Here is a 227936-nt window from a genome sequence, read left to right as displayed (position 1 = left end):
TGTTCCGATAAAGCTGCACGAAAGTCGGGCTGTAGTTGTATGCGTGCGGTGCCGGGTCGTTGTTGGGGTAGCCCCCCGCCGCCGGCGGGAGCATCGCCGCGTACGCCTTCGTCGGGTGCGCCAGCGTCCCGCGAGTCATCGGCTGCATCACGTGCGGGTTCTCGGCCTTGAGCACCTCGGCCCCCAGGTCGCCGAGAAGCAGCGTGGCGAAGGGGCCCGCCCACACCACGCAGAGGTCTATCACCCGGATGCCATCCAGCGGGAGGCGGGGGTTCGAAGTGCGGACGGTTGGGGCGAGCGCCGGTCTCGATGCGATCTCGGCGCGGATTTCCGCACCGTGTTCGTTGAGCAGCGGCGCGGGCCGCCGGAGCGACCAGGGCGCCTTCGGCATCACGAATGGCCGCCCGGGGATGGTGATTTCGCCAAGCCATGCATGGTTCGCAGTGGCCCAGAATCCCCGGTCGCGGAAGTGCGAGTCCGCAGAAAGCTCCGCCACGTCGAACAGTGGCCCGCAGAGTACGCGTGCCGCCCGTGCCGCCGCCCAGATTTCGCGCTTCGTGCGTTCGCTGAGCCACTCGAAGAAGTGGGCCTCCAGTTCCGCCACGTTATCGGGGTCAAGCAGGGTAGCCCGGATCGACCACTTTGGGTCCCGGATCCATTCCGGGTTCCCCAGCATGTCCGCGAACCGGTCCATGCGGCCAGAAGCGGCGGTGAACTCCACCCATCCGTCGGCGCACGGGTACACACCGGACAGGGCGGCCCGGTTCGACCGCGAGGCACGCACGGTGCGGCGCCCCGAAAACTCATACGAGATCGTGCCCACGTGGCGGCGGTCCGCGCCGAGGAAGTGGCTGTCCGCGATCGAGAAGTCCACCCGCTGCCCGATGCCCTGCCGTTTGCTTGCGAAGATGGCAGCGAAGGTCGCCGTCGCTGCAGCCGAACCGGATTCAACCAGCGACGCCGTGCCGTACATCGTCACCGGCTCCCGTTCCTGGACACCCATCGTGTACAGCTCGCCCGCAAGCGCGTAAAGGGTCAGCTCGTTCCCCACGTAGTCCCGATACGGGCTCTCCTGCCCGAAGTTCGTGATGGAGATGAGCGGGATGTCGGGCCGCCGGCCGTGGATGACGTCCCAACCGATGCCCAATCCGTCCAGGTACCCCGGCGGGAAGCTCTCGACGACCGCATCTGCCCGGTCGATGAGCTGCAACAGCGCCTCGCGGTCCGCCGTCGACGCCAGGTCCAATTCGATCGATCGCTTGTTCGTGTTGAAGTAGAAGAACGTGCCGCTCTTCTCCGGGTCGGGCTGATTGCCGGGGAAGGGACCAACCCGTCGGGCAGGGTCGCCGCCCGGACGTTCAACCTTGATCACGTCGGCGCCGAAGTCGGCCAGCAATTTCGTCGCGTACGGTCCGCAAATGTATTCCGAAAGGTCAACGACCGTCAGTCCATCCAGTGGTCCGGGCAACAGGCGCCTCCAGGTCAGGGCTCCCGCCACGGACTCCGGATGAGCCCGCTTCGAGCGGTGGCGAATCCTAGCACGAGACCGCCCCGCCCTCTCAACTACCGGGTCGCTTCTCCCCCCGCGCGGCAGGTGCGGAAACGACAAAGCACCTTCGCATTCATGCGAAGGTGCTTTGCTTTGTTGCTATCGCCGGCCTGGGCCGGCGATTGGGGTTGCTAGAGAACGCTTACCAGCGGTTGCCGCCGCCGCCGCGAGAGCCGCCACCACCACCGCCGCGGGAGCCGCCACCACCGCCGCCGCCGTAGCCGCCACCGCCGCCGCGGGGACCACCACCACCGCCGCCGCCGAAGCCGCCGGAACGCGGTGCGGGCTGGAAGCAGTCCCGGCAGTAGACCGGGCGGTCACCACGGGGTTCGAAGGGGACCTGGGCTTCCTTGCCGCAGGTCGCGCAGATCGCGCTGAACATCTCGCGGCGCGGGGCGCCAAAGCCGCCGCCACCACCAAAGCCACCGCCGCCGCCGCCTTCGGCCTTGCGAGCACCGCGGCAATTGGGGCAGCGCCGCGGCTCATTGGTGAAGCCCTTTGACTGGTGGAACTCTTGTTCGCCAGCGGTAAAGGTGAAGGAGTTCCCACAATCGGAACAGGTCAGGGTCTTGTCGTTGTAAGGCATCGACGACCTCCTTGGGTTTAACGGTTCGTCGATTCAGTCAGGCAAGAACACAGAGGCTCGGTGAACAAGAACGAGGAAACCTGTTACCAGAATAGCCCAACTCCGCGAAAATAACACCCACGACCTTCAGGATTGCCTAGGCTGCTCACTCCCGCCCGCGTTCTCGCCCTCGTGCCTTACCTTCCCGCGTGCTGCATGATGCCTCCGTGGCTAAGACGCCGGTCCCGTCGCTACGTTTCGAACGCGAGGCATGGAACGCCGGAGCGCACTGGGTGGCCGGCGTCGATGAGGTCGGCTGCGGGCCGATCGCCGGGCCGGTCGCGGCCGGGGTGGTGGTGCTGCCGGCTGGCCGCCGATTCCGCTGGTACTCCCAGGTCCGCGACTCCAAGGTCCTTCCCGAAAAAGCCCGCGATGAACTCTCCGCGAAGATCCGTGACTCCGTGCCGTTCGCCATCGGTTGGGCCTCCGTCGAGGAAATCGACCGCATCGGCATCCTCCCCGCGCGAAGACTCTGCATGCTCCGCGCCTTCGAACAGCTCGCCGTCAGGCCCGATGCAGTCATCAGCGACGCCCTTGATCTCCCGCTCCCGAATGTCCGAGCCGTCATCGATGGCGACGCCCTCAGCGTCGCCGTCGCCGCCGCCTCCATCGTTGCCAAGGTCGAACGCGATGCCCTCATGCACCAGCTCTGCGAGCGCTACCCGGGTTACAACCTCTGCCGCAACAAGGGCTATCCCACGCCCGAGCACAAGCGCCTGCTCCAGGACCGGGGCCCTAGCCCCATCCATCGGATCAGCTACGCTCCCGTCGCCCAGTACACCTTCAGATGGTGACTTCCCGCCGGCGGCTCGGTGATTTCGGCGAACGCGTCGCTGCACACCGCCTCGAGTCGATCGGCATGCGCGTGATCGAACGGAACGTCCGCGTAGGTCGCATCGAAATCGACATCGTCGCGGCCGACGGAGACGATGTCGTCTTCGTCGAGGTTCGGACCCGCCGCGGTGGCGCCGCCGCCGCCGAATCCCTCGTCCCGGCGAAACTCCAGCGCATGTGGCAGGCCGCCATCGGCTATTGCGAAACACGCGCGATCGATCCCCAACGCGCCCGCATCGACGTTGTCGCTATCGACCTCGAACCGGACGGTTCCGCCCGCACGATCGACCACTTCCGCGGCATCGAAATCCCTGAAGCACCAGAGTAGGCACGCGCAACCAGTGCCGCCGTTGTACCCTCGCCCTACAGGCCCCTCCCGAGCCTGATACCGGACACCTGAGGGTTCCCTATGCGCGAAGTTGCGGAACTGAACGGAGACGGGATCGCGGCCGAACTTCGCGATGCCATCCATGCAATCAACGAGGCTTTCGGATCGCCCGTGAGCTTTCGCCCGGTCGACTGGTCGCTGGAGCGCCGCGAGGCGTCCACCGCCGCCACCGAAGAGGGCATCGAAATTACCCGCGCCCTCGGCGCCGCGATGAAGTACCCAACCGTCACTCGGACCGTTAGCCCGAACCAGGTGATGCGCGACCAGCTTGGCCTCTCCGTGATCCACCGGCCCTGCCGTAGTTACCCGGGAGTCTCCACCAACTACACCGGCGATATCGACCTCCATGTCGTCCGTGTCGCCACCGGCGGCACCTATGAGGATGCCGGGATGCGCATCGGCTATCACTCCGCCGTTTCCATTCGCGTCATGGAGCGCACGCCGGTCGAGCACGCCGCGCACTTCGCCTTCCGCCTCGCCGAGCGCCATCGCCACAACGTCGTGTCTACCAGTAAGTACACGATTCAGCGCGCCGCCGACGGACTCTTCGAAGAAGTCGTCGCCGAAGTCGCCAACGAGTACCGCAACACCACTCACACAAAGGAGCTCTTCGACTCGCTCCTCGCGAAACTCATCCTTCGGCCTGAACGGTTCGATGTGATCGTCACGCCGAACGAATACGGCGATTTCCTCAGCGACATGGTCTACGGCCTCATCGGTTCGATCGGCCTCGGCGCCAGCGCCTCCTATGCCTTCACGCCCAGCCATCAGCCGAACATCGGTATTTTCGACCCCGCCGGCGGCACCGCCCCCGATATCGCCGGAAAGGGCATCGCGAACCCAAGTGGAGCCATCGAAGCCTACGGTTACCTGCTCGAATACTGCGGCCTCTTCGACATGTCCCGCCGCCTCCTCCAGGCCATCCACGATTGCATCGCCAACAACGAAAAGACGGGCGATCTCGGCGGCAAGCTGAACACGATGGGCTACACGAAGGCCGTCATCGCCCGCGCTCAGCCGGGTATCTGACAGGCCTCGCGCCCGATAGTCACGGCTCCCGGCGGTTGCTATGCTCCGCGAAACCTCAAGGGGGCATGAGGACGTGGCGCCCGTTCGCAGCACGACGAATTCGAAGACCCGGTCACGCGTACACACGCGCGAGACGATTCGGCGCGTGGCGCCCGTTGCTCGACGCCCGGAGCAGTCGGTTTCGGTGGATACCTCCGAACCTGACTCGCTCCGCGACCTCCACACAGCCATCGGCGCCCAGGCCGTCGGTCGCCTCATGCAATCGCTCACCCGGCCGGAGACCGGTCACGCCGCCCCATCTCGAGTGGTCGGCCCGGGCCTCCAGCGGACCATCGGCAACCAGCAGGTACAGCGCCTCTTCGGCTGGGGTAAGAAGAAGAAGCAACAGGCACAACAGGTTGAGGCCCCCCCGGAGCCGAAGACCGATAGAGAACGCTTCAACCTTGCTACCTTCCAGAAGAAGGACTTCCGGCCCTCGACCACGATCGGCAAATTCGATGTCGTCTACCGCCCTGCAACGGGCATCGTGAACGTCATCTCGAAGGTACACTTCGACTTCCGCGATGTGGAACCCGCGTACTACGTCGAGGTGAAGAACAAAAAGGACCGTTACTGGACGAAGGCAGCCAAGAAGGAATGGTCCCAGAAGTGGGTCGATTCCATCATGACAAAGTGGGGCGACATCGCGCCGTTCAAGTGCGATAAGCCCGGCTACGAAGACGTCGTCGCGAAGCCCCAGGTGCAAATCGAACTCGTCGACGACCCCTCGAAGGCCCACTACGCTCTCAGTGTCTCGAAGGCGTTCGAAAAGAAAGAAGGCGGCATGCGCGCCGGCGGCACCTCCGGCGTCACCCGCGAATTCGGCGGGGGCTTTCAGGAGCAGGACTCCTACGACAAGATCAATAACCCGAAGGTTGCCAAACACCTCGCGGCAACTGAGAACAAGAACAACATCCTCCCCGCCTTCGAAGGCGACCGCCAGCGCATGATCAAGGCGCTCGCTGCCCTCCATCCCGTCATGTTCAAGTGGGACTCCGACGAAATCGCCGATGACGTCCCCGTGACTGCCGCGATTGACGCGATCCTGAACCTGAAGAAATACAGCGCCCTCTCGGACCTGCATCCCATCGATGTCAAGGTCAGCCTCGACAAGGACGAGCCCAGGGTCCTCCTCCTGGACCGCTTCACGGTGTTAAAGAAGCGATTTCTCGCGGCGGGGATCACGAACCCGCTCTCAGCCAAGGTCGGCGGTGGAGCCGGGCGTTCGGTTGGGTTCGAGGCATCGCCCGGCGTCGAACAGGTGAAGGAGTCCTACCTCGCGCGTTGGGACCGATACACGTCGGCCCACGAATTCGGCCACATGCTCGGCCTCCTCGACGAATACTGCCCCGCCGTTTCCCCAGAGTTGATAGCCAAGATGTACAACGAAGGTCAGCTCGGCGTGGATGAGCAAACCCTCGGCAAGTCCGCCCAGAATAAGAAGGGCAGTTTCCTCGCTCCCCAGACCGGCTACGCGAACCTCCTCGAAAAGACCGGACAGAGCGCCCAGGCGTGGACAAAGCCCGGCGCCAAGGAATCCGGCGAACGTAGCACCAGCCTGATGAGTGGCGGTTTCGAAGTCCTCCGTCAGCACCACGTTACGATCTGGGAAGCACTCTCCGAGATGACCAAAGACCAGATAGAACCAGCCCACTGGAAGATGTAGCAGTGGCGGGGGCCTTCGGCCACCCTCCCTACTGCTGCACCAGCACCACCGCGTTCCCCTCCGGGTCTTCGATCCCGGCGATGGTGACCCCGGTGGGAAGGTCGCGCGGCTGGTGGGTCACAGTACCGCCCAGTTCCTCGCACTTCGCCAGCGAATCCGCAAGTTTGAGCACCTGGATGTACAGCACCACGCCGGACCGGCCTGACGGCCGGATGTGCCCCGTGATCGTCTCCGGGGCTCCGATGCCTGCGCCGATGTCACGCACCCGCCCGTCGCCGACCGACCAGTTGAACATCGCCGAATAGAAAGCCGACATCCGCTCCGCGTCTTTCGCCTGGATCTCCCAGTGGACCACCGGCCTCGACCAATCCTCTGCCATCTTCCTGCCTCCAGGGTGTTGATGCTCCAGGGCGCTTCACGTCCCCGGAGGGTCTCCGCGCACCGCGTGCCATCCGTGGTGGTGTATCACTCCAACGCGCGGATCGCCTGGCGCTGAACCATCGCCATCGTCAGGTCTCCGCGCGTCTTCTCGAGGATGCCTCGCGTCTGGTCCGTCGTCCGCCGCAATCCCCCCGTCATCGCGTCCGGGAAGTCGATCGTCACCAGCACCGCGTAGATGTCGTCCATCGCCGCGAGGATCTCCTCGCAGCCGTCGTACTGTCCCGCCCGCAGCCGGTCGAGCACCATCCGCCGCATCTCTCCGACCGCCTCGGCGATGCCGTTCAGGTAAGCCGGGTACTCCACCCCCAGTTCTTCCGGCGCCGGGATGCTTCCACCGCTCAAGAGCGCGAGCGTCGTCCGCGCCTCCGCGTACTCCTTCTGCGCGTCATGCAGGAATCCGGCGTAGTACACGTCCGCGTGCCCTTCGAGCGCCGCCACGGCCGCGTCGCGGACCTGCTTTGCCTCGTCCAGCTGCTGGGCTGCCTGTTCGAACTCCCCGCGATGCACTGCGCGGATGCTGTTCGCGCTCATCCGGATAATCGCCCGGCTCGCCGAAAGGGCCTGCTCCCGCGCCGCGTTCTTCGCCGCGAAGTGGTCAAGGATCCGCGGGATGATCGTCTCCAGGGGCGTCGTATCACTCACAAGTCAGCATTCTACTCTCCGGCCCGTTCACCTTTTCGCCTCCATGCCCTACGCTCCCGCCACACCCCAAGCACTTCGGAGTCCCTAGCCACATGGCCGTCACACCAGCCGACGAGTACCTCATCCACCAGACCCCCTACACCTTCGACCGCGTCGCAACCAGCGACCGCAACTTCTACGACCGCTACTTCTTCAACGGCTACCGCCGCGACGGTGATGTCTACTTTGCCGTGGCCATGGGCGTCTACCCGAACCTCGGCGTCATGGATGCAGCCTTCTCCGTCGTCCAGGGCGGCCGCCTGCAGTACTACGTGCGCGCCTCGCGCTTCCTCGGCGATGACCGCATGGATACCCGCGTGGGGCCGATCTCGGTCCAGATCGTCGAACCCTTTCGCAAGATCCGCGTGAAGGTCGCGAAGAATAAGTGGGGCATCACCGCGGACCTGGTCTTCAATGCCCGCTCCCTGCCAAACGAAGAGCCCCACTTCCTCCGCCTCGCCCGCAACGTCCCCGTGATGGATTACACCCGCATCACGCAGCATGGCAGCTGGTCCGGCAAGCTCGCCTGCAACGGTGTCACCTACGATCTCAGCCAGGACACCTGGTGGGGCAGCCGTGATCACTCCTGGGGTATCCGCAACGTCGGTGGCCGCGACCCCCGTGGCGCACCCGCCACCGAAATGCCCCAGTTCTTCTGGAACTGGGCGCCACTGAACTTCGAAGACATGTGCACCCTCTTCACCGTTTCGGAGTACTCCGACGGCACTCGCTGGCACGAATCGGGCGTGATCTTGAAGCCCTATCCAAACGCTTCCGAAGAGCTAACTCGCGCCGACCACAGTCTCAAGTTTGCGAAGGGCACGCGCTGGATCGATTCCGGCAGCGTTATCAGCCTCATCCCGGCGAAGGGAAAACAGCTCGACATCGAGTTCAAGCCGCTCTACTCGTTTCTCATGAAAGGCATCGGCTACGGCGACCCGAAGTGGGGCCACGGCATGTGGGTGGGCCCCGACGAAGTCGATGGCGGCATGTATGACCTGGCCCTCGAACCACCGATGGCCAACCTCCACGTCCAGCAGATCAGCGAAGTGACTGCCGGCCGCAAGAAGGGCATCGGCATCTACGAAGTCATCGTCATGGGCACGCTCGCGAAGTACGGCTTCAAGGAGTTGATGGACCCCGCGAAGTAGGTTTGAGGTCTGAGGCGTGGGGTTCGAGGTGTCGGACTGGAGGTCGGTCTCGTGCGGAACTTCCGCGAACTGAAAGTCATGCCGAAAGCCCATGCGCTTACGCTGGCCGTGTACGAAGTCACGAGGACTTTTCCGGAGGACGAACGGTTTGGTTTGACCCGGCAGCTTCGTCGGGCATCCGCATCCATCGGATACAACATCGCAGAGGGCTGCGGCCGGCATACTGACGCGGACTTTGCGCGCTTTCTGCAAATCGCGATGGGTTCAGCATCCGAAGTCGAGTACGAATTGTGGCTGGCGAAGGACCTTGGGTACTTGTCTGTCGCCAGCCACGACCGGCTCGCCGAGCAAGCTATCGAAGTGAGAAAGATGCTTAGAGCATTCATCGATCGGCTTCGCCACCGAAGCTGAATCACCTCACCCCTCAAACCTCAAGCCTCAGACCTACAGGTCCTTCACCGGGTCCGGCAGTTCGCCGTCGCGCGCCGCGTCGATCATCTCGCGTGCCCCCTCCGGCAGGTCCATCCCGTACGACTCGAACTTCTTCTCTACCCACGTCCCAATCTGGCGAGGGTCCCGGTAGGCGTCCGGGTTGTTCGATTCCGAAGGGTCTCCGAACTTCTCCATGATGTCGGCGCGCGTGTACGAACGCCCGAACTTGGACATCATCCGGCTGGTCTTCGCACTCCCGCAGTGTTCGCACGGGGCCGCCACTTCCGTGTCGACCTTCCGCGTGAAGAAATTGGTCACCTTGCCGCAATCAGCGCAGCGAAACTCATAGATGGGCATAGCCCCATTGTCGATTGGCGGGGGTGGGCTTGTCGATTTTGGAGGGATCGCCGGCTCTTGCCAGCGATCTTCTTCCCGAACGAGGCGCTCACCACCGTCGGCTGCGGCGCGTTTCCGTGCAAAAGCTGGGGGCCTTCTACCTACGGCCGAGCCTCCCTCGACACCAGGGTCATGAATGCAAGGCTGACTGCACGGCCGCCAGGTCTCCCTCGAGCATTGCGGACACGTTGAGGCGAAGGCCCGGGAAGACCTCGCTTTCGATCACTCCGGCTTGGTTAGCGGCAACGCTCTGGTATGCGCCGTTGGCTAGCCGGAACCAGTCGATGCGGCGCTCGAGGATTTGCCAGACGATGTACTCCTGCACGCCGTTGCGCCGATAGGCTTCCTTCTTCGCCCCGAGGTCGTACGACGCCGAGCTGGCGGAGATTTCGACCACCAATTCCGGTGCGCCTGCGAGATAGCCGTCTTCATCGATACGTGCCTGGCCACCATTGTCTGGCGCACGAAACAACATCACGTCGGGCTGCGGTTCATTGTCGGCATCGAGTCGGACCGTTCCGTTGTCGGCTACGCGACAGTCGGGATGGTTTACCCGGTAGGCATTCAGCCAGAAGACCATGTAGCCATGCGGTTCGGCATGTTGAGGAATTCGCACTGGTGAGGCCACGTACACCACTCCCTCGATCAGCTCTGCCTTTTTGATGTCCGGACGCGTGCAATATCGGCGCTCAAACTCATCTCGCGTGAGCCGGTCTCCTGATTCGAGAGGGAGCCCCAGAGCCTTGGGATGCTCGACCGTGGTCATGCTTCAAGTATAGCAAGGGCCCAAAGCCCCCCTTAGTTCACCTGCTTCGTCTTGCCTTCCCAGTAGGGCTTCCGCAGCTCCGTCTTCAAGATCTTCCCCGGCCCGCTCTTTGGCAGCGGCTGTGCCTGGAACACCACCTGCTTCGGGCACTTGTACCCCGCGATGATCCCCCGACAGTGCTCGATTAGCTCGCCCTCGCTCGGGTTTGTCCCCTCTTTCGGCACCACGATCGCCAGCACAGCCTCGCCCCAGCGGTCGTCCGGGATGCCGATAACAGCCGCCTCCAGCACGTCCGGGTGGTCATACAGGGCGTTCTCCACCTCGGCGCAGTACACGTTCTCGCCCCCCGAGACGATCATGTCCTTCGCCCGGTCCACGATGAAGATGAAATTCTCTTCGTCGACCGTTGCAAGGTCTCCGGTGTGCATGTAGCCGCCCCGCAGAGCCTCCGCAGTCTCCTCTGGACGCTTCCAGTAACCGTTCATGACGTTCGGCCCCGCGGCGATGATCTCGCCCACCTGGCCCGGCTTCACGTCCTCTCCGGTCACCTGGTCTACCACCCGCACGTTCACGCCGGAGATTTCCCGCCCGCAGCTCGCCAGCCGCCGCACCTTCGCTTCATCCCCTTCGTAATGCGTCCAGCCGATGTGCATCGCCGTCAGCAGCGGGCTGGTTTCGGTCATCCCGTATGCCTGGCAGAGCTTCGGCCCCAGTGCGTTCTTCGCGGCAATCAGCCGGTCGACCGGCATCGGCGAAGCACCGAAAAGCACCAGGTCGAGGCTGCTCGTGTCGTAGTTTCCCAGCCCCGGAAAGTTCACGAGGAAGTTGATCATCGTGGGTACCAGGATCGTCTTGGTGACCTTGTGCTTCTCGATCGTCTCGAGGCAGAGCTGGGGCGAGAACGCCCCGTTGAAGACGTGCGTGCCGCCGACCATGGCGAAGGCGTACACCGCCCACGCGTCTGCCAGGTGGAACATCGGCGCCACGTGCAACCAGATGTCCCGCTCCTGGAAGCTCATCGTCATCGTCGCGTGTTGCGCGTTCGAAACGATCGCCCGCTGGCTGAGCATTACGCCTTTCGGCAGGCCCGTCGTCCCACCCGTGTAGCACAGGTTCAGCATGTCGGTCTCTTGCCACTCGCGGGCCACGCCCATCAGTGGCTCGTTCGAGGCGATCAGTCCTTCGTAATCCACCGCCCCGGGCAGCTCGGCGTTCAGGATGATGACGTGCTTCAGCCCCGGCGTCTTCTCCCGGAACTGTTCGTAGAGCGGGATATATTCCGGCCCCAGGATCAGCGCTTTGATCTCGCCGTCGTTCAGGATGAATTCGAGTTCGTGGGCCGCCAGCCGGATGTTCAGCGGCGCCAACGGCATCCCGGCCACGCTGCAGACGAAATACGTCTCGAAGTACCGGTGCGAGTTGTTCGCCAGGATGGCGATGTGGTCGCCAGGCTTGAGCCCCAGGCTCAACAACCCCGCCGCCAGCCGGCGGATGCGCTCGCCCGATTCGGCGTACGTGTACTCGACGTCGCCATCGATCGTCGCGGTCTTGTTCGGGAAGAGCTTGACGGCATGGTTCAGGACATCGTGAAGGAGCATGGGAGACCTCGGTCGGTTGTGGCCGGTGGATTATCGCGGCTTCGGCGCGGCGGTGTCGATTCCAACCGCCAGGCGCCAACCCGGTCTGCGAACTCCCTCCGGGCCGCTGTCCCCCTCGTGACGGTCCTGCGCTCGGAAGGGGTTCCGTCCCTTCCTCAGCCCCCGACCGGGAGCGAGCTCTCCACCCGCGCCGCGCCGACTTCGACCGGCAGCACTGCGAGTACCTCGTCGATCTCGGCCCCGGTCGTCCCCTCGCCCAGCGAGAACCGGATGCTGCCCACCGCCCGCCGGATCGGCACACCCATCGCCATCAGGACGTGGCTCGGCTCCCATGTCGAGTTCGAACATGCGCTCCCCGAACTGACAGCGATCCCCCGCTCGTCCAGCAGCCGCACGAGCACATCGCTCTCGATGCCGTCGAAGGAGATGTTCAGGTTGTTCGGCACACAGTTCGTCTGGCAGCCGTTCACCTGCGATCCGGGTACCCTCGCCAGGATCCCGTCTCGCAGCCTCTCCCGCAGTCCCCGGACCCGCGCACTGCGCTCCGCGATGCCGCTGCTCGCCACGGCCAGTGCCGCCGCCGTCCCAGCGATACCGGCGACGTTCTCCGTGCCGGCCCGCTTCTGCATCTCCTGTCCGCCGCCGTGGAGCAGCGGACGGAACGGGGTCGCACGCTTCAAATACAGGACGCCGCTCCCTTTTGGGCCGCCGAACTTGTGCGCCGAAAGGCTCAGGGCGTCCACCCCCAGCGCTTGCACGTCGATCTCCAACCAGGCGGGTGCCTGCACAGCGTCTGTGTGCAGGGCGACTCGATGGCCTGCCTCGTTCGCGAAGTCCCGCAGGACTGCCGCGATCTCGGCGATCGGCTGCACCGTCCCGACCTCGTTGTTCGCCAGCATCACGCTCGCCAGCACCGTGCCCGGCCGGAGCGCGCGGCGGAACTCGTCCACGCTCACTCGACCGCTCCCGTCGCACCCCAGGGTCGTGACCTCGAAGCCGAGTTCCTCCAGCTGCTGGGCCACATGCAACCCGGCATGATGCTCCACGGCCGTCGTGATGATGTGGTTCCCCGCGCCTGCCCGGCTCATCGCATAGGCGATGCCGAGCGTCGCCGTGTTGATGCTTTCGGTGCCCCCGCTCGTGAACAGGATCTCCGCTGGTCGAGCGCCAAGGCACTCGGCGACCGTCTGCCGCGCCCCATCCACCGCCGCCTGCGCGTCCCGCCCGATGGCGTACAGCCCGCTGGGGTTCCCGAACCGCCCATCGAGGAACGGCAGCATCGCCTCCCGAGCTTCTGCTCGCAGCGGCGATGTCGCGGCATAGTCCAGGTAGATCACGCCTTCGATTGTTGATTGGCTGGTGGCGATTGTCGACTCACCTCGCTACCCTCGTCCTCGTGCCCGAACAATCCCTCCTCACCGATGAAGTGCGCGCGCTGATCGGCAGCGAGACGCCCGCCGGCACCGTCCAGGTCACCCCGCGCGGCTGGCGTCATGCCGTCGAGGTCTACACCGGCCGTGTCCCCGCCGAGACGCCCGCACCCGGCGAACCCGTATCCGGGTACGCCATTGCGGCCCTCGAGACGGAGAACGGCGGCACCTCCCGCATTCCGGACCTCATGCCCAACAGCCTCTTGATCGCCAACCAGTGGGAGTTCGAACGCCCCCTCCGCATGGGCGAGACCCTCACCGCGTCCTCTCGCATCGTCGATATCACCGAGCGCTTCGGCGGCCGCTTCGGCTACAGCATCGACTTCCGCACCGAGAGCGTGTATCGCGATCCCACCGGCGCAGTGGTCGCCCGCGGCGGCATCACCATGACGCAATACGACGTGCGCGACGCCCGCTCGGAAGAGGGTGCTGGATGACAGTCGATTCCTCGTCCATCCGCGAAGGCGACGAGCTGCCTCTCCTCCACATCCAGCCGTCGCTGGGCATGGTCATCCGCTTCTGCGCGCTGCAGTGGACCTTCCCGGTGTTCTTCTACGATGCCGATGCGGCGCGCGCCGCTGGCCTGCCGGGCACTATCGTCCCGGGCCCGCTCAAGGTGGGGCTCCTCTACCGCGCGGTCGATGAGTGGCTCGGCGGCGCAGGCTGGGTCCGGCAGGTGCGCGCCGCCCACCGCCGCCCGGATCCGACGAACAGCCCCATCGACATCGCCGGCCGTGTCGCCCGAGTCTACGAAGAGGGCGGCAAGCGCCGTGCCGACCTCGAGCTTGCCATCATCAACCAGGAAGGCCAACCCAGCGTCAGAGGCTTCGCCGTCGTCGAGTTCCACTGACCATCGCCAACAAGCGAAGGGCGCCCCGCATCCGGGGCGCCCTTCGCGAAGCTGGTCCTGGGTGAGCGGGGATTACCCGTTCTCCGCCGGCTTCGGGTTCTTCACGCCCGCGCCGAGCGTGCTCTGGAACACCTTCTCCAGCGAGTCGATATCCCAGCCGCCCTGCTTGTAGATCGTCCGCTCGCGTGTCGGCAGGCTCATGATGCTGATCTCGTCGCCACCGATGATGAAGTCGCGACCGTTGATGTTCGCCGCTGCGTCGGTGCTGAGATAGACCACCAGTGGCGCGATCAGTTCCGGCGCCATTGCCGAGATGCCCCCGAGTGCCTGCTCTGCCGAGCTCTCAGCCGCGTTCGTGGTCACCGCGCCGCCCTGGGCTGCCATCTGCTGCCGTCGGATGCGGGCCGCTTCCATTTCCGGGCTCAGCGTCAGCCGCGTCGCGGCCCGCGGACGAAGCGCGTTGGCGGTCACCCCGTACTTGCCCAGGTCGAGGGCGAGCGTGCGCGTGAGACCGGTGATGCCTTCCTTCGCCGCCGAGTAGTTCGCCTGGCCAAGGTTCCCGAGGCCTGATTCCGAAGACGTGTTGATGATGCGGCCGCCGCGCTGCTGGCGCATGACGATCGATGCGAACCGGGTGATCGTGAAATGGCCCTTCAGGTGCACAGCGATGACTGCGTCCCACTCCGCCTCGCTCATGTTGAAGATGATGCGGTCGCGCAGGATCCCGGCGTTGTTCACCAGGATGTCGAGGCGGCCCCAGGTGTCCATCGCTTGTTTGACGACGGCTTCGCCGTCGGCCATGGAGACCACGTTCCCGTAGTTCGGGAGGGCTTCGCCGCCCATCTTCTTGATCTCGCTGACAACCTCATCGGCCGGTGACGCGTCGCCGCCGTCGCCCGCGGTGCTGCCGCCGAAGTCGTTGACGATGACCCGGGCGCCTTCCTGCGCGAGCGCGAGCGCTTCGCCCCGGCCGATACCGCGTCCGGCGCCGGTCACAATCGCGACTTTTCCTTCGAGCCTTCCGGCCATGTCTGTTCACCTTCCTGTTTGTGGCTGGAGTCCCTCCGAGGAAGGACAAACGCGTGAAATCTACCACTCGCCGGAGAGGCTGTCCCCCTCCCGGTTCGGCGCCTCCCGTACGATTGCAGCATGGCCCGCCTCCTCGCCTTCATCCCCCACCCGGACGATGAGTCATACAGCTTCGCGGGGACCCTCGCGCTCGCGGCGAAGGCGGGATGGGAATGCCAGGTTGTTTGCGTGTCTTCCGGCGAGAAGGGCAAGCGTCACGACGGCGGTCCCGGGGGACGCGAAGCTGTCGGTGCGGTGCGTGAAGCCGAGCTGCGGCGCTCCTGTTCACTCCTTGGTGCGAAACCACCCGCGTTCCTTCACATGCCGGATGGCGCCGTGAGCGCCGTCGCGCTGGGACCATCAGCCATCTCCGGGTTGATCGACCGGTTCGCTTCGGAGATCGTGGTCACGCTCGGACACGATGGCGCCTACGGGCACCCGGACCACCTCGCGGTCCATCGCTGGGTGACCGGCGCATGGTCGGCCGGGCCCGCTTCCCGCGGCGGCACGCTGCTCTACCCCGTCTTCCCCCGTGGCCTCTTCCTGCCCCAGTGGGAGAAGTGCCGCCACATGCTCGGCGAGCCGCCAGACCCGCCCGCTGAAGCTATCGGGTCCGACAGCTTTCACTACGAAGTCGACATCCGGGCGGTGCGGGAGACGAAGCGCGCATCGATCGCCGCGCATCGCACCCAGCTCCCCGGCGGCGACCCGGAAGGTCTCTTTCCCCCGGGGGTCGTCTCGAAGCTGCTGGACGTCGAGCGCTTCGAGGACGCTTCCGGAAAGAGGAACGAAGCCACCGCGGAGCTGCTCGCGTCGCTGGCTACCTGAGCCACGCGCCTTTGTTTTCCGGGGAAGTGGATTCACCGGCTGACATTCGCCCGTTCTCGCTCCCCGGGCCCTCCAGCACGGTAGTGAAATGACGCACTCTTTCGAACTGGCCACTTCCGTCGCCTTGGCCGTCGGCCAGTCCCTCGGGATGACTGCGTTCGGTCGGCCATTCCGCCCCGAATGGGAAGCCCTGGACTCACCCTCAAGGAACTTTGAGGTAACCCGCAAGACACCTCACCCTTTGAATCTGAGGAGGTTACTTCAGGTGTCTTCAAGACACCGAAAAAATAGCGGCGCACAGGAGACACCTCCAGCCCCACCGAGCGGCAGTGCCAGGGCGTCCCGGCGGAGGCTGTCCGGCTCCGGGAACCATTCCGGCGCCGGGTGCGTCTGGAAGCACATGCGCGGAACTGTTCTTTCTCTCGTCCTCGTCACAGCGGGATTCTCGGCCGCCCTGCCGGTCTTCGAAGAAGCGCCCGTTGCACATGCCTGCAGCTGCCCCGACTGCGACGTTGTCCGCGATGCAGAGGTCATCGTGGGCGGGCGAATCCTTTCCTGGCAGCCGTCGGAGATCCCATCGCCATTTGATGGTGCCCCAGTCTATCTGCCGATCGAACTCGATCTGCGCGTGGATCGCGTCTTCAAGGGGTCGGCTCCCGGGAAGGTGGAGATGGTGGACTTCGCCAGCTACGGGAATGGCAAAGACACCGGCGAATACCAGGCGCCCGACCGAATCACCTGGTCCGGCGCTGGCGGTGCTTGCGGCGCATTCGATGAGGATCCGCGGGGCAAGTACATAGTCATCGGTTTCACCCCGCGCTATCCGTGGCAGGCGAATAGGCTGCAAGTCCTCTTCCTCGGCGACGAACCGTCCGGTGAGCGCTACGAATGGGCAATGGCGCGGCTAGCACCTCTCGGCGGGCCGTACCCGCCCGCCGCCGGGAACAGCGCGGCCGACGCCGATGCAGCGACCGACCAGGCCTCGAACGATTGGATGTTCCTTTCCGCCATCGGCGCGGGTTTCCTGCTCATCACGCTCGTCCTCGTACTCATAGGCCCGGTTCGCAACGCGCGTCATCCGGACTGACTCCGGGGGTCGCTTCTTGTTGAACTACTTTCGGTTGTAACGGCTGCCGGCCGCCTCGACGCCCTCGGTCATGATGCACTCGACCGCATCGGCCGCGATCTCCACAGCCTCATCGAGCACCTTCTTGTCGTCCCCGTGTGGCACCCCAAGGACCCACGCCGAAACATGCTCCGGGTCCCAGGTCGGTTCGCCATTCGCCTGCGGCCGCCCGATCCCGATCCGGATCCGCACGAACTCCAGGCTGGCCGCCTGCCCGATGCTCTTCAGTCCGTTGTGGCCGCCATGGCCGCCTCCCGCGCGGATGCGCAGGGCGCCGGCGCCGAGGTCAAGTTCGTCGTACAGGACGATCGTGTGCTGGATGTCGCAGCCCGTCCACTGCAAAGCCTGCGCGACTGCCTTGCCGCTGAGGTTCATGAACGTCTTCGGCTTCACGAGCGCGGCTCGCTCTCCCGCCAGCTCGCCCACGCCGATGTGCATGAGGCTTCCGGTCGATTTGGGCTGCGTCTTCGCTCGCTTGGCAAGCGTGTTGATCACCCAGAACCCGACGTTGTGCCTCGTCCGCGCGTATTGCTCGCCGGGATTGCCGAGGCCCACGACGAGCCAGTCCGCAGCGAACCGCGGGCCGCTGCCGCCACCGAGGAGCTTCCGGAACGCCATCTGCCTAATCGTGGCACGTCCGCTGCTATCGGGAAGCGAGGGACTCAAGACCGGAGTGGTGGCTCCTGGGTGTGAACAAACGCCTCCCGGTTCCGCTACCATCACGGCACGATGGTCGACTTCCTCTTCGGCAACGGGTACGAAGCCTTCCTGGTTACGGTCGCACTCCTCGCCGCCATCCCATACGGAATCTATGTCGGGCTCAAACGGCTCGCGACCCGCATCACAGGAGGTCCACGCAATGGCGACTCGCGAACAGGTCGATGAACTGAAGTCCAAGATGGGAACCCAGCGAGCCGAGTTGATTGCCGCCGCGCTTAGCCTCTCCCGCGAAGACTCCCTGCGAGTTCCAGTCGATGCGGAAGGTGAAGAGCAATGGACCGCCCTCGAGCAGCTCGCCCACCTCTGGGAAATGGAGCGCGCCTACGATGCGTGGGTGCTTCGCGCGCTTCACGAAGAGAACCCGGACCTGGCCGGCACCGCCCCTTCGCCCGTCGAGATTCCCATCGAGTCTGCGAACTTGCACACGGTCGAAGACCTGGTCGATGCCCTGATCCGCGAGCGCCTCTACACGGAGGGCATCATCGATGCCATCCGCCTCGACGACTTCGAGCGGACGGCGGTCAGCCCGGTGTTCGGCCAGCTCACCGTCCTCCAGTGGGTCCGATCCTTCTACCGCCACGATCGGCAACATGCCGCCCAGGTCCAGGGCCGAAAGAGCGACTACCAGCCGAACTTCAAGACCAAGGAGCCAAACCAGCGCCAGGCCCGTCTTGACCTGGTGGCGCGGCGGAGAGCCTGACGCCTCGGCCTTGCGACCGGCTCAGGCGGTCAACCTTTCTGGCTTTGGACGCGGCAGCGGCTCGAGCTGGGTCGGGATGATGGCGCGTTTGCCGCAACGCTCACACTCCCGCACGCGTATCGCACGAGCTTGCACGTTCACGAAGTAGCGCCAGCGGTGTTCACAGGTCCCGTTCTGCGTTTCCATGGCGCGACTATCGCCGGCGAAGATGAACGCCGCATTAGCGCCTCGGCAGGCTTCCGGGACGGTCCCGCCCACATCGCTTCCCACCGATGCGTTGCCGCCTCGTTCCAACCGTGCCTATAGTTACCAACCTTCCGCCATGCTCATCGACCTACACAGCCACACTTGGCCCCGCTCGCACGACAGCGTCCTCAATCCCGACGACCTGATCACCCGTGCAAAGACCGCGGGCCTTGATGCCATCGTTTTCACCGAGCACGACACGGTTTGGGACTACAAGTCCGTCGAAGAGCTTCGAGCGAAGCACAACTTCCTGGTCCTCGCCGGCGTGGAGATCAGCACCGACGATGGCCACATCCTTGCCTTCGGCATAGATAAGTACGTCTTCGGCATGCACCGCGCGCGCGAACTCGCCAGCTACGTCGACAAGTCGAACGGGGCGATGGTCGCCGCCCACCCCTACCGCCGGCAGATGCCATGGTTCAGCCGGAACGAAGAGGAATACCGCAACGCGCTCGAAAAGGCTTCGCGCAATCCGGCCTACCCCTACGTCCAGGGTCTCGAAGAGATCAACGGCCGCGGAAGCGACAAGGAGAACGAGTTCTCGCGACGCCTCTGCGAACTCATGGGTCTGAAGGGCACCGGTGGCACCGACTCCCATGCCATCAGTGACGTTGGCAAGTGCGCCACCTACTTCGAGCGAGAGATCCACGATGAGCGCGAACTGATCGACGAGATTAAGGCCGGGCGCTTCCACGCCGTCGACCTCCGCTCCGGCAAGCCGGTCGCCGTCCGCGATGCGGCGCCGGACGCCTAGCTGTCATCCCAGCAATCTGCATCCCACGCCAAACTTCACACTCGCGAGAGCCGATAGTACGATGTGGGGACCTGAGCGGCCCTTACGAAGCCCTGGGAGAAGAGGAGCCCCCCACCCATGACCTACGTCATCACCACCCCGTGTATCGATGTCCAGGATCAGGCCTGCGTTGAAGTGTGTCCGGTCGACTGCATTCATTTCGATGAAGGCAAGGACCGCATGCTCTACATCAACCCTGATGAATGCATCGACTGTGGCGCTTGCGAACCGGCCTGCCCGGTGACCGCGATCTTCGCTGAGGACGACGTGCCCGGCGACCAGTCAGCATTCAAGGAAATCAACGTCCTCTGGTACAGCGAAAAGGACGAAGCCCGGACGAAGGTCGCGGCACTCAAGCCCGCCTGAGCTTCCGCCTCCCCGGTTGAGACAGGGCCGCCTCCGGGCGGCTCTTTCGTGCCCCGGTACACCGCCGCCGACTTGACCGTGGCGGCATGCCAGCTAGATTGGAAACGTTGCGCTACGTATTGAGCGTGGCGCGGAGGACCTTTTCTCATGGCTGAACGTGTTGTGATCCAGGCTGCGCCGCGCACGGTGCTCGGCAAGAAAGTCGCCCAGCTCCGCCGTAACGGCCGACTTCCCGCGAACGTCTACGGACGCGGCATCAACTCCCAGGCCGTCGACATCGATGCCCGAGAGTTCGCCCGCACCATCAAGTCCGCGGGCCTCCGCGCGATGATCCAGCTCTCCGTCGAAGGTGAATCGTCTCCCCGTTACGTCATCCTTCGCGGGCTCGCACGGAAGGGCGGAACCGGCGACCCGATCCATGTCGACTTCTTCCAGGTCGACCCGAACATTCCCATTCAGGCGAATGTCCCGCTTCGTCTTACCGGCGAAGCCCCCGCCGTCCGCGATCTCGCCGGCACGCTGCTGCCCGGCCTCGATGTCATCGCGGTGCGCTGCAAGCCGCTCGACATCCCCGATGCCATCACGGTCGACCTCGGCGTCCTCAATAGCTTCGATGTCTCGCTTACCGTCGGCGACATCGCAGTACCCGGCGATGTGGAGGTCCTTACAGACCCTGCAGTGGTCATCGCCACGGTGAACGCGCCCCGCATTCGCGTCGCCGCCCACTAGCCAGACAGATGCCCGAACCTCTTTACCCGGCCGACATCGGGGAGGCCGGGTTGCGGCTCTTCCTCAGCTGGTTCGGCGCTCACTACGCACGCAGCACCTCCGTTACCGACGCCCAGTCGGATGGAGCCCGGCTCTCGGCGAACGTGACAGTCGGACGCCAGTGGCGGCTCTCCGTCTCGGTCCTGAATACGCTCGCCGCCGATGCGACCGTCGAGTGGGAAGCCGCTCGTGCTGCCGTTGAACGCCGCCTCGATCTGGAAGGCCGTTCGCTCGCTGTCTGGGCTCCGCGCGGCGCAGCCATTCCTGCCGTGGAGCCTGGACTGAGTCGATTCGTCCTCTTCCTCGAAAGTGCGCGTCCCCTGGACGATGGCCGCCTCGAACTCAGGCGCCCCGTGACACTCCACCTGAGGCGTGTTGGCAACACCGGTTCAGTCATCACGGTACTCGGCGGCCTCGCCGCTCATTGGGCCCAATTTACCAACCGTGTCCCTGGTACCTTCCAGCTCAATTCTGGGGAGCTTCTCCGCCTTCCCGCGTCACAGGAGGAGCGGGACGAATTGGCCGAGCGGATCGTCCTCTCGGCGGGCCAGCCCGAGGCCGACGAAAGCCAGCCAATCCAGGCGACCGACGCCTGGAGCGCCAACGACCTCGGTGCTGGCCAATCTTGTGTCCTCGGTACGCCTGCCCGCGAGGATGAGGACTGGAGTGCGTCGTTGCGCCGGAACCTGCGACGCCTCTTGAAGGACGCCGAATCGAATCTCCGTCTGCCTGCCGACGCGCGCGCGCTGGTGGTCCTCGGCGCTTCCACTTACGCCCAGGAGGAAAAACTCTCCTGGGCACTCCGAGGAATGGACCCGACGCTCTATGCCGGTTACGACATCCTCGCCGTTGTCGCGGACGGAGTGCTGAAGACAATTCTCCAGCCCCAGCGCCAAACGCTGCCCTGGGATGCACCTCTCACCTAGCGGGCACCGGCTCGGAGCGCCTATCCTTCCCGGCACCGCTACGTTCGTTGGGGGGCTGCGATGGCTGTTACGCGGGCCGGATTCATCGGTCTCGGCATTATGGGCGCGCCGATGGCGGCCAATCTGATCAAAGCAGGGTTCGAAGTCACGGTTTGGAACCGGAGCCCTTCGCGGACGCAACCCCTCCTCGATGCAGGCGCTCGCGCGGCACACTCGCCGTCTGCGGTCGCTGCCGCATCCGAGGTCACCTTTAGCTGTGTCACGAACTCGGGAGATGTGGAGGAGGTCGCCCTCGGCCCTGAAGGCGTCATCCACGGTGCGCAACCGGGCTCCATCTATGTCGATTGTTCGACGATCTCGCCAGAGACCGCCCGCAAAGTCTCCCACGAACTCGCCGTACGACGAGTCGGCATGCTGGATGCGCCGGTCTCAGGCGGCGACGTCGGCGCAATCGCAGGCACGCTTGCCATCATGGTCGGTGGCGAGGCCTCGGTCTTCGAGCGTTGTCTGCCGCTCCTCCATGCCATGGGAAGAACGGTAGTCCACGTCGGCCCGATTGGCGCCGGCCAGGTCGTGAAGCTTTGCAATCAGGTGGCCGGTGGCCTCAACCTGCTCGCCGCCGCCGAAGCCGTAAATCTGGCGCGCCGCTGTGGTGTCGATCCGGCGAAGATGCTCGAGGTCGTCAGCGCCGGTGCTGCCGCGTCGTGGATGCTTTCGAATCTCGCTCCGCGTGCTGTCAAGGGCGACTATGCCCCAGGATTCATGGTGGACCTCATGCAAAAGGACCTGCGCCTCGTCCTCGATGCTGCCGGCCAAACGCACACCCCGCTTCCCGGCACGGCACTCGTCTCGCAACTCTTCCAGTCGATCCAGGCGGAGGGCCGTGGGGCGGATGGAACGCAGTCGTTGGTCGATGCGATTGCCAAGCTCTCTCGTTAGTCGACCAGCCAATCCACGTCGTTCAATCCACGGCGTGCGGCTTCCGCCGGCCGACCCCGGTCGCCGACTCGAACGCTTTCGCCAGCTGTAGCACCCCGAACTCGTTCCGATAGCGCCCAATGATCTGGACACCGACCGGCAGGCCGTCCGGCGTGAACCCGCACGGCACGGAAATCGCAGGGTGTCCCGTGATCGTGATGAAGTAGCACGACTTCATCCAGTCGATGTAGGTCTCCATGGGAACGCCGGCGATCTCGGTCGGATACTCCATCTCCACAGGGAACGGTGGCACCTGGTTCACCGGCACCACCAGGAATTCGTAGCGGTCCATGAACGTCTTCATCGTCTGGAACAGTTGCGCCCGCAGCCGGTTTGCCCGCCCGATCTCGGCTCCCGACAGGGCCAGCCCTTTCTCGATGTTCCAGACCGCAGCTTCCTTCATCTCGCCGCGGTGTGCCGCGAGCAATGGTCCGCGCGTCTCGGCGAGGCCTGCGGCGCGGAGCGTCTGGAACGCCTCGTAGGCGTCTGAGAGATCTGGGCAGGCCTCTTCCACCCGGCACCCGATGTCTGCGAACACTCCCCGCCGCGACTCCAGCACAGCCTTCACACGGGCGTCGACTGGCAGGCCGCCGAAGTCGCTGCTCCAGGCGATTCGCGTTCCCCGGAAGTCCCGGTCGAGCGGCGCGAGGAATCGTTCGCCCGGCTCGCTGATGCTGATCGGCGAAGCCGGATCTAGGCCCGCCATCGCTGCCAGCAGCAACGCGACATCCCCAACGGTCCGCGCCATCGGTCCGTCCACGCTCAGCGTCGCCCACGAACCGGCGGGGCCCGGCATCCGTCCGGGCGAACAGCGGAAGCCGACCACATTGCAGAAGTTCGCCGGATTCCGCAGCGACCCGCCCATGTCCGAACCGTCAGCGATCGGCACCATGCCACAGGCCAGCGCCACCGCCGCACCGCCGGAGCTCCCCCCGCAGGTCTTTGTCAGGTCGTACGGGTTCCGCGTCGCGCCGAACACCGGGTTGAAGGTTTGCGAGCCCAGCCCGAACTCTGGCGTATTCGTCTTCCCCAGGCTGATTGCCCCCGCCGCCTTCAGTCGGCGCACAGCAACGCTATCGAAGTCCGGCACGAAGTCCGCGAAGATTGGAGACCCGTAGGTCGTGCGAACGCCCTTCGTCTCGTGCAGGTCCTTGTGCGCCACCGGTAGCCCGTGCAGCAGCCCTCCGGTCTGCCCCAACGCCGTCAGGCCGTCGGCCACGGCAGCATCCGCCATGGCCTGCTCGGCCGTCAGGGTCACGATGGCGTTGACCCTGGGATTCACCCGCTCTATCTGGGTCAGGTGCGCCGCCACCAGTTCGCGCGCCGAAATCTCACGCCGCGCCAGGAGCCGGGCCATCTCCACGGCATCGAGAAAACAAAGGTCCGCTAAAGCCATACGCCGCACCTCCTCGGGGTTCGCGGAGGCCAACAATACGCGTATGCGCTTAGTGCCCGGTACACCGGATGAATGTCACTCCCAGAGGTGCCGCTGGTGCCAGTGCACGTCGTGCCATTCGCCCAGCTTGAAGCCCATGTGACGGTAGCGTCCCGCCTCGACGAACCCCATCGACTGGTGGAGGGCGAGGCTTGCTTCCTGGCAGCCGACGACCCCCGCCATCACCACCTCGAGTCCGAGCGCACGCGCCTCGCCGAGCACAGCCGCCAGGAGCGCCTTACCCACGCCGCGTCCGCGTTGGTCGTCCGCGACATAGATCGATTCATCGGCCGTTGTCCGGTATGCCCCTTTGGAGCTCCAGGGCGAGAGGCAGCACCAGCCGGCCACCCCAACGCCTGAATCGGCGACAAGCACCGGCAACCCGCTCGCCTTCCGGGCCTCGAACCAGTCTTGTCGCCATCGCCCGGTCATTGGCTCGATGTCGAACGTTGCCGGCGACGTCTCGACGTAGAAGTTGTAGATGGCGTTGATCGCCGGCAAGTCGGCCTTGGCCGCTGGGCGCACATGCATCGCGGGCACGATTGTGTCCTTGTCGTGTGTCGCCTGCGTTACGAGGCCCGACGCGGTTACCGCTCGACGATTTGGGTGAGTACTCCGCCGGTCACCGACGGGTGGATGAACACCTGCCCCTTCACCGGGTTGCCGGCGCCCGGGTCGCCAACCAGTCGGATGCCCGCATCGCGGAGCCTGGTCAGGGTCGCATCGATGCTGTCGACTTTCATCGCGACGAGATGCACACCTTCGCCCTGTTCCGCGAGCCGCTTGGCGATAGGTCCCTGGTCACCGGTCGCCGAGACGAGCTCGATGTACGAGTCGCCAAAGCGGAAGAAGGCCATCGCCATACCCGCCGCTGGGGCTTCGCTGCGATCGCTCACGCTTGCGCCATAGATTGTCTCGTACCTTCCGACCGCCGCATCCAGGTCCTTAACCGCGATAACGACGTGATCGACTCCCTTGAACATGTGTGCTTCCTTCTCGCGGCCGGGCCGCGGTGTTATTCGACGATGTCGCTCGTATGGCCCGTGGCCGTGATGAAGATGAACTCGAGGGGCTCGTTCCGCGTTGCGGCATGGATGTGTGCCGTATTCGCGGGAATCCAGACCACCATCCCGGGTTTCAGATCGTAGGTCCGTTCCCGGTCGCGCACCTCCCCGGAACCCGCAGTGACGATCAGGTACTGGTCCGCATCGTGGGTGTGCAGCGCCGAAACCGTCCCGGGCTCGTAGCGGCCCTTGATGAGGTGGTTCGGCCCCAGGACCCGGTCGAAAAGCGGAGTGAGCGTAGCGTTGCCGACGAGGAATGGACGCGCACGCGGGAGCGGCGGTCTGCGTGCCGATGTGTACGTGTAGTTGGCCCGATCGAGACGGTCATCCAGGTCGTCGCACAGGGCGACGATGTACGTTGGGCTCCCCTCGACAATGACCTCTTCTTGGGACATTTTCCGGCCTCCGGCGCAACTGGTTGCGGCGCGAATTCTAGCGGCCTCACACGGCCAGTCCACAGCGACTGTCCTCGGACCGTCGCACAGCCGTTAACAGAGGTAAGGCTCCGCTCTCGACGAGCCCATGAGAATCGCCTACGGTGTGATGGCAATGCCCGACAAGTTCGAACGCGAAATCGAGGAGATCCTCGCCAAGCTGGACGACGACCTCCCCGCCGACGGAAAAGGAACCACCCGTTCGCCGATTTCGCTCACGCAGAAGCGCGCACAGAAAGCGCGCGCCCAGCGGATGCGTACCGCCGGGCCGAATCCGTTCGCGAAACTCAACCCCACAACCTTGCTGTTTGCCGGCGCAGGGATGGTGTTCGGCGGCCTGATCGCTTCCGGAGTCTGGTCTCCGGCTATCTGGGTTGCCTTCGCCGGCGTGGTTGTCTTCATCGGAGCGTTCTTCTGGTCGTTCAAGAAGTCCGATCGTGCCACCCCGGCCACCGCTCGCGCCCAGGGCACTTTCTGGCGCGACCGGTATATCAACGACCGGTCGGGCGATGGCGGCATCAAGGATCGGTTCAGACGAAAGTAGCCGGTTTCCGCGCGGTTAACCACACCGGCACGTACCCTCCCCTGAATGCGCCCTACATCTCTTGCCGTCCTTTGTGTCTCGCTTGCGCTGATGGCCGTCGCCATCGGCGCGATTGCCGTTCGGGCGATGAGCGGCGAAGCGTCGCCCGAAGCCGCGGCACCAATCGTACCGACCGCCCCCGCCGATGCCCGGCCAACGGACGGGCCGGCCCTCACGCCGGCGGCGACGCCAGGGACTTCTGGACCGACCGGGTCGGCGTCGGGCCCCGCCGGGCACGACGGATCGCGCGCCCTGTCGATTCTCCAGGAGCTCGCCAAAGGACCCCGCGTCTCAGGGTCACCGGCAGAGGCGCGTGCCGCCGAGTACATTTCCGGCCTCTTCCGCTCGTATGGCTACACCACTGAGGTGATGAGTTTCGAGTTTGAAGGTGATCGGTTCCGAGCTGGAGAGGTCCGCCTCGACGGCCAGCCGTCCGAAGCCCTGACCCTCGCCGGGAGCCCGGGTGGCCAGGTCCAGGCGTCTGCTGTCTACGTGGGCCTCGCCGACGCTGCCGGCGTATCCGGCAAGGACTTGAAGGGCAAGGTGGCTGTCGCCGACCGCGGGACGCTCAACTTCTTCGACAAGTACACCAACGCCAGAGATGCAGGCGCGGTCGGGCTGATTCTCGTCAACAACCGCCCGGGCCCTTTCAGCGGAAACCTGACCACCTTGGCCTCTTTCCCTGTGGTCAGCGTCTCACAGGAAGACGGCGCCGCGATCGTTGACGCCGCCAGGGCCGGTCGTACAGTCGCGATCAGCGCCCCCCCGACGACGGGGCTGACGGTGGCACTGAACGTGATTGCCAGGCCCACGACGGCGAGCGAATGCAAAGTCCTGGTCGGCGGCCACTTCGATTCGGTCCCCGGCGCGCCGGGGGCGAACGATAACGCCAGTGGGGTGGCGAATGTCATCGAACTTGCCCGCGCGGCGGCCGTCGACGGCCTGGACGAGGGTGTCTGCTTCGCCGCTTTCGGTGCGGAAGAGTCGGGCCTCTACGGGAGCAAGGCGCTGGTCTCTCGCTGGCAGAAGGAGGGCAAACTCCCACGTTATGCGATCAACCTGGATGTCACCGGCATTGGTGAGTCCGTGGAGGTCATCGGCGACGGTCAGATCGCCCGCGCTGCAGTCGCGACGGGCATCTCGCTGGGCATCCCGACCGTCCCGTCGCAGTTGCCCGCGAACTCAGGGAGCGACCACCAGAGCTTCATCGACGCCGGCGTCCCAACGGTGTTCTTCACCTCGGGGGACTTCTCGACCATCCACTCGCCGCTCGATGTGTCTGGCGACATCTCCGTCACGATGCTCGATCAGGTGGGCGATGTCGCCCTGGCCGTCCTGAAGGACCTCCTGGCTCAGGTTGCCCGAGGATGATGGCGTGCCTAGCATGAAATCGATGACCCGCGTTCTACCCGTCTCGTTGCTCGGTTCCGCGCTGGCGCTCGTTAGCCTCCTCGCCGCGTGCGGCGGCGGTGGGGATTCGGAGAAGCCCGGCGAGCGCATCACCGACCCGGCGCGGGTGCCGAGTTCGACGCCCATCCAGAACCCGACGCTGTACAAGATCCAGGGTAACGAAGTCATCCTCACCGGCGGCAGTAGCGGTGCGATCACGCCGGTCACCTCCCCGACAACGGCTCCCGCTTCCGAGTACACGATCAAGGCGGGGGACTTCTGTTCGACCATCGCTGCTGCCAACAAGATCAGCCTGGAAGAACTGCAGAAGGCGAACCGGAACATGAATTGCGACGCCCTCAAGATCGGCGACAAGATCAAGATTCCTGCCCCGGCGCCGTCCGCGACGCCAACGCGCGGGGGGTCGCTCACCGGGAACCCAACGACCAAACCTGGGACTACCGGCGGCGGCAAGACCTACACGGTGGCTGCCGGCGATACCTGCAGCGCCATCGCCGCAGCGAACGGCGTCTCGCTCCAGGCGTTCCTCGCCGCGAACAGCTCGGTCGATGCCAACTGCACCAACCTCAAGCTGGGCCAGGTGGTTACCATTCCGTAGAGCGGTATCGCTCCGGTCTGGCCGGGCGATGCAACCGCGTCAGGACTCAGGATTCGAGCTTTTCTGTCAGCATCTCGATCGGGAGCCCGGTGCGGTGCGCAGCCTCTCGCACGCGCAGGTCGAGGTCATCCAGGGAAAGGCCGACCTTCGTCAGGCTCTTGATGGAGCCATGCCCTGTGCGAATGAGTTCGTACACCGATGCGTTGACGGGTAGACGCGTTGCGACTGCCATCTGGATTTCACCCCTGCCAGATCCTCATGCGCCTGCGTGACACGGGGATGTCAGCGTCATGAAGTGCATGTTTCGACACCACGAAGATAGTCCTGCGCGGGCGCTGAGTCAGCCCCCTGGATCGAAGATTCACGTAAGAACGCCCATCAGGATTCTCGATAGTGCTTGACGCCCGGCAGAATCGTCCGCGACTCAGGTCAGCCACTCAGCCAGCACTTCCGCTGTGTGCTCGCCGAGCTTCGGTGCGGGCCGGCGCAGCTCCCAGGGCGTCGCGCTGAAGGCGTACGGTGCCCCCGGCATACGGACTGGTGCGTCCCGGCCCTCGCCGGACACTTCCGTCCAGAATCCCCGATCCTCCCAGTGCGGGTCGCCCAGCGCTTCCGAAGGAGCCCGAACCACACCCCATGACTGCCGGCGCTCTTGCCCGCCCCGGTACACTTCGTCGGCACTGTGCGCGGCGATGAACCGCGAGAGTTCGCTCATCACTTCGGCTGCTTCGGGCGAACCTCGGCCCGGCTGGCGGGCTGCCGGTTCATCGAACCGCGGCTCATCGAGTTGTTTGCCGAAGCCATCGGCCTGGAACCACTCTTTGATCCGTTTCCAGCTAGCGTTGTCGCGACCCACACCGAAGATCAGCGCGTGGCGTCCGTCCGCCGCCATATGCAACCACGGCTCCGTGCGCTGGGCAGCGGCGTGCCGGCCGGTCTGCCGGATCACGTTCTTTCGCTGGGTGAACCAGTAGGGAAGGCCTACCTCGGTGGTGCTGCTGCACGCCTCGTGCATTGAAGCGTCCACGTGCTGGCCCTGCCCCGTCTTGTCACGATAGAGCAGCGCGGCGAGGATGCCCTGGACGGCGTAGTGACAGGCCGTGTTATAGCCCTGGTCGCCGTGGCCCCGAATCGGGGGGGCGCCGGGGACGTCTTCCGCGTCATAGCCGTTCATCATCATCGGGCCACCGAGGGCGAGCCCCACCATGTCCGTTGCCTGGTAGCTGGCCCATGGCCCGGTCTGTCCGAACGGCGTGATTGAGCACCAGATCAGGGAGTCGATCACGGGTCGTAAGGAGGCGTGACCGAGCCCCACGGTATCGAGCTCACCTGGTGCGCAGTCTTCAATGACGATGTCGGCCTTCGCAACGAGCGATTTCCACGCGGCAACGCCCTCCGCCGCCGTCAGGTCCACAATGACCGACCTCTTGTTCGTATTGTGGTACCAGTAGTTCAAGGAACGGTCTGGGCCTGGCACGTCGTCGACGAACGGCCCCACGGCACGGGCGGGGGATCCGGCGGGCGGCTCGATGGCGACAACGTCCGCGCCCATGTCGGCAAGCAGCTTCCCGGCGAGCTGTCCGAGTGGGCCGGTGTAATCGATGACCCTCAGGCCGGTCAGCGGCCCGCTCACATGAACACCCCCATCGCTTCGTACTCGGCAAACTCCTCGTTCGAAAGCCCGAGCAGGTCGGTCGTCACCTCGTGGGTGTGCGCGCCGAGGAGGGGGCTGGCAGTCCGGTTGGTGCCCGGAGTGTGCGATAGCCGGGGAGTGACCCCGTCGAACTCGCTCGCTTCGCCCATCTCGGCGTGCGGCATAGCCGCCCACCAGTCGCGAGCCCGGAATTGTTCATCCTTCTCGACGCGGTCCCCGGGCGATTGGCAGACCCCGGCCGGCACGCCCGCGGCCTGGAGGAGGTGCATCAACCTGTACTCGTCACGCGTAGAAGTCCAGACCGCGATCCCGGCATCGAGCTCATCCTGGTGCGCGAGCCTCGATGCGTTGGTGGAGAATCGCCCATCGTTCGCCCACGCGGGCTCGCCCATCGCACGGACCATCGCCAGCCATTCGGCGTCGTTCCGCACGGCGATAGCGATCCATCGGTCCTCGCCCGCGCACGGGTACGTGTTGTGCGGGGCAATCGCCGGTTCCCAGGCATGGTTGCCTGGCGGCATCCCCGGCCTCCGGAAGCTCCGCCCGTTGACCGTGTAGTCGAGGATGGCCGGCCCGGTGAGCACCATGCCTGCCTCGACCTGGGAGATATCGATGTGCTGCCCCTCGCCTGTGCGGTTCCGGTGGTGCAACGCCATCAGTATGGCGATCGCCCCGTAGTAACCTGCCGTGTGGTCCATGTAGCTGTAGCCCCAACCCGCCGGTGGCTCGCCCGGTAGGCCCGACATCAGCGTGAGTCCGCTCAGGGCCTGTGCCGTCGGGCCCCAGGTCGTGAAGTGCTTGTCGCGGCCCGAGTGCCCAAAGCCCGAGATAGAGCAGTAGATGACCCCCGGGTTTATCGTCTTCTGCGCTTCGTACGAAAGCTCCCACGAATCGAGGACGCCGCTTGAGAAGTTCTCGATGACTACGTCCGAAATCGCGATTAGCCGGTGCAGCAACTCCATCCCCAGCGGGTGGCGGACGTTCAGCAGCATGCTGCGCTTGTTGCGGTTGAAGTAGTTGAAGAACCCGGAGTTGTTGAGTGTCGTGCGTTCCCCGTTGATCGGCCGGCCGACCCGGATCGGATCGATCGCCTGCTGGTGTTCCACTCGGATCACGTCGGCGCCGAAATCGGCGAGCACGCGTGTCGCCGTCGGCCCGGCGATGATCCACGTGAGGTCGCAAACACGGATTCCAGAGAGGGGCAGATCTGGCATGGCGGGGATTATAGGCAACCGTCGCTCGGTGTCAGTTCAGGCGGTTTGGACGGCGGCCGGATGACGGCAGGAGCGGGCATCCCGGTCGCCGCGCAGCCTGCCATTCTGAACGCCGTGACGCCCATCGGTTACCATCGCACGCACAAGATCCCCCGAGGAGACTCCCCATGCCCGAACCAACTGCAGTCGAAAGCGACTTCTTCGAAGTGATCGGCACCCAGCGAGCCATGCGACGTTTGAAAGCGGACCCCGTCCCCGAGGAGTACGTCAAGAAGGTCATCTGGGCCGCGACCCGCGCACCCAGCGGCGGCAATCGCCAGGGCTGGCGTTGGGTCGTTGTCACGGAACCCGAGAAGAAGAAGAAGATCCAGGCCTGGTACCACGAGGGCTGGTCGCGGATGACGGCTTCCGGGTACGGCGCCGGGGCGAACCTGCCGGCCGATGAAAAAGCCAGCAACGATCGCGTCATGAAGAGCGCAACCTATCTCGCAGAACACATGCACGAAGCGCCGGTCCTCATTTTCGCCTGCTCGCTGACCGGCAACGGCGATATCACTTCTGGCTCGAGCATTTACCCGGCCGTCCAGAACCTCATGCTTGCGGCCCGCGCCCTTGGCCTGGGCACCGCGCTCACGACCGTCCATCGTGGCTATCAGAAACAGATCCGCGAACTGCTTGGCATCCCGGAGTCGGTTGAGACGGCCGCTCTCATCCCTCTCGGCTGGCCCAAAGGGAAGTTCGGCTCCGGATTCCGCAAGCCAGTCGAGGATGTGACGTACTGGGAGAGTTGGGGAGCCAAGAAGGCGTAGACCTGATGGGCGCGCGTCTCGTTGTCCAAAAGCTCAAGTTCGACGGCTCTCTGAAGTACTCGTGGCCCGGGGTGGAAATACCCGGCGCTCCCGCAGGGTGGGTGGTTGTTCACCACGACCCGGAACGAGACACCAAGCTGCCTTCTGGTCCGGTCGCGGACGACGGCCCGCCAGTTCACCTGATCCACTACGTCGGGCTCGAAACACCCCTAACCGTGATCTTCGCGTTTTCGGCAGCCGGAGAGTTCCTCGACGCCAAGTGCGATGCAGCTCTTCCCGGCCAGTGGCGCGGCGACACCGTTTCCTTCGTCGACATGGACCTGGACGTGGTGGTGCTTCCAGGGTTTCAGCACTACATCCGCGACCAGGACGTGTTCGCCCAGCGCAGCGTCTCCATGGCTTACGACGATGAAGCGAAGCGCCTGGCACATCTTGGCATCCTCCACGCGCTCCGCATGGTCCGCAGGCGGCAGTTCCCGTTCGATGGCCACGCGGAGGCGCTCATCCGGGAGCTGTTGAGTGGAACGGGGGGCCGGAAGTGACTAGACTGGACACACACCGACCCTTGTGAGGGGTTTCACTTGGCCTATTCGATCGTCGAAACCTGCATCGGTTGCACGGCGTGCACCAAGCGCTGCCCCACCAACGCCATCACCGGCGAGCGCAACCAACTCCACGTCATCGACCCGACGCTCTGCATCGATTGCGGCGCGTGCGGCATCGTCTGCCCGCCGGAGGCAATCCTCACGACGATTGGCGACGTTTGCCGCTCCGTGAAGAAAAACGAGTGGCCGAAGGCTGTCGTCATCGAAGAGAAGTGTATCGGCTCGGGCTGCGAGCTCTGTATCAACATCTGCCCGTTCGACGCGCTCAGCCTTCAGCATTCGGAACGCATCGACGATTTCTTCGGTTGCAGCACCGTCGATGAAAAGAAGTGCACCGGTTGCCGCCTCTGTGAGGATGTCTGCGGCTGGGACGCGATCCACATTTTCCCGTTGAAGCACGAAGTCCTGAAGGACTATGAAGCACTCACCGCCGAGGAGAAGGGCATCGTTACCGCTGCTCGCAAGCTCAAAGAAGCGAGCGGTTTCAAGGTCTAGATGTAGTTCCCACGACCGTTGTCTACAGCCGTGAGGCTGGTGGGAGGTTACCGATGCTGGTGTGCGGTCGGGCGTAATTGTAGTCGGCGATGAAGGTTTCGAGGGCTTCGGTGCGCTGGGCATTGGAGATGTACGGGCGCTGATAAGCCCACTCCCGTTGGAGCGTCTTGATGAAGGCCTCGGCTTTGCCGTTGGTTTGCGGACGAAAGGGCCTGGTCTTCTTCGTTGGATTCGGTGTGGTCGGCGACCTGGACGAAGTCTTAGCATTTCGCTTGTCGGTGGCACCGTCCACGCTGATCCCCGTTCGCGAGACCATGCGCTCAAAACCAGCGGTGGTAGCTTCTCGTCTGGCGTGACTCGGCGTAAGCAAACCGGCTGTGTCTCAACCGCGACGTGGATGAAATCGTGCCCCCGGTGGCCCCGGACGCTTCTTGCCCCGTCTCTTTGAACCAGGGTCGATCTCCGTCCTCCACCTTCGGAATGCGCCCAAGCGCTTCCGTCTGGTCGGGACTGACAGCCCCCAGCACCGTCGATGCCGCCATCTTCAACGTCCGATGGCCCGGCTCCCAGTTCGCGCCGCAGTTGGCAGATCGCTTCGATGACGGTGACACCCGACGGCAAACGACGCGCTCGGCTACTGCGGTCCTTGAGACCGCTCACTCCCTCCTCGCGATACCGCTTCCACCACTTGGCCACGGTACTGCGCGAGACTCCCTGAGCCTCAGCGACCTGCGCCTGTGTCCAACCGCTTTCCAGCCGGGTGACCAGCAGCATCCGCGCGTACTCGTTCAACTTCGCCTTAGCATGAGCCATGGAGAGGGTCCTTCTTTCGGTCTGGGTCTTCGCAACCACAAACCAACAGGGAGGCCCTCTCCGTGTCAACAACCCTCGTGGGAACTACATCTAGACCGCGCGCTGGCCCCGCTTCCCGCTGCTTCCAGGCGGATTGTGGACGTCTCCCGGCGGGTGCCTACCCGGCCGGTTTGACGCTGGCGTCTGCCCACGGAGCTCGGACCTTCGCGATATCTAACCGCAGCCGGTCGTAGTATGGAGTCTCCGATGATGAGGGAACGGCTCGGGGAGAAGCGCGTTTCCCGCCGCTGGATGCTGGGCGCCATGGGCGCCACGGCTGGCGCGGCTGGATTGGCAGCGCTTCGCTGCAGTGATGGCGACGGCGATTCGCCGGCACCCACGCCCACTGAGATAGAAAATGGGACGCCCGGCGCCAGCCCCACTCCGCGCCAACAGGATGGGAAACGTGGTGAGACGCTCCGGTTCACGGGCTTCGTCGCTCGCGACCAGACTTTCGACCCCCACAAGACCCAGGCCGGTCCGTTCTACGGCCATCAGGCGCTCATCTACAGCCGCCTGCTCGCCTATCAGGACCAGGCCAAGGGAGCCATTGTCCCGGACCTCGCCGCGGCCATGCCGGAGATGCCTGACGGCCAGACCATGGTCTTCCGGCTGAACCCCAACGCCCGTTGGCACGAACTGGCCCCCCTCAATGGCCGTTCTGTCACGGCTGCGGATGTGAAGTACTCCATCGAGCGGCAACTCGCCGGGGACCAATCCTTCGTCCGAAAAGCTCAATGGTCCGTCATCGATGGAATTGACATACCGAATGAACGCACCGTCACCTTCAAGCTGAAGTCACCGATGGCGGCGTTGCACCACCTCTTCGCCGACGTCCATAGCTTCATCGTCGCTCCCGAGGTCTCCGGAGATAAGAACGACATCGGGTCCACAGCACAAGTCGGCAGCGGCCCGTTCCAGTGGGTCGAATGGGTGGATGGCAGGCACGCCAGTGTCCGCCGCAACCCAAATTGGCACGGCGGAGACCGGCGTCCAAACCTCGATGGTGTGTCACTGGTCCAGCCAGCGTCTACCGCGACGGTCGAAGGTGCCCTGCGCACTCGCGAAGTCGATGCGGCGACTGTTGGTCGCGTCCTTGCCGACAAGCTCAAGAAGGCCATCCCGCAGCTTACTGAAACGACGGTGGGCCACTCCCAGTTCTTCGGTATGCGCTTCTCCCTCGGGAACGATCCGTTCAACGACCTTCGATTCCGCTCGGCCGTCACAATCGCCCTGGACCGCCGGGCAATGATCGATAAGTTCTTCGGTGGGTCGGGCGGCGTGAACCCCTGGGTGAGCTGGCCGATGACCGACTGGGCCTTGCCCGAGACCGAGCTGACGACCTCGCCGGGGTACCGCCCAGGCGCCGGGGGCCGGGGCGAAGACCTCCGCGAGGCCAGGGCGCTCCTGGAGGCGTTCAAGAGCGAAAAAAAGCTCAAAGACGACCTCCCGCTCTTCGTGCTCCAGGAGACAGAGGCGGCGCTCGAGTTCGGCGCCACCATCAAAGCGCAACTCGCGGAGAGCCTCGGACTCGAACAGGTGAGGGTCGTTCCGCTCCCTCTCGCCGAGCTCGCCCGGCTACTGCTCACTGGCGAGGCTCCCTGGGCGGCCGCGCCCGATAACGGCTGGATCGACCTCGACGACTGGGTCTATCCGTACTTCCACGCCAATGGGACGAAGAACAGCTTTCCCCTTCGCGATGCGGAGATGACCGCGATGATCGACGCCCAGCGTGTGGAGCTGGATAAGAACGCCCGGCGCGAAATTGGATACAACATCCAGAGGCGCTTGCTTGCCCTAAACGTCGGCGTGAACCTGGTCTCCGAGCGCGTCGTCTCCCTCGCCTGGCCCTACGTGAAAGGCTTCCCCCTCGACACCGCCGACGGCTATCAGCATCGCTTCGCCGACTGCTGGATAGACCAGGCTGACCCCACTTTCCGGGGCCGGTAGTTCCCCTGTCGCCGTCTGGGCCGACTATCCATCCGTTGAGCGTTCTGTCCCTGCTTGGCGAACGCGGCGGTGCTTCAAATGCCGCTGCCACCAGCGACCGTGAGCAGTGCGCCGGTGCTGTAGCTCGAGGCGTTGGAGGCGAAGTACAGCGCCGCGCCGACGATTTCCTGTGGTTCGCCTCCCCGCTGCAACGGAATCGTCGTCGCTGCACGTTCGTTGAAGTCGTCCATATCCCATGCCTTCGAGATGTCAGTAAGGAACGGTCCCGGGACGATGCAGTTGACGCGCACTTTCGGGGCGAAGTGGCGCGCGAACCCCACGGTCATGGCGTTCACACCCGCCTTCGCCGCAGCGTAGGGGATAACGTTCGCCCCGGGGTGTTGGGAGGCCGTGCTCGAAACCATGATGATTGCTCCGCCCTCGCCGGCGGCCATCCTCGTTCCCACTACCGAGGTGAGGCGGAATGGACCCTTGAGGTTCACGTCGAGGACCTTGTCGTAGAGCGCTTCAGTCACATTGCTGACGTGGTCGTAGACGGGCGACATCCCGGCGTTGTTCACGAGCACGTCGACCCGCCCAAACTCGGCGTAGGCCGCCTCCGCCAGTGCCTCGACCTGTTTCCAATCACCAACGTGACAGGCAATCGGCAGCGCCCGCCGTCCGGGAAACGAACTCGTCACCTCAGCGGCGAGTTCTTCGCAGGAATCGAGCTTGCGGCTGGCGATAACGACGTCGGCGCCGTTTTCCGCGAAAGCCAGGACCATTTCACGTCCGAGCCCGCGGCTCCCGCCGGTTACCAGGGCGACCTTCCCGGAGAGATCGAATCGGTTCGTCATAACACACCCCTGGAGGCAAACGCCTCGGGGGGCGAGTCTACGCGGGCGGATGTTGGTCCGCTCTCAACGGGCCTAGCCAGCCACGCTCCAGGGCGATGCCGCCTCGACGACCTCGAAGCGGCGCACGCGGTTTCGACCCGATCGCTTCGCCTCGTAAAGGGCCATGTCAGCTTCCTTCAGCAACCAATCGTGACTCGGTTGCTCTCCGGTACGGTAGCTTCCCACCCCGGCGCTGATCGTCACGGATAACTTGGCGCCGCCGGCTAGCATTGCCTGCCTTTCGACCGCTACTCGGACTCGCTCCGCCGATTCTTCCGCTCCCTCAATGGAGGTCGCGGGGAGGATTGCCACGAACTCCTCGCCGCCGTATCGCGCGCACAAGTCTGCATCGCGCATCGTGCGCTGGAGAACAGCCGCGACTTCGCGCAGGACCTGGTCGCCCGCGGGGTGGCCGTATTCGTCGTTCACGCCTTTGAACCGGTCGATGTCGAACAGGATCAGGCTCAGCGGCGTGCCGTAACGGCTGGAGATTCGGAACTGCTCGGCGAGGTACTCTTCCATGTGCCGCCGGTTCGCGAGCCCGGTGAGGGCATCGGTCGAGGCTTCGATCGTCAGCCGTTCGCGGTCCGCTTGGAGCTGGGCGTTCTCCCGCTCCGATTCCAGGCTCATCTGGAGCAGCGCTTCCTGTGCGTTGGCGAGGACGTCTTCAGGGCTTAGCGCGCTGGCCGGTACGTCAAGCATCGTCCCCAGCACCGCGGCATCCGCCATGAACTTGGCGATGAGTTCATCGGCTCCTTCCGCTTCGATTCCAAAGAGCTGCTCGCAGTCCCAGCGGAAACGAGAAAGAGCGGCCCCGGTGTCATCAGTGAGGATCAGGTCGGCCGCGGCTTCGCCGGTTGCGACGCATCGGACGATCTCCCGGAAGTCCCGGTCCGCGGCATCGGGCTTCGGGAACATCCGGATCGCGGTGATCAACGCCTCGGGGAGGTTCCATTTCTCGGCGAGTGCGGCTCCGGCTTCCGCATGGTCGAATCCGTACCGGGATCGTTCGGTTGCCCGGAGTTTGGCGAGGTCGTCTCCTGCCGACTCGCCGAGCTCCCGGTATTCCTCACCCAGTGCCTGGTCCAGGGCGATGACGCCGATCAAGTGCAGCAGACCTCCGAGGAAGGCTTCGTCACTGCAGGCGTAGCCTGCACGCGTGGCGACGGCGCGTGCCGCCGCCGCGGTGAGCAGGCTACGCTGCCAAACGCGGGTGTGATCGACGCCCCCTCGCGCTCCTTGCTTCCGCATGTTCCCGACCAACGAGAATCCAAGGGCCAGCGTCTTCACGCTCCGCAGGCCAAGAACAATGACCGCATCGCGAAGGCGGCTCACGGACCGTGGCCGGCCGTAGAACCCGGAGTTTGCCGTCTTCAGTACGCGCGCAGCCAGCGCCGGGTCACGAGCAATCGTCGCCGAAAGGACTTCGATGTCTATGTCGGGCCGCTGAACGAGCCCGATGATTTCCATCGCCACCGCCGGGATCGTCGGCAAACGGGAGGACTCCATCAGGCTCGTGAGAGACTGCGAACTGGTCATGCGCTGCACACCCCTGGCGCCGGTTGAACCCGCCCGTTGCTCATGGCTCCCACCGGGGTTATCGGCACGCCAATCTTCGAAGTGAACCGGCAGCGCTCGCTTTTTCTAAGGTATTTCCTTAGACCTCGCGCTCACACGTCTGGGTCACGCGTAACCGGTCGCTTCATACTGGTCGGCCCGCTCGACGGCCGCTTTCAGTGCCCTGGCGAGTTCCTTTGCTGATTCCAGGGTCAGCTCGACCGCCACGCGTGCGCCAACGCCCGCGGACTCATTTGTGAAGTCGATGTTGAGCGCATGTTCGAGCTGGACATGGAAAGGGTGGTCGTAGCTCACCGACACCTCGGCGAGGGTGAACCAGCCTTGAGCGCCGCGGCCCCCACCGCTGACGTTCGTGCGTTCGACGATGTTCGTGCACATCCTCAGTTCCCCAGGTTCCGCTGGAAGAAGTCCAGCACTTTGCGCCAACCATCGACTGCCTGTTCGGCGCGATAGGCCTGCGGCCGGTCGTAATAGAAGAATCCGTGTCCCGCGCCGTCGTAGCGGTGGAACTCGTACGTCTTTCCATGCTTCTTCAGCTCCGCTTCGTGGATGTCCACCTGCTCCGGGGTTGGCGCGCGGTCATCGTTCCCGAAGATCCCGAGGATCGGGCAGTCCAGGTCCTTCGTGTAGTCCACCGGCGCGACTGGCCGCATCGCCGTCAGGTCCTCCGGGCGGACGACCACGCCCCCGCCCCAGAAGTCGATGAGCGCGTTGTAACCCGGGGCGCAACTCGCTGCCAGTACGGCGTGCCGGCCGCCCGAGCAGGTGCCGGTCACGCCGACCTTCCCGTTCGAGTTCGGTTGTGATCGCAGGAAGTCACGGCAAGCCGCTGCGTCCCCGACCACTTGCGCGTCTGGCACGCCGCCATTCGCACGCACTCTGGCGGCCATGTCTTCAGGAGCGCCGTGGCCATCGCGGCAGTAGAGGTCTGGCGCGAGCGTCGCGTATCCGTGGTAGGCGAGCTTCCGCGCAGTCTCCTTCGACCACTCGTCCCACCCGGGGAAGTGGTGGAGCCAGACGACGCTGGGGAAGGGGCCAGGCCCGATCGGATGGGCATAGTAGGCGTGGATCCGGTCGCCGTTGTGGCCAGGGATTCGGATGGTCTCGGCAATCATGCCTTCGTACTGGTCGGTGGTTCCAGGCACGATGTGTCCTCCGCGGCAATGATGAAGCGGATTCTACAGCGGGACTTCACGTGCGGTTGGAGGTTTCTCCTGGGCGGACCGGTTCGGTGGATTCAGCAGGGAGATCCCGGCCGCGGCGCGCTGGTTCGAACGCCGCCCGCGACTTAGTCGGAGACGGGGACCCGGACCGTGAACCTCGCTCCATGGCCGGGATGGGATTCGACGGCAATGCGTCCGCCATGAGCCTCCGCTATCCACTTTGCGATCGCCAGCCCCAATCCTGTGCCGCCTGCCGACCGCGTGCGGGCGCTATCGGCCCGCACAAACCGATCGAAAATCTTCGTTTGTTCGGCGGTGGGGATTCCAGGTCCGGTGTCGGTCACCGACAGCTCGACCCACCTGCCCGCCCGTGCACACCGCAACGAGACCGTGCCGCCGGCGGGGGTGTATTTCAACGCGTTGTCCAGGAGGATCGCGCCGAGCTGCCGCAATCGATGGCGGTCGCCGTCGACTTCCACCGGCTCCGCCTCCACCTGCAGGAGGATGCCGCGCTGTTTCGCCAGGGCCTCCATATCTCGCCCGAGTTCTTCAGCTACCGCTCCAAGCGCGACCGGTTCATGAGCGAGGTTCGCCGCCCCTTCGTCCGCTCTCGCAAGAAGCAGGAGGTCTTCGACGAGTTTGGTCATCGCTTCGGCTTCCGCGGTGATCGCGTCCACCTGGTCGATGTTCTGGGCAACCGTGTCTTGCGGATGGCGTTGCAGCAACTCGCCGTTCGCCCGGAGCACCGCAAGCGGCGTTCGCAGTTCATGCGATGCATCGGAGACGAAGCGCCGCTGCCGCTCGAAGGAAGCCCTGATCGGTTTGAGTGCGACCCCCGCGAGCCACAGACCCCCGGCTGCCGACGCGGCCACTCCACCGAGACCACCTATCAGGAAGACCATCGAGAGCGTCCGGAGTTGGCGGTCGCGCGCTTCCAACGAGCGCCCGATGTGGATCCACTCGCCCGCTCTATCGTCCGGAAGGCTGATGAAACGGTAGTGTCCGGTCGCGGTGGAAACTTCGGAAGTGCTCCAATCGGTACTCCCCTCCACGCAGAGATCGCCAAACTCGACATCGTCGATGTCGACACCTCGAGGATTACCGAGGATGTTGCCCTCACCGTCCGTGTAGACGATGAAGACGTCACTCGGTACGCCCGGCGGAAGACGGTCGTAGTCCACTGCCTGTTCGCCGCCCGTCTGCGTCGAAGCCTGGCTTGGCCCTCCCCCTCGGGGGCCGTGAGTCTCGCCTGGACTACGGTCCTGGAAGGGGTCGAGGTCATTCACGGTGGCGACCGTCGAGGTAAGGCTCTCGTCGATCTCGTTGTCGAGGTCGTCGCGGATGAGGACGTACGAGACTCCGCCCACCGCGAGGAGCGTGACAGCCAAGGCGAGTGTGAACCACGTGGCGAGGACGAGGCGTGCGCGTTTGAACATCAGTCGGCCCGGATCGCGTAGCCCATGCCACGGACGGTGCGGATCAACTTCTTGTCGAACCCCTTGTCGATCTTGTTGCGAAGGTAGTGGATATAGATATCGACGACGTTCGACTCGGTGATCGAGTCGTAACTCCAAACTGAGTCCAGTAACTGGGACCGTGTCATCACCTGGTTCGGATGGCGCATCAGTGTTTCGAGCAGCCCGAATTCGCGGGCCGTGAGTTCGATCCTTCGCGTCCCCCGGCGCGCCTCGCGAGAGCGCAGGTCCAACTCAAGGTCCGCCACAGCAAGGGTCGGAGACTCGGTTGCGCCCCCCATCTTCGCGCGGCGGCCCAGGGCGCGGACGCGAGCGAGAAGCTCCGCCAGGGCAAACGGCTTGACGAGATAGTCGTCCGCGCCCGAATCAAGACCGCGGACACGGTCCTGGATCCCGTCCCGTGCCGTCAGCATCAGGATCGGGACTGTCGAGCCATCGGAGCGCAGTCGGCGGGCGATTTCGTACCCGTCGTACGAAGGAAGCATGACGTCGAGAAGGATGATGTCGTACTCGCCCGCTTCTGCTCGTGCGAGACCGTCAGCACCGTCGGCTGCCCAATCGATGGCATAGCCTTCTTCGTCCAACACCCGGCGGACGGCCGTGGCGAGACGCGCTTCATCTTCGACCAATAGAATTTTCATCTTCGCCACTGATCGCAGCATATTCGTGTGAGAATTGCATGAGAGGATCTCAATGTTCTTCAAATTGATTCGGCTCGCATCCCCCCTCGAATCTCCGCGCCGGGTGGACGTCGAATGACCACGGCGAAGAACGCCCGAAGAAAGGCCGCCACACGCGCCCGCGCGACCAAACCCCGCCCCCGGGCTGTGAAACGGCGAAGCCCTGCCCGGCCCGCCGTGAAACGCTCCCGCACGAAGACGGTTCGCCGCCGGGCGACAACTCGCTCTCGGGCTACGACGAAGCGAGCCCGCAACCGCCAAACGATAGCGTTGCCCGGCGGCGTGACGATCAACATCGCGAAGACAGGCTTCAGCGTCACGTCGACGAAGGGGCCGGTTCGAGGCACCTGGGACTCCCGGACCGGCCTCGCAGTTCGCTAATGTGGGACTGCTGGGGCGTCGGCGTCATCCGGCCGCCGGCAGTCTAACGGCGAACGCCGCCCCTTGCGGTTCTGCCGCTTCGACCGAGACGGAGCCATCGTGGGCTTCGACGATCGCTTTAACGATGGCCAGCCCCAGCCCGGATCCACCGCGGTCTCGTCCTCTCCCGGCGGACGCCCGGTAGAACGGCTCGAACACGTGGCCGCGGTCCCGGTCTTTGATCCCGGGACCGGCGTCGCGAACTTCGATGACGGCTGCCGCACCGTCCAGGCGGAGCGAGACGTCAACTTCAGTCTCCGTCGGGGTATGTGTCAGCGCGTTCGTAACCAGGTTGTTGACGACCTGGTAGAGCCTGTTGGAATCCCCGGTGACGACCACCGGTCCCGGCGCGGCGAACCGGATCAACCGTTCGGGCTGGCGATGACGGGCGTCTTCCACGACGTCGCCGGCGATTGCCGTGATATCCACACACTCACGTTCGAGCGGGCGGTCGCCGTCCAGCCTCGCGAGCAGGAGCAGGTCCTCCACGATGTGGCTCATGCGTTCGGACTGCTGGGTGATGCGGTTCATTACCTTCTCGAGGTCTTCGGGACGTGCTTGCGCACCGCGTCCGAAGAGCTCGGCGTAGCCGCGGATCGATGTAAGCGGCGTCCGCAATTCGTGCGAGGCGTCTGCGAGGAAGCGCCGAAGCTGCTCCTCGGACCGTTCCCTGCGGCGAAAGGCCTCCTCCAGGTCTTCGAGCATCTCGTTCATCGCGGTGCCCAGTCGGCCAATTTCCGTGCGAGGATTCCCGACTGCCATCCGCTGGGACATGTCTCCCGCTGCCACATTCGCGGCTGTCACCGCGAATTCATCCAGCGGCCGCAACCCAAGCCGGACCAGCCAGAACGCGAGGCCTGCGAGCAGCAGGAGCACGCCCGCGGTCACTCCGGCGCCGATCAGCTGCAGCTGGTCCATAGTCGTGTCGAACTCGGTCATCGGGACTGCGACCAGCAATACTGCCTCACCATCGGCGGCAGTCGTCACACTGACGCGGAAGTGCTCGTTCGAATCGACGGCGTCCACCGTCAGGATCCCGCCGTTCGCGAGCGATTCGACATCCTGGGGGAGCGCCGGGATGGGGTAGGTCTCATCGAAGCCGAACGATGTCGCCCGCGGCGCCGCTTCCGCGAACCGGACCTCCGCGTATGTGCCGGGGGGAAGGCTCGCAGTGAAGTTCTGGGGGGCCCCTCTTGGCTGTCCGCCCCCTCGCTCCCCGCGCGCTTCTGGTGTGCCATCTGTCGTCGGCGCTGTCGACCCGGGATCGCTATCGGCAGGGGCGAGCCCCTCCGGCGCGGATGGCCCGGTGTCCAAAGGTGGCGCAGGGGCGAAGAATCGGTCTCCAACCAGCAGTCTGCCGATGGCCGGCCCCCTGGCGGCGGCAACCTGTTCATCCACGCGCTTGAGCATGAACGAGCGGACCGAGTAATACGTCGCGACCTCGGACACCCCGAGGCCGACCGCTACGACCGCGATGAGGCCGACCATCAGGCGCGTTCGAAGGGAGAAGCGCGTCATTCCCTTGCCAGTCTCAGCGAGTAGCCGAAGCCCCGCACCGTGTGGATGAGGGGAGATTCGCCAGTATCGACCTTGCGCCGCAAGTAGCTCACGTAGGTTTCGACGATTCGCGCGTCGCCGTTGAAGTCATAGTTCCAAACGTGGTCGATGATTTGCTCCTTGGAGAGCACGCGCCGGGCGTTGAGGAGCAGGTACCTCAGGAGTTTGAATTCGGTCGGAGTCAGGTCGATGATGCGGTCCCCCCGGCGGACCTCCATCGTCTCGGTGTCCATTTCCAGGTTTGCGAATCGAAGGTCGTCGCCCTCGCCCTGGCGTTGTCCGCGCCGCAGCGCGACTCGTACCCGCGCGACCAGTTCGGCCAGGCTGAAGGGCTTGCAGATATAGTCGTCCGCGCCCAGGGTCAGCCCGTGGACCCGGTCTTCTGTGGTGTCCCGGGCCGTCAGGAACAGTACCGGCACCCGCAGGCCTTCGGCCGTCATTCGCCTGATGACTTCGAACCCATCGATATCCGGAAGCATGACGTCGAGGACAACAACGTCCGGCCGGTACGTCCGGATGCGGGCGAGCGCATCCCTCCCGGCCTCGGCCGTGGCAACATCGAAGCCTTCATACCTCAGCGCCGTGGCCACCAGGTCGGTAATCGGTTCTTCGTCGTCAACTACGAGCACCCGGGCAGCCGGTTCTCCGTGCCGGCCGCCACCTTCGGAAATCGATGCCAATGATCATCCCCCTGTCGGGACAGGCTCGTTCCAGTTTGACCCGATTCTGTTGGACTTTCCTTAGAAGTCCCTGAGAAACGGCTGGGAGGAGCGTTCTTTCCGGTCGGCCGGAACCAAACCCGCGAGATTCTCCCGGTGAATTCTCAGCATGCTCTCAGCATCCGCCTGTGCAATACGGCGTGGAGAGATGGCCCGGAGGCCGTCCGAGCCGCACGGAGGATCCTGTGACCGAATTCTCGTCGCCGCTTAGTGGCGACTTCGACGAAGAAGGCTCTTGGCTGCGCCGCAAGCTCGGACTCTTGGCCGGTCTGGTCATCCTGGCAGGGGCGGTTGCCGGCGGCTACTGGTACTTCTTCCTGCGTGGCGAGGCCCAGGTCGCCCAGGTCACGGAGCAGCAGACTTCGACTGCCGCACTCGGCACACTGACGACGACGCTCAGCACGACCGGCACGGCGGCTTCGACGCTGACGTCGAAGCTGACATTCTCCACGTCGGCGAAGGTCACCTCCATCACCGCAAAATTGGGTGAAAGGGTCGAGGCCGGTCAGGTGCTCGCGACTCTGGATTCGACCGACCTTCAGCGCAAGCTCGAGTCGGCCCAGATCTCACTCTCGTCGGCCCAGTTGAAGCTCGGGGATCTTCTGGAACCTGCGACAGTCAGCGAACTGGCGACGGCCCAGGCATCTATTGCGACCGCCATGGTGCAGTTGGCGAACGCCGAAGAGAACCTGCGGAAGGCCCAGCCTGGGGCCGACGCCGACGCAATCGTCAGCGCCGACGCAGCCGTCGCCACGGCTGAACAGAGCCTGACCAGTGCGAAGAACCAGGTACAGAGCGCCTGGATCTCGCTCATTTCGGCGCAGCGCGGCTACTGCAGCACCGACAACCGGCTGGTCGAAGCCTGCTACCAGACCGACCTTCCGCTGACGCAATTCAAGATCGACTCGCTCGTGGCCGAGATTCGGACTCCCGCGACCGCTGCCGTCGGTTCAGCTGCCAGTTCGTTTGTTTCGGCGAACAACAGCTACAACAACTCGCTGGTAAGCGTGACCAATGCTGAGAAGTCGCTTGCTACGGCCACCGACAAGCGCGCGGCCCTCGACCAACCGAAGTCGGCACTCGAACAGCAACAGCTTCAGTCGTCAGTCACCTCGGCGAACGCATCGGTCCTCGCGGCACAACAGAAGTACGAAGACCTGGTGAAAGGTGCTGACGCCATCACCGTCGCGCAGCAGCAAGATGCCGTGAGGTCGGCCCAACTCGCTTACGATACGGCCAAGTCCGCGGTTGATGCGGTCGTCCTCAAGGCGCCGTTCTCGGGCACGATCACCGCCGTTGGCATCGCCGTGGGCGACAACGTGTCAGGCTCGACGGCCGCATTCACAATCACCAACACCGACGCAATGCGTATCGACATCTCCGTCCAGGAAGCGGACTTCGTCGGCCTCGCCGCAGGGCAGTACGGTACGGCAACTTTCGATGCGCTCAGTGGGTACACCTACGTGGTCCGGATCACGGCCGTAAACCCAACGCCGACGACCACGCAGGGCGTCGTCAGCTACCAGGTCCAGGCCGAGATCCTTTCGTCCGCACAGCTCAGCGACCCGGCAACCCAGCAGGGTGCATCCCAGGCGCTCGCACGCCTGACCGGGATCACGCGAGGGGCGCGAACCGGGACTGGTGGCGCCCCCGGAGCCGCCAGTGGCACGCCCGGTGCGGCGGGGCCGAATGCGAATCGGACTCCAGGGGCCGGTGGCGCTGGCCCCCAGCGCACTCCCGGCGTTACTGGCAGTGGCCCGACAGGACAGCAAGGCGCGGGCCAGGGTGGGGCGAGCGGGATCTTGCAGGCTCTCCTCACTGCACCCCTTCCGACGCCTGGCATGAACGCCAGTGTCACGATCCTCAAAAGCATCTCCGAAAACGTCCTCCTCATTCCGAGCACAGCTATTCGCAGCGTCGGTACCGCGAAGTCCGTCACGGTGAAGAAGGAGGACGGCACCACTGAAGCACGGGTCATCCAGACCGGGGCGACTGACGGTACCAACACCATCGTCACCTCCGGCCTCACGGAAGGCGAAGTCGTGGTCGTCGGGACAACCACCGCCGCGACATCAACCACGGCGGTGCAGACCAACCCTCAGCAGGGCGGGTTCCAGGGCGGACCTCCTGGTGCAACTGGTGGTGGGGGCACCGGCGCCACCGGCGGTGTGAGGTGATCCGGTTGGAGAACTTAAGCCGTCACTATCGGACGGGCACCGAGGTCGTCGCCGCGCTCGATGGGGTAGACCTCGAGATCCAGCGCGGCGAATTCATCGCCATCATGGGGGCCTCGGGCTCCGGCAAGAGCACCATGATGAACGTCCTTGGCTGCCTCGATCGCCCCACGGGTGGCAAGTACTACTTCGAGGGTCACGACGTCGGCAAGATGGATGACGACAGCCGCACCCGATTGAGGGCCGGCGTCTTCGGGTTCGTTTTCCAGCAGTACAACCTGCTCCCCCGGATGAACGCCATCGAACAGGTGGAGCTTCCGCTGGTCTACCGGAAGGTAAAGAACCGCCGTGTCCGGGCAAAGCAGGCACTCGTCGCGGTGGGACTCGGTGACCGGATGAAACACAAGCCCACCGAGATGTCGGGCGGTCAGCAACAGCGCGTTGCCATCGCCCGGACCCTCGTTGTCAACCCGAGAGTCATCCTCGCTGATGAGCCGACCGGTGCGCTTGATACCCGCACGGGTGAAGAGGTCATGGGAATCCTTGCAAGCCTCGTGCGCGAACACGGCATCACGGTCATTCTCGTCACCCACGAACAGTCTGTCGCCGACCATGCTGAACGCGTGGTGCGGATGCGTGACGGCAAGATCGTTGAAGACACGCGCCGCCCGGTATGGGCCGTCTCGTGAGCATCTTCGATGCTCTCCGCGTCGCCTTCCGGGCCATCGCCGCGAACGGGCTGCGAAGCCTCCTCACGACCCTGGGCATGGTGATTGGCGTCGGCTCCGTGATCGTGCTTATCGCCGTTGGCCAGGGAGCGCAGAAGGGAGTCCAGGATCAGATCCGTGGCCTCGGCCAGGACCTCATCTTCATCCAGCCGGCTGCCACCGGCGGGAGCGCCAACGGCGGCGCCCGAGGCGCCGCGGGAGGCGGCCAGACGCTGACCAAGGCCGATGCCGATGCGCTCGCTGAGTCGGGCATCGTCGGCCTGAAGGGAGTCGCGCCACAGATCAGCGCCATCGCCCAGGTCATCACATCCGGGGGCAATCAGCAGGTCACCGTGATCGGCACCACTCCAGGATATCCGGACGTCCGAGGCATCGAGGTAGCCGAAGGGACGTTCGTCACCGACGCCGATGTCACGAAGAAAACGTTGAACATCGTCCTCGGCTCGGAGATCGCGGCCACGCTGTTCCCGGATGGAAGCGCCGTTGGTCAGAAGCTCCGTATCTCGGTCGGCCCGACGAACCTGAACTTCACGGTCATCGGTGTGATGCAGGAAAAAGGCGGTTCCGGCGATGGCGCCGCGGACGCGTACGTGTACATCCCTGTCTCGACCATCCAGGCGCGTATCGGCTTCAACCGCAACGCCTCCGGGCAGGTCAGCGTCAACCAAATCAACCTCCAGGCCCAGCCGAACGCGAACCAGGACCGGCTCATTGCCGATGTCACGGCCTTCCTCATCCAGCGTCACGAGGTGACCACGGCCGACTTTACGGTGAAGAGCCAGGAGGACCTCCTCGGCGCTTCCACCCAGGTGAGCCGCACGCTCTCCATCCTCCTTGGGAGCATTGCCGGCATTTCGCTCGTCGTCGGCGGCATCGGAGTGATGAACATCATGCTCGTGAGCGTCACTGAGCGGACTCGTGAGATTGGGCTTCGCCGGGCGGTTGGCGCGCGGGCGAAAGACATCGTCACCCAGTTCGTCACCGAGGCGCTCGCGCTCTGCATCGGAGGTGGATTGCTGGGCATTGCCATCGGTGTGGGCATCGCCATGGGCATCGACGGCCGCACGATTGCCGACCAGGACATGACGACCGTGATCCAGCCCTGGAGCATCTTCGTTGCATTCGGTGTTGCCGCTGGCATCGGCGCCCTCAGCGGGAGTTACCCGGCATTCCGGGCGAGCCGGCTGGACCCCATACAGGCACTGCGCACAGAGTGAGGGCGTTGTCACCGGCCCGGCACCGAGGCCGCTGGAAATGTTCTCCGGAACGGCCCAGCCCTCTTTGAGGCGAATCCCTGGCCGTTCGGCGTATCGAGGCCCGGGCTGTTCAGTGCTATGTTCGGCGGCGTGAGAACCCCCGCGTTCTTCATCGTCGCGGCTTGCGCGGGTGTGCTCGTTGGATGTGGCGATGGCGCCAACGGCCCGCAGGCGGGGCCGGGGAACTCGCCCACGACGGGCGTTCCACCGGAAGTCGTTTGCCAGTGGGCGAAGGTCGCCCATGTCGTCGATGGCGACACGATCAGAGTCGACTTCGAGATCGGCGCCGCGGATGTCCCTGTCCGCTACATCGGCATCGACACCCCGGAAACCGTGGCTCCGGGCCAGGCGGTGCAGCCATTCGGTCCGGAGGCGACGGCGCGAAATACCCGTCTGGTCAGTGGGAAGCGAATCTGCCTCGAGCGGGACATATCGGAGCAAGACCAGTACCGGCGGCTCCTGCGCTACGTCTGGCTGGAAGACGGCCGCCTGGTGAACCAGGTACTCCTCGAGGAGGGTCTTGCCGTCGTCGACACGTTCCCGCCCGACGTGAAGTACGTTGAGCGCTTCACCGCGGCACAGGCCGTGGCTCGAGGCTCCCAACGGGGCATCTGGTCTCCCCGGTAAGGTTCAGGCGACGAACGGCTTGTTCAGGCCCTCGCCGCGGTACCAGTCCTGGGCGGCTTCGTACCCGCGGTACGTTGCCGCGAGCGAACCCTGCGCGGCCCCGACGTATGCGCCGACCGAGTCGAATGCAGGCTCCCACTCGGCAACGCCGGCCCACGCCCGGGCAAAGAGCCCGGTGCCGTCCTGCCGACGGGCGTAAGGATTCGATCCGATGCCCGTCCGCACCCGTTCGGTGAATTGTTTGGCACCTTCGCCCCGAGCCTCCACCAGGAGAACCGCGAACGACTGCGGCGCAACTCGCGCCACGATGTCCGACGAGCGCGCCGCCTTGCGCAACACGTTTGCGACAAACTTCGCGGGCGACGGGATGGGGCCGCCGGCCGAGCGCTCCGCCACTCCGACTTCGAAGATCGCCAGCGCACTGCTCGATCCGTAGCGCAGGCCGCGCGCGATCTCTTTCTGGATCGCGTCCTCAAAGCGAGCCGCGCCAACCAGCCCGGTCTCCGGATCGACTTCCGGTTCGTCGATGATGTGCTCGGCGTCGGTGGTCGATTCCTGCGTCTTGCGTTTTCCGAACATCGTCCTGTTTCCCCTAGGCCACAAACGGCCCGTTCGACTCCTCGTGCATTCGAAGCACGGAGATCATCGGCCTGACCGTCTTGTGGTCGCTCAACTGCTGGTCCGCGGCGGCGAAGAGCTCACCGGGTTCGCAACTGACGCCGCTGGCGACGCCGAGCGTGAGCGTGACCGGCACCTGGTCGAGCCACTCGCTGGAATTGAGACGTTCGATTTCCTGGGCGATCCGCCGGGCGATGAGTCGTCCGAGCGCCAGGTCGCCATCCGGGATGATGATACCGAAGTCGTCGCCGCCGATCCGGGCCGCCGTGTCCGCCCCGCGGATGCAGCGCGCTATGCCGAGTGCCGCCCTTCGAATCATGTCGTCGCCGATATCGTGTCCGTGAACCTCATTGACGATGCGGGTCCCGCAAATGTCGACCATCACGAGCGTCACCGGGCGTCGTTCCTCTCGTGCCTTCTGGCACGCCTCGCGCAGCCGTTCATCGAAAGCGTGGCGGTTGTAAAGCCCGGTCAGGTGGTCCGTTCGGGCCTCTCGCTCAAGCCACCGCACCATCGTATCGCGGCGGCGCAGGCTCCGGTTTTCGTCGTAGGCGCCTTCGATCCGGAGGATCAGTTGCCCGCCCTCTTCGAGGTGCGACTTGCTGATGAAGTCGTGCGCTCCCAGCTTCAATGCCGGCAGTGCATCGCGCTCGTTTTCGTCACTGGTAAGGAGCACGACCGCCACGTCGTTCCGGCGCTCCCGCAGGTGCCTCGCGAGGTCGCTGCCCTGGCTCGTCCAGATCCCCGAGTCTACGAGTGCGACGTCGAACAGACCGCCGTCGAGCAGGGTGCGCGCTTCGTCCACGGTGCGCGCAGCATGCGTCACGAAGTCGCCGCCCGCAGCCAGGTGTTCACGCACGCGCCGCACATCATCGAGGTCTGAATCGATGATCAGAATACGCAAGACGCGCTTGCGTTCGGCGATTGCGGCGGCCTTCGATGCCATAAGTCGCTAGTACTCCGCCTTCAGTATCGGCAACCACTCCGCATAACTGGAGACCTCGCGGCGAAAAAAGTGGTTCCCCGGAATATCCATCTCTCATTGGCGGGTGTTGGCCTACCCTCGGGTGGTGGCACTCCTCCAACCTGACAACGTAAGCAACCTGTTGCGGGAAGCCGCGGAGACAGAGGTCCTCCCACGCTTTCGCAACCTGTCCGAAGGCGAGGTGCGCGAAAAGTCGCCAGGGGAACTCGTCACGGCCGCGGACGAAGCCATGGAGCGCCGGCTCGCCGATGGGCTGGTCGCGCTCCTTCCCGGCTCCGTCGTCGTGGGGGAGGAGGCTTCTTCTGCTAATCCTTCTCTGCTCGATTTGCTCAGCGGAGAGGCTCCAGTCTGGGTGGTCGACCCGCTCGATGGCACCGCGAACTTCGCGGCTGGCTCGCCCGTCTTTGGGACGATGGTGTGCCTGGTCCGCCAGGGGACGACTGTTGCTGCCTGGATCTATCTGCCGGTCGCAGGTGGCTGTCTGGTCGCGGAACGGGGCTCTGGCGCCTGGCTCGATGGCACGCACGTTGAAGCTGGGCCGGCGGCAAGGCCGCTCCGGGTCTCGCTCAACACGAAATTCTTTCCGCCGCTCCACAAGGAGCACATCGAGGCGACGAGGCCCCTGTTCGATATTCGTCCGAGTTCACATTGCGCGGCGATGACCTACACGCAGCTCGCCAGGGGAGAACTCGACGTCGCTCTCTACTACCGGCTCATGCCCTGGGACCATGCGCCAGGCGTCCTGGTGTACCAGGAAGCAGGAGGGTCTGCCGCCCTTCTCAACGGTGCACCGTATTCAGCTCTGGTTCACAGCGGTGGGTTGCTTCTCGCTCCGGACGTCGAAACCTGGCAGCGCCTGGCCGCGCTGTTTCGAGCGCCCGCACTCTAGCCGAACAGTGGCCCGCCGGGGTCGAGTACGCTGCCATCCAGCGCGATGACCGCCGGTCGCTCCTCGCAATAGCCCGCGTTCTCGCACTTATCGAAGGTGAAGGCGGCGCGTTGCTTGTCGAAGTGAATCGACCAGGTGCCGCGCACCGGACTCGAGGAACCGCCCTCGTTCTGGGCGGTGAGGATAGCGATGAGCGCTGCGATTTCTTCTCGTCCCATGGCTGAGGGCAGTTCCCCTGGCTGGAGTTCAGTCGCCGCCGGCGAGCGTCGGCAAAGGCGCCGGCCGGCTCGCAAACCTGCGGTTCAAGGATACATGAATCATGATCGCCGCGGTCGTCACCAGGATGACCAGCAGCGCCAGTACGAAGATCGTCTCCCGTTCGCCGAAGCGGTCGGCGGCGAGGCCGATGGGGAATCCCACGAGCCCGTTCATCCCCCAAGCCATCATCGTCAACGACATCACTCGGCCGTAATACGCTTGGTCGGCGTACTGCATGATGAGCGAGTTGTTCAGCAACTGGAACGCGCTCGAACCGGCCCCCGCGATGAACATCATCACCATCGCCTGCCAGAACGTGGCGGAGAGTGCGGTGACCCCCAGCGATACACCGAGCACGAGCGCCCCGCCGAACATCATCCGCCACGCGTTCGGGCCGTTTGCCTTGCTCGCGACCCCGAGCGTCACCACGAGCCCGGAGAGCGCCCCGGCGAAGAACAGCAGACCCATATCTTTGGCGTCGCGACCGAGCTCGTTCTCCAACAATCCCGGCAGGACAACCTGGTAGGAGAAGCCAAACATGATCACGCCCATGAAGAGCGGCACCAGCAACGCGAGCCTTGGCCTGCTGGCGATGTGGCTGAGTCCGAGCCGCAGGTCGCCGAGGATCGACTTGCCGCCCGCCGGGCGTGGTTTCGTCCCGGGCAACTGGGTCAGCGTGAAGATCACATACCCGAACATCCCGCTCATGAAGAGGTATGCCCCACCTGTGCCGATCACCGCTACCGCCACGAGTGCCGCGGTCAGGAGCGGACCGATGACGCGCGTCAGCGTCATTCCCACCTGCTGCATGGCGATGGCGTTGCCCATCTCGTCACCGCTCACGAGCTCCCCGATCCACGCTTGCCGGGCAGGTCCGATAAATGAGAAGACCGCCCCCATCACGAATGTCGAGGAGGCCAGAGTCAAGATCGTGATGGCGTCGGTCACCACCAGAATTCCGACGACCAGGAAGTTCAGGCCAATGATCGTTTGGCCGATGAGAACGAGCTTTCGCTTGGAGACGCGGTCAGCGATGACGCCCCCGAACGGCGAGATGACGATGGTGGCGAGGCCCTGGCCCAGGGCAACCATCCCCACCGCACCGTTCTTGCCGGTCAGGTCGAAAGCCACGATCGACTGGACGATGCTCGACATCATGAACGCGAGGAAGGCCACCGTGGTGCCCATCCAAAGCGTGCGGTAGCGAGGATTGCGCAGGGACTGGAACGTGTCCTGGAACCAGTTCGAGATCATTCCGGACGATCCTAATCGGATGACGCACCATTCACCAATCCAACCGGCTGCGTCGAACTAAACGAACCCGCGAAGCAGGATCGCTTTCGCCACGCGCTCGACAGAGATGTCAAAGGCCGCCTGCCGCGGACTGGTCCCGTCCCGTGCCGAACGCCCCATCAGTTCGTGGAACGTCGCGACCATCCGCTTCTCAAGTTCCGTGATCACTGTCTCCAGCGGCCAACGGAACTGCTGGATGTTCTGCGTCCATTCGAAGTACGAGACGGTCACACCGCCCGCGTTCACCAGCACGTCTGGCAGTACCGGGATCTTGCGCTTCGCCAGCACTTCGTCCCCACTGGGCGTCACGGGGTGGTTTGCCGCCTCGACGACTACCCGAGCCCGGATGTTCGCGGCGTTCTCGCCGGTGATCACCTCGCCCAACGCCGCCGGGACAAGGTAGTCGCATGGAATCTCTAGCAGTTGTTCGTTCGTCACCGGTTCCGCCGGTTCGAAGCCGGTCACGCTACCCGCTACGCTGAACCACCGGTCGAGGGCGGCGATATCCAGACCTTCCATGTTGCAGATGCCGCCCTTGATGTCGCTCACGGCGACCACGGTGAACCCCATCTCGGAAGCCAGGCGAGCCGTCCATGAACCAACGTTTCCGTAACCCTGGACGACCACCTTCAGGTCCCGGGGGTTCGCCTTTTCGATCGCGGCATACTCGCGCATGCAAACGGCCACCCCCCGCCCGGTCGCCTGGTCCCTGCCGTGGCTGCCCCCGAGTTCCACCGGTTTACCGGTGACGATGCCGGGTGTGTAGCCATACTTCTGGCCGTAGGCGTCCATCATCCATGCCATTGTTTGGGCATTGGTGCCCATGTCGGGCGCTGGTATGTCCCGGCTGATCCCGAGGATCATCCCGATGTGCTGCGTGTAGGAGCGTGTCAGGCGGTTCAGTTCGGTTTCGCTCATGTGCAGGGGGTCACACATCACCCCGCCCTTGGCCCCTCCGAAGGGGAGATCCATGAGCGCACACTTGTAGGTCATCAGCATGGCCAGCGCCCGAACCTCGTCGAGGTCCGCCTTCGGATGGAACCGCACGCCGCCCTTGTATGGACCGCGCGCGCCGTTGTGTTGCACGCGGTAGCCCTCGAAGATCTGGAGCCGCTTGCTCTCCATCCGCACCGGTATCTGTGCTCGCACTTCCCGCCAGGACGTCCTCAGGAGGTCCACCACCTCAGGGCTCGTCCGCAGCCGTCCCGCTGCCTCGTAAACCGACTGAAGGACGGATTCGGAAGGAGAAACGTGCGGCGCGACGGGTGTGGTCATTCGGAAAATCGCTCCAGTCCGGGTGCTGCGATCACCTTACACCGGCCACTGGAACGTTCGAGCCACCACGATGAGACTGTGCGGCCATGGGACAGGTCTTCATCACCAGGGTTATTCCCGGAACCGCCGTTGAGACGCTGCGTGAGGCGGGACACGAAGTCGAGGTCTGGCCCGAAGCTGGCCCTCCCCCTCCGGATGTGCTGGCTGCCAGGCTCGCGGCCGCGGATGCCGCGATGACCATGGTCGTCGACCGGGTGACACCTTCGATGCTTGATACGGCCCCGCGCCTTAAGGTCCTCGCCAACATGGCCGTGGGATACGACAACATCGACCCGGCCGAAGCCGCGAAGCGAGGCGTTCGCGTCACGAACACTCCGGGAGTCCTCGCGGAGACGACAGCCGACATGGCTTTCGCTCTGTTGATGGCGGCAGCCCGAAACGTCGTCGCCAGCGATCGCGATACCCGTGCCGGCGGTTGGACCACCTGGTCGCCGACAGGCTTTCTCGGCCAGGATGTTTTCGGAGCGACGCTTGGGATCGTCGGGCTGGGCGAAATCGGCGAGGCGATGGCGCGGCGAGCGCTGGGATTCCGGATGCGTGTCGTTTACACCAGCCGGACGCGAAAGCCCGAAGCCGAGGCGCGCTTCGGCTGCCGGTTCGTGGAAATCGGTGAGTTGTTGGCACAGAGCGACTTCGTCTCGCTCCACGTGCCGCTCAACGGCTCGACTCGTGGGATGATCGGCGCCCGGGAACTCCGGCTCATGAAGACGTCGGCGATCCTTGTGAATACCGCGCGCGGCCAGGTCGTCGATCAGGGTGCGCTCATCGCGGCGCTCCGCGACGGGGTCATTGGGGGTGCTGCCCTGGATGTCACCGATCCGGAACCGCTCCCGCTCGAAGACCCGCTCTACACGTTCTCGAACGTCATCATCACCCCGCACATCGCCAGCGCCAGCCTGGCGACACGTGCGAAAATGGCAGAGATGGCTGCCGCCAATATCATCGCGGTGCTCGCGGGACAAGCGCCGATCAACCCGGTGAACTGAGTTACCAGTGAATCTCCGCCGGATCTCGGGCGCCGCGCCCCTTTCTGCGGGGGAAACTTGACACATAACGCGGTAGACAAGAAAAAGGTTCAGACGATCCGCGCTTCTTCACGCGCTCGCGTCCGAAAGTCCCGGGGTATCACTTGACCAAGTCATCAAAACCGGCCGGCAACCTCTGGCTTGCCGAAGAACTCTGGAAGCTCGACGCCATCGGCTTCGGCGATTTCACTCTCGGGCGCACTGCCGTCCACTCACCCATCTACGTCAACCTGCGCCGCCTCATCAGCAACCCGAGGGCACTCGCCCGCTGCGCGAAGATCATCAAGGAAGAACTTGAAGCGCTGATGTCGATGCGGAACCCGCACGTCCAGCCTTTCACGCTCGTCGCCGGTGTCCCATTCGGCGGCCTCCACGTCGCTACGGCCTTCTCGCTCGGCGTGAACACCCCGATGATCTACATCCATCCGCCAGCGACCGACAAGGCCGATGTCATTGAAGGCATCTACGTGCGCGGGCAGAGCTGCCTCATCATCGATGACCTCATCACCGGCGGCGGGAGCATCCTCCAGACGGCCGCGACCCTGAGCGAGGCTGGCCTCGTCGTCCGCGATGCCGTAACACTGATCGATCGCCAGGAAGGCGGACGCCAGGCACTCAAGAACGCCGGAATCAACCTCGTGGCGATCTTGACCCTCGAACAGATCGCGAATTACCTCATGTCGGCCGGTCACATCCAGGAGGACCAGTACCGGCGCACCGTGGAGTACATCGCCGCCCGGGGGTGATGCCCCTAACCCGTTGTCATCGCCGCTTTCGCTTCGGGAAGCACGAGCTCGGCCCAGCGGGCATACATCGCTGCTGAGGGATGGAGCCCGTCTCCGGCGATCAGTTCGGGTTCGGAGAATGCCCGTCTGGAAGCCTGCGTCACATCTACGTACCGCGCGTCCACCCGGGCAGCCTCATCACGGTTCACCTCATTGAAGGAGTCGATGTCCCGTGCGATCCCGGCTCGTTCGCGCCCTTCCGCGAAGGGCGTGACGCCCCAATCCGGGATCGAAAGCACGACGACATTTCGCGCGGCGCCACCCGCCAGGTCGACTGCTGTCACGAGCAGCTCACGCAGCTCCGCGCGGTATTCATCGATTGGGCGGCCGCGGTACTGGTTGTTCACGCCGATCAGCAGGGAGACCAGGGCGAACGGCCCTCTCGGTCCCGCAAGCCTGATGCCTTGCGCGAGTTCGCCGGTCGTCCATCCGGTCGAGGCGATGATTTCAGTGCTCGCCAACGCAAAACCCTCGCGACCTAGCAGCCGGGCCAGCTGTGCCGGCCACCGATCTGTCTCGCCAACGGCCTCTCCGATCGTGTACGAGTCGCCGAGAGCGAGGAACCGCCGGCCGAGGACCGCCAAAACGTCCATGTTTGTGCAGCATAGTCCGGTCCGCCCAGTTGGCCGACCGGGGAGGACGCCGCCCTGGCACCTACGTCTGCCGGTAGGCTCGATGCCGCATCACGATGCTTTGCAAGATGCCAAGTGAGATGAAGATGCTCACCAGTGACGAACCGCCCTGGCTGATGAACGGCAGGGGGATCCCCGTGACCGGAAAGATGCTCACATTCACCGCGATGTTGATGAAGGTCTGCATCAGAATCAACATAACTATTCCCACCGCGACGAGCTGGCCCGCAGTGTCACCCGCGATTTGCGCGGCGCGCACGCCCCGCATCAGCAAGAGGATGAACAGCCCCATCACCACCATGCATCCGACGAACCCAAACTCCTCGCTCAGCAGGCTGAAAATGAAGTCCTTGGTCGCAACTTTCAGGTAGCCGAGCTGAGTCTGGTCTCCATTGGTGAACCCCTTGCCGAACAGCTGGCCGGACCCGACGGCGATCTTCGACTGGTTCACATTGTATCCGTCGCCGAGGGGATCCTCTTCGGAGTCCACAAGGACGGCAACGCGGTCCACCTGGTACTCCGCGATCGCAAACGTCCAGAGGAACGGCAAGATCGCGAGGAAGATCGCAGCCATCACCAGGAGGTGGCTCCGGTTCGCCCCGGCGACTACCACAATCCCGATCCAGATGGCGAAGAACACGATGCTGGTGCCCAGGTCCGGCTGGATGAAGACCAGCGCGGAGACCGGGGCCACGATCACCAGGGAAATGAGGAGCGTCCGGACGTCCTTGGCGTCGCCGCCGTGCTCGCTGAAGTAGCGCGCGAGGGCGAGGATCGTCGCAAGCTTGGCGAACTCCGAGGGCTGGATCTGCACCGGTCCGAGGTCGAACCAGCGCGTCGACCCGTAGGCTGACTGTCCGATCACGAGGATCGCGACGAGAGAGACGATGCTGAGGCCATACAGCGCCCATGCGTAGTGGGTCAGGTAGTGATAGTCGATTTTGGACACGATGAGCATCGCGGCGATCCCCGCGCAGGCGAACACCACTTGCTTGAACACCGGGCTGGAGAAGCTGGCCAGGGGGCCGTTGTACAGCGAGAGTGAACCGCTGTAGATGAGCACCAGCCCGATGGCCACCAGGGCCAGGGCGGCCAAAGCCATCACGTAGTCAAAGCGGTCCCATCCGCGCCAAACGCTCGCAGTCGAACGCGTGTTGCCCCCGTACCCGCCGTACGTGACGCTGCTCATCGGGCCACGTTCTCGAAGTAGTACTGGAGGATCTTCGCCGCTACCGGGGCGGCATGTGTGCCGCCGGTGCCGATGTCGAAGTACACCGTCACGACGACTTCCGGCTTGTCATACGGCGCGAAGCCCGTGAACCACGCGTGTTGAGTCCACTTGTCTGACTTCGGATCGTAGAACTCCGCGGTGCCGGTCTTCCCCGCGACGCTGGCGTTGGGGATTTGCGCCAAAGCACCGGCGCCGTATGCGACGGAGCCGAGCATACCCTCACGGATTACCCGAACCGTGGACTGCGCAAGTCCGACATCCTGGAACTCCGGTTCGATCTTCCGGACGACCTCCCCGTCGGGTGAAATAACCTCAGTGACGATGTGCGGGGTCACGAGCTTGCCGCCGTTGGCGATGGCCGCGGTCATCCGCGCTACCTGGAGCGGGGTCGCCAGGACGTCGCCTTGCCCGATGGCCGTGTTGTAGTTGTCACCCAGGAGCCACTCGCGGTCGCCTGCGTTGTATCCGGGGCCGACGTACGTGCGTTTCTTCCACGCCGGATCCGGAATGCGACCCGGGTCTTCTCCATAGAGGTCGATCCCGGTCGTCTTGCCGAAGCCGAATCTCCGCGCCCAGGCCGCCAGGATCGCACCGGACTCCTCGATATCGTCGCCCAGGCCGCGTGTTGTCGTCAGGTCGCCGCCGGCAGTGAGGAACATGAAGACGTTGGACGACCATGCGAGCGCTGTGCGGACGTCCATCACCATGTTGTGGCAGCGCCAGTCCTTGTACTTGTAGAGCTCGTTGTTCACGCCCTTCACTTCGAGCTCGCAGCCCACGTAGCGGCTGGTCGCCGGTGTGATGCTGCCCTCTTCGAGTCCGGCGGCCGAGGTCACAATTTTGAACGTCGATCCGGGAGCCGCCGAACTCAAGGCCTTGTTCGTGAGGGCATAGGTAGCCGAGTCATTGGCCAGCGCCCGGAGTTCTTCCGAGCGGATCTTGCTCTCCGCCCAGATGTTGTTGTCGTAGGTCGGTATCGAGACGAGGGCGAGGACTTCTCCCGTGTTCGGGTCCATCACCACGGCGGCCGCCACTTGCGATGTCCCCCAGTCCGAGGTCGGCAGGGTGTCTTCCAGCAACTCCGCTGTGTACCGCTGCAGGCCGGCGTCGATGGCCAGTTTGAGGCTGTTCCCCGGCACCGGGTCTTTTGATTGCAGGGCGCTGATCTGGTGCCCGTAAGCGTCCTGCTCTACCGCGCTATAGCCGACCGTGCCTCGTAAGTCCGACTCGTACCGCGCCTCGATCCCGTCCTTGCCTATGGGTTCGTTGAACTCATAACCCTGGCCTTCGAGCTTCGCCGCGTCCTCGGCAAACTGCGGGCCGATGTAGCCCAGGATGTGGCTGAACTCCTCCCCGGCGATGTATTGGCGTCCGGGTGTTATCGCCAGCGAACCGCCGGGCATTCCCGATGCCACTTCGTCGAGTTCTAGCGCTTGCTGTTTGGTCAGGTTGTCAGCCGCCTTGATTGCGATGTAACCCTGCCCGGCCTTCTCGGCGTCGTCTACCCGGCTCTGGATTTCGAGCGCCGAAGTCCCGGTGATCTGTTCGAGCTTCAAGTAGATCCGGTAGCGCATCTCCTTCCAGTTCTCGAACTGCGTGTCGTTCGGGAGGGCTTCCGGAAGAATGCTCGCCGAGTAGACGCCGACGTTCTGGACCAGCGCTTCGCCGTTCCGGTCGGTGATGAGCCCGCGCGTCGGGAGGATGTTCTTCTGGTTGATGTGGTTCTGTTCCGAGCGTTTCGCGTAGCTCGCACCGTCGACGATCTGCATCTGGCCGAGGCGGATGGCGAGAATCAGAAAGAGTGCCAGCACCGCGAGCCGCAGCATCCCCAGGTTGCCGTGGGGCCGGTTCCGGCTTGTCCCGCCGGGGCTTCGGAGGCCTTCATCGAGGATACTCATAGGCTGGAGTAATAGCCGCCGCGCGAAAGCGACATGCTCTGACCACTCCATCCTAGGAGACGAAGCGGGAGGTAAACCATGCTCAGTAAAGCAAGGTCAAGGAAGAGCCCCGGCAGGACCACGCCGAAGAGGACGAATCCCACGTTCGCTGATGCTCCTCCGACGACTGCTCCCAGCACCAGGAGCAAGCGGGCCCAGGCGCCGGTCGCGACCAGCGCCAGCGCGGTCCGCCCGAAATGATTCAACGGTACGCGCGTCTCCTCCAGGTACAGGCCAAGCGGAAGGAGCGGCAGGTAGGCAAGGACGAGCAGGCCAGGTTCCCGGTTGGCAAGAAACCCATAGGCCAATGCTGCAACCGGAATGCACACCATCGCACGTCGGGGCGTTCCGAACGCGGCAACCAGCACCAGAGCGAGCAGCACGAAGTCAAAGGTAATGTTCCACACCGGGAAGAGAGGGGCCACGGTTACTTGCCACACGGCGGCGAATACCGTCCCGGCGACGGCGATGATCGCCTTCACCCTGTGCTCCGCGGAGGCATCAGTCCTCCAGCCCCAACGACTCCGGGATGAAGTCGGTGCGGACGAGGACGTTCTCGGCAGTGCCGATGCGGACCCCAGGCTCGACCGTGACTTTCTTGTAGAGGTCCTGGCTTGTGCCCGAAACCGAAGCGACGCGCCCGATCGGAAGTCCGCGCGGGAAGCCGCCGCCGAGACCGGCGGTGACGACCTGGTCCCCGACCTGGATCTCCCCCTGGGCAAGGTCGAACGAGAGCCCCCGGTTCGGTGTGCCTTTCACACTCCCGTCCGCTCCTGTCCCCAGGACCTCGGCGCTGACGGTGCTCTGCGTGTCCGTAATGAGCCGCACGAACGAGTTCGTGGCCGTGACCTTCGTGACCTTGCCCAGGAGTGTTCCCTTCGTCGAGACGACCACCATCCCGACCTGGATCTGGTCACCGCTACCCCGGTTGATGGTGACGACATCGGTAAACGGCGAAGCGTCCCGGTGGACGATGTCCGCAGCGACGTACTTCACGGACTGGTCGCCCTGGGTCAAGTTCAAGGCGTCGCGCAGTCCCTTGATGTCTTCCGCGTTCTGCTGCAGTTCGCCCACCTGGTTGCGGAGGGCTTCGTTCTCGAGCCGGAGCCGGTTGTTTTCGTCGCGGAGGTTGCCGGCCTCCCCGGCGCCGGAAAGCAGCGAGGCCACGGGCCGGAACACGCCGTTGAGGACGCTCTCCACCGGCGATGTGATGCGCAGGAATACACCCTGGAACGGGTTGAGCACGCCCACCTGGCCGGCCAGCGCAAGAAACAGCGCGAGGCCGATCATCGAGGCTACCCACCATTGATACCGTTGGAAGATCAGCATGTGATCACCGCGGGGCGCCCCCCGATGCTAGCGGCCCGGCCGGCGCGAGGCCAGTTGTGACTGCACTTTGTTCAGCAGTTCCGTTTCTTCGAGCACTTCTCCCGCGCCCCGCACGACGCAGAGGAGCGGGTCTTCAGCGACGTACACCGGGAAGCGGGTCTCCTGGCTCAGCCGCCGGTCCAGCCCCCGAAGCATTGCACCGCCTCCGGCCAGCGCGATTCCGTGCGCCATCAGGTCACTGACCAGTTCCGGCGGAGTCACTTCGATCGACGACCGGACCGCTTCGACTATGGCACTGATCGAACCGGCCAAAGCATCCCGGATCTCGACTGTGCTCACCTCGACGGCCTTCGGCAGTCCCGTGGCGAGGTCGCGGCCACGGATGTCGATGGTCTCTTCCGGGTCCAGGGGCGCGGCCGACCCGGCGAGTTTCTTGATCTCCTCGGCAGTGCGCTCACCAATGAGGAGGTTATGGACCTGGCGCGCGTACGCGATGATGTCCTGGTCCATCTCGTCCCCGGCTACGCGGATGGAAGTGCTGACGACCATGCCGCCGAGCGAGATGACGGCCACCTCCGTTGTCCCACCACCGATGTCGACGATCATGCAGCCGGCGGCCTCCATCACGGGCAGGCCTGCACCAATTGCCGCCGCCATCGGTTCTTCGATGAGAAAACAACTGCGCGCGCCGGCGTTCAGCGCGGCATCGTGGACGGCCCGTTTCTCAACTTCCGTCACACCGCTGGGTATGCCGACAACGACTCGTGGCTGCGCGAGGAAACTCCGGTCGTGGACGGCGCGAATGAAGTAGCTCAGCATCTTCTCGGTCACTTCGAAGTCTGAAATTACCCCGTCCCGGAGCGGCCGGACCGCGATGATGTTCGCTGGCGTGCGCCCCACCATGCGCTTCGCCTCCGCGCCGATGGCGAGGATCTTCTTGGTGGTCCTATCGATGGCAACAACCGAAGGCTCGTCGATCACGATCCCGCGCCCTTTAACCATCACGAGGGTGTTCGCGGTGCCAAGGTCAATCGCGATGTCGTGCGAAAGAAAGCCAAACAGGCCGTGAAGCGGATTGAGAAACGCCAAGGGCGGAAACCTGCCGTCGTCAAAGCCGCCCGCGTTGCCGCCGGCAGCATCCCAAGTATACGCGCCATAACCGCGGGCGGCGAATCTGCCTCACTTTGTGGTTGGAGTTTGTACGGGACCTTTTCCTAAGCGCCTGAGGCAGGTTCAAGCCCGCCCGCGCCGCCCTCGATGAGGCGGAGGAATTCATCCTCGGTGACCAGCCGCGTCCCGAGCTTCTCGGCCTTTTCGGCCTTCGATCCGGCGTCGGCGCCGACGACCAGGTAACTGGTTCCCCGCGTGACTGACGAGCCAACTTTGCCGCCAAGCTCACGAATCCGATCTTCGGCGTCGTTCCGAGACATCGTGTCGAGCCGCCCCGTGATAACGATCGTCAAGCCCTCAAGCAACCCGCCGCGCGCCATCGTGCGCTCTTGTGCGGGGTTCACCCCATGCGCAACGAGCCGCCGGACGAGGTCCTGGTTCTGGGTTCGCTCAGCCCAGGCGACGATGCTGGCGGCTACGACCGGGCCAATCCCCTCGATCTCCTGGAGAGCTTCCTCCGTGACCTGGAGGATGCCTTCCAATGTACCGATGTGATCGGCGACCAGCCTTGCGGTTTCCCAGCCGACGTGTCGGATCCCGAGTGCCAGCAGCACGTTGACGAGCGGGCGCCCCTTGCTCGCCTCGATGCCACGCAGCAGATTGTCGGCGCCCTTCTCCTTGATCCCGGGCAGCGTCATCAGCTTCTCGGCGGTCAGGTCGTAGATCTCGGCGACATCCCGCACGAGCCCGCTCTGGAAGAGCGAGTACGCCATCCGTTCCCCGAGCCCTTCGATGTCCATTGCGCCTCGGCTGGCGAAGTGCTCGATCATGCGAATGGCTTGCGCCGGACAAACCGGATTTGGGCAGTACACAGCTGCCTCCGCGGGGTCGCGGGATACCGCTGTACGGCAAGACGGGCACTCCTCCGGCATCGCGAATTCGTGCTCGCCTCCAGTCCGCAGGCTGAGGACCGGGCCGACGACTTGCGGTATGACCTCGCCCGCCCGTTGAACGATCACGGTGTCGCCTTCGCGGATGTCTTTGCGACGGATGTCACCTTCGTTGTGGAGCGTCGCCATCGAAATAGTCGCCCCGCTGATGACTACCGGTTCCAGCACCGCGAATGGCGTGAGCACACCCGTCCTTCCGACATTCACGGCAATCTGACGCAGCTTCGTCGTCCGCTGCTGTGGCGGAAATTTGAACGCCGTGGCCCATCGGGGCTCCCGGCCGACGTAACCGAGCCGGTCCCAATCCCGCGTCGCGTCGATTTTCAGCACAACGCCATCGATGTCGTAGTCCAGCCGTTCGCGTTCCCGTTCCCACCAGGCGATCCGCTCGTGGGTTTCAGGCAGGTTCGCATGAAGCCGCGTTTCCGGATTCACGTTGAAGCCCATCGCTCTGAGCCATTCGAGCGTTTCGTGGTGGCTCTCAGGGCGCGTGCCCTCGCACCATCCGAGCTGGTAGATGAACATCGCCAGCGGCCGCGAAGCTGTCACGGACGGGTCCTTCTGGCGCACCGACCCTGCCGCGGCGTTGCGCGGGTTAGCGTAAAGGGGGAGCGGTTTGCGCCCGGCGCGCTCGCGCTCCAGGTTCTCCTCGCTGATGGCCAGGTTCATGCGTTCGAATCCGCTCTTCGGCATATACACCTCTCCCCGGACCTCGAACTGCGGAGGGAAAGTGCCAGCCAGTGACTTCGGAATCGTGCCGAGCGACCGCAGATTTTCGGTCACATTCTCTCCGTTGCGGCCGTCTCCCCGGGTGGCCCCCTGCACGAAGCGACCCCGCTCGTAAACGAGCGAGATGGCGAGACCATCGATCTTCGGCTCGGTCGTCAGCGCGAAGCTGTCGTTCTCCAGCCGTTCCGAGGCCCGGCGGTGCCATGCTGCCAGTTCGTCTTCACTGAAGCAGTTCGAAAGTGAGAGCAATGGCACCCTGTGCTCGACGGTCTCGAACGTCGTCAGTGGAGCGGCCCCCGTCCGCTGGGTCGGTGAATCCGGGGTGATGAGTTCCGGGTACTGCCGCTCGATCGCACGCAGCTCGCTCATAAATCCGTCGTAAACGGCGTCCGGCACTTCCGGGGTGTCGAGTTGGTAGTACAGCCGGTTGTGGTAGTTGATGATCGAGCGAAGCTCCTCGCTTCGCAGGCGGGCTTCGTACTGGGTCTCCGGTGCGGCGACTTCGGGCATGGCCCGAAAGTATACCTGTGGCGCCCGAGCTTCCGACTCTTCGACGCTTCACCGCCGGATCGACAACCAACAACCGGCAATCGACAATTCAACGATGAATACTGGTCCTGTCGTTGTCGTGGACTACGACGCAGGCAACCTGCGCAGCGTTGCCCGTGCGCTCACGCACGTCGGCGCCGATCCGGTCGTCAGCGCGGACCCGGATGACATCCTTAACGCCGGCGCTGTCGTCCTGCCCGGTGTCGGCGCCGCCGCGGACACGATGTTCAAGCTCGGCGAGCGTCGCCTTGTCGAGCCGATCAAGGAATACCTCGCCGCGAACCGGCCGTTCCTTGGCGTTTGCATGGGCCTCCACGCGCTTCTGCTTCGTTCCGAGGAAGGCGGTGGCCAGGACTGCCTCGGTGTGCTCGATGGCGATGCCCGCCTGTTTCCGGCCGGGGCTGGCCTCAAAGTGCCGCACATGGGCTGGAACACGGTCGAGTGGCTCCGCGAGCATCCGATCACCGAAGGGGTGCCGAACGGGAGTTATTTCTACTTCGTCCACAGCTACTACCCACATAGCGACGCACCGGGCCTCGCGCTTGGTGAGACGGAATACGGAGTCGTCTTCCCGAGCGTGCTCGCCAGTGGCTACGTGGTGGCCACGCAGTTCCATCCGGAGAAATCCGGGCGCGACGGCTTGCGGATCTACAGGAATTTCGTCGACTGGGCACGAAGCGGTGAGTCCGTCCCACTTCCCTCAGCTACGCTCGTTTCATGACCTTCGAAGTCATTCCCGCCATCGATCTGCGCGGAGGCCGTTGCGTCCGATTGCTCCAGGGCGACTACGCCCGGGAGACCTCCTACTCCGATGACCCGGTCAGCGTCGCCCGCCGTTGGGCGAGCCAGGGAGCGCCCCGTATCCATGTGGTCGATCTCGACGGGGCGAAAGCCGGCGCGCCGTCCCAATCAGAAGTGATGGCTGCGATTTGCACAGCCGTGGCGGTGCCCGTCGAGGTGTCGGGCGGCATGCGCCGAATCGATCACGTCGAAGCCGCTCTCGCCTATGGCGCCACGCGCGTGCAGCTAGGGAGCGCGGCCGTGAAAGACCCGGTCCTCGTTCGCAGGGCTACCGAGCGCTTCCCTGGTGCGATCGTCGTTTCCATCGATGCGCGTGAGGGACTGGTCCAGACAGACGGCTGGCTCAGTTCGAGCACTGTACGTGCGGTCGACCTCGCGAGGGAAATGGCCGCAGCCGGCGTCCCGCGCATCATGTTCACCGACATCGGCCGGGACGGGATGCTGACCGAGCCGAACTACGCCGCCTATGAGGAACTGGTGGCGGCACTCGGGTGCCCGGTCGTTGCCTCCGGCGGGGTCTCAAAGGTGAGCCACCTGGTCCGCCTCGCCGCCATCGGGTGCGAGGGCTCAATCGTTGGCAAGGCCCTCTACGAAGGCTCTTTCACCCTCGGTGAAGCGCTCGACGCAGTAGTAGCTACCGCGTAGCCACGGGAACGCTCCACGGGCGTCCCCCGGAGCGGTTCGACAATCGCCAGCCCCTCACTCGACAATCGAGGTGTGCTTACCCGCCGGATCATTCCATGTTTCGATGTCGACAATGGCCGAGTCGTGAAGGGAGTTTCCTTCGTCGAACTGCGCGACGCCGGTGACCCGGTCGAGCTTGCGCGGCTCTATGAGCGGGAAGGCGCCGATGAACTCGTTTTCCTCGACATCACAGCCTCTTCCGACAACCGCTCGACAACGTATGACATGGTCGAGCGGACGGCGGACCAGGTGTTCATCCCCTTCACTGTGGGCGGTGGTATCCGTTCGGTCGTGGACATGAAGGTGATGCTTGAGCTGGGCGCCGAGAAAGTCAGCATCAACACCTCCGCAATCCAGCAGCCCGACCTCATCAACGAGGGAGCCTACCGGTTCGGGAGCCAGGCCGTGGTCGTCGCAATCGATGCCCGGCGGGTGCCTGGCGAGCAGGGAAAGTGGGAAGTGTACACGCACGGGGGGCGGAATCCCGCCGGTCTCGATGCGGTGGAATGGGCCGTGGAGGCCACCGGGCGGGGTGCCGGCGAGTTACTCGTAACGAGCATGGACACGGACGGCCACCTGAAGGGTTACGACAACGCCATGCTTCGCGCGATCAGCGAGGCCGTGCAGGTGCCCGTGATCGCTTCCGGCGGTGCGGGTGGCCCGGAGCACATGGTTGAAGCGCTCACCGAAGGCAAGGCTGACGCGGTCCTCGCTGCCAGCATTTTCCACTTTGGGACTTACTCTATCCGCGAAGTGAAGGAGTACCTGGCTGCGGCCGGCCTCCCCGTCCGCCCCGTCCAACGAGACTGAACACACGTGAAACGGCTACGACGGAGATGATCCCCCTCGAATATCAAACCGTGCATTTGCCTGGTCCTGGCGGCGCGTGAGTGCGAAGACGACCCAGATAGTCAGCCCGGTAACGCCCAGCATGAGCACGTCCAGCAGGGCAACCGCGCTCGTGAGGTTGGCGATGTCGCGGTCATCCATGGCCTTCGGGTCGATCGAACCCCAAACCGTGGTCCACACGGCGCTGACGACCTGGTATGCCACCCACCAGATCGGTAGCAAGGGAGTGAGGCGGGTTCGCCTCCACCCGTCTGTCTCCGCCGCCGGCAGACCGGGATCGCTGGCCCGCCAGGCCTGGTTCAAGACGCGTACCGGCTGCACCCAGTTCGCGAACGGGACGAACCACCAGCCGATCGCCCATCCTGGACCGAACTCGGGGGCCGCTGCACCCAGGGCGCGAACGTTGCAGGTTGCCCGGCGAGTCCACCAGAGGAAAAAGGGCACGATCCCCACAACCACGAGGCTCTGGAATCCCTTCATGCCGTTGAAGAACGTCTCTGCACTGTCTATGTCCGAGGGCTTCACAAATTCGCCGTTCGCAATGTCGTCGTAGACGGCGAAATAAAGGACATCAGAGATTGCTGCCACAAGCGTTAGCAGGGCGAACACACCGAAGAGCGCACAGAGCCAGATAGCCGGCGTCCGAAGTGACGTGAACCCGGGCCGCCGCATGAAGAATGGCAGCTGGCCTTCCATTTCGGGTGCCCACGCCGAATTCGCCGAGTTCCAGCGGTAGGTTGTCCCGTCGCTCCGCTGATACCAGGCGTCGCCATAGCGGAATGGCTTGCTCGCCGCCTCGCTCCATCGTGCTGCTTCGCTCCCGGGAACCGGGCTGGTCCCCGTTGTTGGGAGGACTGCGTCCAGCGGAGGGTTCGGCGCCGCTGCCGCGGCGGGGAGACGTTCTGCCTCGGTCGCCTGGCCTGCGGCGAAAAGCCCCCGGCCACAATTCACGCAGAAGCCAGAGCCTTCGGGGGCATCGGTGCCACAGTGCGAACAGACCATCTGCCGAAGCTCCCGTCTCGACTCAAGAGTGCGATCGGTGAATCCAAGACACCGCGACCGGATTTTGGCAGACTGGGACCATAGTGTCCGAAGAATCAGTCCTCTCCTTCGATTCCGCTGGTCTCATTCCCGCCGTCGTCCAGGATGCCCGGTCGGGCGAAGTGTTGATGCTCGGGTTCATGAACCGGGAGTCGATCGCGCGAACCTACCGCACCGGCCTCGTCACCTTCTGGAGCCGCAGCCGCGATGAGCTCTGGGAGAAGGGCGCAACCAGCGGAAACCGCCTCCACCTGGTGAGCATCCACAAGAACTGCGAAGCCAACTCGCTCCTGGTTGTCGCTCGCCCTGAAGGGCCCACTTGCCACACCGGCAACTCCACCTGTTACTACCGCGAGCTCGATCTTGGCCGCGACCTGGAGGGCCGTTAGGTGGACATCTGGCCGGTCGACGGCCCTTGGGCCGGCCAGCTCGCAGTCTGTAGCCGGCCACGTGCCGGGTGGTTCCTCGATGACGACCTCCGCAACCTCCGGCTGGCCGGGTTTCGCGTCCTGGTCTCGGCCCTCACTCCCGAAGAAGTGGTGCTCGCCGAACTCCAAAGGGTCCCCCTCGCTTGCGAGGAAGCCGGCCTCGAGTTCGCCCACTTCCCCGTCGGCAACCTCCAGGTCGCACCATTCGAGCGCGCCCACCCGCATCTCACCTCATGGAACGACCGCCTCCGGTCCGGTGATGGCATCGCGGTCCACTGCTGGGCCAGCGTGGGGCGCGGGCCCACGATCGCCGCTGCGCTCATGGTCCTTGGTGGAATCCAGCCTGCCGAGGCGTGGCATCGTGTCCGCATGGCCCGAGGCCGCGACTGCCCTGATACCGGGGAGCAGCGTTCCTGGATCGCTCAGTTTGGCCCTGAAGCATTCGGATCTGCGGCCTCTTGAAGATCTTCCCGGCCCTGACGCCGCTGACCTCGGCCTCACCCTTGGATGGGAAGTCATCTTGCGCCCCATCGGTTGGCACTTGCCGGCCGAATCGGGATCGTGAATCGTGATTGCCTGATGCCGAAACCCGACTACACCGCACTCGACTTGCCCCCGGCTCCCGCCAACCGGCCCTACATCATTACCAACATGGTCATGTCGCTGGATGGGAAGGCCGTCGTCCAAACGACCGAACAGGGCATCGGCTCCAAGGTGGACCAGCGGCTCATGCGCGAACTTCGCGTAAACGCCGACATCGTCCTCACCGGCGCCGGCACCCTCCGGGCCAGCGGCACGTCATCCCGACTCGGAGACTCCGGCCTTGAACAAATCCGGGTCGCACGCGGAAAGCCGCGCGCTCCGACCGCCGCCGTCATCTCCCGGTCGGGCGACCTGCCGCTCGACCGGCCGTTCTTCACAGCCCGCGACTTCGACGCGGTCGTCTACCTCTCGGACGAAGCCCCTGCCGCTCGCCGGCAGGCCATTGAAGCCACGGGACGCCCGGTGCACATGCTCCCCGTCCTCGGTCCGCTCGATGCGATGTTGAAGCACATGCGACATGACCTCGGCTCCAGCGTGGTCCTGGTGGAGGGCGGTCCTTCGCTGAACGCCGGCCTTTTCGGGCTCGACGTCATCGACGAATACTTCGTCACGATCGGCCCCGTCGTCGTTGGCGGCCGAGATACCCCTACGCCGGTCGGCGGTGCGAAAGCGTTCGCCCGTAATGAGCTCCGGCGCTTCGACCTCGTATGGGCCATTCCGAACGACGCGACCGGCGAGCTCTACTGCCGCTACCGCGCCCGCCGCTAACTCTTGGCGCGCTCCCGCGTCTCCCGCAGGTCCTTCTCGCTCGCCGTTTCCTTGCGCGGGTGTGCCGCCTGGCGCTCCCGCTTTTCCGCTGCTTTCGTCTTTGGGCGCTCCGCCACGGGCGCCGATTCACGCGAGATCCGCTCGCCGAGCGTCGCTGCAGCGGCTGCCGCTGCTTCCTCGTTGCCCTTCGCCCCGTTCGACGTCACACGCTTCCGCGAGGCGCTTTCCACGTTCACCGCTGCCTCGCCCGCAGTTAGTCCAGCCGCGATCTTCCCGTTCCGTGCGGCGGGCGCCCTCTTCGGCGCCGCGGATGGCAATGTCCCCGCCGCCTCGAGGATCGGGCGCAAGTACCGGCCCGTGAAGCTCTTCTCGACGCCGACGACGGCCTCAGGCGTTCCCTGGGCGATGAGTTCGCCACCGCGGTCACCGCCGTAGGGACCAAGGTCGATCAGGTGGTCCGCGGCCTTAATCACGTCCAGGTGATGCTCGATTACAAGGACCGTGTTTCCCGCATCGGCCAGCCGTTGGAGCACGTCCAGCAGGTGCGCCACATCCTGGAAGCTGAGCCCGGTCGTCGGTTCGTCCAGTACGTAGAGTGTCCTCCCGGTAGAGCGGCGGGAGAGTTCGCTTGCGAGCTTGATCCGCTGTGCTTCTCCGCCGGAAAGAGTGGTCGCCGGTTGCCCGATGTGGATGTAGCCAAGCCCTGTTGCTTCGAGCGTGTCGAGGATCCGCTTCACCCGCGGGAATCGCTCGAAGAACTCCGCCGCCTCCGAGACGGTCATGTCCAGCACTTCCGCGATGTTCTTCCCTCGGAACAGGATTTCGAGTGCTTCGCGGTTGTAGCGCTTCCCGTGGCAGACCTCGCACGGCACCGTGACGTCCGGCAGGAACTGCATCTCGACGACCTTGTAACCGTCTCCTGAGCACTCTTCGCAGCGCCCACCCTTGACGTTGAAGCTGAACCGCCCCGGGCCATAGCCACGGGCCTTCGCCTCAGGCACCGAGGCAAACATGTCGCGGATGATCCCGAACGCGCCGGTGTAGGTGGCCGGGTTCGAGCGCGGAGTTCGCCCAATTGGCGATTGGTCGATGTCGACGATCTTGTCCAGGTGCTCGAGCCCTTCGACCGCGTCATGCAGGCCGGGCCGCTGCCTCGCCCCATGCAGCACGTTCGTCGCGCGTTTGACCAGGATCTCGTTGATCAGCGAAGACTTCCCAGATCCGGAGACACCCGTGACCGCGACAAACTTCCCGAGCGGGATGTCGACCGTCAGGTTGCGCAGGTTGTTCTCTCGAGCGCCCCGGATCCGGACGTGCTTGCCGTTTCCCGCCCGCCGTTCCTTCGGCATCGGGATCTCGCGGCGGCCTGAAAGGTAGGCCCCCGTGAGGCTGCCTTCGGCGGCCTTGATGGCCTCGATGTCGCCCTCGGCTACCACGTGGCCGCCGTGGACGCCCGCTCCCGGCCCCATGTCGATGATCCAGTTGGCGGCGCGCATCATCGCTTCGTCGTGTTCCACGATGAGCACCGTGTTCCCGAGTTCCCGCAGGCGTTCCAGCGTCTTGATCAGCCGATCGCCGTCCACCGGGTGGAGGCCGATCGAAGGCTCATCGCAGATGTAGAGCACGCCCATCAGGGCGGAGCCGATCTGCGTGGCCAGCCGGATGCGCTGCGACTCGCCGCCCGAAAGTGTCCCGCTCACCCGGTCGAGCATCAGGTACTCCAGCCCGACGTCCACCAGGAACTCCAGGCGTCCGCGGATCTCCTTGAGGATCTGGTAGGCGATGGTCCGCTCGCGGACGTTCAGTGGCGTCTCTGGCGAGGCGAGATGGTCGAACCATGCCCTCGCCCTGGTGATGCTCAGGTTCGTTACTTCCACGATGGGCTTGCCATCGATGAGCACGCCCAGGGCCTCTCTCCGAAGCCGCCGCCCCTTGCATTCGGGACACGGCACCGAGCCCATGTACTTCTCGATCTCGGTGCGTATGTAGTCCGAGTCGGTCTCCTTGTACCGGCGCTGCAGGTTCGTCACCACGCCTTCGAACTTCGTGTCGTAGGTCTGCGTGCGGCCGTACTGGTTCGTGAACCGCAGGCGTAGGAGCCGCTCGCCGGTGCCGTACATCAGCGCCTGCATCTGCTTCTCGTCCAGTTCGCCCACCGGCGTATCGACCGTGAACCCCTGGTCTTCCGCCACCGCCTCGAGCTGGCGCAGGTACCAGCCGGCCACGCTCGGCGATTTCGACCACGGTTCTACCGCGCCGCCCGCCAGCGACTTCGTCCGGTCGGGGACGATGAGCGCCGGGTCGATCTGCATTTCGACGCCGAGGCCCGTGCACTTCGTACACGCGCCGTGGGGGCTGTTGAACGAGAACGTCCGGGGTTCGATTTCGCCGATCGATGTCCCGTCGTACGGACAGGAGAAGTGCTCCGAGAACACGCGCTCCGGCTCGCCGCCCGAGGCATGGGCGATGATCATCACTCCCTGGCCCACCTTCAGGGCCTGCTCCACCGAGTCCGCGATGCGGCTCGTCGCCGTCGGGTCGGCCCCCGGCTCAGGCACCACCAGCCGGTCGACGACGACATCGATGTCGTGCCGCTTCTTCTTGTCGAGCGCCGTCACCTCATCGAGGTCGTGGACCGTACCGTCGATGCGGACGCGGACGAATCCGGCCCGGCGCGCCTCCTCGAAGACGCCGCTGTGTTCGCCCTTCTTCGCGCGGGCCACGGGCGCCAGGAGGAGGAGCCGGGAACCAGCCGGGTAAGCCAGCGTCGCGTCGACGATCTGCTGCACCGTCTGGCGCTCGATGGGCCGCCCGCACTCCGGGCAGTGCGGGCGCCCGGCCCGCGCCCACAGCAGGCGCATGTAGTCGTAGATCTCCGTGACCGTCCCGACCGTCGACCGCGGGTTGTTCGAAGTCGACTTCTGGTCGATCGAGATCGCCGGCGAGAGCCCGTCGATGTGGTCGACATCCGGCTTCTCCATCAGCCCCAGGAACTGGCGCGCGTAGGCCGAGAGCGACTCGACGTAGCGGCGCTGGCCTTCCGCGTAGATGGTGTCGAACGCAAGGGACGACTTCCCCGAGCCGGAGAGCCCGGTGATCACCACGAGCTGGTCGCGCGGGATGCGGACGGTGATGTTCTTGAGGTTATGCTCGCGGGCGCCGCGGACGAGGATGTGGTCGAGGGGCACTTCGGCCTTCCGTTTGGAGGAGTCGCCGATTGCTCGGGCCTACGAGTGTAGCCCGCTTTGGAGGCGGCGACAGGAAGCATAGCAGCCCTAGAACGCCCGTTCTAGACTCCTCCTGCCAGCACGATGTCAGGAGCCCAGGCGCACCAGCGTCCGGCCCTTCACCTTCCCCTGCAGGATCTCGGCGCAGACCGTCGCTACTCCGTCCAGGTCCGTCTCAACCGCGATGGACTCGATCAGCCCCTTCGGCTTCAGGTCCTTGCCCATCCGCGCCCAGACGCGCTGGCGCTTCGGCAACGGGCAGAACACCGAATCGATGCCGAGCAGGTTCACGCCCCGGAGGATGAACGGGAACACCGTCGTCGGGACGGTGGTCCCGCCCGCCAGCCCGCTGAGGGCGATCCCGCCGCCGTACTTCACCGAACGGATCAGGTAGGCGGTAGTGGCGCCGCCGACCGGGTCGACCGCGGCCGCCCAGCGTTCGCCCTCCATCGGGCGGTTGCTTTCGGCGCTGACCTCTTCGCGCGTGAGGATCTCGGTCGCGCCGAGGGCTCGCAGGAAGTCGTGTTCGCTTGCCTTGCCGGTGCTCCCGGCGACGGTGTAGCCGAGCTGGGCGAGCATGTTGACCGCCGTGCTGCCGACGCCGCCCGTGGAGCCGGTGACCAGGACCGTGCCCTGGTCCGGGCGGAGGCCGTTGTGTTCGAGCGCTTCGACCGAGAGGGCGGCGGTGAACCCGGCCGTGCCGAGCGCCATCGCCTCCTTCGTCGTCAGGCCGGCGGGCAGCGGCATGACCCAGTCCGCGGGGATGCGCGCCAGTTCGGCGAACCCGCCGGGGTGGGCGACGCCGACGTCGTAGCCGGTGACCACCACCTTGTCGCCCTTCGCGAAGCGCCCATCGGCGGATTCGAGGACCGTCCCCGCCAGGTCCACGCCGGGCACCATCGGGTAGCTCCGGATCACCCGCCCGGTGGGGCTGAGCGCGAGCCCGTCCTTGTAGTTGATCGAGCTCCACTCGACCTTGATGGTGACTTCGCCGGCGGGGAGGTCGGCCTCGCTCAGCTCCCTGGTGGCGACGGCGATGCCGTCTCCCTGCTTGTCGACGACGATGGCCCGGTATCCCATGCAAAGCTCCCCGCTGCGTAGTGCGGAAAGCGTGCTTTGGCGCCGCCGAACCGGCAAGCGGCCCTCCGGCGAAAACTCCCTGTGTGGCGAACGGCGTGCAGTGCGGTTGCGCCGAAGCGCCGGCACAATCCCCAGGACATCCACCCCCACCCGCTACGAAGAACTCCCCTCTCCCAGGCCCGGGAGGGGGTTTGGGGGTGAGGGACACTCCCGCTTCTTACGGGGCTCTTACGACATAAACATTTACAAAACCTTGCCGGACATAAGGGTTCTCCCCTACATTTTCACCCGAAGGCAACGTTAGCTACCGCCCGGTAGCTAAATAGTGGACGCGGTTGCCGCGAATGCGTCCGCTGTACCAATGGGGGCGCCCCACCCCCGCCGACGGCTTTTCTGTGGGCGACGGACCACACCGTGCTGTGGAGCCGCCGGCATTCCTCGATGCCGCGACGGCCACTGACCGAGGGACTACCTGCGACGCGCTGAACGGAGAGCCGGGCCTTCCTGGGGAGGATTGGAACTCGACTCGAAGCGCGCCGCCGGACAAGGACGGAGCACCCATTGACTCTCGCACTCTACGGAAAAACCCGCCGCCGCCAGGGCATCCTCGTGATGCTCGGCCTCTTCGCCGTCTTCGCCGCCCTCATTGGGGGCGTGGCGGTTCAGAAGGAAGCCAAGGCGGTGAGCTTCACGCTCAGCACCACCAATGGAACGTTTCCTTCCCTCAGCGGCGGGACTTGCGTTGTCGGTCTCGGCACGCAGGAGGTCCACTGGGGCGACACCGAAGGAACTGGATGCCCGTCCACAGCCAACCAGAGCGGCTACAAGTGGAACGGAATCCCCGCCGCAGACAGCTTCAACGACGGTGAGACCGTTTACCTGGGGCGCTTTACCCACTTCAACCGCCCTATTAACGGCGGCACCAGCATCTCCGGGGCCACGATGAACGTGAACCTCGCCTTTTCGGCCCCTGGCGTGGTTACAGCGCCGATTACGATCACCCTGGCCCACGAAGAGACCAGCAACTCCGGAAGCTACAGCAACTGCGCCTACCAAATTGCGGGCGACAGCACGCCCTGCCCGGACCGCGTGGTACCCACTGTCCCGGCGGGAACGGCTTTCACCGTCGGCGCAGTCCAGTACACGCTCCAGCTCGTTGCATTCGAACGCGATGCGGACGGCGCCTGCCCGGCGCTGCCGACCTCGGAGACGTTCACTCCGTCTTTTGTGACTGCGGAGGGCCAGGAGAACTGGGGCTGCCTCTACGGGAAGATCGTCATCGCAAAGCCCGACCTGACAGTCATCAAGACGTCACGAAACGCTGGTGACACCTCCAACCTCGAAACCGTCAACTCGGGCACCCAGTTCCTCTGGAAGTTCGTCGTGAGCAACAGTGGCGCCGTCGCTGCCAACTGGGCGACGGGCGACGTGGTCTTCCGCGACAACCTCCCGGCAGGGGCCAACTACGTCCTTGGGACGCAACCCTCCGGCTACGCCTGCACGCTCTCCTCGGCGACGGGGCCATCGACGTTCGAGTGCACCCGCACCGGCGCGAATACGACCCAGGCTGTGGGCGCGACACTGACCTTCAACGTTCTCGCCACGCCTACCCTAGCGGTGGCCGGCACGCTCTCCAACCCCGCCGCCGGCGGGATCTGCAAGGTCGACCCGAACAACACCGAAGAGGAGATGTTCGAGAACAACAACCTCTGCGCCGACACGATCAGCGTCACTATCCCGCAGAGTCCCGACCTCACCGTCACCAAGGTCGCCAAGAAGGGCGGCGTCGAGATCGACTCCGTGAACATGGCTGACCCAACCTTCCAGTGGATAATCACCGTTGCAAACGTCGGAAATACCAATGCCGTGTTCGGCGCGGGCCAGGACATTCTGGAGGACGACCTACCCGCCGGTGCCACCTACGGCGCCCCCGGCGAGACATCGGATAATGCAGACTGCACTCCGAACAGCTCAAGCACCGGTCCGACTACCGTCGATTGCGATGTCGACACGGGGGAGACTTTTACCCTTGCCCCCGGTGGCACTTGGACGGTGACGATCGATGTCACTCCGACGACGCCCGGTACTCTGTTGAATCCCGCCGCCGGCGCTGGCAATGTCTGCAAGGTCGATCCAGATAGCCTGCTAACCGAGGCCAATGAGGGCAATAACGACTGCAGCGACACCGTGACAGTCACCGCATCCGGCACGATCGTCGTCCACAAGGAAGAGGCGGGCTCGCTCGTCAACTCCAGCCAGGAATGGGACTTCGCACTCTCGGGTGGCACGTCCAAGTCCCCGATTCAAATTACGGATGCGGGCCAGCAGTCCTTCACCGGCATCGCTCCCGGCACCTACACCGTCACCGAAACCGACACCGGAAGTGTCGCCACCTGCGGCGCGGTCGTCGGTTCCTACGTGACCACGCACGGCACCGAAACGAACCCGACAGTCGTTGGCCAGGCTCACACGGGCATCTCCGTCGCCGCCGGAGAGACGAAGCACGTCTACTTCAAGAACACCGCCTGTCCCGGCACCCTCGGCATCGCCAAGACAAGCACGCCCCAGGACAGCGTCGCCGCTGGCGGGACGGCGACCTGGACCGTCACTGTCACGGTTGGCGTCAACCCCACGACCGCCGTGGCGACGATTTCCGACACGCTTCCTCCCGGATGGGTGATTGGCACCGGGGGAGTGACCGACAACTCGTCGAACGTATCGTGCACCGGGCCCGCGGGGGCCACCAGCTTCACCTGCACCCTTCAGAACAACTCATCGGTCGGCACGAAGATCATCACGGTACCCGTTGTGGCCCCGGCGAACTTCCCGCAGTCGAACTGCACGACATACACCAATACTGCAACCATCACTGGCGGCGGGGGGACGCCCAGCCCGGCAAGCGCCTCTGATGACCTGGCCGTAACCGGCTGCATCAACCCAACGCTCACGCTCTCGAAGAGCAGCTCCGCTGTGCCTTCTCCGCTCGGGAGCGGCGGCACCTTCAACTGGGTGCTTACGGCAGTGGTGAGCAGCGGGCCAACCGTCGCGAACGCGACGATCACCGACACCCTTCCCCCGGGGTTCACGGTCAACGGGACTATCACCGACTCCGCGGATAACGGCCAGGCGGCCAAGATGACATGCACTCCCAACGGCGCCGTACCGGGCGCGACGGGGTTCAGCTGTACTCTTGCGAGTACCGCCGCCAACGGCACCTACACGATCACTGTCCCTGTCAAGGCTCCAACCGTTACGGGTTCCACACAGTGCGTTCAGTACACCAACGTCGCGACGGCCACCTTTGCCGCAGTCGGCGGAGTCCCGGGCGGCACCGTCGTCCAGACGAACAACAGCAACAGCGTCACGGTCACCTGCCCGACCCTCTCGATCACCAAGTCGGCGGTCGACAGCAACGTTGACTTCGGCCAGAACGTCCAGTTCGACATCGTTGTGACGAACACGAGCGGCGTGCCTGCTACAGGCGTGACGGTCTCCGACACGCTCCCAACGGCGGCCGGCCTCGCCTGGCAGACGCCGCCCACGGAAACGCCGTTGAACCCCGGGACCTGCAACATCGCCGGCAACGTCCTGTCCTGCTCGGGCATCGAACTCAACGCCGGCGCCAGCGTCACGCTGCGGGCGACCGCGACGACCAGTACCGCGACCACCCGCGCCATTTGCGGGCCGCACACCAACCCGGTGGCTACCGCGACCGTGCTCGGCGTGGCCAGCAACTCCGGCCCGGCCACGGTCACGGTGAACTGCCCGTCGATCACGATCAGCAAGGTCGCCAACCCTGTGGGCCCGGTGAATGCCGGCGCCAACATCGGCTGGACCTTCACCGTCTCGAACAGCACATCCGTTGAAGCGACCGGCGTGTCCGTCACCGATAGCCTGCCCTCGGCGGCCGGCGTCTCTTGGCTTAGCACGGCACAAACGTCTTCGGTGAGCGGGGCGTGCGCCGTGAGCGGCCCGGTGGGGAACCGCGTGCTCAACTGCTCGAACCTGACCGTCCCGGCGGGTGGGTCGATAACGGTGAGTGTCACAGGCACGACCACGTCCGGGCTCCCGGCGGCGGGCGGCACCTGCGGGACCATCACGAACACGGGCGCGACCGCATCCCTCCTGGGAATCACCAGCGAGCAGGGCACGCCGGCCTCCGTTCTCGTGAACTGCCCGGACCCGTCGGTCTCCAAGACCGGCAACGGCACCGTCACCGCGGGCGACAACCTGGTCTTCACCGTGACGGTTACGGCCGGCGGCACGGGGACACAGTCGGTGGTCCTGAACGACACCATGCCCGGCAGCGGCCTCAGCTGGACGAAGGGCGGCGCGGATGCCGGCGCATGCACGCCTGGAGGCCCGGTGAGCAGCGGCTCGGCGTACACCTGCACGTTCAACAACCTCAACCCCGGCGACACCCGCACGGTGACGTTCACTGCGCCTTCGAACCCGGCCATGTGCTCCGCCCAGCCCATTTCGAACACCGCGACGATCCACACCGACCCCATCGCCGCGGACGTGAACGGGTCCAACAACTCGTCGACCGCGACCATCACCGTGAACTGCCCGAACGTCACGCTGACGAAGACGGCTGTCACTCCCGGCCCGCTGAACGCCGGCGACGACATCACCTTCACGATGACGGCGACCAACTCTGGTGCCGGCGCGGCGAAGGGCTTCGCGATGAGCGACACGCTTTCTAGCACCGTTACCGGCTGGAACATCACCGCTGAAAGCGGCGCCGACTGCGATATCAGCGGCAACGTCCTGAGCTGCCCCGGCAGCAGCACGATGACGCTCGGGGCCGGCGCGACCGTCTCGGTGACGGTTACCGGTAAGACGACCGCAGCCTCCTGCACCGAGGTCTCGAACACGGTGACCGCCGTCGCCACGAATAGCCCCACGTCGATCACCCCGAAGACGGCCAACGTCACGGTGCGGTGCCCCGATGTGAAGATCACGAAGGTAGGCAACGGCCCGCTCAACGCCGGCGACCTTGCCATTTACACCGTCACGGTCGAGAACATCGGGCTTGGCGAGGCCAAGGGCGTCCAGGTCAGCGACTCACTGCCTGCTGGCATCACCTGGGCGATCGACCCGTTGGTCGCCGGTTGCTCCATCAACACGGCCCCGAACCCGGACGTGCTGACCTGCAGCTTCGCGACCCTCGCGGCAGCCGCGAAGGTCGAGATCCGGTTGACCGGCACCGCGCCCGCCGCGGTCTGCGGGCTCGTCTCGAACACTGCGACCGTCTCGGCGACGAACGAACCGTCCAGTGTCCTGGCGAACAATACGTCGACGGACTCCATCGGCGTCAACTGCGCTTCGATCAAGGTCGAGAAGGTAGCCGATGCCAGCGCCGTCAGCGCGACGGACAACATCGGCTTCACGATCAGGGTCTGGAACGAGGGCGCGGGCACTGCCTACGGCGTCCAACTGACGGACGCACTCCCTGCGAACGCTGGCCTCGCCTGGGCGGAAAACCCGGATGACGGCTCCTGCTCCATCGCGTCCAACACGCTCACCTGTAACTTCGGCAACATGCCGCCCACCGCGAAGGCGAACGCGCGCACCGTCCACATCGCTTCGCCCACCACCGTCGCGACCTGCGGCGAGGTCAACAACGTGGAAGCAGTCGTGACCACGACGAACGACGGCACCGCACGCGAAGGCGAGAAGATCCAGGTCAACTGCCCCGACGTTACCGTCGAGAAGGACAACACCGGCCAGGCGACGATCAGCGCCGGAGGCACGATGCAGTTCACCATCACGGTGACTGTCTCGGGCACACCCGGCACGGTCGCAAAGAACGTCGAGCTCCATGAGGTGCTTCCGGCGGGCACGTCCGGCTGGGACGCGACCTCGACGACGCCGAGCGGCATCTGCGCCACCCTCCTGAGCAACCTGCTCTGCCAGTTCGGGAATGTCACCGTCCCCGCGAGCGGGTCCACCAGCTTCGTCATCGTCATCGAGGGCGAGGCCATCGGCGCCGACCGCGTTGGCGCCTGCGGCAACCTCACCAACGCCGTCACGGTCAGTGCCGGTAACGAGAGCAACACGGGCAACAACAGTGCAAGCGACTCCGTCGTCGTCAACTGCCCGAACATCGTCGTCACCAAGGAGGCGAAGGCCTCCCCGATCAACGCCGGCGATGAGGCGCGCTTCATCATCAAGGTGAAGAACACCGGCGCGGGCACAGCCACCGGCGTCGAGGTGAAGGACTCGCTCCCGAACCAGACGGGCCTCACCTGGAACGAGAATCACGCGGACTGCTCGATTACGGGCACGATGCTGAATTGCTCGGGGGGCGACTTCGCCTCCATGGCTCCCAATGACGAGATCTCCATCGAGGTCTACGCGACTACAACACCGGCGCACTGCACGGTTTTGACGAACTACGCGCTCGCCTCCGCAGGCAATGACCAATACGTCGGGACGGCGGATTTCCGCGAGTCGCCGCTGGCGACTATCACGGTTCAATGCCCCGACATCTCCGTCCTGAAGACGGCCGACAACTCGCCGATCAGCGCCGGCGATACGGCGTCCTTCACGATCACGGTCTCGAACTCGAACGAGACGGGGACAGGGACGGCGAGCGGCGTCCACCTCAGCGACACGCTTCCCAGCGGCGTCGCCTGGTCGATCAACCCATCGGTGGCTGCCTGCTCAATCACCAACGGGGTGCTGTCCTGTGACTGGGCCACGCTGGCGAAGGGCGCCTCGGTCAGCGTGACGGTGACGGGAGCGACAGGGGCTGCCCAGTGCGGCGAACTGCCGAACACGGCGACGGCCACGGCGACCAACGAAGCCGCGGCTGACGGCCCGAACAACTCCAGCGCCACCATCGTGGTCAACTGTCCAGACCTCGAGGTCAAGAAGACCCCCGACGGTGGGACAGTGAACGCCGGCGAAAACGTGGCCTTCACCATCGAGGTCAAGAACGTCGGCGACGGTGTTGCCCGCGACGTGGTCCTCACGGACACGGTGCCCACGGGCTTTGCCTGGACACCGAACCCGGCGGGCGAAACCTGCGAAATCACGGCCGGCGTGCTCACCTGCGAATTCGGCGACCTGGCCAAGAATGCGACAGCGAGCGTGACGCTCACCGCCGCGACCACGGCCGCCCAGTGCCAGGCCATCCCGAACACCGCTTCCGCGGCATCGACCTTCGGCGGCGGCGACACTGCGACCGACGGCGGCGACATCACCGTCCTCTGCCCCGATGTCGTCATCGAAAAGGTGGCCGACAAGTCGCCCGTCGGCTACGGCGAGCAGATGTCGTTCACCATCAAGGTGACCAACCTCGGCCCCGGCGTGGCGAAGGACGTCGTTGTCACCGATGTCATCCCGGTGGGCCCCGGTGCTGCCGGATGGACCACGAACACGATCGGCTGTCAGGTCGATATCACGGTGGTCTGCACCTTCAAGGAGATCCTGCCCGGCGACGCCAACGCGAAGACGATCATCGTCACCAGTGTCGCCTCGCCGGCAACGTGCGAGCCGCAGGTGAACTCGGTCACGGTCACGGCTGCGAACGAGCCCGCCGGTGCGCCGGGCGCGAATGCCGATGAAGCGACGATCGAGATCGAATGCGGCACCGTCCAGATCATCAAGATCGACAATGTCGGCGCCGGTAACCCGAACCTTCCTGGCGATGGCGACTGGGACTTCAACCTCACCCGCAACGAGCAGGCTTTCGCCAGCCGTTCGATCCCCATCGGCGGGGGTGGTGGAAGCGTCACCATCGATAAGGTCCCCTACGGCACGTATGCGGCCGCCGAAGTTGAGGCGATCGCCGGTCAGTGCCCCGAGCCGAACCCGATACGGACGTATCGGACGACCAGCCAGGACGGCGCCAAGACAGTCAGTGCCGAGAACCTGGCAGTGACCTTCACCTTCTTGAACACCGAGTGCGGCATCGTCGCCAGCACCGGGACCCTGATCATCCAGAAGGTGGAAGACCTCGACGGCGACCACGCGCAGGACCCGGGCGAGCCGATGCTCGCCAACTGGCCCATGACCGTTTCAGGCCCGCAGTTCCCCGCGGGACAGGTGTTCACAACGGATGCGAGCGGGCAGATCATCCTGCCCGGTGTCCTGACGGGTGTGTACACCGTGACCGAAGGCGCGAAGGCCGGTTATCAGCCGGTCGGGATCGTCGTCGACGACGACGGCCCGGTCTTCACTCCCGGCCCCATCTCGTTCGTCTCGCTCGCGTACAGCGATGTCGACACCATCACGTTCTACAACCGCCCGCTCGGTTCGATCGTGGTCAGCAAGACTGCTGTGACGAGCCGCAACGGCGGTCCGAATATCGTCTCGACGGACGACGACGATGGCTGGACCATCACCGTCAGTTCGGCGGCCTGCGGGATCAATCGCCAGGCGGTCACGGACTCTGCCGGAAAGGCCGTGTTTACCGGCCTGCCGCTCTGCTCCGACTACCAGGTGAGCGAGGGTCCGGTGAACACGAACTCGCCGGACTTTGTCCCGCTGACTCCAGCCACGGTCTCGAACGTCACACCCGGACGAGACGTCCCGGCCGCGGTCGCGTTCACGAACCGGAAGGTCGTCACGGACCCACCGTGCGTCAACTGCGGGCCGCAGCCGACTCCGACAAGCACGGCCGTGCCGCCGACGAGCACACCGGTGCCGCCGACGAGCACCGCGGTGCCGTCGACGCCGACGCCGAAGGCGACCACCGCGGGCGAACGGACACCGGGTCCCGGCTCGCCCACGCCACTCGCGCCGAGCACCGGCCAGGGCTTCTTCGGTGGCCCGGTCGGCCGCTCTAACCTCCTGCTCGTCCTGTTAGGGCTGGCTGCCATCGCCGGGGGCCTCCTCTTCGTGGGGGCTGGCCGCCGAGTCCGGCGTTAGTCCGCCGGGGCGCGGAGAATGAACTACGCAGGGGCCCCCAGGGGCCCCTGTCCATCCCGGCACTGGAGTCCGATGCTTTAGGCGCGGCCAGCGCCGTCCGGGAGTCGTGTATTCATGCTGAGACGCTATTGCAGAGCCGCCGCCACGCTTGTAGCCGTGCCGGTCCTCCTCGTCGCATGCTCCGACGACGAGCCCAGCGACGAGAACTTCGTCACGCAACTGTGCGAAGCCAGCGCCGAGCTCCGGACGGACCTCGAAGCGGCGATCCAGGCCGCCAGCACGCAGACGGACTCCGGTAAGGCCGTCGGGCTGCTGGTGGAGCCACTTGAGAAGTTCGTCAAGGCCTTCAAGGATTCCGACCCCCCCGATGACCTCGATGAGTGGCATGACGAGGCCTCCGACAGGCTCCAGGCAACGGTCGACGCGTTTAAGAAAGAACAATCCCTCTCGGCCCTCGTTGGCTTCAGCGACAGTCCGATCCCGGACCCGCCCGCGGAGGCGAAACAACGCCTGCGCGACGCGGCGGAGGACGTGGTGGCCTGCGACGGGGTGGCGTTCTTGAAGCCGGACTGACGTACACGGCCACTCCCGGATTAGTCAGCCCAAATAGCTGCGTATAGCCGGCGCCGAGGCCGCGGAGCGCCACAGGCGGTACGCTGGGCGCATGGCCAAAGCCGACCCCTTCCTTTCAGACATCGAGCGCTATCAACGCAACTTGCGAGAGGAAGTCGATGGGGCGGCCCTCTACCGGCTGCTCGCCGGAGCGGAGAAGGATCCCCACCTCCGAGAGCTCTACTCCCGACTGGCCGCAAGCGAAGACCGCCACGGCGCGCTCTGGGCCGACCGACTGCGTTCGGCCGGTGTCGAAGTGCCGAACTACAAGCCCTCGTTGCGGGTGAAGACCCTCGGCTGGATTGCGCGCCGCTTCGGTACCAGCGTTGTCAGCCCGATCGTCACGCGCATGGAGATGGCAGCGACGGCGGTGTACGACGACCAGCCCGAAGCCGTCGAAGCGAACCTCCCGGCCGACGAGCGGTCACACGCGCGCCTCTTTCGCGAGATCAGCCGGAACGGGACGGGCAGCCGGGGTGACGTTGATATCGCCCGGATCGAGGGCAGGCACCGCTCGGGGAGCGGCAACGCACTTCGTGCCGCAGTTCTCGGGGCAAACGACGGGCTCGTGTCGAATCTGCTCCTTGTCATGAGCGTCGCGGGTGCGGCTCCGGGCCGCGATTTCGTCCTCCTGGCCGGAGTCGGTGGCCTGCTCGCCGGGGCGATCAGCATGGCGCTGGGCGAGTGGGTCAGCGTCCGCAGCTCGGCCGAGGCGTTCGCCCGCCAGGTGGCCATCGAACGGGAAGAGCTCGAAGCCAACCCGGAAGAAGAGGAAGAGGAGCTCGTCCTCATCTACCAGGCGAAGGGACTTGCCGAAGCGGATGCCCGCGCCACCGCGAAGCGCATCCTGGCCACGCCCCAGACGGCGCTGGACACGCTGGTCCGCGAAGAACTCGGCATGTCCGAATCGGAAGCAGGGAATGCCTGGGTGGCGGCAGGGACGTCGTTCGTGACCTTCGCCCTCGGCGCCGTCATCCCGATCTTGCCGTGGCTGTTCCTCGGCGGCAGCACGGGCCTTGCCCTGAGCGGTGTGCTGAGCGCCGCCGGTCTGTTCTTCACCGGCGCCGTAACGACGCTTTTCACCGGCCGGAGCATCCTCTTCTCCGGGACGCGGATGGTCGTTTTCGGCGCGATCGGGGCGACGGTGTCGTTTGCGGTGGGCAGCCTCATTGGCGCCGGCACGGGCATCTGACCTCCGCTAGATCTCGACCTCGATAGTTAATCGGTGTTCTGTCGTCCGGATCGATGTCACGCGATACTCCAGGCCGCCTGCTAGCGATTCGATGCGGGAAGCCAGCGGGGCCTCGATGGCGTTACGGACCTGTTCGGGGAGCGCGAGCTCTCCCAGCGAGGAATCGACGACCTCAAGCCGGAGGCTCCCATCGACGATGTTCGGGTTAACGGTGATGGAACTACGAAAGCCCACGCCGAGCCCGCCGACAGCAATGTCGCACTTCACGAGACCGTTCGAACCGACCGTGACCTCGACGGCGGGTCTCACGCCGAAGCCCGGGAGCGTGGAAAGTTGATTGGCGACGAGGGTGGCCAGGGCCTCTTCGGTCAGGATGAGGCTGAGGTTGCCGCCGCCTGCGCCATCGGCCTCGCCGGCGCTAAAGTCGGTATCGACCGTGAATGCGAGGACTGCGGCGATCGCGCCGCAAAGGCCGCCAAGCACGAGAAGAAGCAGCGATTTCATGGGTGGCCCACCATGCCTTCCGCCACGAAAACAGGCAAACCGCGGGGGTTTGCGTCAACGCGCTGAGGCTGGCATACTACAGACTCTGGTGGCTAGAGCGAGGTGGTCCCACCCGTTCCCATCCCGAACACGGTTAGTGAAACGCCTCAGCGCTGACGATACTGCCCGGGCAACTAGGTGGGAAAATAGGCCGCCGCCGGTCAAACAAAAGAACCGCCCAAACAGGCGGTTTTTTGGTTTCCGGAAGTGTACTACGGTAACTGTGCAGCCCCCTTTTGCGTTCCAATAGCGAAGGGACGGGGCGCCCCGGAAGTGACAGAGCTAGCCCGGCCGCCGGTTTGCCTTGCTTTCCCGCAAGGATCGGCGGCTGCTACAATCGATTCCGAGATCCCAATTTCTACCCTGGCCGCACTGTCTCCAGCGAGGCGTGCCGGCCCACCAATCGGAGCCCAACTTGTCAGCAGATACCGCCCAGCCAGAAACCCCCGCAATCGAAGAGATGGACATGGGGGCGCTCCTCGAAATGGAGGATGCGCAACCGGGTCAGCTTCGCCGCGGCGAAATCGTCGAGGGGATGGTCATGGGCGCGTCTCCCGACGGCCTGATCGTCGATGTCGGGACCAAGACCGAAGCCGTGATCCCGCAGAGCGAGATGCTCTCCCTCGGTGTCGATGGGGCCGCCAAGCTTAAGGCCGGCGACACCGTCAAGGTCATGGTCCTGCAGCCGTCTTCTTCGGAAGGGCATGCCATCGTCTCCCTCGACCGCGCTCGCGGCGAAGAAGGCTGGGACACCCTTGCGGTGCGCCACGAGTCGGGCGAAATCTTCGATGCCCAGGTGACCGGCCACAACCGTGGCGGCATTCTGGTGAACGTCGATGGTGTCAACGCGTTCGTGCCGCTTTCGCAAATCGATAGCGTTCGCCGCGACGACCCGGATGCCGCGGGCCAGCTCGCGAACCTCGTTGGCAATTCGATCCGCCTGAAGGTCATCGAACTCAACCGGAAGCGGAACCGCGTGATCCTCTCGGAGCGTGCGGCCATGGCGGAAGTCCGCAAGGAGCAGAAGGACAAGGTCCTCGATGAGCTTCAGGAAGGCCAGATCCGCACCGGCCGCGTCTCTTCCATCACCGACTTCGGTGTGTTTGTTGACCTTGGGGGGGCCGATGGACTGGCCCACATGACTGAGCTCACCTGGGAGCGCGGCAAGAAGGCCAAGGAGCTGTACAACGTCGGCGACGAAGTGCAGGCATACATCCTCAAGATCGACCGCGACACCAAGAAGATCTCGCTGTCGCTCAAGCGCGCCCAGCCCGAGAAGTGGGACTCGACCGTCAACCGGTTCGTCATCGGACAGATCCTGATCGGCCGTGTGACCAAGTTGATGGCATTCGGCGCGTTCGTCCGCCTCGATGGCCCGGTCGAAGGGCTCATCCACATCTCGGAGCTTTCGAACCGGCGGATTCAACATCCCAAGGATGTCGTGAAGGAAGGCGATGTGGTGCCGGTCAAGCTGGTGCGGATCGAAAAGGATCGTCATCGCCTCGGCCTCAGCCTCCGCCAGGCGCGGAACGACGCGGAAGCGATGGGCTTCCAGTTTGATGCGAATGGCGCCGTGATCGACTATCCGGACGATGTCCGGGAGCAGTTCCAGCTGCCCCCGCGCGATGCTTCCGTCCCCGTCCGGCGCCAGCCGAAGACGGCCCAGGAAGCGATCGAGCAGGCGGTTTCACGCGACCCCGAACCGATCTCGGCGTTTGCGCACGCATTCGCGCAGGCGCTCGAAAACGCCGAGGCCGGCAGCGTCGTCGCCGCCACCGTTGTCGATGCATCTGTCGAGGCTCCGGCTGAAGCTGATGCTGAGGCCGCAGGCGCGGTGGAAGCCGCAGCCGCTACCGCGTTGGTTGAAGATGCCGCGGCGGAAGCAGCAGTTGAAACGCCGCTGGCTGAAGCCGGGGAGCAGGAAACCGTCGCCGAATCCTCCGATGCGGGGGAGGCTGTGGCCGAAACTCAGGATTCTTCCGAGGCGACGGCGGCAGCGACGGACGCCGAGAATGGAGCCACGGACGGCTCACCAGCAGAAGCTGCAGCACCTTCCGAAGGGGAGGAGTCTGCGGACGGCTCGTAGTCGTTCCCTGGGCGCATCCAGAGGGGTGGGAGAAGTACATGGCCGATAGGTTCGACAAGTTCACTGAACGGGCGCGGCGCGTACTGACGCTCGCCCAGGAAGAAGCACATCGCTTCAACCACAACTATATCGGCACCGAGCACATCCTCCTCGGGTTGGTGCGCGAAGGTGACGGCGTCGCCGCCAAGGTCCTCGCGAATCTCGGCGTCGAGCTCAACAAGGTCCGTTCGGCCGTCGAATTCATCATTGGGCGGGGCGACCGCACCGTCCTCGGCGAAATCGGCCTGACCCCGCGCGCCAAGAAGGTCATCGAACTCGCGGTTGATGAGGCACGCCGCCTTACGCACAGCTATATCGGTACCGAGCACCTCCTCCTCGGCCTCGTCCGGGAAGGCGAGGGTATCGCCGCGGGCGTGCTGGAAAGCCTGGGCGTCAATCTCGAACGCGTCCGCGCCGAGACGACCCGCATCCTCAGCCAGTCCGCCCCGCAGGCCGCCGGCGCCACCGCCGGTGCTGGCGCCCGCCAGGCGACCCGCACCCCGACCGTCGACCAGCTCGGGATCGACCTGACGCAGGCCGCCCGCAACAACCAGCTGGACCCGGTCATAGGGCGTTCGAACGAACTGGAGCGCGTCGTCCAGATCCTCTCGCGCCGGACGAAGAACAACCCGGTCCTGATCGGCGAGCCGGGCGTCGGTAAGACGGCGATCGCCGAACTGCTCGCCCAGCGCATCGTCAGCGGCGACGTCCCCGAGACCCTCCAGGGCAAACGCCTCCTGACGCTCGATATCGGTTCACTCGTTGCCGGTACCAAGTACCGCGGCGAGTTCGAAGAGCGCCTGAAGAAGGTCATCGAAGAGATCAAGGGCGCCGGCAACTGCATCCTCTTCGTCGACGAGTTGCACATGCTCGTTGGCGCGGGTGCGGCCGAAGGCGCGGTAGATGCCGCGAACATCCTTAAGCCATCACTCGCCCGCGGTGAACTGCAGTGCATCGGGGCTACCACCCTCGATGAGTTTCGGAAGCACATCGAACGGGACGCGGCGCTCGAACGCCGCTTCCAGCCGGTTATGGTCGAACAGCCGTCGGTCGAAGAGACGATCGAGATCCTCAAGGGAATCCGGCCGCGCTACGAGGAGCACCACAAGCTCAAGATCAGCGATGCCGCCCTGGTTGGCGCCGCCGAACTCTCTTCGCGCTACGTCAGCGACCGCTTCCTGCCGGACAAGGCGATCGACCTCATCGACGAGGCGTCGAGCCGGGTCCGCATCCGCCGGGCGGCCACTCCGCCGTCGCTCAAAGAGGCGATGAAGGGCCTCGAGAGCCTGCGCCGCGAAAAAGAGCAGGCGATTGCTTCGCAGCAGTATGAATATGCGGCCGAACTCCGCGACCGCGAACTCAAGCTCCAGGACAAGATCAAGGAGATGGGCGAGTGGGAAGAGGGCGAGGAGGGGATTGCCACCCCGGTCGTCACGGAGGAGGACATCTCCGAAGTCGTCTCCATGTGGACCGGTATCCCGGTCGCCCGCATTGCGAGCGAAGAGAGTGCCCGCCTGCTGAAGATGGAGGACCAACTCCGTGGCCGCGTGATCGGGCAGGACGAGGCGATCGAGACGATCGCTCGAGCCGTCCGCCGCGCGCGTGCCGGCCTGAAGGATCCGCGCCGCCCCATCGGGGTGTTCCTCTTCTGCGGTCCTACGGGCGTCGGGAAGACCGAACTCGCCAGGGCGCTCGCCGAATTCATGTTCGATTCCCAGGACAACATGATTAAGCTCGACATGAGCGAGTTCAGCGAGAAGCACACGGTCTCCCGCCTCGTCGGGGCGCCTCCCGGCTACGTCGGTTACGACGACGGCGGCCAGCTGACGGATACCGTCCGTCGGAAGTCGTACTGCCTCATCCTCCTCGACGAAATCGAGAAGGCGCACCCGGAAGTCTTCAACCTGTTGCTCCAGATCTTCGACGAGGGCCGCCTCGCCGATGCGAAGGGCCGCAAGGTCGATTTCCGCAACACCATCATCATCATGACTTCGAACGTCGGGTCCGACCTCATCAAGAAGGACTCCGGGCTCGGGTTCGCTACCGCCTCGGACGAAGTGAAGTCTCACGAAGACCGCTATCTGCGAATGAAGGACAAGGTCCTGACGGAGTTGAAGAACGTCTTCAAGCCGGAGTTCCTGAACCGGATAGACAGCACCGTGGTCTTCCGCTCGCTCTCTCGCGAGGACATCCGCCGCATCGTTGACAACGAGCTGCGCAAGGTCGAGAAGCAGCTGATGACGCGGGGTGTGCGGATGGAAGTCACGGATGCCGGCAAGGACTGGCTCGGAGAGAAGGGCTACGATCCGATCTTCGGCGCCCGGCCACTCCGCCGTGTCATCCAGGACAACATCGAGGACAAGCTCAGCGAAATGCTCCTTTCCGGCGACTTCATCGCGGGCGACCTGGTGAAGGTCGACGCCGAAGAGGGAGCGTTGAAGATCGAGCCCGTCCGCGAGCCGGCCGCGGTCGGCTAGCGAGTCCCCGCCCGCCTCACCAGCCCGCCCGGGCCATCGTCCGGGCGGGCTGCCTTCGATTGACGGCGACAGGTGGTTTGACTAACATTGTTCTTTGGCTTGCCATGCCCATCGTCTTCCCAGAGCATCGTTGGCCCAACCCTATCTCTTCGTGTCCATCGCCCAGTAAGTCCTGAAGGAGTTGCCACAGGATGACCACTACGCGTGACGTGGTGCGCAGTGGTGCTTTTGCACCCCTCCAAGTCCAGACCTACGGTCAGATCCCAAACGTTCTCGACCTCCCCAACCTGATCAAGATCCAGCTCGACAGTTTCGAGTGGTTCAAGCGAGAAGGACTCAGGGAGCTCCTCACCGAAATCTCTCCTATCCAGGACTTCACCGGCTCGAAGATGGACCTCATCTTCGGTGACTACGAGTTCCGCGAGCCCAAGGCCCCGATGAACGAGTGCCGTGAGCGCGACATGACGTACGCCGCTCCGCTCTTCGTCGATGTCGAACTCCGGATCAAAGAATCGGGTGAAATCAAGGAACAGCGCCTCTTCTTCGGCGACTTCCCGCTGATGACCGACAAGGGCACCTTCATCATCAACGGCGCTGAGCGCGTCGTCGTTTCCCAGCTCGTCCGCTCGCCGGGTGTGTACTACACGATCGAGACGGACCAGGCGACCGGGAAGCGGCTCTGCCACGCCAAGCTGATCCCGAATCGCGGCGCCTGGCTGGAGTTCGAAACATCAAACCGCGACGTGCTCTACGTGAAGGTCGACCGCAAGCGGAAGATCCCCGTTACCACGCTCATTCGCGCGATCGACGTCCCGGGCCTGCTGCCTGGCGACCGTGACGATCCGCGATTCGCCAAGTATTTCAACGCGACCGAGGACAAGGCGCGTGAGCAGGCGCTGCGCGAACTCGAGCGCGAACACCTCGGCACGAATGACCGCCTCGTGCGCATGTTCGAGGCGGTCGATACGAGCGACGTGCACCAGTTCCTTGTGACCACCATTAGCAAGGAACCGCGCGAGCCCCTCGTGGAAGACAAGCATGGGGCGCTCCTCGAGTTCTATCGCAAGATTCGCCCCGGCGACCCGCCGACTCATGACAACGCCCGCAACTTGCTGAAGACGTTGTTCTTCGAACCTCGCCGCTACGACCTCGGCCGCGTCGGCAGGCACAAGGTGAACACGCGCCTCGAACTCGAGGAGCCGACCACCCAGCGCTGGCTCCGCCCGTACGACCTCGTGAGCATCATCCGCGAGCAGGTCAACATCAACAACGGGCGCGGACACCACGATGACATCGACCACCTCGGCAACCGCCGCGTGCGTGCCGTCGGGGAGCTGATCCAGCAGCAGTTCCGCGTTGGTTTGCTGCGCATGGAGCGCGTCGTCCGTGAGCGCATGACCATCACCGATCCGGAAGAGGCGACCCCGAGCGCCCTCATCAACATCCGGCCGGTCGTGGCGGCCATGAAGGAGTTCTTCGGCGGCAGCCAGCTCTCCCAGTTCATGGACCAGACGAACCCGCTTTCGGAGTTGAACCACAAGCGCCGCCTCAGCGCGCTCGGGCCGGGCGGTCTCTCCCGCGACCGCGCCGGCTTCGACGTGCGCGACGTTCACCACAGCCACTACGGGCGTATCTGCCCGATCGAGACCCCCGAAGGCCCGAACATCGGCCTCATCGGCTCACTTGCGACCTACGCGCGCCTCAACGAGTTCGGCTTCATCGAAACGCCGTACCGGCGCGTCATCCGCGAACTGGTTTCCGATGACCCGAACCTCATCGGTCGCGTCCTGCGCGAAGACGCTCTCGATGACAAGGGCAAGCTCATTGCCTCTGCCGGCGACGCTGTCGACGCGGCCATCGCGAAGAAGCTTGCCGCCGCCGGCCGGTCGGTGCCGACCCGCCCCTGGGTGACCAATGACATCATCTACCTGACCGCCGACCAGGAAGACAAGTACAAGGTCGGCCAGGCGAACACGCTGCTCGATGCGGACGGCCACTTCCTCGACGACCGCGTCGAGATTCGCCAGTTCGAGAACTACGAAGCCGTTGCGGTGGAGGAAGTCGACTACATCGACGTTTCGCCGAAGCAGATGGTATCGGTCGCCACGGCGCTCATCCCGTTCCTCGAACATGACGACGCGAACCGCGCCCTCATGGGTGCGAACATGCAGCGCCAGGCTGTGCCCCTCGTCCGTCCAGAGGTCCCGCTCGTGGGCACCGGGATGGAACGGCGCACCGCCGTGGACAGCGGCCACGTGAAGACGGCGGCCGGCGACGGTGAAGTCCTGGAAGCGAACGCGCAGCGGATTCTGATTCGGTATGACAACGCCGACCTCGGCGATGTCAGCTACCCGATGACCAAGTTCACGCGTTCGAACCAGGGTACCTGTCTCAACCATCGGCCCCTGGTGTACCGTGGCGAACGCGTCGCGAAAGACCAACCGATCGCCGACAGCTCCAGCACCCAGGGCGGCGACCTCGCCCTCGGCCAGAACGTCCTTTGCGCGTTCATGAGCTGGGAGGGTTACAACTTCGAAGACGCGATCATCATCTCCCAGAACCTGGTACGCGAAGACAAGTTCACTTCGATCCATATCGAGAAGCACGAAGTCGAAGCGCGCCAGACGAAGCTCGGCGATGAAGAGATCACCCGGGACATCCCGAACGTTGGCGAAGAAAGCCTGAGCCAACTCGATGAGGACGGCATCATCCGCATCGGCGCCGAAGTCCGCGAAGGCGACATCCTGGTCGGCAAGATCACGCCCAAGGGCGAGACCGAGCTGACGGCTGAGGAGAAGCTCCTCCGCGCCATCTTTGGCGAAAAAGCGCGCGAGGTGAAGGACACCAGCCTGCGCGTCCCTCACGGCGAAAAAGGCAAGGTCATCGAGGTTAAGGTCTTCGACCGCTCGAACCACGAAGGCCTCCCGGCCGGAGTGAACAAGCTCGTCCGCGTCAGCATCGCCCAGCGCCGGAAGCTTTCGGAAGGCGACAAGATGGCGGGGCGCCACGGGAACAAGGGCGTCATCAGCCGGATCCTCCCGCGGGAGGACATGCCTTACCTGGAAGATGGCACGCCGATCGACATCATCCTGAACCCAATCGGCGTCCCCAGCCGCATGAACATCGGCCAGGTGCTTGAAACCCACCTTGGTTGGGCCGCGAATGCCCTGGGCTTCCGCGCCATCACTCCCGTCTTTGACGGTGCGACAGACGTCGAAATCGACGACGCGCTCGCTCGCGCCTGGATGGCGCAGGAATCGGGCGCGGTCTACCACGTGGATGCGCGCGACCGCGGGTTCGATCTGGATACCGCTATCGCCTGGATCGAAGGCAAGGGCTACCCGGCGGACGGCATCCTGCGAAACCCCGAGGCCGGCGCGGCGAGCCGCAGCTGCCTGGAGATCTGGCTCAACGAGAAGCGCGCCGTCGAAGGTCAGAAACTCCTCGAAAAAGGCAAGCTCCCGCGCGAAGAGCTCGAAGCGATGGCCCAGGCCATCTACCGCGAGACGAACGTACCGCCCCCGCTCTTCGGCAAGATGAAGCTCTACGACGGACGCACGGGCGAGGCCTTCGACCAACCGCTCACCGTTGGCTACATCTACATGCTCAAGCTCATCCACCTGGTGGAAGACAAGATCCACGCCCGCAGCACCGGCCCGTACTCGCTCATCACCCAGCAGCCGCTCGGTGGTAAGGCGCAGTTCGGTGGCCAGCGCTTCGGCGAAATGGAAGTGTGGGCACTCGAAGCCTATGGCGCCGCCCACATCCTCCAGGAACTGTTGACAGTGAAGTCGGACGACGTCGTTGGCCGCGTGAAGACCTACGAAGCCATCGTGAAGGGCGAAGACGTGCTCGAACCGGGCGTGCCCGAGTCCTTCAAGGTCCTCGTCAAGGAACTCCAGAGCCTCGGCCTCTCGGTCGAGGTCTCCAACGATGAAGGCGGCAACGTCTCCTTCATCGATGAAACCGCCAACGACCTGCCGGAGCTCGGGCTCAACCTCTCCGGCTTCGAACGCGAGGAGGACTTCTTTAATGCTCGAAGTCAATGATTTCAACCAGGTCCGCATCGCTTTGGCCAGCCCGGAGCAGATCCGCTCCTGGAGCTATGGCGAGGTCACCAAGCCGGAGACCATCAACTACCGCACGCTGAAGCCGGAGAAGGACGGGCTCTTCTGCGAGAAGATCTTCGGTCCGACCAAGGACTTCGAATGCTATTGCGGCAAGTACAAGCGAGTCCGCTACAAGGGCATCATCTGCGATAAGTGCGGTGTCGAAGTCGCCCGGGCGAAGGTGCGCCGCGAGCGCATGGGCCACATCGAACTCGCCAGCGCGGTGAGCCACATCTGGTTCGTGAAGGGCACGCCGAGCAAGCTCGGCCTGCTTCTGGACATGTCACCGCGCAACCTTGAGCGCGTCCTCTACTTCGCGCAGTACATGATCATCCAGGTCGACGACGAAGCCCGGAACCGGGAACTTGAGCACCTCCGCGCCGAGATGCTCAACGTTGTCGAAGAGCGCGTCTCGGAGATCCGCCCCAAGCGGGAGAAACTCGAGAAGCAGCTTGAAGACGCCAACGCCGAACTCCAGGCGAAGGTAACGGTAAAGCAGCAGCAGATCGGCGAAGAACGGCAGATCTCGCGCGATGCACTGGCCGCATCGGTGCAGCGCGCTGTGGAAACCGCCGATGCCGCGAAGGGGAGCGTGCTCGAAGCTGAGATCTCCCTTCTCGGCGACGTCATCGTGGAAGCCGGGATGAAGGTCACCGCCGCTGTCGTGACGCGGGTCCAACGCGAAGGCGACAAGAAGCTGGTTGCCTTCGACAAGGAGACCGGGAAGCTCAAGGGCCTTGAATCGAACGCTGCCGATAGCGCCCTCGATGACGCGAAAGCCGCTCTCCTCGATGAACTGCATCCCCTCCAGCAGAAGGAGAAGCAGCTTCGAGACGAGGTCGAGGAGCAGTACCGCGAGCGCCTGAAGGATCTCGAAGACTTGAAAGACCCGATCCGGGACGACCAGGTCGCGCTCCTCACGGAGACGCGTTACCGGGAACTTTCGGACCTTTTCGGCCATGTCTTCACCGCCGGGATGGGCGCCGAAGCCGTGCTCGAAGTCCTCAAGCGAGTTGATCTCGACGAGATGCGCGCCCGCCTGAAGCAGGAAATCCTGACGGCCAGCGGCATGCGCCGAAAGAAGGCGACCAAGCGCCTGAATGTCGTCGAATCGCTGAAGAGCTCCGGCAACCAGCCGGAGTGGATGGTCTTCCAGGTCCTTCCCGTCCTCCCGCCGGACCTTCGCCCGATGGTCCAGCTCGACGGCGGCCGGTTCGCAACCAGTGACCTCAACGACCTCTACCGACGTGTCATTAACCGAAACAACCGCTTGAAGCGGCTGTTGGACCTCGGCGCGCCCGAGATCATCATCCGAAACGAAAAGCGCATGCTGCAGGAGGCCGTCGACAGCCTGATCGACAACGGCCGCCGCGGCCGCGCGGTCTCCGGCAGCGGCAATCACAAGCTGAAGAGCCTGTCCGACATGCTCAAGGGCAAGCAGGGCCGCTTCCGCCAGAACCTCCTCGGCAAGCGCGTCGACTATTCGGGGCGTTCAGTCATCGTCGTCGGCCCGGAGCTGAAGCTGCACCAGTGCGGCCTTCCCAAGCGCATGGCGCTTGAGCTCTTCAAGCCGTTCGTCATGCACTCGCTCGTCGCCAAGGGCCTCGCCCACAACATCAAGAGTGCGAAGCGCATTGTCGAGCGCGCCCGGCCGGAAGTCTGGGACGTCCTGGATGAAGTCATCCACGACCGGCCGGTGCTCCTCAACCGCGCGCCGACACTCCACCGCCTCGGCATCCAGGCGTTCCAGCCAGTGCTCATTGAAGGCTCCGCCATCCAGCTCCACCCGCTTGTCTGCTCGGCCTTTAACGCCGACTTCGACGGCGACCAGATGGCTGTCCACGTCCCGCTGAGCCGGGAAGCCGTGGCCGAAGCCAAGCAGATCCTGATGTCCAACCGGAACCTCCTTTCGCCAGCCAGCGGTGACCCAATCGTCGCGCCGTCGCTCGACATGGTGTTGGGCTGCTACTACATGACGGACATTGATGAAAAGGCCAAGGGCCATTACCGCGAGGCCAACGGCCGCCCCGCGGAAGGCATCTTCGGTTCGTTCGAAGAGGCCAAGCTCGCCTTCGATCTCGGCATCCTCGAACTGCGGGCACCCATCCGCGTCCGCACAGCGCGGGGCGTTTCGGGGCCGGGCGGCGAGCCTGAGTACGACGATGCTGGAAACGCCAAGACGCGTCTTATCGATACCACGGTCGGCCGGATCATCTTCAACGAGGTCCTCCCCGACGGTGTGGACTTCCAGAACGTCATCATGGACCGGCCCAATCTCCGCAAGGTGGTTGCTACCTGCTATCGGACGATGGGCAGCGAGGAAACGGGTGAGGTGGTCGACCGCATCAAGGCGACCGGTTTCCACTACGCAACTCGCTCCGGGATCACGATCGCTATCCACGAAATCCAGGTGCCGAAGAACAAGCGCGCGCTCCTGGACGCGGCCGACCTGAAAGTCGATGAGCTGCGCGATCAGTACCAGATGGGCCTCATCACCGATGAAGAGCGCTACCAGGAAACGGTGAACATCTGGTCCAAGACCACCACTGAAATCGAAAACGCCATCAAGGAGCGCATGCCGGAGTACGGTTCGCTCTACTACATGGCGAGCTCGGGCACGAAGGGTAACATCACCCAGATCCGCCAGATGGCCGGCATGCGCGGTCTCATGGCGGACCCGAACGGCAAAGTCATCGAGCTCCCGATTCGCGGTTCGTTCCGCGAGGGCCTCACGGTGCTCGAGTACTTCATTTCCACCCACGGCGCCCGCAAGGGTCTCGCCGACACCGCGCTTCGAACGGCGGACTCGGGTTACCTCACCCGCCGGCTCATCGACGTTGCGCAGGACGTCATCATCCTCGAAGAGGACTGCGGTACCACCAGCGGCCTCTGGATCGAACGCGAAGACACCGGAGACGCAATCGAATCGCTGCGCAGCCGCATCGTCGGCCGCTACGCTGCCATGCCGGTCGTCGATGAGTCGACGGGCGAGGTGATCTGCGAACGCGGCGAGGAGATCAACGAGGCCGTATCCGACGAAATTGATGCTCGCCGGATCATGCGCGTCTTCGTCCGCACGCCGATGTCCTGCGAAGCGGAACGCGGTCTCTGCGCCCCCTGCTACGGCCGGGACCTGGCCCGCGGAACGCTCGTCAAGGAACGGACCGCGGTCGGCATCATCGCTGCCCAGTCCATCGGCGAGCCGGGAACGCAGCTCACCATGCGCACGTTCCACACCGGTGGCGTCGCCTCGCAAACCGACATTACGAGCGGTCTTCCCCGCGTCGAGGAGCTGTTTGAAGCCCGCGCCCCCAAGGGCGAGGCGATCATCAGCGAGACCGATGGCGTGGTGGAGATCGTCCAGGAAAACGAGCGCCGCATCGTCCGCGTGAGCAACGTCGATACGCTCGTCGAAGAGTACGAGATCCCCGCTCGCGGCAAGGCGATTGTCAACGATGGCGAACGCGTCGTTGCGGGCGCCGCGGTCGCCCAGGGTCCCGAGCCGAAGGGTAAGGACACAACGGCAGTCGCCGAGCAGGTCGTCTCGCGCATCTCCGGCGTCGTCCGCACCACGGGTAAGAACAAGATCTCCGTGGTCTACGAAGAGCGCGAGGAGCGCGAGTACGGCATCCCCGCGGCAGCCCGGCTCCTTGTTGAGAACGGCCGCATGGTCTACGCCGGCGACCAGCTCACCGAAGGCGCCCGTAATCCCCAGCACATCCTCCACATCCAGGGCCGGGACGCTGTCCGGAAATACATGGTGGACGAAGTCCAGAAGGTCTACAAAGCCCAGGGTGTGAACATCAACGATAAGCACATCGAGGTGATCACCCGCCAGATGTTGCGACGCGTGAAAGTCGACCACCCGGGCGATACCGGCCTGCTGCCGGGCGACCTGGCCGACCGGCGCGCCTTCGAAGAGTTGAACAACAAGGTCATCGCCGAGGGCGGAGAGCCAGCCACGGCCCAGCCGGTGCTCCTCGGCGTCACCAAGGCCTCGCTGAACACGGATTCGTGGCTCGCGGCCGCTTCCTTCCAGGAGACGACCAGCGTCCTCACGAACGCCTCGATCGATGGTTCGACCGACAAGCTCCTTGGCCTCAAGGAGAACGTCATCATCGGCAAGCTGATCCCGGCGCGGAGCGAAATCGAAGTGCCGAAGCGGGAACATTACGCCGAACTGGACGTGCCGGAATCGCTCCTCCTCGAAGAGGAAGAGGACCTGGAACGGATCCTCGCCGAGCGCGAAGCTGCCACCAACCGGCGCCCGGCGGCGGTTGGCCTGCTCGATGACGACGACGAAGAAATCGGCGCCCTCCCCCTCAGCGAGGACGAGGATTTCACCATCGGTGGTGACGACGACGACGAGTAGCCGGCGTCTCTCGAAAGCACAAAGCACGGGCCTCTCGCAAGAGAGGCCCGTTCTGTATTCGAGACGTTTCGGCTGCAGGACCTACACCAGTTCCAGCACTTCCCCTTCGTGATCCTTCGCGCCCCGGCGGAGTTCGGCCAGTTTCCCGAGCTTCACCACGCAGTCGGCCACGCCCCTGGCGGGGCCGAGGGCATCGAAGCTCTGCATCCCGCAAACATTGCAGGAGCCGTGGTGGCAGTCCGGCACGGTCTTCACGGTTTGGACATCCCGCCATTGGCCGCGCAGGTAGCTCTTGGTCACACCGCAGTCGATGTGGTCCCACGGCAGAGGCTCGTGGGTGTCCCACTCGCGGTGGGCAAACCAGGCGGCATCCACCCCAACCGTCTCGAAGGCCCGTTCCCAGTGCTCGGCACGGAAGTATTCGCCCCAGGCATCAAATTTCGCACCGTTCTTCCACGCTTCATAGACCGCTTCGCCCACGCGCCGGTCGCCTCGGCTGAGGACCGCCTCGATGAAGCTGTCCCGCGGATCGTTCCAGCTGAACTCGGCGCCGACTGAACGGCAGCCCTCCCTCAAGCGGAGGTGCTTCGGTTGGAGCTCGTCGCCGGTATCCTGGCGCGCCCACTGGAACGGCGTGTGCGGCTTGGGGACAAGGTTGCTGGTGCTCACGCGGACGCGGGCACGGCCCCCAACGTGCTTCCTGCCGATCGCTTTGACCTTCTTCCCCATCTCGATGATGCCGTCGACGTCGTCCATCGTTTCCGTCGGGAGGCCCACCATGAAGTACATCTTGATGCCGGTCCAGCCGCGTTGAAACGCATTTTCAGCGGCGCCGAGGAGGTCCTCTTCGCTGACAAGCTTGTTGATCGCGTTACGAAGCCGTTGGCTTCCGGCTTCGGGGGCCAGCGTGAGCGTGTGCTTCTTGCCCTTCGCGACTGCGTTCGCGACATCGACTGAGAAGCTGTCGACGCGCGTGCTTGGGATGCCGACCTTCAGGTCGTCGAACGTCGACGTCAGCTGATTGATCATGGGCACGATCTGGCTGTGGTCGGTGGTGCTCAGCGAGAGGAGGGAGAGCTCGTCGTAGCCGGTGTTGCGCATCAGCTCGCGAGCGGCCTGGACGACTTCTTCGGGGCTGCGTTCGCGCGTGGGGCGGTAGATCATCCCGGCCTGGCAGAAACGGCAGCCCTGTGTGCATCCTCGCTGGATCTCCACCGCCGCGCGGTCGTGGATGGTCTGGAGGAACGGGACGATTGGCCGCACCAGGGCTGGCGGCAGCTTCTCGAGGATGCGGCGGGTGATCACGGCCGGGGCCTCAGCAGTCGTCGGTTCGAGAGCGAGGAAGTGGCCATCCGCCCCGTAGCGGGCTTCGTAAAACGCGGGGACGTAGACGCCGGGCATTTTCAGGAGGCTGCGCAGCCGTTCCATGCGAGGCGTACCGGCCCGCTTCCAATCGCGGACAAGATCCGCCAGCTCGATGACCGCGTCTTCGCCTTCACCCAGGAAGAACGCATCGACGAATGGGGACAGCGGCTCCGGGTTGAAACCGCCGCTGCCCCCGGCGATAACCAGCGGGTGCTCGCCGGTCCGATCCCGCGCCCATACCGGGATGCCCGAGAGGTCCAGGATGTTGAGCACGTTCGTGTACGTCATCTCGTATTGGAGCGTGAAACCGAGGACATCGAAGTCCTTGATCGGGGTACGCGTTTCGAGGCTCCAGAGCGGAACCTTTTCGCGCCGGATCTCGGCCTCCATGTCTTCCCAGGGGGCGAACGTCCGCTCGCAGGCGATGTCATCGACCTTGTTCAGGATGTCGTAGAGGATCCCGATGCCCATGTTGGACATCCCGATGTCGTAGGCATCGGGATAGGCGAGGGCGATATGGACAGCGGTCTCGCGCCAGTCCTTTGTCACGCTGTTCCATTCGCCGCCCGTGTAGCGGGCGGGCTTGGAAACGCGCGTCAAGAGCTCATCGATTGTCGGCATGGTGGTGGTGCTCCTCTCCCGGTCTGCGGCGTGCCGGTACAGGCGAACCTCCATGGTAGCAGGCCGCGGGTTTGGATTCGCAACGCGGAAGAGCGGCGCTACAGGTTCAGCGCCGCCCTGAGTTTCTCCACCTTGCCCTTGTGTGCGCGAGGGACTTCGAGCTCGAATTCGCTGCCATCGGCGAGGCCGACGACGAGCGGCGCGGTGAGTGCGCCGCCGCCGAGTTCGAACTTCGTAATCTGATCCAGCGGGATGGTCTCGAGCAGGTCCCCGCATGAAGGCTTTAGCAATCCGGTCTTCTGTTTGAACATCCCGAGGTTGGTCTCGCCGAGGGCGAGCACCATGTAGCCGCTGTGCCCACCCGGACCCCCGGGGCTCCGCTTCTTCGCGATCGAGTTGGCCGCCGTGGCGCCGAGAGCACCGCCCAACTGCTGAGCCACGCCCGCCGTCATGATCTTCTTGCCGGTCCCTTTTGTCGAAACCGTCGCGACCATTCGCACCTGTTCGCCCAGCTTCTCCGCTGCCTGTTGTTCCATCCCCAAGCGGCAATCACCTCGATGTGGTTGGTCGACGCTACAGCGGAAAGGGCCGCGGTGCTAGGGTGCGGAGACGATGGAGTTCGATGCAGTTGTTGTCGCAGCAGGTTCCTCAACCCGCTTTGGTGGCCGGGATAAGCTCTTCGCGGACCTTGCCGGGCGACCTGTGCTGGCATGGTCGTTGGCTGCTTTCGAGGCCACGCCCGGGCTGCATTGCCTGGTCGTGGTCAGCGCGCCAGACCGAGTCGCTGAGATGACCGAACTGGCCGAGGCCTGGTGCCCCAGGGCGTGTTTCCGCGTGGTCGAAGGTGGCGCTCGCCGCCGCGACAGCGTCGAAGCCGGCCTCCGGCAGTGCTCCACGCGTTACGTCGCAATCCATGACGGCGCTCGACCCCTGCTCACGCCCGAACTCCTGGGGCGCGTGCTCACTGCGGCCGAAGGCAAACCGGGAGCGATTGCCGCCACCCGGGTGACCGACACGATCAAGGAGGTCTCCGGGAACAGGATCGTCGCACATCCCGACCGGGCGCGGCTCTGGGCGGCACAAACGCCTCAGGTCGTCCTTCGCCAGGCGTGGCTGGATGCCGCCGCGATGGGTGACAACGACGAAACCGACGACGCGGCGATGCTCAGCCGGCTCGGTCTCGAATGCGAAGTGGTTGAGGCCGGCGCGGAGAATCTGAAAATCACGCGTCCGCTCGACCTGGACGTGGCCGCGGCCCTCCTCCAGCGCCGAGGCGAACCGTGACCATGCGCGTCGGCATTGGCGAGGACCTTCATCGCGTCGATGACGCACGCCCACTTGTGCTCGGCGGCGTCATCATCGAAGAAGGCCCGGGCCTCTCGGGCCATAGCGACGCCGATGTCTTGCTGCACGCGATCACCGATGCCGTGCTCGGCGCGGCCTCGCTGGGTGACATTGGCCACTACTTCCCGCCGGCGGACCCTCGCTATGCCCACGCCGACTCCGCCGATTTCCTGCGAAAGGCGCTCGAACTCGCTCGCCAGGCGGGCTGGCAGGTCGCCAATATCGACTCGACCGTCCGGACCGAACGCCCGAAGCTGGCCTCCTACATTCCCCACATCCGGGAGCGGATCGCCGGGATCGTTGCTATCGATGTGGAGGCGGTCAGTGTGAAGGCGAAGACCGCCGAGGGGCTCGACGCAATCGGCCGGGGCGAAGCCATGGCTGCGACCGCGGTGGTCTTGCTCGAAAAGTAGCCGGCTCGGATGCACTTGATGTGAGCGGGACGATGGCGGATTGCCCACATTGGGGCGAGAATCGCTTGTGCCGCGCAAGCACTGGTTTGGAGGCCCCATATGGCGGGGACGATTGTTGTTGGTAACCACACGCACGAGGAGATCCTCGACTCCCTGAACGCCGTCGATGAGATGGCGGTGGGCACCCGGGCAGGCAGCCGCCTCCGCTCGCGCATGATGCATTTCGCAGCGGACGAAGACTTCCGCATTTATGCGTCATCGATGAAGGGGGACCCCAAGACACTCCAGATCGTGAACGATCCGTCGATTTCGCTGCTCGTGCTCGACCGGCGGACCGACCAGTCTGGCTGGCGCGAAATCGAAGTCACCGGCCGGGCCGAGATCGTCACGGATCCGGCCGAACGAGCGAGGGCGCTGGAAATGGTTTCTGGCCCGTCACCGATTGTCGCCCACCTGAAAGGGGCGGGTCAGACCGACATCCTCGATTTCATCCGGATAACGCCGATAGAAGTGAAGATGCGGATCTTCGGCGAGATCGTCGCCGGGATGCCGCCGACCGTCGTCGAGTTCGAAGAGAACGCGAGGGCCGAGAGTGACCTCGCAGGGGTCCGCAAGCGCTTCACTGCCTGGCGAGAAGCGGTGCGCACGCTTTCCCTTCTCGCGAGCCTCGTTCCAGTGGTGCTGGGCGTCGCCTTCGCGTGGAACATCACCGGCGAAATCGCGTGGTTCCCTGCGGTCTTCACGCTCCTGGCGGCTGTCGCGGTCCAGGGCGGCACCAACGTGCTCAACGATTACTTCGACCATCGCAACGGCAACGACGCCGCGAACCGGGAGTTCGTGCGGCCCTTTTCCGGGGGCAGCCGCGTAATTCAGCTAGGTCTCATGACACCCGTGGAGACCCTCATGCTCGGCGCGGGATTGTGCCTGGCCGCAGCCGTTGTCGGCGCTGGCCTCGCGTTCGCGGGCCATCCGTGGGTCATCGCATTCGGCATCGCAGGCCTGCTTTCCGGTGTGTTCTACACGGCCCGCCCGATCTCCTGGGTGACGCGTGGTCTGGGCGAGGTGATGGTCGCCCTCAACTTCGGCGTACTCATGGTCACCGGTGCCTACTACGTGCAGACCGGCGAAGTGACCCGGAATTCCATCCTCGTTTCATTGCCCGTCGCCTTCCTCGTCGCGCTCGTCCTCTACATCAATGAGTTCCCGGACTACCGCGCAGACCTGGCGACCCACAAGCGCACGCTCGTCGTCCGGCTTGGGCGCGGGCGCGCCGCGAAACTGTACCCGGTGCTGGGTGCGATGCCTTTCGCGGCCGTGGTGGCGCTGGTGGTTGCGGATGTCGCGCCGCTGATGTCGCTCGCCGCGTTGGCCGGGATCCCACTCTGGCTGAGTGCCTCGCGCATCGTCCTCCAGCATTCCGAAGAGCCTTTCGAGCTGGCGCCGGCGAACGCACTGACCGCAATCGCGCACCTCACGACCGGCCTGCTCTTCGCTCTCGGTTACGCGTGGGAGGAACTCGGCCGCGACGGTTTGCCGTTGGCCGTCGCCCTGGCGGCGGTGGGGCTCGGGTACATCGTCTACATGTACCGTTCGGTGGAGCGCCAGCGCCGGATCTTCGCGGGGGTCAAGACGGTCCTCCGCTGACCTCCGTCGCCCCTAGGAGGTTCGCCCCGTACCCTCAGAGGCCGTGCTGAAGCGCATCATGGATGTTTTCATAACGGTCGTGGCGGCACCTGCGTGGCTGCCGCTCATGATCCTGTCGGCCTGCGCGCTCGCTTTCGAACTGCGCGGGAACCCTATCTTTATCCAGGAACGGGTCGGCCTTCACGGGAAGCCGTTTCGGATGATCAAGTTGCGTACGATGCGCCACTCGAAGCCGGGTGAAGAGGACCACTACGACGTCGAGGACTTTTCGACTTTCGTCTTCGCGCCACCGGACAAGCCGAACCCTCGCATCACCCGCTTCGGGGCCATCGCCCGGAAGACTTCGCTGGACGAGCTGCCCAACCTCTTCAACGTGCTGTGGGGACAGATGTCGCTGGTCGGCCCGCGGCCGGAGGTGCCGGAGATCGTCGCCCAGTTTCCGCCCGAGTATCATCGCCGCCATGATGTCCTTCCTGGCATCGCCGGCCTCGCCCAGATGAAGGGCCGTTCAGATTTGACCTATGACGAAATCGCTACCTACGATCTCGAATACGTGGATCACCACTCGGTGCTAACCGACATCAAGATCCTGATCGGCACCGCCTTCGGCGTGGTGCGGGGGAGCGGCGCACGATGACGCTGGCGTCTCCCTCTCTTGCCGGCCGGCTGTTCAATGGCGACAACGCACGTGCCGCCGGCGCCGTCGTGCTGGACCTTTGCGTGATCGCACTGGCCTATGCCGCTGCCCTTCTGCTTCGCTTCGATGCTGACGTGCCCCAGCGCAACCTGGAGTTCGTCCTCACGGTCTTCCCATTGCTCGCGCTGGTATACGTCGCCGCGAACGTCGTTTTCGGTGTCTACCGGACGGTTTGGACCTACGGGAGCCTCGGCGACATCCTCAACCTGTTCCTTCCGATCGCCGTGGCGACTGCGCTGATCTTCGGCGTGAACTTCTGGATCCGCGACCGGGACCTGCCGCTCTCGGTCGTCCTGATCGCCGGCGAGCTGATCTTCCCCGGGATGGCTTTCGTAAAAATGCGCAGCCGCCTCCTCACGCGACTGACGCGTGGCGCGGTCGCCTCCCAGCGGCTCCTGATCATCGGCGCGGGCCACACCGGACAGGCACTGGCACGTGAACTGCAGAACAGTCCCGGCCTGAACTACCAGCCCATCGGCTATCTTGATGACGACCCGCGGAAGCAGAACCGCCGCATGCACAGCCTCCGCGTCTTTGGCCCCGTAACGGAACTCGAAGCACAAATCCGGGAACATTCGGTCGATGCCGTTGCGATAGCGATCCCGCGGGCCTCCGGTGCGGTTATCCGGGCGATCGTTGCAACGGCCCAGGCTGCCGGCGTCCCCGTCCGGATCGTGCCCGGCGTCGAACGCTGGATGTCGAGTGGGCACACCAACGACGCGCTCCGCGAAATCACACTGGACGACCTCCTCGGCCGCGAGCCGGTCCAGGTGGACTATGTCGCCTGCAGCCAGTCGGTGAAAGACCAGGTCGTCCTGGTCACCGGTGCCGCCGGTTCCATCGGCTCGGAGTTGTGCCGGCAGATCGCGACGTTCCAGCCGCTGGAGTTGCACCTGTGCGACAACAACGAAAGCGGACTGTTCGACCTGGCCGCAGAGATCTCCGGGGTGTCCCCACAGACCATCATCAAGCTCTGGCCGGCGAGCGTAGTCGACCCGCGCAAGGTCAACGAGATCTTCAACCAGGTGCGCCCTCAGCTCGTCTACCACGCAGCTGCGTACAAACACGTGCCGATGCTCGAATCCAACCCGGACGAGGCATTCCGGGCGAATGTCCTTGGCACGCTGAACGTCGCCTCCGCTTCCAAGACGTTCGAAACGGGCACGTTCGTCCTGATATCCACGGACAAGGCCGTGCGGCCGACGAGCGTGATGGGCGCGACCAAGCGTATCGCTGAGCTGATGGTTATCGCTCTCGCACGGGAGAGTGACCACACGAAGTTCGTCGCCGTGCGCTTCGGGAACGTGATGGGCAGCCGCGGTTCGGCGCCACTCACCTTCATGCGCCAGATCGAGCGTGGTGGACCCGTCACCATCACTCACCCGGACATGATGCGCTACTTCATCAGCATTCCGGAGGCGGTCAGCCTGGTTATCCAGGCAGGGACGTTCGGCGGCGGCGGCAATATCTACATGCTCGACATGGGCCAGGAGATCAATATGCTCGAACTCGCCGAGCGGATGATCCGGCTCCGCGGGCTGCGGCCCGGCGACGACATAGAAGTCATCTTCACCGGCCCGCGTCCCGGGGAGAAACTCCGGGAAGAGCTCGTGTCCGACTTCGAACAGATGGAATCGACGGACCATCCGAAGGTGATGCGCCTGACCGCCTCCGCGGAGATCACCGAAGGCGAAATCCGGCGGCTCATCGAGGAGCTCGACTCGATGCAGTGGACCGACAAGGAAGAATTGAAGCGGCGTATCCACCTTGTTGCCCGGCGCTACTCCAACGACGCCGACGAGGTGCCCGAGTCGGAGCCGGCCAACCCATGACCAACTTCCGCGTGCATCCCACAGCCGAGGTCAGCGACCAGGCGAACATCGGCGACGGCGCGAGCATCTGGCACCAGGCCCAGGTCCGCGAACGAGCGAGCATTGGCGCGGGCTGCGTCATCGGCAAGGGTGTGTACGTCGGTGCGGGCGTTTCCATTGGCGCAAACTGCAAGGTCCAGAACTACTCCTGCGTCTACGAAGGCAACACCCTGGAAGATGGAGTCTTCGTCGGCCCGGAAGTCGTCTTCACGAACGACCGTTACCCTCGCGCGATCAACCCCGATGGCACGCTCAAGGCCGCGAGTGACTGGGAACTTCAAGGGACACTCGTGAAGTACGGCGCGGCGGTTGGCTCGCGCTCGGTCATTCTTCCAGGGCTCACGATCGGGCGTTGGGCGCTCGTCGCGGCCGGCTCAGTTGTCACGAAGGACGTGCCAGACCACGCCATCGTGGCCGGTAACCCTGCCCGGCAGCGCGGGTGGGCCTGCGTGTGTGCACGGCCGCTGTCGGAAGAGCTGGTCTGCCGCGAGTGCGGGCGGAGATACGCGAGCACAGGCGATGGCCTGGTACCCGCGTCTTAGAGTATTTCGCGGATATCGTTCCCCAAAGAGAACGTTCCCAGCGCCGTCAGCAGGCCGAACACCGAAACCGCTAGGACTCGCACCGGACGCGTCTCGTGGAGCGTACGCAAACCCTCGAAACGGAGTACGGCGACCCAAATCACCATCACGACCGCTGCGACTATCCAGATTGGGAATGCGACTATCGACGGCAATCCGGGAAGCGTCGCCACAGTGGTGCGTTTCCAGTCCGTCCACCACCACCGTTCCCACCTTTGGATGAGCCAGACGATCAGGAACGCACCTGCAGCCGGGATCGCAACGAACATCGCGATGGCGAGCACCTTGGGATCGAGCAAGGAGAAGTCGACCCCGTCGCTCTTCACAATGATCGCGCCAACGATCGTGCCCGCAGCGAGCGGCCAGCCGAGGAGGACATACCGGGCAGGCAGGAATGGCCGACCAAGAACGACAAAGAGGCCCCCAATGCTCCCCAGCACCGTGGTAACCAGGAGCAGGGAAAGCGTGTTCGAGAATGTGAACCGGCCCATGATGAAGCCGTCATCGCTCTCGAGGCCGCGGATGAAGTCCGGCGAAGTGAACCGTAGCAGGAGCATCGCCAGGCGCCCGCCGATTCCACCAACCACCAGCCCGGCAAGTCCGCCGGCGCACGCGCCAAGCGACGTCCAGCGCGCCAGCATCGTCAGGTCGGCCAGCATCCCCGGAGACGTGCTCTCGGCGAGTTCTTTGCGACAAGCGGGGTTCGCCACTGCAGTACCTCTGTTCGCGGGAGGATAACCCCTATTCGAGCCATCGCAAGCGCAAATCCTCCCAATGCAGCGCACACCGGTTCGCCTTGGTAACCTCAATCGAAAGCACGCGCCCCACTACTTCACCCGGTATCCTGCCGGGCCCCGAGGAGTCCCGCATGACCACGATCGAACGCCAGCACATTCCCGTTGCGAAGCCGCTCATCGGCGGAGCCGAGAAGCGCGCCGTCATGGAGGTCCTCGATAGCGGCCATCTTGCCCAGGGGCCGCGCACCGAAGCCTTCGAGCAGTCGTTCGCGGCCTACATCGGCACGAAGCACGCCATCGGGGTGAACAGCGGCACCGCGGCCCTCATCGTCGCGCTCCAGGCGCATGGCGTCGGTCCCGGCGATGAGGTCATAACAACGCCGTTCAGCTTCATCGCGACGGCGACGAGCATCCTCGCCTGTGGCGCGACCCCGGTCTTCGTCGATGTCGACCCGTTCGACTTCAACCTCGACCCGGGAAAGGTCGAAGAGGCGATCACCGAGAACACGAAAGCCGTGATGCCGGTCCACATCTTCGGGCACCCGGCCCGCATCCTCGAACTCCAGCAGCTCTGCGACGAGAACGGCCTCGCACTCGTGGAAGACGCCGCGCAGGCACATGGCGCTGAGCACCTTGGCCGGCGCGTTGGCAGCTACGGCACCGGCTGCTTCAGCTTCTACCCCACGAAGAACATGACCACCGGCGAAGGCGGCATCATCACCACCAACGACGACGAAGTCGCCCGCATGTGCCGCATCATCCGCAGCCACGGCCAGGAACAGCGCTACAAGCACGACTACTTCGGACTCAACTGGCGGATGCAAGACCTCAACGCCGCCATCGGGCTCGTCCAGATGGACTACATCGAAGACTGGAACGTGGCCCGGATAGCGAACGCCGAGAAGCTCTCCTCGCTCATCCGTTCCGTTGAGACGCCGCGCGTCCGCGAGGGCGACCGCCACGTCTTCCACCAGTTCACCATCCGTGTCCCGGGCGACCGCGACGCGTTCCAGGCGAAGCTCCAGGAAGCCGGTATTGGGAGCGCTGTCCACTACCCGATCCCGATCCACCGGCAGCCGATCATGGAGAAGATGGGCCTCAGCGACTTCGATTGTCCGGTCGCCGAAGCCGCCTCCGAGCGCGTCCTCTCGCTGCCGGTGCACCCCTCTCTCGGTCCGGAAGATGTGGAGTACATCGCGAGCGTGGTGAATCGGATCGGGTAGTTGGGGTGCAGGGATTCCTTGGTCCCCGGGAAGGAACTTTTTGGTCCTGGCCAACGTTTCTATCCGTGTGAAGGCGTTCCCGGCCGCTGTATTGACCATGGTGGCGACGGTTGCGATCACCTGGTCATCGGCGGCCGCGCAGGCGCCGCCAACACCCGCGCAGACTTCTGTGCCAGGGCACCCACTTCAGGTCCGGTTCGGGCCCACTCCGTCCACCGAAACAAGTCTCGCCGGCCCGAATACCGAGGGGCTCGCCAGGTTCTTCGGTGCGGAGGCAGTACGACGTCAGTTTGGATATCTCGTCCCAACCACCTTGCCTGGCTTCCTGGTCACCGCCGCCGAAGGTCGCGGGAGCCCAGGGCTGTTCGATGCGTCGGTGTGGTTTCGGGGGACGGGTGGACCAACGACAGTGAGGATCTCCGGGTGGACGAAGGTCGGTGACTTCCTGATCGCGGTGCCAGCGAATAGCCCGGTCACCGAGGTTACGCAGACAACCATCAGCGGGCTTCAGGCTTTGACGCTGATGCCGACCGCTGCCGTCGTCGGCGGGCTCGGCCCGCGAACGATCTACCTTACCGACGGCTCCACTATCTGGTCGATCGAGATCGAAGGGTTCTCCGACAACTCCGCCGCGCTGGAACTGGTGCGGACTGCGATCGAAATTGTCACGGTTCCTGGCCCACCCGGAACGGGCACTGGGCGCGTGAGCGTTGGGACCGACTACCGGAAGGAGATAGGCCTGGCGGCTGGATTCGTCCTCGCGGTTACGACCTGCTCAGCGCGTTTGCTTGCCTCTCGCCGTAACAGCCGCTTCGCGCCGGCGACTAACGACTAACGCCCGAGGCTGATAACCTCAATCTCGATGACTCGAACCCTTCGCGCGGCCGTCATCGGCCTTGGCTCCATGGGCGCCAACCATGCCCGCGTCCTCTCCGACACACCCGGCGTCGAACTCGTCGCCGTCGCTGATGCGAACCCGGCGGCCGTAAACAAGACCATTGCGGGACGCCCAATTCCCGGCTTCCCGGATGCGGTGTCGCTCCTCCGCGAAACCCGGCCGGATATGGTGTCGATCGTCGTCCCGACGCAACTCCACGAGGAAGTCGCACTCCAGGCGATTGCCGCCGGGGCGAACGTGCTCGTCGAGAAGCCCATCGCCGCCACGCTCGATGCGGCCCGCAGCATCGCCGTCGCCGCCGAACAGGCAGGGCTCGTGCTCACCGTCGGCCACATCGAGCGATTCAACCCGGCCGTCCAGGAACTGAAGCGCCGGCTCGACGCGGGCCAGGGTGGCCCCGTCCTCCAGGTGCGTGCCCGTCGTGTTGGACCGTTCCCGCATCGGATCCGCGACGTCGGCGTCATTTACGACCTTGGTCCGCACGACATCGACATCATGCGCTTTCTCCTCGGCGACGAGATCGACCGTGTCTTCGCCGAGTCGCGCAGCCACATCGCCACGGGCAACGAGGACATGTTCGCCGGGCTCGTCCGCTTCCACCGAGGCGCCATGGGCACGCTCGATATCAACTGGCTCACCCCGACGAAGGAACGCACGCTCACCGTCCTCTGTGAGAAGGGCATGTTCGTCGTCGACTACGCCGCCCAGTCGCTGGCGTTCTACGAAAACTTCGACGCGGCCGCGCGTGAGGGCCGCTACGCATCGGTTACCGAAGGCCCGATGACTCGCTACCCCATCCCCAACCGTGAACCGCTCAGGGTCGAGCTCGAAGCGTTCCGCGACGCCGTGCTCGCCGGTGGGCCGCCGCCGGTCAGCGCGCTCGATGGTATGGCGGCCCTGGCCATCGCCGAGGCGCTCGTCCGCTCCGGCGAGACCGGGATGCCCGTGCAGGTTGAACCGGTGGCCGCCAGCACATGAACGTCGCCGTCGTCGGCATCGGGCGAATTGGCCTCCCGCTGGCTGCCACCATCGCTTCGAAGGGCCACCAGGTTTTCGGATGCGATATCAACGCATCGCTCGTCGAACGCATCAACCGCGCCGAGAACCCCATCCCGGATGAAGCCGGGCTCGGGGCGGTGTTGAAGCAAGTGGTAGCCGACGGGACGTTCCGCGCGACGACTGAGACGGCCGCCGCAGTGGCGAAGTCGCAGGTCGTCCTTTTCGCGGTCCGGGTAGACATCGATGCAGAAGGCCGCGCCGACCTCCAGTACCTGTTCTCCGCCGCCGAAGAGGCTGCGAAGGGACTGCAGCCGGGCACGCTCTGTATCTTCGACACAACCCTGCCTGTCGGCACGACTCGCCGGGAGCTTGCGCCGCGCCTCGAAGCGACCGGCAAGAAGCTCGGAGTCGACTTCCACGTTGCCTTCAGCCCCGAGCGCCTCCTCATGGGAAGAGTGATCGAGGACCTGACCAAGTATCCGAAAGTCGTCGGCGGCGTCGACCCGGAAGCCGGCGAGAAGGCCGCCGCGTTCTACCGCGAAGTCTTCGGCGGCGACGTGCTCCAGCTCGCCAGCGCCGAAGCCGCGGAGTTGAGCAAACTCGCTGAGGGCGCTTATCGCGACCTCAACATCGCCCTTGCCAACGAACTCGCGATGATCGCCGATGTCCATGGGATCGACGTCACCGAAGTCATCGCCGCCGCCAACTCCCAGCCGTACTCGCACATCCACGTCCCGGGGACGGGTGTGGGGGGGCACTGCATCCCGGTGTATCCGAGATTCCTGATGCAGGGCGAAGGTCCGAGCGCCCTGCCCGCTCTCGGCCGACAGGTGAATGACGCCATGCCCGGCTACGTTGTGCGCCGGGCGGAGGAACTGCTGGGCGGACTTGCCGGAAAACGCGTGCTCATCATGGGATTGACCTTCCGCCCGGACGTCGCCGTGACCTTCCATACAAATGCAGTTGACTTGCTTCGCGAATTCAGCACTCGTGGGGCGGTTGTCAGCGGGCACGACCCACTTCTGACCGATGCGGGTGTCCGAGAGCTCGGCTTCGAACCCGCTGCGAGCACGGCCGGATTCGACCTGGCAGTCGTCCACAGCAACCACCGGAGCTACGCCGGGCTCGCCTGGGGTTCGATCGCGCCGCTGGTCGTGGATGCGCGCAACGCCCTCGATCGCCGGGTGGTAGAAGACACTGGCGCCCGCTACCTCGGCGTGGGCCGCCCGGTGACGAACTGAGCCCACACGGGCACGTCAGATGAAGAAGCCCAGCCCCAGCTGACCCTTGATGCCGTTGATCTCGCCGAGGTGCATGAACCCGTGAGTCATGATCACCTGGCGGACGACCTTCCACTTCGACATTTCACCGAGCGGCTTGATCATCTGGACTTCATCCAGCTTCGCGGTGGGCACAACCTTCAGGAAGTCGAGCGTCCCCTGGCGCACGTCGGCCAGGTAGTCGCGCAGGGCGGCGTTGTCGAACTTCAGCGCGCGGGCGTCTTCCATCCCCATGCCGGTGCCCTGGTCGACCTTCGGGAGGCCCATCCGGTCGGCGTAGCCCTTTTCGATCCAGACCGGTGGCTTGCGATCCTGCAGGACGAAGTTCGTGATGTTGTCGGCCGTGCGGATGACATGCCACGCGTTGAACCCGATGCTCACGGTTTGGCCCTGGGGGAGGAAGTTGACCTGTTCGTTCGTGAGTCCCTTGATCGCCCCGTCCAGCCAGTCCGTCATCTGGTCGATCCCATCGACAAGCAGTTCGCGAGCTTCCATCGGTTGCACCTCCTGAATGCTGCGGCAGTCTAGCCCGGGCCGAGAGTTTCTTCAAACAACGCTGTGGTGCTACCGGCCGAGCCGCGGCACCCCGGAAGAATCGCCGGATGGCAGGTCTTCCGGGCGGAGGAGGGAGCGCTCGCCGCGGTTCACTGCATCCGCGTGGGCAACCAGCGCGTACAACGCCTCGACGGTGGGCACCGCGACGTCGAGTTCCCTGGCCCGCCGGACCGGGTTTCCCAGGATCGCTTCGACCTCGAGGGGATTCCCCAGCACGTAGTCAATGACCATGCTCGTGCGGTAGTCCCCCATCGTTTCGGTCAGACTGAACATCCGGCCTACGACCTCTTCTTCGGGCAGCCGAGCGGGCGACTTCAACGAGACCAGGTCCGCGTTGCCCATGCGGACCACCTCGCGCATCGCCCGTTCGGCGGTCTCTCGCAGTTCTGGATCGCCGAGGATGGTCTGCGTCCCGATGCCCCCGCCGGCCACGCTGAGCCCGTTGAACGGGATGTTCCAGCAGAGTTTTTCCCAGCGCGCGTAGCGCAGGTTGGGAGCGACGACGGTCTCGATGTTGCCGCTGGTGAGGAGCGCTTCGAGCGTCGCATTCTCCGCCGGGTCGTCGAGCGCGTGGCCGATGGACACGCGCCCATACTCCAGGTGGTGGATCACCCCGGATTCGCCCCGATTGATGCAAACGAACGCCATGCCGCCGAAGACCCGCCAGGCCCCGAACCACTCTGCGAAACGCGGCTCGATCCCGAGGCCGTTCATGAGCGCCACGATGCGCGTGTTCGGGCCCACGCATGGCGCAACGAGTTCGCGCGCTGATTCGAGCGCCGTCGCTTTCAGCGAGCAGATCACCCAGTCCGCCGGGCCCAGTTCTTCCGGGCTTGCCGCCGCCGCAACCTCTTCCAGGTGGAAATCGCCGAGCGGGCTGTACACCCGCAGGCCGCACTCGCGGACTGCCGCCAGGTCTCGTCGAAAGAGAAAGCGGACGTCGTGCCCGGCCTGTGCCAGCCGTGCGCCGTAGTACCCGCCGACCGCACCGGCGCCAATGACTGCGATCGTTGCCACGTCCGGGATTGTGGTTCGGCCCGGCCGTGTTTGTCGATGCTCCCGTCAGCCTGAACCGGCCCGGAGCGCCTCGCGCACTTTCGCCGCCGCCTCCATGGCCGCTTCCGGGGAATCCTGAACGGGCACGAGGTTGATGTGCCTCGCGCCAGCCTCGATGAACGGAGCGAGGTACTCCGCGATCTCTCCCGGGGCGCCGAAGGGCGTATAGCGTTCGAAGCGCTCGAAAGGCATCCGGTAGGTGCTTTCCATCCCTTCCGAAACGAGGGCCCGCGCCTCGTCGCGGACATCGGAGACGCTCGTCCAGTACTGCATCCCGAGTTCGATTTCCGCGGGGTCTCGCCCCGCGGCGAGCGCGGCTTCGGCGATGCGTTCTGCGGCCTCACGGAAGCGTTCAGGCGTCAGCCAGATACCCGTGTAGCCATCGCCAAGCCGGCCGGCACGGCGCAGCGCGGCATCGCTGCGGCCCCCCACGAAGATCGGCACGGGCCGGAAGGGTTTGGGGTACAGCGTCACATCGTCGAGCTGGAAGTGCCTCCCCGCGAAAGTGACGCCATCCTCGGTCCACAAGCGTTTGAGCACCTCGATCGCTTCATTTGTCCGGGCCCCGCGTGTCGCCGGGTCCACCCCCGAACTCCAGAACTCGTGGGGGTCTTCGCCGCCGACGCCGATGCCGAGGACGAACCTGCCCATGCTCAACTGGTCCAGCTGTGCCACCTGGAGCGCGACCGGGACGGGATGGCGCAGGGGAAGGAGGTACACGGCCGTCTTCAGCTCGATCCGCTCGGTGACCGCCGCCGCAGCCGTCAGGGTGATCAGGCCGTCGTTGCCGTAGCCGTAGAACGTGACGTGGTCGCCCGCGATGAGGCCGTCGAGGCCGAGTGCTTCCGCCTGCCGGGCAGCATCGAGGACCATGCCGCCGGTCGTGCCGGTACGGATGTCCCAGGACTTCAGCATGACCGAAACGGAAGGCGCCTGCATGGCCCGATTCTAACGACCGTGTGGTGCTTTCGCTGTTCACGTCGCTCTGGGATAGTCGAGCCATCCGTTTCGAGGGTGATTACGAATGACTCAGGCCCAGGCTCGCACGCCGATGGTCTTCGACCGGGCGTTCCTTACCGACATCGAAGGCATCACCGAGCTCATCTTCGTCCGCCATGGCGAACAGCACATACCGGACCCGCGGACGGGGCCCGTCGGCGAGACATTCGACCCCCCGCTCAGCGAACGGGGCGAGCAGCAGGCGAAAGTGGTCGGCGAACGCCTTTCCGTCGACCGCATCGACGTTGTCTACGCCAGTCCCCTGAAGCGTGCTTTGGAAACCGGACGCCAGGTCGCGCGCCACCATCGCATGGAGCCGATCGTGGTCGACGATCTCCGCGAGATCGAGGTGTTCCGCGACATCCCGGCCGACCGTTCTGCAGTGGACTTTCTCGGCCAGGGTCTCCTGCTCGGCATCAGGGAGCGGATGCTGCGCGAGAAGAAGTGGGATGTCTACCCGTATTCCGAATCGAGCTTCGACTTTCGCAAGCGCACCGTGAACGCGGTCGAGTCGATCATCGCCCAGAACGAGGGCAAGAGGGTTGTCATTGCGTGCCATGGTGGAGTTATCAACGCCTACGTCGGCCACATCATCGGCGTTGACTACGACATGTTCTTCCGGCCTGCGCACTGCTCCATCAGTGTCGTGTTCTCCGGTCAGGGCGTTCGGGCGCTGCAGTCGCTGAACGATGTCCACCACCTTCGGACCAATGAATGGACCCTCGTGAGTCACTGACCAGGGCGGTGTGGCATCAAGGGAGGCCCAAGTTCCCAACCTCTTCGAATGCCACGCCGTAGAATCAGCCCCATTACTTCCGCCGGAGTACCCGGCAGTTTCGAGGAACGCTCATGACCGTCGCTAACTTCTCTCTCGCAGGCAAAGTCGCCATCGTTACCGGCGGCAGCCGTGGCATCGGCCGCTCGATCGCCGTCGCCCTGGCCGAAGCCGGCGCCGATGTCTGCGTCGCGGCTCGCAAAGTGGAGGCCCTCGAAGAGTCGGTTGCCGCCATCCGCGCCACCGGACGCAAGGGCATCGCCGTCCCTACCAACGTCCGTGATATGGATGCGCTCCAGAACCTGGTGAACGAGACGAAGGCGCAGTTGGGGCGCATCGACATCCTGGTGAACAACGCCGCGACCAACCCGGTGTTCGGGCCGATCGCGAACATCGACGAGCGGGCCTGGGACACCACCATGAACACGAACGTGAAGTCGGCGTTCTTCCTGAGCAAGATGGTCCGGGAGGCGATGAAGGAGCACGGGGAAGGCGGCAGGATCATCAACGTGAGTTCGACCGGTGGCTTCCGCGCCGGCGGCGGACTCGGCACCTACTCGGTCTCGAAGGCCGCGATCATCATGCTCACGCAGGTCTGCGCCAAGGAGTGGGGCGTCGACGGGATCCGCGTGAACTGCATCGCCCCCGGCCTCATCAAGACGGAGTTCTCCCGCGCCCTCTGGGACAATGAGGCCGCACTAAAGAACTCGCGTGCTCAGAGCCCGCTCCGCCGCATCGGCGAGCCCGACGAAATGGCCGGCGCCTGCGTTTACTTCGCCAGCGAAGCCTCCTCGTTTACTACCGGCCAGACGCTCATCCTCGACGGTGGCGGCCTCGCATAGGTCGGAGTGGAGCCACTCCATGCCGGACATGATCGTCAATCTCTATGGCCTCGCTCCGGTCTCGCCGCAGGCCCAGGCGCTGCGCGATTCCGGAGTCGTCTGCCGGCGAGCGGAGAGCTATGAACGTTCGGTCGTCCTCGCCTTTGTCGAACGGCTCTTTCCAGACTGGGCCGACGAGTTGCGGGCGGGCTTCGCGGCTGTGCCACCGAACGTCTACATCGCGACCGAGGCGGGGACGCTCCTCGGCTTCGCCTGTTACAACGCCACCCGTCCCGACTACTTCGGTCCGACCGGCGTCGAAGCGAGCCAACGACGGCGGGGGATTGGCCGCGTCCTGCTCCTGCAGTGCCTTGAAGCGCTCAGGGCGCAGGGTTACGCGTACGCTATTATCGGTGGAGTCGGACCAGCGGAGTTCTACGAGAAAGCTGCCGGCGCGACACTGATCCCCGCCAGTGAGCCCGGGATATACCGCGATCGGCTCAATCGCAGCGAAGGAGACGGCACATGAATTGGCTTGTGCGCCTGGTCAGGAAGCTGGTCCGGCTTGCTGTGATCACGGCGACGCTAACAGCAATCGTGATCGTCCTCGACGCGGTGCTTTCGCCGGACACCGACGAGGTCCGGCCCGGCAGTTAGCGGGACTCGTGCCGCCGCCGCGCGGATTCCGTGGCGAGCCGGGCGGGGCTGCCTGGCACTCCCCTGAGGCCCCTCTCGCGCAGGGCTTCGAGGATATCGCTGAACTGTTCCGCGCCGTTGACCTCGAGGAGGAGCTCGAGCACTGCGACCCCAACGGGCATTCCCGGGGCTTCGCGGTTATGGTCGACTTCGAGGATGTTTCCCCCGACCTCGGCGATCACTGAAGAGACGAGGGCAAGTTCTCCCGGTGTGTCGCTCACCTCGACGGCGAGGTGCTGGTAGCGACCTGCTTCGACGAGCCCTCGTCGGACCATCGACCCGAGCAGGTTGATATCGATGTTTCCGCCCGAGATGACCGCAAGCGCTTTGCCTTTGGGACGGTATCGCCCGCTCATCACAGCGGCGATGCCGAGTGCCCCGGCGCCCTCGACGACGAACTTCGCCCGCTCGACCAGGGCGAGGATCGCCTGGGCGATAGCCTCATCCGGGACGGTAACAACTTCATCAACGTAACGCTGGATGAGGGCGAACGTCCTCTCTGAAGGGCCAGACACGGCGACGCCGTCAGCGATGGTCCGCGTTGCCCCGACTGCGACGGGCTTGCCGGCAGCCAGCGACCGCGCGATGCCGTCCATGGCCGCGGACTGGACGCCGATGACCCTGATTCCGGGCCGGAGGTGCTTCAGCGCCAGTGCGACGCCGGCCAGCAGGCCGCCGCCGCCCGCGGGGACGAGGACCTCGTCGACATCCGGCGCCTGGCGGACGAGTTCCAGGCCGACGGTCCCCTGCCCGGCGATCACGGCATCATCGTCGAAAGGCGGGACGAAGATTCGGCCTTCGCGGTCGGCGATCGCGAACGCCTCGGCCCTCGCTTCTTCGAGGGATGCCCCATGGATGACGACCCGGGCGCCCAGGGCGCGCGTCGCATTGATCTTGGCCAGAGGCGCGGTTGCGGGGACCACGATCGTCGCGCTGGCGCCCCGTGATCGTGCCGCGAGGGCCACGCCCTGGGCATGGTTCCCGGCACTCATCGCCACCAGGCCCCGCTGCGCCGATGCGTCGTCGAGGTTGTGGACAAAATTCAGGGCGCCGCGAATCTTGAACGACCCGGTAACCTGCATGTGCTCGCACTTCAGGAGCAGGTCGGTGTCCAGTCCCGGAGAGGAGACGCGGAATGGCCAGACGGGGGTTTCGCGCACGTGGCCGGCGAGCGCGGCGGCCGCCTCCTCGACATCTGCGAACGCCATGATCCGAGGATCCACCTCCGCATCATGCACTCGGGGGGTAAGTTGTTAACAGTTGTCGCACCCCCTGAAGGGCTGGGGTGGCCCCCCCCGCCGGCGGCCATTGCCCCCCCCCCCTCCCCAGATGCCCCTCCACCCCCAAGTAGCGACCCCGCCAGATCTTGCGACGCTCCCAGCATCGCTGGCAGATGCTAACCGGCCTATCGATGGATACCCATCCTTCCGTGAAAGGGTACATGCGCTCCATGAGGTGTGCGCCGCAAAAAAGGCCGCGGCAGAGGGAGCACTCGAAGCCCGGGTGAGGCCCGCACTCTTCGATGCCACAGAGGCCTGCGCGGTTGCGCTCGCCAACCCGCCCCTTGTACTCGATATGAAGCAGGAGGTCGGCGTGCTTTGCCTGGCAGCGCTTGCGCGTGCATACGGCCTCGTGATCCTCGACGTAGTGTGCATGCGTGGCGCAAAACGGCCGCCCGCAGTACTGGCAGACGTGCGCCGCCGCATCGCGGCAGCGCGAAAACCGCCCGCCCACCCCGCATCCCCGTCGTGGTTGCACTCGAAAGTCCCCGTGGTCTGGTGCGGAGATCGTGGCTGTTCGGCGGTATCCCGGTCAACGACCGGCAAGCCAGAGGCAGGCTCCGAGGCCCGGGTCCAGGTTAAGTTGCAAGGAAGACTTCCACGCCTCAGTCGAAAACACCTCGACTCGGCCTTCGTGGTTCGATGCGACTGCGAAGTTCCGCCCGTCCGGGTCGACGCACAGTCCGTCCGGCCGGGCCGCGGTTTTGAGGCGCCGTTTGACGCTGAGGGTCGCCAGGTCGACCAACGCGACTTCGCCCCTGCCCTGCAGCGACACGAGGACCTGGCCACCGGCCAGGGCTGTCACGCGCACAGGCGCGGCGCCGACTGAAAGGCTGGACGCGCCTGAAAGATCCCCGGCCCTGGCGACGGTCAGCGTGCCTCCCAGGTAGTCGGCGGTTGCCGCGTAGCCGCCGGTGATGGCGATCCCTTCCGGCTGTCCCCCGGTGCGAATCGATTTCGTACCCGGTTCAAGCTGCCTGAGCGTGTCGCCCCGTGAGTCCGTGACGAGCACGGCCTCGCCCGAGACGGCCACGACGTGTGGCGTCTCACCCGTCGGGTAGCGCCGCAATTCGGTGAGCGAAGCGCGGTCCAGTACGACGGCTTCATTCACTTTGTCGAGCGTGATGATGAGATTGTTCCCCCAGACGGCGATCCCATGCGGTTCTCCCTCCAGCGGGAGCACGCGGAGGATGGCCGCGGAAGAGAGCTCCACTTCGACGAGCGCTTCGCCGCGGCCGAGGGTGACGTACAGGCGACCATCGGTCGCGACCATTTCGTGGGGCGGGCCCGGCAGAGCCAGATGGCGCTGTTCCCCACTCTCCAGGTTCGCCAGGGTTAGTGATTCGGTGCGCAGGTTGGCGACGACGAGCAGGCCGTTGCGGGGAGGCTCCGGAGCGGGACCATCGCTTCCTGCGAAACGCGAAAAAACCACGATCACCAGGGTCATCGCGGGGAGGATGCCCAGGCTGGCGATGCGGTTTACGCGCTTCAGGTTCGGTTGAGTGAGCAATCCCACCTCAGGCTGGGCGCTGTCCCGCCCCTCCCCATGAGCACAGGGAGGGGCGGGAGCGAGCTGTTAGCGGATGATGTTGACCAGGTCCTGGAGCATCTGGTCGCCGGCGGTAATGACGCGCGATGACGACTGGAAGCCGCGTTGCGCAAGGATGACGTTGGTGAATTGCTGGGCCAGGTCCACGTTCGAGGACTCGAGCGTGCCCGTGCTTACCGAGCCGCGGCCGTTCGTGTTCGGCAGGCCGACGATCGCCTCGCCGGAGTTCGAGCTCGGCGCCCAGAGGTTCTGTCCCTGGCGCTGGAGGCCACCGGGGTTCGTGAAGCTGGCGAGCGCCAACTGGCCAATGATCCGGTTCGCGCCGTTGGAGTAGATGCCCGTGACTTCGCCGGTGCTGCCGACCGCGAAGCTGACCAGCGCTCCAGCGGCCGAACCGGTCTGGCTCTGGAGGTTTGACTGGCTCGCTCCGGCGTACTGGGAGAACGTCGTCAGGTCCAGGGTGAAGGCGAGCGGGTCGGCGCCCGTTCCCAGGGCCGCAGCGGGAATGGTGAAACTCACCATGCCGTTATTCGCGATGCCCGTATCGAGGGTGCCCGTAGGGAGGAACGAGAGCGTCCCGTTCGCGATGGTCACTGCATCGTCGAACGCGTTGCCCGGAGTTGCGTCGGGGCCGGGGACGTCGGGGATGTCGTGCATGGCCGTCACGTCCCAGGTGTTCGTCGCCGTCTTGGTGAAGATCACACGGATGGTCTTCGCATTGCCGAGCGAGTCGTAGGCGGTCACGGTGGTGGTGATTTCGTTGTCCGGTGCGACCGTCGGGGTGCCGGCGTCGAGGTTCCCGGCCATGACCATGCCCGCTTTCGGGGCCGGGAGCGTGAGGTCCTGCGTGGCCTGGGCGCTGATACGCGTGCCGAATGGGATCTGGAGGGCCTGGAGCGGCGACTCGGTATCGACAGCGCCCGTCGCATCGGCGACCCAACCCATGACCGTTAGGCCGGTCACGGGGTTCACGAGCGTGCCTTCGACATCGATATCGAAGGCTCCGTCCCTCGTATAGAAGTTGCGCGTGCCGTCGCTGACGACGAAGAAGCCGTCGCCCTGGACGGCGAAGTCCGTGAGCTTCCCGGTACTCTGGAGTGAACCCTGGGTCATGATGTTGTCGATGCCGCCCAGCTGCATGCCGAGGCCTATCTGGGCGGGGTTGGTACCGCCGCGGCCGGCCTGCGGCGTGCTCGCCCCGCGCACCGTCTGTCCGAGGATGTCCTGGAACGTCGCCCGGCTCGATTTGTAGGCGATGGTGTTGACGTTTGCGATGTTGTTGCCCACGACGTCCATGTAGGACATGTGGTTCTTCATCCCGGAGATCGCGCTGAAGAGTGCTCGCATCATGGCAGGTAACGATCCTTTCGTGGCGGCTTCCCGGCCGCGGTAGTGGATCAGGCCTCCGACATGCGGACCGGCCCAAATTGGACGTTGAGGGTGAGGTTCGGCCTCAGGCGATGACGACTGAGTCGATGTTCGTGAAGACCCGCTCCTTTCCGGATTCGGCGTTGATGGCGGTTACGACCTTGCGGTCGCGGATGTCGACGACGACGGCGAGGTCATCGAGCATGACCACGCTGTTGCGGGCGCCCTTCTCGGCGGCCCGCGTGATCGCGGAGTTGAGGCGATCGAGGCGCTGGGAGTCGATGTCCAGGTCGCGCCGGTCGATCCGCTTCTGGGCGTGGTTGCTGAACTGGACGCCCCGGCCCAGGTTGCTGAGCGCGTCCTGGAAGCTGGGCCCGCCAGCCGATCGGACGGAGGCCTGGCCGGGTTGCCGGGTTGCCCCCGGCGAAGGCCCGATCTGCTGCGTGCGGTCGATGGCCATCAGCGCACCTCCGCGATGGTGAAGAGGTCGACGACCTTGCCCGCGACGATCAGCATCGGGATGCCCTTCGCATCGGTCACCACGCGTTCCACCACGCCGCTAACTTCATTCCCCGCGTTCGGTAAGTCGGCGGCGGCCGCGACGACCCGGTCGTCCTTGTTCACCTCTACCCGCTCCATGCTGGTGATGTTGGCAAACGAACGCCCGAACTTCTCTCGCGAGACGATGTCCCGGGTGACCGCGATCCCGTCGACCTGTTCTCCCGTGATGGTCTTGCCGATCATGCTCGCCGCGCTGGTGAGCTCGTTGACGCCCTGGAGGACCTTGATCCCTTCAGCCACGGTCTTCATCTGGTTCAGCGACTCGAACTGGGCCATCTGGGCCATGAAGTCCGTATCCGACTGCGGCTCCAGGGGGTTCTGGTTCTGCATCTGGGCGATGATGAGCTTCATGAAGTCGACCTGGCTGAGTTCCGAATTCGCAGAAGCTTTCGGCGTGTAGGTCGTGTTCTTGAGCGCGGTGATTGCGTCGACTGGCTGCGTCATGGCTTGCTCCTAGACCCGGTACACCAGCGCGCCATCCGGGTTGTAGGCGGCACGCAAGCGCTGGTGGATTTCGATGGCGGCGCCGTCGTCCCCGCCAAGGATGGAAGCGAACTCGCCGGCGGCGCCGCGGTCCTCCCGTTGCGACGCTTCGCCCCAGGCCCGCCCCTGGTCGCCGCGGCCGAGGCCAACGTTCACGTCGGAGAGGTTGAGACCGCGTTCGCCCAACAGGTTCGAGAGGTCCTGGGTGTGGTCGCGCAGGAGCTGCATCGCCTCCTGGCGTTCGGCCCGAACCTCGACGTGGACCGTGTCGCCGTTGGTGCGGACGTGAATGGTCACTTCGCCGAGGTCAGCGGGATCGAGGTGGATGCGGGCTTCGCCGCCCCCGGCGTCGACCGTCTCGATGACGGTGCTGGCAACCTGGTCAACCTGCGGTGGGACTTCCGACGCTTCGACCGGCGCGGTAGAGACGGCCTCTGTTTCGGGCGCCTCGGTCGTTGGGCGGAGCTCGCCAACCGCCGAATTCGGCGCTGCGTGGGCGATACCCTGCGCGGAAGCGCGCGGTTGTGGCCGGTCCGGCCGATGAGCAGAGCCGGCGTGCTCGTCTTCGCCGGCCTCGGTGTCTGAAGCGGTGTCGTTTCGTTTTTGTGCGTTCCCGACGGAGCGGACCACGCTGGTAGCGCCTGGCTGGGAGCCCTCGGTTGGGGCCTCTGTGACGGGCCCGGGTGCGGCTGGCTTCGGTGTCGGCGCACCGGGTACAGGAGCCCCGGCGACGATGTTCTCTGACGGTGGGAGCATCTCGACGGACTGGGCCGCACTCTCCGCCTGCCCCGTCGGTTCATCCGGGATGGCGGCAGCGGATTGGGACGGCGGCGGGGCCGGCGCGGCGGGTTCCATTGCGACGGGCTCGATTGGAAGATGCTCGATGCGGGAGTACGTCTCACTGGAACCTGTTTTCGCGGGCGAGACGGTTCGGGCGGAAGCCTCTACCGGTGGCGCCACGGACGCCGGCGCCGGCTGCGGGACGACGATCGGGATTCCCATCGCGAGGAGTGCGGCGAGCGGGTCACCGCCGGCTCCCTCCGCGGGGTCCGCGTCTTCGGCGGACGGCAGCAATTCGATGCCCGAGGGGTTCGGCAGCTGGATGTTCTCTTCGCACGATGCCTTGAATGATCCCGAAAGGGAGGCAAGGAGGCTCGCGAAAACATCCCCGCAGGGGGCTGCCGGAAGAGGCTGACCGGCAGCGACGGTTGGCAATCCGGTCGTCGCCAGGAGCGTATCGGCCGGGGCCTGAACAACGAGTCCCATCACATCTGCATCCTGAAGACTTCCTGGTAGGCCTCGACGGCCTTGTTGCGGATGGTTGTGGCGAGGCTCATGGCGAGGCTCTCGGTCTCGACGGCGAGCATCACATCGTGGAGCTCGACGTCCTGGCCGGTGGCCATCGCGTTGACCTTCGCGTCGGCGTTGTCGCTGACCGACTGGAGTTGGCCGATGGCCTTGCCCAGCATGTCGGCGAAGCCGGCCGCGGGTTTCGCCGCCGCCGTCGCTCCAGTCTGGGCAATCGCCCCAACGCCCTGAATCCGTCCGATCTCCATAGCTGCCTCCTCAACCCGTGTAGGGCATTCCTGCAAAACCCCTAAACGACTATCTGCTCGTGATGTCCAGCGCCCGCAGCGCCATCTGCTTCACCGCGTTCAGGACCGTTACGTTCGCCTGATATGAGCGGTTGGCCGACGTCAGGTCGGTCATTTCCTGGACGAGGTCCACGTTCGGCATCTCGAGGAGCCCCGTTTCCGGGTCGGCATCGGGGTGTGACGGGTCGTTCACGATTCGGTTCGGCGTCTCGGTGTCGACACCGACCTGGGTGAGGACCACACCGGTGCTCCCGCCGCCCATGAACTTGCGCACGACGTTCGCGAACGGCATCGAGGGGTCGCCCGAAGAGAAGCGGACGACCTTCCGCTGGTAGGGCCCTCCTTCCGGGGTGTTCGTTGTCTCCAGGTTCGCGACGTTCGAGCTGACCGTATCCATGCGGACGCGCTGGGCGGATAGGCCGCTCGCCGTGTTGGCGATTGAACGAATGAGTCCCATGAGGAGCCTCCGGGGTTTGATGGCTGGTTCGCGGGGTGGCGCCCCGCCGCGCTACTGGATGACGGTGCGGATCGTGCCGAGCTTCTTGCTGAGTGCTTGAGAAGCTGCCTGGTAACGCATCTGGGTCTCGGTCAGCGTGATCATTTCCTCGTCGATATCGACCGAGTTCCCATCCATGCGCGTGGAGGAGAGGAGTTGCTGCGGGTCCATCCCAAGCTGGCCGCGCAGGGTGCTGCCGCCGGTGTAGTGGCGGGAATCGGTCGCCGCCATCTGGTTCGTCCCGCGTCCGAACATCCGCTGCAGTTCGGTCTCGAAGTTCACCTCCTGGCGGACATATCCGGGGGTGTCGATGTTCGCGATGTTGTTGGATGTCGCTTCCTGCCGCCGCGAGAGGCCGTCCAGCCACCCGGTCAGCGTTTGCAGTCCACGGTCACCGATGGGATTCACAGTGCACCTCCGTGTGGGCGCCAGCGCGTCGTCGCGAGTTCATCGATGAACCGCAATTCGGCGCGGGCACGTTCGACCCGCTCCTCTTCCATCTGCTTGTCCAGGAGCGCTTCCATGGCTTTGCGGTCGCGCCGGCGGAGAAGGAGTTCGCTTCGCTCCTCCTCAACGTCGTTGGCCGAGTGTTCGAGGGCGGCCCGGCGCGCTCCAATCTCCCGGTCGACGCGGTGAAGGTAGGCTCCGGCCGCCAGGAAGTCGGCGACGTCGAGTGGCCCCTCGCGGGCAGCGAGTTCCATGAGCTGCGCGCGGTTCCCGAGGGACTCTTCGAGCGCGTCCTCGCGCCGCCGGTAGAGACGCATGGCTTCGGCGAGTTCGACTTCCTGGAGCTTCTCGATCCGTTCACGCTGCTTCACCAGCCGCTTCAGCCTCTGTGGGGTCAGCGTCATACACGTCCTCCGCGCTGGCGGGTTCGGGGGCGATCTCCGGGTCGATGGCGACGAGGCCCTGGATCGCGGATTCAAACGGCGTTACATCGTCGGCGCGTTGGCGCAGGAAGGCGTTGATCGCTGGAGTCAGGTCGATGGCGCGGTCGACCGCCGGGTCGCTTCCGCGTACGTAGGCGCCGATCGAGATCAGGTCGCGGGCGTCGGCATGGGCTGCCAGGAGTCCGCGCAGGTCGCGGGCCGCGACCTTGTGGCCGGGAGTCGCCACGCGCTCCATGAGCCGGGAGACACTGTTGAGCACATCGATCGGGGGGTAATGCCCGGCGCTTGCGAGCGTGCGTTTCAGCACGATGTGGCCGTCGAGTGTCGCCCGCGCGAGGTCGGCGATCGGTTCGTCCATGTCCTCGCCATCGACCAGGACGGTGTAGATAGCAGTGATGCTTCCCGCGCCGGCCGGACCGGCACGCTCCATCAGGTGCGGGAGCAGGCTGAAGACGGAAGGTGGGTAGCCCTTCGTTGTCGGTGGTTCGCCCGCGGCGAGCCCGATCTCGCGTTGGGCCATCGCGACGCGCGTCAGGCTATCGAAGAGCAGCAAGACGCTGAGGCCTTCGGAGCGGAACGCTTCGGCGATGGCCGTCGCCGTGCGGGCCGCGCAGAGGCGCATCGCTGCCGGGTTGTCACCCGTCGAGGCGACGACGACGCAGCGCTTCAGCGCATCGAGGCCGAGGTCATGTTCGATGAAGTCGCGGACTTCGCGGCCACGTTCGCCGATGAGTGCGATCACGGTGACGTCCGCGGCAGTCCCGCGTGCGAGCATGCCGAGCAAGGTGCTCTTACCGACGCCAGAGCCCGCGAAGATGCCGACTCGCTGGCCGCGGCCGAGCGTCAGGAATCCATCGACCGCGCGCACGCCGGAAGGAAGCGCCTCGCTGATCGGCTCGCGGTCCAGCGGGTGGGGCGGTTCGGCATGGCCGGGCACCCAGCGGACGCTGCGCAGAGGTTCATCGGTGTCCATTGGCCGCCCAAGCCCATCGAGCACCCGTCCGAGGAGGCTGTGTCCGACCGGCGCGGAGGGCGTGCGGCCGGCAGCCGTAACTCGTGCTCCTGCGATGACGGTCCCGCGGTCGAGCATCGCCAGGTAGGCCTCTCCGCCGTTGGATCCCGCGCACTCGACGGCAATTGGGCGGCCGGCAGGGTCATCGATGAACGCCAGTTCGTGCGGCCGAAGATTGATCCCGCGGGCGGTCGCCATCTCGCCCGAGGTGTGCATCACCGTCCCGGAGCGGCGGTGGAGCGGCGCCGCTGCGGCGGCCTCGAGCAGGACCTCGACGGTGGCACTCACGCTTCAGTCCCTCCCGCGGCACGAAGGGCGAGCTCCATCAGCTCCAGGCGCGAATCAAGCGTCGCGTCGATCGTGCCTTTGTGAAGGTCGATGACACAGCCGCCCATCTCCACCGCTTCATCCGGAATGACATAACTAGCGACATCGACGAGGCTCGTCCTGACTGTGTCCAGCGCGGCGGGGCTCACCCGGATAGAGATGATCTCCTGTCCGGCGGCCATTCGGACGGCATCGCTGCACGCGTCGGCGGTAAGCGAGGGATCGGCTTCGAACGCGGCGCCGACGACGCGCCGGCAGGCCATCGCTACGGCACGCGCGATGGTAGGCATGGCGTCATCGATCATTGCGGCGCGAATCGAGAGCCCGTCCGCGGCGGCGATGCGAATCGTATCCAGGTGGGCTGCCGCTGCCTTTTCGGCGGCCTCCAGGCCTGCCTGGTAGCCGGCCCGGCGACCCTCATCGCTGGCCGCGGCGACCTCGGCGCCCGCTTCGGCGACGATGGCCTCTGCCCTGGCACGCGCCTCCGCGACTATCGCCTCCACGCGCTGGTTGGCTCCGGCAAGAAGGGTGGTCACAGTCGCGATGGGGTCATCGCTGGCGAGACGCCTGCGCACCGACTCGCCGACCACGACGACATCCTCTTCGGCTTCGGGCGACCGGAAGATCCTGCGGTTAACCGACGAGCTCATCGTCGCCTCCGCGGGAAATGACGATTTCTTCGGCTTCATCGAGCCGGCGGATGATCTCGACTACGCGTTGCTGGGCTTCTTCCACCTGGCGGAGGCGCACCGGGCCAGACGCGTCCATGTCTTCGGTCATCATCGCGGCCGCCCGCGTCGACATGTTTCGCAAGATGCACTGCTTCACGTTCTCCGGCGTAGCCTTCAGGGAGAGCGAGAGGTCGCGCACTTCGACTTCCCGGAGGATGCGCTGGATCGAACGGTCGTCGAGCGTCGCGATATTCTCGAAGACGAACATTCGTTTCTTGATCTGCTCGGCGAGCTCAGGCTCGTTGTCTTCGAGTGCCTCGATGATGGTCTTCTCCGTCATCCGGCTCGATTGCTTCAGGAGGCTCACGAGGACTTCGATCCCGCCGACCGACTGTGACTGGCGCGTCGGCTGGAGGACGGCGCTGAGCTTGCGCCGCAGCACGGACTCGACCTCATTCACGATGTCGGGGTTCGCGCGTTCCATCAACGCGATTCGCTGCGCGACATCCGCCGCCGTCTCCGGTTCCAGGCCGGCGAGCACCTGGGCGGCCTTGTCTGATTGAAGAAATGACGTGAGCAGGGCGATGGTCTGGGGGTGTTCGTTGGAAAGGAAGTTGACGAGCTGGGCGACGTTCAGGTGGCGGAGAAATCCGAACGGGACCGTCGGCGACGTTGCCGAAAGCCGGTCGATCAGCTCCGTGGCCTTGTCTTCGCCGAGTGCCATGCGCAACAGCTCCTCGGCATATTCCAGGCCGCCCAGCGAGATGACGTTGCGGGCGACCGCGGACTCCTCGAAGTCTTCGATGACTTCCTTGCGCTGATCGCTCTTCAGTTCGCCCATAGCCGAGATTTCCCAGGTAAGCCGCTCGATGTCCTCGTCGCTCAAGTGGCGCAGGATCTCGGACGAACGCTCCTTGCCCAGGGTGATGAGCAATGCGGCGGCCTTCTTGCGGCCTTTGAGCTTGTCGTCGGCCCTTGTCACCCGTTACTCCTCTTCCCTCATCCATGTCTGGACCACGTCTGCGACGGCGCGGGGATTGGAATCGGCGAGCTTCAGGACGCGTTCCTCGTGCGGGTCGGAGGCCGGCTGGAGGGCGGGCATGCTCTCTCCCCGCGGGAGGGCGGCGATCGCGCCGGCGGCAGGGAGCATTGCCTGCTGGTAGCCTGCCGGCAGGGCGAGCTGTCGCTTTCCCAGCGCCCGGAGGAGGAGCATTACGAGGATGAAGCCGAGCGCCACGGCGAGCATCGGAAGGAGGAACTTCAGGTACGAGAGGTAGGTCCCGATACCGTCGGATGCGGCGGGCAACAGGTCTTCGCGGACGCTTGCATCGAAGGGGAGCCGGGTAACGCTGAGGGTATCGCCGCGCACCTGGTCCAGGCCGACGGCCGCCGCCACGGCGCTCGTGATGCTGGCTTCCTGCGCCGCCGTCACGCTCTCATCGAGCACCACGGAGACGCTGAGGCGATCGATCGACCCGGGCGCTTTCACCGTGGTCGATGTCGTCTTGTTGATCTCGTTGTTCGTTGTGGTCTCGGTGCGGCTGTATGTGCTGTCGCCGTTCGCCGTGGTGTTGGAGGTGCCGCCGGTGCCCCCGTTCGTGCCCGTCCCCGGGACGTTCCCGACATTGAGGTTGGAGCCGTTGAAGGTCTCCGTCGTGCTCGTGCTGCTGCGAGGGACGGCCTCGCTTGCGGCACCGAACTTGTCTTCGACTGCGGTGACCCGGTCGAAATTCAGGGTGGCTCGAACGGTGACGGCGCTCCGGCCGGCGCCCACTACTTTGGCAAGGGTCTGCTGGACATCGTTTTGCAGCGCCGCTTCGTACTGGTGTTGCAGGTCCATTTGCGAGCCGGTCGCACCGGTTGAGAACGGGCTGTCGAACGTCGCGCCATCGAACAGGACGGTGCCGGTCTCGTCGATGATGGTGACGCCGCTCTGTTCCAGCCCTTCGACGGAGTTCGTGACCAGGTTGGTGATGCCTCGGACCTGGCTCTCGCCCAGCTTCGTGCCGGGAGCGAGCTGGAGCAGGACGCTCGCCGTGGCGTGTTTCTGGTCCTGGCTGAAGATGGCCTCTTCCGGGATGACAATGTGGACGCGGCTGGCTTTGACGCCGTCGAGCGTGTTTATCGAACGGGCGAGCTCCCCCTCCAGCCCCCGCCGGAAGTTCACCTGCTGGACGAAGTCGGTGGCGCCGAAGTTCGTCTTGTCAAAGATCTCCAGCCCAACCGAACCGCCCTTGGGCAGGCCCGCCTGCGCGAGGCGTATGCGTACTTCGGCCACCTCGTTCGCGGGGACGGAAACCGTCGAACCGCCGCCGCCAATCGTATAGGGCACACCCTGGCTCTCGAGTTCATCGGCGATCGCGGCGCTGTCTTCCGGAGCGAGACTGCTGAAGGCGACGACCATCGCCGGGGACTTCGAGGCGACGAAAATCAGGTAGAAGGCGACGAGGGCAGCCGCGGCGATCCCGCCGAGCAGCACCTGGCGCGAGCGAGGCAGTTGGTTCCAGCGTTCGAGAAGCGGAGCTAACGGCGAACCAGGACCCATCTTGTGCCACCCCTTGAACCGATGAACGACCGGTCTTTCGGACTTTAGGGAGGCGGGCGATGGCGGCGCATTGGGCGATCCCCTATCTGGCGGAGGAGGTTCTGTGTACTGGCTCGTGAAACCCCTGATCTTTGTGCGAACCGCGGGCAACAGCCGGCAACCCGGTGGTGGTGGCAAGGGGGCCGTGCTTGGCGTATCGTTCCGAACGCACAAACCACTACTGGAGAAGGCACTTGGCAGAAGAACTCCCGCCCCTTGTGACCGAAGAGATGAAAGCTCAGGTCGGCAAGGAATCCGCCCCCAGCACCAGCGAACTCGATAACACCGGGATTCGCATGTTCGCCCGATCGGTCGGCCACACCGACCCGATCTATTACGACGACGCCGCCGCGAAAGCCGCCGGCTACCGCGGAATCGTCGCGCCTCCCGGTTACCTCGGCACGCCGGTCTTCAACCCGAATGCCGGCTCCCGCCGCGGTCCCGGCGGCATGTTCGGTGGGCCCGAGCCGACCCGCCCGCTTCGCCGCGTGCTCAACGGCGGCACCGAAATCGAGTATCTCGACGACATCTGCTCGGGCGACGTCCTCACCTCCACCTCGCACATCGCTTCCTACGAAGAGACCAAGGGCAGCCTCGGCGAGATGCTCATCACGGTGAACAAGACCGTCTACAAGAACCAGCTCGGCAAGACGGTCGCCATCTCGACCGGCACCAGCATCCGCTACTAGGAGGCGAAACCAATGGCTGTTACCTGGAACGACGTTTCCGAAGGGATGTCCATCCCTGAACTCAAGAAGAACTGCAGCACCCAGCAACTCGTCCTCTGGGCGGCCGGCTCGGGCGACTTCTACCAGATCCACTACGACAAGGACTTCGCCGTTGGCACGGGCCTGAGCGGCATCATCGTTCATGGCGCGCTCAAGAATGCCTTCCTCGGCCAGCTTGTCCACGATTGGATCGGCAACAGCGGAAAGCTCAAGAAGTACGGCTGCAGCTACCGCGGCATGGACTTCCCGAACGAGGACATCATCTGCAAGGGTGTCGTCACCAAGAAGTACGAAGAAGGCGGCGAAAAGCTCGTCGACCTCGAAGTCTGGACAGAGAATCCCCAGGGGAAGAAGACGACCCCGGGTTACGCCACGGTCAGCCTGAAGAGCTAACCGCGCTCTCCATCCCGTCGCCCCTCTCCCGCCGGGAGAGGGGCTCCAGTTACCCGGCCACCTTTCCGCACATTCGGCGCGGGGAGGGGTATCTGTGTCCGAGGAGGACGAAATGGCAAATCTGCTCGAAGGCAAAGTCATCGCCATGACTGGCGCCGGACGCGGCATCGGCCGCGAATGCGCGCTGCTCGCCGCCTCCGAAGGCGCTCGCGTCATCGTCAATGACCCGGGCGTCAACCCGGATGGCTCCGGTACCGACGCCGGGCCCGCCCAGCAGGTCGTCGAAGAGATCAGGAAGTTGGGCGGCGAGGCCGTCGCCAACCTTGCCGATGTTTCTTCGATGGAAGGTGGCGAAAGCGTCATCAAGACCGCGCTGGATACCTACGGCAAGATCGATGGCCTCATCAACCTCGCCGCCATCCTCCGCGACCGCATGGTCTTCAACCTTTCCGAAGAGGAATGGGACGACGTCATCCGGATCGACCTCAAGGGCCACTTCACCACGATCAAGCCCGCCTCGATCGTCATGCGTCAGCAGCGCTACGGCCGCATCGTGAACTACAGCTCCGTGTCGGGCCTCCAGGGCAACTCCGGCCAGGCGAACTACGGCGCGGCGAAAGCCGGCGTCGCCGGCCTCACGCGTGTCGCCGCCCGTGACCTTGGCCGATATGGCGTGACCGTGAACTGCATCGCTCCGGGCGCGGCCACGCGCCTCACCGCCACTGTGCCCGCTTCAGCGCGCGAACTTCGTGCCCGCAGCGGTATCGCCGGTGGCGGAGGACCGGCCCCGGCGGCTGGTGCGGCTGCTCCCGCCCCGGCGCCCGCCTCCGACCCGATGCGCGGCCCCGACATGGTCGCCCCGATGACGGTCTACCTGCTTCTCGATGAAGCGTGGAACATCAACGGGCGCATCTTCCAGGTCGCCGGTGGCCACGTCGGCCTGCTGCAGGACATGTACCCGCCGTTCAAGAACATCTTTAAGAACGGGAAGTGGACCCTCGACGAACTTCGCCAGCTCGTCCCGGCTCAGCTCATGAACGGCGTCGTCAACCCGGCGCCCCCGCCAGCCGACCTCAAGGTCCCCGGCCGGGACGCCTGACAGGCGGCAGTAGCACGACGTAGTGGGGCGCCCTTCAGGGGCGCCCTCCATCTTTCCCGCAGCTCGCTCAGTTGCTCTTGCTCAGGTTCAGGTTGGCCGACTCGGCAGGTTCCGGCGCGACAGGCGCCGTCGTGCGGTTGCTCTTGCTCAGGTTCAGGTTCGATGTCCGCGCGCCGGCGTCATCGTCGGGGCTGTCGCCCGCCTCGCGATTATTCGTGATGTTGCTTTTCGACTTCACGATGGTGCCTTCGGCCTCTTCCGGATCGTCTCCTTCGTTGCCGGTCTCCGGGAACAACCTGCCGGCCGTCGCGGTCTCTTTCTCGCCCATCGCGGCCACCTCCGGGAAATGGCTCTACTCTACACCCGGACTCAAGCCCTTCTCCCTTCTCGCCATCCCCTCCTACACTGCGGACACATGACGTCCTCCGCTTCTCCCCGAACCATCCTCATCACCGGCGGCGCCGGCTTTCTCGGCATCAACCTCGCCCGCTACCTCCTCGCGCGCGGCGACCGCGTCGTCTCGCTCGATATCGCGCCGTTCGACTATCCGGAGAGGGATCGTGTGACGGTCATTACTGGCGACATCCGCGAAAGGGCAGATGTCGACAGGGCGATGGAGGGCGTCGACGCGGTCGTCCACACCGCGGCTGCGCTTCCGCTGTATTCGAAGCGGGACATCGTCACGACCGACATCCACGGGATCCGCAATGTGCTGCAGTCAGCGCTCGATCACGGTGTCCAGCGCGTCGTCCACATCTCCTCGACCGCCGTGTATGGCATCCCGGATCACCACCCCCTGGTCGAAACCGACCGCCTCGAGGGGGTTGGGCCTTACGGGAAGGCGAAGATCAAGGCAGAGCGGATCTGCGAGGATTTCCGTAAGCAGGGCATGGTCATCCCGATCATCCGGCCGAAGAGTTTCGTCGGCCCGGAGCGCCTCGGAGTATTCGCCCTCTTCTACGACTGGGCGAAGGATGGAAAGAACTTTCCGGTCCTCGGAAGAGGCAGGAATCGCTACCAGTTCCTCGACGTCGAGGACCTCTGTGACGCCATAGCACGCTGTCTGGACGGCGATGCTGAGGCCGTGGATGACGTGTTCAACATCGGCGCGAAGGAGTTCACCACGCTGCGCGAGGATTACCAGGCGGTCCTCGATGAGGCGGGCTTCGGTAAACGCATGATCCCGATTCCTGCAAGGCCGGCGATCTGGACGCTTCGCGTACTCGACTATTTCCGGCTCTCGCCGCTCTACAAGTGGGTCTACGAGACGGTTACGGAAGACAGCTTCGTCTCCATTGAGAAGGCCGAGCGCGTACTTGGCTTCGCCCCCAAGTACTCGAACAAGCAGGCGATGATCCGCAACTACCGCTGGTACCTGGAGAACCTGGACTCCTTCGAAGGCCAGTCGGGGGTTTCGCATCGGGTACCCTGGAAGCAGGGCGTCCTTGGACTCGCAAAGCTCGTCTTCTGAGGGCTACGGCGCCTTTCCAATGACCACGATGATGGTGGCGATGACCCGGCGAGGGCTCTCCGGGTCCGTGTTTCCGGTGATAGCGACCTCGTAGCCGATGACGCGCTCGCCGTTGCGAATGTCGTCCACGGAGAGGCCCGAATCGCCGAAGCGGATCGAAGTTGTCAGACGCACGATGACCGGGACGGTACCCCGGTCTGTCTTCACCATCAGGATGTTGGCGTTGCGGCTGACGACAATCCCGCGCACGCCCTGGAATTCGGGGGGAGCATCGCCCGCGGCTCCCGTGGCGGGCGAAATCACCGGCGGCTCCACGGGCTGGAGCCGGAATACCCCGCCCGGCAGGTCAGGCGCCTCGACGATGCGGACGAGTGCGCCCAGTGGCCGCGGCGTGCCCGCCAGGAACTGGTCCATCGATCGGGCGTCGATGTCGACCAGGAAGGACTCGGTGGCAGTCTTCAGCAATACCCGCGCCCGTTTCCCATCCGGGGAGAGCGTGATGAGGGAGACGCTGCCCTGGAGGTTGGGGCGAAACTTCTGAAGCAATGGGATCTTGCGTTCCGCGATTGCCGTGGGTACGCCCGTATTGTCGGCGACAGCGACGTTGCTCGCGGCGATGGCACGCTTCGCGGTCACGACACCGCTGACCAGCACCGAATCTCCGGGACGCAGGGTGCTCGCCTGGCGCGCCCCGTTGGCGTCGCTGACGGCCGTCAGGTCGGTCAAGGCGATCTCGAGGTTGCCCAGTTCCGCCGATTGCACGGTTACGACGCCGTCGTTCGTGGCCGAGACGACGCCCTCCACCTGGACGTAGTCGTCGACCGTCAGGGCGGAGGCGGATTCGACTCCTTCGAACGGCTGGATGACGACGAGTGCGACGACCGCGACGATGGCGATTGCCGCCGCGGAACTCGCGAGGGCCATCGCCCCGCCCCCAAACCATCGGCTGAGGGCGCCGCGCTTCGGCTTCGCCGGTAGCGCGACGGGAGCCTGAAGGCCCGCTCGCTGGTCGGCCAGGTGCCGCTGGAAGCGTGCACGAGCGGTCGGCATCGCGGCCGAGGCTTCCTGTTCGATGAGCGATGCGTTCCGCTTCAGTGCGGCTGCCTGGTTCAGCAGCTGCTGGACTGCGGCACGTTCGTCCGGCGTTGCCTCGGTGGGGATTACGCCGCGTTCGAGTGCCCGCTCGAGAAGGTCGTCGATTCGGTCGGGGGTCATTCGGCGCCTCCACTTCCGGGGTAGCCATCGGAGACGAGCGCCCGCTGCATCGCGGCCAGGGCGCGCCTCTGCAAGTTTTTCACGGCGTCTTCGGATCGGTTCATGAGGTCAGCCGTCTCCAGTACCGACTTGTCCAGGAGGAATCGCAGTTCGATGACCTGGCGCTGGTCGCCGGTGAGGCCGCGCATCGCATCGAGGAGGTCCCGCCGGAGGCCAATTGCGTCCGACTGGTCGGGTTCAGACAGTTCCAGCGAGTCATCGAATTCATCATCGATGCCCCGCCGGCCGAGCTTCTTGATGTGGTCGCGGACGAGGTTGCGGGCGATACCGATGAGCCAGCCTTCGATGGGGACGCCGCGATAATCGAACCGGTCGGCGCGTGAGTAAGCGACTTCGAAGACCTGGGAGGCGATGTCTTCAGCCTCTTCGCCAGAGCGGAGGCGGTAACGGACGAATGCGAACACATGGCGGTAGTGCAATTCGAAGACCTGTTCCCAGGCCCCGGCATCGCGCTGGACAGCGCGCCGGGCAAGGGCCTCCGCATCGGAAGGGTCGTGATTTGCCGAGCCATTGGGCCCATCCTCGTTTTCGCGCACAGCGGGATTCACTCTACGAATGGCGCGAGCATGGGGAAAGGTGACGCGCGGTAAAGGAAGAAGTCTTCGCCTGCGGTAAGCTGTGTCGCAATGGGTGCAGAAGCGAAGTTTGCGACGATCGACGATTACCTTCAGACGGTCGGATCAGAGGGGCGGGCGCGCCTGGAAGCGATTCGCCAACTCGTCACGGAAGAGGTGCCTGGCGTCACCGAGGCGGTGTCATACGGGATCCCCACCTTCAGGCTAGCCGGCAAGAACTTCCTCCACATGGCCGCGTACAAGAAGCACATCGGGCTCTACGGCGCCTCGACCATGGCTCCGCTGGCCGCTGAACTCGAGCGCTACCGGACCGGAAAGGGCACGCTCCAGTTCCCACTCTCCGAGCCGCTTCCGCTGGAGCTCATTCGCAGGATCGTGTCGCTGCGAGCAGGCGACCACGAGGCGCACAGGTAGCGACTACAGCTTCAGCCCCAGTAGTTCCCGCGTGACTGCGCCCTCATTCACGGTGATGTTCACCCAGGTGATACGGAGCTTGGCGCGCCTGCCCTTCGCCTCGAGCCAGACTTCGTCACCCTTTTCCCAGCGATAGTCCGAATCGATCGTCGCCCAGTGCTCGCCCTTCGAGCCAGTGAAGGCGTCGGCTTCGTAGAAATCAGTCTTCATGGCAACGGAGTGTACAGGCGTCCCGCGGCCGTGCGCACGACGAGGACGCGGGACGACCGGGCGCCAACAATTCACTACACTCCCGGCATGCTTGAACGAATCGATCACCTGGTCTGCGTCGTCCCGGACCTGCTCTCGGCCGGCGCGGCGTACGAACGCCTGGGTCTGAGCCCGACGGCCGAGAGCAGGCACGAGGCCGCAGGGGTTGCGAATCGCGCCGTGTTCGTCGGCACCGATGCGACGAACTACACCTACCTCGAACTCCTGTCAGTCACGGATGAGGTGATCGCCCGCTCGACCGGCCGGGAGCTGTATGTCGAGGCAGTAGCACGCGGCGGTTCGGTGGTAGGGGTCTCTTTTGGTTCGACGGACATCCACTCCGCGTCCCGCGAGCTTGGTGCGGCGGGTTATCCAGCGCCGATCGAGACTCTGAGTCGTCCCGATGGTTCGAAGGTGATCGACATCGCCACGGTCGATACCAGGGGTGCTGTGCCGTTCAGGCTCTCGCTCGCTCAGTACCCGGAAACGTGGGCGGCCCGCTACGAACGGTCACGAGCTGCGGGACGGTTCGCCCATGACTTCCCCTTGAAGCGGCTGGATCACCTCGCTGTGGTCGCGCCCGACATCGAAGCGGCGACTCGTTTCTGGGGTGAAGTGCTCGGCGTTCCCGTCCACGGGGAGATCCGGACAGATGCGATGGTCATCAAGCAGCTGAAGATCGGCGATGCCGTCCTGGAGCTGCTCGGGCCGGCCACACCGCAGAGCCCGATGGCCGCGAGGCCGGCGGCGCTGGCGAGCATGGCGGCCTGGGAGGTGAACGGGCCGCTGGATGCAGCCGTGGAGCTCGCCCGTGAGCGCGGATTCACCGTGAGTGAACCGGAGTACGGCGTGATCCCGGGCACCCGCCGGGCGAGCATACCGGCCGCCGAGCTGGCAGGGGTAGGCATGCAACTCCTCGAATACGTCTAGGTACACCGCGCAGTCACACTTCTGCCACGGGACTGATCCCCTAGGGGAATTCCCTGATAGCCGACACCTTGAAGGAAACCCCGGAACTGGCGTGAGCCAGGCCTTCCGGAAGAGGGGCAGCACGGCCTTGGATACCCGGTCCATCAGCGCAGTCATGGCTATTGCGGCGTACCGTTTGCCGGTCTCGCGGGAGTGGGCGCCGGGAATGGGGAGCACCGCCCTCGCTGTTTCCGAGGGTGCGAAAGACCGCGTCGAGATTAGCGCCGAGGCCCGCCAACGCGCCGCCGCCTCTACCGAGCCGCAGCTCTGGGGCGAAGTCCGCTATGAGTATCCCCACACCGACGACCCCGACCTGCCCTGGGAGGTTGCCCACCAGGAGTGGACGGACTTGATGGCGAAGGTCTTCGGGAGTCCGGACGAAGAGAGCGAAGCCGCCTGATCCGGGACGCCGTACTTCCCCACGGAGCCCTCGCCTCTACCCCACTCCGAAGAAACCGAACAGCTCGGGGTACTTGTTCACGCTGGCGCCACCATCGATGTAGAGCGTCTGGGCGGTCATGAGCGACGACTCATCTGATGCGAGGTAGGTGAGCAGGTTCGCGATGTCCTCCGGCTCTCCGGCACGGCCGATCGGCGCTTCGTGGATGAATGCGTCCTCCAACCCCGGAATCCCGAGCATCCCTGCGGTCGCCGGGGTGTGGACGAGACCGGGCCCGACAGCATTGACACGGATCTTGTGCCGTCCGAGTTCGAGTGCCGCCACCTTCGTCAGCATGGTCACGCCCGCCTTCGCCGCGCAGTAGGCGGCGAAGCCCTCGGTCGCCTGGATCGCGTTGAGGCTGGCGATGTTGATGATGCTTCCGCCCGTGCCCTGGGCGATCAGGCGCTTCGCTTCGTGCTTGAGACAGAGGAATGTCCCCGTCAAGGAGATGCCGAGCACCCGGTCCCAATCTTCGAGGGGATAGTCCTGGATTGGCGAGAAGCCGCCGACGCCTGCGTTGTTGACCGCGATGTCGAGCCGCCCGAAACGCCGGATGGCCTGGTTCACCATCCGCTCCACCGCTGCTTCGTCGCGGACATCGACTTCGGCGCCATCGATGGAGTTGTGGCCTAACTGGCCGATGAGCGCGCCGATGCCCTCGCTATCCGTATCGCCGACGATGACGCGCGCGCCCTCGGCGACGAATCGTTCCACAGCGGCCCTGCCTATCCCCGAAGCGCCGCCGGTGACGATCGCGACCTTGCCATCTAGCCTTCCCATGTCCCGTTCCTTTCACCCCGGAGACTCGGCGGATGCGCGGAGGGAGCTCTCGGCGAACGCTCTTCGGCGTTACCCTGCCACTGGCCTGCTCCGGGATTCCCGGCCTCCTGGTGACTAGAGATGTCGGCGGTAGAACGCGAGCGATTTCTCCCACGCGTCCTTCGCCGCCGCGGGGTTGTACTCCGGTTCCGGGTGCTCGTCGTTGAAGAAAGCGTGCTGGGTCCCCGGGTAGGTGATGAACTCGTATGCCTTCCCGCGCTCCTTCAATGCGGCCTCGTACGCCGGGATGTTCGGGTTCACGAAACCATCGTGTTCGGCCCAGATACCCAGCAGCGGCGCGGTGAGCCCGTCCCAGTTGTACTTCACCATTGGGTGGCCGCCGTAGAAGTCGATGCATGCAGCGACGTCGCCGTTGCTGTTGCAGGCGGCGAACAGTGCAAGCGCCCCTCCCATGCAAAACCCGACGGTGCCCACCGGGCCGCCGGTAAGCGCCTTGAGGTAGGCGACTGCGCCCTTCAGGTCCTGTTCGGCCCGGGCGATGTTGAGGGCCATGAGCAGCTTGCCAGCCTCGTCCGGCTCGGAAGCGACGACGCCGTGATACATGTCCGGTGCGAGGGCGACGAAGCCCTCCGCGGCGAAACGGTCGGCGATACCCTTGATGTTGGCGTTGAGGCCCCACCATTCCTGGATGACGATGACGCCCTTGCCGGCGCCGCTCGCCGGTTTGGCGAGGTAACCGCTGGCGGTCTCTCCGTTGGATGCGAAGGTGACGAGTTCTCCCACTGTGCTCTCCTGTGGTCACCCGGCCGCGTTCCCGGCCGGGGGGATGCGCGCTGTAGCCTACCGGGTGGGGAGTGCGCCGTCAGCCAAGACGCGAGCCAGAAAGCGGCGCGTCGCCTTCGGGTCTTTCAACACGACGACGCGTTTGCCGTCGGCTCTGGCGGCGCGGAGCATCGCGAGGACACCGGGGCGTCGGGTGGAACGGTACTGCCAGATCCACTTCAGGAACTTAAAGAACTTTGGGTCCAGCTTCTCGTCGCAGCCGGGTGTCATATCGGGGCGGGTCTTGTTCCGGTAGACAACCTGGCGCTTCGTCGAGCGGTACAGGCAGAGCCAGCGTGAGTAATCGAGGAAGACGATGGTGTCCGCGCGTTCGATGCGCAGTCCCATCGTGCCGCCGTAGTTGCCATCGATGATCCACTCGTCGGGGGCGACGAGTTCCGCGACCTTGCGCGTCCACTCGTCGCGGGGAGTCTCTACCCACCCCGGCTGCCAGTGTTCACGGTCGAGGTGGACGACGGGCAGACCGGTGAGTTCGCCCAAGTGGCGCGCGAGGGTGGACTTCCCGGCACCGCCGGAACCGATGATGAGGACGCGTTTCACGTCGGTGGGTCCGCTGGCGCAGGTGCACCGCTGAACCCGGCGATCACCGCCGCCAGCTCGTCCTGATTGCGGACTGAAAAGACCGCTGTGATATGGGCAGTTCGCGCCAGTTCGCGCCGCAGGAGCCGCGCTTCCACGAGCGGGTAGGACTTCAACCAGAAGGTGAACCGAAGTCTCCGGAGGAACGAGCGCTTCACTGTTGGGCCTCGGCGGTTCCTTTGTTCTGCCACCAACGCGCTGGGGAGGTCCAGGTGGATGACGGCATTTGCCCGTTCAGCTGCTGGCGCCAGGGCGCGCCAGTACCCACCCTCGATGAGCCACCGCTCACGCGCTGCGAGCTCGCGGACGTGATTCACCCGTTCGGTCGTTTTCGCCCGGCCGTCGGCATCCTCGCCGTTTGGCCCCCAGAATTCGAGATCGAGCTCGGTCACCGGGAGACCGAGGGATGGGCCGAGTTTCCCGGCCAGCGTCGTCTTGCCAGCGCCTGTCGCACCGACGATGTAGAGCCGGTCGATGTTCGAGCCTGCGAACAGCGACTCCGCCCTCAGGTGTCCCGCCCACGCCTTCGCCGACTCCTTGTCGGGGATGATGCGCACGTAGCGCCCCCCGGTTACGGCCTGGGCGAGGATGCCGAGTATGGCCGCTCGTTCGGCAGCCGGCGCGGCCGGCCCCGGTGCCTCGCCGTCGGCGAGCACCATGATCGGGGCCCCTGCCGCGAATGCTTCCACCGTGGTACAGATTGCGACGCCCGGGGCCGCGTTTTCCGCCGCCGAACGCTGGTAGCGGACACGCGCATGCAGGGCGTCGCCGAGCGCGTCGGCGATTCTCGATGCGAGCGCATTCGGGGCGCCGAAGACCAGGGCGTCGGCCATCGCCGCAGACTACCGCCCCCCGTCCGGATGGAACAGGCCGTTCATCGCGCGGTGTAGCGGAAGTCACAGAAGGGCGCGCCCTCCATCCGGGTCTGTGTCCGGTCGAAGGCGACATCCGGGGCCATGCCTTCGAACATCGCGAAGTCCCGGCTGCAGCTCAGCAGGTAGCCCAGATCGCGTGCACCCATTTCCTCGTACATCTCCACGAACTTGCAGCGCGTTACGTTGAAGCCGAAGCGCGCGTCATCCCGTTCGACCACGTCGACGATCAGTGATCCCTCTCGAAGCGCGCCGGTCTCGAACCGCTCTGCGAGGGCGGCCATCGTGTCGATCGCTCCCGCTTCCCGGGCCGCGACGCCCTGTGCGTGGGCGACATCGCGAATGGTCTTGCCGACGACTTCGTTGACTCTCTCGGCGCCGAACTCTGCCTGCATTGCCCGGATCATCGGGACGAGCACGCCCGCTTCGAGTTTGCGCCGCTCCAACAGCGTCAGATCAGCCATCGGTGTCCCTCCGGAGTTCCGCCAGCGCGAGGACGAATTCCTCGCGGGCGGCGCTATCGTGTTCGAGCACCAGCGCGTTTTCAAGCGGCGTCCTCGCGATGGTGGTGAGTCCGTGGCGGTTTGCGAGGGCGGCCACGGCCCAGGCCGCGTGCCCGCGCACCGTTGGCGAGCGGTCGGTGAGCGCACCCGTCAATGCGTCCAGGTCGCCTGGTGTCCCCACATTCCCCAGCGCCACGCACGCGTTCCGCAGGAGTCCGTCGCGCTTCGCTCGCATGATCGCGCGTCCTCGAAAGCGCTCGGTGAAGGCCGCGTCATCAAGTGGCAGCAGTTCCGCGAGGCCGGGAGGCCGCGTCCTCGGGCGAGGCTGGCAGGAAGTCAGGGTGGCTCTCGAACCGGCCGGCTCCGACCGGACACGCGTCGAGGCAGTCATCGCATCCGAAGACCCGGGCGCCGAACTTGGACCTGAGTTCGCGGGGGATGGGCCCGCGGTTCTCGATCGTCTGGTAGCTGATGCAGAGCCGCGAATCGACCACGTGACCGTCGGCCGCGATAGCGCCGGTAGGGCATGCTGCGATGCACCGGGTGCACGAGCCGCACGACTTTCGCAAAGGCTCGTCGGGCTGGAGTGCCAGCGTTGTCGCGACCACTCCGAGCATCACCCACGGACCAAAGCCCGGCACCAGCGCCATCGTCGATTTGCCCCGCCATGCGAGTCCCGCGAGCTCCGCCTGCGGCCGTTCGAGGAGCGGCCCGTAGTCCACCGTGGCACGAGCTTCCGCCCCAAGCTCCTCGCGGATGCGCCGGGCGATGCGCCGGAGTCTCGTTTCGAAGACACGGTGGTAGTCGCGCCCACGTGCGTACCGCGCGATCCGTCCCCGGGCCGGCCCGCCCTCCACCGGGAGTTCGGGCTCAGGGGAGTGATTCGGCAGGGCAACGACGACGATCGAACGGGCGCCGGGGAGAAACCGGTCCGGCGTCGTCGCTCGTTCGAGCCATTCCCCGGTCATCCACGCCATGCCCGCCAGGTATCCCGCGTCGAGCGCCGCCCGGGCCGCCTCTCGCGCTTCGGGAAGATCCCCGGCGGCAGCGATTCTAGCGAGTTCGAAGCCCTCCGCACGAGCCATAGCGAGCACCGACTCGCGAAGATCCATGCGGCAATCCTACGGGGCGAAAACGGCGGGCGCGTCCGAGCAGAACCGGATCCCCCGGCCGGATCCGCATGGTCGGCAGATCGGCCCGGCTCACTGCCGGCGAAGTCCGCATACAATTCCAACGTGGAGAAGTCACCTGCCGACGAAGTCCGGACGTTTTCCCTCGCTTTCGAGGGAAGCCGGGAGGAGTGCCCGTTCGGACCTGATTCGGCCGTCTTCAAGGCGGCGAATGGAAAGATCTTCGCAATCCTTTCGGAGCACGACGATGGGGTGCACGTCTCGCTGAAGCTGACTCCCGAGGAGGTCATGGAAGCGATGTCGCTGCCCTTCGTGCGCACCGCACCGTATCTGGCGAAGAATCACTGGGTCATGCCGGTGATCGCGCACCCCGGAGAGTTGGAGATGACGCTGGCCTGGATTCGGCGCAGCCACGAACTGGTGACCGCCAGACCGGCCCGCAAGCGTCAGTAGGAAGTTGCCGGCCTCAATCCGGGAGGCTTCGGCCGACGAGTGCCGATCTGGAAGGCGAAAGCCGCGGCGAAAAGCGCGAGGATCCCTCCTGCGTACATCGCGGGACCGTAGTCGCCTGCCGCATCGTGAATCACGCCGGCCAGGGCCGCCGCGATAGCGCCGCCAACCATGTGGCTGAAAGTGATCCACCCGTAGATAGTGCCGACTGAGCGGCGTCCGAACCGGTTCGCCGTCAGCATGACCGTGGGCGGGACGGTCGCGATGTAGTCGAGCCCGAACACGACCGCGAACATCGACATGAGCGGGATTCCAGACCCCGAGAGTGCCGGGAGGACCAGCAGGGAGCATCCGCGCAGAAAGTAGTAGAGCGCCAGCAGTTTCCGCGGCGAATACCTGTCGGTGAGCCATCCCGATGCAATGGTACCGACGACGTTGAAACCGCCGATGACGCTCAGCATCCCTGCAGCTTGCTTCTCGCTGAAGCCGTGTTCGGTCGCGTGGGGGATGAAGTGGGTGCCTATGAGGCCGATCGTGGTGAATCCGCACACTCCGAAGCTGAGTGCGATCAGCCAGAAGTCACCCGTGCGGATAGCTTCTTTCATCGGGACGAGGCGTTCATCACTCGCCAGTGCCTTTTCGCCGGGGAGAACACCGTAGGCCGCCAGCCCGACGTCGCGGGGACGGCTGCGGAGAAAGATCACCGTGGAGGGCAGGACGACTGCCCCGGCGATGATCGCCATCAGGCCGATGGCGGAACGCCAGCCCCATGCGTCGACGATGAGCGCGAGGAGCAGGACGAAGACCAGTTGGCCGGCGCTGGCCGCCCCCCCGAGAATGCCCGTCACCAATCCCCGGCGCTCCTGGAACCAGGTATTGGCGACCGTCGCGCTCAGGACGATTGAGGTGCCGCCGGCGCCGAAGCCGACCAGCACGCCCCAGGACGCATAGAACTGCCACAGGGACTGCACCAGCCAGGTGGCGAACACTCCACTCGTCCCGAGAACGAGGAAGCCGATGATGACCGGCCGGATGCCATGGCGATCGATGAGCCGCCCGGAGACCGGCCCGGCGAGGCCAAGGGTGAGGATGGAAAGCGAGATCGCCCACGAGATCTGGGCCGTCGACCAGCCGAAGTCGTCCTTTAGCGGGGTGATCATTACGCCGGGAGCGGAGCGGATCCCGGCCGTCACCGTCACGAGCAGGAAGGTGATGCCGACCATCACCCAGCCGTAGTGGATGCCGAGGCGGCGTGCGATCGCGGGAGCGGAAAACGGAGCGGGTGAAGCCGGCGGAGCTGACTCGGTCGATGCCATGGCGCAGTTTACCCGCCGTTGGTCTGCGTGCGCCCGCGCCAATCATCTCGGTTGCGTGAAACCACTGAGTGCGCAGGCCGGCCCCCGACCCGCGACGCCTGTCCGGTTTGGAGATGGAAACGGACCGCCGCCTACCAGGCGACGGTCCGTTCGGAATCGGTTGGCGCCGATTAGATACCGAAGTCCCAGTTGCCCCCGGCGTGGTACTTGTTCAAGACGTTCTTGGCGATGAGGATGCGGTGCACCTCGTCCGGGCCGTCGGCAATGCGGAGCGTGCGCGCCCCGGTGTACATCCCCGAGAGGGGTGTGTCGCCCGAGACGCCCATCGCGCCATGCACCTGGATCGCGCGGTCCACCACGCGCTCGAAGGCGGCCGGGACGTAGATCTTGAGCGCGGAGATGATGGTGCGTGGGTCCTGGCCGTTGTCGATGACCTCAGCGGTGTGAATCGTCATCAGCCGCGCTGTCATGATGTCGATGTACGAATCGGCGATGAAGCCCTGGATGAACTGCTTGGTCTCGAGTTTGCCGCCGTGGACTTCACGGTCGATGGCGCGCTTCACCATCAGGTCGAAGGCGCGCCACATCTGGCCGACGCTGTTCATGCAGTGGAAGACCCGCCCGGCGCCGAGGCGGTCCTGGGCGGCCTGGTGCCCGCTACCGGTGCGTCCGAGCTGGTTGGTCACCGGCACGCGGACGTTCTTGTACTCGATCTCGCAGTGGTTCGAATCATGCCCCCACACCGGGATGCGGCGGACGATGTTGAAGCCGGGAGTGTCGGTCGGGACGATGATTTGCGTCATCTTCTCGCGGACGCCGCCGTCGCCGTCAGCCTCTTCGGTGCGGCACATGACGATGGCGAACGCAGCGCCCACGGCCCCAGAAGTGAACCACTTCCGGCCGTTGATCACCCAGTCGTCACCATCGCGGATGGCTCGCGTCTGGATGGCATATGGGCTCGAGCCCGGCGCGTCCGGCTCGGTCATGGAGAAGCAGGAACGGATCTCGCCCCGAATGCTCGGTTCGAGCCACTGCTTCTTCTGCTCTTCGGTCCCGTACTTGATGAGGATGGTCTGGTTCCCGGAGTCCGGCGCAACAACGCCGAAAAGGGGGTTCGAGTAGGGGCTCCAGGCGAGGATCTCGTTCATGTAGGCATGCTTCATGAACCCGATGCCCATTCCTCCGTACTCCTGGGGGAGGTGGGGCGCCCAGAGGCCCGCCTTCTTCACGTTGTCCTGGATCTCCAGCCTGAGCTGCTGGCTCTCCGGGCTCCGGTAGTCCCCGAGGCGTTCTTCGTTCGGGATGATGTAGCGGTTGACGATGTTGGCGGTCCCTTCACGGACCTGGTTGATCTCCGGGTCGAGGGTCGGGATGGGTGCGATCTGCATGTCGTTTCCTTGGTTGGGTGTTGGAGGCGGTGTGCGGCAGTGTACGCCCTCCAGGGCCGGTTGGGTGGGACCAACGGGTGGCTCCACGCCGTCCGGCAGGTACCAAAGCCGCTTCGCCCGCTCGCGCTCGGTTTAGGTGATTGGCCAGCGAGCGCTGGCTTCGTAGGCATGGGCAATCGCGTGATGGATCCAGATCTGAGCCACGATTTCACCCTTCTCCATCTCGTAACCGCCCAGCTTCACCACCTTGTTGAGATCGGCCTCATCCAACGTGGCGACGAAGTCAGCCGACGCATTTTGGCCTTCGACGATGGCAGCGAGGATTTCGTCCTTCGACTTGTCCTTCAGATTGGTGATGGCGGCCGCGTTGCCCTCCGCAATGCGTGACGCGCCGATTCCGGAAAGCGCGCCGGCATCCAGCAGCGGGTAGAGGCCCGCGGCGCCTCCCGCTGTTGCAGCGAGATGGGAAAACGCATCGCGCGTGGTCCACTGGTGACCAAGCTGGTGGTCCCAGTCCTTCGCGTTCGCGCCTGCCGCGGCAGCTCGCTTCCCGGCGAACCGGATTCCCTCAACAAGTTCCTGCTTCGTAATCATTCGGCCTCCTCAGCGGGCCGATTAGAGGGGAATTCAGGGGTCATGTCAAAAGGCCAGAAGGCCCGCGCGAGCGCAGGCCTTCCCGGTGGTTGGATGCGATTCGAGGGGGCTAATCGAATCCTTCGTCGTCGCGGTCGACATCGATGTCCGGCGTGCCCGAATCCAGCTCGCCGTCGGACTCGCTCCAACCATCGTCCGACTCTTCCTCGACAACTTCGTCGTCCCCGTACTCGGCGTAGTCCTCATCGTCGTCACGGCGGAGAAGCCCCTTGCGCGTGTAGGCGCGGACTTCCGTGGAGCGGCCAGCCGGGAAGCTCACCTTGTCGATCATCGACGGATGCTTAAAGGTCTCCCGAAGGATCACCTTGAGCGCGCCCTCAGTTGTGACCATGGCCGCGGTGTACTGGTTCCCTGCAGTCATCATCTTGGAGAGACGCAGGCCAATCCGGGGTTCGACCATGCCGATATAGGTACCGGTGACCGTGAGGACGTTGACAGCGTTGCCCTGTACCTGGAGGTCGACGAGGTCGCCGGCATCGAGAGAGGCCCTCGCCGCCTCGTCCGTGGCCTGGAGCCGTGCCACCGTGGCTGTGCCGGTCTCTTCCACGAAGAGGCGCGTATCGAGCTGACTTGGCGCGGCCGTCGACGTGTCCTTCATGCCGGCGAGACGATCGAGGTTGCGGCGCGCGATGGTGTTCGAAGGGTCCAGCTCGAGACTCTTCCGGTAACTCTCGCGGGCGTCCGAGATCTGGCCCAGTTCGCTCAGGGCTTTCCCCAGCCGGTTGAACCCCTCAGCCTCATCGCCGAATACCCTCAGGTAGTCACGGTTTACGTTGGCGGCGTCCTGCCAGCGGCTGCTGATCGCGAGCTTCACTGCCTGATCGCTCATCTGCTTCTTCAGCCGGGCTCGCTCTTCCAGCGACATTGAATCGAGTTCTGGTTCGTTGCTCATGAAACCTCGAAGGCACCCCTTGACGAAGCGGAAAGGATACGGCAGGCGATCCGCTCACACAACGAACGGCATAGCCCACCGCAAAGGAAGTGTCAATGCTGCGTATCGGCCCCACGCCCTACTATCGCACCGTGAGTGCCAGTCTCTTCGCCGCGATGCGTGCTGCCTGGGCTGAGGTGCGGCCCCGGTTCGAGGCGTATCAGCTGGTCCTGCCCGGGAGCCCGGGCTTCGTCTGCCAGCCACAGGCCTGCACGGCGTACTGCTGCCACGCCTACAGTGTGAATCTCGGCGATGCTGATGTAGGCCGCTTTCGACGGCTGGAACAACTCGAACTCGCCGACTTTCTCGAGTGCGACGAGGACGGCAAGCCGCTCACTCTGCCGATGGCCCAACCCTTCCTCCTGCGCCGCGAGGAGGGCCGCTGCAAGTTCCTCGGTGGCCACCTGGGCTGCACGGTGTACGAAGGGCGCCCGAACGCCTGCCGCCTCTACCCCCACTTCATTGTCTTCTGGGACGGCGAGGCCGGCCGTGCGCGGACGACTCCGTCGAAACGGGCAGCCGCTTCTTTCGATGCGGCCGTGCTCGGCAACATCTACGGCCTCATCCCGCTCCTGCTTGGACATGTGCAGTGCCCCGGGTTTACCGGCGACCCCGTCAACGAAGCTGAGTGGCACCGCCTGTTCAGCGCCACCTACCAACTGCAGTACGCCGCCGTCTGAGATTGGCCCCGCAGCGGAGTCTTCTCTCCCGTTACGCTGGAAGCGAAAGGACGTTCTCCCGGGCATGACTCGACGCCAGTTCGCTATCCTCCTCGCCCTCGCCCTGACCTGGGGCTGTTCGTTCCTCTTCATCAAGGTGATCGTCGATGCAGGCGTGGCCCCGATGGGTATGTCCGGCGTGCGCACAGCCCTCGGGGCCGCCACGCTCCTCCCCTTCGCCTGGAGGGCGCGCAAGGGCTTCCGCCAGTCCAGGGCGACGTGGGTGGGCCTCGCCGGTCTCGGCGCTCTGAACTTCGCGATCCCGTGGACGATCTTCGGGATCGCCGAGAAGCACGTGCCAAGCGGTGCGGCCGCTGTCGCGAACGCCTGCACTCCGCTCTGGTCAGCGATCCTCGCGACGACGCTGCTCAAGGCAGACTCGCTCGGGCCGCAGCGTATTGCCGGTCTGTCACTTGGGTTCGCCGGAGTGCTCGTCCTGATGGGGCGGGACCTGGCCAACCTCTCCGGAAGCGAGGCGGCGAGCATCCTCCTCGTCGTTGTGGCGACCTTCTGCTACGCCGTTTCGGCTGTGAGCATCCGCCGTTGGCTCGGCCATGTTCCCGCTGTGCCGCTGGCGACTGCCCAGGTTGCGACGGCGGCGGTCCTGTTGTTGCCGGCTGCGTTCCTCACCGGGGCGTTCGAAGGCGCCGAGCTCACTCCGCGGGTCGTGGGGAGCGTCGCCGCCCTAGGGGCCTTCGGTTCGGGTATCGCGGTCGTGGCCTACATGTACCTCATCCAGCAGGCCGGCCCCGTGCGTGCGTCGGTGGTCACTTACCTCGTGCCTCCCGTGGGCGTGCTCCTCGGCTGGCTGTTCCTGGAGGAGACGGTGGGCTGGAACCTCCTCGCGGCCCTGGGATGCATCCTTGCAGGGGTCGCCCTCGTGCAAGGCATCAGCCCCCGGCGTATCGCCGCGCGGTTCCCGGGATTCGCGACGGAGGCGGCGGCTCCGCTGGATTGACGCACGCGAGACGCGATCGCCTCTGGTAGGCTCTGGCCATGCCACGCAGCTCCCGCCTACACCTACGGCCCGACGTCCAGGCTCTCCGCGAACGCGTGCTCTCCACGCGAAGGGACTTTCACCAGCACCCCGAACTCTCGTGGCACGAACAGCGCACCCAGGGCGTCATCCTGGAACGGCTCCGCTCGCTCGGCATCGCCGAGGTGCGGCCCATAGCGCGGACCGGCGTCACCGGGCTGGTGAAGGGCGGCCAGCCGGGCCGCTGTGTCCTCTGGCGCGCCGATATGGATGCGTTGCCCGTCCCGGAGAAGAGTTCGCTTTCCTTTGCATCGCAGAATGAGAACGTCATGCACGCCTGCGGACACGATGCCCACATGGCGATCGGCCTCGGCCTCGCCGAGGTGCTGCAGCAAAGGCGAGAGGACCTGGCCGGGAGCGTCCGCTTCGTCTTCCAGCCGGCGGAAGAAGCGGCAGGTGGGGCGCAAGCCTGTATCGCCGATGGAGTGCTCGATTCACCGCATGTCGATGTCGCTTTGGGCCTGCACATCAGTGCAGACATACCCCTCGGCGCGATCAATGTCGCACCGGGCCCCTTCTTCGCGGCGCCGACGGCGTTTCGGATCACCATCGAGGGCCGTGGCGGGCATGCGGCCGCGCCGCACCAGTCCATCGACGCTGTGGTCGTGGCCGCGTACGTGATCACCGCCCTCCAGACGGTGGTTAGCCGTTCAATGCCGCCGGCCGAGACCGCGGTCCTGACCGTTGGGAAGATCGCAGGCGGCTACCGCGGAAACGTCATCGCGGAATCGGCGACGATGACGGGAACCATCCGCAGCTACACCGATGCCGTGCGCGAGACGATGTTGCGCCGGACCGAAGAGATCGTCGCCGGGGTCTGTGCCTCGTTCGGGGCGACCTACGAATTCGATCATCAAACGAGCTGCCCTCCCCTGGTAAACGACCCTGGAGTGGCGGAGTTCGTCCGGGCCGCAGGCATCCAGTACTTCGGCGAAGCGAACATCCTCGCGGCGCCGACGATGGGCGCCGAAGATATGGGCGTTTTTCTCGAAAAGCGCCCTGGCTGCTACTTCTGGCTGGGCGCGCGCAACGAACGGAAGGGCATCGCAGGGAGGCACCACGATCCCGCCTTCGTCATCGATGAGGATGCGCTGCTGGTTGGCGTGGAATTTGGCCTGCGGCTCATCGAGGGACAGCTCGCGCGGTAGTTCGCGCGCTCAGGTCAGGTCGCGGTCCAGCCACTTCCCGCCGCCTTCCGTAGCCTCGCGTTCCAGTGCCGCGAACATCGCTTCGATAGACGTCTCGACGCTCAGCAGCGCGCGGTTTTCCGGTGAGAGCAGCCGCCTCTTCACCATGTGTTCCAGGAACGCCACCAGCGCGTCGAAGTAGCCTCCGGCGTTCAAGATCACGACGGGCTTCTGGTGAAGGCCGAGTTGCCGCCAGGTCAGCACTTCGAAGGTTTCTTCGAGCGTGCCGAAGCCACCTGGGAGGGCAATGAAGGCGTCCGAGAGCTCGGCCATCAGCGCTTTCCGCTCGTGCATCGATTCGACGATGCGAAGGTCGGGAATGCCCGTGTGGGCCACCTCCAAGTCCAGCAGGTGGCGCGGGATCACGCCAATCACGTGGCCGCCGCCTTCGAGGACGGCGTTGGCCATGGCGCCCATCAGGCCCACGTTGGCGCCGCCGTACACAAGCTCGACCCCGCGCTGGGCGAGGGCGGCGCCCAGTTCTCGAGCAGCGTCGAGAAAGCGCGGGTCGTTCCCGGGGCTGGAGCCGGCGAAGACGCAGACACGCTTCAGTGGGTTACTCGTAGATCCACCTGTCGGAGTCACGCGTCCAGTCCACCAGTTCCGATGGCTTGAAGAAGATCTTGATTTCGCGGGCCGCGCTCGTGGGGCTGTCGCTCGCGTGGACGAGGTTGCGCCCCATCTCCAGGCCGAAGTCCGCCCGGATGGTGCCCGGAGCGGCCTTGAGCGGGTTTGTCAAACCATTCGTGGCGCGGACGATTTCGATGGCGTTCGTGCCCTCGAGGACCGCGGCAACCACCGGGGCGCTGGTGATGAACTGGACGAGGCCTTCGAAGAACGGCTTGCCCTTGTGTTCGGCATAGTGCTTCTCGGCGATCGGGCGCGTCACCTGCATCAGCTTCAGGCCGACGAGCTTCAGGCCGCGGCTCTCGAGCCGCTTGATGATTTCGCCGGCGAGTCCGCGCTGTACGGCATCGGGTTTGACCAGGAAGAGGGTGCGTTCGCGTTCCAAATTGGGTAACTCCAGAAAGAGATGTCTGCTACGAAGCGGCGGCCTGCTGCCGTCGCGAAAGCGTGATGCTGGGCTCCCGCAGGTAGAACGCCTCGGCGCCTGTCTCCAGCGTGCCCGCCCTGATTCGGGGTGCGCGGTCTCGGAGGCTCGCCTCCACTCGTTCCCTCGCGCCGGCCTCGATCCCGCCGAGCGCGCCCGCTCCCTCTCCGGCGAGGTTCTTGCCTTCCAGGTCCACCGGCGTTGCCGTCACGGGTGAGTCCGCTGGCTCGCCGTTGGCCCACCGCTGCGCCGCGAACGCGCCGCGCCCCGCCGGCTGGATGACGATTCCATCGCGAGAGCCCGTGGCGAGAGCTGCCGCCTCGAGCGTCCCGATACCATAGACGGGGATGCCCCGGGCGAGGGCAAGTCCTTCGGCGGTGGCGATCCCGACTCGAATGCCGGCATAGGCCCCCGGGCCGATCGTCACGAGAATCGCATCGGGGCTATCACCGCCGAGGAGATTCGCGATGGCCGGAAGGAGGATGCGGGAGTGGTCCTGGCGGGCCTCGTCTTCCATTGATGTAACGAGCCCGTTGCGGTCCACACCGATCGCGAACCGGTCCGAGGCGGTGTCGATGCAGAGGATGGTGTTCACGCCGCGCCGAACGACGCGACCAGTTCTTCGCCGCGCGGGCCGCGAGGGATGAACTTCAGGCGGCGGCTGCGCGCCCCGAGGCCACCGGTTGCCAGCTCGATCACCAGGCCGTCCCCCGGGAGCAGCTCTGCTCCGCGTTCGGGCCATTCGATCACCAGGACGCCCCGTTCCGCGTAGTCCCAGAGGCCGAGGTCGTCGAGTTCCTCGACATCCTCGATCCGGTAAAGGTCGACATGAAACAGCGTCTCGCGGCCGGAGTATTCGTTCATCAGGACGAAGGAGGGGCTATTCACCTGGCCCGCACAGGCGAGCCCGCGCCCGATGCCCTGTGTCAGGCAGGTCTTGCCCGCGCCGAGTTCACCGCTCAGCAGGACGATATCGCCTTTGCGAAGCTGTTTGCCCAGCCGCTCGCCTACTGCGCGCGTATCTTCTTCGCTCGATGAGGCCAGTTCGAGGTCATGCGTTTCGGCCATTGCTCCGAGTATAGGCACGGCTCGGTTTATGCCACACGCGCCCAGAACCGACCGAACGGTAAAAACATCGGCGGAGTAAGCGCCTGGATGGTCGATCCCGATTGACCCAACCCGCTGCACTTCGTACCTTGAGTTGGCATTGCCATACCCCGGCGAGCGGGATATCGGGGCATCTCGGAGTCGAAAGCCAACATGATTAAAGCCACGTCCGAAAGCGGAAAGGCGCCAGTCTCGGCGAGTCTTGGAAACCGGATTCGCACCGCACGCCGCGATGCGGGGATGAGCCAGGGCCAACTGGCCCAGTCGCTCAACACCACGCAGAGCGCCATCAGCCTCTACGAAGCCGGCCAGCGTTCCGTGGGCATCGACATGCTCCTCAGTGTCGCCCGGATCCTGAACCGGCCGCTCCACTACTTCCTCGGCGATGACGGCGACATGCTGTACGTGAAGGACAGCGATATCGCCCAGCTTATCGGCGAACTGGAGAAGCACCCGGAAGACCTTCCGGAGCTCCTCGCCTACTGGAACTTCCTCCGCTGGCGGCGGATGTCCTCCAACGGCAACGGCCGCCACTAAGGCCTGCTACACTCCCCACGAACCAATGAAGGCCGGGCTTACCCGGCCTTCTCCGTGTGGAGGCGATTCCCCCGATGCGGCGACTCTGCGACCCCGCCGACGCGCGCCGGATGCTCAATCCCGGCCCCGTTGCCATCGTCACAACGTCCTGGCGCGGCATCACGAACGCAGCTCCCATCGCATGGACGGCGCCGCTCTCCATCAATCCGCCGCTCGTCGGGATCGTGGTCCATCCCCAACGCCACACCTCGGAAATGATCCGGTTCAGCGACGGGTTTGCGATCAACATCCCGGGCCCACGGCTGCTGAAGCAGACGGCCTTCCTGGGCACGCAATCCGGCGTGAACAACAACAAACTCGAGTCTTCGGGCCTGCAACTCTTCAACCCGATGATGATCGATGCGCCCCTCATCGAGGGCTGCCTGGCATGGATCGAGTGCACCCTCTCCGATGTCGTCCGCACCGGCGACCACTCGCTTTTCGTCGGAAATGTCGTGAAGGTCCAGGCCGACGACGAGGCCTATGCGCAGCAATGGCTCCTCCGTGAGCGCGAATTCAGCCCCCTGACCTTCATCGGGGGGACCCGCTACGCCGTCATCGGCGACCCGTTGGATGCCGTCGTCGAAGTCGACGTGAACGGCGGCCTCGTCCTCGAGACCGTCGAAGAGCGCGAGCGCCGCGAGGAAGAGACGGCGCAAGAAGCGGAGGAGGCCAAGCTTGAGGGCGACGAGGGCCTTACCCAGAAGAAGCGCGCGGAGGCGCAAGAGCACCGGAGCGTGTTCTAGGTCGGGACATCTTCGAATCGCAGGCGGCGGTCTCGCCTCGAACGTTCTCCGCTCTTGCCACTCCGGTGCGAATACTGAGGCCCGGGCGTCGCCCAGGCCTCAGTTCGTGTCACTTCAGCGAAGCCTTAACGGCTGGCGATAGCCACGTATTCCCGGTTGCCGGCGCCTTCGTAGAGCGCATTCGGGCGGACGAGACGGTTGTCGGCGTACTGCTCCAGCAAGTGGGCGGTCCACCCGGTGATCCGCGACATCGCGAAGATCGGCGTGTACAGGTCGCTCGGGATGCCGAGCATCTTGTAGACCGAGGCGCTGAAGAAGTCGACGTTCGGGTACAGCGGCTTGCCCTCGAGCTTGCGCGCGAGGTAGTCGCGGAGCTTCAGGCTGAGGTCGAAGTACTTGCGATCCGCCGAAACGGCTGCGAGTTCGTGGCCGAGCTTTTCGAGGATGATGGCTCGCGGGTCGGTCGTCTTGTAGACGCGGTGCCCGATACCCATCACGCGTTCGCCGCGGGCGAGCAGTGCTTCCACATGGGAAGGGATGTTCTGTTCGGTCCCGATGGCATCGACGAGCTTGTACACGGCTTCGTTCGCGCCGCCGTGCAGCGGGCCTTTCAGAGTGCCGATCGCTGAGGCGATCGCGCTGTACATGTCGCTCAGCGTCGAGGCCGTCACGAGCGCCGAGAACGTCGAGGCGTTCATCTCGTGCTCGGCGTGGAGGATCATCGCTACATCGAATACGCGCGCTTCGAGTTCGTTCGGTTCGCGCCCGTTGAGCATCCAGAGGAAGTTCGCCGAGTGGCCGAGGTCGTCGCGAGGCGCCACCGGCTCGAGTCCCTGGCGCAGGCGATGGTACGTCGCGAGGACCGTAGGCATGCGAGCCGTTAGCCGGGCCGCCGTAACCTTGAGCTGAGCGTTCGTCAGGTCGCTGGACTGTGGGTCGAGCGCGCCAGAGATGATGACCGACATCTCCAGTGCTCGCATCGGACGGATCTGCCCGACGATCTCGCGAAGGATGCGGGATGCGAGGTCCGGGAGCGGGCGTTCTGCGCGCAGGTTGTCCTGGAGCGCCGTGAGTTCGGCCGCGTTCGGGAGGCGAAGGTTCCAAAGGAGGAAGGCCACTTCCTCGAAAGTGGAGTGGTCGGCCAGGTCGTAAATGTCGTACCCGGAGTAGATCAGTTCGCCCTTCATCCCATCGATGCGGCAGAGCTTCGTGGCGGCAACATTCACGCCCTCGAGGCCTCGGGCGACGGTTTCGGATGTCACTTCAGGTGCTCCTTGGAGATTGTATACAGCCGGACGAGCTTACCACCGTTCACGCCCAGTGTCCGTCGGGCAGTCGCTAAATCTGTGCTACAACATGGGCGCCGCGGCGCCCATCGGGGGCGCCACTATTTCGGCCCGGTGGAACGCCGAACAGTGGCCGGGGAGCCCGTGCCCCAATCCGGGGATCCTGAGACGATGGCGCGACAAGACCGAGGGAGCGTGTGTATGGGCCGCCTGTGGTTTCTTCCCCTGGGTGTGCTGGGCATGGCGGCACTGATAGCCGGCGCAGCCTGCGGCGGGGGCGACGATGGTGAGGGTGCCGGCGACGGCCACACTGTCGAAATCAAGATGTTCGACAACTGGTTTAAGCCGGCCGACATCACCGTGAAGGCCGGGACAACGGTCACCTTCGAGCTTCCCAACGTCGGGAAGCTGCCCCACAACATGCACATCGCCTCATCGCGCGGTGTCTACCGGGAAAGCCCATGGATTTCGTCGCCGGAGCCGATCAACGGTGGACAGACGGGGAGTCTCACCTGGGAAGTGCCGCTGGAACCGGGCATCTACAAGTTCCGTTGCGATTATCACGAGGCCGAGATGGTGGGCACGATCACGGTGGAGTGAACCGGTGTCACTTCGAGCCAGCTTGGTTCAATCACCCTCTTAAAGCCGCTCGGCCACCAAGGTGCCCATCCTGGCAGTGTCCACCACTTTCGCTCCCTTGCCGGCAATGTCCGGGGTGCGGTAACCGTCCTTGATGACGGCATCGACAGCAACCTCAATGGCGGCCGCCTCGGCTTCGAGGCCGAGAGAAAGCCGCAGCATCATCGCGGCGCTCAGGATCATCGCGAGCGGGTTCGCCTTCTTCTGCCCGGTGATGTCCGGTGCGCTGCCGTGGATCGGCTCGTAGAGGCCGATGCCCGTGCCGTCCTTCTTGCGCCGCCCCAGGCTGGCCGAAGGCATCATCCCCATCGATCCGGCGAGCATCGCCGCCTCATCCGTGAGGATATCGCCGAACATGTTCTCCGTGACGATCACATCGAAACTGGCGGGCTTGCGCACGAGATACATCGCACAGGCATCGACCAGGATGTGTTCCAGCTCCACGTCCGGGTACTGTTTGCCGATCTCCGTCGCCACTTCGCGCCAGAGCTGGCCGGTGCGGAGGACGTTCGCCTTGTCGACGCTTGTGACTTTCTTGCGGCGCTGCCGGGCGAGCCCGAAGGCGACATGGCAAACCCGCTCGATCTCCTTCTCCGAGTAGCGCAACGTATCCACGGCCTGCCGACCGCTTGCGCTCTCCCAGCGCCGCTTCGGCGTGCCGAAATAGAGGCCGCCGGTCAGTTCCCGGATGACCACCATGTCGACGCCTTCGAGGACTTCAGGCTTGAGAGTGCTCTCGCCGATCATCTCGGGGTTGATACGGACCGGGCGCAGGTTCGCGAAGAGGCCGAGTTGCTTGCGCATCCCGAGGATGGCGTCTTCCGGGCGGACCGTCGCCTTCGGGTCGTCCCACTTCGGCCCCCCGACTGCTCCGAACAGAACTGCGGCCGATGCTTTCGCCTTCGAGACGGTCTCCGGCCGCAGGGCGACGCCGTACTTGTCGATCGCGGCGCCACCAATCGTCTCCTCTTCATACTGGAACTCGTGTTTGAAACGCTTTTCGATGCGTCCGAGGACCTTGAGGGACTCTTCGAGGACCTCGGGGCCGATGCCGTCGCCGGGGGTGAGGAGGATGCGAAAGGTAGCCATAGTGCGGGGATCGTAGGGCGGGAACGTGCCCCAGTCCAAGGCAACGCGGCTATCCAACCCATAGCTCCGGCGTGCGCCGCGTGTCGCCCGCGACCGAGGGCGGCGTACGATACGCGCCTCAACATCCACCTCGGCCCGAAGGGAGCCCGACATGACCGTTGCCCAGCGCCTGAACGAACTTGGGATCGAACTCGCCACCCCCCGCCCGCCACAGGCGAACTATGTCTCCGCGGTGCGGACCGGCAACCTGGTCTTTCTTTCCGGTACCGGCCCTTACCTGCCCGATGGAGGACTCGTGACCGGGAAGGTCGGCGGCGAGCTGACCGTCGAGCAGGGCTATGCCGCCGCCCGCTGGGCCATGCTCGCTCTGCTTGCCAACTTGCAGGCGGAGCTCGGCGACCTGGAGCGCGTCGCCCGCGTGGTGAAACTGCTCGGCATGGTGAACTGTACGGTCGACTTCACGCGCCAGCCGGAAGTCATCAACGGGGCGAGTGACCTCCTGGTCGAGGTCTTCGGCGAACGCGGTCGCCACGCCCGGTCCGCCGTCGGGATGTTCGCGTTGCCGCGCAACATCGCGGTTGAAATCGAGATGATCGTCGAGGTCGCGTGAGCGGCACGTGCCGAGGGGGGCGGGGGGCCGGGCGGGGGCGGGGGTTTTGGGGTTGCCGCGGGGGGGGGGGGGGGGCGGGGGGGCCGGGGGGCCGGGGGTGGCCCTCGGGGCCCCCCGGGGGGCCTCCCCCCTCTTGCGAGTGATCGCCGATCGGATCGAACACGGCGACTACGTCGATCCTGGGATTCTCGACAGCGTATTCGTCGCTGCGTGAGCGGCTTCCCGGCCACACGCGCGAGAGAAGTCCCGAACGCTCTGCACCGGATAGGCTGGGCAACCAGGCGACAGTCGGGTTCGCGTGCCCTATCGCTGCCAGTCCACCCTCCCACGGACCGCCGCGGCCAGCCGCCCCAGGTACTCATCCCGGCCGATCTGTACCGCGCCCAGGCTCTCGGTGTGTTCGTTGAGTACCTGCACGTCGAGCAGTTCCACGCCGATTTCCCGGCAATGCTGCACGAGCGCGGCCACGGCGACTTTCGAGGCGTCCCGCTGCCGGTGGAACATCGATTCGGCGCCGAACATCGCGCCGACGGCCACACCGTAGAGTCCACCCGCAAGCTCGCCGCCGGGATCCCACACCTCGACGCTGTGCGCCCAGCCCAGGTGATGGAGGGCGGTATAGCCCTCGATCAGCCGGGGAGTGATCCATGTCCCGTCGTGGGGGCGCACGACGCAGGCGCGCATCACCTGTTCGAACGCCGCGTCGACGGTGACGTGGAACCGGCCCGAACGAATTGTGCGGCCCAGCCGGCGCGAAACATGCAGGCCGTCCAACGGGACAATCGCTCGCGGGTCCGGCGAGAACCACAGGTACTCGGCATCTTCGTGCGGCCAGGGGAAGATGCCCGCGCCATAGGCCGCCACGATCGTCGACGGCGCGAAGTCCGCACCCTCGGCGAGGAGACCGTTCGGCGGCGCCAGCCGCGCATCTGGGAATCGCCACGGGCAGGGTGGCATCGGCTGCGGCGCGCAGAGTGTCTGGACGTCGATGGCGACCGGCGCCGGCCGCCCGCCTGAGTCACAGAGCCACGCTTCCACGCTCGAACCTTGCGGTACGGCCATCCCAGCCGCAACGACGCGACAGTGACTGACGCGGTGGCCGATACTCTCGGCCCATGAAGCGAACGGTCTCTTCGGCTTCCGAAGCACGCCGCAAGGTGGACAGGCTTCGCGCGCTTCGGTCCGATCCGGCGCTGCTGCACGACCTCGCGATGGAGGTGCTGGCGGACGAAGGCAGCCCGGAACTGGTGAAACTGGCGCTGCAATCCCTGGGAGAAACCGTCCGGCCTTCGGACGGTCCGGTCCTGCGTGACGTTTATGCGTACTTCGCTGCAAGCGGACCGAAGCGGGATCCGTCAGGTCCGGTGCGAGTCGAAGCGTTGCGAGCGCTCTGGCATCTGCGAAGCGCTGATGACCGGGGAATCGCCATCGATGCGGCGAGGAAGTTCGAGTCAGGCGTCAACGGAAATGGGGAGATGATTCGTGCCGCCGGCCTGGCTCTCCTCGGCGTCCTCGACCCGGAGCGCGCTGCCTACGCAGCAGCGTGGGCCGTCGCCAGCGGCGATGCCAACGAGTTCAGCGGCGAGCCTTCGCTCACCGCTGTTCGGCTGTTGGCGGTGCTCGGCGAGACGCGACTTCTGCTGGCGCTGGCAATCGCACCGTCAACCGTGAATGCCGATGTTACGGCCGAGGCGATCCGCTCACTCGCGCCGGTGCCCATGGAGTATCTCGAATCAGTGTTCGAAGAACTTTCGGGCTCAGAGAACGAAGCGATCATTGTGGCGCTGGCGGACCTTGCCTCGAGTCTGCCCGCCTCTCCGTCTGTCACCCGCCTGGTGGGGGATCTGTTGTCCCGCGCTCCCCAGCCAGAGGTCTACGCGTTCCTTGCCTCGACAATCGTCGCCTCGCGCCGCCCGGAACTGGTCGGGGTGCTCATCGAGTCGCTCCCGCGCGAGATGTCGCAGAAGCGCCTCAGGTCAGCGCTCGAGGCGCTCCGCCTTGCCCCGAAGGATGCTGCTACCGAACGCGCGATTGGCGAGCTGGAGGCGCGCCTGGCGAACCAGGCCCCGCCGTCGCGTTAATCCGAGCCCGGACCGGGCTCTTGAGGCGTCTGTCAGCACCCGGGCTCGCCGTCGTTGCCGCAGCAGTTGCTGCGGGTGCGCGCCTTCCGCCAGTTGTTACGCAGCAGCATCCGAAGCTTCGTCCCGAATGAGGCGTCGTATTCCCGCCAGTTTGAAACGGCACTCCCCAGGCTCGGTCGTCGACTGCTCATGCGAGAGCCGCCGTCGAGGGGTAGAGCGGCGAGCGCTTTGTCTCGAATGAAGCGATGTCGTCAGCTGCCTTGAGCGTGAGGCCGATCTCGTCGAGCCCGTTGAGCAGGCAATCCTTCACGAACGGGTCAATCTGGAAAGACCGTGTCCAGGAACCGTCCCTTGTGGAGACGGTCTGGGTTGCCAGGTCGACCACCAGTTCGGCGGAGTTCAGTTCCTCTGAGCGCGAAATCAGGTAATCGCAGTCCGCCTGGGGAAGCACCACTGTCAGCAGCCCGATCTTCGCGCAGTTATTGCGGAAGATGTCGGCGAACGAGGGTGCAATGATCGCCTTGAGGCCGAGATCCTCCAGCGCCCAGGGAGCGTGTTCGCGCGATGACCCGCAGCCGAAATTCGGGCCCGTGACCATGATCGGCGCGCCTTTGAATTCCGGGTTGTTCAGCACAAAGTCCGGGTCGTTCTTCCAGTCATCAAAAGCGAACGGCCCAAAGCCGGTGCGTTCGATGCGCTTGAGGAACTCCTTGGAGATGATCTGGTCGGTATCCACATCGGCCCGGTTCATCGGGATCGCCCGGCCGGTGACGGTTTCATACTTTTTCATGGTTAGCTCCACTCCCGGATGTCTACGAAATGGCCCGCGATTGCGGCGGCGGCGGCCATCTGCGGGCTCACCAGGTGGGTGCGCCCGCCGCGGCCCTGGCGCCCTTCGAAGTTGCGGTTCGAAGTGCTCGCGCAGCGCTCGCCCGGCAGGAGGATGTCCGGGTTCATTCCGAGACACATGGAACAGCCGGCCTCCCGCCATTCGAAGCCCGCATCTCTGAAGACCCGGTCGAGACCCTCCTGTTCGGCCTGGATCTTCACCAGGCCGGAGCCGGGGACGACCATCGCGCTGAGCGTCCCTGCGATCTTTCTTCCCTTCACGATGGCTGCTGCCGCCCGAAGATCCTCGATGCGCGAGTTCGTGCAGGAGCCCAGGAAGACGCGGTCGAGCTGGATATCCTGGATGGCCGTGCCAGCTTCGAGCCCCATGTACACCAGGCTGCGCTCGGCGAGTTCTTTCGCCTGGGGGTTTCCTGCTTCGTCGGGCGATGGGACGCGCCCGGTGACGGGGACGCTCTGGGCAGGCGTCGTACCCCATGTCACGCATGGCTCGATATCGGCACCGTTTAAGTTTACATAACTGTCGAACTCTGCACCCTCATCCGTTGGCAGCAGGCGCCAGGCGGCGAGGGCCTTCTCCCAGTCCGCGCCCTGGGGCGCATGCTTCCGGCCTTGCATGTAGGCGAACGTCGTCTCGTCGGGAGCAACCAGCCCGGCGCGCGCACCGCCTTCGATCGTCATGTTGCAGACAGTCATCCGGCCCTCCATCGAGAGGTTGCGGATGACGTCGCCCCGGTATTCGATCACGTGGCCGACCCCGCCGGCTACACCGATCTCGCGGATGACGGCGAGGATGACGTCTTTTGCCGTGACACCCGCATGGAGCTCGCCATCGACCTGGACGGACATCGTCTTGGGCTTGCCCTGCGCGAGCGTCTGGGTTGCGAGGACGTGTTCGACTTCACTCGTCCCGATGCCGAAGGCGAGCGCTCCGAACGCGCCATGCGTGGCGGTGTGGCTGTCTCCGCAGACGATGGTCATACCCGGCTGTGTCAGTCCCTGCTCAGGCCCGATGACATGCACGATGCCCTGGCGGATATCGCCGACACCGAAGAGCGGTACGCCGAACTCCTCGCAGTTCTTTCGAAGCACTTCGACCTGCTGGATCGAGAGGGGGTCGGACCATGGCTTGTCGCGGTCGATCGTCGGCACGTTGTGGTCGACGGTGGCGAGCGTGAGGTCGGGACGGCGGACTTTCCGGCCCGCGATACGGAGGCCCTCGAAAGCCTGCGGCGAGGTGACCTCGTGGACGAGATGGAGGTCGATGTAGAGCAGGTCCGGCTTGCCGGCCTCACTCTGGACGACGTGGTTATCCCAGATTTTCTGGATGACCGTTCGCGGTTGACTCATGGGAAGGCTGCTCCGGAGTGGGCGAGGAGTGGAATTTTGGGAAGGCTGATCGTACCAGACGGAATGTGAAGGGGCTGCTACCTGACGAGCTTTCTGCGACGGTCGTGCTTCGTCGGGACGCGAGTCTCCACGACCGGCGGTTCCGTATCTGCCAGCGACTCACGCGCGATCGAGAGCAGTGCCCCCACGCCCCGTGAATGGTGGTACGCCCAGCGGGTGCTCGCCTTCTCGGCCTGCTCCTTCACGCGGCCGCTCGCCGCGTGGCTGATGCAGGCGGTGTTGACGATGATGAGGTCCGTGCTGCCGGATGCCAGGTCGAGCGCCTGGGCCCCGTTCTTCGCCGCATCCGGTTCGAGCCAGGTGGTCTTCACTCCCCATTCTTCGAAGCGCGGCATGGCGAGTTTGCGCAGCCATTCGTGTCCGCCCACCACCAGGAGCCGCTTCCCCGCGAGGAGACCCGGGTCGATGGCCTGCGGAGGCACCTCCTTCGCCTCCAGGAACTCGCGGAAACGCGGGAAGGCCAGGGCCAGGCCCTTCAACTCGTGTGTCCCTTCATCCTTTGGGTCGGCCGGGTTGCACTGGCGCAGGACCGCCTCGGCGGTGGCCTCGAATGGCTCCCCGGCCTCGAGCTGGAGTGTCAGCAACGCCTGGCCAACCGGCAGTTGAAGCGGCTTGAATCCCGGCGCCACACCCATGCACATGGTCCGCAAAGCCTCCGTCTCGCCGTGCTTCACCAGTTCGCGCGTCAGCCGATCGAAGGCCTCGACGCAGTCCACGTCGTGCCCTGCCTTGAGCGCCTGGCGGAACGCACGCTCGAACAGCGTGACGCGATGGGCATGGCTGAACGTGCTCGCGCCGGGAAAGGCGTCCTCTTCGACGGCGCGCCCGAGCTCGTTCATGAGGCGGTCGCCCTTCGGGCTTTCTCCCAGCATGTCGAGGAGTTCGAGGACCTCGGCTTCCGGGTCGCCAACGCCCCGGTTCAAGGCAGAGTCGAGGAAGACCTCCTCTGCGATCCGGCGGGTTGTGCTCGCCGCGCCACCGCTGTCACTGACGAAGACCGTGAGGAGATGCCCGGCAGAGGTCCGCAGTGGCGATTGGGCAAGAATCTGGAGGTAGCCTGGAAAGTCCTGGGCGACGCGTTTGTGGCCGGCGGCGGCGAGCTGGTATCCCGCCAGGAATTCTGCGTATCGCCGGGCCGATGCCCCGGGCGGGATGAAACGCACGAGTTCCCGGCGTTCATCCATATGGGCGACATCGACAGGGGCTGCCGAGATGAGGCCCAGCATGGCGAGGGCCGCCTCCGCCGCGATTGTCCGGCCAACCGAGCGCAGACGCGGCACGCCGGTCGACACGATCCAACGGAGGTCGTCGAATCCCGTGTCCGAGACTTCCGGAGGCCAACGCAAGAGCCACTCATCCATGCACGGCTGTTCGAAGACAGTGTTGGCCAGGACGACGATCCCGAGCGCGAAACCGTCGTCTGTGAGTTCGCGCTGGTGAAGCATTTCGATAACGCGCTCCGCCGCCATCCAGCGCCCGCCGCGTGCCACGGAGAGGAGGTGGAGAAGCCGGCAGTGGTCGCTCAGACGGCGGTCAAATGCCCTCAAGTGGGCGTCGTCCATGAGGAAGCTCAGGAGTTCCAGAGCCTCGCGACCGGCAAGCTTCGCGTCATCGAACCCGGAGTTGTGCACCAACTCTCCGAGCATCAGTTCTTCGAGCCCCTCGATGGAGGCGACCGGCCGCTGCGGTCCGCACGATGCGGAGACGAGAGCGAAGATCGAGTCGCGGTAGGCCGCCCGCGCTGGCTGGCGAAGCTCCGGATCGAGCGGCACCGCGGAGTGTTCTTCGGCTTTCCGCAGGAAGGTGAGCGCCTCTGCGTGGTCGCCGGCCAGGGAGGATGCGATGCCGGTGATGGCCCGAAGCGCGGGCAAGCCCTCCTCGCCGGCGAGCTGCAACTGTGGGCTCAGGCGGCGAAGCGCCTCGACGGGATCTGTTTCCGCAAGCGCAAGGAGGTCCTGCCACGGGCGCCCGCCCTGTGTAGCGACGGCGTCAACCGGAGCTGGGGGCGCAATCGCAGGCTCGAATGCGTCGCCCGGCGTTGTCCCGTCCGGGAGCTTCTCCGTCAGCCGGGTGATCGCGCTTTCGAGCGCAACGATCGCAACGGTGAGCCGCTCGATCAGGGCTGCGGACGGCGCTGCGTCGGACGCGTCGCGGTAATGGTTGGGCTCGATGCGTTCGTCGCCGGTGAAGTCCGGATGTTCCGCGGAAGGCGCCTCGTCCGCCGGGGGCGCCGCGGAAGCTCGCTCAAGGGAAGTCTCTTCGTCCCGGCGCTTCAGTTCGAGATAGGCCACGACCTCGGGCGCCAGGTGGAGGAGCTGCTGGAAGTGCTCGTGAAGGATCTCGGCGGCCATCGGGCAGGCCGGGAGAAACCACTTTCGCTGGGGAGCCGACCAGCGGTAACCCGGCACCAGCTTCACCAGCTCCTTGTCGCCGAAGGCGCACTCCACTGAAAGCTCGTTGCCCTGGAGGGAAACGTGTGCTTCCTGCTGTGCCGGTGCGTATGCGCGCGTACGGGCCTCGACCACCTCGAGGGCGAGGTCTGCCGGGTGTCCCCACCCGTCGGGCCCGAAGAGCCGGTCGAGCGCGTTAATAGTCCCCGGTTGACGAGGAACCTGGAGTGCGTGAGCCGCCGCGACGTAACGAGACCCGGGGATCCTTCGGGCGAGCGCCTCCTCGCGCCCGCCCGCGGCCACGAGGTAGCGATGCTCTTCGGCGCGAAGGCGAATCACCCATGGAATCTACCACCTCGTTGAGGGGGCTGGACTCGGGGGAACGCCTACTCAGCGCAGTGGACAACCGGGTATCAGCAGCGTGACCGACCGGTTGCGTTCTTACGCGCCTCATATGGCGCCGTGTTGACAGCCTGCGGTATGGTCACTGTGCGTTCACTGAAGTGGTCGAGTAGTGGACAGCCAGATACAAAGAGGTGGCAGGAAGGAATCCGGCGGCACTCACCCGGGAAGTGAGGAGCAAGCCTGGTTCGTCCTGGTCACGGTAACGGCTGACATGACTCGATTCGCCCGCCTCGCGCTCGCTTCCATCGCATCCCTGGCAGTCCTCGGCCTGTCTTTCGGCGCCAGCGAACCGGCCGCCGCCGCCTCGTCTTACACCGTCTCCGTCGCGCCCACGGCGGATACCGTCGCCCTCGGCGAAACGGCCATCTTCCGCATCCGGGTCGAGGGCCAGACGGCCTCATTGCCGAGCTTCGATTTCGACGTCGAAGGCGGCACGCTCGCCGCGGTCGCATCCATCGACCCCGTCGCCGCGAACGTGGCTGAAGGGACGGTCTTTGTGACGCGCGAAACCGAGGGCACGGCGCGACTCACCGTTCGTCACGGCCCCGAGGTGCTCGCGAGTGGGCAGGCGAAGTTCGCCCCTATGGGCAAAGTGAGTGTATCCGTCACGCTCGATGCTGGTGCTGACGCAGCGGCTCGCACGTGGCGCTTCGAAGTTTCCTCCGCTTCTGGCCAGGTCGTCGCCTCGCTGTCGGCAGGCACGAGCGGCGACGCATCCACGGCGAGCGTGGCTACGGGCTCGCTCCCGTACGGTTTCTACACAGTGCGCCAGGTCCTCGGGAACGACACCGCGCTCGGCTGCGACGAAGGCGCGTACTACGCGGTAGCCGCTCCCGTCTCGGGCGAAACGACCATCGAACTGGCGTCGAATGTCGCCGGCGTGAGCTTCCGTATCGTCCCCTGCCTGGCGCTGCCCGCCTCGCCTGAAGTCTCCATTCCGGTCGATTCACTCGCCCCGGGAGAAACGCCTGTTAGCGAAGTACGCGGCACCCGCCAGGAAGGCCCCGGCAGCCCCCTGCCGCCGAGCGCCGGCAACACGGCCCCGGGTGGCCAATCCAACTCTTTCAGCATGTTCGCGCTGCTGCTCGTCACCTGTGCGGTAGCGACCCTCCTCCCCGTTTCGGCCTGGTCGGCAGCAACGGTGCGAGGACGCAGCCAGCGCTAGGACTACCTCTCTAGCTGTTGGTCAGGAGGCAGACCCCTGTGCGCGCTGGCCCGCGCACAGGGGTTAACTCTTTGGCGGCCCACACGTTGTTTTTACAAACCGAAGCTTGACCTTAGCGGGCTGTTTCGGCCATAACTGGCAGAGCCTACGGTGGGCATTCGCGGGTCGAGACGCGCTTGCTTTACCACTTCCACTCGCCGGCGGGGTGCGTTGTAAGTCCCAGGGGGACTCATGTCGCGTTCCACCCGGCGGTTTTTTGTACCTGCCGCACTGGTTCTTTTCGTAATGCTGATCTCTGCGGATCGGCTGGCCGTGCCCGTCGAGGTCAAGGCCGTCTTCGATCCGTCCGGGCCTGCGTGGGACCCGCTCAGCACCTTCGATACCAGCGACTCCCCGGTAGCCGTGCCGTATCCCCCGCGGATTCTCGCCGGCACCAACTCCCATGCTCTTCCTGCCAGCGCGGTCAGCCGCAACGGCTACTGCCTCGATGCGAACATCGCGGGCGTGACTCCGATCGTCAGTTTCGCGATCCCGCCCTCTGCCTTTGGCTTCCGGACTTTCGCCACCGACCCGATCGACCCAACCTCGCCCCCGATTGTGGAGGTTCCGCTTCCCTCGACCGGAGCGTACGTCTGGGGGCCGTACGGCCCGGTGGCCGGCGCGGGCGCAGCAACCACGTTCGATGGCGTCACGCCGGCGGCGTCCGATGTCTACTGTGCCGTGGCGTACGGCCAGCCCGGCTACAAGAACCTCACGATTGAGTGGCACTACGACTTTGCCGGCGCGGAGCAGGTGATCGCGATCGAGGACATACCGATCGTGACCGTCACGCTCGGCAAGATCGGCGACGGCCTGGTTGGCGGCCCGGCGGAAGTCTGCACCACTGGTTGGGACAGTGGATTCCTGACGGGCAGCACCTCCAATGCCGGCGGCCTTGCCGGAGTTGAGCCGGACCCCGTCAACGATGTGCGTACGGCCGACTTCGCCCCGTCTGGCACATTCATCGGCACGGTCTGGGTGGCCTACGTCCGCCAGGTCGGAACAGAGTGGTGCGCGGGCATAGCCTCGACCGACGGCGAAAACGACATCCAGGTCACGTTCAACTTCGACGCCGTCTACAACCGCGTCGACATCGGCTCACGCGATCAGGACGTGGATGACCAGTCCGTTTCCATCGCCCTTCCCGGCAACGTCCTGATCGACATCCGCGATGTTGTGGAGCTTCGCCACGTGACCATCGACGGGCAGGTCCCGCCGCGCCAGCGGTCAGGCCCGCTCGTCATTGGCATGACGCACTACGTCTGCCTCATCGGGACAAACGGCTTTGATTCGCTTGCTGGCAACCAGGTCACCTTCAATCCGCTGTCTCCGCCCGATGCGCCGGGCAACGGCGGTGTTTCCGTGTTCCACAAGACCCCGGCACATCAGCCCCGGCTCAGTTCGACGATCGCCGATGGGACGATTTGCTTTAGCTACTATTCGGGCGCCCCGGGCGAACACGCGATTTTCGTTACCTTCAGCAACGCGCCGGCCAACGGCGTCGGGGTATCCATACCCCAGCAGGCATTCTTCGACTCCGACTCGGACGGGAACGGCGTGGGGTCCACTGGCAGTGCCGGCCCGCTGATCGCGGAGTGGAATCGGATTGACGAAACGGTCATCACCAGCGGCGGTTCGCCGGACCGTGACCAGGTCACGTACACGCGGATCACAGTGCCGCTTTCGTTCAACCTTGCCGATGGAACTTACCTGGGCAACGCCACGCTTTCTGAGTGGGTCCTCGGTTCGCACACCACTGCCGGGAAGTCAAAGGACGGACAACTACTGAACGGGGTGCTCATCCGTGCCGAGATCATTGGCGGCTGCGGATACTTCGTGGTGCCGGACTCCGACTCGCCAACCTTCGCCAAGCCGACCGTCGTGTTCGGTATCTCGGTCGGGGGCCGGTTCGAACTCAACAACGGCGATGCCAACCCGTTCTCACCCGCCTACGGCGACACCGATGCGTCCCCCGACGACTTCCAGTTCTCTACCTTGAACTCAGGCGGCTGTTCGCCCGGCGTGCCGGTGCGCGTCCAGATCGACGTCTATTACCCTCTCGCTCCCAATACGCCCGCCCTCCCTCATGAGTGGGTCGACATGGGCTTCAGCTTCCTTCCGGCCATGAAGACGCCACGTGTCGCCTGGGCCGGCCAGTTCGTGACCATCACCTACGCAGTTTCCAGCAACGAAACGTGCGAAGGGATGCCCGTTCACTTCGTCCGCCCGAAGGGCCAGCCCGGCTCATTCATGGCTGGCAACGGTATCGAATTGCGCGGACCGGACCATGCGGTCGGGGACTTCGGAGAATCCTGTTCTACAAGCGTGGTCTACGAAAGCGAGGATCAGGGCGAAGTCGATGTCGAGGTGTTCATTGAGAACAACCCGTATTCGAAAGTCGCCTTCCCCATCTTCTACCTGCTCTTCGAGGATGTGCTTCTCGAATCGACTCCGGATCAGTTCGTTTCCACGTTCGGCGATGTGACGGCCAATGTCCGGGGGTACTTCGTTGGCACGAACCCTTCCGGCAGGCCGCAAGAGACCAAGCCTGACGGCCGCACAGTGCCGGCCGATCGTTGGATCCTCCCGGACGATTGGGAGCGGCTGAAGGGCGAGTCCAACCTTCGGACCCCATGGGGGTCAGTCACGATGCCCATGTCGATCGTCACGTTCTTCATGGAGAACGAGGGCGTGATCAACAACTACAAGGCCAAGGTGAAGCACGGCGCTTCGGGATTCTTGATCCCGGATACCGAAGACGACTTCTCGTTCAACGTAAACCCCCATACGAAGGCCACGACGATTCTCGGGACACTCTCCAGGCCGCGGATGATGAGCAGTTTGTCCGATGACCAGGGTGAGGCCTCGGTCGATACCTTCGGTGACAGGAACCTGAGCTACGAAGGTTGCGCACCGAACGCGATAACCGGCAACCCGCACTGCAAACCGGAAGAGGTTGCCGGCAAGACCCGCTACTACGCGGTCGCGGAGTATCCGCAGGCCGGGAACCGGGGCAAGTACCCGGCAGTCGCGAGCAACGTCGACGAAACCGTCTGGCGCTGGGCCGGTTACAAGGACGTCACGATCGTCAACACGGACTCGCCCCAGATTAAGTACGTCGTCGCCCACCTGCGCGACCGTGACGGCTTCTGTGATGCGGCGAACTACAACAATACCCTCGGCGTCCCGGTCACCTTCGAAATCGATGCCGGCGACGGGGTGATTATTGAAGCCGCCGACCGGCCGTACGCAATCAACGGCACGCGCCGATTCGCGACGACTACAACGTTCGATACTCGCGATCTGCTGGGCAATCCGATCAACACACACATCGCCCGGCCGCCCCTGATCGCGGATCAACCGGACGAGTGCCAGGCATGGATAAAGGTGACGAACAGTGTCCTGACGCTGACGAATGTCACCGTCACGTTCCCCGCTCCGCCATCTCCCATTCCCGGCGACATCCGAATCACCAACCTGCAATGCACCGGTGCAGAGGCAATAACGGTCAAGAACTTTGGCGACAAGCTCGTCAACCTCGGTGGGTTCGCCCTGAAGAGTTCAGGCTCCGATGTCGGAAATGCCGAGGAACTCGACATGATCGGGCTGCTTGAGCCTGGAGAAAGCAAGACGTTCCCCGGCGGACCGGGGGCTGCGGTAGAAGGTTGGCTCGGCGCGGAGAACGAAGTCCTCGAAGGCGCCAGCGACTACATGAGCGTGGTCTGGGAGGACTACCCGATCAGCACCGTCTGGTGCGATGGCACGCGCCTTGACCTGTCTCCGCTCGTCAGCTTCCCACTGGACGGCGAGGGCGAGCTGAAGATGGACATCGTCATCCCGTTTGGGAACGAAGTCGAGGTGCCGCTGGCCGCCGGCTGGAACATGGTGCCAACCGGAAAGGGCTCTGTTTCGATTGCGACCGCATTCTCCGCCTTCGAGGACAAGGTGACGGCCATCTACGTTTGGGACGCAACGCTCGAGACGTGGTCGCACTACATCCCGGGTGCCCCGGCGGGGGTCAACACGATCGACACCATCGGCAACGGTGTGTTTATGTGGGTGTTGGTCAAGCAGCCGTTTACGCTAACCCTACCGAAGTAGTGCGCCTAGCAGGCCTCCTCCGTAACCTCGGAGGAGGCCCAAATCCAACCCGATATGGACGAATCATGACTTTTTCGCCCGCAGTGCGGCGGCTCGCCGTGCTCTCTGGCTCCCTCTTCATCCCCGCTCTCGCCGTTGCGGGAGTCGCTGCGCAGTTCAGTCCGCCATCCACGGTACTGGGCTCGATTTCCGATTCCAGTGGACCGGTCCCGGAAGGCGTGAAGGTCGAGGCCTACATCGGCAGCGTGCAGTGTGGTCTCGGGGGGAAAACGTACTACGCGGGCGAAGGCTCAGACCGGGTCACCGTCTACGTGGTTGATGTGGTTTCGGAATCGCAGACGCCCGGCTGCGGGGCGGAGAACAGGGAAGTGCGGATCAAGATTGGCGACCGTTTCGTTGCCCAGCCGGTGAAGTGGAGTGCCGGGCTCGTGCGAATGGACGTGACTTTCGGGAACGCGACACCGGTGGCGATCCCCACGTCGACGCCGGCGCCCACGCGGACACCGGAACCGGGCGTGACACCGCAGCCCAACCAGACTGCCGGCCAGGTCGCGACCATTCCCCCGGGCAGCCCGGGGGCGGGATCGCCGGTCGCGACAGCGCCCCAGGGCGGTATGACCAGCGCAACGCCCGGTCAGCAGGCAGCCTCCGCAAATGGCGACGATGGCGGAGTACCGGTTTGGGCGATTGCCCTCTTGGTGCTTGGGGGAATTGGCGCGGTGGGTGGCGGAGTTGGCTACTTCATGGCTCGGAACAACCGGGACTCCGGCGGGAACGACCTTCTCCCACCATCCGAATAGGTCAGTTCCGTTCGATGGAAAGCGAAAGGCCCGCCGAAACCGGCGGGCCTTTGCACTGGGGGGTTGGTGCGAGAAGCCTGTTAGCTGAGGAAGATCATCGTGAAGTAGTGGCGCCTGTCGGACGTCGTGATTTCGCCGATGCCGATGCGCGTGAAGTCGCCGGCGAGGATGTTCGCCCGGTGGGTCGGGCTATTCATTAAGCCGTTCATTGCTTCGGCGACTGAGGTCTCCGCCGGCCAGTTGTTCATCGCCAGGTTCTCACCGGCCCATGCGTACGAGCTGTAACCGAAGTGAGCCAGCAACTCGACGTACATCGAGTACCCGTATGGGTCGCGGTGGGCGAAGTAGTTCTGGTCGATCATTTGCTGCGACCGTGTCCGGGCGATCTGCGTCAGCCCCGACTCCAGGACGTAAGGCGCGAGGCCGGCCTTCGCACGTTCGGCGTTGATCTGGTCGAGGAGTTGGATTTCCAGGCCGGTGGCCGGCGCCGCCGAGACTGCCGGGACATAGAAGTTGGGTTTCGCGGGCGGCGCGGCTGGAACGGCGGCCTCGACCGCTGGCGGCGGCGCCTGGACTGGCACGGCGGGCGCAGGTGCGGGAAGCGTGGCGTCCACGGTCTGCGGCGCCGCGGGAGCGCTGGGCTGTTCCGGGACCGCTGCCGGCGCTGCGAGCACCATCTCCATCGCCGGGTAGTACTCAAACGGGAGTTCGGTCGTGACGGCGGCGGCGAGGTTCGGCTGGAACTCGGGCGCCGGAGGGAGGACGAACGCCGGAGAAGTGTCAATGGTGGCCATGACCGGCGCCGGCGCGGCCGAGACCGAGTGCTCGCGGAGCGCTGGCGTCTCTGCGGGCCAGGTCGCGATGCCGATTCCGGCAGCTATGCCGGCGGCAATGCCGGCGATGTACAGGGGCGCGAATCGTCCCCAGCGCCACTCGCGGACGGCTTCGCCGACCGGGTAAACGCGCGTCCTCTCGAAACCTGCCATGTCCAACCCCACCGGGGACCCGCGGGCTCGGTGGAGGTTTCCACCCGGGTCACAGATGGGGCTTCGACGGCATACGCAGATGACCACATGGACGCGGGGTGGACGGGAAAGTGACAGCTCTGGAGCGTGGCAACCCGTTTGTTCCCTAAGGGTCGGGCGCCCACACCTAAGGGTTTCTTAAGGGTGATGGGGAGGTGACCGCGAAAGAAGATATCTGTATGAACGGGAGGCAGGGGTGGACAGCAGGAATCGACGACGCGGCCGCGAAGACCGGTAGGCTCATGGGGCAGCAGGCGAGATGCGGAGCGGACTCCCTACAGGCAGCTGTTTCGCCCAGCTTCGATGACCGGCCCGATTGAAACGGGTGCGTAGACTGTCGTTTCTCGCCAGCCTGGCTGGAGGGGATAGGCGCCCGACACATCCACGAAGTAGTTGTTGTTCTTGCCGGTGGGGTCGTTTTCGGCGAAGGGTGGGTAGCAGATGACCCGGACGTACGAACTTCCGCACTTCTCCGTTGCGCGGGTGGTGTCGCACGCAGAGTACGTGGAAGGGTGTGGAGGCGGCCCGACCGTGGGTGTAGGCGTTGGCACGAACTGCGTCGGCGTCGAAAGGGGTGGCGTCTGGGTTGGCGTGGCGGATGCCGTCGGCGTCGGTGTGACGGTCGTCCCCGGAGCGGGCGTCGCTTGGGGAGTCGGTGTCCCGGGTGTCGTTGAAGCCGTTACCGTGCCGGTCACGCTCGCCGTCGCTGAATCCGTCGCAGTGACGATCGCGGCAGCCTGAGTGGGGGTACGGCTCCCGAGCGGGATCACGGTACCCGGCGTGACGGCCGGGGTGCCTCCGCCGGTGGCTACCGCCTGCCCCGTGCCCTCGTCATCCCCGCGTGTCAGGAAGACCGCGAGGAGGAGGAAGCCGAGCACGGCCGCCACGGCGCCGCCAAACAACGCCACTCGCCGCGGGATGCCAGGTTCGTTCGGTCCTGGCGGGCGCTCGGCAAGCACCCCGGGCGTCCGCGGGCGAAAGATTGGTTCGGGTTCCGGGTAGGGCTCGTAGGCCGTCTGTTCCGGCGCTTCCATGAGGTCGCTGCCGGGGATGTAACCGTGGTCGGCCGGGGGCAGAGAGAACGGGGCGAGCGGTTCGGGCGCCCACCCGTCGTCTTCGGGTTCCGTCGCCGGCAAGGGGATGGGGCCAACTCCGGCGGTGCGGGGCGCGGGGGATGCTGTGACGACTCCGCCGCGCTGGAAAGGGTCGTTCTTGCGGGAGGCCGGCCGGCCGTTCCCACCGACGTAGCCGCCTGCGCCGCCGGGCATCGCCACATCTCCGCCGATCAGCCGGTCAAGGAGCGGTTGGGGTTCGAGCTTGAGGTAATTGGCGTAGGAACGCAGGAAGCCGCGCACATAGACAGGCGCGGGCAGTTCGTTGAACTGCTCGGCTTCCAGCGCCTCCAGGAAGCGCGGCGAGATCCGCGTGTCCTGTGCGACCTGGTCGATACTAAGCCCGCGATGCTCTCGAGTTGAGCGCAGCGCTTCACCAATCCCCGCCACGGCACCTCCCATAAGGTGGGGACATAAGGTATGCCGGATGCGTCAACAAAGTCCAGTCCGGTCCTGAACTTGAGGCTCCCACCGCGCCCGTTAGGATGGTCCAGGTGCGAACTCTCGCGGTCCCGCTGGCTGCTTTCATCGCGACGGTCGTGACCGTGACGGCGGTGCTTGCCCAACCGCAGTTGCCCGCGACGTTTTACGGCAGCGTGACCGTCGATGGCCGCCCGGCTGAAGCTGGAACTGAGGTTCGAGGGCTCGTTGGAGGCTTCGATTGCACCCAGGCGGCGCCCGGCGAGCGACCCGTGCTCCGTGACGGCGAGACGACCGCTTACGTGCTCTACGTCGTGCATGAATCACAGCGCCCCGGTTGTGCCCGGGATGGTTCGACTGTGACCTTTACCATCGGCGGGACGGTCGCCATTCAAACCGCGACCTGGAAGCCAGGACCGATCCGGCTCGACCTCTCCACCGGGGCAGCCCCGCCCATCCCGCTCCCGTCGGCGACCGGCACGATCGCGTCGGCCATTAGCACCGCGGTTGGCTCGACCGCGGTGCCTTCGGTAAGTCCCGCGCTTACGCGGCCGACGGGTGTGCCCCCGACTGATGACGTCCAGTTCGGGACGTCCACGGTCTCCCGGACCACCGGGGCCGGGAGCGGGCCGGACGACTCCGCGGGGGCCGGTGACAGCGGCGGTTCGCCGGTGCTCACGGTGATCTTCATCGCCGTCGGCGCACTGGCAGCCCTGGGTGGAGGCGCCGGCATCTACCTCGCCGGGCGCGGCAGGCCGAAAGATGAAGACGCAGGGGCTTAATCTAGCCTTGGCTATCTGTCGTATACGATGGAAGGGAGTGAATACGGCCTCGTGCCGACCGGCATCATGAAAGTTCTGCCATACGCCGCCATCTTCACGTTCGTCGCGGGCCTCTCCTTGCTCGTGGCCGGTTTCGCGTTCTCGAACGAAGACAGCGGCCCGGCAGCGGCGGCAACCACCGCGCCGTTCGACCTCCGCTCCCAGGTGCCCTCGGACACGCCGACTCCTGTACCGACGGACGTCCCGACTCCTTCGCCGACGCCGCTCCCCTTCGATGGTTCGATAGCGCGCATGATCGCCCCATCGGTCGCCATCGATCACCCCATCGAAGAGATCGGCATCACGAATAATCAGCTCGAAACACCGAAGGACGGCGTCGGCAAAGTCGGCTGGTACAACATCTACCCGAAGCCAGGCTTCCTCAAGAACGCGGTCTTCGCAGCCCACGTGAACTACAACTTCAAGCAAGGCCCATTTGCGAACCTGGCCAAGATCAAGGCCGGCGACAAGGTCACAATCCAGATGCAGGATGGCCCGGCCTACGTTTACGAGGTCATCTTCTACCAGCGTTACGACGTGAACTCGATCCCGATGGGCGAATTGATCGATGCTCCTACCCGTCCCGCGAACGAGGAGTGGATCACCCTCATCACCTGCGGCGGGCGGTTCCAGCAGACGCAGGAAAACGGCCTCGGAGAGTACCTCGACCGCGATGTCGTCATCGCGAAGCGCATCGCCTGAGCCTTAACGGACCGTTTCCCATGCGCAAGGGAATTCCTGTCCTGTTCCGGGGCGCTTTGCTAGGGTGAACCGACCTCTCTCCCGCGGAGAACCTTTCTTGAAGCTTGTGCGAACACTCTCGCTGGCCGTCTTTGCGATCGGCGCTCTGGTCCTCCTGGCTGGCATCGCCTGCAGTGGCAGCGATGACCCGCAGGAGGCAACCCCCGACCCGACGACCCCGCCCGAGACCCCGACCACGGCGCCCACCGCGACCAATACCCCTCGCCCGCTCCCCACGGCGACACCGACCCCGTTCAATGGGAAGGTCTCCCGGCTCAAGCTTCCGCGCTTCAATGTAGACGCGCCCATCGAATACCTGGCGATAAACGCCGCCGGCGAACTCGATACGCCGAAGGACACCAACAAGTCGATCGGCTGGTACGACATTTACGCCAAGCCCGGCTTCAGCGGCAACGCGATCTTCTCGGCGCACGTTTATTACCACAGCATCCCGGCGCCGTTCGTGAGCCTGGCGAAGAGCGTGCCCGGGGACAAGGTCATCGTCCAAATGGAGAACGGTACGGAGTACACCTACGAGGTGATCACCAACAAGCGGTATCACCGCGACACCATCGACATGGGGGCGATCATCTGGCCGAAGGAAAAGGCAGACTACGACGAATGGGTCACGCTCATCACCTGCGGGGGCGAACTGGACTCGACCGGCCAGGAGTACATCTCCCGGGATGTCGTCGTGGCGAAGCGGATCCCGTAGCCAGCCCGCGGGCTTCACGGTGGGTTACACAACGGGCCGGCGATGAGTCGGCCCGTCCACGTTGCCGGATAGGGGTTTTCCCGGCAGGGATCGAGGACATGGCCCCTCGGCCACATCGGGCTTCCGCCCATTAAGGGAGTTCGCCTTACTCCCTACGCTGCCTCCAGTACTGGCACACGGTGTGCCCGGAGGTTTGCGGCGATGCGCATTCGATTCGCTCTCGCGACGCTGGCGTTGACGGTGGTCACGGGCTTCAGCGCGGTGGCGGGCAACGGGCGCCAGGCGACCGCGGCTCAGCTGCTCCACGGCTGGAATAACATCTCCTACCTCGGCGCTTCGGCTGCACCTTCGGAAGCCCTGAGCGGGATTGCAGGGCAATACGCGGCCGTCTACCGCTGGGACCCGGTCGCGCAGACCTACCAGCTCTACGCGCCAGGTGTGCCCGGTTACGTGAACACGCTCGCCCAGATCAACCCTGGTGACGCGATCTGGGTGCAGTACACACAGGCCGCCGGCGAACTGAATACGGGGAGCGTGGGTGGGACCACGCCGTCCGGGGGTTCGGGGAAGCTCTCGATTGCTGCCAGCACCTTCATGCCCATGAGCGACCTGGCGATCTATGAGAAGAACTTCAACGAGGTGAAGCCGGCCGGCAACGACGTCGCCTCCCAGCGCTACTTCGCACCGGTCACACTGCCCCACGGCGCCACCATCACTACGATGACTGCGGCGTTCGAGGGCACCGGCGATACCGTGAAAGTCCGCCTCGATTACACCGCCCTGACGAACGGTGAGACTTCGTCCGCCGTCTACAAGCTGGCCGAGGTGCTATCGAGTGCCGGCGGTTCGCCACAGACCGCCACCGCGTTCGCTCACACCGTCGACAACGGCGCGAACGTCTACTTCCTGGTGGTCGACCTCACCGGCGGCCCCGCTTCGAAGCTGCGCGGCGTCACGATCAGCTACACCTTCTAGGAGCTCGGCGATGACGATGATGGCGCTGACGCGCAAGCGGCACCGCGCGCTCCACCTGTGGGCGCTGGCCCTCGGCATGCTCCTCGCCGGTACCGTGGGCCTTGGCCTGCGCGGTTCGCAGGTCGCGGCGATAGCCGAGGGCGATGTCCAGTTCACGGTGGTCCAGTCTCCGGCCGGCGGCTCCATGGTCCAGGCTGGTTCGACAGTCACCTTCGATGTGGCCGCCTCAGTGACCACGGCACCCGTCGGACTCCCTGTCCACTTCGAGTTCGACTACCCGGCGGGTCTTTCCTTCGTGAGCGGCAACTCCACTCCGGCCGGCGTGACCTGCGTGAACAACTCCCCTGAGGCGGGCAAGGCCCGCTGCAGCTACGGGCTCGTCGGCACCGGCCCCCGCCTGCCGGTCACGCTGACCTTCCTCGTGAATGCCACCACTACGACCGCCCCCGGGCAGGTCGCGATCGTCGCGGGTGACTCCGACGGCGGGCCGGACACCGCAGCCACCGGTGACGACTCGTTCGCCACCGCCGGCACCCTCACGGTCTTCAGTCCGTCCACGATCGCGGCCGGCGGCGGCGGTTCACCTCCGCTCATCTTCGAAGGCGCCTCTGCGACGTACACCGCAACGCTGGCGAACATTTCGGGTTTCCCCACGGGGAGCTTCAGTAGCGCCGTCGTCTTCACGAACGCAACCGTTACCGGGGTCACCTGCACGACGGGCGGTGCGAATGGCGCGCCCGGCGGACTCGGAACGCCGTCCGCGACCTGCAGCGGGAGCAGCCTTGCGAACGGCGAGACGCTCACGATCACCGTGACGGTGGCTGCCGCGAACACCGGCGACGGCGCCGACATCACGGCGACCATTTCCGCTCCAGGCCTCGGCATATCCCAGGCTGGGACGCCAGTCTCGGTCGATGAATTGGGGCTCGACTTCACGGGTGCGACCCTTCAGGCCGGGACGGCGATCATGGTGTGCTCGTCGCTCGTTGCCGCGGATGTCGCAAACGACGCAGCGGCCGGCGCCGCCCAACCGGGGTCAAGCGCGCTCATCGGCCAGGTCTCGCTGAGTCCGTTGCTCACCACGGCCGACTTCCAGGTGTCCGGCCCCGGCGCAGGCGCCGTTTCCTCTGCCGCGGGATGCGGGGCCAACCAGAGCGGGGTTACATTCACGCCGTCGGCGGCCGGCGCGTATTCGGTGACCGCCCTCTACAACACCGGTGGCACCAACGCCCTTTCGCTGACTGTCGGGGGCGGTCCTTCCAACAATCCCGCGCCAACGGTCAGCTTGCTCTCGCCCTCCACCGCGAACGCCGGGAGCGGGACCTTCACGCTCACCGTGACCGGGACGGGATTCGTCAGTGGTGCTTCGACGGTCCGCTGGAACGGCGCTCCACTCGCAACTACCTACATCAGTCCGACCGTTCTCGATGCGTCGGTCCCGGCGGCGAACATCCTGAGTCCCGGTGCGGCGACCGTCACGGTATTCACGGCTGCCCCGGGAGGTGGGACGTCGAACTCGGCCGGCTTCACCATCAGCGCTGCGCCCAACCCGGTGCCCACACTCTCCGTCCTCTCGCCAAGTACCGTCGGCGCCGGGTCTGCCCAGTTTTCAATGACCGTGACGGGCACGAACTTTGTCGCTGGTTCGGTGGTGCAATGGAACGGCGCGAGCTTGGCGACGACGTACGGGTCACCGACGAGCCTCACCGCCACGGTGCCCGCAGCCAGCGTCGCGTCCGCGGGCGCAGCGAACGTGACGGTCTTTAACCCGGCCCCTGGTGGCGGCGTATCCGTCACTCCACAGGTGTTCACGATTTCGGCCGGAGCCACGAAGCTCACGTTCACGACCCAGCCCGGCGCCGGCGTTGCAGGCAGCGCGCTCGCGGCGCAACCGGTCGTCGCGGTACAGACGGCAGCGAACGCCACTGTCGTGAGCGACAGCACGACGGTCGTGACACTCTCGCTCAATGGCACCGGAACGCTCAGCTGCACAGGCGGCCTCGCGAAGACCGTCTCGGCAGGCGTGGCCTCATTCAGCGGTTGTGCCGTCAACCAGGCGGGCTCGGCATTTACCATCACGGCGACAGCTTCGGGGCTTACCTCCGCAACCAGTGGGACGTTCGATGTGACGGCCGCTCCGCCCACCAGCTCGACTCAGGTAACGGTTTCCAACCCCGCGAATGCCCCGATCCCCCGCTCCCGCCTGGCCTTCGCGATCTCGACTGGAAGCCTCGATGCCTCGGCGGTCAGCTTCATTCTCCGGCGAGTCTCGGATGGCAAGTATTGGAACCACGCCAGTGGAGCGTGGCAAACGGAACTGGTGCTCAACGCCGCCGTCGAAGGGACGAGCAACAGTTGGTCACTGAGTATCGACGGTGAGGCCCGCCGCGAATTCGCGAACACCGAGGTCACGCTCGAGGCCCGCGTAATCGTCGGTTCAACGGTCTATGTGAATGCTACCGTCCCAGAGTTGACGATCCGCTGAGGGTCGCACGGAGCAAACGCTCGGCGCCGTGATTGCGCCCGGACACCCTGGCAGCCCCGAGAACCCTTGGATCCCCGGACGTGGCTGCTCGGGGGTTCCCCTACAGGTTCGCCGCCCCGGGAATCGGAATCCGCCCGATACAGCCTCACTGGCACCGGCCGATACGCTCTACCCATGCGAATTGGGCCAGGCCGCCGGCACGTCATCCCCCTTCTCGGTCTCAGCCTCGGCAGCTTCGCTTTCGTCTCGGCCGGGTGCATGCAGTATGCGCAGGATGGCTCGGTCGTAACTCCGGTGTCGCCCGGTTCCAGCGACGCATCGCGGCTGCCTTCACTCTTGAGCCAGCTCCAGGGCGCCGGCGCCGGGATCGAGCTGCTCGACGGTTCGCAGAGCGAAGTGCTCGCCGCTCAGGATGCCCAGGGCAAGGAAGCATCAACGGCTACCGCCACCGTCGCCGGGGAAAAGACCGCGGGCCCGACCACCACCCCGGCCGGCACACCGACCCGGGCTACGACCCCGACGAAGACGCCCACGCCGACGAAAACGCCAACCCAGGCGGGTGAAGGGCAGACCGCCACTCCCACCCCCACGGCCACGCCGACGGCAACGGCAACCCAGACGCCGACCGCTACCGCGACTGCCACCGCCACCCCGTCCACCAGTCCGACGCCTCCGAGCGAGGGTGGCGGCGCGACGGCCACGCCTCCGACTGAGTAAGCATGCCGGACACATTTGTACGCACGCGCTGTGGGGCTTGTGGGAAGGTACTGAGCTTCGAAGACTTTTCCGCGGGAGGCAGCACTTGCCTCGCCTGTGCCCGCAGGCGCCGTCCCTCGCAGGAGTTCGTCGCCGGTCCCCGCATCCATCGCAAGAATGCCCGCAACCTGCCGGCCCACCGGCAAGACTCCTATGAGGAGTTCCTGGACAGCGTCCCGGAGGAACTCATCGACGAACTGGTGGCGGCACTCGAAGCCGAGGCGGCCAGGCTGCCGGGGTTGTCTGCTGGCCCGGTCCGGGGCGTGCTCGATGAAATCGGAATCGGCCGCTCCCCCCGCGAACGGGCGTGGGCGGCCTGGGGCTTCGCCGGAGGGTTCGGTGCGAACGTCGCATTGGCGAAGTACGTCCAGATGACCAGCGGTGCATCCATGGGCGAGTTCATCGGCCCGCTGTTGGTTGGCGGGGTCCTGGCCGGCCTCTGTTGTGCCGCTATTGGCTGGGGTCTGGCGAAACTGCGCGAGCCACGCACCGCCTGAGAGAATCGATCGTTGGCGGCGGCGCGCCCAGACTGGACGGATGCGAATTCTTGTTAGCGGCGGCGCAGGCTTCATCGGGTCGCACATCGTTGAGGCATACCTCGCTGCGGGCCACGAAGTGGCCGTCGTCGATAACCTGGCCACCGGCCGGCGAGCCAATGTCGCCAGGGGCGCCACGCTCCACGAAGTAGATCTCCACGCCCGCGAGCTCGAACGAATATTTGCCGAGTTTCGGCCAGAGGTAGTGAACCATCATGCCGCCCAGGCCAGCGTGAAGGTCGGCAACGCCGACCCGGTGCATGACCTCGAAGTCAACGGGGGCGGCACCGCCCGCCTGCTGCAGCTGTGTGTCGAGAACGGCGTCCGCAAGGTGATCTACTCCTCGTCAGGCGGCACCGTTTACGGCGAACCTCGGTCGCTCCCGGTTGCGGAGGACCACCCAATTGCGCCGCGCTCGAACTATGGCACCTCGAAGTACGTCGGCGAACTCTACGTGCAACTCGCGGCGCGAACTGCGGGCATCGACTACACGATCTTTCGCTACGGCAACGCTTTCGGGCCGCGCCAGGACCCCCACGGGGAAGCAGGCGTTATCGCGATCTTCACCGGCCTTATGCTCGCCGGCCAGCCCTGCACGATCGACGGCGACGGCGAACAGAAGAAGGACTACCTCTACGTCGGCGACATCGCCCGCGCAAATGTGCTTGCCCTCGACGGTGGGAGCGGCCTCGTCGCGAACATCGGCACGGGCGTGGGCATCACCGTTAACCACATCTTCCAGGTCCTCGCCGAGGCCACGGAGAACACCATCGCTGCCAGGTACGGGCCGCCCCGCGCCGGAGACGTACGCAACTTCTGGCTCGACTGCGCACTGGCGAAACGGGAACTTGGCTGGGAACCAACTGTGAGTTTCGAAGAAGGCGTCAGGCTGACCGTCGAGTCGTTGCGCTAATCGCCGGCGGCCGGCGATTGAACTGCAGCCTGGGCTGCCGCGCGCTTCTGGAAGTCACTCAAGAACTCGCCCATCGTCTTCTGGGCGTCTGCTGCGCACGTGCGAGCAGCTTCGTAGGCGAACCACGTCCCAAGCGTCATCACTACCGAGGTGGCGAGCAGCATTGCCCACCGCAAGCTATCGCCGTCGTTCATGTCGGCGAACGCCTGGAAAGCCTCCGATATGCCGCCGATGGCGAGCGGTGCAGCCGCAGCCCCGCACACCGCCAGGGCGAGCCCGAACGCCGCGAATGCCTGTGCCCGGATCCGGGGCGGCGAAACGGCCGCGATGATCGACACGAGCCCACCGGTCCCGACCGAGGCGAGCAGGGCGCCGGCCGTCAGCAGGAAGATGCAGATGCCGGCCGAGGGAATGACGAACGCCAGTGACCAGGTGACGGTGAGCAGGCCAGCGCCCCAGGCGCCCACCTTGCCGAGGTAGCCGAAGCCCTTTCCCAGGCTCCTGTCTGCGAACGGCCCCCCGTACCAGCTCCCGATGAAACCGGCGAATGCCAGGATTGCCAGGGCGCCGGCCGCCTCCTCCGTGGAGAAGTCGTACCGCCGTTCGAAGAACGCAGGGATCCAGAAGACGACTCCGAAAAGGGAGAAGCCGAAGGCCGCGTTCGTGAAGATGAGCATCCGCAGCGACCGGATACGCCAGACACTGCCGAGGCTCTCGAAGAACCCCAGCTTGTCCGGCGGATCGTTCAGGAAGCTCGCGAACATCGGGTCCTGTTTCGCGGCGGCGAGAAGGTCGGCTTCGCCCCGGCCTGGCTCACGCAGGCGCCACGCGTAGATACCCAGCAAAAGGCCGGGGACGGCCGCCGCGGCGAAGCCCCAGCGCCAGCCAACCGCACCGACGATGATGCCGCCAATGACTGCGCCGATCACCTGCCCCAGCGGGTTCGCTGAACGGTGATAGCCCAGTGCGCGCCCCCGCACGCTGACCGGGTAGTAGTCCGAAAGCAGACTTCCGTGCGTGGGAATGATCGTGCCCTGGCCGAACCCCAGGAGGGCCCTTGTGAGAAACAGCTGGATGAAGTTCGAGGATGCCGCCGCGAACAACCCCGCTGTCCCCCAGACGATTGCGCCGGCGGAGAGGATGTTCACGCGCCGCCAGCGATCTGACCAGTTCCCTGCCGGCAGGCTGATGATGCCGGTGATAAAGATCACGGCCAGGGGAAGGAGGGCAACGGTCAGGTCCGAGAGACCAAAGTCTTCGCGAATGCTATCGAGAGCGACGGCGAGGACGGCCCGGTCGAACTCGTCGACAGCGTTCAGGATGAAGAGGACGACGAGCGGCGCCAGCCCAAAGTCCTTCAGTTTCGGTCGGCGTGCGGAAGGTGGAGCCGGCGGTTCAGACTCGCCGGGAGAAGCGCTGGCGGCCAAGCGCGGTACCCCGAATGGTGTGGCTTCGCGAAAGGATACGGGATGCCTGCCGAAAGGACTTACCGGGGGGCCATCTCCGACCCATCCTTCCTCACGAACCGGCCCGGCTGCGGGACCCCGTCGGTCATCGCACGCGGCTCCAGCTTGTTCTCGCACCAGCGGTCGAGTGTGTCGCGGTCACCGACGAACTCCATCCTGGGGACCGCGTAGCCGCAGGAGGTCTGGACGGCGTCGACGTCAATGAAAAAGGCCTGCCGGACGTAGGGATGGAAGTCGGCGGAGAACGCGTGGCGGTGCTGAAGTAGCTCTGGAGCGTCCAGGTCCACGCGCCGCCCCCGGCCGTACAGCCGAAGGACCCCGGTAGGCCCATCGAAGCTGCATACCATGAGGGTGATGCGGTCGTTGCCGGCGAGGTGTTTCGCGGTCTCGTTTCCGCTGCCGGGATAGTCCAGGTATCCGACAAGGTTCGGGCCCAGTACGCGCAGCAGCGTGCGGCCTTTCGGCGACAGGTTCACGAGTCCGTCCGGGTCAGCACCGGCAGTCGCGACAAAGAATATGTGCTGCCTCTCGATGAGTGCTCTTCGGGCGTCGTCGATATGGTCGTACCAGTCGGCCATGTGTCCCTCCGGCCAGGTCTTGCTGTGTTACCCCTATGGTGCGCCGCGGGGGGCCGTTCGCGTAACGACCATCGCCCGGTCCAGCGAGACGCCGATTGGCCCGTTTTGAGGTTAGAGGAACGGGTTGGCGGCAGCGGCGATGCCGAAGGTCTCCGCGACCGGACCGCGGACGAGTTGCCCTTTGTACGTGCTCAGCGACTCGGCCAGCGCACGATCCCGACTCAACGCCCCATCAAGGCCGAAGTTCGCCAGTGCTTCGACGTACGGTAGCGTCGCACTCGTCAGCGCCTGGGTACTGGTGGCCGGCACCGCGCCCGGCATGTTTGTCACGCAGTAGTGGACGACGCCTTCCTCGATGTAGATCGGGTCGCTATGGCTCGTCGGTCGGCTGGTCTCTGCTGCGCCGCCCTGGTCGATCGAAACGTCGACGATGACTGCTCCCGGGCCCATCGATCGCACCATCGGCCGCGTGACGACCTTCGGTGCGGCCGCTCCCGGAACAAGCACTGAAAGGATCGCGAGGTCGGCGCCAACCAGTTCCTCGGCCACTCCTTGCGGCGAAGAGACGCGCGTGCCGATGCGCCCACCGAAGTTCTCCTGCAGATAGTGCAGCCGGGCGAGGTCCCTCGACATGACGATGACGCGTGCATCGAGGCCCATCAGGACTCGTGCCGCGGCGGTCGCCACCGTGCCGGAGCCGATGATGACGACTTTGCCGGGCGGGACGCCGGCGACGCCGCCGAGGAGCTTGCCTCGCCCCGGGCCGGGATGCTTAAGCAGCTGCGCGCCGATTTCCGCTGCCATCCGTCCGGCGACCTGCGACATGGGCGCGAGCAACGGGAGGTAGCCGTTTGATGTGCGTACCAGTTCGTAGGCGAGGGACGTGCAGCCGGATTCCATGAGCCGTTCGGTGAGTTCCCGTTCGGCCGCCAGGTGGAGGTAGGTGAAGAGCGTGAGGCCCTTCCGCAGGAAGCGGTATTCGCTCTCCACCGGCTCCTTCACTTTCACGACCAGGTCGCAGGTCGCCCAAACCTCATCTGCGGTCGCGAGCGGCTGGCCACCGGAGGCGACGTAGGCGGCATCTGAGTGGCCCGACTTTTCGCCGCAACCAGCTTCGAACACCACATCGTGGCCATCAGCGGTGAGCGCGAACGCCCCCTCTGGAGTGAGGCCCACGCGGGCCTCGCCGTCTTTACGCTCCCGTACCGTTCCAACTCGCATCGTCGCCCCCTGGCCTCGCCGTCCCAATCGTACACACGTCAACCGATCTTTCACCTGAAATGCCGGAAAGGCCGCCCACGGGGACCGTGCTGGAGAACCCGGGGTGTGCCGACGCTCATAGCAAATGGATGCCGTTCCCGCGCGGTTTGCGGGCAGGGGAGAGGGACGAGCGATGCAGCACGGGCTATCTCGGTCAGATTCGAAACGCTGGCGCCTCGCGGTGGCGTTTGCGGCGTTCGGGCTGCTCGCCTGGGGGTTTGCTGCTGCGCTCACGGTTGCTCCCGCGGACGCCCAGTCTGGCGGCGGGGAGCAGTTCCACGATGTCGATGCCGTCCTCCTCGTGGAACAGGACGGCGAGTTCTTCTACGTAAAGATCGAACTCTTTGTTTTCGACAACGGCGACGGGACGTTCGCCCAGGCAGCAGAGTCTGCCAGGGCCGAAATCGCGGCCCGTTTCCCTGGCGCGCTCCTGCTCGAAGATGAGTCGGTGAGCGCTGCCTACGTGACCAGCGGCTTCAAGTGGATGTCGCCGCCCGTTGTCTGGGGTTACAACAGCTCAGGGGCGCCAGGTGGCCTCTCCGGCGCGAGCGCGGCACTCAGCGCCGCAGCGAACACCTGGGGCCAGCAGGGCGCTCCGGTCTCGCTCAGCGGCGGCGGGGCCAGCGGCGCGGGCACGGGCGCCTGCGGCGGTGGCGGCACCGACGGCACGAACACGGTTGGCTGGTCGGCACAGGGGGGTTCGGTGCTCGCGGTCACTTGCACCTGGTTCAGTTCCACCGGTAGCCCGTTCAAGCCGGCCGTCGAGTTCGACATGCAGATCGACCCGGAGTGGAACTGGACGACCGGCAGCCCCATCCAGGTCGACCTCCAGAGCGTCGCCCTCCACGAATTCGGGCATGCCCTCGGCCTGAATCACTCGGCCCAGTCTGAGGCCGTGATGTACCCCAGCTACACCAACGGCACGAACAAGCGCACGCCGCAAGCCGATGATGTGGCCGGGCTCCAGGCCATTTATGGCGTGACCGGCGGCCCAACGAACACACCTACCAACACGCCTTCCGCGACGAACACGCCGACCAGGACACCCACGCCGGGGGCCACTTCAACTCCGACAAAGACGCCAACACCGGGGAACACGCCGACTCCCGGTGGACCCACTTCGACACCGACGCAGCCACTGCCAACGAGTACGCCGACTGTACCGGGCTCGACGGCTCCGCCAACGACCAACACTCCAGCGCCGACCGCAACGCAGCCGTTGCCAACGAGCACTCCGACCCAGGCGGCCTCAGCGACACCGACGCCCGGGTCTTCCCTTCCGCTGTTGCCAGGGGCGAACCTGCTCGCCTGGCCCGGAGGCGATGCCCCGATCGCGCAGGCGGTTGCCGGCGTGCCGAACCTGAAGGTTGTGTACGCCTATGACCCGGTGACGCGCTCGTGGACCCGGTACATTCCCGGTGCTCCCTCGGTCGTGAACAACCTGCTGACGCTGAAGCAGGGCGTGGCCTACTGGTTCATCGCCACCGGAGCAGCCCAGGTCCCCTTCCAGCCCTGAGGCCCGGATACGAGTCCTGCAGCCACCCTCCTCTCCACGAGCAGGGTGGCTGTGCGTATCCCCGGTCGCAGCGACGCGGGAGAATGCTTGTTCGAGCGGGAGCGCCCGGGAGGAGTCGGGGTGATCCGTAACGTCGTCGTGGTGGGGCTAGTTTCCGCAATGCTGGCGGCTATGTCCGGGTCCTGGTTCGCGTCAGCCTCCGAAGGCAGTGCCGGCGTCTACGCGGTCGAACTCCCCATCGCGACCTCGGGCGGTGAGGTACGGCTCAGGTTCGATGTAGCAGCCGGGTCGCTGGAAGAAGCGGAGCAGGCGGCGCGGACAGCGGCGGCCCGCCTGGCTCCAGACGCAGAAGTTTGGCCCCCGTCTTCCGCGTCTGCGGCCTGGCAAAGCTGGTTGTGGCAATGGGCGCCCGGTGAGATCCCTGTGCCCGTGGCATACAACCCCGTGGACGCGCCACCGGGCGTCGGCCCGGCTGCTGTCATCGCCGGGTTGCAGGCGTGGTCTTCGGTTGCGACATCATCCTTCCGCTTCAGGTACGCGGGGATCACGGACCACACGGCTTCGATCCTCCAGTCCGGGCCAGACGGAGAGAATGTCGTCTCGTGGGCCTCGCTCCCGTGCGAAGTCGGATGTGTCCTCGGCATCACGTCGAAGGGAGCCGCCCGCGAAGTCGACATGCTCCTCAACAGCAACCCCGATGCCGTGCAGCAAATGGGGACAGAGGCGACGCTGGACTGGCGGACCGTGATCCTCCACGAACTGGGCCACATGGCGGGCCTGGAACACTCTTGCCCGGCGCCGTTTGGCCCATGCACGGCTGCCGAAGCGACGGCGGTGATGTATTGGGCGTACACCGGGACACTCCGGAAACTGGCGCCCGACGACATCGCCGGGCTCGCAGCGCTGTACCCGCTTGCGGGGCCCCCTCTTCCGTCTGCCTCCCCGCCGCCGGGCGCAACGCCCGCACTGACGCCGTTCCCCGAACTGACGGTCATCGTGGAGCGGGGCTGGAACCTCCTGGTCCTCCCGGCCGGTCCGATCCCACCAGTCGCCGCGGCGCTCCCGTGTATTGAGGCACTCTACGAATACCGCGATGAGGCCTGGACCGCATGGATCCGCACGGTAACGGCGGGCCTGCAGGGCTTCGCGGAGATCGTCGAGGGCAGGGCCTACTGGGCCTGGTCACGTGGGTCCTGCGCCCACATCTTCCCTTGAGACCTACCGGTATCGGCTCTCATCGAGGGTCAGGTAGAAGAAGTCGCGCTCTCGTGTGCCGAGGAAGTTCGCCGCAGAGGGCGACATGCTGTCCATGAATTTGTCGGCTCTCACGCTGCCGTCGGGCTGCGGGTAGAAGAGGGCGGTGCTGATGTACGGACCGTTGATGTCCAGCTGCATCGCCATGTATGCCCCGGCGGAGTACATCGCCTTCGCGAGGGTGTCGGCACTCAGGGAGTTGCCCGCACCGATGAGCAGGTTCCCGTCTTTCGTGATCCCGACGGCCGAGCGCCAGGTGATGAACTCCGAGGAGTTTACGTTCACGTAGCCCCAGGTATCGTTCCCTTCCGTCGTCCGCCTGCTCACCTGGCCGCCGTCGACAAGAAGGATGACGTTCTGGCGGCAGGCCTCGAAGTTCTCTTCCCACGTGAAGTCGCGGCCATATTCGCCCATCTTCAGCGTCCCGTCCTTGGAGACGCAGAGCGTGGCAAGGCCGTTCCGCATCTTCATGTATTCCTTGCCGTTCGCCACCATCCCGTAGCTCCCGTGCGGGCCCTTGAAGCCGCCGTTGAAGGCGACCAGGAGGGACTTGTAGTCGTCCTTGGGGATGACACCGGGCCCTTTCACACCCCGATCGCCGCCGGGTTCCAATGTGCCGCCGACCATCTTCAGGAGGATGCGCCGCTTGTCGACCAGCAGGACGCCCACGGACGCATACGGCCTCGACTTGTCTGGTCGGATGAAGGTCTTGGCCATGAGCGTCTCGCCGGCGGTGTTGCGGGGCAGGCCGGTGGTGCTCCACGTGCCTTCGCCCGGTTGAGGGTCGCTGAAGATGACCTGTGTGACGGGGAACTGCATGGGGAGCGGGCCAAGGGCTTCTGCGGTCAGGGTCTGCCCGCCGTCCCGGCCAGTGCCGACGAAATAGGTGACTTCCCGGGCGGCGCTCTGCGGCACGAACTGGACCTGGAGTTCCTTCGTCTCGAAAGGATTCTCTTCGCCGCCCAGCAGCCGGTACTTCACCTTGTGGGCGCGATCCTCGACCTGGAAGGCCCAGCCTTCCAGGCGGGCGGTGTTTTCATCGCCGATGACCTTTCGCGAGAAGTCGGCTGCTTGCGGGGCGATCTGGTCTTTCTGGCTGTATGCGCCGCCTGCACCGACGACAAAGAGGGCGGCCGCGGCGAGGAGTGCTCGCTTCCAGGTGACTCGACGGCCCCTCGCGGGGCCGGACTGCCCCGGCGCTTGAGCTCCGTCCGCCAGCTGGTCCGGCTCGGAGGCCGAGGACGATGCGCCCTGCGCCAGTGCCTCGGCGGCAACCGGCTGCAACAATTCGGCGCGCCGGATACTAATCCTCCTGAGCATCAATGCGAAGTCTAGCAAGACGTAACCAAGCGGCAATCAAGGCTGCCCAGTCGAGCGCGGATCCTTACCGGAGGAGCGTTTCCACCGCGCGCCCGAACTCCACCGGGTCCGTCGTATCGATGCTGACGTTGTGGACATCCACTCCGAGTTCCTCGTCTTCGCGAATGCGCGAAAGGCACTCGTCCGCATTGCCGGAGAAGCCGAGGTCCTGGAGCAGCTCATCGGGGATCGCCGCCGCGCCAGCCGCCGACCCGTGGTCGTCGAAAGCCTTCTTGATGGCGGCCGCTTCGTCAGCGTACCCATAGCGGGAGAGCTGGTTGTAGTAGAACGTCCCCATCCGGGCGATGTAGAACGCCATGAAGCCCCGGCCTTTGTCTCGGGCAGCCGGGTCGTTGCTCACCGTGACGCCGCCTGCTTTCACTTCGATGGCTTTCGGGTCTCGTCCCGCCGCCGCGGCCCAGCCGCGGAATTCGTCGATCTGTTGCTTGAGCGCGCTCCGCGGGATGAATGCGGGCATCCAGCCATCGGCGACCTCGGCGGTCATCTTCACGCTCTTGGGGTGGAGCGTGGCGAGGTACACCGGGATGTGGTCGCGCACTGGCTTGAACCGCAGGGTGAAACCCTTGTCGAAGTTGAACCACTTCCCGTGGTACACGAGTTTTTCGCCGCGCATCAGCATGTTGATGACCTCGACCGTTTCGCGGAGGCGGGCTAGCGACGGTTGGAAGGGCACTCCGTGGAATTGCTCGACCACGTTCGCGCTGGATGCACCCAGCCCGATAATCGCGCGGCCGCCGCTCCACTCGTCGAGGGTTGCGAAGTGCTGTGCGAGCGCTCCCGGCGTCCGCGAGTAGGCGTTCACGATCCCGGTAGCGAGCTTGATCCGCTCGGTCTTTTCAGCGATTGAGATGAGCAGAGAGAACGCATCCCTGGCCCAGCCTTCGGGCACCCAGAACGAGTCGATACCGGTTTCGTCGGCGATCTTCGCCAGCGAGATGGCATCCTCGCGCTTCATGTCGAACTGCCAGGTAATCCCTACGGAGAGTTTTCGGGTCATGCGGGGCCTCGGATTAGTGGTGTGGTGCGCCGACGATACCCCAGCCGCTCCGAGCGCGCTCCCGGGCGGGGCGCTATTCGCTGCGGTGCGAGTTGGGCGAGCTGGTATGTGCCAGGCCTATGGCCCCGCCCGAGGGGCGTTCAACCGATAGCTGGGAGCTATGGCAGTCGTGGGAACTCCCGGTTTGACTGCCTAACTGCCGGACTGGTCCTCTCGTAGATTCGGCTGAGAGCCACCCCTGTTCCAGGCAGTCGGCCCGCGGACTCCTCATGGCTCGCGAGCTGGCTCCTGGGAGGGAGTCCGGGCTTGTGGAGCTACGCCGGTGCAAGTGGAACAACGACTCTCGGTCCTGCGCCAGGGTATGCGGATTCGGAACCGCAACGGACTTCCAGTGGGCTTCGTCCGCGAAGTAAGCGGGCGCTCAGTACTCGTTGGCGAACCCCAGGGCCCACGGGTCTTCTGGATCGACGGTTCCATGGTGTCCGGCGTCGAACGAGGCGAAGTCGTCCTTGGCACGGGAGAACCCATCAGCCCTCTCACCTGATCCCGCAGCCCTGGAGCCGCCCTACACTGTCTCCATGCGCATCCTCGCGATCGACATGGGCACGGGCACCCAGGACATCCTTGTCTTCGATGCCGCCCAGCAGGTCGAGAACTCGGTGAAGCTGGTGATGCCGTCCGCGACCGAAGTCGCGGCTCGCCGCATCCGCCGGGCGCACGCTGCCGGCAGGAAACTCGTCCTGACCGGTACCGTCGCCGGCGGTGGCCCCTGCTCCTGGGCGCTGGAGGACTTCCTGAAGGCCGGCGGCGCCGCCTTCGCAACACCCGAAGCCGCCCAGACCATCGATGACGACCTTGACCGGGTGCGTGAGCTCGGCGTGACGCTCGTCTCGGAGGACGAGGCGGCGTCCATCGATGGCGACCGGGTTGTCCTCCAGGACCTGGACATCGGCGCCATCCGCGCGGCCCTCAGTGCATTTGAGGTGCCCGGCGACTTCGATGGCTTCGCACTCGGTTGCCTCGATCACGGCGCTGCTCCTCCGGATGTCTCCGACCGCGTTTTCCGGTTCGAGCACCTCCGCCGCGTGGTCGAAGGGCGGAACGACCTTCTCGCGTTCGCGACGGATGCAAGTGCGCTTCCCCACTACCTGACGCGGGCCCGGGCGATGTGTGGTTCTGCCGCCGGTCAGGGGCCGGTGGTATTCATGGACACGGGTCCTGCAGCAGCACTCGGTGCGCTGCACGATGAACGCGTCGGCGGCGCCGCGGAATCACTCGTCATGAACCTTGGAAACATGCACCTGCTCGCGTTCCATCTGCGCGGCCGTCGAATCGCCAGTCTTTTCGAGCATCACACGGGCGAAGTCACTTCCGAGCAGATCGAATCGTTCGCGATGCAACTCTGCGCGGGCACCCTCCAGCACGAGGCGGTCTTCAATTCGAAGGGTCATGGCGCCTTCCACGCCGACCGATCCCTCGTGCGTCCCGCCGTGCCCGCTACCGTTGCTGCGACCGGACCTCGGCGGGTGAAGATCCGCGAGACTGCGCTCGCGCCCTACTTCGCGGCCCCTCTCGGCGACATGATGATCGGCGGCTGCTTTGGGCTGCTTCGGGGATTCGGGGAATGCAATCCTGCAGCCGGCGAGGCCATCGCCTCCCGCCTGGGCCCGGTACCCGGGTGATCCCGGTAGTGCGCGTACTCTTCGAACGTGCGCTCGCCCGCCGGGAGTCGCTCCTGGGCCTCGTTGAGGTGGTACCCGGCGACTATTGGACGCGGTCCGCTGGAGGCGACTCCTGGACGGCGTACACACACCTCGCGCACGCACTTACGGCCGATAATGCCCTCGCGGATCTGGCGGACCTCCTGGCGGGCGGCGCCGGTCCAGTACGGCTCACCGCTGCCGCCATGTATGCCGAGCGGGAACGAAGCATCCAGTCGTCGGCGGACCTTTCGCCGGCAGCACTGGTGGTGCAGGCACGGCGATCGCGCGACCGATTGACTCGCCAGTTCGGACTCCTGGCGCCGGCAGACCTCGACCGCGCACTGGTCTGGGAACTTCCCGGCGGATCCTGGCCCGCAGAGGTGTCAATCAGCCTCCTTGCCTACCTGGAGCAATGGGCTGTCCACGACTCGGGACACGAGGGCGCCATCCGGGCGGCGATTTCCACGACGCCTGACCTCTCCGCCGTCGCTCACATCCGGAGGATGCGCTAGGCCGAGCGCCGAAGGGTGCTGGACCGGACGGCGTTCTTGCCGGTTCGCTTGGCCGAAAGGAGCAGGTCGTCCGCTCGCTTCAGGACCGAGCCCGCGGTCTCGCCGGGATCGCGAATAGCGCAGCCGATAGAAATCGATGCCGGGGTGGCCTCGAACACCATGGCCCGGAGCCGGTCGGCCAGTGCGGTCGCCTGCGTAAGGGAGGTCTGGGGCATCAGGACGATGAACTCCTCGCCGCCGTAGCGCGCGACGCGGTCGCTTTCGCGGATGTTGTCGCGGAGCAGGCGCGCGACCTGGGCAAGCACTTCATCGCCGCGGAGGTGCCCGTACTCGTCGTTGATCCGCTTGAAGTCGTCGAGGTCGAGCATGAGGAGGGCGAAACGCGATGAAGGGTCTTCCGCCAGGATGCCCAGCCGTTCGAGGAATACGCGGCGATTCGCGATCCCGGTCAGGGGGTCGGTCTCCGCGAGGACGCGAGCCCGGTACTCCGCATGGCGCCAGGCAGAGCCTACGGCGTGGGAGAGCAAAGCCATGGCCGCCGCCATGACCACCATCGTCAGGAGGTCCGCGTTCACCATCAGTGGCTGGCCGCTCTTCAGCGAGATAGCCAGGCGGCCCCCGACGATGTTCACCAGGATGAAACTGGAAATGACGAAGTAGCTCCACCCGTGGTAGCGCCGGCCATAGCCAACGAGTGCGTAGAGGTAAACGGCCCAAAACGGTGACTGGGGGTGGCCCATCACCACCCACGCTGTAGTGATGCAGGAGACGTCGAGCATGGGTGTGAGCCGCTCAACGAAGGGTATCGGGCGACCCGGGATGCGGTATTGCAGGATGTAACCCGCGTGCAACAAGTGGTAACCGGCAATCCATGCGGCGCCCGCCTGTGCCGCCCCGGACCTCTCTCCGAACCATCCGAGAAGCATGCCCACCACGCAGAAGCTGGCCACACTGCTTTGCAGCAGGAGCACCTGGCGTTCGAGTTTGCGCTGGTCGCGTTCCGGCATAGCCGGAAGCACGGGGGGGCGACCCTCAGTCATCGCTCTTCCACCTTCTGCCATGTAGTTCGACACGCTCCCGCAACCGCGAAAGTAGAGGGTGGGTGACGCCGTCAACTTCGCCACTCAAGCAACGGCGCCCGGGGCCGATGATCGGAGGACCTAGATCGGGCTCCCGAATCTGGTTGATGCCGCGGAGTGCCGCCCAAGCTCAGTCGAGGGAGCGGCTCCCTCGACATATTCCTTTACGATCGCCCGCCAGGGTCCCTTCGCCCGGAGACCTGCCAGCAACCCTGCCAGCCCAAAGTTGATCCGCGTGAGGAACACCATCCCGGCGGGAACGTTGCAGTGCCGGTTGACCTGGCCGCCTATTCCCGCAGTCATCGTGTTCCGACGCACCATCTCCGCCGCCAGCTCCGGGGTGAACTCCACCTCGTCATCGAGGATTGGCGCCCAATACCAGTGCATGTGGTCGTAGACCTCATCGGTCGTGAACGGCGCGCCCGGCAAGAGGATACCCACTGCCTCGGTAGCTGCGCGCCACTCCGCCCGGTCGCCCGCGTTGAGCGCACGGATCAGCCGCTTGAAGCCTTCGATCGTCGGGACGTCGAACTCAGCCACGCATCCGTAGTCGACGAAGCCGATCTTGCCGTCTTCGAGGAGCAGGAAATTCCCGGGATGTGGGTCTCCGTTGAACAGTCCGTGGCGGTAGATCGATCCGAAGCAGAACCGGTAGATCATCTCGCCCAGCCGGTTGCGTTGGTCCTGAGGGAGTTCGCGCGCGGCGGCAAACGGCTGACCGCGCAAGAACTCCTGCACCAGGACGGTGCTGCTTGAAAGTTCGTGGTAGACGCGGGGGACGCGGACAAACGCATGGCCATCGAATGCCTCGAAGAAGCGTTGCTGCCACCGGGCCTCTCGCCGGTAGTCGAGCTCTGCCCGGATACCGTCCTCGAGGTCCCTGACGATGGTTCCGGCGTCCAGCCCTCGGGCGACGAGCCCGCCGAGTTTGATCATCATCCCCACGTTCGCCAGATCGTGGTCGATCGCCTCGCGGACGCCCGGGTACTGGACCTTCACTGCGACCGGAGTGCCGTCCGTCAGTTCCGCCCTGTGCACCTGCCCGATCGAGGCGGCAGCGAAGGGTGCCCTATCGAACGACCGGAAGAGGCGTTCGGGACCCGTCCCGTACTCCTTCTCGAATACCTGGTGCACCAGCCCGTAGCTCATCGGCGGGGCGCTCGACTGGAGCGCCGCGAGTTGTGCCGCCATCTCCTCGGGAAGCACGCCGGACATGAGTGAGAGGATCTGGCCCACCTTCATCACGGCGCCCTTCATCTCACCCATCGTCCGCGTGACATCTTCGGCGGTCCGCAAGATGGCCTGCTTCTTCTTGCGCTCGCGCGCTTCGCCGATGGCCACATGGGCCATCGCCCACCGCGCGGCCGCACTCCCGGCGAGGCGGGCCGGTGTGGCCGAACGCGAAAGCCGGTTGCCCGATATCGCGCGGTCGCTCAGGGGTTCGATTCCCGCGCGTAGTCCCACGAAATGACTTTCGTCGGGGTCACTTCAACGAGTGCCCCCGGCTCCTCGGAGCGTGCCGCATACGCCTCGCCCATCTTCTGACCGAGGTAGTGGATTGCCACCTCCCGGCCGAGCGGCTTGTCGCCCGGGAGCTCCCGCGCCGTGCCTTCGATCACCACGACCTTATACGGCGCCGTCTTCGTATCGACGACCACGCTGATCCGGGGGTTCTTCCGAAGGTTCCGCATCTTCTTGGATTCGGCGCCCGTGTGGAACAGTACCTTGCCGTCGCGCCATGCGTACCAGATGGGCATGGCATGGGGCTTGCCCGAAGGACCGGTGGTCGAGACCACTGCGATGTGCGGTTCGGCGAGGAAGTCATCGAGTTCAGACTGCGAAAGCGGCACGGGGTACTCCTGTTGTTGCGCTATCAAGCGTTGCCGAGGAGTTCGTCATCGGCAAGCAGCCGGTTCTCCGAGCGACATAAGCGTTAGAGAATCGTTAGAACCGTTAACGAGGGCCACACCTGCATCTACGTAGACTATGGATACATAGCCGAGAATGAGTACAGGAAGTCAACGAGGGAGGGGCATGTGACCGGAATCTTCTACGACCCAAAGTCGCGCCGCCTCCATGCCGTGGTCACCTGTCCGGAATCCGGCTGGCTCCTCGTCACCCACAACCTCGATGCCGGCCTGTACCACTGCCGCCGGATCATGCGCGAGTGGCTCAGTCCGGAAGACCTCTTCCTCGTCGAGTGGACGATCGATCGCGAGCGCCTCTCAGCCTGAATTCGTTAACATCTCGCAGTGACCGAGGAGTTGGCTGTCCGCCTTGAACGCCTGGACGCGGCCGCTGGGCCCGCTGCCGAGCGATTCGATGCTGGGGGGCCGCTTGGCCGAACTGCCGCGGTCTTGCCCTCGGCGTTCAACCCACCGACGCACGCACACCAGCACTTGCTGGAACGCGCTCTCGAAACGTTCGGGATAAGCAGCGCCATCGCTCTGCTGACCACCCGAAACGTCGATAAGGGACTCCACGGCGCCCCGCTGGCCGATCGTATCGGCATGCTCCTGGCACTTGGAGAAGCTTTTCCCGGGCTGGCGGTCATGGCCGCGAACCAGGCCCGCATCATCGACCAGGCTGTCGCGCTCGCGTTGCTTCTGCCCGGCGTCGAACTCGACTTCGTGGTCGGCTTCGATACGCTCGAACGGCTCTTCGCGCCCCGGTACTACACCGACATGGAAGGTGAGCTTGCGCCGTTCTTCGCCCGCCACCGTATCCTCGCCGCTAACCGGGGAGAAATGGAAGCGGCGCGTGTCAGGAAGTGGCTTGATGCCAATGTGGTCCAGTTCCGTCCCCGAATCGAAGTGCTCGAGATCGATGAGTTCCCGGCTTCGCTCTCGTCGACGCAGGTTCGGGAGGCGCTCCGCAGTGATCAGGAGGCCCTTCACGTCGCTCCAGCCGTCAGGCGATACATCGAGGAGCGCGGCCTCTACCGGTAGGCTTACGTGATCCGCGAAAGGTCCGGGCCCCCGCTCGTAGCCACTACGTGCGCTGACTCCAGCTCCGCAACCTCGGCCTCGCTCATCCCCAGCCACGAGCTCAACACACCGGCTGTATCTTCGCCCATGCTCGGCGGTGGGCCCTGGATCCCCGTCTCGCTGCGCGAAAGCCGTATCGGTGTGTCGGCGATAGGGATGGTGCCCGCAACCGGGTGCGTTACCTCCTTGATGCTCTCCCGGAACCTCACCTGTTCGTCTCCGACCACGTCGGGCACGGTGTTCACCGGGCCACAAGGGATTCCAGCTTCCAGCAGGTCCGCGTACCACTCGTGCGTCGTCCGCTTCTTGAAGGCCACGTTCAAGATCGGTTCGAGGTCGGCGTGGTTTCGGGTGCGCTTCGGGCCGGTTTCGAACCGCGCATCATCGATGAGTTCCGGGACGCCGAGCATCGCGCAGAGCAAGTTCCACTGGTTCTCCTCGCCGAATGCGAGGGCGACCACGATGTGTCCATCTGCGGTAGGGAAAGCCTGGAACGGCGTTGCGCTCGGGTGGCGGGTGCCCAGCGGGCCTGGCGCCTCGCCCGTCACGAAATAGCGCATGATCGAGTTTTCCATCACGGCGAGCTGGCAATCGAGCATCGAAATGTCGATTGCCTGGCCCCGCCCGCTTCGTTCCCGTTCGTGGAGGGCGGTGAGCACGCCGATCGTCGCGAATAACCCGGCCGTGAGGTCGCCGTACGAGGCACCCGGCCGCACCGGTCCCCCTCCAGCCTCCCCGGTGATCGACATCATCCCGCCCATCGCCTGGACAACGATATCGAGTGCTGGCCGGTCGCTGTACGGGCCGGTCTGTCCGAAGCCCGAGACGCTCGCCATGATCACCCGCGGGTTGCGGGCCGAGAGGATGTCGTAGCCGAGGCCGAGGCGTGCCATGGTCCCAGGCGTGAAGTTCTCGATGACGACATCAGCCTTTTCGACGAGCTTGAGGAACAGCTCTTTGCCGTCTCCGGAACGAAGGTCGATGGAGATGCTCTTCTTGCCGCGATTGATGCTGAAGAAGTAGCCGCTCCATCCGTTCTGGTAGGGCCCCGTGGTCCGGGAGATGTCCCCGTTCGGGGGACGTTCCACCTTCACGACCTCTGCGCCGAGGTCGGCGAGGATCATCGAAGCGAACGGCCCCGCCAGCACCCAGGTGAGGTCGAGGACGCGAATGTCTTCCATCGGACGGGGCATGCGAACTCCCGCAGGTTTGTCCCCACACTCTACGGACTAACGCCGAAACGAGCGGCTTCTCCGCCTTGCCGGGCCGGTCGCGGCAGAAGGCTAGGCGGCCTTCGCCTCACCGGGCTCTTTCCGAGAGTGGACCAGCCGCAGGAACTCATCCCTGGATGCGGCCACAGGGTCGGCAGTGCGCCACTGGTGCGCCTCCGTCAGCACCGTAAGGACGCCCGCGAAGCGTAGCCAGAAGACGCCGTAGCGATACGCCGGCATCAGTGGGATCGTCCACCATCCGTGCCAGAGCCGCCGGGAGGATGGTGGGACCACGAGGAGCGCGCTCGTGGTCCACGTTGCCGCTTCGATGAAGACGTATGCCGCATAGAGCGCCACGCCGGCCAGGAGCACGGTCGACACGTCGTACCCGAAGAACACCAGCGCCGGCATCAGGAACGTCCAGCTAACGCGCGGGAAGGCGAGCGTGTGGTCCACCAGCAGCGTGCGCACCGGCGCGAACCCCCGGTAGAACAGCCCCCTTGTCGCGAGCTTCGGGTGTGCCGCGATGACCTCGATCTCTCCGCGCTGCCAGCGAACCCTCTGGGCATAGAGCGCCCGCAGACTGGGAATCGGGTCGGTGTAGCAGACCGAGGCGGTGACGACGGACACATGTTTGTCCGGGAAAAGCTCCTGTAGTTCGAAGGTCATGAAGGTGTCTTCGCCCACAGTGCTCGTGTCGTAGAGGTAGGTGTTCAATAGCACATCACGACGGAACGCGCTGAAGGCGCCGGCCAGGGTGAAGAGGGAACGGGCCCTGGATTCGAAGCGGCGCCCGACGTTGAACCCGAAGTAGTACTCCTGGAACTCGCATTCATGGATGACCTTCATGAACCCCGAACTCCCGGACTCCGGCCGGATCTCGACCGCGCCCGTGGCAGCAATGAGGTCCTGGTCGTTTTCGAACGCTGCGACCATGTTCACGATGGCGTCTTCGTGGAGGACGACGTCGCTGTCGAGGTTGACGACATACTCGCCCTGTGCGTAGTGGATACCGACGTTGAGCGCCCACGGTTTGCCCTGGTGGAACGTCGAAAGCCAGTGGATCGAACCGGGGAAGGCTTCCTGTTGTTCCTCGCAGAAGACCTTGAAGGACGAGTCGCGGCTCCCGTTGTCGATCGCCAGGATCTCGATCAGTTCCAGGGGGTAACTCTGAGCGCGGATCGAGTCGATGCATGCTCCGAGAATGGCTTCGCTGTTGTACACGGGGATGAGGATGCTGACGCGCGGCCACTTCCCCTGGGGAGCCTTCGTCACAGGCCGGATGGGCAGCCGCTTCGCCCGTCCTGCAATGGTGGCGACGAGGTATCGAAAGGACTGGAATCCGTCGACCAGGATCGGTACGAACAGCCAGACCCCCCAGAAGCCGAGGGCGCTGTACCAGTGCTCGGCGGCCATCAGTGCGCCGCCTTGAGTCGCGCGGCCACGGTGCTCAACGTGGGGCGGGTGATTGCGAACCAGTAGATGCCGATGGCAAGCACGAAGAACACGAACCGTCCCAGCACGACGTGAGCCACATCGAGCCACCCTTGCCCGCCGTAAGCCAGGGCAAGGACGATCACGAGCATCCGTACGACGTTCGCAAGGAAGGTGAGGACCAGCGCGATCGCCAGCACTCTTGCTCGCCTTAATGGCGGGAGGGCAGGGAAGAAGGCGACGAGACCGGTCAGCGTGGCAAGTTCCAGCAGGCCGGAACACTCGATTCCAATGGTGAGGAGCGTCCATTCGTTGTGGTGCGGCACCCCCACTACCAGCAGGTCGCCGGAAGTCGCACTGGTGACGGTTGTTTGCACGCCGAGAAACCACGCGAGTTGGTCCACCGTCATCGCTGTCGCCGCGCGAAGCACTGCCTCACCGGGGACGACCGCGCGCAAGGCGACGACGAGGATGAGAGCACCTCCCGCTGCCCCCAACACGAAGTACGGCAGCCAGGCGCCGGCCTTCCAGAAGAAGCGCACCCCCACGGCCCACACCAGCGCCCCGAGCGCCAGCCAGGCTACTGCTGGCATGCGAACTTTCGCTGGACCACCCAGGCGAGTCCGGCGGCGCCCGTGGCAAAGAGCGCGAAGAGGCTCCATCCCATCGTCGAGGCGCCGGAGCACTCATAGCTCGCGGTGACCGTTTGGCGCTTCTCTGAGTCTGAAGTCGCCCATTCAGCGGTATTGGTGACCTTGCAGGCATCGCCGTCGGGCTTGAATTCTTGCGTCACCAGGAGGTATTCGCCTTTCGCAGTGGCATAGAACTTCCCGTAGCCGCCAGCAGTGATATCGCCGCAGGCAGCGCCCTCGTGCTCCTCGCAGCCGCTGATCCCGGTGTCCCATACCAGCAGGTCCGCCGGCTGGTTCGGTTCGAGCCGCCACGTCACGACACCGTCGGCGGCGGAGACGAAGGACTTGGCCACGGTGACCCTGGTAGTCGACGCTCCGCCTTTCAGGAACAGACAGGCGTGGACTTTCCCGTTTCGCTCCAGGTCTTTGGCGCTCAATTTCAGTGTCGTGCTGCTGCCAGTCGGTTCTTTGCAGTCGCTCTTCCCATTGTCGGAGAGCACGAAGTCAACCACGGCAAAGCTGGTCGTTCCGCCACCGGCCGGCCCCTGGAAGGTGACGACGTAATCGGAAACCTCGACGTCGAGGTCGACGGCATCGGTGAAGGTCTTCACCACCGTGCCTTTTGCGTCAGTGAGAGCGAGTTGCCACTGGCCGCCGGGCGAGGACGGTTTCCACTTGCCCTTCCCGCCCTCATCCCAGGTCTCGACATCCACCTTGACCTTTGCCGAATTCCCGACGGCCCCGGTCGTGGTGACCGCCGTTGCCGCCTGGGTCACGGCTGTCGTTGCCGAAGACGGGCTCGCGGTCGCGGTCACGGAGGGCGCCGGGCTTGCCGTTGCGGTCGATGTCGGTGAAGCCTGGGGTGTGGGCGTTTGCGTTGGCGTCGCGGTGGCCGTCGGCGTCGGAGAGGGCGTCGTCGGAGTCGTCCCGTCCCAGATGTAGGCGATGCAGTAGTTTTGCGAGTCCGCTGCGAAAGACTGGCCATTCCAGCCGGCCCCGTCCGCGTTGTCGCTGTTCACCCCGTCGGTGGCGCATTGCAGGTCCAGGAACGGCATCGCCGCCCGTGAAGTCACCGTTGTCGGGTAGTTGTTGACCGAGAACCGGCGTACCTGGCTGACGCCGCCGGGGACGTACGTGGTGCCGCCGGCCAGGACAGTAGTCGGTCCCCCGGCAGGCCCACTGGCAGAGGTGGAGACGGAGAATGCGGTCGTCAACTGGGAGTCGAGAAAGACTGAACCTGCGGTTGAGCCGCCCAGTTCGAAGAAGGACAACCCGGTCGTCTGGGTGCAGCCGTACGCTGCGATGTCGTTTGGCGAAGCCGGCGACCCGTTTTCGTTCGAGTTCGGGTCCTTCCCCGCTGCGACCCGGGTGTACATCGAACTCGATCCGGGGCATGTCGCGGCGAGGAAAGTGAGCCGGGCGGGCGCGGCCGCCGCGCCGGCTGCCGTCATACCGGAAGCGACGCCCAGGGCAGCGGCAAGCAGCACGAGCGCTGCGACGAGTACCTTCGCGCTTCTCATGCTGCCCTCCACATGCCGACCCGGACCGAGCTCGTCGGGTTCTCCCAGAGCGTGACGCTGACGAGTTCGGGCCCACCGGGCATGTCGGTGGTCAGGGCTGTCACGACGTTGCGAAAGATCACCGTGGCGAGGTTCTCTCCGGTTGGCTGGACGATGTCGAAGGGCTTGATTTCGTTGATGAACTGGTTGACGTACTTTCTCGCCTCTCCATCGAGGATGTCCGAAACCTCGCGGAAGCCGCAGATCATCCCGTTGTCGTCGACGCTGTCGGTGACGAACGCCCCCTGGACGCGGAATGAGTGCGTGTGGCGCTCGCCTGATGGCCGGATGGCGTGTGATGCGCCGAAGAACGAGTCGATGGTCAGTTCGTAGGCCATGCCGGCCGCCATCGAACGTTGCAGGAGCGCAGGCTCCGACGGTTGAAACCCGGCGATCGGCAGCCGCACCGGGTCCGATGCGTCCTGTGCCTGTCGCTGTGGTGAGAATTGCTTCAGCAGATCCATGCGTGCTTCGTCCCTGTTTTGGGTGGCGTTCAACCTGATAAACGGCAACAACTGACGGACGATTGAGTGGCAGTTCGGTGTCGTGAGCCTGCTTCGAACGATCGCTACGCTCTCGGGGAGGAATAGCCGAATAACCAAGTAACCAACTACTACACCCTGGAGTCTCTCGATGGACGCATCCGCCGACGCAACAGCCTGGCTGAACGGTTACGAAACCGCGATCGAGGAAGCGATCCGGCTGATCGACGCCATGCGAGGGCCGGCAGCGTCCAACCTTGTCTCGCCGATACTCCTCCGCATCCGGGCGGAACTCATCGCCCTGCGGGAATCCGGGCCCGCTCCAACTAGGAAAGCGGCCTGACTCGGCCTGTTCAGGCCGGTTCGAACTGGAGCAGGGTGACTTCTGCCGTCACGTCCTGGAAGTGCGCTTTGACCTTCATGCCGATGTTCACCGCCTCTGGCGGGCAGTTGAGGATGTTCGCCGTTAGCCGCGCCCCTTCATCGAGCTCCACGATCGCGATAGCGTAGTCACCGTCATCGTTCCATTGCGGCGCAGTCGGGCGCCGGGCAATCGTGAACGAGTAGACGGTGCCCTTCCCCGAACACTCCACCCATTCGAGTTCGTCCTTCGGGCCGTAAGGCGAAACCAGGCGAGGGTAATAGATCACCTTCCCAGTTTTCTTCGAACGTTGGAGCTTGAGTTTGTGTTCGCGAAGGCCGGCCCAGAACGGCTGCGACGCCGGGCCTGGCTCGGGGAGCGGTTTGCGGTACGGCATTGCTTCGTCGTTCATCGGTCCCTCCCGAGGATGAGCGAGACCTGCTCGCTCATGATGCCGCCGTTGCCGTTCACGAACGCGAAGTCCGGCTTCTTGACCTGACGGCCTTTGGCTCGGCCCATCAGCTGGCGCGCAGCCTCGGTGACATGCGACATGCCACCGGCAAGGCCCGCCTGGCCAAACGAGAGCTGGCCGCCGTGGGGATTCAGGGGGAAGTCACCGTCGAAGCGCAGGTTGTGTTCTTCCACGAACTTGCCGCCCCGTCCCTTCTTCGCGAACCCGGCATCTTCGAGCGAGACGAGCACGGTGATCGTGTAGCAGTCGTAGATGCTGGCGATATCGATGTCTTTCCGTCGCACGCCGGCCATCTTGAAGGCTGCATCCGCCGCCGCCGTGATCGGGCTGTGGGTCAGGCTCGGGGCGTAGGTAATGCTTCGATGTGTGGTGTGTTCGCCGGCGCCGAGCACGTACACCGGGTCGTGTTTCAGCTTGCGCGCGGTGCGGGCGCCGGTGACCACCAGCGCGGCTGCTCCCGCTACCGGCATCACGATCTCCAGCATGTGGAGCGGGTCGACGACGACCGGCGAGTTGAGCACATCCTCCACCGTAATCGGTTGGCCGAAGAAGATGGCCTCCGGGTTGTGGCAGGCGTTGTAACGCTGGGCGACCGCGATTTCGGCGAGCTGCTCGGGCTTCACCCCGTACTCGTACATGTACCGTTGAGCGATCATCGCATAGCCGTAGTTCGCGCCGATGGCCCCGTACGGGACTTCGAACTCCGAGTAGGGTGTGCGGTCGGTACGGCGTCCGGCCCAACCGGTGCTGGCCGAACTCCGCTCGCCACTGTTGCTGCGGCGCTCGCGCCGCGCGGCCGTCACGCACAGCACTCGGTCACACAGTCCAGAACTGATGGCCATCGCCGCGCGCAAGACCATGGCTGCCCCGGTCGCGCCGCCGTGGTCGACCACTTCGGCGAACTTCGCATCGATGCCCAGGTACTCGACCATGGTGGCCGGCGCAAACATCGGCGATTCAGCGAAACTTTCGGTGACGAGGCCGTCGATGTCCTTCATCTCCAGCCCTGCGTCCGCGACGGCCTGCATGCCGACTTCGGCCAGCATCCCCAGCGTCGTGGCGCCTTCGGTGTACCTGCTCGGCCGGAACTCTCCGATGCCGGCGATCGCGGCCTTCCCTCGTAATGACATAGCGACGCTCCTGGCCGGGCAGTATAGCGGGCACGACTTCCGGATTTCGACAGTCTTCCTGCATGACTTGGTCCGTTCGCCCCGCCAGATGGGTCGATTCGGACTACCAGCGGCAGGTGCGAAGCGCTACCGTTGCGGCATGGGACAGATCGAAGAGCACCTTCAGCGATGGCTCGAAGCCGGCATCCTCAAACCCGAGACGGCAGAGACCATCCGCATCTTCGAGCGAGGCCAGCCGAAGTCGGAAGCAGCGGAACGGCCGGGCGTCCTCGAAGCGCTGCTGTATCTCGGTGTCGTCGTCCTGAGCGTCGGTGTCTTCTCGCTCTTCGTCCAGCAATGGGAAGACCTGGAGTCGTGGGCGCGGCTCGCCGCGATCGGCGTGCCAACGCTCCTGCTCCTGGGAGTGGGCGCAGCCCTGCACGCCGGCGGCGAGCCGCAGCTTCAGCGCGGTGGCCAGGCTGCCTGGATGGCCACCGTCGGTCTCTTTGCCGGCTTCGCGGCCGTCACCATCAATGAATATGACCTCGGTCTCGGCGATCCCGGGGACCCTGGCGCCCTGCTCGCAATCGCGGGTGCCACTTTCGCCCTGGCCGTCATTCTCTGGGTGGTCAGTCCAACGTATCCCCAGGTCTTCGCGATCGCCGGGTCGACAGTCTTTCTCGGTCAGGCGGTGGGCAACTGGCCCGACGACTTCAGCCAGGCATTCGCCGGCATGACGATCTTCGCCATCGCCGTGGTGGCGATTGCGCTGGCCGAAGCGCGTTGGCTGACGCCGCTTCTCGCCACCCGGGTCCTGTTTTCGGGGCTCGCCATCATGGGCCCGTTCGAGGCAGGCGTGGACCGGGGCGCGATAGCCTTTGAGTTGCTGGCCGGCGCAATGGCGGCTGCGGTCATCGCCTACGGCGTGCTGCGAGCCTCCTTTCTCGTGGTCCTGGTGGGTGTCGGCGGCGCCTTCTTCGTGCTCATCAACTTCATCCTTCGTCACTTCTCGGAGCGTCTCGGTGCTCCCGTGGCGATGATGATCAGCGGAGGTATCCTCGTCGCCGGGGTCTTCTTGCTCGCCATCTACCGTCGGGAATCCCAGGGCCACAAGACAGCATGAAGACGCGTCTCTACGTCGCGGCAGTGCTCGGCGGGCTGGCATTGCTCATCGCCGTGGCGCTGGTCGTGTTCGCTTTCGGCCGCCACAACCCTTCGCCCCCTTCACTCCAGGACAATCCGCGGCCGGAAATCCCCGGACAGATCCTCTACGTGGACCAGGACTTCTGCTTCGTCCGTGCCGCCGCCTCCGGCGAGGGCGAAACGCGGCTTGCGTGCATCCCCGAGTCCTACTCCGGTGCCGCCGTCTACTGGCTCGACGACCTGTCCGCGGGCATCGTGCGCTACGACCAGCGCGGGGGCGTCCTCTGGCGAGTCGACCTCGTAACCGGAGTCCTGACCGATACCGGCAAACTGATCGACACCACCGGCGGGAAGGTGTTTCCGGGTGGACTCTATGGCGGCGCCTACGCTCCAGATGGCGCGTTCGCGTCGACCGACGAGGAAGGGAGGCTCTCGGTCATCGTCGATGGCCAACGCACCGAGATCGCCGACTTCGATAGCCCGGAATACAACCCGCCGCGGGTGCTGCTCTGGTCGCCCGATTCCCGCTGGCTCGCGTTGCAGTACTTTCCGCGCCGGGCCGAAGGACCCGAGATCTGGGTGGTCTCCCGTGATGGCGCCGTTCGGGGCACGCTCACGAAGAACGCGGGAAGTGGCTCGGTCGCCTGGCGAATCGCCGCCGAGGTGCAGCCGCCGAACCCGCAATAACTACCAGCGCTGGCCGGCAGGTGCCGCCTTGTCCGGCTCAGCATTCGTCATATGCGCAGCGCTGGCCCCCGCGCGCCAGGGCCAGCTGGTCCCGTCGGGCGCGAACTGACCCGGTTCTCCCGTTATGAGCGCGGCAGCCATAGCCAGCGCTCGCCGCGCACCCGCCGGATCGTGGACGCGGAAGATGCGGACGCCCTGCGCGTAGGCGAGGGCGCTGGCGACGTGGGTCTCCAGGTCCCGTTCGGCGGGTGGCCGGCCGTTTACACTCCCGATGAAGTTCTTCCTCGAATGCGCGAGCAGTACCGGCAAACCAAAGGTGCCGAGTTCCCCGATGCGGCGAATCGACTGGATATCCTCGTCGTGACTCTTGCCGAAGGCGATGCCCGGGTCGATCGCGATTGACTGCCGGGCGAGCCCGGCAGCCGCCAGGATGGCCAGCCTCCGTTCCATCCACGCCACCGTCTCGACAACTACGTCTTCATAAGACGGCGGCGAGTCCGGCCGGCGCTTCGGCACCGAGTAGCTGTAGTTCAGCACATAGCCAGCCCCACTCCGGCCAGCCGCTTCGGCCGCACCGGTGGTCAGCGTCATTCCGCTGATGTCGTTCACCAGTTCGGCGCCCGCGGCGAGTGCGGCTCTCGCGACCGCGGGTTTGTAGGTGTCGATCGAGACCAGGTGGCCTTCCGCCACCAGCTTTGCGACAGCACCGGCGGCCAGATCAACCTCAGTGGCTTCGTCGAGCGCTGGACGGTCCGCCCGAGCGCTTTCGGCGCCGATGTCGATGATGTCCGCCCCCGAGGAGCGCAGTTCGCCGGCGCGTCTTATCGCGGCGTCGATGTCTCGACCGACCCCATCGCCGGAGAACGAGTCGACTGTCAGGTTCAGAATGCCCATGATCAGCGGCCCGTCCAAAGGGAGCGACCGTGTGCGCAGTTTCCAGCTTCGCACCGGCTCCAGGTAATCCCGCAAGGCGGCCGCATGCGGCGAACCGGCCTCGCCTAGTGCCTGGGCCAGCATCGCGAGCTGGCTCCGGCTGGCGACCACGCGTGCCTGTGCCCCGGTGAGGTCGATGCCCAGCCCCACGACGCTCGTGGCCACCTGCAACTGCTCGCGAGCGCCTTCGAACCAGGCCGTGTGGGGAGCGTCGGGATCGGCGGCGAGATGGGCAGCGCCGGGGGGTGCGATACGGAGCGACGGGATCAACGCGCCGCTCTCGCCGCGAGCGCGTCCATCATCCGGCGCGCCTGCCAGAGATGTTCGAGGTCGTGCTGGTACATCTCGCGGGCGATCTGAAGGACGGAAACCGGCCCGCGGTAGGGGTGTTCGCCGGTCCGCTCCCAGTCGCGGTCATCGATGTCCCAGAGGAGGTAGGTGCTGCGGCGGCGGAGGTAGTGGAACTCTTCCAGGAGCTCTTCGACATCCTCTTCGATGTAGTCCTCGCGGAAAGGGATGTCATCCAGGTCCACGTTCCGGATCCCGGCGTGGCGTGATGCGAGAATCGTCTCCAGCTGTGCTTGCACGCCGCGCTCGACTTCCCTGACGTGGTAGGGGATGGCGAGAAGGCTCCAGCCCTCATCGGGTGCGCCGGCCTCACGCTGCAGTTCCCGTTCGGGGATGCCGTAGAACGCGCGTTGGAGTTCGCCCCCGGCCTCTCCGAGGGCCTTCAGGAGGAAAGCGGGATCACTTCCGGCCTGGCGAACGTATCGCATGACGGGGATTGTACGGCACCCCTCAAGCGGAATCGGCCAGGGTTCAGGTGACTTTCAGCTCCACGCCCTTCTCGCAAAGAGGGCACTCCTCGGGAGTCCAGGAAACGACATCGATCGGGATGCAGGCGAAAAACGGAACGCCGAAATCCACTTTCCCCCCGGTCCGGTCTACGAGCATGCCGACACCCACGACTTCCGCGCCGCGCGCGCGGACTGCGTCGATGACCTCCCGGACGCTGCCGCCGGTAGTCAGCACGTCGTCGACGATGAGGACTCTGTGCCCGGGCCCGATCTCGAACCCCCGACGGAACTCTCGCCCAGGACCGTCTTCTCTCCGTTCGGCGATGAAGCTGGCGAGGCCGAGGTGACGCGCCGTTTCGTAGGCGAGGATGATTCCCCCGGTTGTCGGGCCCGCGACGAGGTTCGGGACCCCGCGAAAGTGGTCCGCGATCAGGGCGCACATCTGCCCGGTGATGTCGGGCCATTGAAGGATCCGGAATTTCTCGATGTACGTATCGCCGTGACGTCCGCTGGCGAACTGGAAGTGGCCGCGAAGGATAGCCCCGCGCTCCTGGAGGACTGCTTCAAGATTGCTCATCGAGATCTGAATGTAGCTGTTCGGCAGCGTGCGAAACAGGCGTGCCAGGCGTATCAGCGAGCCACTGCAGATGGATGTCGTCGGGTTCGAGGGCGAACAACTCCGGGTCTGGCAGGCCGAGGACAGTGCATCCCAGGTGGCGATAGAAGTTCACGGTGTTTTCGGTGGGAGTTGCCGAGATGTACAGGCCGCTGGCTCCGAACCGCCGCGCCGCCTCGGCAGCCGAGGCGAACAGCGCGGAGCCCAGGCCAAGTTTCCGGTACGCCCTGTCCACGTGGAGGAATCTGAACTGGACGAGCGTGGGCAACGAAGTGACGGGCGCGGGGTCGACAATCGCGATGCCGGCGAGCTTCGCGCCATCAAACGTCCCGTAAAACGCTCCGCCTGCATCGAAGCACCTGTAGAAGATCGGCGTATCGGCTTCTGGTTCCCCGCCCGGCCAGCCCTTCGCTTCGATGGAACGCGGCTCCAGGACGAGCACGCCGTCCTGGAGCCGGTAGGATTTCTCTATGTGCTCGCTGCGGTCGATTGTCCAGATGAGCGGGATTTCCGATCTGCTGAGCAACCGGGTGAGCACGTGCTAGTCGTCGTCGACGCGTTGCGTGGTGAGGACGGGTTTCGCCTCGGTCAGCTTGCCCTCCTCGTTCGGGGCGAACCCAAACTTCGAGCTTGGCCAGTAGGAGACCATCGCTTTGCCGATGATCAGGTCCTTCGGGACCAGGCCGACCTGGGAACTCCGGCTATCGAGGCTGTTCTCGCGGTTGTCGCCCATCACGAAGTACTCGCCGGGAGGGATGACGACCTTCGGTTTGGTGTCATGCCACGTCGCGGTGATGTACGGCTCTTCGAGTAGCAAGTCGTTGATGTAGACCTTGCCGTCGACGATTTCGATGGTCTCGCCGGGGAGGCCGATGACTCGTTTGATCAGGTCCGTGTTGGTGTCGCGCGGGTCGATGAGGACGACAATGTCGCCGCGCTCCGGTCCGTGGAAGACATTCTTCTTGGGGTCGCTCCCGGCATCGACAAACGGGATGAAGCTGCTCAGCTTCTCCATGTCGACTTCCGAGTACACCAGCTTATTCACGATGAGGAACTGACCGTCTTCGAGGGTCGGGTTCATGGACGAACCTTCGACCTTGAAGTTCTGGAAGCTGGCACGGACGGAAAGGAACACCAGGAGAGCAAGGAGGCTCGTCTCGACGATCTCCCGGATCCAGGTCTTGGTCTTGTGGTGCCCGCGCGGCGCGGGGGCTTCCTCGGCCTCGAGTTCGTCCATTGCCCACGACGGGGGTGCGAAGCCCGCGCCGTCGCTGCCGCCGAAAGTTGGGACATGCGCCGCCGAACCGAGAGTCTCTTCGACTTCCTGCTGGGGGCCCCAGCCACCGTCGAACGACTGGCTGCTGCGCTGAGGCGCCCATGCGCTCATGCGGATGAATGACTGCCTGCCAGCATCGTCATCGAGGGCCTCGGCGACGATATCGGCGGCCTCGTCGCCGAGAAGTTCGGCGAAGACCGCGTCACTCTCGCGCGGGGCGGCGGGCTGGTCCGGGGTCGCAGCGTGGCGTTCGAAGGCGGCGAGGATGACGTCCTCTTCCTCTTCTGCTACGAACTGGCTCGGGCGCGGCGCCACCGGCGCGGCCTCCCACTGCTCGATGTCGTCGACCTGCGTTCCCCAGTCGGAAGTCTGGGAGCGCGCCGCCGCCATCTGGTTTTCGAGGCTCGCTGCCAGGTCGATCTCTTCTTCATCGGCCCGGGCGGCTTCTTCCGCGGAAGCGGCGATATGCGCCCACATGTCCTCGTCGCGCGCGGCAGCCGGCTCCGGCGTGCTCCAGCCCGCGTTCAGGGTGGGAGGGGGAGGTGTCGGTGACGTTGGCTCGGACGGGCCGGGGGCGCTGACAAAGTCCGCCCACGGGTCGTCGTCGTCAGCGCCCGTATCGAATGCAGATGTCGCTTTCGCCACCGGCTCTTCCACGACCGCATCGACGGAGGCAACCGCTTCGACGGGAGTCTCGGGGACTTCCTCGACGGCAGGCTGTTCCCACCAGGGCTTCTCAGCGACTGGCTCCTCGACAACCGCATCGACAGAGGCGACGGCTTCGACGGGAGTCTCGGGGACTTGCTCGACGGCGGGCTGTTCCCACCAGGCCTTTTCAGCGACCGGCTCTTCTGCGACCGCATCGACGGAGGCAACGGCCTCGACCGGAGTCTCGACGACTTCCTCGACGGCGGGCTGCTCCCACCAGGGCTTTTCAGCGACCGGCTCTTCCGCGACCGCATCGACAGAGGCAACGGCCTCGACGGGAGCTTCGGGGGCTTCCTCGGCGGCGGGCTGCTCCCACCAGGGATTTCCAGCGGCCGGCACTTCCGACCGCGTCGACAGAGGCAACGGCCTCGACGGGAGTCTCGGGGGCTTCCTCGACGGCGGGCTGGTCCCACCATGGCTTGTCAGCGACCGGCTCTTCCACGACCGCATCGACGGAGGCGACGGCCTCGACGGGAGCTTCGGGAGATTCCTCGCCGGCGGGCTGCTCCCACCAGGGCTTTTCAGCGACCGGCTCTTCCACGACCGCATCGACGGAGGCGAAGGCTTCGACGGGAGTCTCGGCGACGTCGTCGGCGGCGGGCCGTTCCCACCATGGCTTGTCAGCCACGGGCTCTTCCACGACCGCATCGACGGAGGCAACGGCTTCGACGGGAGTCTCGGGGACTTCCTCGACGGCGGGCTGTTCCCACCATGGCTTGTCAGCCACGGGCTCTTCCACGACCGCGTCGACGGAGGCGACGGCTTCGACGGAAGTCTCGGGGACTTCCTCGACGGCGGGCTGGTCCCACCATGGCTTGTCAGCGACCGGCTCTTCGACGACCGCATCGACGGAGGCAACGGCCTCGACGGAAGCCTCGGGGACTTCCTCGACGGCGGGCTGTTCCCACCATGCCTTGTCAGCGACGGGCTCTTCGACGACCGCATCGACGGAGGCGAAGGCTTCGACGGGAGTCTCGGCGACGTCGTCGGCGGCGGGCCGTTCCCACCATGGCTTGTCAGCGACCGGCTCTTCTGCGACCGCATCGACGGAGGCAACGGCCTCGACCGGAGTCTCGACGACTTCCTCGACAGCGGGCTGGTCCCACCAGGCCTTCTCAGCGACTGGCTCCTCCACAACGGCATCGACGGAGGCAACGGCCTCGACGGAAGCCTCGGGGACTTCCTCGGCGGCGGGCTGTTCCCACCACGGCTTGTCAGCGACCGGCTCTTCCACGACCGCATCGACAGAGGCGACGGCCTCGACGGGAGCTTCGGGGACTTCCTCGGCGGCGGGCTGTTCCCACCATGCCTTGTCAGTGACTGACTCTTCTGCGACGGCATCGACGGAGGCAACGGCCTCGACCGGAGTCTCGGGGACTTCCTCGACGGCGGGCTGCTCCCACCAGGGCTTGTCAGCGACCGGCTCTTCGACGACCGCATCGACGGAGGCAACGGCTTCGACGGGCGTCTCGGGGACTTCCTCGGCGGCGGGCTGTTCCCACCACGCCTTGTCAGTTACGGGCTCTTCCACGACCGCATCGACGGAGGCAACGGCCTCGACGGGAGCTCCCCACCACAAACTCGGGACTTCCTCGGCGGCGGGCTGTTCCCACCAGGCCTTCCCAGCGACTGGCTCCTCCACAACGGCATCGACGGAGGCGACGGCCTCGACGGGAATCTCGGGTTCAACCGGATCCCATGCGTCGGCGTCGTGCGCCGCGCTGTCGAGTCCGTCCGGTGCGACCTCAGTGGCTTCCCAGTCAGCAGTCGACGCAGTCAACCTGGCGAAGTACGGGGTCTCGTTGACCGGTTCAGGGCTCCACGTGTCCTGGTCGTCGGGCAGGTCCTCGATCACGCCAGCGGACCATGCGGACGCCGGGTCGGGCCCAACTCCAGGGGCCGGAGCAGTCGCACCGGATCCCCATGCGAATTCGGCGTCCGCTTGGTCGGCGTCTTCAGCCTCCGCGGCGGCCAGACCTGCCGTTGCCCATGTCGTCACTTCATCGGCCAGTCCGGCAGCTGCAATCTCGGGATCTGCTGCTTCTGGTCCGGCGGGGGACTCGCTCGCGCTGATGTTCGTCGCGAACTCACTCAAGGCGTCGGAGTCGGAACTCAGCCAGCCTTCGCTTCGCGAGGCGCCCCACCCGGCGCTCGTTGCCGGTTGGGCGTCGGGGGCAGCGAACGTGCCACCGTGTTCGTCCCAGTCCTTCTCCGCGACGACGCGGACATCGGCATCCTCGGCATCCTCGCTCGGGAGGATCCAATCACCGGGCTCGTCCGTATCGAGCAACGCCGGCTGTTCGGCCTCTTCCTTCTTGCTACGGCCGAACAGGCGGCCGAGTCGGCCTTTCTTCTTCCCGGCCGGCGCCGGTGCTGCAGCCCGGGCATGTTCGAAGAGCCCGGCGAGCGGGTCATCATCTTCTTCGAAGGGACCTCCGGCCGCTTCTGGGGCTGGGGCGGCCTCAGACGGGAAGTCGAACGTGGAGTCCGCCGGTTCATCCGATTCGAACACCGCCCGAACCGCTTGAGACTCGGGTACCAGGGCCTCGGCGTCGGCTTCCTCCCAGGCTTCCGATGGGGAGGCTTCGTCCGTCTCGCTCGCGGATTCGCCGGCTTCCCAGTCGAACGGCTTGAGGAATTCGGCCGGGACGGCCGCCGACGAAGACGCTTCGGGTTCGTCCTCCTGGAGTTCCCAATCGAACGGCTTGAGGAACTCGTCCGGTATCTTCTCGGGTGCCTCCGGCTCGGCGCGCTTCTGTGCCCATGCGCGCATGGCAGCGATGCCCTCCCCTGTTGGGCTGGCTTCGCTTGTCTCGCCGTCCGCTTCGCCTTCGGGCGCAATGTTGAAGAAGTCGTCCCACTTGCTCGGCCCGGCAGAGGCGTCGCGAACCGGAGCTTCGGCCGGAGGTTCCGTCCGGGAGCGCAACACCAGCGGGATAGTCGGGAGTGCGCCGGGGTCGACGTTGGTCTCTGTCACCGCAGATTCGCGTGCGATGGTGTGCGGTTCGTCTTCCTGGTGGCGCGGGCGAAGCGGGATCGGCGCAGGGGCGATGTCGTCGTCGATCTCCTCGGTTTCGTGGTGGACGGTGGTGAAGTGCGGGTGCCCGTCTTCGCGGCCGCGCTGGGCCCACTTCTTCATCGAGCTGAGGGCCGAGTCCTCAATGTCGGCTTCATACGCCGCTGCCGCCGGTTCACCTGGGCCGGCTGGTGAGTCTCCCCACGCGGCAGGACCGAAGTTCCAGTCGAGGCGCTTTTCGCCGTCGGCATGGGCGCGCGGACGCAGCACGAGAGGCTGAGGTGACTCCGGTTCTTCGTCGAGCATGAGCTCCGGTGCTTCGGCCTCGGCTGCGTCATTCTGCAGATCCCATGCGGTCGCCGCGTTCGCAGGCTCTCGCTCCTCTTCGGATGCCGGGCCGGAGCGCAGCGCTTCGCCTTCGTCCCAGCCTTCCACGCGGGCCACGGGCGCGAAAGCCGGCGTTTCCCAATCCGGCACGGTTTCGGTTTCGGCCGGTTCCCATGCGGGTGCGCCGAGGTCGTCGCCGGTGGATTCGTCCTTGGCCGACTCATCGCGGTGTGCCCAGGAGCGGATGCGTGTTGCGAAGTCTTCTTCTTCGATTTCTGCGAGTTGTCCGTCGTGGCTCTCCGCTTCGATGGATTCAATCGCCGAAAAAGGCGCCACGCCGTCCTGGGATTCGTCTTCGTGGTCAGCCTGGTGCGCCCAGGGGCGCATGGTCGTGGCAAAGTCCTCTTCCGCCGTCTCGAGGGGTGCTTCATGGGCATCGTCCCCGGCGGGGGTGGCCGGCGATGCGAGGTTCCAACCGCCGTCTGGCTCTCCCCAGCTGGCTTCGGTCCCGTGGCTTTCAGCCCGCGGGAACGGCGAAAGCTTCAGCGACGGTTCGGTGCTCCACTCCTCGTCCTCGTCGTGTTCGACCGGGGATGCGGAGTCATATCGGCGGGTCGCCGGGATCTCGGCGGCGCCGTCGCTTTGCTTCTGCTTCTTGGCGAACCCAAACAGGCCGCGGCCCTTCTTGGCTTCTGGCTCCGGGCGCTTCAGTTCGAAAGCGGCCTCTGGTTGGGGCTTCAGCTCAAATTTCTTTCCGAAGGGGTCGCCCTTCGCCTTTTCCGCGTCTTCCTGGATGTTTCCGAGCACGCGCTGCCGCAGCGTGCGGTTCTTTTCTTCTTGCCGCTCCCAGGCGCCCCCGGGCAGATCGAAGTACCAGCCCTGTGGGTCATCCTGTCCCGACTCGGCCTCATCGAGCGGGCGACCTTCGCCATTGTCCATCGTCATCAGGGTACCATAGCCTCCCCGGCGGACCTCGGGATTCGAACCGGTCGCCCTTTACAGCCGATTGACCTAACCTCGGCCGGGCATGACCGATGCGCTCGAACCCGCGGACGAGCACCTGGTCTCTTTATCAAAGGACGGCAGCCTTCACGCATTCAACAGTCTGGTTGAGCGGTATCAAGGTCCCGTCTTCAACCTTTGCGCGCGCCTGATAGGAGACCGCGGTGCTGCCGAGGACGCCGCGCAGGAGGCATTCCTGTCGGCGTACCGCTCTCTTTCGCGCTTCGAAGGGGGCAGTTTTCGAAGCTGGTTGTTCCGGATCGCCGCGAATGAGTGCAAGGACGAACTGCGCCGCCGTAGCCGCCGTCCCTCGGAATCCCTCGCGAGCCACGGCATCGATGACGACCATCCGTTCGATGCGCCCGATCCGTCGGAGGGGGCACCGGAATACCTCGAACGGATAGCGGTCGGCGAAGGAATCCAGTCCGCGCTGATGAGCCTCCAGTTCGAGCAACGCCAGGCGATCGTGCTTTCGGATGTCCATGGCTACCACTATGAGGAGATCGCCCGTATCACCGGCACGAATGTCGGGACGGTGAAGTCGCGCATCCACCGGGGCCGCGAACGTCTCCGCGGCATCCTCCTGGAACGGCCGGAACTTTTCGGCCGCCGGGGACGTTCGGATGATTGAGAGCACAATGACATGCGCATCGTAGACGTCTTGCAGCGGCACTCGTGGTATGGGCGAAACGCCTCGGCATTTGTCGATGGAGAGCTCCTTCCGCCCGAAGTGCGGCGTTTCGAGGCCCACCTGGCCGGCTGCGGAGCCTGTGCGTCCGCGGTTGCGGATGCCCGGGAGTGGAAAGCACTCGCCGGTAGCCTGCCGGAAGCAGCCCTGCCGCGTTCGTTCAGGCTGACGCCGGCGATGGCCGCAGCTGCGAAGCCCGGACCGAACGCCGGACGCGCCGCCGTCCCCTACCTCGGGCTGGTCCGGGCGGGCGCGGGCCTTTCCCTGGCGGCCTTCGCCGCGGTAGTGGCGTTCGCGGCGTTCGATTCTGGTGGTTCCAACGGCGGACGGGACGGTGCGACCGCAGCGTCCATCGAGATTCAGGATGCGGCCGGCGGCGACGCAACAGATTCCTCGAGCAACAAGTACGCAGCCCCCGAGTCCACCGCCCCGCAACTGGGGCCGGCCAGCGGTGGCGGCGTGTCCTCTAGTGGATTTAGCACCGCAACCGTCGTGTCATCCCTGCCCGTGGCACCCTCGGCAGTGGCCGCGACGCCCGGGCCAGGCGAGGGAGTGTCGCGAGCTTCTGACGACTCCGGCGGCGAGGGCGGCCTGGCCGGCGGGTACCCGCTCGAAGCTCGCGACTCGGCTGAGAAGGAGAGTGGCCGCGGGATGCTGGTGATCGGCCTCGGCCTGGTCGCCGCAGCGATGCTCGCACTCCTGGGAGCACTCGAGGTCATACGGCGGATCCAACGGCCCTAGACTGTGATCTGAGGTTGTGACCGAGGAGTTCGTGATGAAAAAAGGGATCGTGGTCTCCGGCGTAGGCGAAGTTCGTGCCGCACCCGACATTCTCGCCGTGACGATCGACGTTGAAACGAGGGCCTCGACCGTTGCCGCCGCTCGCACAGCGAATGCCGAGGCCGCCGCGAGACTAATCGCCTCGCTCAAGGCCGAGGGCGTTGACCAGCGCGACATTCAGACTGCGAACCTGTCGGTGAGGGCCGAGTACGACCGTCCGGACAGCGGTAACCCACGAGTTTCCGGTTACCGCGTCACCAATAGTCTCCGGGTGCTGCTTCGCGACACCGAGAAGGCCGGCGCCGCCATCGATGCGGCACTCGATGCCGCAGGTGATGACGGCCGGTTGGGCGGACTTCGTTTCGACTTTTCGGATCCGGCCCCGCTTTACGCCCAGGCACGGATTCGTGCTTGCATCGATGCACGCCAGAAGGCGCTGGCGTTGGCCTCCGGGATGGCAGTCAAACTCGGAAAGCTGGTCAGTGTGGTGGAAAACGCGGCCGAAACCCAGCGGCAGCCCAGCATGCTCGCGGCAGCGATGCGCATGGAGAGCCTGCCAGTCGAAGCCGGAGAGAGCACGGTGAGCGTGGGCGTGACGGCGCACTTCGCGATCAAAGGGTGAAAACAACCGGTTAAGCGGGTGGGTTTACCCTCGACCGCTCCCGCTCGAAGCTACCTGTATGAGACGGTTCGTCCTCGCTGCGTGCTTGCCCCTGTTCGCGTTCGCGCTCGTTGCAGGTGCTGGAGTCGTGGTGCTGCACAACCAGGAGGGGCGGACGCCGGATGCATCGCCCGCTGGGGAGGGCGGCGCCGAAGCGGCTGGAAGCGGGTTGCCTCGTCTGGCGCCCGAAAGCAGCGTCTGCCAGGGCATCCTCCACGTGCCGGAGCCCGGCGCCCCGAGGGTGTTTCCCGCTGAGTACACGCAGCGCAGGGAAGTCGGCGGCATCATGATCGTCGCGAACCGCGACGTGGACCCCAGCGCCCTGGATGAGGCGGCCGTCACCATCGAGCGCGTCTTCCGCAACAACGACCTCGGCGATGTCCTGGCCGAAGAAGGCGCTTACGTCATCGTCGCCGCCGAAGACCAGGGGGTGCTGGACCTTCCAGAGTTCCGCTGCCTCGATTCGGCAAGCACCCAGGACTTCTTCAGCCACGTCTGCGGGGTCGCTGACCGGGCAGACTACCCGGTGGCAACGGTGAACGAACTCGACCTGCTCGGCGATCGGGCGGGGCCCTGCGGCGGGCTCAACATCCTCTATCACGAGCTCGGACACCTGGTGCAGGGATGGGCCCTTGCGCCGGCTGACTACTTCGATATCCGCCAGTTCTACCAGGACGCAGTCAACGCCGGGAAGTACCGGCGGGCGTACGCCGCCACGAACGCCGACGAGTACTTCGCCGAGGCAACACAGGCGTACTTCCTCAGGCTCGACGGCCCCGGCAAACGCGACCGCGAGTGGCTCAAGCTCTACGACAGGCAGATCTACGACTTGCTGGCGGCGGTGTACGGCGACTGAAGGGCTGGCTGGCCTAGCCCTTCGCCTGGATGACGGCGTACCGCTGAAACGCTTGCTGAAGGTAGTCCAGGAACTCCGCATACCGGCCGCGCATGGCCACGGCATATTCGTTCATCGGGAAGCGCCGCCGCTCGTAACCCTTGTTCGGGGCTACGTCCGACATGCTCTTCGCGACCGCGAGGTAGAGCGGCCGGACTGTTAGTTCACCCTGTTTGAACTGCTTGTTGTGCATCGTCGCGCGGCATTCGAAGAACCCGATCAGTTCGACTCGCGAGAGCGTCGCCCCGATCCACTCCTTCGCGGACTTCGTGACGAACGCCTCGGAGGCGACGCCGCCCGTGGCGCCCTCAAGCATTCCCCAGCGGTTCCCGCCTGATTCTCGCACCCCGTATCCCTTGTCCCCCATCACGACGAGCGCGTAGGCGTAGTGGACCGGTGCGTTCTCCGGGAGGGACTGTTCGTCCACCCAGCGAGCGCGCCAGTCGTCGGCGATGTTGAGCTCTTTGACGCCGGGCCAACGCGGTTCGTAGGCGGCAATCGCGCCGAGATCCACCATGAGTCACGTTCTCCGTCGGAAGAAAGGTTTCGCGACCACGGTCGCTCCCGATTCGCCAATCTTAGTCCCCTGGCCGGGAAACGCGTGGCGGACGTCGATGATGCCAAAGCCAATGGTCGCGTTCAATCCAGGGGACCGCACCGAGGATCGCAACTCGCCCGCCGGGGAGCCTTCGATGGAGATCCTCGTCCCCACGGGGGCCGGAGAGCCCTCGATCAACAAGGCGGCCAGGATGCGGTCCGCTCGACCTCCAGGAACGTCGAGCAGGGTGTCGAGGTCGGCCTCAGCAGGCGAGAGACCGGGTTCCAGGTCCGGGTTGTACCCGGGGATGCACGCTTCAACGCGGGCGATTTCCAGGGCCTGCAAGCCCGCGAGCGGGACCCTGGCATCCCGCAGCGTCTCGAGAATGTGCTGGGCGACGGCCGGCGCCAGCACGAATTCGAATCCATCTTCTCCCGTATCGCTTGTCCGCACGGCCAGCGTCCGGAACCCGTGGAATTCGAACGTGGCACATTGGAGTGTCTGCAGCCGTGCGGGCAAGGCTTCGGAGAGGTGATTGTTCACGACCTCGGTCGCCGCCGGGCCGGCGAGCCCCAGGAGACAGGTCGTCTCGGTCCGGTCATCAATCTGAACGTCGAAGCCGGGAGCGACGGCTCGCCGGAGTCTCGCAGACGTGTCGGTCCGCCGGCCCGGCTCGCCGCTCACGAAATAGGAAATCCCCCCGGTCCGGGCGATCAGGACCAGGTCGGCGATGTTTCCGTCGTCACCGATCGATACCGTCCGCATCGCCCGGCCTTCCTCGATCTCCTCCACATGCCCGGCAAAGACTGTCTTGAGGACGTCCAGCGCGTCCGTGCCGGCGATGAGGAACCTGCTTCGGTCGGAACGGTCAAACACCACCGCGCGCCCGCGGAGCGCTTCATATTCCTCGGGGACTCCGACATAGGAGAGCGGCAACGACCAGCCGTTGTGCAGACCGAAGGTTGCGCCAGCGGTGGCATGGAAGTCCCGGAGGGCGAGGTGAAAGACCGATTCGGCACTGGTCATTCGTCGACGAACTTCCGGCGCCCGCCACTTTCCGTCAGCCTCCCGACGCCGGGAAACGGATTGTGGACGCAAATCAGGAGAGCGTTCTCCTTCAGGGCGCGCTCCGCGAGCTTCTTCTTCGATTCCAGCGACAGGAGCGGGAGGATGTCGAACGCGGCGATCCAGGCTGGCCGCTCGACCTGGACGGCGTGATGGACAAGGTCCCCGGTGTAGAGTGCCGTCTCCCCACGGGACGTCAGCGCAATCGACGCATGGTCCTGGGTGTGGCCAGGTGTTGCCCAGAAACGAGCCCCGGGAATCATCTCGGCTTCACCCTCCACAAGCTCCAATTGGCCCGAATTCACGAGCGGCTGGAAGTTCTCGGCGAAGTACGTCCCCCTGGTCCGCTCGTTCGGGTGAGAGGCAACCTCGAACTCGCCCTTCTGGATAAAGTAGCGAGCATTCGGGAAGGTGGGACGCAGTTCGCCGGCCGCATCGCGGATGGTGTTCCAGCCGCAATGGTCCGCGTGAAGGTGCGTGTTCGCGACCACGGTGATGTCCTCCGGAGCGAGCCCGAGCGCCTCCAGGCCTTCCATCAGCAGGCCGTTCTCGCCCGGGAAACCTCGCTCCCGCGCCGCGCCCTGGAGTTTGTTTCCGAGCCCCGTGTCGACGAGCAGGATGTCGGGGCCGCTCCGGACAACCATGCAGTTCAGGGAGAGCTTCATCCGGTGTTCCGTGTCGAGGTTCTCCCTGCCGATGACCGGTTCCCACATGACTCGCGGGATGAGGCCCATCACGGCGCCGGCATCAAGCTTGATGTAGCCGTCGCAGATCACCGCGATATCCATGTCGCCGACGACGTAGCGGGCCGGTGTGTACACGCCTCTGAACATACGAGCGGGGCAGCGTGGCGGCAATCCGAGGTCCCACCGTCCGTCGCAGTTGCAAACCGTTGCAACTAGGCTAGAATCGGAGATGACAGTTTGGACTGGCCTGGGGGGCACATGGCACCGATATTCCTGCTTCATGCACCGGACGGGTTCTTCTCGACCCCGGTTGCCGGAGTCTTCTGGATCCTGACCGTCGCGGCGCTGGGGATTTCCCTCCGCAAGGCCGGTGAGCAGCTCGATGAGCGAGCCGTGCCGTTGATGGGCGTGATGGCGGCGTTTATCTTCGCCGCCCAGATGTTCAACTTCCAGATTCCCGGAGGCACCTCGGGGCATTTGCTCGGCGGCGTCCTCGCGGCCGTGCTCCTTGGTCCCTACGCCGGGACGATCGTCATGGCCTGTGTCATTTCCGTTCAGGCCCTCGTCTTCCAGGATGGCGGCCTCGTCGCCCTTGGGGCGAATATCTTCAACATGGGCATCGTCGGGACGTTCGGTGGCTACTACGTCTACCGGTCGCTCACCGCCGCACTCGGTGGCGAACGCCGGATGCGGCTACCGGCTGCGGCCGCGGCTGCATGGCTGTCGGTCATCGCCGCCGCCATTCTTACAGCGTTTGAACTCGCCGCATCCGGGACAACCTCACTCGCAGCCGCCCTCGTTGCGATGGTGGGCTGGCATGTCGTCATCGGGGTCGGCGAGGCACTGATAACGGTCGGCGCGCTCAGCTTCATCGCCGCGAGCCGTTCAGACCTGCTCCAGCTACGCGACGCGCGGCCCGCAAGCGCCTGAGGAGACTGACACAATGGCACAGCGAACAACTGCCCAATCGTTCCTGAAGCGCTGGTGGTGGGTCATAGCCGGCGTCGTCATAGCCTGCGCCGTCGTCATTATCCTGGCGCCGGCCGCCTCCTCCGATCCGGACGGCCTTGACCGTGTTTCCGGCGATGAAGGCTTCTCGGAGAAGGCCGAAGAGTCGCCCTACGAGTGGTTGCCCGACTACTCCATCCCGGGTGTGAACAACGAACGTGCTTCGGTGGTACTCGCCGGCCTCGTCGGAGTGGGCATCGTTTTCGTCCTCACCTTCGGGTTTGGCGCCCTGGCCCGCCATTCCCGCCGGGGCGGAAGCGCCTGAACCTCGACCGTTACGTCCACCGGGAAAGCGCTATCCACCGTGCTGATGCGCGCCTGAAGTTCCTCCTTGTGGTGGGCTTCATCCTCGCGCTCAGCCTTCTCCCAGTCGGGTCGTTCGCGGCGCTCGGCATCGCCTGGATCTTGGTGATGGCGGTCTCGGTGTTCGCCCGCCTCGGCGCCTGGCGGGTGATCCGCGGGTCTTTCGTCGCCCTCCCGTTCGTCTTCGCGGCAGCTCCGCTGCTGTTCACCAAACACGGTGACCCGATTGGTTCGGTAGACCTCGGTCTGTTCACGCTGACGCTCAGCGGAGAAGGCGTCCGCATCGTGGCGACGATCACGCTGAAGAGCTGGATCAGCGTCCAGGCGGCGACGTTGCTCGTGTTTTCGACGACCTTCCATGACCTGCTCGAGGGCCTGGCCCGGCTGCGCATGCCAAAGCTCATGGTTGCGATCATCTCCCTGATGTACCGATACCTCGCCGTGCTGACGGGCGAGGCAAACCGCATGATGCGGGCGCGCGCTTCGCGGATGGCGACGGTTGCCGGCGCCCGGCGCCCCGGTGTGCGGTGGCAGGCGAGAGTCGTCGGGAACATGGTCGGGGCGCTCTTCATCCGTTCCTACGAACGAAGCGAACGCGTCTATCTCGCGATGCAGTCCCGCGGCTACAGTGGCCACATCGCCCATGTGCACGAGCGCCCGCTTGGCGCGGGTTCGTGGTTCGTGCTGGTCGCAGGGGCCATCCTGCTCGCCGGGTTCTCCGTGTCATCCCGGGTCTGGTTGCCGCATTCATGACTCTCGATTCCACCTCTGGATCGCCGATCTCGCCGTCCGCTGACAGGTGGGTCGATGTACGGGACCTGGTTTTCACGTATCCCGATGGTTTCGAAGCCCTCCAGGGCATCACGCTCAAGATCGCACGGGGCGAAAAGGTGGCGCTCATCGGCCCCAATGGCGCCGGGAAGAGCACCCTGATGCTCCACCTGAACGGCATCAACGCACCCACCAGCGGGTCAGTCGCCATCGGCGGCATGCCCGTGAACAGGGCGAACATCGGCCGCATTCGCGCCGAGGTGGGACTCGTCTTCCAGGACCCGGATGACCAGCTCTTTAGTCCGACCGTCTACGACGATGTCGCCTTCGGCCCGGTGCACATGGGGCTCCCGAAAGCGGAAGTCGACTCGCGCGTATCTCGCGCCCTCGAATCGGTTGGCCTGGCGGGTTTTGAAAAGCGGCAGCCGCACCACCTTTCGATCGGCCAGCGCAAACGCGCCGCGCTCGCGACCGTCCTTTCGATGTCACCAAGCGTGCTCGTGCTCGACGAACCCTCGGCCGGCCTCGACCCTCGCGGGCGCCGGGAACTCATCAACCTGCTCACCGGGCTCGAACAAACCATGCTCGTGAGCACCCACGACATGAAGCTGGTGGCCGAGATCTTTCCTCGGACCGTCATCGTGGATGGTGGCCGGGTCGTTGCCGACGGCTCCACTGTGGATACGCTTGCCGACAGGGCACTGCTCGAAGCCCACGGCCTCGAACAACCGTAACTCGCCCTTACCCTGGGTGACGGTCCGCGAACGTTTGAGACGTATACTGGTAACAGTGAAGCCTGACGATCTCGAAGCCTTTTCCGCGGCGATCCACGGCGCCGATCACGAAGTCGATTTATTTGGCGCGGCCATGCTCATCGCCCGCATCGGCGACCCCGACGCGGATGTCCACGAGACTGCTTCCCGGTTGGACGTGATGGCGGAAGAGGCGCGCGTCTATGCGGGAGCGCGCGCAGACGACCACGCCCTCGCCCACGCAATCGAGTACCAGTTGTTCAGCGTGTGCGGATTCCGCGGGGACAGCGAAGGCTATACCGACCCTGCCAACAGCTACCTGGACCAGGTTGTCCGGCGCCGCCTCGGGATCCCGATCAGCCTGTCGCTCGTGTACATGGAAGTAGCCCAGCGGATCGGCCTTCAGTGCGACGGGGTCGGTTTTCCCGGCCACTTCATCGTCCGTTACGGCGGCGCCGAGGAACCGACCTACGTCGACCCTTTCCAGCAAGGCGCCCGGATCGACCGGCAGGAACTCCTCGCCCGCCTGCGCGTCCATCAGATTGGCTCGGCCAGCCCAGAATCGTTCCTCGCGGCGATCACCAGGCGCCAGATCCTGCAGCGGATGCTCAACAACCTGCATGTGGTCTTCCGCGAGCGCCGCGAGCTTCAGGATTGGCTTTCGGTGGTGGAGCTTCAGCATCGCCTTGAGCCCTGGAACGCTATGCTTGTCGGCGAGCGCGGCATGCTGCGCTACCGCCTGGGCGACATCGAGGGTGCGATGAGCGACCTCGAAGCGTACGTCTCCGCCAGCGAGCGTGCCGAGGCAAACCCCGGCGCCATCCGCCTGCTTGATCAACTTCGCCTCCGTCACGGGGGCATGGGGGAGACTCGATGACCACTCTTTCTCCCGGGCGCGAAGTGCCCGTCCGCGGCCGCCACGCGCTCCAGCGCTCAATCGCCTGGTACCTGCGCCAGCTGAGCAAAGTGCTCTCCGTCCTCAGCGACGAAGAGCTCGAACGGCTCATCCCCATGCTTGCCGAGCGCAGCTTCCGGCCGCGCCAGGTGCTCTTCCAGGCCGGCGATCCGCCGGAGCGCGTCTATCTGCTCCTGAAGGGCAGGGTGAAAATCTACCAGGTCGCCGAAAACGGCAAGGAAATCATCCTCGACGTGGTAGGCAAGGGCGGCGTTGTCGGAGACATGGCCATCGTCGAAGACAACGAACGTATCGCCTGCGCCGCCGCGATCGACGACACCGTGGCCGTCAGCATCTCCTGGGAGGACTTCTCCCACCTGCTCCAGCAATCGCCAAAGCTCGGCTTCGCCATGATGGAGCTGATGGCCCGACGGCTGGCCGGGATGCAGCGGACGTTCATGAACATCGTTTCGAAGCCGGTTTCGGCCCGCCTTGCTGACACGCTGCTGAACCGCCAGGAAGATGGAGCGGTGTTCCTTGGGCTGACGCACCAGGAGCTCGCGCAGACCATCGGCACAAGCCGGGAGACAGTCACCGCCCTGCTCAGCCGCTTCTCCGCCCTCGGCGCGATCGTGCCGATCCCGGATGGCTACCGCATCGTGGATGAGGACCTGCTCGACGACATCGCGAACGGGGACCTGTCCGTCTCTCCTCGCCATCCGGTGAGCGCCCAGCCGAGTACCATGACTCCCTGATGTCCGAGGCTGGCGCCGGCCCATTTGACCTCGTTCCTGCGCGCGGTGGCCCGGCGATCATCGCTCACGGCGCCGGAAATTCCGCGGCCGGCGTGCGGGACGTCGTTTCGGCTGGTGCGGACTACCTGGAAGTTGACCTCTGGCTGCGCGATGGCCAGTTCGAAGTGCGCCATGAACGCCGGGTGCGCTGGTTGCCGATCCTGTTCGAGAAGTGGTATCTGCGCCGGCTGCCCCGGGGGAACTACGGGCTGGCGGAGCTCATGCGAGAGAGCGCGGGACAGGGCGCCGGCCTCTTCCTCGACTTGAAAGACGGCGGGGCCGCTGCCGCCGCATTGCTCCGGCGGATCCTGACGATCAGCCCACACCCGGAACGCATCGTCGCGTCGTCCCAGCAGTGGCGGGCCCTCCGCGCGATCAACGAGATGACCCCCGAAGTGGAGGCCTTCTACTCCATCGACGTCCACGCCAAGCTGGACCTTTTTCTCTCCGTCGCGGACCGCGACACGCGCCCGCGAGGGGTTTCGTGCAGGCATTCACTCCTGACCGAGCGCATCGTCAAGAAACTCCATGAACGAGGACTCCTCGTCGTGGCCTGGACGGTGGATGACCTGGAACGAGCCCGCGAACTTGTCGCCTGGGGCGTGGATGGCCTCACCACCCACAGGGTCGACGAGATGCGCCGGGAGTTTGTGCTGTGAGGCCCATAGCCGTTTACGTCCACATCCCGTTCTGCACGGTGAAGTGCGGCTATTGCGATTTCAACGCCTACGCAGGCATGGACAACCTGAAGTTCGAATACGGCCGCGCTTTGGTCAGCGAGATCGACGCACTGGGGGACCTCCTTGAGGGACGGGTCGTGAGCACCATCGGTTTCGGGGGAGGGACTCCCGGGGAAATCCCAGCGGGCACCATCGGCTCCGTCATCGCGGCGTTGCGTCAGCGGGCGCCCCTGGCCCCGAGAGCAGAGGTGTCGCTGGAACTGAACCCCGGTACGACTTCTGAAGACGCCATCCGAGACTTGCGAGCGTTCGGCGTCACCCGGCTCTCCATCGGCGCACAAAGCTTCAATCCTGCGGAGCTGCGATTCCTGGACCGGATCCACTCGGTCGAAGCCACCGTCGCAAGTGTCCGGATGGCGCGCCGGGCTGGCTTCGAAAGCGTTGGTCTCGACCTGATTTACGGTCTCCCCGGCCAGTCCAGGGCGAACTGGGCAGCTTCGCTCGCGGCAGCCACGGCGCTCGGCCCGGACCATGTCTCCACGTACGCGCTCACCGTCGAAGACGGGACGATGCTCGCCCGCCGCGTCGCCCGGGGCGAAGTGGAGCCGCTCGACGCCGATGCTGTCGCCGACCTGTATGACCTGGCAACGGAGGTCCTCGAAGCAGCCGGCTACGAGCAGTACGAACTCTCCAACTGGGCCAGGCCCGGCCACCAATCGCGCCACAACCGGACGTACTGGACCGACGGTGAGTACCTGGCAATCGGCGCCGGGGCGCACGGATATCACAACGGCGAACGCTACGAAAACATCGCTCACCCGCGCAGCTACATCGCGGCGGTCGAGGCGGGCAGTTCGCCGCCGTTCGTGGCGCTTGCGAACCGCTACGCCCCGGACTGCGCGACCAGCATGAGCGACTGGCTCGCGCTCCGACTGAGGCTCATCGAGGGCTTCACGCCGGTCGAGTTCGCCGGAAGATTCGGCGTGCGCCTTCCCCCCGCGGTCACCGGCGTGCTCGAAGAGTGCCGGAGCGCTGGAGTCATCGAGTACACGGCCGAACGCGTCCGGCTGAGCCGGAGCGGGCGGTTGCTCCACGGTGAGGTTGCCTCCCGGTTGCTGCTCGCCTGCCGCCAGTCAGCTGCGGACGGGGGCAACTAGCGATGCCCGTCATCGGCACGGCCGGGCACGTCGACCATGGCAAGAGCACGCTCGTCCAGGCCCTTACCGGGATCGACCCCGATCGCCTGCGGGAGGAGAAGGAGCGGGGCCTCACCATCGACCTCGGCTTCGCCTGGCTCACACTCCCGTCAGGGCGCGACGTGGGCATCGTGGATGTCCCGGGTCACGAGCGCTTCATCAAGAACATGTTGGCGGGAGCAGGTGGTATCGACCTTGCCTTGCTCGTCGTAGCCGCCGATGAAGGGGCTCGCCCACAGACGCGGGAGCACCTCGCCATCCTCGATTTGCTCGAAGTACCTGCCGGACTCGTTGTCATCACGAAATGCGACCTGGTCGAACCGGAATATGCCGACCTCGTCGAGGCGGAACTCGAGGAAACGCTCGAAGGGTCGCGGCTCGAGGGGGCGCCCGTCGTCCGGGTCTCCGCGGCCACCGGGCAAGGTCTGGAAGAACTCACCCGGCAAATAGACAGTCTCCTCGACGCAGCACCGGCGAAGCGCGACCTCGGGCGTGGACGGCTGCCAATCGACAGGGCTTTCACGATCCAGGGGTTTGGCGCGGTCGTCACAGGCACCCTCATCGATGGTGCGCTCGAAGTTGGCCAGGAAGTGGTGTTGCTCCCGGGCGGCCTGAAGGCGCGAATTCGAGGTCTCCAGCGCCACCGGACGAAGGTCGATCGCCTCGAGCCCGGAACTCGGGCTGCTGTGAACCTCAGCGGCGTCCACGTCGACGAGATCCATCGTGGCATGGTTCTCGCGCGCCCGGGCGCGGCCGATGTCGCGCACTCTCTCGCTGTCCGCCTCTCGGCCAGCCGGATCCTCACGCATCCGCTCGCTCACGACTCAGAAGTGACCGCCCTCTGCGCGACGGCTGAATCCCAGGCCAGGGTGCGGCTCCTTGATGCTGACATGTTGAGCGGTGGGTCGGAATGCTGGGCTCAGCTCGTCCTCGATTCGCCCATCGCTCTCGCCGCTGGAGACCACGTTGTCATTCGTTCTCCGAACGAGACCGTCGCGGGCGGCAGGGCGGTCCTGCTCAACCCGCGCCGGCTCCGGAGGAATCACACTCCAACTATCGAAATGCTGGAAAGGCTCCTGCAAGGCACCCCCGGCTCGCGCATGCTCGACGCGCTCCTCGCCGGGCCGGCGGACCTGCGCTCCCTCGGCGCCGCGCTCCACCTGGAGCCCGGCGCAGCCGATGAAGCGTGCGAAGAGCTGGTCGCTCGCGGAGATGTTCTCAAGCGCGCAGAGACGCTCGTCGCGCGGGCATGGCTCGAATCTGCTCAGTCAGCACTAGTGGCGAGCGTCGACGCATTCCTGAAGGCGAATCCGCTGCGCCGCGCCACCCCGCGGGAACACGCGCGTGGGGCCGTGCGCCAGGCGGCAGCGGCGTTCGATCTGATTGCCGAATCCGCCCTCGAAGCCGGGTTGCTGGAAGCGCGTGGCCCCGGACTTGCGCGGCCCGGTTACGAAGCCGTGCTTACGGCCGCCCAACAAGCGGAAGTCGAAATCTTCCTGGCAGGGCTGCGGGCCAACCCGTATAGCCCACCAACGGACCGGATACCGTCGCCCGGGTTGCTCGCCTTCCTCGTGGAGCGCGGCGACGTCGAAGACGCAGGATCGGGCGTCGTCTTTGAGGCCGGCGCGTTTCGCCAGATGGCTGCCCGGACGCGTGCTCACATCGAGGCGAACGGGTCAGTTTCCCTCGCCGAGGCGCGAGACCTGTTTGGGACGAGCCGAAAGTACGCCCAGGCGTTTCTTGAACACCTCGATGCGCTTCACGTCACGCGTCGCAACGGGGACTTGCGCACTCTCCGGTAGCGATTCAGGCAGGCTCGACGGCGAGATTCTCGCTCTTCCCACGAAGCCGGCGGAAGAACCGGCCGAAGTCCCCGTTCTCCCACGCCACGAGCAGCTGCGATGCGACGCAGATGCTCGAGTAGGTGCCGGCGACGATGCCGACGAGGAGCACGAGAAGGAAGTTCCGGATCGTTTCGCCGCCGATCAGCATCATCGCCACCACCGTGAGGACCACGGTCAGCGACGTGTTGATGGAGCGTGCGAGCGTCTCCGTCATGCTGGCGTTGACTGCTTCCTCGAATGGGATGTACGGATCGTTGTGGATGGTTTCGCGGATACGGTCGAAGACGACGATCGTGTCATGCACCGAGAATCCGATGACGGTCAGGATCGCGGTGATGAAGGCGAGGTCGACTTCGGTCCCTCGGAACTCCCCGAGGAGCGCGAAGAGCCCGAGCACGATGAATGCGTCGTGCAGCACGGCGATCACTGCGGCAGCTCCGTACCGGAATGGGCGAGGGACGGCCCGGAAGGCTATCCAGATGTAGATGAGGATGGCGAACGAGGCCGCGACAACGGCGAATGTCGCGTTGCGCGCGATCTCGGTTGAAACCGTCTCCGAAACCGTCGAGAAGTTGCTCCGCGTGAGTGCCCCGAAGCGCTGGCGCAGCCCGGCCTCTATCTCGTTGATCTCGCCCGGGAGTTCCGGGCCCTCGGAGGAATCGAGAGCGGGTGCGTTCTGGAGTTCTTCCGTGCGGATCAGGTATTTGTTTGAGCCGGCGCCCTGGACGCGGGCCTCTTCGTGGCCCAGGTCGTGCATGGCATCGCGCACTTCGCCCTGGGAGACCTCGCGTTCCGTGAACTCGATCGTGAAGGTCGAACCGGAGGTGAATTCGATTCCCGGCCGAAGCTGGAAGATCGCGAGCGAGATGGCTGCGACGACGAAGATCGCAAATGAGACCGAGAGGTACCACCAGCGCTTCCCTGCGAAATCAAGCATTTCCCTGCTCCTCCGAGGTCATCCCCGCCCGGCGCGCGGAAGGCGCTGTCTTCTTCACTTCGTCCGCATTGAACAGGAAGTGGTTCTTCGCCAGCGGTGTGCCGAGGACCATCCTCAGGAACGTCCGCGTCACGGTGATCGCCGAGAACATGCTGATCAACACGCCGATTGCCAGTGTCAGGGCGAAGCCCTGGACGACGGCCGCACCGAAATTCGCGCCGAAGTAATACAGGATCGTGCAGGTGATCAGCGTCGAGACGTTCGAGTCGCGAATCGATGACCACGCCCGCCGGAACCCGATGTCGATGGCAGCGTTCAACGTCCGCCCGCGCCGCAACTCCTCCTTCATCCGCTCGAAGATGAGGATGTTCGCATCGACGGCGATGCCGATGGAGAGGACGAACGCCGCGATGCCGGAGAGCGTCAGCGTAATCGGGACCAGCTTGAAGACCATCAAGGTGATGGCCGTGTAGACAAGCAGGGCGGCCGAGGCGAGCACCCCCGGGAGCCGGTAGTACAGGATCATGAAAAGCATGACCGCGAGGAGTCCGACCTGGCCCGCTCTCACCGAATC

General features: G+C 65.2%; 224 protein-coding genes, 1 rRNA gene and 1 pseudogene (2 of these 226 cut by a window edge). 109 read left to right on the top strand and 117 right to left on the bottom strand.

Annotated elements, in window-relative coordinates; genetic code table 11:
- A protein-coding gene (locus tag IPG14_RS04395) for a CoA transferase (protein WP_343390997.1) crosses the window boundary here: on the bottom strand, positions 1-1468 show its 5' portion. Its footprint begins 1055 nt before the window's first position; the window shows 1468 of its 2523 coding nt (coding positions 1-1468); the start codon lies at positions 1466-1468; its stop codon lies beyond the left edge, outside the window.
- Between the two features lie 352 nt (positions 1469-1820).
- A pseudogene (locus IPG14_RS04390) lies at positions 1821-2135 on the bottom strand (zinc-ribbon domain containing protein); the annotation flags it as partial.
- A 206-nt stretch (positions 2136-2341) separates the two neighbouring features.
- Between IPG14_RS04390 and IPG14_RS04385 the strand changes: the two are divergent.
- The 4 genes from IPG14_RS04385 (at position 2342) to IPG14_RS04370 (ending at position 6130) form a co-directional block, all read left to right on the top strand.
- Entirely contained in the window at positions 2342-2968 is a 627-nt protein-coding gene (locus tag IPG14_RS04385; protein ID WP_343390996.1) for a ribonuclease HII, read from the top strand.
- Positions 2965-3336 (top strand): YraN family protein, encoded by a 372-nt coding sequence (locus IPG14_RS04380; protein ID WP_343390995.1) that lies wholly within the window; start codon positions 2965-2967, stop codon positions 3334-3336. The genes IPG14_RS04385 and IPG14_RS04380 overlap by 4 nt, the downstream gene beginning before the upstream one ends.
- Before the next feature lie 81 nt (positions 3337-3417).
- Entirely contained in the window at positions 3418-4425 is a 1008-nt protein-coding gene (locus tag IPG14_RS04375; RefSeq protein WP_343385351.1) for an isocitrate/isopropylmalate family dehydrogenase, read from the top strand.
- Positions 4426-4570: 145 nt separating this feature from the next.
- Complete coding sequence (locus IPG14_RS04370) at positions 4571-6130, top strand: hypothetical protein (protein WP_343390994.1); 1560 nt, start codon at positions 4571-4573, stop codon at positions 6128-6130.
- Positions 6131-6158: 28 nt separating this feature from the next.
- Here the strand turns inward: IPG14_RS04370 and IPG14_RS04365 are convergent, their stop codons facing one another.
- Positions 6159-6509 carry a VOC family protein gene (locus tag IPG14_RS04365; protein WP_343390993.1) on the bottom strand — a complete coding sequence of 117 codons (351 nt, stop codon included), beginning with the start codon at positions 6507-6509 and terminating at the stop codon, positions 6159-6161.
- 86 nt (positions 6510-6595) lie between these two features.
- Positions 6596-7213: a haloacid dehalogenase gene (locus IPG14_RS04360; RefSeq protein ID WP_343385347.1), complete on the bottom strand. Its 618-nt coding sequence runs from the start codon at positions 7211-7213 to the stop codon at positions 6596-6598.
- Between the two features lie 92 nt (positions 7214-7305).
- On the opposite strand from IPG14_RS04360, the gene IPG14_RS04355 reads away from it, so the two are divergent.
- Positions 7306-8403: a hypothetical protein gene (locus IPG14_RS04355; RefSeq protein WP_343390992.1), complete on the top strand. Its 1098-nt coding sequence runs from the start codon at positions 7306-7308 to the stop codon at positions 8401-8403.
- 51 nt (positions 8404-8454) lie between these two features.
- Entirely contained in the window at positions 8455-8814 is a 360-nt protein-coding gene (locus IPG14_RS04350) for a four helix bundle protein (RefSeq protein WP_343390991.1), read from the top strand.
- Between the two features lie 33 nt (positions 8815-8847).
- Here IPG14_RS04350 and IPG14_RS04345 read toward each other — a convergent pair whose 3' ends face one another.
- From IPG14_RS04345 to IPG14_RS04330, 4 genes are all read right to left on the bottom strand, one after another.
- Positions 8848-9192: a zinc ribbon domain-containing protein gene (locus IPG14_RS04345; RefSeq protein WP_343390990.1), complete on the bottom strand. Its 345-nt coding sequence runs from the start codon at positions 9190-9192 to the stop codon at positions 8848-8850.
- A 169-nt stretch (positions 9193-9361) separates the two neighbouring features.
- Positions 9362-9997: a Uma2 family endonuclease gene (locus IPG14_RS04340; RefSeq protein ID WP_343390989.1), complete on the bottom strand. Its 636-nt coding sequence runs from the start codon at positions 9995-9997 to the stop codon at positions 9362-9364.
- 32 nt (positions 9998-10029) lie between these two features.
- Complete coding sequence (locus tag IPG14_RS04335; RefSeq protein ID WP_343388236.1) at positions 10030-11595, bottom strand: long-chain-fatty-acid--CoA ligase; 1566 nt, start codon at positions 11593-11595, stop codon at positions 10030-10032.
- A gap of 155 nt (positions 11596-11750) precedes the next feature.
- Positions 11751-12932 (bottom strand): cysteine desulfurase family protein, encoded by a 1182-nt coding sequence (locus tag IPG14_RS04330; RefSeq protein ID WP_343390988.1) that lies wholly within the window; start codon positions 12930-12932, stop codon positions 11751-11753.
- Positions 12933-12991: 59 nt separating this feature from the next.
- Here IPG14_RS04330 and IPG14_RS04325 point away from each other — a divergent pair, with 59 nt between their 5' ends.
- Positions 12992-13462: a hypothetical protein gene (locus IPG14_RS04325; protein ID WP_343390987.1), complete on the top strand. Its 471-nt coding sequence runs from the start codon at positions 12992-12994 to the stop codon at positions 13460-13462.
- A complete protein-coding gene (locus tag IPG14_RS04320; protein ID WP_343388233.1) occupies positions 13459-13875 on the top strand; it encodes a hypothetical protein in 417 nt (138 codons plus the stop codon). The genes IPG14_RS04325 and IPG14_RS04320 overlap by 4 nt, the downstream gene beginning before the upstream one ends.
- A gap of 72 nt (positions 13876-13947) precedes the next feature.
- Here the strand turns inward: IPG14_RS04320 and IPG14_RS04315 are convergent, their stop codons facing one another.
- Positions 13948-14904 carry an SDR family NAD(P)-dependent oxidoreductase gene (locus IPG14_RS04315; RefSeq protein WP_343385339.1) on the bottom strand — a complete coding sequence of 319 codons (957 nt, stop codon included), beginning with the start codon at positions 14902-14904 and terminating at the stop codon, positions 13948-13950.
- Positions 14905-15024: 120 nt separating this feature from the next.
- Between IPG14_RS04315 and IPG14_RS04310 the strand changes: the two genes are divergently transcribed.
- Positions 15025-15771, top strand: a complete 747-nt coding sequence (locus tag IPG14_RS04310) for a PIG-L deacetylase family protein (RefSeq protein ID WP_343390986.1) — start codon at positions 15025-15027, stop codon at positions 15769-15771.
- Positions 15772-16171: 400 nt separating this feature from the next.
- Positions 16172-16858 (top strand): hypothetical protein, encoded by a 687-nt coding sequence (locus IPG14_RS04305; protein ID WP_343390985.1) that lies wholly within the window; start codon positions 16172-16174, stop codon positions 16856-16858.
- Positions 16859-16882: 24 nt separating this feature from the next.
- On the opposite strand, the gene pth is transcribed toward IPG14_RS04305, so the two are convergent.
- Positions 16883-17515, bottom strand: coding sequence for an aminoacyl-tRNA hydrolase (pth, locus tag IPG14_RS04300; RefSeq protein WP_343390984.1), 633 nt, complete (start codon positions 17513-17515; stop codon positions 16883-16885).
- 111 nt (positions 17516-17626) lie between these two features.
- Between pth and IPG14_RS04295 the strand changes: the two genes are divergently transcribed.
- Complete coding sequence (locus IPG14_RS04295; protein WP_343385335.1) at positions 17627-17782, top strand: hypothetical protein; 156 nt, start codon at positions 17627-17629, stop codon at positions 17780-17782.
- Positions 17757-18317 carry a DinB family protein gene (locus IPG14_RS04290; RefSeq protein WP_343390983.1) on the top strand — a complete coding sequence of 187 codons (561 nt, stop codon included), beginning with the start codon at positions 17757-17759 and terminating at the stop codon, positions 18315-18317. Before IPG14_RS04295 ends, IPG14_RS04290 begins: the two co-directional genes overlap by 26 nt.
- A gap of 21 nt (positions 18318-18338) precedes the next feature.
- On the opposite strand, the gene IPG14_RS04285 is transcribed toward IPG14_RS04290, so the two are convergent.
- Positions 18339-18503, bottom strand: coding sequence for a hypothetical protein (locus IPG14_RS04285; protein ID WP_343385333.1), 165 nt, complete (start codon positions 18501-18503; stop codon positions 18339-18341).
- 136 nt (positions 18504-18639) lie between these two features.
- Here IPG14_RS04285 and IPG14_RS04280 point away from each other — a divergent pair, with 136 nt between their 5' ends.
- The 5 genes from IPG14_RS04280 to IPG14_RS04260 all read left to right on the top strand — a co-directional run bounded on the left by IPG14_RS04280 (position 18640) and on the right by IPG14_RS04260 (position 22355).
- Positions 18640-19317, top strand: a complete 678-nt coding sequence (locus IPG14_RS04280) for a PHP domain-containing protein (RefSeq protein WP_343385332.1) — start codon at positions 18640-18642, stop codon at positions 19315-19317.
- Positions 19318-19434: 117 nt separating this feature from the next.
- A complete protein-coding gene (locus IPG14_RS04275; RefSeq protein ID WP_343385331.1) occupies positions 19435-19722 on the top strand; it encodes a ferredoxin family protein in 288 nt (95 codons plus the stop codon).
- A gap of 147 nt (positions 19723-19869) precedes the next feature.
- On the top strand, positions 19870-20451 hold the full coding sequence (locus IPG14_RS04270) for a 50S ribosomal protein L25 (protein ID WP_343385330.1): 582 nt from the start codon (positions 19870-19872) through the stop codon (positions 20449-20451).
- 8 nt (positions 20452-20459) lie between these two features.
- The gene (locus IPG14_RS04265) at positions 20460-21416 is read left to right on the top strand and encodes a hypothetical protein (RefSeq protein WP_343390982.1); all 957 of its coding nucleotides are present in this window, start codon (positions 20460-20462) and stop codon (positions 21414-21416) included.
- Between the two features lie 60 nt (positions 21417-21476).
- Positions 21477-22355, top strand: a complete 879-nt coding sequence (locus IPG14_RS04260; RefSeq protein ID WP_343388225.1) for an NAD(P)-dependent oxidoreductase — start codon at positions 21477-21479, stop codon at positions 22353-22355.
- A gap of 22 nt (positions 22356-22377) precedes the next feature.
- Here the strand turns inward: IPG14_RS04260 and IPG14_RS04255 are convergent, their stop codons facing one another.
- The 4 genes from IPG14_RS04255 to IPG14_RS04240 form a co-directional block, all read right to left on the bottom strand.
- Positions 22378-23790, bottom strand: a complete 1413-nt coding sequence (locus IPG14_RS04255; RefSeq protein ID WP_343390981.1) for an amidase — start codon at positions 23788-23790, stop codon at positions 22378-22380.
- 75 nt (positions 23791-23865) lie between these two features.
- Positions 23866-24360 (bottom strand): N-acetyltransferase family protein, encoded by a 495-nt coding sequence (locus IPG14_RS04250; protein WP_343385326.1) that lies wholly within the window; start codon positions 24358-24360, stop codon positions 23866-23868.
- Positions 24361-24416: 56 nt separating this feature from the next.
- Positions 24417-24812, bottom strand: coding sequence for a VOC family protein (locus IPG14_RS04245; RefSeq protein WP_343385325.1), 396 nt, complete (start codon positions 24810-24812; stop codon positions 24417-24419).
- A 32-nt stretch (positions 24813-24844) separates the two neighbouring features.
- Positions 24845-25288: a cupin domain-containing protein gene (locus IPG14_RS04240; RefSeq protein WP_343385324.1), complete on the bottom strand. Its 444-nt coding sequence runs from the start codon at positions 25286-25288 to the stop codon at positions 24845-24847.
- Between the two features lie 154 nt (positions 25289-25442).
- On the opposite strand from IPG14_RS04240, the gene IPG14_RS04235 reads away from it, so the two are divergent.
- From IPG14_RS04235 to IPG14_RS04225, 3 genes are read left to right on the top strand one after another with little or no spacing between them, the layout of a single operon-like run.
- Positions 25443-25871 carry a hypothetical protein gene (locus IPG14_RS04235; RefSeq protein ID WP_343385323.1) on the top strand — a complete coding sequence of 143 codons (429 nt, stop codon included), beginning with the start codon at positions 25443-25445 and terminating at the stop codon, positions 25869-25871.
- Positions 25872-25916: 45 nt separating this feature from the next.
- On the top strand, positions 25917-27281 hold the full coding sequence (locus tag IPG14_RS04230) for a M28 family metallopeptidase (protein WP_343390980.1): 1365 nt from the start codon (positions 25917-25919) through the stop codon (positions 27279-27281).
- Positions 27282-27303: 22 nt separating this feature from the next.
- A complete protein-coding gene (locus IPG14_RS04225) occupies positions 27304-27918 on the top strand; it encodes a LysM domain-containing protein (protein ID WP_343390979.1) in 615 nt (204 codons plus the stop codon).
- Positions 27919-27964: 46 nt separating this feature from the next.
- On the opposite strand, the gene IPG14_RS04220 is transcribed toward IPG14_RS04225, so the two are convergent.
- From IPG14_RS04220 to IPG14_RS04210, 3 genes are all read right to left on the bottom strand, one after another.
- On the bottom strand, positions 27965-28150 hold the full coding sequence (locus IPG14_RS04220; protein WP_343385320.1) for a hypothetical protein: 186 nt from the start codon (positions 28148-28150) through the stop codon (positions 27965-27967).
- Positions 28151-28342: 192 nt separating this feature from the next.
- Positions 28343-29551 carry a CoA transferase gene (locus tag IPG14_RS04215; protein ID WP_343390978.1) on the bottom strand — a complete coding sequence of 403 codons (1209 nt, stop codon included), beginning with the start codon at positions 29549-29551 and terminating at the stop codon, positions 28343-28345.
- The gene (locus tag IPG14_RS04210; RefSeq protein WP_343390977.1) at positions 29548-30786 is read right to left on the bottom strand and encodes a CoA transferase; all 1239 of its coding nucleotides are present in this window, start codon (positions 30784-30786) and stop codon (positions 29548-29550) included. Before IPG14_RS04210 ends, IPG14_RS04215 begins: the two co-directional genes overlap by 4 nt.
- 167 nt (positions 30787-30953) lie before the next feature.
- Here IPG14_RS04210 and IPG14_RS04205 point away from each other — a divergent pair, with 167 nt between their 5' ends.
- The 3 genes from IPG14_RS04205 to IPG14_RS04195 are packed head-to-tail and all read left to right on the top strand — an operon-like array spanning position 30954 to position 32695.
- Positions 30954-31595, top strand: a complete 642-nt coding sequence (locus IPG14_RS04205) for a nitroreductase family protein (RefSeq protein ID WP_343385317.1) — start codon at positions 30954-30956, stop codon at positions 31593-31595.
- A gap of 5 nt (positions 31596-31600) precedes the next feature.
- Positions 31601-32137, top strand: coding sequence for a DUF402 domain-containing protein (locus IPG14_RS04200; RefSeq protein WP_343385316.1), 537 nt, complete (start codon positions 31601-31603; stop codon positions 32135-32137).
- 39 nt (positions 32138-32176) lie between these two features.
- Positions 32177-32695: a 4Fe-4S binding protein gene (locus IPG14_RS04195; RefSeq protein WP_343385315.1), complete on the top strand. Its 519-nt coding sequence runs from the start codon at positions 32177-32179 to the stop codon at positions 32693-32695.
- A 22-nt stretch (positions 32696-32717) separates the two neighbouring features.
- Here the strand turns inward: IPG14_RS04195 and IPG14_RS04190 are convergent, their stop codons facing one another.
- The gene (locus IPG14_RS04190) at positions 32718-33011 is read right to left on the bottom strand and encodes an integrase core domain-containing protein (protein WP_343390976.1); all 294 of its coding nucleotides are present in this window, start codon (positions 33009-33011) and stop codon (positions 32718-32720) included.
- Positions 33012-33757: 746 nt separating this feature from the next.
- Between IPG14_RS04190 and IPG14_RS04185 the strand changes: the two genes are divergently transcribed.
- Positions 33758-35497, top strand: a complete 1740-nt coding sequence (locus IPG14_RS04185; RefSeq protein WP_343390975.1) for an ABC transporter substrate-binding protein — start codon at positions 33758-33760, stop codon at positions 35495-35497.
- Between the two features lie 74 nt (positions 35498-35571).
- On the opposite strand, the gene IPG14_RS04180 is transcribed toward IPG14_RS04185, so the two are convergent.
- The 9 genes from IPG14_RS04180 to IPG14_RS04140 form a co-directional block, all read right to left on the bottom strand.
- Positions 35572-36333, bottom strand: coding sequence for a glucose 1-dehydrogenase (locus tag IPG14_RS04180; RefSeq protein WP_343390974.1), 762 nt, complete (start codon positions 36331-36333; stop codon positions 35572-35574).
- Positions 36334-36405: 72 nt separating this feature from the next.
- Positions 36406-37911 (bottom strand): GGDEF domain-containing protein, encoded by a 1506-nt coding sequence (locus IPG14_RS04175; protein ID WP_343385312.1) that lies wholly within the window; start codon positions 37909-37911, stop codon positions 36406-36408.
- A gap of 144 nt (positions 37912-38055) precedes the next feature.
- On the bottom strand, positions 38056-38328 hold the full coding sequence (locus IPG14_RS04170; RefSeq protein ID WP_343390973.1) for a DUF6295 family protein: 273 nt from the start codon (positions 38326-38328) through the stop codon (positions 38056-38058).
- A gap of 2 nt (positions 38329-38330) precedes the next feature.
- Positions 38331-39095 carry a dienelactone hydrolase family protein gene (locus IPG14_RS04165; RefSeq protein ID WP_343385310.1) on the bottom strand — a complete coding sequence of 255 codons (765 nt, stop codon included), beginning with the start codon at positions 39093-39095 and terminating at the stop codon, positions 38331-38333.
- A gap of 143 nt (positions 39096-39238) precedes the next feature.
- On the bottom strand, positions 39239-40549 hold the full coding sequence (locus IPG14_RS04160) for a HAMP domain-containing sensor histidine kinase (RefSeq protein ID WP_343390972.1): 1311 nt from the start codon (positions 40547-40549) through the stop codon (positions 39239-39241).
- Positions 40549-41229: a response regulator transcription factor gene (locus tag IPG14_RS04155; RefSeq protein ID WP_343385834.1), complete on the bottom strand. Its 681-nt coding sequence runs from the start codon at positions 41227-41229 to the stop codon at positions 40549-40551. Before IPG14_RS04155 ends, IPG14_RS04160 begins: the two co-directional genes overlap by 1 nt.
- A gap of 59 nt (positions 41230-41288) precedes the next feature.
- Positions 41289-41615, bottom strand: coding sequence for a hypothetical protein (locus IPG14_RS04150; protein WP_343390971.1), 327 nt, complete (start codon positions 41613-41615; stop codon positions 41289-41291).
- Positions 41616-41673: 58 nt separating this feature from the next.
- Positions 41674-43206 carry a HAMP domain-containing sensor histidine kinase gene (locus IPG14_RS04145; protein ID WP_343390970.1) on the bottom strand — a complete coding sequence of 511 codons (1533 nt, stop codon included), beginning with the start codon at positions 43204-43206 and terminating at the stop codon, positions 41674-41676.
- On the bottom strand, positions 43203-43925 hold the full coding sequence (locus IPG14_RS04140) for a response regulator transcription factor (protein ID WP_343390969.1): 723 nt from the start codon (positions 43923-43925) through the stop codon (positions 43203-43205). The genes IPG14_RS04145 and IPG14_RS04140 overlap by 4 nt, the downstream gene beginning before the upstream one ends.
- Positions 43926-44149: 224 nt before the next feature.
- On the opposite strand from IPG14_RS04140, the gene IPG14_RS04135 reads away from it, so the two are divergent.
- The 4 genes from IPG14_RS04135 (at position 44150) to IPG14_RS04120 (ending at position 48749) form a co-directional block, all read left to right on the top strand.
- A complete protein-coding gene (locus IPG14_RS04135) occupies positions 44150-46141 on the top strand; it encodes an HlyD family efflux transporter periplasmic adaptor subunit (RefSeq protein WP_343388207.1) in 1992 nt (663 codons plus the stop codon).
- Positions 46138-46827, top strand: coding sequence for an ABC transporter ATP-binding protein (locus IPG14_RS04130; RefSeq protein WP_343385305.1), 690 nt, complete (start codon positions 46138-46140; stop codon positions 46825-46827). Before IPG14_RS04135 ends, IPG14_RS04130 begins: the two co-directional genes overlap by 4 nt.
- Positions 46824-48083, top strand: coding sequence for an ABC transporter permease (locus IPG14_RS04125; RefSeq protein WP_343385304.1), 1260 nt, complete (start codon positions 46824-46826; stop codon positions 48081-48083). Before IPG14_RS04130 ends, IPG14_RS04125 begins: the two co-directional genes overlap by 4 nt.
- Before the next feature lie 129 nt (positions 48084-48212).
- Positions 48213-48749 (top strand): thermonuclease family protein, encoded by a 537-nt coding sequence (locus IPG14_RS04120; protein WP_343388204.1) that lies wholly within the window; start codon positions 48213-48215, stop codon positions 48747-48749.
- A gap of 3 nt (positions 48750-48752) precedes the next feature.
- Here the strand turns inward: IPG14_RS04120 and IPG14_RS04115 are convergent, their stop codons facing one another.
- Together IPG14_RS04115 and IPG14_RS04110 are read right to left on the bottom strand one after the other, a co-directional pair.
- Positions 48753-49328, bottom strand: a complete 576-nt coding sequence (locus IPG14_RS04115) for a diguanylate cyclase (protein WP_343388203.1) — start codon at positions 49326-49328, stop codon at positions 48753-48755.
- Between the two features lie 13 nt (positions 49329-49341).
- Positions 49342-50313, bottom strand: a complete 972-nt coding sequence (locus IPG14_RS04110) for a diguanylate cyclase (RefSeq protein WP_343390968.1) — start codon at positions 50311-50313, stop codon at positions 49342-49344.
- 124 nt (positions 50314-50437) lie between these two features.
- On the opposite strand from IPG14_RS04110, the gene IPG14_RS04105 reads away from it, so the two are divergent.
- Positions 50438-51241 carry an inositol monophosphatase family protein gene (locus IPG14_RS04105; protein WP_343390967.1) on the top strand — a complete coding sequence of 268 codons (804 nt, stop codon included), beginning with the start codon at positions 50438-50440 and terminating at the stop codon, positions 51239-51241.
- Here IPG14_RS04105 and IPG14_RS04100 read toward each other — a convergent pair.
- From IPG14_RS04100 to IPG14_RS04090, 3 genes are read right to left on the bottom strand one after another with little or no spacing between them, the layout of a single operon-like run.
- Complete coding sequence (locus IPG14_RS04100) at positions 51238-51459, bottom strand: hypothetical protein (RefSeq protein ID WP_343385299.1); 222 nt, start codon at positions 51457-51459, stop codon at positions 51238-51240. The two genes, IPG14_RS04105 and IPG14_RS04100, sit on opposite strands and share 4 nt — an antisense overlap.
- Before the next feature lie 28 nt (positions 51460-51487).
- Positions 51488-52753: an MFS transporter gene (locus tag IPG14_RS04095; protein ID WP_343390966.1), complete on the bottom strand. Its 1266-nt coding sequence runs from the start codon at positions 52751-52753 to the stop codon at positions 51488-51490.
- A 57-nt stretch (positions 52754-52810) separates the two neighbouring features.
- Positions 52811-54067: a Glu/Leu/Phe/Val dehydrogenase dimerization domain-containing protein gene (locus IPG14_RS04090; RefSeq protein WP_343385297.1), complete on the bottom strand. Its 1257-nt coding sequence runs from the start codon at positions 54065-54067 to the stop codon at positions 52811-52813.
- A gap of 86 nt (positions 54068-54153) precedes the next feature.
- Between IPG14_RS04090 and IPG14_RS04085 the strand changes: the two genes are divergently transcribed.
- Positions 54154-55113, top strand: a complete 960-nt coding sequence (locus tag IPG14_RS04085) for a D-glycerate dehydrogenase (RefSeq protein WP_343388198.1) — start codon at positions 54154-54156, stop codon at positions 55111-55113.
- Positions 55114-55256: 143 nt separating this feature from the next.
- Positions 55257-55898, top strand: a complete 642-nt coding sequence (locus IPG14_RS04080) for a phosphoribosyltransferase (protein ID WP_343385295.1) — start codon at positions 55257-55259, stop codon at positions 55896-55898.
- Positions 55899-55903: 5 nt separating this feature from the next.
- Here IPG14_RS04080 and IPG14_RS04075 read toward each other — a convergent pair whose 3' ends face one another.
- From IPG14_RS04075 to ligA, 7 genes are all read right to left on the bottom strand, one after another.
- On the bottom strand, positions 55904-56530 hold the full coding sequence (locus IPG14_RS04075) for an SGNH/GDSL hydrolase family protein (RefSeq protein WP_343390965.1): 627 nt from the start codon (positions 56528-56530) through the stop codon (positions 55904-55906).
- 61 nt (positions 56531-56591) lie between these two features.
- Positions 56592-57758, bottom strand: coding sequence for a rod shape-determining protein RodA (gene rodA, locus IPG14_RS04070; protein WP_343385293.1), 1167 nt, complete (start codon positions 57756-57758; stop codon positions 56592-56594).
- Positions 57755-59698, bottom strand: coding sequence for a penicillin-binding protein 2 (mrdA, locus tag IPG14_RS04065; protein WP_343390964.1), 1944 nt, complete (start codon positions 59696-59698; stop codon positions 57755-57757). The genes rodA and mrdA overlap by 4 nt, the downstream gene beginning before the upstream one ends.
- On the bottom strand, positions 59695-60219 hold the full coding sequence (locus IPG14_RS04060) for a hypothetical protein (protein WP_343385291.1): 525 nt from the start codon (positions 60217-60219) through the stop codon (positions 59695-59697). Before IPG14_RS04060 ends, mrdA begins: the two co-directional genes overlap by 4 nt.
- Before the next feature lie 19 nt (positions 60220-60238).
- Entirely contained in the window at positions 60239-61066 is an 828-nt protein-coding gene (mreC, locus tag IPG14_RS04055; protein ID WP_343390963.1) for a rod shape-determining protein MreC, read from the bottom strand.
- A gap of 27 nt (positions 61067-61093) precedes the next feature.
- Entirely contained in the window at positions 61094-62155 is a 1062-nt protein-coding gene (locus tag IPG14_RS04050; protein ID WP_343385289.1) for a rod shape-determining protein, read from the bottom strand.
- 125 nt (positions 62156-62280) lie between these two features.
- Entirely contained in the window at positions 62281-64365 is a 2085-nt protein-coding gene (gene ligA, locus IPG14_RS04045; protein ID WP_343390962.1) for an NAD-dependent DNA ligase LigA, read from the bottom strand.
- 94 nt (positions 64366-64459) lie between these two features.
- On the opposite strand from ligA, the gene hisH reads away from it, so the two are divergent.
- The 3 genes from hisH (at position 64460) to hisF (ending at position 66699) form a co-directional block, all read left to right on the top strand.
- Positions 64460-65125: an imidazole glycerol phosphate synthase subunit HisH gene (gene hisH, locus IPG14_RS04040; RefSeq protein ID WP_343385287.1), complete on the top strand. Its 666-nt coding sequence runs from the start codon at positions 64460-64462 to the stop codon at positions 65123-65125.
- On the top strand, positions 65122-65850 hold the full coding sequence (hisA, locus tag IPG14_RS04035; protein WP_343385286.1) for a 1-(5-phosphoribosyl)-5-[(5-phosphoribosylamino)methylideneamino]imidazole-4-carboxamide isomerase: 729 nt from the start codon (positions 65122-65124) through the stop codon (positions 65848-65850). Before hisH ends, hisA begins: the two co-directional genes overlap by 4 nt.
- Positions 65851-65922: 72 nt before the next feature.
- Complete coding sequence (gene hisF, locus IPG14_RS04030) at positions 65923-66699, top strand: imidazole glycerol phosphate synthase subunit HisF (RefSeq protein ID WP_343385285.1); 777 nt, start codon at positions 65923-65925, stop codon at positions 66697-66699.
- 15 nt (positions 66700-66714) lie between these two features.
- On the opposite strand, the gene IPG14_RS04025 is transcribed toward hisF, so the two are convergent.
- The gene (locus IPG14_RS04025) at positions 66715-67740 is read right to left on the bottom strand and encodes a DUF4328 domain-containing protein (protein WP_343390961.1); all 1026 of its coding nucleotides are present in this window, start codon (positions 67738-67740) and stop codon (positions 66715-66717) included.
- 83 nt (positions 67741-67823) lie between these two features.
- On the opposite strand from IPG14_RS04025, the gene hisI reads away from it, so the two are divergent.
- From hisI to IPG14_RS04010, 3 genes are all read left to right on the top strand, one after another.
- Entirely contained in the window at positions 67824-68168 is a 345-nt protein-coding gene (gene hisI / locus IPG14_RS04020; RefSeq protein ID WP_343390960.1) for a phosphoribosyl-AMP cyclohydrolase, read from the top strand.
- A complete protein-coding gene (locus IPG14_RS04015) occupies positions 68169-68669 on the top strand; it encodes a tyrosine protein phosphatase (RefSeq protein WP_343385282.1) in 501 nt (166 codons plus the stop codon).
- A 117-nt stretch (positions 68670-68786) separates the two neighbouring features.
- Positions 68787-69518, top strand: coding sequence for a dihydrofolate reductase family protein (locus IPG14_RS04010; RefSeq protein WP_343388190.1), 732 nt, complete (start codon positions 68787-68789; stop codon positions 69516-69518).
- Here IPG14_RS04010 and uvrA read toward each other — a convergent pair.
- Complete coding sequence (gene uvrA, locus IPG14_RS04005) at positions 69515-72706, bottom strand: excinuclease ABC subunit UvrA (protein ID WP_343390959.1); 3192 nt, start codon at positions 72704-72706, stop codon at positions 69515-69517. The genes IPG14_RS04010 and uvrA overlap by 4 nt on opposite strands.
- Positions 72707-72832: 126 nt before the next feature.
- A complete protein-coding gene (locus IPG14_RS04000; protein ID WP_343390958.1) occupies positions 72833-73825 on the bottom strand; it encodes an oxidoreductase in 993 nt (330 codons plus the stop codon).
- A 561-nt stretch (positions 73826-74386) separates the two neighbouring features.
- Between IPG14_RS04000 and IPG14_RS03995 the strand changes: the two genes are divergently transcribed.
- The 3 genes from IPG14_RS03995 to IPG14_RS03985 all read left to right on the top strand — a co-directional run bounded on the left by IPG14_RS03995 (position 74387) and on the right by IPG14_RS03985 (position 84509).
- Positions 74387-82705 carry a choice-of-anchor K domain-containing protein gene (locus IPG14_RS03995; RefSeq protein ID WP_343390957.1) on the top strand — a complete coding sequence of 2773 codons (8319 nt, stop codon included), beginning with the start codon at positions 74387-74389 and terminating at the stop codon, positions 82703-82705.
- A 156-nt stretch (positions 82706-82861) separates the two neighbouring features.
- Complete coding sequence (locus IPG14_RS03990) at positions 82862-83278, top strand: hypothetical protein (RefSeq protein ID WP_343390956.1); 417 nt, start codon at positions 82862-82864, stop codon at positions 83276-83278.
- 91 nt (positions 83279-83369) lie between these two features.
- Positions 83370-84509, top strand: a complete 1140-nt coding sequence (locus tag IPG14_RS03985; RefSeq protein ID WP_343385275.1) for a VIT1/CCC1 family protein — start codon at positions 83370-83372, stop codon at positions 84507-84509.
- Between the two features lie 6 nt (positions 84510-84515).
- Here IPG14_RS03985 and IPG14_RS03980 read toward each other — a convergent pair whose 3' ends face one another.
- Positions 84516-85013: a hypothetical protein gene (locus IPG14_RS03980; RefSeq protein ID WP_343385274.1), complete on the bottom strand. Its 498-nt coding sequence runs from the start codon at positions 85011-85013 to the stop codon at positions 84516-84518.
- A gap of 84 nt (positions 85014-85097) precedes the next feature.
- On the opposite strand from IPG14_RS03980, the gene rrf reads away from it, so the two are divergent.
- The 5 genes from rrf (at position 85098) to rpoC (ending at position 98135) form a co-directional block, all read left to right on the top strand.
- A 5S ribosomal RNA gene (gene rrf, locus IPG14_RS03975) occupies positions 85098-85215 on the top strand.
- A 252-nt stretch (positions 85216-85467) separates the two neighbouring features.
- Complete coding sequence (locus IPG14_RS03970; protein ID WP_343390955.1) at positions 85468-87138, top strand: S1 RNA-binding domain-containing protein; 1671 nt, start codon at positions 85468-85470, stop codon at positions 87136-87138.
- Positions 87139-87176: 38 nt separating this feature from the next.
- On the top strand, positions 87177-89654 hold the full coding sequence (locus tag IPG14_RS03965; protein WP_343385272.1) for an ATP-dependent Clp protease ATP-binding subunit: 2478 nt from the start codon (positions 87177-87179) through the stop codon (positions 89652-89654).
- A 191-nt stretch (positions 89655-89845) separates the two neighbouring features.
- On the top strand, positions 89846-93703 hold the full coding sequence (locus IPG14_RS03960; RefSeq protein WP_343390954.1) for a DNA-directed RNA polymerase subunit beta: 3858 nt from the start codon (positions 89846-89848) through the stop codon (positions 93701-93703).
- Positions 93687-98135 (top strand): DNA-directed RNA polymerase subunit beta', encoded by a 4449-nt coding sequence (gene rpoC / locus IPG14_RS03955; protein ID WP_343390953.1) that lies wholly within the window; start codon positions 93687-93689, stop codon positions 98133-98135. Before IPG14_RS03960 ends, rpoC begins: the two co-directional genes overlap by 17 nt.
- A gap of 81 nt (positions 98136-98216) precedes the next feature.
- On the opposite strand, the gene IPG14_RS03950 is transcribed toward rpoC, so the two are convergent.
- Both IPG14_RS03950 and IPG14_RS03945 read right to left on the bottom strand, forming a co-directional pair.
- Positions 98217-100121 carry a TIGR03960 family B12-binding radical SAM protein gene (locus IPG14_RS03950; protein WP_343388179.1) on the bottom strand — a complete coding sequence of 635 codons (1905 nt, stop codon included), beginning with the start codon at positions 100119-100121 and terminating at the stop codon, positions 98217-98219.
- Between the two features lie 98 nt (positions 100122-100219).
- Positions 100220-100657: a hypothetical protein gene (locus tag IPG14_RS03945; protein WP_343390952.1), complete on the bottom strand. Its 438-nt coding sequence runs from the start codon at positions 100655-100657 to the stop codon at positions 100220-100222.
- Positions 100658-100733: 76 nt separating this feature from the next.
- Here IPG14_RS03945 and ispD point away from each other — a divergent pair, with 76 nt between their 5' ends.
- The 6 genes from ispD to IPG14_RS03915 all read left to right on the top strand — a co-directional run bounded on the left by ispD (position 100734) and on the right by IPG14_RS03915 (position 106632).
- A complete protein-coding gene (gene ispD, locus IPG14_RS03940; protein WP_343390951.1) occupies positions 100734-101405 on the top strand; it encodes a 2-C-methyl-D-erythritol 4-phosphate cytidylyltransferase in 672 nt (223 codons plus the stop codon).
- Between the two features lie 2 nt (positions 101406-101407).
- Positions 101408-101878 (top strand): 2-C-methyl-D-erythritol 2,4-cyclodiphosphate synthase, encoded by a 471-nt coding sequence (ispF, locus tag IPG14_RS03935; protein ID WP_343385832.1) that lies wholly within the window; start codon positions 101408-101410, stop codon positions 101876-101878.
- 99 nt (positions 101879-101977) lie between these two features.
- Complete coding sequence (gene menA / locus IPG14_RS03930) at positions 101978-103522, top strand: 1,4-dihydroxy-2-naphthoate octaprenyltransferase (RefSeq protein WP_343390950.1); 1545 nt, start codon at positions 101978-101980, stop codon at positions 103520-103522.
- A 43-nt stretch (positions 103523-103565) separates the two neighbouring features.
- Positions 103566-104159 (top strand): sugar transferase, encoded by a 594-nt coding sequence (locus tag IPG14_RS03925; RefSeq protein WP_343390949.1) that lies wholly within the window; start codon positions 103566-103568, stop codon positions 104157-104159.
- A complete protein-coding gene (locus IPG14_RS03920) occupies positions 104156-106051 on the top strand; it encodes a nucleoside-diphosphate sugar epimerase/dehydratase (RefSeq protein ID WP_343385264.1) in 1896 nt (631 codons plus the stop codon). Before IPG14_RS03925 ends, IPG14_RS03920 begins: the two co-directional genes overlap by 4 nt.
- Positions 106048-106632, top strand: a complete 585-nt coding sequence (locus IPG14_RS03915) for an acyltransferase (RefSeq protein ID WP_343385263.1) — start codon at positions 106048-106050, stop codon at positions 106630-106632. The genes IPG14_RS03920 and IPG14_RS03915 overlap by 4 nt, the downstream gene beginning before the upstream one ends.
- On the opposite strand, the gene IPG14_RS03910 is transcribed toward IPG14_RS03915, so the two are convergent.
- Complete coding sequence (locus IPG14_RS03910) at positions 106629-107381, bottom strand: hypothetical protein (protein ID WP_343390948.1); 753 nt, start codon at positions 107379-107381, stop codon at positions 106629-106631. The two genes, IPG14_RS03915 and IPG14_RS03910, sit on opposite strands and share 4 nt — an antisense overlap.
- Before the next feature lie 158 nt (positions 107382-107539).
- Here IPG14_RS03910 and IPG14_RS03905 point away from each other — a divergent pair, with 158 nt between their 5' ends.
- Genes IPG14_RS03905 through IPG14_RS03890 form a run of 4 tightly spaced genes read left to right on the top strand, consistent with a single transcriptional unit; the run spans position 107540 to position 111769 of the window.
- A complete protein-coding gene (locus tag IPG14_RS03905) occupies positions 107540-108631 on the top strand; it encodes a DegT/DnrJ/EryC1/StrS family aminotransferase (RefSeq protein WP_343390947.1) in 1092 nt (363 codons plus the stop codon).
- Positions 108632-108671: 40 nt separating this feature from the next.
- A complete protein-coding gene (locus IPG14_RS03900; protein ID WP_343388172.1) occupies positions 108672-109466 on the top strand; it encodes a hypothetical protein in 795 nt (264 codons plus the stop codon).
- A gap of 27 nt (positions 109467-109493) precedes the next feature.
- A complete protein-coding gene (locus tag IPG14_RS03895) occupies positions 109494-110507 on the top strand; it encodes a Gfo/Idh/MocA family oxidoreductase (RefSeq protein ID WP_343390946.1) in 1014 nt (337 codons plus the stop codon).
- The gene (locus IPG14_RS03890) at positions 110504-111769 is read left to right on the top strand and encodes a nucleotide sugar dehydrogenase (RefSeq protein WP_343390945.1); all 1266 of its coding nucleotides are present in this window, start codon (positions 110504-110506) and stop codon (positions 111767-111769) included. The genes IPG14_RS03895 and IPG14_RS03890 overlap by 4 nt, the downstream gene beginning before the upstream one ends.
- Before the next feature lie 15 nt (positions 111770-111784).
- Here the strand turns inward: IPG14_RS03890 and IPG14_RS03885 are convergent, their stop codons facing one another.
- The 3 genes from IPG14_RS03885 to IPG14_RS03875 form a co-directional block, all read right to left on the bottom strand.
- Positions 111785-112303: a DinB family protein gene (locus tag IPG14_RS03885; RefSeq protein WP_343385257.1), complete on the bottom strand. Its 519-nt coding sequence runs from the start codon at positions 112301-112303 to the stop codon at positions 111785-111787.
- Positions 112304-112372: 69 nt separating this feature from the next.
- The gene (locus tag IPG14_RS03880; protein WP_343390944.1) at positions 112373-113380 is read right to left on the bottom strand and encodes a 2-dehydropantoate 2-reductase; all 1008 of its coding nucleotides are present in this window, start codon (positions 113378-113380) and stop codon (positions 112373-112375) included.
- A gap of 45 nt (positions 113381-113425) precedes the next feature.
- Positions 113426-114358, bottom strand: coding sequence for an LLM class flavin-dependent oxidoreductase (locus IPG14_RS03875; protein ID WP_343390943.1), 933 nt, complete (start codon positions 114356-114358; stop codon positions 113426-113428).
- Between the two features lie 85 nt (positions 114359-114443).
- Here IPG14_RS03875 and IPG14_RS03870 point away from each other — a divergent pair, with 85 nt between their 5' ends.
- The 4 genes from IPG14_RS03870 to IPG14_RS03855 all read left to right on the top strand — a co-directional run bounded on the left by IPG14_RS03870 (position 114444) and on the right by IPG14_RS03855 (position 116671).
- Positions 114444-115154 (top strand): histidine phosphatase family protein, encoded by a 711-nt coding sequence (locus IPG14_RS03870; protein ID WP_343388168.1) that lies wholly within the window; start codon positions 114444-114446, stop codon positions 115152-115154.
- Between the two features lie 113 nt (positions 115155-115267).
- Entirely contained in the window at positions 115268-116035 is a 768-nt protein-coding gene (locus IPG14_RS03865; protein WP_343390942.1) for a glucose 1-dehydrogenase, read from the top strand.
- Positions 116036-116054: 19 nt separating this feature from the next.
- Positions 116055-116543 carry a GNAT family N-acetyltransferase gene (locus tag IPG14_RS03860; RefSeq protein ID WP_343390941.1) on the top strand — a complete coding sequence of 163 codons (489 nt, stop codon included), beginning with the start codon at positions 116055-116057 and terminating at the stop codon, positions 116541-116543.
- On the top strand, positions 116540-116671 hold the full coding sequence (locus IPG14_RS03855; protein ID WP_343385195.1) for a hypothetical protein: 132 nt from the start codon (positions 116540-116542) through the stop codon (positions 116669-116671). Before IPG14_RS03860 ends, IPG14_RS03855 begins: the two co-directional genes overlap by 4 nt.
- On the opposite strand, the gene ilvA is transcribed toward IPG14_RS03855, so the two are convergent.
- From ilvA to fliF, 14 genes are all read right to left on the bottom strand, one after another.
- Positions 116668-117918 (bottom strand): threonine ammonia-lyase, encoded by a 1251-nt coding sequence (ilvA, locus tag IPG14_RS03850; RefSeq protein WP_343390940.1) that lies wholly within the window; start codon positions 117916-117918, stop codon positions 116668-116670. The two genes, IPG14_RS03855 and ilvA, sit on opposite strands and share 4 nt — an antisense overlap.
- A 604-nt stretch (positions 117919-118522) precedes the next feature.
- A complete protein-coding gene (locus tag IPG14_RS03845) occupies positions 118523-119500 on the bottom strand; it encodes a YncE family protein (RefSeq protein ID WP_343390939.1) in 978 nt (325 codons plus the stop codon).
- 66 nt (positions 119501-119566) lie between these two features.
- A complete protein-coding gene (locus IPG14_RS03840) occupies positions 119567-120886 on the bottom strand; it encodes a flagellar hook protein FlgE (RefSeq protein WP_343390938.1) in 1320 nt (439 codons plus the stop codon).
- Positions 120887-120992: 106 nt separating this feature from the next.
- Positions 120993-121367, bottom strand: a complete 375-nt coding sequence (locus IPG14_RS03835; RefSeq protein WP_343390937.1) for a TIGR02530 family flagellar biosynthesis protein — start codon at positions 121365-121367, stop codon at positions 120993-120995.
- Positions 121367-121912: a flagellar hook capping FlgD N-terminal domain-containing protein gene (locus IPG14_RS03830; protein ID WP_343390936.1), complete on the bottom strand. Its 546-nt coding sequence runs from the start codon at positions 121910-121912 to the stop codon at positions 121367-121369. Before IPG14_RS03830 ends, IPG14_RS03835 begins: the two co-directional genes overlap by 1 nt.
- 9 nt (positions 121913-121921) lie before the next feature.
- On the bottom strand, positions 121922-123217 hold the full coding sequence (locus tag IPG14_RS03825; protein ID WP_343390935.1) for a flagellar hook-length control protein FliK: 1296 nt from the start codon (positions 123215-123217) through the stop codon (positions 121922-121924).
- On the bottom strand, positions 123217-123507 hold the full coding sequence (gene fliE, locus IPG14_RS03820) for a flagellar hook-basal body complex protein FliE (protein WP_343385187.1): 291 nt from the start codon (positions 123505-123507) through the stop codon (positions 123217-123219). Before fliE ends, IPG14_RS03825 begins: the two co-directional genes overlap by 1 nt.
- Positions 123508-123556: 49 nt before the next feature.
- Entirely contained in the window at positions 123557-124003 is a 447-nt protein-coding gene (gene flgC / locus IPG14_RS03815; protein ID WP_343385186.1) for a flagellar basal body rod protein FlgC, read from the bottom strand.
- A gap of 51 nt (positions 124004-124054) precedes the next feature.
- Complete coding sequence (gene flgB, locus IPG14_RS03810) at positions 124055-124450, bottom strand: flagellar basal body rod protein FlgB (RefSeq protein WP_343385185.1); 396 nt, start codon at positions 124448-124450, stop codon at positions 124055-124057.
- Complete coding sequence (gene fliJ, locus IPG14_RS03805) at positions 124447-124893, bottom strand: flagellar export protein FliJ (protein ID WP_343385184.1); 447 nt, start codon at positions 124891-124893, stop codon at positions 124447-124449. The genes flgB and fliJ overlap by 4 nt, the downstream gene beginning before the upstream one ends.
- Positions 124847-126232, bottom strand: coding sequence for a FliI/YscN family ATPase (locus IPG14_RS03800; RefSeq protein ID WP_343390934.1), 1386 nt, complete (start codon positions 126230-126232; stop codon positions 124847-124849). The genes fliJ and IPG14_RS03800 overlap by 47 nt, the downstream gene beginning before the upstream one ends.
- Positions 126229-126921 carry a FliH/SctL family protein gene (locus IPG14_RS03795; protein WP_343385182.1) on the bottom strand — a complete coding sequence of 231 codons (693 nt, stop codon included), beginning with the start codon at positions 126919-126921 and terminating at the stop codon, positions 126229-126231. Before IPG14_RS03795 ends, IPG14_RS03800 begins: the two co-directional genes overlap by 4 nt.
- A complete protein-coding gene (gene fliG, locus IPG14_RS03790; protein ID WP_343385181.1) occupies positions 126905-127924 on the bottom strand; it encodes a flagellar motor switch protein FliG in 1020 nt (339 codons plus the stop codon). The genes IPG14_RS03795 and fliG overlap by 17 nt, the downstream gene beginning before the upstream one ends.
- Before the next feature lie 3 nt (positions 127925-127927).
- Positions 127928-129487 (bottom strand): flagellar basal-body MS-ring/collar protein FliF, encoded by a 1560-nt coding sequence (gene fliF, locus IPG14_RS03785; protein ID WP_343388155.1) that lies wholly within the window; start codon positions 129485-129487, stop codon positions 127928-127930.
- A gap of 233 nt (positions 129488-129720) precedes the next feature.
- Here fliF and IPG14_RS03780 point away from each other — a divergent pair, with 233 nt between their 5' ends.
- From IPG14_RS03780 to IPG14_RS03770, 3 genes are all read left to right on the top strand, one after another.
- Positions 129721-130215 carry a MaoC family dehydratase N-terminal domain-containing protein gene (locus tag IPG14_RS03780; RefSeq protein WP_343385179.1) on the top strand — a complete coding sequence of 165 codons (495 nt, stop codon included), beginning with the start codon at positions 129721-129723 and terminating at the stop codon, positions 130213-130215.
- 12 nt (positions 130216-130227) lie between these two features.
- The gene (locus IPG14_RS03775) at positions 130228-130647 is read left to right on the top strand and encodes a MaoC/PaaZ C-terminal domain-containing protein (RefSeq protein ID WP_343385178.1); all 420 of its coding nucleotides are present in this window, start codon (positions 130228-130230) and stop codon (positions 130645-130647) included.
- Positions 130648-130759: 112 nt separating this feature from the next.
- Positions 130760-131746 carry an SDR family NAD(P)-dependent oxidoreductase gene (locus IPG14_RS03770; protein WP_343390933.1) on the top strand — a complete coding sequence of 329 codons (987 nt, stop codon included), beginning with the start codon at positions 130760-130762 and terminating at the stop codon, positions 131744-131746.
- Between the two features lie 67 nt (positions 131747-131813).
- Here IPG14_RS03770 and IPG14_RS03765 read toward each other — a convergent pair whose 3' ends face one another.
- Positions 131814-132074 (bottom strand): hypothetical protein, encoded by a 261-nt coding sequence (locus IPG14_RS03765; RefSeq protein WP_343385176.1) that lies wholly within the window; start codon positions 132072-132074, stop codon positions 131814-131816.
- Between the two features lie 87 nt (positions 132075-132161).
- Between IPG14_RS03765 and IPG14_RS03760 the strand changes: the two genes are divergently transcribed.
- Positions 132162-133217 (top strand): NAD-dependent epimerase/dehydratase family protein, encoded by a 1056-nt coding sequence (locus tag IPG14_RS03760; protein WP_343390932.1) that lies wholly within the window; start codon positions 132162-132164, stop codon positions 133215-133217.
- Positions 133218-133220: 3 nt separating this feature from the next.
- Here IPG14_RS03760 and IPG14_RS03755 read toward each other — a convergent pair whose 3' ends face one another.
- A complete protein-coding gene (locus IPG14_RS03755; RefSeq protein WP_343388151.1) occupies positions 133221-134432 on the bottom strand; it encodes a hypothetical protein in 1212 nt (403 codons plus the stop codon).
- Entirely contained in the window at positions 134429-135028 is a 600-nt protein-coding gene (locus tag IPG14_RS03750) for a sigma-70 family RNA polymerase sigma factor (protein WP_343390931.1), read from the bottom strand. The genes IPG14_RS03755 and IPG14_RS03750 overlap by 4 nt, the downstream gene beginning before the upstream one ends.
- A 90-nt stretch (positions 135029-135118) precedes the next feature.
- On the opposite strand from IPG14_RS03750, the gene IPG14_RS03745 reads away from it, so the two are divergent.
- Positions 135119-135481, top strand: a complete 363-nt coding sequence (locus IPG14_RS03745) for a DUF1801 domain-containing protein (RefSeq protein ID WP_343390930.1) — start codon at positions 135119-135121, stop codon at positions 135479-135481.
- 3 nt (positions 135482-135484) lie between these two features.
- On the opposite strand, the gene IPG14_RS03740 is transcribed toward IPG14_RS03745, so the two are convergent.
- Positions 135485-135691, bottom strand: coding sequence for a hypothetical protein (locus tag IPG14_RS03740; RefSeq protein ID WP_343385171.1), 207 nt, complete (start codon positions 135689-135691; stop codon positions 135485-135487).
- Positions 135692-135778: 87 nt separating this feature from the next.
- On the opposite strand from IPG14_RS03740, the gene IPG14_RS03735 reads away from it, so the two are divergent.
- Positions 135779-136660, top strand: a complete 882-nt coding sequence (locus IPG14_RS03735) for a VOC family protein (RefSeq protein WP_343390929.1) — start codon at positions 135779-135781, stop codon at positions 136658-136660.
- A 154-nt stretch (positions 136661-136814) separates the two neighbouring features.
- Positions 136815-137099 (top strand): hypothetical protein, encoded by a 285-nt coding sequence (locus tag IPG14_RS03730; protein ID WP_343385169.1) that lies wholly within the window; start codon positions 136815-136817, stop codon positions 137097-137099.
- Positions 137100-137135: 36 nt separating this feature from the next.
- Here IPG14_RS03730 and IPG14_RS03725 read toward each other — a convergent pair whose 3' ends face one another.
- The 7 genes from IPG14_RS03725 to queG form a co-directional block, all read right to left on the bottom strand.
- A complete protein-coding gene (locus IPG14_RS03725; protein WP_343390928.1) occupies positions 137136-137921 on the bottom strand; it encodes an SDR family NAD(P)-dependent oxidoreductase in 786 nt (261 codons plus the stop codon).
- 114 nt (positions 137922-138035) lie between these two features.
- Positions 138036-138704, bottom strand: coding sequence for a dienelactone hydrolase family protein (locus tag IPG14_RS03720; RefSeq protein ID WP_343390927.1), 669 nt, complete (start codon positions 138702-138704; stop codon positions 138036-138038).
- Between the two features lie 57 nt (positions 138705-138761).
- A complete protein-coding gene (locus tag IPG14_RS03715) occupies positions 138762-139304 on the bottom strand; it encodes a DNA topology modulation protein (protein ID WP_343385166.1) in 543 nt (180 codons plus the stop codon).
- The gene (locus tag IPG14_RS03710; protein WP_343390926.1) at positions 139301-140176 is read right to left on the bottom strand and encodes a hypothetical protein; all 876 of its coding nucleotides are present in this window, start codon (positions 140174-140176) and stop codon (positions 139301-139303) included. The genes IPG14_RS03715 and IPG14_RS03710 overlap by 4 nt, the downstream gene beginning before the upstream one ends.
- Positions 140177-140217: 41 nt before the next feature.
- On the bottom strand, positions 140218-140679 hold the full coding sequence (locus tag IPG14_RS03705; protein ID WP_343390925.1) for an L-2-amino-thiazoline-4-carboxylic acid hydrolase: 462 nt from the start codon (positions 140677-140679) through the stop codon (positions 140218-140220).
- Positions 140672-140953 carry a HEAT repeat domain-containing protein gene (locus tag IPG14_RS03700; RefSeq protein ID WP_343390924.1) on the bottom strand — a complete coding sequence of 94 codons (282 nt, stop codon included), beginning with the start codon at positions 140951-140953 and terminating at the stop codon, positions 140672-140674. Before IPG14_RS03700 ends, IPG14_RS03705 begins: the two co-directional genes overlap by 8 nt.
- A gap of 40 nt (positions 140954-140993) precedes the next feature.
- On the bottom strand, positions 140994-141830 hold the full coding sequence (gene queG / locus IPG14_RS03695; protein ID WP_343390923.1) for a tRNA epoxyqueuosine(34) reductase QueG: 837 nt from the start codon (positions 141828-141830) through the stop codon (positions 140994-140996).
- A 123-nt stretch (positions 141831-141953) separates the two neighbouring features.
- Between queG and IPG14_RS03690 the strand changes: the two genes are divergently transcribed.
- Positions 141954-142301, top strand: a complete 348-nt coding sequence (locus IPG14_RS03690) for an MmcQ/YjbR family DNA-binding protein (RefSeq protein WP_343385162.1) — start codon at positions 141954-141956, stop codon at positions 142299-142301.
- Here the strand turns inward: IPG14_RS03690 and IPG14_RS03685 are convergent.
- The 4 genes from IPG14_RS03685 to IPG14_RS03670 all read right to left on the bottom strand — a co-directional run bounded on the left by IPG14_RS03685 (position 142295) and on the right by IPG14_RS03670 (position 146548).
- On the bottom strand, positions 142295-143614 hold the full coding sequence (locus IPG14_RS03685; protein ID WP_343390922.1) for an MFS transporter: 1320 nt from the start codon (positions 143612-143614) through the stop codon (positions 142295-142297). The genes IPG14_RS03690 and IPG14_RS03685 overlap by 7 nt on opposite strands.
- A 170-nt stretch (positions 143615-143784) precedes the next feature.
- Positions 143785-145002, bottom strand: a complete 1218-nt coding sequence (locus IPG14_RS03680; protein WP_343390921.1) for an acyl-CoA dehydrogenase family protein — start codon at positions 145000-145002, stop codon at positions 143785-143787.
- A 132-nt stretch (positions 145003-145134) separates the two neighbouring features.
- Positions 145135-145596: a hypothetical protein gene (locus IPG14_RS03675; RefSeq protein WP_343388139.1), complete on the bottom strand. Its 462-nt coding sequence runs from the start codon at positions 145594-145596 to the stop codon at positions 145135-145137.
- A gap of 109 nt (positions 145597-145705) precedes the next feature.
- The gene (locus tag IPG14_RS03670; protein ID WP_343390920.1) at positions 145706-146548 is read right to left on the bottom strand and encodes a tetratricopeptide repeat protein; all 843 of its coding nucleotides are present in this window, start codon (positions 146546-146548) and stop codon (positions 145706-145708) included.
- Between the two features lie 131 nt (positions 146549-146679).
- On the opposite strand from IPG14_RS03670, the gene IPG14_RS03665 reads away from it, so the two are divergent.
- The 3 genes from IPG14_RS03665 (at position 146680) to IPG14_RS03655 (ending at position 149490) form a co-directional block, all read left to right on the top strand.
- The gene (locus IPG14_RS03665) at positions 146680-147267 is read left to right on the top strand and encodes a YkgJ family cysteine cluster protein (protein WP_343390919.1); all 588 of its coding nucleotides are present in this window, start codon (positions 146680-146682) and stop codon (positions 147265-147267) included.
- Positions 147268-147331: 64 nt separating this feature from the next.
- Complete coding sequence (locus IPG14_RS03660) at positions 147332-148264, top strand: DMT family transporter (RefSeq protein WP_343385156.1); 933 nt, start codon at positions 147332-147334, stop codon at positions 148262-148264.
- Between the two features lie 38 nt (positions 148265-148302).
- Entirely contained in the window at positions 148303-149490 is a 1188-nt protein-coding gene (locus IPG14_RS03655; protein ID WP_343390918.1) for an amidohydrolase, read from the top strand.
- Between the two features lie 9 nt (positions 149491-149499).
- Here IPG14_RS03655 and IPG14_RS03650 read toward each other — a convergent pair whose 3' ends face one another.
- The 4 genes from IPG14_RS03650 to tsaE are packed head-to-tail and all read right to left on the bottom strand — an operon-like array spanning position 149500 to position 151648.
- Positions 149500-150114, bottom strand: coding sequence for a TIGR00730 family Rossman fold protein (locus IPG14_RS03650; protein WP_343390917.1), 615 nt, complete (start codon positions 150112-150114; stop codon positions 149500-149502).
- On the bottom strand, positions 150086-150541 hold the full coding sequence (gene ndk / locus IPG14_RS03645; RefSeq protein WP_343385153.1) for a nucleoside-diphosphate kinase: 456 nt from the start codon (positions 150539-150541) through the stop codon (positions 150086-150088). The genes IPG14_RS03650 and ndk overlap by 29 nt, the downstream gene beginning before the upstream one ends.
- A 28-nt stretch (positions 150542-150569) precedes the next feature.
- On the bottom strand, positions 150570-151175 hold the full coding sequence (gene tsaB, locus IPG14_RS03640) for a tRNA (adenosine(37)-N6)-threonylcarbamoyltransferase complex dimerization subunit type 1 TsaB (RefSeq protein ID WP_343390916.1): 606 nt from the start codon (positions 151173-151175) through the stop codon (positions 150570-150572).
- Positions 151172-151648, bottom strand: coding sequence for a tRNA (adenosine(37)-N6)-threonylcarbamoyltransferase complex ATPase subunit type 1 TsaE (tsaE, locus tag IPG14_RS03635; protein WP_343385151.1), 477 nt, complete (start codon positions 151646-151648; stop codon positions 151172-151174). Before tsaE ends, tsaB begins: the two co-directional genes overlap by 4 nt.
- Positions 151649-151840: 192 nt before the next feature.
- Here tsaE and IPG14_RS03630 point away from each other — a divergent pair, with 192 nt between their 5' ends.
- Complete coding sequence (locus tag IPG14_RS03630) at positions 151841-152224, top strand: helix-turn-helix transcriptional regulator (protein ID WP_343385150.1); 384 nt, start codon at positions 151841-151843, stop codon at positions 152222-152224.
- 74 nt (positions 152225-152298) lie between these two features.
- On the top strand, positions 152299-153009 hold the full coding sequence (locus IPG14_RS03625) for a flavin reductase family protein (RefSeq protein WP_343388132.1): 711 nt from the start codon (positions 152299-152301) through the stop codon (positions 153007-153009).
- 125 nt (positions 153010-153134) lie between these two features.
- On the opposite strand, the gene IPG14_RS03620 is transcribed toward IPG14_RS03625, so the two are convergent.
- Entirely contained in the window at positions 153135-154271 is a 1137-nt protein-coding gene (locus IPG14_RS03620; RefSeq protein WP_343390915.1) for a citrate/2-methylcitrate synthase, read from the bottom strand.
- A 225-nt stretch (positions 154272-154496) separates the two neighbouring features.
- On the opposite strand from IPG14_RS03620, the gene IPG14_RS03615 reads away from it, so the two are divergent.
- Positions 154497-154895: a cupredoxin domain-containing protein gene (locus IPG14_RS03615; protein ID WP_343385147.1), complete on the top strand. Its 399-nt coding sequence runs from the start codon at positions 154497-154499 to the stop codon at positions 154893-154895.
- Between the two features lie 39 nt (positions 154896-154934).
- Here the strand turns inward: IPG14_RS03615 and leuB are convergent, their stop codons facing one another.
- Positions 154935-156023: a 3-isopropylmalate dehydrogenase gene (gene leuB, locus IPG14_RS03610; protein WP_343390914.1), complete on the bottom strand. Its 1089-nt coding sequence runs from the start codon at positions 156021-156023 to the stop codon at positions 154935-154937.
- A gap of 151 nt (positions 156024-156174) precedes the next feature.
- On the opposite strand from leuB, the gene IPG14_RS03605 reads away from it, so the two are divergent.
- Positions 156175-156633 carry a RidA family protein gene (locus IPG14_RS03605; RefSeq protein ID WP_343390913.1) on the top strand — a complete coding sequence of 153 codons (459 nt, stop codon included), beginning with the start codon at positions 156175-156177 and terminating at the stop codon, positions 156631-156633.
- A 303-nt stretch (positions 156634-156936) separates the two neighbouring features.
- Here IPG14_RS03605 and aat read toward each other — a convergent pair whose 3' ends face one another.
- A complete protein-coding gene (gene aat / locus IPG14_RS03600; RefSeq protein WP_343390912.1) occupies positions 156937-157695 on the bottom strand; it encodes a leucyl/phenylalanyl-tRNA--protein transferase in 759 nt (252 codons plus the stop codon).
- A gap of 53 nt (positions 157696-157748) precedes the next feature.
- Here aat and IPG14_RS03595 point away from each other — a divergent pair, with 53 nt between their 5' ends.
- Positions 157749-158714, top strand: coding sequence for a hypothetical protein (locus IPG14_RS03595; RefSeq protein ID WP_343390911.1), 966 nt, complete (start codon positions 157749-157751; stop codon positions 158712-158714).
- A gap of 187 nt (positions 158715-158901) precedes the next feature.
- Here IPG14_RS03595 and leuD read toward each other — a convergent pair whose 3' ends face one another.
- From leuD to IPG14_RS03580, 3 genes are all read right to left on the bottom strand, one after another.
- Positions 158902-159504, bottom strand: a complete 603-nt coding sequence (gene leuD / locus IPG14_RS03590) for a 3-isopropylmalate dehydratase small subunit (protein WP_343390910.1) — start codon at positions 159502-159504, stop codon at positions 158902-158904.
- A gap of 2 nt (positions 159505-159506) precedes the next feature.
- Positions 159507-160913, bottom strand: a complete 1407-nt coding sequence (gene leuC, locus IPG14_RS03585; protein ID WP_343385140.1) for a 3-isopropylmalate dehydratase large subunit — start codon at positions 160911-160913, stop codon at positions 159507-159509.
- A gap of 77 nt (positions 160914-160990) precedes the next feature.
- The gene (locus IPG14_RS03580) at positions 160991-163702 is read right to left on the bottom strand and encodes a DUF2325 domain-containing protein (protein WP_343390909.1); all 2712 of its coding nucleotides are present in this window, start codon (positions 163700-163702) and stop codon (positions 160991-160993) included.
- 175 nt (positions 163703-163877) lie between these two features.
- On the opposite strand from IPG14_RS03580, the gene IPG14_RS03575 reads away from it, so the two are divergent.
- From IPG14_RS03575 to IPG14_RS03565, 3 genes are all read left to right on the top strand, one after another.
- Positions 163878-164933 (top strand): hypothetical protein, encoded by a 1056-nt coding sequence (locus tag IPG14_RS03575; protein ID WP_343390908.1) that lies wholly within the window; start codon positions 163878-163880, stop codon positions 164931-164933.
- Between the two features lie 285 nt (positions 164934-165218).
- Positions 165219-169073 (top strand): hypothetical protein, encoded by a 3855-nt coding sequence (locus IPG14_RS03570; protein WP_343390907.1) that lies wholly within the window; start codon positions 165219-165221, stop codon positions 169071-169073.
- Positions 169074-169138: 65 nt separating this feature from the next.
- Positions 169139-169873 (top strand): hypothetical protein, encoded by a 735-nt coding sequence (locus IPG14_RS03565; RefSeq protein WP_343390906.1) that lies wholly within the window; start codon positions 169139-169141, stop codon positions 169871-169873.
- Positions 169874-169953: 80 nt separating this feature from the next.
- Here IPG14_RS03565 and IPG14_RS03560 read toward each other — a convergent pair whose 3' ends face one another.
- Together IPG14_RS03560 and IPG14_RS03555 are read right to left on the bottom strand one after the other, a co-directional pair.
- On the bottom strand, positions 169954-170859 hold the full coding sequence (locus IPG14_RS03560) for a CAP domain-containing protein (protein ID WP_343390905.1): 906 nt from the start codon (positions 170857-170859) through the stop codon (positions 169954-169956).
- Between the two features lie 314 nt (positions 170860-171173).
- The gene (locus IPG14_RS03555; protein ID WP_343385134.1) at positions 171174-172400 is read right to left on the bottom strand and encodes a helix-turn-helix domain-containing protein; all 1227 of its coding nucleotides are present in this window, start codon (positions 172398-172400) and stop codon (positions 171174-171176) included.
- Positions 172401-172504: 104 nt separating this feature from the next.
- Here IPG14_RS03555 and IPG14_RS03550 point away from each other — a divergent pair, with 104 nt between their 5' ends.
- The 8 genes from IPG14_RS03550 (at position 172505) to IPG14_RS03515 (ending at position 180372) form a co-directional block, all read left to right on the top strand.
- Complete coding sequence (locus IPG14_RS03550) at positions 172505-173212, top strand: hypothetical protein (protein WP_343390904.1); 708 nt, start codon at positions 172505-172507, stop codon at positions 173210-173212.
- Between the two features lie 27 nt (positions 173213-173239).
- On the top strand, positions 173240-173953 hold the full coding sequence (locus IPG14_RS03545) for a class F sortase (RefSeq protein WP_343390903.1): 714 nt from the start codon (positions 173240-173242) through the stop codon (positions 173951-173953).
- 106 nt (positions 173954-174059) lie between these two features.
- Positions 174060-174707 (top strand): class F sortase, encoded by a 648-nt coding sequence (locus tag IPG14_RS03540; RefSeq protein ID WP_343391048.1) that lies wholly within the window; start codon positions 174060-174062, stop codon positions 174705-174707.
- 201 nt (positions 174708-174908) lie between these two features.
- On the top strand, positions 174909-175682 hold the full coding sequence (locus IPG14_RS03535; RefSeq protein WP_343385131.1) for a hypothetical protein: 774 nt from the start codon (positions 174909-174911) through the stop codon (positions 175680-175682).
- Positions 175683-175692: 10 nt separating this feature from the next.
- Positions 175693-178167 carry an IPT/TIG domain-containing protein gene (locus IPG14_RS03530; RefSeq protein WP_343390902.1) on the top strand — a complete coding sequence of 825 codons (2475 nt, stop codon included), beginning with the start codon at positions 175693-175695 and terminating at the stop codon, positions 178165-178167.
- Positions 178168-178341: 174 nt separating this feature from the next.
- Positions 178342-178884, top strand: coding sequence for a hypothetical protein (locus tag IPG14_RS03525; protein WP_343385129.1), 543 nt, complete (start codon positions 178342-178344; stop codon positions 178882-178884).
- A gap of 2 nt (positions 178885-178886) precedes the next feature.
- Positions 178887-179420: a hypothetical protein gene (locus IPG14_RS03520; protein ID WP_343385128.1), complete on the top strand. Its 534-nt coding sequence runs from the start codon at positions 178887-178889 to the stop codon at positions 179418-179420.
- 40 nt (positions 179421-179460) lie between these two features.
- Positions 179461-180372, top strand: coding sequence for an NAD-dependent epimerase/dehydratase family protein (locus tag IPG14_RS03515; RefSeq protein ID WP_343390901.1), 912 nt, complete (start codon positions 179461-179463; stop codon positions 180370-180372).
- Here the strand turns inward: IPG14_RS03515 and IPG14_RS03510 are convergent.
- The 3 genes from IPG14_RS03510 to ald all read right to left on the bottom strand — a co-directional run bounded on the left by IPG14_RS03510 (position 180369) and on the right by ald (position 183637).
- A complete protein-coding gene (locus tag IPG14_RS03510; RefSeq protein ID WP_343385126.1) occupies positions 180369-181799 on the bottom strand; it encodes an MFS transporter in 1431 nt (476 codons plus the stop codon). The two genes, IPG14_RS03515 and IPG14_RS03510, sit on opposite strands and share 4 nt — an antisense overlap.
- A 59-nt stretch (positions 181800-181858) precedes the next feature.
- The gene (locus tag IPG14_RS03505; protein WP_343390900.1) at positions 181859-182416 is read right to left on the bottom strand and encodes a pyridoxamine 5'-phosphate oxidase family protein; all 558 of its coding nucleotides are present in this window, start codon (positions 182414-182416) and stop codon (positions 181859-181861) included.
- A gap of 111 nt (positions 182417-182527) precedes the next feature.
- Positions 182528-183637 carry an alanine dehydrogenase gene (ald, locus tag IPG14_RS03500; protein WP_343385124.1) on the bottom strand — a complete coding sequence of 370 codons (1110 nt, stop codon included), beginning with the start codon at positions 183635-183637 and terminating at the stop codon, positions 182528-182530.
- A 124-nt stretch (positions 183638-183761) separates the two neighbouring features.
- Between ald and IPG14_RS03495 the strand changes: the two genes are divergently transcribed.
- Both IPG14_RS03495 and IPG14_RS03490 read left to right on the top strand, forming a co-directional pair.
- Positions 183762-185192, top strand: coding sequence for a matrixin family metalloprotease (locus IPG14_RS03495; protein ID WP_343390899.1), 1431 nt, complete (start codon positions 183762-183764; stop codon positions 185190-185192).
- A gap of 120 nt (positions 185193-185312) precedes the next feature.
- The gene (locus tag IPG14_RS03490; RefSeq protein WP_343390898.1) at positions 185313-186407 is read left to right on the top strand and encodes a matrixin family metalloprotease; all 1095 of its coding nucleotides are present in this window, start codon (positions 185313-185315) and stop codon (positions 186405-186407) included.
- Positions 186408-186410: 3 nt separating this feature from the next.
- Here the strand turns inward: IPG14_RS03490 and IPG14_RS03485 are convergent, their stop codons facing one another.
- Both IPG14_RS03485 and IPG14_RS03480 read right to left on the bottom strand, forming a co-directional pair.
- Positions 186411-187766 carry a phosphodiester glycosidase family protein gene (locus IPG14_RS03485; RefSeq protein WP_343390897.1) on the bottom strand — a complete coding sequence of 452 codons (1356 nt, stop codon included), beginning with the start codon at positions 187764-187766 and terminating at the stop codon, positions 186411-186413.
- A gap of 64 nt (positions 187767-187830) precedes the next feature.
- A complete protein-coding gene (locus IPG14_RS03480; RefSeq protein WP_343385120.1) occupies positions 187831-188823 on the bottom strand; it encodes an LLM class flavin-dependent oxidoreductase in 993 nt (330 codons plus the stop codon).
- Between the two features lie 328 nt (positions 188824-189151).
- On the opposite strand from IPG14_RS03480, the gene IPG14_RS03475 reads away from it, so the two are divergent.
- Genes IPG14_RS03475 through IPG14_RS03465 form a run of 3 tightly spaced genes read left to right on the top strand, consistent with a single transcriptional unit; the run spans position 189152 to position 191038 of the window.
- Positions 189152-189367: a hypothetical protein gene (locus tag IPG14_RS03475; protein ID WP_343388109.1), complete on the top strand. Its 216-nt coding sequence runs from the start codon at positions 189152-189154 to the stop codon at positions 189365-189367.
- Between the two features lie 34 nt (positions 189368-189401).
- Entirely contained in the window at positions 189402-190505 is a 1104-nt protein-coding gene (locus tag IPG14_RS03470) for a DUF1786 family protein (protein ID WP_343388108.1), read from the top strand.
- 8 nt (positions 190506-190513) lie between these two features.
- On the top strand, positions 190514-191038 hold the full coding sequence (locus tag IPG14_RS03465; RefSeq protein ID WP_343390896.1) for a maleylpyruvate isomerase N-terminal domain-containing protein: 525 nt from the start codon (positions 190514-190516) through the stop codon (positions 191036-191038).
- Here IPG14_RS03465 and IPG14_RS03460 read toward each other — a convergent pair.
- The 3 genes from IPG14_RS03460 to IPG14_RS03450 all read right to left on the bottom strand — a co-directional run bounded on the left by IPG14_RS03460 (position 191035) and on the right by IPG14_RS03450 (position 193967).
- Positions 191035-192078, bottom strand: a complete 1044-nt coding sequence (locus IPG14_RS03460; RefSeq protein ID WP_343385116.1) for a GGDEF domain-containing protein — start codon at positions 192076-192078, stop codon at positions 191035-191037. The genes IPG14_RS03465 and IPG14_RS03460 overlap by 4 nt on opposite strands.
- A 120-nt stretch (positions 192079-192198) precedes the next feature.
- On the bottom strand, positions 192199-193581 hold the full coding sequence (locus tag IPG14_RS03455) for an AarF/ABC1/UbiB kinase family protein (RefSeq protein ID WP_343390895.1): 1383 nt from the start codon (positions 193579-193581) through the stop codon (positions 192199-192201).
- Positions 193551-193967, bottom strand: a complete 417-nt coding sequence (locus IPG14_RS03450) for a PPOX class F420-dependent oxidoreductase (protein ID WP_343385114.1) — start codon at positions 193965-193967, stop codon at positions 193551-193553. Before IPG14_RS03450 ends, IPG14_RS03455 begins: the two co-directional genes overlap by 31 nt.
- Before the next feature lie 186 nt (positions 193968-194153).
- On the opposite strand from IPG14_RS03450, the gene IPG14_RS03445 reads away from it, so the two are divergent.
- A complete protein-coding gene (locus IPG14_RS03445; RefSeq protein ID WP_343385113.1) occupies positions 194154-194351 on the top strand; it encodes a hypothetical protein in 198 nt (65 codons plus the stop codon).
- A gap of 18 nt (positions 194352-194369) precedes the next feature.
- A complete protein-coding gene (locus IPG14_RS03440) occupies positions 194370-195065 on the top strand; it encodes a hypothetical protein (RefSeq protein WP_343390894.1) in 696 nt (231 codons plus the stop codon).
- A 2-nt stretch (positions 195066-195067) separates the two neighbouring features.
- On the opposite strand, the gene IPG14_RS03435 is transcribed toward IPG14_RS03440, so the two are convergent.
- From IPG14_RS03435 to IPG14_RS03415, 5 genes are all read right to left on the bottom strand, one after another.
- Positions 195068-196297, bottom strand: coding sequence for a CaiB/BaiF CoA-transferase family protein (locus IPG14_RS03435; RefSeq protein WP_343385111.1), 1230 nt, complete (start codon positions 196295-196297; stop codon positions 195068-195070).
- A gap of 90 nt (positions 196298-196387) precedes the next feature.
- On the bottom strand, positions 196388-197731 hold the full coding sequence (locus IPG14_RS03430) for a TIGR03111 family XrtG-associated glycosyltransferase (RefSeq protein ID WP_343390893.1): 1344 nt from the start codon (positions 197729-197731) through the stop codon (positions 196388-196390).
- Positions 197731-198342 (bottom strand): archaeosortase/exosortase family protein, encoded by a 612-nt coding sequence (locus IPG14_RS03425; RefSeq protein ID WP_343390892.1) that lies wholly within the window; start codon positions 198340-198342, stop codon positions 197731-197733. Before IPG14_RS03425 ends, IPG14_RS03430 begins: the two co-directional genes overlap by 1 nt.
- Positions 198330-199901: a hypothetical protein gene (locus IPG14_RS03420; protein WP_343390891.1), complete on the bottom strand. Its 1572-nt coding sequence runs from the start codon at positions 199899-199901 to the stop codon at positions 198330-198332. The genes IPG14_RS03425 and IPG14_RS03420 overlap by 13 nt, the downstream gene beginning before the upstream one ends.
- Positions 199898-200404 (bottom strand): 6-carboxytetrahydropterin synthase, encoded by a 507-nt coding sequence (locus IPG14_RS03415; RefSeq protein WP_343388101.1) that lies wholly within the window; start codon positions 200402-200404, stop codon positions 199898-199900. The genes IPG14_RS03420 and IPG14_RS03415 overlap by 4 nt, the downstream gene beginning before the upstream one ends.
- A gap of 169 nt (positions 200405-200573) precedes the next feature.
- Here IPG14_RS03415 and IPG14_RS03410 point away from each other — a divergent pair, with 169 nt between their 5' ends.
- Complete coding sequence (locus IPG14_RS03410) at positions 200574-200765, top strand: hypothetical protein (protein WP_343385106.1); 192 nt, start codon at positions 200574-200576, stop codon at positions 200763-200765.
- A 10-nt stretch (positions 200766-200775) separates the two neighbouring features.
- Here IPG14_RS03410 and IPG14_RS03405 read toward each other — a convergent pair whose 3' ends face one another.
- Together IPG14_RS03405 and IPG14_RS03400 are read right to left on the bottom strand one after the other, a co-directional pair.
- Positions 200776-201195, bottom strand: a complete 420-nt coding sequence (locus IPG14_RS03405) for a Zn-ribbon domain-containing OB-fold protein (RefSeq protein ID WP_343385105.1) — start codon at positions 201193-201195, stop codon at positions 200776-200778.
- Positions 201192-202385, bottom strand: a complete 1194-nt coding sequence (locus IPG14_RS03400) for a thiolase family protein (protein ID WP_343385104.1) — start codon at positions 202383-202385, stop codon at positions 201192-201194. Before IPG14_RS03400 ends, IPG14_RS03405 begins: the two co-directional genes overlap by 4 nt.
- Positions 202386-202524: 139 nt before the next feature.
- Between IPG14_RS03400 and IPG14_RS03395 the strand changes: the two genes are divergently transcribed.
- A complete protein-coding gene (locus IPG14_RS03395) occupies positions 202525-203487 on the top strand; it encodes a DUF2157 domain-containing protein (RefSeq protein ID WP_343390890.1) in 963 nt (320 codons plus the stop codon).
- Positions 203484-204194: a hypothetical protein gene (locus tag IPG14_RS03390; protein ID WP_343388097.1), complete on the top strand. Its 711-nt coding sequence runs from the start codon at positions 203484-203486 to the stop codon at positions 204192-204194. Before IPG14_RS03395 ends, IPG14_RS03390 begins: the two co-directional genes overlap by 4 nt.
- On the opposite strand, the gene folP is transcribed toward IPG14_RS03390, so the two are convergent.
- The 6 genes from folP to IPG14_RS03360 are packed head-to-tail and all read right to left on the bottom strand — an operon-like array spanning position 204195 to position 212812.
- Positions 204195-205397 carry a dihydropteroate synthase gene (folP, locus tag IPG14_RS03385; protein WP_343390889.1) on the bottom strand — a complete coding sequence of 401 codons (1203 nt, stop codon included), beginning with the start codon at positions 205395-205397 and terminating at the stop codon, positions 204195-204197.
- Positions 205394-205903: a DinB family protein gene (locus tag IPG14_RS03380; protein WP_343385100.1), complete on the bottom strand. Its 510-nt coding sequence runs from the start codon at positions 205901-205903 to the stop codon at positions 205394-205396. Before IPG14_RS03380 ends, folP begins: the two co-directional genes overlap by 4 nt.
- Before the next feature lie 43 nt (positions 205904-205946).
- Positions 205947-206501, bottom strand: a complete 555-nt coding sequence (gene pyrE, locus IPG14_RS03375) for an orotate phosphoribosyltransferase (RefSeq protein WP_343385099.1) — start codon at positions 206499-206501, stop codon at positions 205947-205949.
- Positions 206488-207078, bottom strand: coding sequence for a GNAT family N-acetyltransferase (locus tag IPG14_RS03370; protein WP_343388094.1), 591 nt, complete (start codon positions 207076-207078; stop codon positions 206488-206490). Before IPG14_RS03370 ends, pyrE begins: the two co-directional genes overlap by 14 nt.
- 3 nt (positions 207079-207081) lie before the next feature.
- On the bottom strand, positions 207082-208863 hold the full coding sequence (lepB, locus tag IPG14_RS03365) for a signal peptidase I (RefSeq protein WP_343390888.1): 1782 nt from the start codon (positions 208861-208863) through the stop codon (positions 207082-207084).
- Positions 208751-212812: a hypothetical protein gene (locus tag IPG14_RS03360; protein WP_343390887.1), complete on the bottom strand. Its 4062-nt coding sequence runs from the start codon at positions 212810-212812 to the stop codon at positions 208751-208753. Before IPG14_RS03360 ends, lepB begins: the two co-directional genes overlap by 113 nt.
- Positions 212813-212894: 82 nt before the next feature.
- Between IPG14_RS03360 and IPG14_RS03355 the strand changes: the two genes are divergently transcribed.
- From IPG14_RS03355 to IPG14_RS03340, 4 genes are read left to right on the top strand one after another with little or no spacing between them, the layout of a single operon-like run.
- The gene (locus tag IPG14_RS03355; protein ID WP_343388092.1) at positions 212895-213500 is read left to right on the top strand and encodes a sigma-70 family RNA polymerase sigma factor; all 606 of its coding nucleotides are present in this window, start codon (positions 212895-212897) and stop codon (positions 213498-213500) included.
- Positions 213501-213512: 12 nt separating this feature from the next.
- Positions 213513-214298, top strand: coding sequence for a zf-HC2 domain-containing protein (locus tag IPG14_RS03350; protein ID WP_343390886.1), 786 nt, complete (start codon positions 213513-213515; stop codon positions 214296-214298).
- 34 nt (positions 214299-214332) lie between these two features.
- Complete coding sequence (locus IPG14_RS03345) at positions 214333-214959, top strand: SIMPL domain-containing protein (protein ID WP_343390885.1); 627 nt, start codon at positions 214333-214335, stop codon at positions 214957-214959.
- Positions 214960-215017: 58 nt separating this feature from the next.
- The gene (locus IPG14_RS03340) at positions 215018-215854 is read left to right on the top strand and encodes a hypothetical protein (protein WP_343390884.1); all 837 of its coding nucleotides are present in this window, start codon (positions 215018-215020) and stop codon (positions 215852-215854) included.
- Positions 215855-215867: 13 nt separating this feature from the next.
- Here IPG14_RS03340 and IPG14_RS03335 read toward each other — a convergent pair whose 3' ends face one another.
- Genes IPG14_RS03335 through IPG14_RS03325 form a run of 3 tightly spaced genes read right to left on the bottom strand, consistent with a single transcriptional unit; the run spans position 215868 to position 218317 of the window.
- Positions 215868-216410 carry a hypothetical protein gene (locus tag IPG14_RS03335; protein WP_343390883.1) on the bottom strand — a complete coding sequence of 181 codons (543 nt, stop codon included), beginning with the start codon at positions 216408-216410 and terminating at the stop codon, positions 215868-215870.
- A gap of 3 nt (positions 216411-216413) precedes the next feature.
- The gene (locus tag IPG14_RS03330) at positions 216414-217457 is read right to left on the bottom strand and encodes a hypothetical protein (protein ID WP_343390882.1); all 1044 of its coding nucleotides are present in this window, start codon (positions 217455-217457) and stop codon (positions 216414-216416) included.
- A complete protein-coding gene (locus tag IPG14_RS03325; protein WP_343390881.1) occupies positions 217454-218317 on the bottom strand; it encodes an MBL fold metallo-hydrolase in 864 nt (287 codons plus the stop codon). The genes IPG14_RS03330 and IPG14_RS03325 overlap by 4 nt, the downstream gene beginning before the upstream one ends.
- Before the next feature lie 123 nt (positions 218318-218440).
- On the opposite strand from IPG14_RS03325, the gene IPG14_RS03320 reads away from it, so the two are divergent.
- The 9 genes from IPG14_RS03320 to selB are packed head-to-tail and all read left to right on the top strand — an operon-like array spanning position 218441 to position 226383.
- Complete coding sequence (locus IPG14_RS03320; protein WP_343390880.1) at positions 218441-219112, top strand: energy-coupling factor ABC transporter permease; 672 nt, start codon at positions 218441-218443, stop codon at positions 219110-219112.
- 13 nt (positions 219113-219125) lie between these two features.
- Positions 219126-219455, top strand: a complete 330-nt coding sequence (locus IPG14_RS03315; RefSeq protein ID WP_343388084.1) for a PDGLE domain-containing protein — start codon at positions 219126-219128, stop codon at positions 219453-219455.
- Positions 219452-220246 (top strand): cobalt ECF transporter T component CbiQ, encoded by a 795-nt coding sequence (cbiQ, locus tag IPG14_RS03310; RefSeq protein ID WP_343391047.1) that lies wholly within the window; start codon positions 219452-219454, stop codon positions 220244-220246. Before IPG14_RS03315 ends, cbiQ begins: the two co-directional genes overlap by 4 nt.
- Entirely contained in the window at positions 220243-220998 is a 756-nt protein-coding gene (locus tag IPG14_RS03305; RefSeq protein WP_343390879.1) for an ATP-binding cassette domain-containing protein, read from the top strand. Before cbiQ ends, IPG14_RS03305 begins: the two co-directional genes overlap by 4 nt.
- A gap of 55 nt (positions 220999-221053) precedes the next feature.
- Positions 221054-221893: a transglutaminase-like domain-containing protein gene (locus IPG14_RS03300; protein ID WP_343390878.1), complete on the top strand. Its 840-nt coding sequence runs from the start codon at positions 221054-221056 to the stop codon at positions 221891-221893.
- Entirely contained in the window at positions 221890-222666 is a 777-nt protein-coding gene (locus IPG14_RS03295; RefSeq protein ID WP_343390877.1) for a Crp/Fnr family transcriptional regulator, read from the top strand. The genes IPG14_RS03300 and IPG14_RS03295 overlap by 4 nt, the downstream gene beginning before the upstream one ends.
- A complete protein-coding gene (locus IPG14_RS03290) occupies positions 222666-223364 on the top strand; it encodes a glycerophosphodiester phosphodiesterase (RefSeq protein ID WP_343388081.1) in 699 nt (232 codons plus the stop codon). Before IPG14_RS03295 ends, IPG14_RS03290 begins: the two co-directional genes overlap by 1 nt.
- On the top strand, positions 223361-224542 hold the full coding sequence (hemW, locus tag IPG14_RS03285; protein ID WP_343390876.1) for a radical SAM family heme chaperone HemW: 1182 nt from the start codon (positions 223361-223363) through the stop codon (positions 224540-224542). Before IPG14_RS03290 ends, hemW begins: the two co-directional genes overlap by 4 nt.
- A 2-nt stretch (positions 224543-224544) precedes the next feature.
- Positions 224545-226383, top strand: a complete 1839-nt coding sequence (gene selB / locus IPG14_RS03280) for a selenocysteine-specific translation elongation factor (protein WP_343390875.1) — start codon at positions 224545-224547, stop codon at positions 226381-226383.
- 4 nt (positions 226384-226387) lie between these two features.
- Here selB and secF read toward each other — a convergent pair whose 3' ends face one another.
- Together secF and secD are read right to left on the bottom strand one after the other, a co-directional pair.
- Positions 226388-227362, bottom strand: a complete 975-nt coding sequence (gene secF / locus IPG14_RS03275; protein WP_343388078.1) for a protein translocase subunit SecF — start codon at positions 227360-227362, stop codon at positions 226388-226390.
- Positions 227355-227936, bottom strand: partial view of a protein translocase subunit SecD gene (gene secD / locus IPG14_RS03270; protein ID WP_343385080.1) — the final stretch only. Its footprint extends 834 nt past the window's final position; 582 of the gene's 1416 nt are visible here — the last part of the coding sequence; its start codon lies beyond the right edge, outside the window; its stop codon occupies positions 227355-227357. Before secD ends, secF begins: the two co-directional genes overlap by 8 nt.

It is taken from the genome of Candidatus Amarobacter glycogenicus, assembly GCF_016704105.1.
Classification (GTDB): Bacteria; Chloroflexota; Dehalococcoidia; order Tepidiformales; family Tepidiformaceae; genus Amarobacter; species Amarobacter glycogenicus.
This window is presented reverse-complemented; position numbering and strand designations above follow the sequence as displayed.

Excerpts from the sequence above, each read along its gene's own strand:
- IPG14_RS04010 (WP_343388190.1), top strand. The coding sequence starts at position 68,787 with ATGCCGAAACCCGACTACACCGCACTCGACTTGCCCCCGGCTCCCGCC.
- IPG14_RS04155 (WP_343385834.1), bottom strand. The coding sequence starts at position 41,229 with ATGAAAATTCTATTGGTCGAAGATGAAGCGCGTCTCGCCACGGCCGTC.
- IPG14_RS04285 (WP_343385333.1), bottom strand. The coding sequence starts at position 18,503 with ATGGAAACGCAGAACGGGACCTGTGAACACCGCTGGCGCTACTTCGTG.
- IPG14_RS03945 (WP_343390952.1), bottom strand. The coding sequence starts at position 100,657 with ATGGAACAACAGGCAGCGGAGAAGCTGGGCGAACAGGTGCGAATGGTC.
- IPG14_RS03425 (WP_343390892.1), bottom strand. The coding sequence starts at position 198,342 with ATGCCAGCAGTAGCCTGGCTGGCGCTCGGGGCGCTGGTGTGGGCCGTG.
- IPG14_RS03740 (WP_343385171.1), bottom strand. The coding sequence starts at position 135,691 with ATGAAGACTGATTTCTACGAAGCCGACGCCTTCACTGGCTCGAAGGGC.
- IPG14_RS03395 (WP_343390890.1), top strand. The coding sequence starts at position 202,525 with ATGGGACAGATCGAAGAGCACCTTCAGCGATGGCTCGAAGCCGGCATC.
- IPG14_RS04145 (WP_343390970.1), bottom strand. The coding sequence starts at position 43,206 with ATGACGCGCTTCTCCCTTCGAACGCGCCTGATGGTCGGCCTCATCGCG.
- IPG14_RS04100 (WP_343385299.1), bottom strand. The coding sequence starts at position 51,459 with ATGGGACGAGAAGAAATCGCAGCGCTCATCGCTATCCTCACCGCCCAG.
- mrdA (WP_343390964.1), bottom strand. The coding sequence starts at position 59,698 with ATGAGTATCCTCGATGAAGGCCTCCGAAGCCCCGGCGGGACAAGCCGG.
- IPG14_RS03825 (WP_343390935.1), bottom strand. The coding sequence starts at position 123,217 with ATGGGACTCGTTGTTCAGGCCCCGGCCGATACGCTCCTGGCGACGACC.
- IPG14_RS04075 (WP_343390965.1), bottom strand. The coding sequence starts at position 56,530 with ATGGACGTTTTGGCGGTCCTCGGCCGGCGGTTCCTCGCTCTCGGCGAC.
- IPG14_RS03390 (WP_343388097.1), top strand. The coding sequence starts at position 203,484 with ATGAAGACGCGTCTCTACGTCGCGGCAGTGCTCGGCGGGCTGGCATTG.
- IPG14_RS04000 (WP_343390958.1), bottom strand. The coding sequence starts at position 73,825 with ATGGGATACCGGGCCATCGTCGTCGACAAGCAGGGAGACGGCATCGCC.
- IPG14_RS03595 (WP_343390911.1), top strand. The coding sequence starts at position 157,749 with ATGAAGCGAACGGTCTCTTCGGCTTCCGAAGCACGCCGCAAGGTGGAC.
- IPG14_RS03965 (WP_343385272.1), top strand. The coding sequence starts at position 87,177 with ATGGCCGATAGGTTCGACAAGTTCACTGAACGGGCGCGGCGCGTACTG.
- IPG14_RS03570 (WP_343390907.1), top strand. The coding sequence starts at position 165,219 with ATGCTGATCTCTGCGGATCGGCTGGCCGTGCCCGTCGAGGTCAAGGCC.
- IPG14_RS03340 (WP_343390884.1), top strand. The coding sequence starts at position 215,018 with ATGAGACGGTTCGTCCTCGCTGCGTGCTTGCCCCTGTTCGCGTTCGCG.
- leuB (WP_343390914.1), bottom strand. The coding sequence starts at position 156,023 with ATGGCTACCTTTCGCATCCTCCTCACCCCCGGCGACGGCATCGGCCCC.
- IPG14_RS04280 (WP_343385332.1), top strand. The coding sequence starts at position 18,640 with ATGCTCATCGACCTACACAGCCACACTTGGCCCCGCTCGCACGACAGC.
- IPG14_RS03875 (WP_343390943.1), bottom strand. The coding sequence starts at position 114,358 with ATGCAGGCGCCTTCCGTTTCGGTCATGCTGAAGTCCTGGGACATCCGT.
- IPG14_RS03295 (WP_343390877.1), top strand. The coding sequence starts at position 221,890 with ATGACCACTCTTTCTCCCGGGCGCGAAGTGCCCGTCCGCGGCCGCCAC.
- IPG14_RS04110 (WP_343390968.1), bottom strand. The coding sequence starts at position 50,313 with ATGGCATCGAAGGCCGCCGCAATCGCCGAACGCAAGCGCGTCTTGCGT.
- IPG14_RS04115 (WP_343388203.1), bottom strand. The coding sequence starts at position 49,328 with ATGTTCGGAAAACGCAAGACGCAGGAATCGACCACCGACGCCGAGCAC.
- IPG14_RS04320 (WP_343388233.1), top strand. The coding sequence starts at position 13,459 with ATGACAGTCGATTCCTCGTCCATCCGCGAAGGCGACGAGCTGCCTCTC.
- IPG14_RS03865 (WP_343390942.1), top strand. The coding sequence starts at position 115,268 with ATGACCGTCGCTAACTTCTCTCTCGCAGGCAAAGTCGCCATCGTTACC.
- IPG14_RS03290 (WP_343388081.1), top strand. The coding sequence starts at position 222,666 with ATGTCCGAGGCTGGCGCCGGCCCATTTGACCTCGTTCCTGCGCGCGGT.
- IPG14_RS04265 (WP_343390982.1), top strand. The coding sequence starts at position 20,460 with ATGCCCGAACCTCTTTACCCGGCCGACATCGGGGAGGCCGGGTTGCGG.
- rpoC (WP_343390953.1), top strand. The coding sequence starts at position 93,687 with ATGCTCGAAGTCAATGATTTCAACCAGGTCCGCATCGCTTTGGCCAGC.
- IPG14_RS03315 (WP_343388084.1), top strand. The coding sequence starts at position 219,126 with ATGGCACAGCGAACAACTGCCCAATCGTTCCTGAAGCGCTGGTGGTGG.
- IPG14_RS04315 (WP_343385339.1), bottom strand. The coding sequence starts at position 14,904 with ATGGCCGGAAGGCTCGAAGGAAAAGTCGCGATTGTGACCGGCGCCGGA.
- IPG14_RS03775 (WP_343385178.1), top strand. The coding sequence starts at position 130,228 with ATGGCTGTTACCTGGAACGACGTTTCCGAAGGGATGTCCATCCCTGAA.
- IPG14_RS03380 (WP_343385100.1), bottom strand. The coding sequence starts at position 205,903 with ATGCGATACGTTCGCCAGGCCGGAAGTGATCCCGCTTTCCTCCTGAAG.
- IPG14_RS03670 (WP_343390920.1), bottom strand. The coding sequence starts at position 146,548 with ATGAGCAACGAACCAGAACTCGATTCAATGTCGCTGGAAGAGCGAGCC.
- IPG14_RS03655 (WP_343390918.1), top strand. The coding sequence starts at position 148,303 with ATGCCACGCAGCTCCCGCCTACACCTACGGCCCGACGTCCAGGCTCTC.
- IPG14_RS03950 (WP_343388179.1), bottom strand. The coding sequence starts at position 100,121 with ATGCCGACAATCGATGAGCTCTTGACGCGCGTTTCCAAGCCCGCCCGC.
- IPG14_RS03560 (WP_343390905.1), bottom strand. The coding sequence starts at position 170,859 with ATGGCAGGTTTCGAGAGGACGCGCGTTTACCCGGTCGGCGAAGCCGTC.
- IPG14_RS04295 (WP_343385335.1), top strand. The coding sequence starts at position 17,627 with ATGGTCGACTTCCTCTTCGGCAACGGGTACGAAGCCTTCCTGGTTACG.
- IPG14_RS03515 (WP_343390901.1), top strand. The coding sequence starts at position 179,461 with ATGCGAATTCTTGTTAGCGGCGGCGCAGGCTTCATCGGGTCGCACATC.
- IPG14_RS04310 (WP_343390986.1), top strand. The coding sequence starts at position 15,025 with ATGGCCCGCCTCCTCGCCTTCATCCCCCACCCGGACGATGAGTCATAC.
- IPG14_RS03660 (WP_343385156.1), top strand. The coding sequence starts at position 147,332 with ATGACTCGACGCCAGTTCGCTATCCTCCTCGCCCTCGCCCTGACCTGG.
- IPG14_RS04235 (WP_343385323.1), top strand. The coding sequence starts at position 25,443 with ATGCCCGACAAGTTCGAACGCGAAATCGAGGAGATCCTCGCCAAGCTG.
- IPG14_RS03535 (WP_343385131.1), top strand. The coding sequence starts at position 174,909 with ATGCGCATTCGATTCGCTCTCGCGACGCTGGCGTTGACGGTGGTCACG.
- ispD (WP_343390951.1), top strand. The coding sequence starts at position 100,734 with ATGGAGTTCGATGCAGTTGTTGTCGCAGCAGGTTCCTCAACCCGCTTT.
- IPG14_RS04200 (WP_343385316.1), top strand. The coding sequence starts at position 31,601 with ATGGGCGCGCGTCTCGTTGTCCAAAAGCTCAAGTTCGACGGCTCTCTG.
- IPG14_RS03855 (WP_343385195.1), top strand. The coding sequence starts at position 116,540 with ATGAATTGGCTTGTGCGCCTGGTCAGGAAGCTGGTCCGGCTTGCTGTG.
- tsaE (WP_343385151.1), bottom strand. The coding sequence starts at position 151,648 with ATGGCCGAAACGCATGACCTCGAACTGGCCTCATCGAGCGAAGAAGAT.
- IPG14_RS03335 (WP_343390883.1), bottom strand. The coding sequence starts at position 216,410 with ATGGTGGATCTCGGCGCGATTGCCGCCTACGAACCGCGTTGGCCCGGC.
- ligA (WP_343390962.1), bottom strand. The coding sequence starts at position 64,365 with ATGCCCGAAGTCGCCGCACCGGAGACCCAGTACGAAGCCCGCCTGCGA.
- IPG14_RS03415 (WP_343388101.1), bottom strand. The coding sequence starts at position 200,404 with ATGGATCTGCTGAAGCAATTCTCACCACAGCGACAGGCACAGGACGCA.
- IPG14_RS03430 (WP_343390893.1), bottom strand. The coding sequence starts at position 197,731 with ATGGCCGCCGAGCACTGGTACAGCGCCCTCGGCTTCTGGGGGGTCTGG.
- IPG14_RS03700 (WP_343390924.1), bottom strand. The coding sequence starts at position 140,953 with ATGCGAGCGAAGCGCGACGGACTCCTGCGGAACGCGTGCGTGGCGCTG.
- queG (WP_343390923.1), bottom strand. The coding sequence starts at position 141,830 with ATGGATCTTCGCGAGTCGGTGCTCGCTATGGCTCGTGCGGAGGGCTTC.
- leuC (WP_343385140.1), bottom strand. The coding sequence starts at position 160,913 with ATGAGTCAACCGCGAACGGTCATCCAGAAAATCTGGGATAACCACGTC.
- IPG14_RS04205 (WP_343385317.1), top strand. The coding sequence starts at position 30,954 with ATGCCCGAACCAACTGCAGTCGAAAGCGACTTCTTCGAAGTGATCGGC.
- IPG14_RS04355 (WP_343390992.1), top strand. The coding sequence starts at position 7,306 with ATGGCCGTCACACCAGCCGACGAGTACCTCATCCACCAGACCCCCTAC.
- IPG14_RS03330 (WP_343390882.1), bottom strand. The coding sequence starts at position 217,457 with ATGACCAGTGCCGAATCGGTCTTTCACCTCGCCCTCCGGGACTTCCAT.
- IPG14_RS04170 (WP_343390973.1), bottom strand. The coding sequence starts at position 38,328 with ATGTGCACGAACATCGTCGAACGCACGAACGTCAGCGGTGGGGGCCGC.
- IPG14_RS04375 (WP_343385351.1), top strand. The coding sequence starts at position 3,418 with ATGCGCGAAGTTGCGGAACTGAACGGAGACGGGATCGCGGCCGAACTT.
- IPG14_RS03470 (WP_343388108.1), top strand. The coding sequence starts at position 189,402 with ATGCGCATCCTCGCGATCGACATGGGCACGGGCACCCAGGACATCCTT.
- IPG14_RS03840 (WP_343390938.1), bottom strand. The coding sequence starts at position 120,886 with ATGCGAGCACTCTTCAGCGCGATCTCCGGGATGAAGAACCACATGTCC.
- hisH (WP_343385287.1), top strand. The coding sequence starts at position 64,460 with ATGAATACTGGTCCTGTCGTTGTCGTGGACTACGACGCAGGCAACCTG.
- IPG14_RS03525 (WP_343385129.1), top strand. The coding sequence starts at position 178,342 with ATGCGAATTGGGCCAGGCCGCCGGCACGTCATCCCCCTTCTCGGTCTC.
- aat (WP_343390912.1), bottom strand. The coding sequence starts at position 157,695 with ATGGCCGTACCGCAAGGTTCGAGCGTGGAAGCGTGGCTCTGTGACTCA.
- IPG14_RS03460 (WP_343385116.1), bottom strand. The coding sequence starts at position 192,078 with ATGACTGAGGGTCGCCCCCCCGTGCTTCCGGCTATGCCGGAACGCGAC.
- IPG14_RS03630 (WP_343385150.1), top strand. The coding sequence starts at position 151,841 with ATGATTAAAGCCACGTCCGAAAGCGGAAAGGCGCCAGTCTCGGCGAGT.
- IPG14_RS03735 (WP_343390929.1), top strand. The coding sequence starts at position 135,779 with ATGCTTGAACGAATCGATCACCTGGTCTGCGTCGTCCCGGACCTGCTC.
- selB (WP_343390875.1), top strand. The coding sequence starts at position 224,545 with ATGCCCGTCATCGGCACGGCCGGGCACGTCGACCATGGCAAGAGCACG.
- IPG14_RS03920 (WP_343385264.1), top strand. The coding sequence starts at position 104,156 with ATGACGCTGGCGTCTCCCTCTCTTGCCGGCCGGCTGTTCAATGGCGAC.
- IPG14_RS03480 (WP_343385120.1), bottom strand. The coding sequence starts at position 188,823 with ATGACCCGAAAACTCTCCGTAGGGATTACCTGGCAGTTCGACATGAAG.
- pth (WP_343390984.1), bottom strand. The coding sequence starts at position 17,515 with ATGGCGTTCCGGAAGCTCCTCGGTGGCGGCAGCGGCCCGCGGTTCGCT.
- IPG14_RS04345 (WP_343390990.1), bottom strand. The coding sequence starts at position 9,192 with ATGCCCATCTATGAGTTTCGCTGCGCTGATTGCGGCAAGGTGACCAAT.
- IPG14_RS03520 (WP_343385128.1), top strand. The coding sequence starts at position 178,887 with ATGCCGGACACATTTGTACGCACGCGCTGTGGGGCTTGTGGGAAGGTA.
- IPG14_RS03725 (WP_343390928.1), bottom strand. The coding sequence starts at position 137,921 with ATGGGAAGGCTAGATGGCAAGGTCGCGATCGTCACCGGCGGCGCTTCG.
- IPG14_RS04305 (WP_343390985.1), top strand. The coding sequence starts at position 16,172 with ATGCGCGGAACTGTTCTTTCTCTCGTCCTCGTCACAGCGGGATTCTCG.
- ald (WP_343385124.1), bottom strand. The coding sequence starts at position 183,637 with ATGCGAGTTGGAACGGTACGGGAGCGTAAAGACGGCGAGGCCCGCGTG.
- IPG14_RS03755 (WP_343388151.1), bottom strand. The coding sequence starts at position 134,432 with ATGACCCCCGACCGAATCGACGACCTTCTCGAGCGGGCACTCGAACGC.
- IPG14_RS03605 (WP_343390913.1), top strand. The coding sequence starts at position 156,175 with ATGACCGTTGCCCAGCGCCTGAACGAACTTGGGATCGAACTCGCCACC.
- IPG14_RS03915 (WP_343385263.1), top strand. The coding sequence starts at position 106,048 with ATGACCAACTTCCGCGTGCATCCCACAGCCGAGGTCAGCGACCAGGCG.
- hisA (WP_343385286.1), top strand. The coding sequence starts at position 65,122 with ATGACCTTCGAAGTCATTCCCGCCATCGATCTGCGCGGAGGCCGTTGC.
- IPG14_RS03675 (WP_343388139.1), bottom strand. The coding sequence starts at position 145,596 with ATGATTACGAAGCAGGAACTTGTTGAGGGAATCCGGTTCGCCGGGAAG.
- IPG14_RS03420 (WP_343390891.1), bottom strand. The coding sequence starts at position 199,901 with ATGAGAAGCGCGAAGGTACTCGTCGCAGCGCTCGTGCTGCTTGCCGCT.
- IPG14_RS03885 (WP_343385257.1), bottom strand. The coding sequence starts at position 112,303 with ATGGAAGCTCGCGAACTGCTTGTCGATGGGATCGACCAGATGACGGAC.
- IPG14_RS04210 (WP_343390977.1), bottom strand. The coding sequence starts at position 30,786 with ATGCCAGATCTGCCCCTCTCTGGAATCCGTGTTTGCGACCTCACGTGG.
- fliF (WP_343388155.1), bottom strand. The coding sequence starts at position 129,487 with ATGGGTCCTGGTTCGCCGTTAGCTCCGCTTCTCGAACGCTGGAACCAA.
- IPG14_RS03870 (WP_343388168.1), top strand. The coding sequence starts at position 114,444 with ATGACTCAGGCCCAGGCTCGCACGCCGATGGTCTTCGACCGGGCGTTC.
- IPG14_RS03905 (WP_343390947.1), top strand. The coding sequence starts at position 107,540 with ATGACCACGATCGAACGCCAGCACATTCCCGTTGCGAAGCCGCTCATC.
- IPG14_RS03685 (WP_343390922.1), bottom strand. The coding sequence starts at position 143,614 with ATGGCATCGACCGAGTCAGCTCCGCCGGCTTCACCCGCTCCGTTTTCC.
- IPG14_RS03680 (WP_343390921.1), bottom strand. The coding sequence starts at position 145,002 with ATGCAGATCGCACCCATCCCGACCCTCGACCCGGAGATCAACCAGGTC.
- IPG14_RS04340 (WP_343390989.1), bottom strand. The coding sequence starts at position 9,997 with ATGACCACGGTCGAGCATCCCAAGGCTCTGGGGCTCCCTCTCGAATCA.
- ilvA (WP_343390940.1), bottom strand. The coding sequence starts at position 117,918 with ATGGCGTTCGCAGATGTCGAGGAGGCGGCCGCCGCGCTCGCCGGCCAC.
- IPG14_RS04175 (WP_343385312.1), bottom strand. The coding sequence starts at position 37,911 with ATGACCAGTTCGCAGTCTCTCACGAGCCTGATGGAGTCCTCCCGTTTG.
- IPG14_RS03320 (WP_343390880.1), top strand. The coding sequence starts at position 218,441 with ATGGCACCGATATTCCTGCTTCATGCACCGGACGGGTTCTTCTCGACC.
- IPG14_RS03530 (WP_343390902.1), top strand. The coding sequence starts at position 175,693 with ATGACGATGATGGCGCTGACGCGCAAGCGGCACCGCGCGCTCCACCTG.
- IPG14_RS03835 (WP_343390937.1), bottom strand. The coding sequence starts at position 121,367 with ATGGCCATCGACCGCACGCAGCAGATCGGGCCTTCGCCGGGGGCAACC.
- fliE (WP_343385187.1), bottom strand. The coding sequence starts at position 123,507 with ATGGAGATCGGACGGATTCAGGGCGTTGGGGCGATTGCCCAGACTGGA.
- IPG14_RS03710 (WP_343390926.1), bottom strand. The coding sequence starts at position 140,176 with ATGGCCGACGCCCTGGTCTTCGGCGCCCCGAATGCGCTCGCATCGAGA.
- IPG14_RS03960 (WP_343390954.1), top strand. The coding sequence starts at position 89,846 with ATGACCACTACGCGTGACGTGGTGCGCAGTGGTGCTTTTGCACCCCTC.
- IPG14_RS04185 (WP_343390975.1), top strand. The coding sequence starts at position 33,758 with ATGAGGGAACGGCTCGGGGAGAAGCGCGTTTCCCGCCGCTGGATGCTG.
- IPG14_RS04095 (WP_343390966.1), bottom strand. The coding sequence starts at position 52,753 with ATGATCTCGAACTGGTTCCAGGACACGTTCCAGTCCCTGCGCAATCCT.
- flgC (WP_343385186.1), bottom strand. The coding sequence starts at position 124,003 with ATGGGACTCATTCGTTCAATCGCCAACACGGCGAGCGGCCTATCCGCC.
- IPG14_RS03545 (WP_343390903.1), top strand. The coding sequence starts at position 173,240 with ATGGAAGGGAGTGAATACGGCCTCGTGCCGACCGGCATCATGAAAGTT.
- IPG14_RS04270 (WP_343385330.1), top strand. The coding sequence starts at position 19,870 with ATGGCTGAACGTGTTGTGATCCAGGCTGCGCCGCGCACGGTGCTCGGC.
- pyrE (WP_343385099.1), bottom strand. The coding sequence starts at position 206,501 with ATGAGCAATCTTGAAGCAGTCCTCCAGGAGCGCGGGGCTATCCTTCGC.
- IPG14_RS04240 (WP_343385324.1), bottom strand. The coding sequence starts at position 25,288 with ATGTCCCAAGAAGAGGTCATTGTCGAGGGGAGCCCAACGTACATCGTC.
- IPG14_RS04365 (WP_343390993.1), bottom strand. The coding sequence starts at position 6,509 with ATGGCAGAGGATTGGTCGAGGCCGGTGGTCCACTGGGAGATCCAGGCG.
- IPG14_RS03890 (WP_343390945.1), top strand. The coding sequence starts at position 110,504 with ATGAACGTCGCCGTCGTCGGCATCGGGCGAATTGGCCTCCCGCTGGCT.
- IPG14_RS03625 (WP_343388132.1), top strand. The coding sequence starts at position 152,299 with ATGCGGCGACTCTGCGACCCCGCCGACGCGCGCCGGATGCTCAATCCC.
- IPG14_RS04245 (WP_343385325.1), bottom strand. The coding sequence starts at position 24,812 with ATGTTCAAGGGAGTCGATCACGTCGTTATCGCGGTTAAGGACCTGGAT.
- IPG14_RS03985 (WP_343385275.1), top strand. The coding sequence starts at position 83,370 with ATGGCCAAAGCCGACCCCTTCCTTTCAGACATCGAGCGCTATCAACGC.
- IPG14_RS04260 (WP_343388225.1), top strand. The coding sequence starts at position 21,477 with ATGGCTGTTACGCGGGCCGGATTCATCGGTCTCGGCATTATGGGCGCG.
- IPG14_RS03360 (WP_343390887.1), bottom strand. The coding sequence starts at position 212,812 with ATGACGATGGACAATGGCGAAGGTCGCCCGCTCGATGAGGCCGAGTCG.
- IPG14_RS04255 (WP_343390981.1), bottom strand. The coding sequence starts at position 23,790 with ATGGCTTTAGCGGACCTTTGTTTTCTCGATGCCGTGGAGATGGCCCGG.
- mreC (WP_343390963.1), bottom strand. The coding sequence starts at position 61,066 with ATGCTGATCTTCCAACGGTATCAATGGTGGGTAGCCTCGATGATCGGC.
- IPG14_RS03765 (WP_343385176.1), bottom strand. The coding sequence starts at position 132,074 with ATGGGCGAGAAAGAGACCGCGACGGCCGGCAGGTTGTTCCCGGAGACC.
- IPG14_RS04190 (WP_343390976.1), bottom strand. The coding sequence starts at position 33,011 with ATGGTCTCGCGAACGGGGATCAGCGTGGACGGTGCCACCGACAAGCGA.
- IPG14_RS04025 (WP_343390961.1), bottom strand. The coding sequence starts at position 67,740 with ATGGTCTGTTCGCACTGTGGCACCGATGCCCCCGAAGGCTCTGGCTTC.
- IPG14_RS03895 (WP_343390946.1), top strand. The coding sequence starts at position 109,494 with ATGACTCGAACCCTTCGCGCGGCCGTCATCGGCCTTGGCTCCATGGGC.
- IPG14_RS04160 (WP_343390972.1), bottom strand. The coding sequence starts at position 40,549 with ATGTTCAAACGCGCACGCCTCGTCCTCGCCACGTGGTTCACACTCGCC.
- IPG14_RS03350 (WP_343390886.1), top strand. The coding sequence starts at position 213,513 with ATGCGCATCGTAGACGTCTTGCAGCGGCACTCGTGGTATGGGCGAAAC.
- menA (WP_343390950.1), top strand. The coding sequence starts at position 101,978 with ATGGCGGGGACGATTGTTGTTGGTAACCACACGCACGAGGAGATCCTC.
- IPG14_RS03795 (WP_343385182.1), bottom strand. The coding sequence starts at position 126,921 with ATGAGCTCGTCGGTTAACCGCAGGATCTTCCGGTCGCCCGAAGCCGAA.
- IPG14_RS03980 (WP_343385274.1), bottom strand. The coding sequence starts at position 85,013 with ATGAAATCGCTGCTTCTTCTCGTGCTTGGCGGCCTTTGCGGCGCGATC.
- IPG14_RS04225 (WP_343390979.1), top strand. The coding sequence starts at position 27,304 with ATGACCCGCGTTCTACCCGTCTCGTTGCTCGGTTCCGCGCTGGCGCTC.
- secF (WP_343388078.1), bottom strand. The coding sequence starts at position 227,362 with ATGCTTGATTTCGCAGGGAAGCGCTGGTGGTACCTCTCGGTCTCATTT.
- ispF (WP_343385832.1), top strand. The coding sequence starts at position 101,408 with ATGCGCGTCGGCATTGGCGAGGACCTTCATCGCGTCGATGACGCACGC.
- IPG14_RS04290 (WP_343390983.1), top strand. The coding sequence starts at position 17,757 with ATGGCGACTCGCGAACAGGTCGATGAACTGAAGTCCAAGATGGGAACC.
- fliJ (WP_343385184.1), bottom strand. The coding sequence starts at position 124,893 with ATGACGCTGACCCCACAGAGGCTGAAGCGGCTGGTGAAGCAGCGTGAA.
- IPG14_RS03405 (WP_343385105.1), bottom strand. The coding sequence starts at position 201,195 with ATGAACGACGAAGCAATGCCGTACCGCAAACCGCTCCCCGAGCCAGGC.
- IPG14_RS04250 (WP_343385326.1), bottom strand. The coding sequence starts at position 24,360 with ATGCATGTGCGCCCAGCGGCCAAGGCCGACTTGCCGGCGATCAACGCC.
- IPG14_RS03730 (WP_343385169.1), top strand. The coding sequence starts at position 136,815 with ATGGCTATTGCGGCGTACCGTTTGCCGGTCTCGCGGGAGTGGGCGCCG.
- IPG14_RS03345 (WP_343390885.1), top strand. The coding sequence starts at position 214,333 with ATGAAAAAAGGGATCGTGGTCTCCGGCGTAGGCGAAGTTCGTGCCGCA.
- IPG14_RS03355 (WP_343388092.1), top strand. The coding sequence starts at position 212,895 with ATGACCGATGCGCTCGAACCCGCGGACGAGCACCTGGTCTCTTTATCA.
- IPG14_RS03305 (WP_343390879.1), top strand. The coding sequence starts at position 220,243 with ATGACTCTCGATTCCACCTCTGGATCGCCGATCTCGCCGTCCGCTGAC.
- IPG14_RS03830 (WP_343390936.1), bottom strand. The coding sequence starts at position 121,912 with ATGACGCAGCCAGTCGACGCAATCACCGCGCTCAAGAACACGACCTAC.
- IPG14_RS03860 (WP_343390941.1), top strand. The coding sequence starts at position 116,055 with ATGCCGGACATGATCGTCAATCTCTATGGCCTCGCTCCGGTCTCGCCG.
- IPG14_RS04090 (WP_343385297.1), bottom strand. The coding sequence starts at position 54,067 with ATGACCACACCCGTCGCGCCGCACGTTTCTCCTTCCGAATCCGTCCTT.
- IPG14_RS03615 (WP_343385147.1), top strand. The coding sequence starts at position 154,497 with ATGGGCCGCCTGTGGTTTCTTCCCCTGGGTGTGCTGGGCATGGCGGCA.
- IPG14_RS03770 (WP_343390933.1), top strand. The coding sequence starts at position 130,760 with ATGGCAAATCTGCTCGAAGGCAAAGTCATCGCCATGACTGGCGCCGGA.
- IPG14_RS03400 (WP_343385104.1), bottom strand. The coding sequence starts at position 202,385 with ATGTCATTACGAGGGAAGGCCGCGATCGCCGGCATCGGAGAGTTCCGG.
- IPG14_RS03410 (WP_343385106.1), top strand. The coding sequence starts at position 200,574 with ATGGACGCATCCGCCGACGCAACAGCCTGGCTGAACGGTTACGAAACC.
- IPG14_RS03745 (WP_343390930.1), top strand. The coding sequence starts at position 135,119 with ATGGGTGCAGAAGCGAAGTTTGCGACGATCGACGATTACCTTCAGACG.
- IPG14_RS03565 (WP_343390906.1), top strand. The coding sequence starts at position 169,139 with ATGACTTTTTCGCCCGCAGTGCGGCGGCTCGCCGTGCTCTCTGGCTCC.
- IPG14_RS04220 (WP_343385320.1), bottom strand. The coding sequence starts at position 28,150 with ATGGCAGTCGCAACGCGTCTACCCGTCAACGCATCGGTGTACGAACTC.
- IPG14_RS03495 (WP_343390899.1), top strand. The coding sequence starts at position 183,762 with ATGGATGCCGTTCCCGCGCGGTTTGCGGGCAGGGGAGAGGGACGAGCG.
- IPG14_RS03705 (WP_343390925.1), bottom strand. The coding sequence starts at position 140,679 with ATGGCTGATCTGACGCTGTTGGAGCGGCGCAAACTCGAAGCGGGCGTG.
- IPG14_RS04085 (WP_343388198.1), top strand. The coding sequence starts at position 54,154 with ATGGGACAGGTCTTCATCACCAGGGTTATTCCCGGAACCGCCGTTGAG.
- IPG14_RS04275 (WP_343385331.1), top strand. The coding sequence starts at position 19,435 with ATGACCTACGTCATCACCACCCCGTGTATCGATGTCCAGGATCAGGCC.
- IPG14_RS03485 (WP_343390897.1), bottom strand. The coding sequence starts at position 187,766 with ATGCTCAGGAGGATTAGTATCCGGCGCGCCGAATTGTTGCAGCCGGTT.
- IPG14_RS04230 (WP_343390980.1), top strand. The coding sequence starts at position 25,917 with ATGCGCCCTACATCTCTTGCCGTCCTTTGTGTCTCGCTTGCGCTGATG.
- IPG14_RS04180 (WP_343390974.1), bottom strand. The coding sequence starts at position 36,333 with ATGACGAACCGATTCGATCTCTCCGGGAAGGTCGCCCTGGTAACCGGC.
- rodA (WP_343385293.1), bottom strand. The coding sequence starts at position 57,758 with ATGAGCAGCGTCACGTACGGCGGGTACGGGGGCAACACGCGTTCGACT.
- IPG14_RS03435 (WP_343385111.1), bottom strand. The coding sequence starts at position 196,297 with ATGCCCCGTCCGATGGAAGACATTCGCGTCCTCGACCTCACCTGGGTG.
- leuD (WP_343390910.1), bottom strand. The coding sequence starts at position 159,504 with ATGAAAAAGTATGAAACCGTCACCGGCCGGGCGATCCCGATGAACCGG.
- IPG14_RS04335 (WP_343388236.1), bottom strand. The coding sequence starts at position 11,595 with ATGCTCCTTCACGATGTCCTGAACCATGCCGTCAAGCTCTTCCCGAAC.
- IPG14_RS03505 (WP_343390900.1), bottom strand. The coding sequence starts at position 182,416 with ATGGCCGACTGGTACGACCATATCGACGACGCCCGAAGAGCACTCATC.
- IPG14_RS03760 (WP_343390932.1), top strand. The coding sequence starts at position 132,162 with ATGACGTCCTCCGCTTCTCCCCGAACCATCCTCATCACCGGCGGCGCC.